This is a genomic window from Flavobacterium sp. GP15 (genome assembly GCF_014281985.1).
Taxonomy (GTDB): domain Bacteria; phylum Bacteroidota; class Bacteroidia; order Flavobacteriales; family Flavobacteriaceae; genus Flavobacterium; species Flavobacterium pygoscelis.
In genome coordinates this window covers 1-222957 of the sequence record NZ_JACFTC010000006.1, presented here as the reverse complement: position 1 = coordinate 222957, position 222957 = coordinate 1, and the positions used below count along the sequence as shown (strand labels likewise).

At 32.0% G+C, this 222957-nt stretch carries 209 protein-coding genes, 5 tRNA genes and 1 riboswitch; of the genes, 121 read left to right on the top strand and 93 right to left on the bottom strand.

Annotated features, from left to right (window positions below; translation table 11 throughout):
* Positions 1-428: 428 nt before the first annotated feature.
* Positions 429-785, bottom strand: a complete 357-nt coding sequence (locus H2650_RS13170) for a hypothetical protein (protein ID WP_188051271.1) — start codon at positions 783-785, stop codon at positions 429-431.
* Between the two features lie 154 nt (positions 786-939).
* Between H2650_RS13170 and H2650_RS13165 the strand changes: the two genes are divergently transcribed.
* The 6 genes from H2650_RS13165 (at position 940) to H2650_RS13140 (ending at position 8102) form a co-directional block, all read left to right on the top strand.
* A complete protein-coding gene (locus tag H2650_RS13165; protein WP_188051270.1) occupies positions 940-1200 on the top strand; it encodes a heavy-metal-associated domain-containing protein in 261 nt (86 codons plus the stop codon).
* 98 nt (positions 1201-1298) lie between these two features.
* Entirely contained in the window at positions 1299-1631 is a 333-nt protein-coding gene (locus H2650_RS13160; RefSeq protein WP_188051269.1) for a helix-turn-helix transcriptional regulator, read from the top strand.
* Positions 1632-1650: 19 nt separating this feature from the next.
* Positions 1651-2121, top strand: a complete 471-nt coding sequence (locus H2650_RS13155) for a DUF6428 family protein (protein WP_188051268.1) — start codon at positions 1651-1653, stop codon at positions 2119-2121.
* 167 nt (positions 2122-2288) lie between these two features.
* Positions 2289-3326 carry an ACR3 family arsenite efflux transporter gene (arsB, locus tag H2650_RS13150; RefSeq protein WP_188051267.1) on the top strand — a complete coding sequence of 346 codons (1038 nt, stop codon included), beginning with the start codon at positions 2289-2291 and terminating at the stop codon, positions 3324-3326.
* A 392-nt stretch (positions 3327-3718) separates the two neighbouring features.
* Positions 3719-6736, top strand: coding sequence for a TonB-dependent receptor (locus H2650_RS13145; protein ID WP_188051266.1), 3018 nt, complete (start codon positions 3719-3721; stop codon positions 6734-6736).
* Positions 6737-6746: 10 nt separating this feature from the next.
* Positions 6747-8102 (top strand): RagB/SusD family nutrient uptake outer membrane protein, encoded by a 1356-nt coding sequence (locus H2650_RS13140; RefSeq protein WP_188051265.1) that lies wholly within the window; start codon positions 6747-6749, stop codon positions 8100-8102.
* A gap of 113 nt (positions 8103-8215) precedes the next feature.
* Here the strand turns inward: H2650_RS13140 and rocF are convergent, their stop codons facing one another.
* Entirely contained in the window at positions 8216-9175 is a 960-nt protein-coding gene (gene rocF, locus H2650_RS13135; protein ID WP_188051264.1) for an arginase, read from the bottom strand.
* Between the two features lie 8 nt (positions 9176-9183).
* Positions 9184-10467 carry an ornithine--oxo-acid transaminase gene (gene rocD / locus H2650_RS13130; protein ID WP_188051263.1) on the bottom strand — a complete coding sequence of 428 codons (1284 nt, stop codon included), beginning with the start codon at positions 10465-10467 and terminating at the stop codon, positions 9184-9186.
* Positions 10468-10697: 230 nt separating this feature from the next.
* Here rocD and H2650_RS13125 point away from each other — a divergent pair, with 230 nt between their 5' ends.
* From H2650_RS13125 to H2650_RS13105, 5 genes are all read left to right on the top strand, one after another.
* On the top strand, positions 10698-11150 hold the full coding sequence (locus H2650_RS13125) for an Lrp/AsnC family transcriptional regulator (protein WP_188051262.1): 453 nt from the start codon (positions 10698-10700) through the stop codon (positions 11148-11150).
* A gap of 38 nt (positions 11151-11188) precedes the next feature.
* Positions 11189-12052: a cyanophycinase gene (locus H2650_RS13120; RefSeq protein WP_188051261.1), complete on the top strand. Its 864-nt coding sequence runs from the start codon at positions 11189-11191 to the stop codon at positions 12050-12052.
* A gap of 1 nt (position 12053) precedes the next feature.
* Positions 12054-14255 carry a penicillin acylase family protein gene (locus H2650_RS13115; protein WP_188051260.1) on the top strand — a complete coding sequence of 734 codons (2202 nt, stop codon included), beginning with the start codon at positions 12054-12056 and terminating at the stop codon, positions 14253-14255.
* 114 nt (positions 14256-14369) lie between these two features.
* Complete coding sequence (locus tag H2650_RS13110; protein WP_188051259.1) at positions 14370-15140, top strand: dienelactone hydrolase family protein; 771 nt, start codon at positions 14370-14372, stop codon at positions 15138-15140.
* A 269-nt stretch (positions 15141-15409) separates the two neighbouring features.
* Complete coding sequence (locus H2650_RS13105) at positions 15410-16423, top strand: M28 family peptidase (protein ID WP_188051258.1); 1014 nt, start codon at positions 15410-15412, stop codon at positions 16421-16423.
* 381 nt (positions 16424-16804) lie between these two features.
* On the opposite strand, the gene H2650_RS13100 is transcribed toward H2650_RS13105, so the two are convergent.
* Positions 16805-16880: transfer RNA gene (locus H2650_RS13100), tRNA-His, on the bottom strand.
* Positions 16881-17317: 437 nt separating this feature from the next.
* Between H2650_RS13100 and H2650_RS13095 the strand changes: the two genes are divergently transcribed.
* From H2650_RS13095 to H2650_RS13075, 5 genes are all read left to right on the top strand, one after another.
* On the top strand, positions 17318-18094 hold the full coding sequence (locus H2650_RS13095; protein ID WP_188051257.1) for a helix-turn-helix domain-containing protein: 777 nt from the start codon (positions 17318-17320) through the stop codon (positions 18092-18094).
* A gap of 65 nt (positions 18095-18159) precedes the next feature.
* On the top strand, positions 18160-19539 hold the full coding sequence (locus tag H2650_RS13090; protein ID WP_188051256.1) for an exonuclease domain-containing protein: 1380 nt from the start codon (positions 18160-18162) through the stop codon (positions 19537-19539).
* 478 nt (positions 19540-20017) lie between these two features.
* Positions 20018-21643, top strand: a complete 1626-nt coding sequence (locus H2650_RS13085; RefSeq protein ID WP_188051255.1) for a GMC oxidoreductase — start codon at positions 20018-20020, stop codon at positions 21641-21643.
* A 423-nt stretch (positions 21644-22066) separates the two neighbouring features.
* Positions 22067-22915: an AraC family transcriptional regulator gene (locus H2650_RS13080; RefSeq protein ID WP_188051254.1), complete on the top strand. Its 849-nt coding sequence runs from the start codon at positions 22067-22069 to the stop codon at positions 22913-22915.
* Between the two features lie 105 nt (positions 22916-23020).
* A complete protein-coding gene (locus H2650_RS13075; RefSeq protein ID WP_188051253.1) occupies positions 23021-23419 on the top strand; it encodes a heme-binding protein in 399 nt (132 codons plus the stop codon).
* Positions 23420-23618: 199 nt separating this feature from the next.
* On the opposite strand, the gene bshB1 is transcribed toward H2650_RS13075, so the two are convergent.
* From bshB1 to H2650_RS13060, 3 genes are all read right to left on the bottom strand, one after another.
* Positions 23619-24335 carry a bacillithiol biosynthesis deacetylase BshB1 gene (gene bshB1 / locus H2650_RS13070; RefSeq protein WP_188051252.1) on the bottom strand — a complete coding sequence of 239 codons (717 nt, stop codon included), beginning with the start codon at positions 24333-24335 and terminating at the stop codon, positions 23619-23621.
* A 171-nt stretch (positions 24336-24506) separates the two neighbouring features.
* The gene (locus H2650_RS13065; protein ID WP_188051251.1) at positions 24507-25565 is read right to left on the bottom strand and encodes a chorismate-binding protein; all 1059 of its coding nucleotides are present in this window, start codon (positions 25563-25565) and stop codon (positions 24507-24509) included.
* The gene (locus tag H2650_RS13060) at positions 25565-26002 is read right to left on the bottom strand and encodes a PaaI family thioesterase (RefSeq protein WP_188051250.1); all 438 of its coding nucleotides are present in this window, start codon (positions 26000-26002) and stop codon (positions 25565-25567) included. Before H2650_RS13060 ends, H2650_RS13065 begins: the two co-directional genes overlap by 1 nt.
* A gap of 117 nt (positions 26003-26119) precedes the next feature.
* Between H2650_RS13060 and H2650_RS13055 the strand changes: the two genes are divergently transcribed.
* The 5 genes from H2650_RS13055 to H2650_RS15945 all read left to right on the top strand — a co-directional run bounded on the left by H2650_RS13055 (position 26120) and on the right by H2650_RS15945 (position 34551).
* Positions 26120-27646, top strand: coding sequence for a hypothetical protein (locus H2650_RS13055; protein ID WP_188051249.1), 1527 nt, complete (start codon positions 26120-26122; stop codon positions 27644-27646).
* Between the two features lie 99 nt (positions 27647-27745).
* Positions 27746-28438 (top strand): hypothetical protein, encoded by a 693-nt coding sequence (locus H2650_RS13050; RefSeq protein WP_188051248.1) that lies wholly within the window; start codon positions 27746-27748, stop codon positions 28436-28438.
* A gap of 186 nt (positions 28439-28624) precedes the next feature.
* On the top strand, positions 28625-32359 hold the full coding sequence (gene purL / locus H2650_RS13045; protein ID WP_188051247.1) for a phosphoribosylformylglycinamidine synthase: 3735 nt from the start codon (positions 28625-28627) through the stop codon (positions 32357-32359).
* A 330-nt stretch (positions 32360-32689) separates the two neighbouring features.
* On the top strand, positions 32690-33343 hold the full coding sequence (locus H2650_RS13040) for a hypothetical protein (protein ID WP_188051246.1): 654 nt from the start codon (positions 32690-32692) through the stop codon (positions 33341-33343).
* 287 nt (positions 33344-33630) lie between these two features.
* Entirely contained in the window at positions 33631-34551 is a 921-nt protein-coding gene (locus tag H2650_RS15945; RefSeq protein WP_255462907.1) for a VOC family protein, read from the top strand.
* A 57-nt stretch (positions 34552-34608) separates the two neighbouring features.
* On the opposite strand, the gene H2650_RS13030 is transcribed toward H2650_RS15945, so the two are convergent.
* From H2650_RS13030 to H2650_RS13010, 5 genes are read right to left on the bottom strand one after another with little or no spacing between them, the layout of a single operon-like run.
* Positions 34609-35193, bottom strand: a complete 585-nt coding sequence (locus tag H2650_RS13030; RefSeq protein WP_188051245.1) for a chemotaxis protein CheB — start codon at positions 35191-35193, stop codon at positions 34609-34611.
* Positions 35175-35984, bottom strand: a complete 810-nt coding sequence (locus tag H2650_RS13025) for a protein-glutamate O-methyltransferase CheR (protein WP_188051244.1) — start codon at positions 35982-35984, stop codon at positions 35175-35177. Before H2650_RS13025 ends, H2650_RS13030 begins: the two co-directional genes overlap by 19 nt.
* A 7-nt stretch (positions 35985-35991) precedes the next feature.
* Entirely contained in the window at positions 35992-36357 is a 366-nt protein-coding gene (locus H2650_RS13020) for a response regulator (protein WP_188051243.1), read from the bottom strand.
* Between the two features lie 20 nt (positions 36358-36377).
* Positions 36378-39947, bottom strand: coding sequence for a response regulator (locus H2650_RS13015; protein ID WP_188051242.1), 3570 nt, complete (start codon positions 39945-39947; stop codon positions 36378-36380).
* Positions 39948-39957: 10 nt separating this feature from the next.
* Positions 39958-41184, bottom strand: a complete 1227-nt coding sequence (locus H2650_RS13010) for a response regulator (protein ID WP_188051241.1) — start codon at positions 41182-41184, stop codon at positions 39958-39960.
* Positions 41185-41664: 480 nt separating this feature from the next.
* Here H2650_RS13010 and H2650_RS13005 point away from each other — a divergent pair, with 480 nt between their 5' ends.
* The 4 genes from H2650_RS13005 to H2650_RS12990 all read left to right on the top strand — a co-directional run bounded on the left by H2650_RS13005 (position 41665) and on the right by H2650_RS12990 (position 46243).
* On the top strand, positions 41665-43527 hold the full coding sequence (locus H2650_RS13005; RefSeq protein WP_188051240.1) for an ABC-F family ATP-binding cassette domain-containing protein: 1863 nt from the start codon (positions 41665-41667) through the stop codon (positions 43525-43527).
* 272 nt (positions 43528-43799) lie between these two features.
* Positions 43800-45329, top strand: a complete 1530-nt coding sequence (locus tag H2650_RS13000; protein ID WP_188051239.1) for a carboxypeptidase-like regulatory domain-containing protein — start codon at positions 43800-43802, stop codon at positions 45327-45329.
* Positions 45330-45483: 154 nt separating this feature from the next.
* On the top strand, positions 45484-45924 hold the full coding sequence (locus tag H2650_RS12995) for a DinB family protein (protein ID WP_188051238.1): 441 nt from the start codon (positions 45484-45486) through the stop codon (positions 45922-45924).
* A gap of 160 nt (positions 45925-46084) precedes the next feature.
* Complete coding sequence (locus H2650_RS12990; RefSeq protein ID WP_188051237.1) at positions 46085-46243, top strand: hypothetical protein; 159 nt, start codon at positions 46085-46087, stop codon at positions 46241-46243.
* Between the two features lie 85 nt (positions 46244-46328).
* On the opposite strand, the gene H2650_RS12985 is transcribed toward H2650_RS12990, so the two are convergent.
* The gene (locus tag H2650_RS12985; protein WP_188051280.1) at positions 46329-47879 is read right to left on the bottom strand and encodes an SDR family NAD(P)-dependent oxidoreductase; all 1551 of its coding nucleotides are present in this window, start codon (positions 47877-47879) and stop codon (positions 46329-46331) included.
* 232 nt (positions 47880-48111) lie between these two features.
* On the opposite strand from H2650_RS12985, the gene H2650_RS12980 reads away from it, so the two are divergent.
* Together H2650_RS12980 and H2650_RS12975 are read left to right on the top strand one after the other, a co-directional pair.
* The gene (locus tag H2650_RS12980; protein ID WP_188051236.1) at positions 48112-48891 is read left to right on the top strand and encodes an O-methyltransferase; all 780 of its coding nucleotides are present in this window, start codon (positions 48112-48114) and stop codon (positions 48889-48891) included.
* 30 nt (positions 48892-48921) lie between these two features.
* Positions 48922-49551, top strand: a complete 630-nt coding sequence (locus tag H2650_RS12975) for a carbonic anhydrase (RefSeq protein ID WP_188051235.1) — start codon at positions 48922-48924, stop codon at positions 49549-49551.
* A gap of 164 nt (positions 49552-49715) precedes the next feature.
* Here the strand turns inward: H2650_RS12975 and H2650_RS12970 are convergent, their stop codons facing one another.
* Positions 49716-50381, bottom strand: a complete 666-nt coding sequence (locus H2650_RS12970) for a DUF6565 domain-containing protein (protein ID WP_188051234.1) — start codon at positions 50379-50381, stop codon at positions 49716-49718.
* 371 nt (positions 50382-50752) lie between these two features.
* Here H2650_RS12970 and H2650_RS12965 point away from each other — a divergent pair, with 371 nt between their 5' ends.
* The 6 genes from H2650_RS12965 (at position 50753) to H2650_RS12940 (ending at position 58229) form a co-directional block, all read left to right on the top strand.
* The gene (locus tag H2650_RS12965; protein WP_188051233.1) at positions 50753-51439 is read left to right on the top strand and encodes an ABC transporter ATP-binding protein; all 687 of its coding nucleotides are present in this window, start codon (positions 50753-50755) and stop codon (positions 51437-51439) included.
* Positions 51440-51701: 262 nt separating this feature from the next.
* Complete coding sequence (locus H2650_RS12960; protein WP_188051232.1) at positions 51702-52271, top strand: cob(I)yrinic acid a,c-diamide adenosyltransferase; 570 nt, start codon at positions 51702-51704, stop codon at positions 52269-52271.
* 197 nt (positions 52272-52468) lie between these two features.
* Positions 52469-52690 (top strand): DUF2795 domain-containing protein, encoded by a 222-nt coding sequence (locus H2650_RS12955; RefSeq protein ID WP_007138072.1) that lies wholly within the window; start codon positions 52469-52471, stop codon positions 52688-52690.
* A gap of 85 nt (positions 52691-52775) precedes the next feature.
* Entirely contained in the window at positions 52776-56117 is a 3342-nt protein-coding gene (gene secA / locus H2650_RS12950) for a preprotein translocase subunit SecA (protein WP_188051231.1), read from the top strand.
* A gap of 404 nt (positions 56118-56521) precedes the next feature.
* Entirely contained in the window at positions 56522-57178 is a 657-nt protein-coding gene (locus H2650_RS12945) for a hypothetical protein (RefSeq protein ID WP_188051230.1), read from the top strand.
* Complete coding sequence (locus tag H2650_RS12940; RefSeq protein WP_188051229.1) at positions 57162-58229, top strand: DUF262 domain-containing protein; 1068 nt, start codon at positions 57162-57164, stop codon at positions 58227-58229. The genes H2650_RS12945 and H2650_RS12940 overlap by 17 nt, the downstream gene beginning before the upstream one ends.
* Positions 58230-58528: 299 nt before the next feature.
* On the opposite strand, the gene H2650_RS12935 is transcribed toward H2650_RS12940, so the two are convergent.
* Positions 58529-58885 carry a type II toxin-antitoxin system HigA family antitoxin gene (locus H2650_RS12935; protein WP_188051228.1) on the bottom strand — a complete coding sequence of 119 codons (357 nt, stop codon included), beginning with the start codon at positions 58883-58885 and terminating at the stop codon, positions 58529-58531.
* A 2-nt stretch (positions 58886-58887) separates the two neighbouring features.
* On the bottom strand, positions 58888-59217 hold the full coding sequence (locus H2650_RS12930) for a type II toxin-antitoxin system HigB family toxin (protein ID WP_188051227.1): 330 nt from the start codon (positions 59215-59217) through the stop codon (positions 58888-58890).
* Positions 59218-59558: 341 nt separating this feature from the next.
* Between H2650_RS12930 and H2650_RS12925 the strand changes: the two genes are divergently transcribed.
* A complete protein-coding gene (locus tag H2650_RS12925; protein ID WP_188051226.1) occupies positions 59559-60086 on the top strand; it encodes a MepB family protein in 528 nt (175 codons plus the stop codon).
* Here H2650_RS12925 and H2650_RS12920 read toward each other — a convergent pair.
* Positions 60075-60746, bottom strand: coding sequence for an RNA methyltransferase (locus H2650_RS12920; protein WP_188051279.1), 672 nt, complete (start codon positions 60744-60746; stop codon positions 60075-60077). The genes H2650_RS12925 and H2650_RS12920 overlap by 12 nt on opposite strands.
* 222 nt (positions 60747-60968) lie before the next feature.
* Between H2650_RS12920 and H2650_RS12915 the strand changes: the two genes are divergently transcribed.
* The 5 genes from H2650_RS12915 to H2650_RS12895 all read left to right on the top strand — a co-directional run bounded on the left by H2650_RS12915 (position 60969) and on the right by H2650_RS12895 (position 68202).
* Positions 60969-61661 (top strand): NAD-dependent deacylase, encoded by a 693-nt coding sequence (locus H2650_RS12915; protein ID WP_188051225.1) that lies wholly within the window; start codon positions 60969-60971, stop codon positions 61659-61661.
* 110 nt (positions 61662-61771) lie between these two features.
* On the top strand, positions 61772-63118 hold the full coding sequence (purB, locus tag H2650_RS12910) for an adenylosuccinate lyase (RefSeq protein WP_188051224.1): 1347 nt from the start codon (positions 61772-61774) through the stop codon (positions 63116-63118).
* Between the two features lie 185 nt (positions 63119-63303).
* Positions 63304-65541, top strand: a complete 2238-nt coding sequence (locus H2650_RS12905; RefSeq protein ID WP_188051223.1) for a cation:proton antiporter — start codon at positions 63304-63306, stop codon at positions 65539-65541.
* A 164-nt stretch (positions 65542-65705) separates the two neighbouring features.
* The gene (locus H2650_RS12900; RefSeq protein WP_188051222.1) at positions 65706-66311 is read left to right on the top strand and encodes an NAD(P)H-dependent oxidoreductase; all 606 of its coding nucleotides are present in this window, start codon (positions 65706-65708) and stop codon (positions 66309-66311) included.
* Position 66312: 1 nt separating this feature from the next.
* Positions 66313-68202 carry a monovalent cation:proton antiporter-2 (CPA2) family protein gene (locus H2650_RS12895; protein ID WP_188051221.1) on the top strand — a complete coding sequence of 630 codons (1890 nt, stop codon included), beginning with the start codon at positions 66313-66315 and terminating at the stop codon, positions 68200-68202.
* A 110-nt stretch (positions 68203-68312) separates the two neighbouring features.
* On the opposite strand, the gene H2650_RS12890 is transcribed toward H2650_RS12895, so the two are convergent.
* Entirely contained in the window at positions 68313-69776 is a 1464-nt protein-coding gene (locus H2650_RS12890) for an aminoacyl-histidine dipeptidase (protein WP_188051220.1), read from the bottom strand.
* Between the two features lie 110 nt (positions 69777-69886).
* On the opposite strand from H2650_RS12890, the gene H2650_RS12885 reads away from it, so the two are divergent.
* The gene (locus tag H2650_RS12885; protein WP_188051219.1) at positions 69887-70948 is read left to right on the top strand and encodes a DUF3810 domain-containing protein; all 1062 of its coding nucleotides are present in this window, start codon (positions 69887-69889) and stop codon (positions 70946-70948) included.
* A gap of 272 nt (positions 70949-71220) precedes the next feature.
* Here H2650_RS12885 and H2650_RS12880 read toward each other — a convergent pair whose 3' ends face one another.
* On the bottom strand, positions 71221-72525 hold the full coding sequence (locus H2650_RS12880) for an NAD(P)/FAD-dependent oxidoreductase (protein ID WP_188051218.1): 1305 nt from the start codon (positions 72523-72525) through the stop codon (positions 71221-71223).
* Between the two features lie 385 nt (positions 72526-72910).
* Between H2650_RS12880 and H2650_RS12875 the strand changes: the two genes are divergently transcribed.
* The 9 genes from H2650_RS12875 to H2650_RS12835 all read left to right on the top strand — a co-directional run bounded on the left by H2650_RS12875 (position 72911) and on the right by H2650_RS12835 (position 79987).
* Positions 72911-73414 carry an RNA polymerase sigma factor gene (locus H2650_RS12875; RefSeq protein ID WP_188051217.1) on the top strand — a complete coding sequence of 168 codons (504 nt, stop codon included), beginning with the start codon at positions 72911-72913 and terminating at the stop codon, positions 73412-73414.
* The gene (locus H2650_RS12870) at positions 73411-74010 is read left to right on the top strand and encodes a hypothetical protein (protein ID WP_188051216.1); all 600 of its coding nucleotides are present in this window, start codon (positions 73411-73413) and stop codon (positions 74008-74010) included. Before H2650_RS12875 ends, H2650_RS12870 begins: the two co-directional genes overlap by 4 nt.
* A 202-nt stretch (positions 74011-74212) precedes the next feature.
* The gene (gene thrS, locus H2650_RS12865) at positions 74213-76159 is read left to right on the top strand and encodes a threonine--tRNA ligase (RefSeq protein WP_188051215.1); all 1947 of its coding nucleotides are present in this window, start codon (positions 74213-74215) and stop codon (positions 76157-76159) included.
* Positions 76160-76175: 16 nt separating this feature from the next.
* Positions 76176-76733, top strand: coding sequence for a translation initiation factor IF-3 (gene infC / locus H2650_RS12860; RefSeq protein WP_370566874.1), 558 nt, complete (start codon positions 76176-76178; stop codon positions 76731-76733).
* 136 nt (positions 76734-76869) lie between these two features.
* Positions 76870-77067, top strand: a complete 198-nt coding sequence (gene rpmI, locus H2650_RS12855) for a 50S ribosomal protein L35 (RefSeq protein WP_022827375.1) — start codon at positions 76870-76872, stop codon at positions 77065-77067.
* Between the two features lie 174 nt (positions 77068-77241).
* Positions 77242-77586, top strand: a complete 345-nt coding sequence (gene rplT, locus H2650_RS12850; protein ID WP_121365987.1) for a 50S ribosomal protein L20 — start codon at positions 77242-77244, stop codon at positions 77584-77586.
* 99 nt (positions 77587-77685) lie between these two features.
* Entirely contained in the window at positions 77686-78255 is a 570-nt protein-coding gene (locus H2650_RS12845; protein WP_188051214.1) for a Crp/Fnr family transcriptional regulator, read from the top strand.
* A 79-nt stretch (positions 78256-78334) separates the two neighbouring features.
* Positions 78335-78769, top strand: coding sequence for a carboxymuconolactone decarboxylase family protein (locus H2650_RS12840; RefSeq protein WP_188051278.1), 435 nt, complete (start codon positions 78335-78337; stop codon positions 78767-78769).
* Positions 78770-79183: 414 nt separating this feature from the next.
* A complete protein-coding gene (locus H2650_RS12835) occupies positions 79184-79987 on the top strand; it encodes an endonuclease/exonuclease/phosphatase family protein (RefSeq protein WP_188051213.1) in 804 nt (267 codons plus the stop codon).
* Positions 79988-80079: 92 nt separating this feature from the next.
* Here the strand turns inward: H2650_RS12835 and H2650_RS12830 are convergent, their stop codons facing one another.
* The 6 genes from H2650_RS12830 to tgt form a co-directional block, all read right to left on the bottom strand.
* Positions 80080-81342 (bottom strand): asparagine synthetase B, encoded by a 1263-nt coding sequence (locus tag H2650_RS12830; protein ID WP_188051212.1) that lies wholly within the window; start codon positions 81340-81342, stop codon positions 80080-80082.
* A gap of 101 nt (positions 81343-81443) precedes the next feature.
* Positions 81444-82988, bottom strand: a complete 1545-nt coding sequence (gene dnaB, locus H2650_RS12825; protein ID WP_188051211.1) for a replicative DNA helicase — start codon at positions 82986-82988, stop codon at positions 81444-81446.
* Between the two features lie 144 nt (positions 82989-83132).
* Positions 83133-84086, bottom strand: a complete 954-nt coding sequence (locus H2650_RS12820; RefSeq protein WP_188051277.1) for an acetyl-CoA carboxylase carboxyltransferase subunit alpha — start codon at positions 84084-84086, stop codon at positions 83133-83135.
* Positions 84087-84200: 114 nt separating this feature from the next.
* Entirely contained in the window at positions 84201-85088 is an 888-nt protein-coding gene (locus H2650_RS12815; RefSeq protein WP_188051210.1) for a DMT family transporter, read from the bottom strand.
* Positions 85075-86163 carry an LptF/LptG family permease gene (locus tag H2650_RS12810; protein WP_188051209.1) on the bottom strand — a complete coding sequence of 363 codons (1089 nt, stop codon included), beginning with the start codon at positions 86161-86163 and terminating at the stop codon, positions 85075-85077. Before H2650_RS12810 ends, H2650_RS12815 begins: the two co-directional genes overlap by 14 nt.
* Positions 86164-86219: 56 nt before the next feature.
* Positions 86220-87350: a tRNA guanosine(34) transglycosylase Tgt gene (gene tgt, locus H2650_RS12805; protein WP_188051208.1), complete on the bottom strand. Its 1131-nt coding sequence runs from the start codon at positions 87348-87350 to the stop codon at positions 86220-86222.
* 334 nt (positions 87351-87684) lie between these two features.
* On the opposite strand from tgt, the gene H2650_RS12800 reads away from it, so the two are divergent.
* The gene (locus H2650_RS12800; RefSeq protein ID WP_370566873.1) at positions 87685-88113 is read left to right on the top strand and encodes a DoxX family protein; all 429 of its coding nucleotides are present in this window, start codon (positions 87685-87687) and stop codon (positions 88111-88113) included.
* 77 nt (positions 88114-88190) lie between these two features.
* On the opposite strand, the gene H2650_RS12795 is transcribed toward H2650_RS12800, so the two are convergent.
* Positions 88191-89024 (bottom strand): alpha/beta hydrolase, encoded by an 834-nt coding sequence (locus tag H2650_RS12795; protein ID WP_188051207.1) that lies wholly within the window; start codon positions 89022-89024, stop codon positions 88191-88193.
* A 240-nt stretch (positions 89025-89264) separates the two neighbouring features.
* Here H2650_RS12795 and H2650_RS12790 point away from each other — a divergent pair, with 240 nt between their 5' ends.
* The gene (locus H2650_RS12790) at positions 89265-89549 is read left to right on the top strand and encodes a rhodanese-like domain-containing protein (RefSeq protein ID WP_188051206.1); all 285 of its coding nucleotides are present in this window, start codon (positions 89265-89267) and stop codon (positions 89547-89549) included.
* Between the two features lie 6 nt (positions 89550-89555).
* Positions 89556-89876 carry a rhodanese-like domain-containing protein gene (locus H2650_RS12785; protein ID WP_188051205.1) on the top strand — a complete coding sequence of 107 codons (321 nt, stop codon included), beginning with the start codon at positions 89556-89558 and terminating at the stop codon, positions 89874-89876.
* Positions 89877-89995: 119 nt separating this feature from the next.
* Here H2650_RS12785 and H2650_RS12780 read toward each other — a convergent pair whose 3' ends face one another.
* The 3 genes from H2650_RS12780 to H2650_RS12770 all read right to left on the bottom strand — a co-directional run bounded on the left by H2650_RS12780 (position 89996) and on the right by H2650_RS12770 (position 92281).
* Positions 89996-91087: an alkene reductase gene (locus H2650_RS12780; RefSeq protein WP_188051204.1), complete on the bottom strand. Its 1092-nt coding sequence runs from the start codon at positions 91085-91087 to the stop codon at positions 89996-89998.
* Between the two features lie 41 nt (positions 91088-91128).
* Complete coding sequence (locus tag H2650_RS12775; protein WP_188051203.1) at positions 91129-91608, bottom strand: hypothetical protein; 480 nt, start codon at positions 91606-91608, stop codon at positions 91129-91131.
* A 91-nt stretch (positions 91609-91699) separates the two neighbouring features.
* Positions 91700-92281, bottom strand: a complete 582-nt coding sequence (locus tag H2650_RS12770; RefSeq protein WP_188051202.1) for a Crp/Fnr family transcriptional regulator — start codon at positions 92279-92281, stop codon at positions 91700-91702.
* A gap of 152 nt (positions 92282-92433) precedes the next feature.
* Here H2650_RS12770 and H2650_RS12765 point away from each other — a divergent pair, with 152 nt between their 5' ends.
* Positions 92434-93288, top strand: coding sequence for a transketolase (locus tag H2650_RS12765; protein WP_188051201.1), 855 nt, complete (start codon positions 92434-92436; stop codon positions 93286-93288).
* A 118-nt stretch (positions 93289-93406) separates the two neighbouring features.
* Positions 93407-94360 carry a transketolase family protein gene (locus H2650_RS12760; RefSeq protein WP_188051200.1) on the top strand — a complete coding sequence of 318 codons (954 nt, stop codon included), beginning with the start codon at positions 93407-93409 and terminating at the stop codon, positions 94358-94360.
* A gap of 71 nt (positions 94361-94431) precedes the next feature.
* Here H2650_RS12760 and H2650_RS12755 read toward each other — a convergent pair whose 3' ends face one another.
* Positions 94432-95442: an FKBP-type peptidyl-prolyl cis-trans isomerase gene (locus tag H2650_RS12755; protein ID WP_188051199.1), complete on the bottom strand. Its 1011-nt coding sequence runs from the start codon at positions 95440-95442 to the stop codon at positions 94432-94434.
* Between the two features lie 80 nt (positions 95443-95522).
* Here H2650_RS12755 and H2650_RS12750 point away from each other — a divergent pair, with 80 nt between their 5' ends.
* On the top strand, positions 95523-95909 hold the full coding sequence (locus H2650_RS12750) for an RNA-binding S4 domain-containing protein (RefSeq protein WP_188051198.1): 387 nt from the start codon (positions 95523-95525) through the stop codon (positions 95907-95909).
* A gap of 43 nt (positions 95910-95952) precedes the next feature.
* A complete protein-coding gene (locus tag H2650_RS12745; protein ID WP_188051197.1) occupies positions 95953-96453 on the top strand; it encodes a phosphoribosyltransferase family protein in 501 nt (166 codons plus the stop codon).
* Here H2650_RS12745 and H2650_RS12740 read toward each other — a convergent pair.
* On the bottom strand, positions 96445-96963 hold the full coding sequence (locus H2650_RS12740; protein WP_188051196.1) for a shikimate kinase: 519 nt from the start codon (positions 96961-96963) through the stop codon (positions 96445-96447). The two genes, H2650_RS12745 and H2650_RS12740, sit on opposite strands and share 9 nt — an antisense overlap.
* A 128-nt stretch (positions 96964-97091) precedes the next feature.
* Between H2650_RS12740 and H2650_RS12735 the strand changes: the two genes are divergently transcribed.
* The 4 genes from H2650_RS12735 (at position 97092) to H2650_RS12720 (ending at position 98930) form a co-directional block, all read left to right on the top strand.
* Positions 97092-97164, top strand: a tRNA-Lys gene (locus H2650_RS12735).
* Positions 97165-97201: 37 nt separating this feature from the next.
* A tRNA-Lys gene (locus tag H2650_RS12730) sits at positions 97202-97274 on the top strand.
* 41 nt (positions 97275-97315) lie between these two features.
* A tRNA-Leu gene (locus H2650_RS12725) sits at positions 97316-97398 on the top strand.
* A gap of 191 nt (positions 97399-97589) precedes the next feature.
* A complete protein-coding gene (locus H2650_RS12720) occupies positions 97590-98930 on the top strand; it encodes a carboxypeptidase-like regulatory domain-containing protein (RefSeq protein WP_188051195.1) in 1341 nt (446 codons plus the stop codon).
* Between the two features lie 109 nt (positions 98931-99039).
* Here H2650_RS12720 and H2650_RS12715 read toward each other — a convergent pair whose 3' ends face one another.
* The 4 genes from H2650_RS12715 to H2650_RS12700 all read right to left on the bottom strand — a co-directional run bounded on the left by H2650_RS12715 (position 99040) and on the right by H2650_RS12700 (position 101907).
* Complete coding sequence (locus H2650_RS12715; RefSeq protein WP_188051194.1) at positions 99040-99999, bottom strand: MBL fold metallo-hydrolase; 960 nt, start codon at positions 99997-99999, stop codon at positions 99040-99042.
* A 269-nt stretch (positions 100000-100268) separates the two neighbouring features.
* Positions 100269-100871: a DUF4252 domain-containing protein gene (locus H2650_RS12710; protein WP_188051193.1), complete on the bottom strand. Its 603-nt coding sequence runs from the start codon at positions 100869-100871 to the stop codon at positions 100269-100271.
* 42 nt (positions 100872-100913) lie between these two features.
* The gene (locus H2650_RS12705) at positions 100914-101411 is read right to left on the bottom strand and encodes a hypothetical protein (RefSeq protein WP_188051192.1); all 498 of its coding nucleotides are present in this window, start codon (positions 101409-101411) and stop codon (positions 100914-100916) included.
* On the bottom strand, positions 101398-101907 hold the full coding sequence (locus H2650_RS12700) for an RNA polymerase sigma factor (protein ID WP_188051191.1): 510 nt from the start codon (positions 101905-101907) through the stop codon (positions 101398-101400). The genes H2650_RS12705 and H2650_RS12700 overlap by 14 nt, the downstream gene beginning before the upstream one ends.
* A gap of 123 nt (positions 101908-102030) precedes the next feature.
* Here H2650_RS12700 and H2650_RS12695 point away from each other — a divergent pair, with 123 nt between their 5' ends.
* Positions 102031-103491: a S41 family peptidase gene (locus tag H2650_RS12695; protein ID WP_188051190.1), complete on the top strand. Its 1461-nt coding sequence runs from the start codon at positions 102031-102033 to the stop codon at positions 103489-103491.
* Between the two features lie 130 nt (positions 103492-103621).
* Here the strand turns inward: H2650_RS12695 and H2650_RS12690 are convergent, their stop codons facing one another.
* The 9 genes from H2650_RS12690 to H2650_RS12655 all read right to left on the bottom strand — a co-directional run bounded on the left by H2650_RS12690 (position 103622) and on the right by H2650_RS12655 (position 111673).
* Positions 103622-104650: a YncE family protein gene (locus tag H2650_RS12690; RefSeq protein ID WP_188051189.1), complete on the bottom strand. Its 1029-nt coding sequence runs from the start codon at positions 104648-104650 to the stop codon at positions 103622-103624.
* A gap of 3 nt (positions 104651-104653) precedes the next feature.
* Positions 104654-106489: a TonB-dependent siderophore receptor gene (locus H2650_RS12685; protein WP_188051188.1), complete on the bottom strand. Its 1836-nt coding sequence runs from the start codon at positions 106487-106489 to the stop codon at positions 104654-104656.
* Between the two features lie 29 nt (positions 106490-106518).
* A riboswitch (cobalamin riboswitch) is annotated at positions 106519-106782 on the bottom strand.
* A gap of 99 nt (positions 106783-106881) precedes the next feature.
* A complete protein-coding gene (cobC, locus tag H2650_RS12680; protein WP_188051187.1) occupies positions 106882-107403 on the bottom strand; it encodes an alpha-ribazole phosphatase in 522 nt (173 codons plus the stop codon).
* Positions 107388-108185 carry an adenosylcobinamide-GDP ribazoletransferase gene (locus tag H2650_RS12675; RefSeq protein ID WP_188051186.1) on the bottom strand — a complete coding sequence of 266 codons (798 nt, stop codon included), beginning with the start codon at positions 108183-108185 and terminating at the stop codon, positions 107388-107390. Before H2650_RS12675 ends, cobC begins: the two co-directional genes overlap by 16 nt.
* A 174-nt stretch (positions 108186-108359) precedes the next feature.
* On the bottom strand, positions 108360-110033 hold the full coding sequence (cobT, locus tag H2650_RS12670) for a nicotinate-nucleotide--dimethylbenzimidazole phosphoribosyltransferase (protein ID WP_188051185.1): 1674 nt from the start codon (positions 110031-110033) through the stop codon (positions 108360-108362).
* Positions 110034-110068: 35 nt separating this feature from the next.
* Positions 110069-110569 (bottom strand): adenosine nucleotide hydrolase, encoded by a 501-nt coding sequence (locus H2650_RS12665; RefSeq protein ID WP_255462903.1) that lies wholly within the window; start codon positions 110567-110569, stop codon positions 110069-110071.
* Positions 110570-110584: 15 nt separating this feature from the next.
* Complete coding sequence (locus tag H2650_RS15940; protein WP_255462902.1) at positions 110585-110719, bottom strand: hypothetical protein; 135 nt, start codon at positions 110717-110719, stop codon at positions 110585-110587.
* A 2-nt stretch (positions 110720-110721) separates the two neighbouring features.
* Positions 110722-111231, bottom strand: a complete 510-nt coding sequence (gene cobU / locus H2650_RS12660; protein WP_188051183.1) for a bifunctional adenosylcobinamide kinase/adenosylcobinamide-phosphate guanylyltransferase — start codon at positions 111229-111231, stop codon at positions 110722-110724.
* Between the two features lie 34 nt (positions 111232-111265).
* Positions 111266-111673: a DUF5522 domain-containing protein gene (locus H2650_RS12655; RefSeq protein ID WP_188051182.1), complete on the bottom strand. Its 408-nt coding sequence runs from the start codon at positions 111671-111673 to the stop codon at positions 111266-111268.
* A gap of 97 nt (positions 111674-111770) precedes the next feature.
* Here H2650_RS12655 and H2650_RS12650 point away from each other — a divergent pair, with 97 nt between their 5' ends.
* The 3 genes from H2650_RS12650 to H2650_RS12640 are packed head-to-tail and all read left to right on the top strand — an operon-like array spanning position 111771 to position 114728.
* Complete coding sequence (locus H2650_RS12650) at positions 111771-112913, top strand: ABC transporter substrate-binding protein (RefSeq protein ID WP_188051181.1); 1143 nt, start codon at positions 111771-111773, stop codon at positions 112911-112913.
* A gap of 1 nt (position 112914) precedes the next feature.
* Positions 112915-113946, top strand: coding sequence for an iron ABC transporter permease (locus H2650_RS12645; RefSeq protein ID WP_188051180.1), 1032 nt, complete (start codon positions 112915-112917; stop codon positions 113944-113946).
* Entirely contained in the window at positions 113946-114728 is a 783-nt protein-coding gene (locus H2650_RS12640; protein WP_188051179.1) for an ABC transporter ATP-binding protein, read from the top strand. The genes H2650_RS12645 and H2650_RS12640 overlap by 1 nt, the downstream gene beginning before the upstream one ends.
* Positions 114729-114731: 3 nt before the next feature.
* Here the strand turns inward: H2650_RS12640 and H2650_RS12635 are convergent, their stop codons facing one another.
* Complete coding sequence (locus H2650_RS12635) at positions 114732-115187, bottom strand: tRNA (cytidine(34)-2'-O)-methyltransferase (protein WP_188051178.1); 456 nt, start codon at positions 115185-115187, stop codon at positions 114732-114734.
* Positions 115181-115816 (bottom strand): pseudouridine synthase, encoded by a 636-nt coding sequence (locus tag H2650_RS12630; protein ID WP_188051177.1) that lies wholly within the window; start codon positions 115814-115816, stop codon positions 115181-115183. Before H2650_RS12630 ends, H2650_RS12635 begins: the two co-directional genes overlap by 7 nt.
* 171 nt (positions 115817-115987) lie before the next feature.
* Here H2650_RS12630 and H2650_RS12625 point away from each other — a divergent pair, with 171 nt between their 5' ends.
* The 5 genes from H2650_RS12625 (at position 115988) to H2650_RS12605 (ending at position 119512) form a co-directional block, all read left to right on the top strand.
* The gene (locus tag H2650_RS12625) at positions 115988-116365 is read left to right on the top strand and encodes a hypothetical protein (RefSeq protein ID WP_188051176.1); all 378 of its coding nucleotides are present in this window, start codon (positions 115988-115990) and stop codon (positions 116363-116365) included.
* Positions 116366-116595: 230 nt separating this feature from the next.
* A complete protein-coding gene (gene rmuC, locus H2650_RS12620; protein ID WP_188051175.1) occupies positions 116596-117966 on the top strand; it encodes a DNA recombination protein RmuC in 1371 nt (456 codons plus the stop codon).
* Positions 117967-117973: 7 nt separating this feature from the next.
* A complete protein-coding gene (locus tag H2650_RS12615; protein WP_188051174.1) occupies positions 117974-118339 on the top strand; it encodes a 6-phosphogluconate dehydrogenase in 366 nt (121 codons plus the stop codon).
* On the top strand, positions 118340-118894 hold the full coding sequence (locus tag H2650_RS12610; protein ID WP_188051173.1) for an acyl-CoA thioesterase: 555 nt from the start codon (positions 118340-118342) through the stop codon (positions 118892-118894).
* 78 nt (positions 118895-118972) lie between these two features.
* Positions 118973-119512 carry a YceI family protein gene (locus H2650_RS12605; protein ID WP_188051172.1) on the top strand — a complete coding sequence of 180 codons (540 nt, stop codon included), beginning with the start codon at positions 118973-118975 and terminating at the stop codon, positions 119510-119512.
* Positions 119513-119520: 8 nt separating this feature from the next.
* On the opposite strand, the gene H2650_RS12600 is transcribed toward H2650_RS12605, so the two are convergent.
* Positions 119521-120429, bottom strand: a complete 909-nt coding sequence (locus H2650_RS12600; RefSeq protein ID WP_188051171.1) for a TIGR01777 family oxidoreductase — start codon at positions 120427-120429, stop codon at positions 119521-119523.
* 207 nt (positions 120430-120636) lie between these two features.
* On the opposite strand from H2650_RS12600, the gene H2650_RS12595 reads away from it, so the two are divergent.
* From H2650_RS12595 to H2650_RS12555, 9 genes are all read left to right on the top strand, one after another.
* Positions 120637-121296: a TetR family transcriptional regulator C-terminal domain-containing protein gene (locus H2650_RS12595; protein WP_188051170.1), complete on the top strand. Its 660-nt coding sequence runs from the start codon at positions 120637-120639 to the stop codon at positions 121294-121296.
* Entirely contained in the window at positions 121296-122603 is a 1308-nt protein-coding gene (locus H2650_RS12590) for an AarF/ABC1/UbiB kinase family protein (RefSeq protein WP_188051169.1), read from the top strand. Before H2650_RS12595 ends, H2650_RS12590 begins: the two co-directional genes overlap by 1 nt.
* Complete coding sequence (locus H2650_RS12585; protein WP_188051168.1) at positions 122603-122737, top strand: DUF2256 domain-containing protein; 135 nt, start codon at positions 122603-122605, stop codon at positions 122735-122737. Before H2650_RS12590 ends, H2650_RS12585 begins: the two co-directional genes overlap by 1 nt.
* The gene (locus H2650_RS12580; RefSeq protein WP_188051167.1) at positions 122713-124017 is read left to right on the top strand and encodes a DASH family cryptochrome; all 1305 of its coding nucleotides are present in this window, start codon (positions 122713-122715) and stop codon (positions 124015-124017) included. Before H2650_RS12585 ends, H2650_RS12580 begins: the two co-directional genes overlap by 25 nt.
* A 6-nt stretch (positions 124018-124023) precedes the next feature.
* Positions 124024-125508 (top strand): cryptochrome/deoxyribodipyrimidine photo-lyase family protein, encoded by a 1485-nt coding sequence (locus H2650_RS12575; RefSeq protein WP_188051166.1) that lies wholly within the window; start codon positions 124024-124026, stop codon positions 125506-125508.
* A gap of 46 nt (positions 125509-125554) precedes the next feature.
* On the top strand, positions 125555-125839 hold the full coding sequence (locus tag H2650_RS12570) for a TIGR03643 family protein (protein ID WP_188051165.1): 285 nt from the start codon (positions 125555-125557) through the stop codon (positions 125837-125839).
* Between the two features lie 57 nt (positions 125840-125896).
* Positions 125897-126580: an SDR family NAD(P)-dependent oxidoreductase gene (locus H2650_RS12565; RefSeq protein WP_188051164.1), complete on the top strand. Its 684-nt coding sequence runs from the start codon at positions 125897-125899 to the stop codon at positions 126578-126580.
* Between the two features lie 31 nt (positions 126581-126611).
* The gene (gene folE / locus H2650_RS12560; protein WP_236023911.1) at positions 126612-127223 is read left to right on the top strand and encodes a GTP cyclohydrolase I FolE; all 612 of its coding nucleotides are present in this window, start codon (positions 126612-126614) and stop codon (positions 127221-127223) included.
* A 119-nt stretch (positions 127224-127342) separates the two neighbouring features.
* Positions 127343-128761 carry an SDR family oxidoreductase gene (locus H2650_RS12555; RefSeq protein WP_188051163.1) on the top strand — a complete coding sequence of 473 codons (1419 nt, stop codon included), beginning with the start codon at positions 127343-127345 and terminating at the stop codon, positions 128759-128761.
* 445 nt (positions 128762-129206) lie between these two features.
* Here the strand turns inward: H2650_RS12555 and H2650_RS12550 are convergent, their stop codons facing one another.
* The 6 genes from H2650_RS12550 to H2650_RS12525 form a co-directional block, all read right to left on the bottom strand.
* On the bottom strand, positions 129207-130502 hold the full coding sequence (locus tag H2650_RS12550; RefSeq protein ID WP_188051162.1) for a deoxyribodipyrimidine photo-lyase: 1296 nt from the start codon (positions 130500-130502) through the stop codon (positions 129207-129209).
* Positions 130502-130963: an SRPBCC family protein gene (locus H2650_RS12545; RefSeq protein ID WP_188051161.1), complete on the bottom strand. Its 462-nt coding sequence runs from the start codon at positions 130961-130963 to the stop codon at positions 130502-130504. The genes H2650_RS12550 and H2650_RS12545 overlap by 1 nt, the downstream gene beginning before the upstream one ends.
* Positions 130964-131242: 279 nt before the next feature.
* Positions 131243-131683 (bottom strand): sterol desaturase family protein, encoded by a 441-nt coding sequence (locus tag H2650_RS12540; RefSeq protein ID WP_188051160.1) that lies wholly within the window; start codon positions 131681-131683, stop codon positions 131243-131245.
* 45 nt (positions 131684-131728) lie between these two features.
* The gene (locus H2650_RS12535) at positions 131729-132571 is read right to left on the bottom strand and encodes a phytoene/squalene synthase family protein (RefSeq protein ID WP_188051159.1); all 843 of its coding nucleotides are present in this window, start codon (positions 132569-132571) and stop codon (positions 131729-131731) included.
* A gap of 1 nt (position 132572) precedes the next feature.
* Positions 132573-134042, bottom strand: a complete 1470-nt coding sequence (locus H2650_RS12530; protein ID WP_188051158.1) for an NAD(P)/FAD-dependent oxidoreductase — start codon at positions 134040-134042, stop codon at positions 132573-132575.
* A 40-nt stretch (positions 134043-134082) separates the two neighbouring features.
* A complete protein-coding gene (locus H2650_RS12525; RefSeq protein ID WP_188051157.1) occupies positions 134083-134985 on the bottom strand; it encodes a MerR family transcriptional regulator in 903 nt (300 codons plus the stop codon).
* 302 nt (positions 134986-135287) lie between these two features.
* Between H2650_RS12525 and H2650_RS12520 the strand changes: the two genes are divergently transcribed.
* From H2650_RS12520 to yiaA, 7 genes are all read left to right on the top strand, one after another.
* Positions 135288-136181 carry a dienelactone hydrolase family protein gene (locus tag H2650_RS12520; protein WP_188051156.1) on the top strand — a complete coding sequence of 298 codons (894 nt, stop codon included), beginning with the start codon at positions 135288-135290 and terminating at the stop codon, positions 136179-136181.
* 3 nt (positions 136182-136184) lie between these two features.
* The gene (locus tag H2650_RS12515) at positions 136185-137054 is read left to right on the top strand and encodes a DUF808 domain-containing protein (protein ID WP_188051155.1); all 870 of its coding nucleotides are present in this window, start codon (positions 136185-136187) and stop codon (positions 137052-137054) included.
* A gap of 129 nt (positions 137055-137183) precedes the next feature.
* Positions 137184-137306: a hypothetical protein gene (locus H2650_RS15935; RefSeq protein ID WP_255462901.1), complete on the top strand. Its 123-nt coding sequence runs from the start codon at positions 137184-137186 to the stop codon at positions 137304-137306.
* 90 nt (positions 137307-137396) lie between these two features.
* Entirely contained in the window at positions 137397-137798 is a 402-nt protein-coding gene (locus H2650_RS12510; protein WP_188051154.1) for a (deoxy)nucleoside triphosphate pyrophosphohydrolase, read from the top strand.
* The gene (locus H2650_RS12505) at positions 137795-140935 is read left to right on the top strand and encodes a DEAD/DEAH box helicase (protein WP_188051153.1); all 3141 of its coding nucleotides are present in this window, start codon (positions 137795-137797) and stop codon (positions 140933-140935) included. The genes H2650_RS12510 and H2650_RS12505 overlap by 4 nt, the downstream gene beginning before the upstream one ends.
* Before the next feature lie 97 nt (positions 140936-141032).
* The gene (locus tag H2650_RS12500) at positions 141033-141641 is read left to right on the top strand and encodes a YkgJ family cysteine cluster protein (RefSeq protein ID WP_188051152.1); all 609 of its coding nucleotides are present in this window, start codon (positions 141033-141035) and stop codon (positions 141639-141641) included.
* An 874-nt stretch (positions 141642-142515) separates the two neighbouring features.
* Positions 142516-142911, top strand: coding sequence for an inner membrane protein YiaA (gene yiaA, locus H2650_RS12495; protein WP_188051151.1), 396 nt, complete (start codon positions 142516-142518; stop codon positions 142909-142911).
* Between the two features lie 102 nt (positions 142912-143013).
* Here yiaA and carB read toward each other — a convergent pair whose 3' ends face one another.
* Positions 143014-145866, bottom strand: a complete 2853-nt coding sequence (gene carB, locus H2650_RS12490; RefSeq protein ID WP_188051150.1) for a carbamoyl-phosphate synthase large subunit — start codon at positions 145864-145866, stop codon at positions 143014-143016.
* A gap of 157 nt (positions 145867-146023) precedes the next feature.
* The gene (rpmH, locus tag H2650_RS12485) at positions 146024-146185 is read right to left on the bottom strand and encodes a 50S ribosomal protein L34 (protein WP_007136275.1); all 162 of its coding nucleotides are present in this window, start codon (positions 146183-146185) and stop codon (positions 146024-146026) included.
* Positions 146186-146347: 162 nt separating this feature from the next.
* On the opposite strand from rpmH, the gene H2650_RS12480 reads away from it, so the two are divergent.
* Entirely contained in the window at positions 146348-146863 is a 516-nt protein-coding gene (locus tag H2650_RS12480) for a DUF2892 domain-containing protein (RefSeq protein ID WP_188051149.1), read from the top strand.
* Between the two features lie 144 nt (positions 146864-147007).
* On the top strand, positions 147008-147853 hold the full coding sequence (locus H2650_RS12475; protein ID WP_188051148.1) for a hypothetical protein: 846 nt from the start codon (positions 147008-147010) through the stop codon (positions 147851-147853).
* A 164-nt stretch (positions 147854-148017) separates the two neighbouring features.
* On the opposite strand, the gene H2650_RS12470 is transcribed toward H2650_RS12475, so the two are convergent.
* Genes H2650_RS12470 through H2650_RS12460 form a run of 3 tightly spaced genes read right to left on the bottom strand, consistent with a single transcriptional unit; the run spans position 148018 to position 149994 of the window.
* Positions 148018-148386 carry a sulfite exporter TauE/SafE family protein gene (locus H2650_RS12470; RefSeq protein ID WP_188051147.1) on the bottom strand — a complete coding sequence of 123 codons (369 nt, stop codon included), beginning with the start codon at positions 148384-148386 and terminating at the stop codon, positions 148018-148020.
* A gap of 17 nt (positions 148387-148403) precedes the next feature.
* On the bottom strand, positions 148404-149294 hold the full coding sequence (locus H2650_RS12465) for a lytic transglycosylase domain-containing protein (RefSeq protein WP_188051146.1): 891 nt from the start codon (positions 149292-149294) through the stop codon (positions 148404-148406).
* Between the two features lie 37 nt (positions 149295-149331).
* On the bottom strand, positions 149332-149994 hold the full coding sequence (locus H2650_RS12460) for an alpha/beta hydrolase (RefSeq protein ID WP_188051145.1): 663 nt from the start codon (positions 149992-149994) through the stop codon (positions 149332-149334).
* A 113-nt stretch (positions 149995-150107) separates the two neighbouring features.
* Between H2650_RS12460 and H2650_RS12455 the strand changes: the two genes are divergently transcribed.
* The 6 genes from H2650_RS12455 to H2650_RS12430 all read left to right on the top strand — a co-directional run bounded on the left by H2650_RS12455 (position 150108) and on the right by H2650_RS12430 (position 155367).
* A complete protein-coding gene (locus H2650_RS12455) occupies positions 150108-150824 on the top strand; it encodes a pirin family protein (RefSeq protein WP_188051144.1) in 717 nt (238 codons plus the stop codon).
* 11 nt (positions 150825-150835) lie between these two features.
* Positions 150836-151138 carry a GNAT family N-acetyltransferase gene (locus H2650_RS12450; protein WP_223151108.1) on the top strand — a complete coding sequence of 101 codons (303 nt, stop codon included), beginning with the start codon at positions 150836-150838 and terminating at the stop codon, positions 151136-151138.
* A gap of 268 nt (positions 151139-151406) precedes the next feature.
* On the top strand, positions 151407-151853 hold the full coding sequence (locus tag H2650_RS12445) for a MarR family winged helix-turn-helix transcriptional regulator (protein ID WP_188051143.1): 447 nt from the start codon (positions 151407-151409) through the stop codon (positions 151851-151853).
* Position 151854: 1 nt separating this feature from the next.
* Positions 151855-153240, top strand: coding sequence for a TolC family protein (locus H2650_RS12440; protein WP_188051142.1), 1386 nt, complete (start codon positions 151855-151857; stop codon positions 153238-153240).
* A 12-nt stretch (positions 153241-153252) separates the two neighbouring features.
* Positions 153253-154206 (top strand): HlyD family secretion protein, encoded by a 954-nt coding sequence (locus tag H2650_RS12435; protein WP_188051141.1) that lies wholly within the window; start codon positions 153253-153255, stop codon positions 154204-154206.
* A gap of 3 nt (positions 154207-154209) precedes the next feature.
* Entirely contained in the window at positions 154210-155367 is a 1158-nt protein-coding gene (locus H2650_RS12430; protein ID WP_188051140.1) for an ABC transporter permease, read from the top strand.
* An 83-nt stretch (positions 155368-155450) separates the two neighbouring features.
* On the opposite strand, the gene H2650_RS12425 is transcribed toward H2650_RS12430, so the two are convergent.
* The 4 genes from H2650_RS12425 to H2650_RS12410 all read right to left on the bottom strand — a co-directional run bounded on the left by H2650_RS12425 (position 155451) and on the right by H2650_RS12410 (position 160614).
* Positions 155451-157085 (bottom strand): ABC-F family ATP-binding cassette domain-containing protein, encoded by a 1635-nt coding sequence (locus H2650_RS12425; protein ID WP_188051139.1) that lies wholly within the window; start codon positions 157083-157085, stop codon positions 155451-155453.
* Between the two features lie 165 nt (positions 157086-157250).
* A complete protein-coding gene (locus H2650_RS12420) occupies positions 157251-158714 on the bottom strand; it encodes a sodium:alanine symporter family protein (protein ID WP_188051138.1) in 1464 nt (487 codons plus the stop codon).
* A gap of 298 nt (positions 158715-159012) precedes the next feature.
* Positions 159013-160188, bottom strand: coding sequence for a GlmU family protein (locus H2650_RS12415; RefSeq protein ID WP_188051137.1), 1176 nt, complete (start codon positions 160186-160188; stop codon positions 159013-159015).
* A gap of 174 nt (positions 160189-160362) precedes the next feature.
* Positions 160363-160614, bottom strand: a complete 252-nt coding sequence (locus tag H2650_RS12410; RefSeq protein ID WP_188051136.1) for a type B 50S ribosomal protein L31 — start codon at positions 160612-160614, stop codon at positions 160363-160365.
* Between the two features lie 241 nt (positions 160615-160855).
* Here H2650_RS12410 and H2650_RS12405 point away from each other — a divergent pair, with 241 nt between their 5' ends.
* The 5 genes from H2650_RS12405 to H2650_RS12385 all read left to right on the top strand — a co-directional run bounded on the left by H2650_RS12405 (position 160856) and on the right by H2650_RS12385 (position 167266).
* Positions 160856-161389 carry a DUF4199 domain-containing protein gene (locus tag H2650_RS12405; protein ID WP_188051135.1) on the top strand — a complete coding sequence of 178 codons (534 nt, stop codon included), beginning with the start codon at positions 160856-160858 and terminating at the stop codon, positions 161387-161389.
* A 2-nt stretch (positions 161390-161391) separates the two neighbouring features.
* Positions 161392-162348 carry a glycosyltransferase family 2 protein gene (locus tag H2650_RS12400; RefSeq protein WP_188051134.1) on the top strand — a complete coding sequence of 319 codons (957 nt, stop codon included), beginning with the start codon at positions 161392-161394 and terminating at the stop codon, positions 162346-162348.
* A gap of 498 nt (positions 162349-162846) precedes the next feature.
* Positions 162847-164574, top strand: a complete 1728-nt coding sequence (locus H2650_RS12395; RefSeq protein WP_188051133.1) for a phospho-sugar mutase — start codon at positions 162847-162849, stop codon at positions 164572-164574.
* 75 nt (positions 164575-164649) lie between these two features.
* Positions 164650-166518, top strand: coding sequence for an ABC transporter ATP-binding protein (locus H2650_RS12390; RefSeq protein WP_188051132.1), 1869 nt, complete (start codon positions 164650-164652; stop codon positions 166516-166518).
* Positions 166519-166564: 46 nt separating this feature from the next.
* Positions 166565-167266: a hypothetical protein gene (locus H2650_RS12385; protein WP_188051131.1), complete on the top strand. Its 702-nt coding sequence runs from the start codon at positions 166565-166567 to the stop codon at positions 167264-167266.
* An 8-nt stretch (positions 167267-167274) separates the two neighbouring features.
* Here H2650_RS12385 and H2650_RS12380 read toward each other — a convergent pair whose 3' ends face one another.
* The 3 genes from H2650_RS12380 to H2650_RS12370 form a co-directional block, all read right to left on the bottom strand.
* A complete protein-coding gene (locus tag H2650_RS12380) occupies positions 167275-167997 on the bottom strand; it encodes a hypothetical protein (protein WP_188051130.1) in 723 nt (240 codons plus the stop codon).
* A 119-nt stretch (positions 167998-168116) separates the two neighbouring features.
* Positions 168117-170534 carry a carboxypeptidase-like regulatory domain-containing protein gene (locus H2650_RS12375; protein WP_188051273.1) on the bottom strand — a complete coding sequence of 806 codons (2418 nt, stop codon included), beginning with the start codon at positions 170532-170534 and terminating at the stop codon, positions 168117-168119.
* 54 nt (positions 170535-170588) lie between these two features.
* On the bottom strand, positions 170589-172286 hold the full coding sequence (locus H2650_RS12370) for a M23 family metallopeptidase (protein ID WP_188051129.1): 1698 nt from the start codon (positions 172284-172286) through the stop codon (positions 170589-170591).
* Positions 172287-172462: 176 nt separating this feature from the next.
* Between H2650_RS12370 and H2650_RS12365 the strand changes: the two genes are divergently transcribed.
* From H2650_RS12365 to rny, 3 genes are all read left to right on the top strand, one after another.
* Entirely contained in the window at positions 172463-172753 is a 291-nt protein-coding gene (locus tag H2650_RS12365; protein WP_188051128.1) for a hypothetical protein, read from the top strand.
* 8 nt (positions 172754-172761) lie between these two features.
* Positions 172762-173055, top strand: a complete 294-nt coding sequence (locus H2650_RS12360) for a cell division protein ZapA (protein WP_121926008.1) — start codon at positions 172762-172764, stop codon at positions 173053-173055.
* A 208-nt stretch (positions 173056-173263) separates the two neighbouring features.
* Positions 173264-174829: a ribonuclease Y gene (gene rny / locus H2650_RS12355; protein ID WP_188051127.1), complete on the top strand. Its 1566-nt coding sequence runs from the start codon at positions 173264-173266 to the stop codon at positions 174827-174829.
* Positions 174830-174892: 63 nt separating this feature from the next.
* On the opposite strand, the gene xerD is transcribed toward rny, so the two are convergent.
* Together xerD and H2650_RS12345 are read right to left on the bottom strand one after the other, a co-directional pair.
* Positions 174893-175789 (bottom strand): site-specific tyrosine recombinase XerD, encoded by an 897-nt coding sequence (xerD, locus tag H2650_RS12350; RefSeq protein ID WP_188051126.1) that lies wholly within the window; start codon positions 175787-175789, stop codon positions 174893-174895.
* Positions 175790-175866: 77 nt separating this feature from the next.
* Entirely contained in the window at positions 175867-176379 is a 513-nt protein-coding gene (locus H2650_RS12345; protein ID WP_188051125.1) for a hypothetical protein, read from the bottom strand.
* 260 nt (positions 176380-176639) lie between these two features.
* Between H2650_RS12345 and H2650_RS12340 the strand changes: the two genes are divergently transcribed.
* The 3 genes from H2650_RS12340 to aroQ all read left to right on the top strand — a co-directional run bounded on the left by H2650_RS12340 (position 176640) and on the right by aroQ (position 179076).
* A complete protein-coding gene (locus H2650_RS12340; protein WP_188051124.1) occupies positions 176640-177203 on the top strand; it encodes a porin family protein in 564 nt (187 codons plus the stop codon).
* A 544-nt stretch (positions 177204-177747) separates the two neighbouring features.
* Positions 177748-178398, top strand: a complete 651-nt coding sequence (locus tag H2650_RS12335) for a hypothetical protein (RefSeq protein WP_188051123.1) — start codon at positions 177748-177750, stop codon at positions 178396-178398.
* 264 nt (positions 178399-178662) lie between these two features.
* The gene (aroQ, locus tag H2650_RS12330) at positions 178663-179076 is read left to right on the top strand and encodes a type II 3-dehydroquinate dehydratase (protein ID WP_188051122.1); all 414 of its coding nucleotides are present in this window, start codon (positions 178663-178665) and stop codon (positions 179074-179076) included.
* A gap of 75 nt (positions 179077-179151) precedes the next feature.
* Here aroQ and H2650_RS12325 read toward each other — a convergent pair whose 3' ends face one another.
* From H2650_RS12325 to H2650_RS12310, 4 genes are all read right to left on the bottom strand, one after another.
* On the bottom strand, positions 179152-180021 hold the full coding sequence (locus tag H2650_RS12325; protein WP_188051121.1) for a cation diffusion facilitator family transporter: 870 nt from the start codon (positions 180019-180021) through the stop codon (positions 179152-179154).
* Positions 180022-180132: 111 nt separating this feature from the next.
* Positions 180133-181443: a UDP-N-acetylglucosamine 1-carboxyvinyltransferase gene (gene murA / locus H2650_RS12320; protein ID WP_188051120.1), complete on the bottom strand. Its 1311-nt coding sequence runs from the start codon at positions 181441-181443 to the stop codon at positions 180133-180135.
* A 78-nt stretch (positions 181444-181521) separates the two neighbouring features.
* Positions 181522-182247 (bottom strand): DUF4290 domain-containing protein, encoded by a 726-nt coding sequence (locus H2650_RS12315; RefSeq protein ID WP_188051119.1) that lies wholly within the window; start codon positions 182245-182247, stop codon positions 181522-181524.
* Positions 182248-182333: 86 nt separating this feature from the next.
* On the bottom strand, positions 182334-182618 hold the full coding sequence (locus tag H2650_RS12310; protein WP_188051118.1) for a DUF493 family protein: 285 nt from the start codon (positions 182616-182618) through the stop codon (positions 182334-182336).
* A gap of 145 nt (positions 182619-182763) precedes the next feature.
* Here H2650_RS12310 and H2650_RS12305 point away from each other — a divergent pair, with 145 nt between their 5' ends.
* The 5 genes from H2650_RS12305 (at position 182764) to H2650_RS12285 (ending at position 187338) form a co-directional block, all read left to right on the top strand.
* On the top strand, positions 182764-183303 hold the full coding sequence (locus H2650_RS12305) for an ATP-binding protein (protein ID WP_188051117.1): 540 nt from the start codon (positions 182764-182766) through the stop codon (positions 183301-183303).
* Between the two features lie 61 nt (positions 183304-183364).
* The gene (locus H2650_RS12300; protein ID WP_188051116.1) at positions 183365-185260 is read left to right on the top strand and encodes an ATP-dependent DNA helicase RecQ; all 1896 of its coding nucleotides are present in this window, start codon (positions 183365-183367) and stop codon (positions 185258-185260) included.
* Positions 185260-186207 (top strand): methionyl-tRNA formyltransferase, encoded by a 948-nt coding sequence (fmt, locus tag H2650_RS12295; RefSeq protein ID WP_188051115.1) that lies wholly within the window; start codon positions 185260-185262, stop codon positions 186205-186207. Before H2650_RS12300 ends, fmt begins: the two co-directional genes overlap by 1 nt.
* A gap of 179 nt (positions 186208-186386) precedes the next feature.
* Entirely contained in the window at positions 186387-186659 is a 273-nt protein-coding gene (locus H2650_RS12290; RefSeq protein ID WP_026706853.1) for an HU family DNA-binding protein, read from the top strand.
* A 118-nt stretch (positions 186660-186777) separates the two neighbouring features.
* Positions 186778-187338, top strand: a complete 561-nt coding sequence (locus H2650_RS12285; protein WP_188051114.1) for a YqgE/AlgH family protein — start codon at positions 186778-186780, stop codon at positions 187336-187338.
* Here H2650_RS12285 and H2650_RS12280 read toward each other — a convergent pair.
* Positions 187335-188174 carry an aminotransferase class IV gene (locus tag H2650_RS12280; protein WP_188051113.1) on the bottom strand — a complete coding sequence of 280 codons (840 nt, stop codon included), beginning with the start codon at positions 188172-188174 and terminating at the stop codon, positions 187335-187337. The genes H2650_RS12285 and H2650_RS12280 overlap by 4 nt on opposite strands.
* A gap of 55 nt (positions 188175-188229) precedes the next feature.
* Complete coding sequence (locus H2650_RS12275; protein WP_188051112.1) at positions 188230-188622, bottom strand: START-like domain-containing protein; 393 nt, start codon at positions 188620-188622, stop codon at positions 188230-188232.
* Positions 188623-188775: 153 nt separating this feature from the next.
* Here H2650_RS12275 and H2650_RS12270 point away from each other — a divergent pair.
* Positions 188776-188849 (top strand) — tRNA-Met (locus H2650_RS12270).
* Positions 188850-189828: 979 nt separating this feature from the next.
* On the opposite strand, the gene H2650_RS12265 is transcribed toward H2650_RS12270, so the two are convergent.
* From H2650_RS12265 to H2650_RS12195, 15 genes are all read right to left on the bottom strand, one after another.
* Positions 189829-191490: an ATP-binding protein gene (locus tag H2650_RS12265; protein ID WP_188051111.1), complete on the bottom strand. Its 1662-nt coding sequence runs from the start codon at positions 191488-191490 to the stop codon at positions 189829-189831.
* Positions 191491-191619: 129 nt separating this feature from the next.
* Complete coding sequence (locus H2650_RS12260) at positions 191620-192315, bottom strand: M48 family metallopeptidase (RefSeq protein WP_188051110.1); 696 nt, start codon at positions 192313-192315, stop codon at positions 191620-191622.
* On the bottom strand, positions 192315-195365 hold the full coding sequence (locus H2650_RS12255; RefSeq protein ID WP_188051109.1) for a type I restriction endonuclease subunit R: 3051 nt from the start codon (positions 195363-195365) through the stop codon (positions 192315-192317). The genes H2650_RS12260 and H2650_RS12255 overlap by 1 nt, the downstream gene beginning before the upstream one ends.
* 3 nt (positions 195366-195368) lie before the next feature.
* Complete coding sequence (locus H2650_RS12250; protein WP_188051108.1) at positions 195369-197801, bottom strand: DUF262 domain-containing protein; 2433 nt, start codon at positions 197799-197801, stop codon at positions 195369-195371.
* Positions 197802-197807: 6 nt separating this feature from the next.
* The gene (locus tag H2650_RS12245) at positions 197808-199604 is read right to left on the bottom strand and encodes a DUF262 domain-containing protein (RefSeq protein ID WP_188051107.1); all 1797 of its coding nucleotides are present in this window, start codon (positions 199602-199604) and stop codon (positions 197808-197810) included.
* Between the two features lie 60 nt (positions 199605-199664).
* Entirely contained in the window at positions 199665-200246 is a 582-nt protein-coding gene (locus H2650_RS12240) for a hypothetical protein (protein WP_188051106.1), read from the bottom strand.
* A complete protein-coding gene (locus tag H2650_RS12235; protein ID WP_188051105.1) occupies positions 200243-200854 on the bottom strand; it encodes a hypothetical protein in 612 nt (203 codons plus the stop codon). Before H2650_RS12235 ends, H2650_RS12240 begins: the two co-directional genes overlap by 4 nt.
* 47 nt (positions 200855-200901) lie before the next feature.
* Positions 200902-201105, bottom strand: a complete 204-nt coding sequence (locus H2650_RS12230; RefSeq protein WP_188051104.1) for a hypothetical protein — start codon at positions 201103-201105, stop codon at positions 200902-200904.
* A 54-nt stretch (positions 201106-201159) separates the two neighbouring features.
* Positions 201160-201915 (bottom strand): hypothetical protein, encoded by a 756-nt coding sequence (locus tag H2650_RS15805; protein WP_223151107.1) that lies wholly within the window; start codon positions 201913-201915, stop codon positions 201160-201162.
* Positions 201916-202034: 119 nt separating this feature from the next.
* Positions 202035-202727: a hypothetical protein gene (locus H2650_RS12220; protein WP_188051103.1), complete on the bottom strand. Its 693-nt coding sequence runs from the start codon at positions 202725-202727 to the stop codon at positions 202035-202037.
* Positions 202728-202732: 5 nt separating this feature from the next.
* A complete protein-coding gene (locus tag H2650_RS12215) occupies positions 202733-203134 on the bottom strand; it encodes a hypothetical protein (protein ID WP_188051102.1) in 402 nt (133 codons plus the stop codon).
* 36 nt (positions 203135-203170) lie between these two features.
* Complete coding sequence (locus tag H2650_RS12210) at positions 203171-203884, bottom strand: hypothetical protein (protein WP_188051101.1); 714 nt, start codon at positions 203882-203884, stop codon at positions 203171-203173.
* A 41-nt stretch (positions 203885-203925) separates the two neighbouring features.
* On the bottom strand, positions 203926-204393 hold the full coding sequence (locus H2650_RS12205; RefSeq protein ID WP_188051100.1) for a hypothetical protein: 468 nt from the start codon (positions 204391-204393) through the stop codon (positions 203926-203928).
* A gap of 10 nt (positions 204394-204403) precedes the next feature.
* Positions 204404-205573, bottom strand: a complete 1170-nt coding sequence (locus H2650_RS12200; RefSeq protein ID WP_188051099.1) for a restriction endonuclease subunit S — start codon at positions 205571-205573, stop codon at positions 204404-204406.
* On the bottom strand, positions 205567-208098 hold the full coding sequence (locus H2650_RS12195) for a type I restriction-modification system subunit M (protein ID WP_188051098.1): 2532 nt from the start codon (positions 208096-208098) through the stop codon (positions 205567-205569). The genes H2650_RS12200 and H2650_RS12195 overlap by 7 nt, the downstream gene beginning before the upstream one ends.
* A gap of 259 nt (positions 208099-208357) precedes the next feature.
* Here H2650_RS12195 and H2650_RS12190 point away from each other — a divergent pair, with 259 nt between their 5' ends.
* From H2650_RS12190 to H2650_RS12165, 6 genes are all read left to right on the top strand, one after another.
* Positions 208358-209086 (top strand): hypothetical protein, encoded by a 729-nt coding sequence (locus tag H2650_RS12190; protein ID WP_188051097.1) that lies wholly within the window; start codon positions 208358-208360, stop codon positions 209084-209086.
* A gap of 74 nt (positions 209087-209160) precedes the next feature.
* The gene (locus H2650_RS12185) at positions 209161-209730 is read left to right on the top strand and encodes a hypothetical protein (protein ID WP_188051096.1); all 570 of its coding nucleotides are present in this window, start codon (positions 209161-209163) and stop codon (positions 209728-209730) included.
* A 2-nt stretch (positions 209731-209732) separates the two neighbouring features.
* On the top strand, positions 209733-209939 hold the full coding sequence (locus tag H2650_RS12180; protein ID WP_188051095.1) for a hypothetical protein: 207 nt from the start codon (positions 209733-209735) through the stop codon (positions 209937-209939).
* Between the two features lie 48 nt (positions 209940-209987).
* A complete protein-coding gene (locus H2650_RS12175; protein ID WP_188051094.1) occupies positions 209988-210563 on the top strand; it encodes a hypothetical protein in 576 nt (191 codons plus the stop codon).
* A 78-nt stretch (positions 210564-210641) separates the two neighbouring features.
* Positions 210642-211538 carry a YafY family protein gene (locus tag H2650_RS12170; protein ID WP_188051093.1) on the top strand — a complete coding sequence of 299 codons (897 nt, stop codon included), beginning with the start codon at positions 210642-210644 and terminating at the stop codon, positions 211536-211538.
* A 57-nt stretch (positions 211539-211595) separates the two neighbouring features.
* Positions 211596-212906 carry a PD-(D/E)XK nuclease family protein gene (locus H2650_RS12165; RefSeq protein WP_188051092.1) on the top strand — a complete coding sequence of 437 codons (1311 nt, stop codon included), beginning with the start codon at positions 211596-211598 and terminating at the stop codon, positions 212904-212906.
* Positions 212907-213112: 206 nt separating this feature from the next.
* Here H2650_RS12165 and H2650_RS12160 read toward each other — a convergent pair whose 3' ends face one another.
* Positions 213113-214090 carry a hypothetical protein gene (locus H2650_RS12160; RefSeq protein WP_188051091.1) on the bottom strand — a complete coding sequence of 326 codons (978 nt, stop codon included), beginning with the start codon at positions 214088-214090 and terminating at the stop codon, positions 213113-213115.
* Positions 214091-215538: 1448 nt separating this feature from the next.
* Here H2650_RS12160 and H2650_RS12155 point away from each other — a divergent pair.
* On the top strand, positions 215539-216825 hold the full coding sequence (locus H2650_RS12155; protein WP_188051090.1) for a hypothetical protein: 1287 nt from the start codon (positions 215539-215541) through the stop codon (positions 216823-216825).
* Positions 216826-217345: 520 nt separating this feature from the next.
* Here the strand turns inward: H2650_RS12155 and H2650_RS12150 are convergent.
* The 4 genes from H2650_RS12150 to H2650_RS12135 all read right to left on the bottom strand — a co-directional run bounded on the left by H2650_RS12150 (position 217346) and on the right by H2650_RS12135 (position 220237).
* Positions 217346-217669 carry a hypothetical protein gene (locus H2650_RS12150; RefSeq protein ID WP_188051089.1) on the bottom strand — a complete coding sequence of 108 codons (324 nt, stop codon included), beginning with the start codon at positions 217667-217669 and terminating at the stop codon, positions 217346-217348.
* A gap of 78 nt (positions 217670-217747) precedes the next feature.
* Positions 217748-218680 (bottom strand): DUF6576 domain-containing protein, encoded by a 933-nt coding sequence (locus H2650_RS12145; protein WP_188051088.1) that lies wholly within the window; start codon positions 218678-218680, stop codon positions 217748-217750.
* 113 nt (positions 218681-218793) lie between these two features.
* Complete coding sequence (locus H2650_RS12140) at positions 218794-219585, bottom strand: hypothetical protein (protein ID WP_188051087.1); 792 nt, start codon at positions 219583-219585, stop codon at positions 218794-218796.
* Between the two features lie 100 nt (positions 219586-219685).
* Positions 219686-220237, bottom strand: coding sequence for a hypothetical protein (locus H2650_RS12135; protein WP_188051086.1), 552 nt, complete (start codon positions 220235-220237; stop codon positions 219686-219688).
* Positions 220238-220734: 497 nt separating this feature from the next.
* Here H2650_RS12135 and H2650_RS12130 point away from each other — a divergent pair, with 497 nt between their 5' ends.
* The 4 genes from H2650_RS12130 to H2650_RS12115 are packed head-to-tail and all read left to right on the top strand — an operon-like array spanning position 220735 to position 222403.
* The gene (locus H2650_RS12130; RefSeq protein ID WP_188051085.1) at positions 220735-220980 is read left to right on the top strand and encodes a helix-turn-helix transcriptional regulator; all 246 of its coding nucleotides are present in this window, start codon (positions 220735-220737) and stop codon (positions 220978-220980) included.
* A gap of 55 nt (positions 220981-221035) precedes the next feature.
* Complete coding sequence (locus H2650_RS12125) at positions 221036-221356, top strand: hypothetical protein (protein WP_188051084.1); 321 nt, start codon at positions 221036-221038, stop codon at positions 221354-221356.
* A gap of 19 nt (positions 221357-221375) precedes the next feature.
* The gene (locus H2650_RS12120; RefSeq protein WP_188051083.1) at positions 221376-221945 is read left to right on the top strand and encodes a hypothetical protein; all 570 of its coding nucleotides are present in this window, start codon (positions 221376-221378) and stop codon (positions 221943-221945) included.
* Positions 221946-221956: 11 nt separating this feature from the next.
* On the top strand, positions 221957-222403 hold the full coding sequence (locus H2650_RS12115; protein ID WP_188051082.1) for a hypothetical protein: 447 nt from the start codon (positions 221957-221959) through the stop codon (positions 222401-222403).
* Positions 222404-222957: the final 554 nt, after the last annotated feature.

Sequence of the window (222957 nt, the reverse complement as noted above, 5' to 3'; positions counted from 1 at the left end):
AATCGCGCTATGATTGCTATTGTTATATTATATATAGGTAAAGCAATACTACCATTTATAAAACCGCTGTTTTTTACACCTATATATAAGTAGGTGTTTTTTTTCTTACCTATATATAGGTGTATTAATCCTATTGAGCAGACTGTGATCTAGAATAGTAAATTTGGTTATTAAGTCTTGTCTCTTCTAAACGTCTGAGAAAAACAAAACCGCGTTAGGGATAGCAGCGGAAAGCCCACAGTCAAGTGAAGTATAACGGAACTTGACGAGGACTTGAAGCGAATAGCCCGGCCCATTCTAAAAAAGAGGCTATAACCGAACTCGGATATAGCCTCTTTTTTAGAATGGGAAACGCCAAAAGGAAATCAATAGAAACGAACGGCTTTTGTAAACACTATTTGATAATTAATTAGATTTAAAAAAATGTATTAAATAGTATCAGGTGTATTTTCATCTAAATCATTGTGATCATCTCCTCCTAAACTGTAATAATTATTTTCTTCGTCTTCACTACCGATTTGTTCGGCTTGGTCATCCAACTCAGCGCCTGGAACATCTAAATCTGCTCCAGAATTATCCTGATTAAAATCCTTTTCGTTAAAATCACCAGTATTACCTATTTCTACAGGTACTTTGTTTTTAGATATGTTTTCTGGATCTATGTCCGATTCTTTTTTTAATTGGTTGTAAATATCTTCACTTGGTGGGTACAAAAGAGAATCTGGAACTTTATTATCTCTATTTTTTTGCTTATCTAAATTCAATTTATTTTCTCTATCATTCATCTTTCTATTGGTTATATTGATTTATAATACACTAAGTTAGGTCTTTTTTTCAAATTAAAAAGTAAAAAAAATAACATTTTAAAGATTTAAATAAGTAATTTTAAATATCTATTGAAGATGCATTAAACTTCTCAACTATTTAAAACAATAAAAAATGAGCATAATAACAGACAACGTAATTCCAGGAAATGATGGTAAAAAATTCGGAACAAACGCCATGGAAGATAAAGATTTACTGCAAATCAAGACGATCCTATTGGAACTTGAAGGAATCAAGGAAGTGGTATTGAACATGGAAATTTTTCCAAGAGAATTTACCGTTTTTACTACTAAGATGATTCCTATTACAGAAATCGAGAATAAAGTTCGCGAAGTTGGATTTCACGCTATTCCAAAGGATTTATTTGAACTTTAAATTAATTAAATAATCCATATGACAAAAATAATTAATACAATTATTATTTGTCCTTTTTATTTGAACATCGTAATATTGCAATATTAATATATACAAACTTGGGAACAACTAAATCAGAATGTTTTACTGAAGAACAAAATCAAATTGCTACATTGACTAAAGCAATAGGACACCCTGCGAGAATTGCAATTATACAACATCTTATAAAAGTAGACAGTTGTATTTGCGGAGACATTGTAAATCAACTGCCTTTGTCACAAACTACCGTTTCTCAGCATCTAAAAGAGTTAAAAAATGCAGGGCTTATAAAAGGTACTGTTGAAGGAAATACAATATGTTACTGCTTAAACGAGGAAGGTTTTAGTAAATTAAAAATTTTCTTTGACCATATAAATACCTATTTAGAAAAAAACAAAAATCAGTGTTGTTGATTTATAAAGTAATAAAAAAATGAAATTATCAGAAATTAAAACTGCGTTAAGTACATTAGAAAATGTTGCTTTTTTATTACCAAACGGTAACTTTGTTCCGGAACATTTTCACGTGACCGAAGTTGGGCTAATAACGAAACACTTTATTGATTGTGGAGGTAAAGTTAGAAAAGAAACTGTTGCGAATTTCCAATTATGGGATGCAAATGACGTTGATCATCGTTTGAAACCAAAGAAATTACTATCGATTATTGCACTTTCAGAAAAGATTTTAGGGATAGAAGACTACGAAATTGAAGTAGAATACCAAGCAGAAACTATTGGAAAATATGATTTGGGTTTTAATGGACAAGCTTTTGTTTTAATTAACAAACAAACTGCTTGTTTAGCCGAAGATCAATGCGGTATTCCTACATCTAAACCAAAAGTAAAATTATCTGAAATCACAAGTCAACCTAATGGTTGTACTCCCGGAGGAAGTTGTTGCTGATTTTTTAAATTAAAAAATGTAGGCGAATTCAATAACCTAATGCAACAAATCATAAATTTTAGATTTGTTGAATTATTAAAAAAATAGAAGCGAATTAACCTAAAAGAGCGAATAATTACAAACTAACACTGAAATATTCTTTATATTATTCCAAATAAAATAACAAAATGAAATCATCTAATAAAAGGATAAAATTTCTCGACAAATACCTAACTGTTTGGATATTTATCGCGATGATAATTGGTATTTCAATTGGTTATTTTATACCATCGAGTAGCACTTTCATTAATTCTTTTTCTAGCGGTACGACAAATATCCCTTTAGCAATTGGGTTAATTTTGATGATGTATCCTCCATTAACTAAAATCGATTTTTCGAAAATTACATTAATCTTTGAAAAACCAAAATTATTAGCCTCTTCATTTCTAATTACATGGATAATTGGTCCATTTTTAATGTTTTTATTAGCTACTTTCTTCTTAAGAGATTATCCAGAATACATGACTGGCTTAATAATTATTGGAATTGCCCCTTGCATCGCAATGGTTATTGTATGGAATGAATTAGCAGAGGGAAATAGAGAACTAACTGCCGGCCTAATTGGTATAAATAGTTTAATTCAAGTTTTCTTTTTTAGTTTATACGCCTATTTCTATCTAGAAGTTATGTTACCTTTATTTGACGTAAAAGGTTTAGCGCTGAACATAACAATTGCGCAAATTGCTACCACAGTAGGTATTTATCTAGGATTACCATTTGCATTCGCTGTATTAAGTCGCTATTGCATTCAGAGGTTTATGGGCAAAAAGTGGTTTGATCAAAAATTTGTTCCATTCGTATCACCTATTACTTTATTAGCCTTACTTTTTACAATTGTAATTATGTTTAGTTTAAAAGGAGAGATGATTGTTGACTTACCAATGGATGTTGTACGAGTTGCAATACCATTAATAATTTTCTTTACAATAATGTTTTTGTTGATGTTTCTAGTTTCAAAAAAGATTGGAGCTGACTACAGAGACAGTGTTGCACTTTCATTTACTGCTGCTGGAAATAATTTTGAACTTGCCATTGCTGTTTCAATTGGAGTTTTTGGAATCAACAGTGGGCAAGCATTTGCAGGAGTTATAGGGCCATTAGTAGAAGTTCCAGCTCTAATCCTTTTGGTAAATGTTGCTTTTTGGTTAAAGAGAAAATTGTATTAAATTTTCATTTACATCATATAAAATTTTACCAGTTTTTTTATACTAACTAAATAAAAAGGAGACTAAAATTATAGTTGTAATTCCGAATTTTAATGAGTTCCATACTAATCATTATTTTAAAGTTATCTTAATATAATAATTCATTTCCACCTTTAAAGTCTGATTATAAGCAAATACAATATTGTTTATTATCAGACTTTCTCAATTTAAGCCTAATCTTAGGTTACAAAATCCGCTACAACATATAACTAATATCATTTTTAACCAAAAAAACTAATTATAAAATAAAAAAAAGACTTAAAACATATTTATTTAACAATTTTTACAAAAAACTATTTTTATTTAACATTTTATTTAGATATTTGATACAACTAATCTTAAATAAACCAAAAATGAGAATTAAATTCAAATATTTTTTGAGTATTGTAATTGTATTTATTATGCAATTAACATTTGCTCAAGAAAGTAGGTTTTCAGGCAAAGTCACAGACAGGAGTGGACTCCCTATTCCGGGTGCCAATATTATAGTAAAAGGATCGAACATAACAACTCAAACTGATCTTGATGGTAATTTTACTGTAAACACTAAAAAAGGTCAAATCTTAATTGTTAGTTTCGTTGGTATGAAAACACTCGAAATTGCAGCATCTGCAGGAATGAGTGTAAAACTAGAAGATAATTCAAACCAATTGGATACCGTTTTTGTCGTTGGCTACGGAACACAAAGCAAGAAAAAATTAACAGATAACATTGCGCGTGTCACTGCAAAGGACATGGAAAACGTTCCAGTTGCCAATTTTCAGAATGCAATGGTCGGGAAATTAGCTGGTGTTCAAATCACACAGATTAATGGTAAAGTAGAAGGTGGTGTTAAAATGAGAGTAAGAGGTGTGTCTAGTATTTCTTCGTCTCAAGAACCTTTGTACGTAATTGATGGAATGCCCCTCATAAACGATAATGAGAGCGGATCATCTGCACCTATCAACCCATTAATTTCTTTGAATCCGAATGATATTGAATCTGTTGAGATTTTAAAAGATGCCTCTTCAGCAGCTATATACGGAGCAAGAGGAACAAATGGAGTGGTTTTAATTACAACTAAACAAGGTAAATCAGGCAATACAAAAATAGCTATAAATACCTCAGCAGGTTGGAGCGAAGCAACTCATAAAATGAAATGGCTTAATGCCGCACAATATATAGAACTCTACACAGAAGCATCTGCTAATAGATATGGAGCAAATGATTTGTGGTTGACGGAGCCAGGTGGAGTGTTTGATGGATACTCTAACGGGAAAGATTGGAGAACTGGTCAGGTTGATACTGATTGGCAAGACTTAGCATTAGTAAAAGGATCTGTTCAGGATCATACTTTCTCTATTTCGGGTGGAGATAGTAAAACTGTATTTTTTCTCTCTGGGGCTTATAATAAAACAGAGGGAATTGTTCGAGGAAATAGTATGGACCGCTATTCTTATAGAGGAAATTTAGACCATAAAGTCTCTGAAAAATTAAGAGTTGGTCTAAATACGAGTTTGAGTAAAACAAAAATTATCAGAATAGGATCTGATAATTCCTTTACTACTCCATTACAAGCAGTTGCGCAAACTCCATTAGCGCCTGCATATCTTGATGATGGTGTTACTCCCAATAATCAAACTACTTTGTATTATAACTTTTTGATGCAACAATACAACGGAAGTTGGGATGCTAATATTTTTAGAACATTAATGAATTCCTATGCAGAGTATAAAATAATTCCAGAATTAAGTTTTAGAACTGAATTAGGATACGACAACAACAATCAAACCGAAGAATATTTCGCAGGAAGTTTAACCGAATCTGCTTCAACAAATGGTTATGCTGATGCCAATGCTATTCAATCGGATAAGTATAGTATTAATAATTATTTTAATTACAATAAAACTTTTAAAGAAGACTACAAACTAGATTTAGTTGTGGGAATGAGTTTTGAAGAAAGCAGTCGAAAAAGACAATATGTTGCTGGAACTGGTTTTGCCTCAGATGATCTTCAAACTGTAGAAAGTGCTGCAGAAATTACAGCAGGTTCATCTAGTAGAACTAAGTACAACTTTCTTTCTTATTTCGGAAGAGCAACCTTTTCTATTTTAGATAAATATCTAATAAAAGGAAGTTTACGTTATGATGGATCTTCTCGTTTTGGAGCAGCAAATCGCTACGGCGTATTTCCAGCGGCTTCTGTTGGTTGGATTATGTCTCAAGAAGATTTTTTAAAAGACAGTAATTTTATTAATTTATTAAAATTAAGAGGAAGTTTTGGAGTTACTGGAAATGCAGGTATAGGAAATTTTGCCAGTTTAGGTCTTTTTAACGGATCTTCTTATAATAAACAGTCTGCAATAAATCCATATCAATTGGTAAATCAAGATTTAAAGTGGGAAAAAACCAACCAAGTAGATGCTGGACTTGATTTTGCTTTTTTGAATAATAGAATTTCAGGTGAAATTGACTATTACGTAAAAAAAACAAATGATCTGTTGTTAAACGAGCCTTTGCCAGGTACCTCTGGATGGAGTTCTCTAACACGTAACGTGGGATCTTTAACTAATAAGGGTTTTGAATTTGTGTTAAATACGACCAACATCAAAACCGATAAATTAACCTGGAAATCCTCTTTGAATCTAGCAACATTAGATAATAAAGTAACTAATTTACCTGGTGGCGATATCGTTTCTGGTCAAAACATCGTAAGAGTTGGAGAAACTATTTCCTCTTTTTATTTAGTAGAATATGCTGGTGTAGATCCTGCAAATGGAGATGCATTATTTTATAAAAATAGTTTAAATAATGATGGCTCATTAGACAAATCCACTACAAAAAATTATAGTGATGCTCAAAGGGTAATTTCAGGAAATCCCTACCCGACATTAATGACCGGATTAACAAATACTGTGTTATTTAATAATTTTGACTTTTCATTTACTTTTCAGGGAGAATGGGGTGCCTCTATGTATAACGAAGCTGGGAAATTTCAATCTAGTAATGCTAGATACAAAGACAATCAAACCACAGATCAAATGAACAGATGGCAAAAACCTGGTGATATTACTAATGTACCCCAAGCAAGATGGGGCCGTAGTAATGGAGATCAAGCCTCTACTCGTTATTTAGAAAAAACTGATTTTGTGCGTTTAAGAAACCTATCCTTTGGATACACCTTACCTAAAACAATGATTCAAAAATTAGGTATAGATAGAATTCGTTTGTACATGACGGGAGTTAATCTTTTAACTTTTACCAATTATAAAGGATACGATCCTGAATCATCTTATGATAATAATGGAGATTCAAACATTCAAAAAGGGATTGCATTTTATTCAGCACCTTCGGCAAAAACGATAATTATTGGATTAAATATTGACCTTTAATAAATTAGACATGAAAAAAGATAACTATAAAATAATTTTAGTAGCCTTTCTAGTACTCACTTTTGTAGCATGTGATGACAATCTTACTATCAGTCCTGAACAAGCGATAACAACTGATATGGCTATTAAAACTCCGTCGAATATTCAGAAAATTTTGAATAATGCTTACGGAGATGCTAGATCAAGTGCCTTATATGGAGGCGGAATTGCATTGGCATCAGAATTATTAGCTAATGATGGTGACCTTTATTGGGACGGTACTTATGTACAACCTTCTCAATATGATGAAAAAGCCATATTAACAGATAATAGTTTTGTAGAAAGTATGTGGTTAAGAGCATACAAAATAAGCAATCAGACTAATGTAGTACTGGATAATTTAGCAGTTTTCACCAATGCAGCTGATAAGGACGTAGCAAAAGGGGAAGCAAAATTTCTTAGAGGTTTGGTTTATTTCGATTTAGTCCGTTTGTTTGGCAAGCCCTACGTAGCGGGTACAGCAAACAATCAACTTGGTGTTCCTATTATATTAGAGCCTATTTTAGATCCCGCTAAAATCACTTATCCTTCTAGAAACACTGTAGATGAAGTCTATAAACAAGTACTTGCTGATTTAAAAGATGCTTACACCTTATTACCGGCAACCAATGGTGTATATGCAACAAAATATAGCGTAGCGGCACTTTTGGCACGTGTATATTTGCAACAAGGAGATTATGTAAATGCTCGCAATATGGCTAATATAGTAATTATCGATAGTGGTTCGGTTTTGGCTAATTCGTATTCAAAAGTATTTAATAATTCCGAAAATTCAACCGAGGATTTATTTGCTTGGCAAGTAAGCAGTCAAGATGCAAGCTCGAATGATTATAATGTATTTTGGGCTGGTTCAGATTTTGGGGGGCGCTCTGGAAATCCAGACATTAGTATTGAAAACCAACATTGGGATATTTATGATGACTCTAATGATCAACGTTCTAAATTCTTCTACGAAGCAGATAACTGGTGTACCACAAAATGGAAAAACCAGTACGGTAATATTCCTTTTCTAAGGTTAGCCGAAATGCATTTAATTCGTGCTGAATCCAATTTTAGAGAGGGTACTTCAATAGGTCTTTCTCCTGTAGACGATATTAACCTATTAAGGGAACGCGCTACTGCCAGTTTGTTTAATTCGGTTGACTTAGCCACTATTCTAATGGAAAGAAAAAGAGAACTTTCCTTTGAAGGATTTGCTTTGTTTGACGCAAAAAGATTAAAACAAAACATAGGCTCTCTTGCTTATAATGCAAACAACCTTGTTTTACCAATCCCTTTAAGAGAAAGAGATGTAAATAAAAATTTAGTTCAAAATGATGGGTATTAAAAAATATCATTTAAAATAAAAATGAATTCTACGACGGGAACCATTTAAAATAAAAACCCCTTAAAGCAATTGTTTAAGGGGTTTTTATTTATCTAAAAAATCCGTTTAATATTTTAATTCAATTTAATGGTCTCCGTGATGCCTTCTAAAACTTCGAAAGCAATTTCAGCCATTTTATTCCCTTTTGTATCTAGTAAAGGATTCACTTCAACAAATTCGACACAAACCACTTTTTTTGTTTCTATAATTTGATTAATAATAGCAATAATTTCAAGGTGATCAAATCCTTTAGGCACAGGAGTTCCTGTTCCATAAGAAATCATATCACAATCCATCGAATCCACATCAAATGAAATATAAAAAACGTCACATTTTTCTAATTTTGCTAATGCTTCTGCTACACAATTTTGTAAACCTCTATAACGTACTTCCTCTACTTTATAGTTTTTGATTTGTAATTTTTCTATTTGCTTATCCTCTTCTTCTTCTGTGTCGCGAACACCAAAATAAATCAAATTTTCTGCAGTTATTTTAGGTCCTTTACAACCTATATTTTTCATGTTTTCCCAATGCTGTTGCGTTTCAGGAGCCACATTATTTGTATTTGCCGAAGTTAAATTATCCTCAGAAAGTGCTGCTGACAATGGCATACCGTGAATATTTCCAGATGGAGAAGTATATGGTGAATGCAAGTCTGCGTGAGCATCAATCCAAAAAACACCTATAGTTTTTTCGGGATATGCAGCCTTTATACCGCTTATAGTACCCAAAGCCGACGAATGATCACCTGATAAAACAATTGGAAAATTATTTTCTTCCAAATTTTCTTTTACCGCATTGCTAACTCTCGTACACTGTTCTACTACGTGCTCAATTCTTTTTGCAAAAGAACTTTTGTTTTTATCATAGATAGATTGATTATGGGTCTTTACATCATCAAATTTATATTGATTAAAATAATTACTATTTTTATTAATAGCTGCTATTTCAATTGCATCAATACCCAAATCAGATCCCCGAGTTCCAGCACCAATATCCGATCTGTTTTTTATTAACTTTATAACTTTGTCCATCAGCACAATTATTTAAAATCATTTAATGCTCTTTCAATAATACCTAAACATTCGTGAATCTGAGATTCAGTAATAACTAATGGCGGTGCAAATCTAATTTTATTACCGTGTGTTGGTTTAGCTAATAATCCGTATTCGCTAAACTTCATACAAATATCCCATGCTAAATCAGACTCCTCATCGCAGTTTACAACTATCGCATTTAGCAATCCTTTTCCTCTAACCAATGTGATTAATGGATTTCTAGAAGCAATTTCATTAAGCCCTTTTCTTAAAACTTCCCCTAAATATTGTGCATTTTTTGCCAAATTTTCTTCTTTCACTACTTCTAGTGCTGCAATGGCTACTGCTGCTGCAATAGGATTTCCTCCAAAAGTAGATCCGTGTTGTCCTGGTTTAATAACATTCATAATAGCATCATTCGCTAAGACTGCAGAAACGGGATAAACACCGCCAGAAATTGCTTTTCCTAAAATAAGAATATCGGGTTTTACCTCAGGTTTATTTTCACAACCATTCTGGCAATCACAATTTCCACAAGTTGCCAATAATCTTCCCGTACGTGCAATTCCAGTTTGCACTTCATCGGCAATAAATAAAACGTTATGTTCCTCGCACAGTGCTTTTGCTTTTGCTAAGTAACCTTCTGTTGGAACATAAACACCTGCTTCTCCTTGAATTGGTTCTACTAAAAAACCAGCGATATTTTTTGTTGATTTTAATACCTGCTCTAAAGCCTCTGCATCATCGTAAGGTATCTTAATAAATCCCGCTGTGAATGGTCCAAAGTTTTTTCGGGCACTTTCATCATTAGAAAACGAAATAATGGTAGTGGTTCTTCCGTGAAAATTATTTTCACAAACAATAATTTGTGCTTCATTTTCAGGAATTCCTTTTACCTCATAAGCCCATTTTCTACATAATTTCAGTGCAGTTTCAACCGCTTCGGCACCGGTATTCATGGGTAATACCTTATCAAAATTAAAGTAATTAGTCACATACTCTTCATAAGGTCCTAACTGATCATTATGAAAAGCACGAGAAGTCAATGCCAAAGTTTGTGCTTGCTTCATCATTGCACCAACAATTTTTGGATGACAATGACCTTGATTTACAGCAGAATAAGCGGATAAAAAATCATAATATTTCTTTCCATCTACATCCCAAACATATACACCTTCTCCTCTTTCTAAAACTACTGGTAAAGGGTGGTAATTGTGAGCTCCATATTGGTTCTCTTTTGCTATCAATGCTTCAGATTTCGAAGAAAGATTTTGTTCTATGTGTGTCATGATATTTGGATTTTTATATAATAAAACACAAAAATAGTACTATTTTTCAATATGCCAATCATTATATTAATTTTGACTTTTTAAAATAAAAAAAACATTACTATTTATTTTAAATATATAAAAATTTAGTCATTTTAAATATAGTAAATCCACTTCAACATATCTTTAAAAAACAAATATAATCTGTACATTTATAGCTACATAAATACTTAAATTTAGAGTTATAAAACATGGATATATTAGACGAATTTGATATTAACATTATTAAAGAATTAGAAAAAGATGGAAGAATGGCCTACTCAGCAATTGCTTCTAATTTAAAGATTTCTAATACAATGGTTCACCATCGTATTAATAGACTTACTGAACAGGGGATTCTAACGGGTATTAAACCCGTAATTAACGAAAAAAAAGTGGGTTATGACTGGGGTTCCTTCACCGGTATTACCTTGAATAAAGACCAAGATTCTAATAGAATTATAGAAGAATTAAAAAAAGTCCCTGAAATTACCGAGTGTTATTATATTACTGGATCTTTTACTTTATACATAAAAATAATTGCCAAAGATCATGAGCACATGCGCAAAATTCTCTATGAAAAAATAGATAATATTCCTGGTATTGCCAAAACAGATTCAATTATTGAATTAGGATGTGCCTTTAAAAGGAATGTATCGCTCTAAAATACTATTTTACTTTACAACCAACCAAAAAACCACCAATGAAAAAACTATTACATTCCAATTATTTTATAAAATTTTGTATGGCTCTACTTGTGTTTTTATCTTACAACACCGTGTCTGCACAAAATTCAAAAGGTAAATTATTCATTATTGGTGGCGGTAATCGATCTGACGCTTTGATGACACAATTAATCAAAATTACAGATTTAAAGAAAAAAGATTATGTAGTAGTATTGCCCATGTCTAGTGAAGAACCTGATAGCGCTTATATTTATTTTAAAGACCAGTTCCAAAAACTGGTTTCCAATCCTATTATTATGCTGAATTTTGATAAAAACACCGTAAATAATAAAGCGCTGAATGATTCCTTACAGCATGCAAAATTAATATTTATAAGTGGTGGAGATCAAACTCGTTTTATGAATGTAGTCAAAAATACTCCTGTTTACGATGCCATTCACAAAGCTTATCAAAACGGAAGCACAATTGCTGGCACTAGTGCAGGAGCTGCGGTAATGTGCGAACACATGATTACAGGAAATCAAAAATTAGAATTAAAATACACTGAAACTTTTAACAACATTCGGTATGATAATCTAGAAACCACTGTAGGCTTAGGTTTAGTAAAAAATGTAATTATCGATCAACATTTTCTAAAGAGAAGTCGCTACAATAGATTGTTATCTGCATTGGTTGAATTTCCAGATCACATCGGAATTGGTATCGATGAAAGTACCGCCTTAATTGTACGCAACAAAGAAATTGAAATTGCTGGAGAAAGTGAAGTCATAGTGGTAAAAAATCCTGTGGGAATAAGCAAATCCAAAAAAGAAAATTTAGTGAGTATCAAAAGTTTAGAAATGGGTGTCTATACGGAAGGTCAAAAATTTAAAATCAAATAAAATGAAGTTTTTAAAAGAACATTTACCGTTATTAGTTTTAGTTTTTTCTTTTAGTGTCGCTACTTTTTCACAAAAGTCAAATAGTAAAGAAATTAAAAGATTAGAAAAAATCGCTCAACAAGTCAGCATAATTAGAGACAATTGGGGAATTGCTCATGTTTACGGAAAAACAGATGCCGATGCAGTATTTGGAATGTTATATGCGCAATGCGAAGATGATTTCAAAAGGGTAGAAATGAATTATATCGAAAAACTAGGACGCCTTTCTGAGCTCAAAGGACAATCTGTTTTGTATAATGATTTAGAAATAAAACTTTTAATTGACACAGAAGAAGCCAAAGCAGATTATAAAAGAGCGGCACCTTGGTTAAAAAAATTATTAAATAGTTACGCAGACGCAATAAACTTTTATTTACACAAACATCCAGAGGTAAAACCTGCTTTACTTACCCATTTTGAGCCATGGTTTCCTTTGCTTTGGACAGATGGTAGCATTGGTGCTATTAGTACCGCTGATCTTACTACTGGAGAATTGAAAAGTTTTTATTCTGGAAATACAGACAAAGTTGCTTACGTCGAAAGAGAAAAAAACGTACAAACCGGTTCCAACGGATTTGCAATTGCCCCTTCAAAAACAGCATCTGGTAATGCTATTTTATATATAAATCCACACACTACTTTTTATTTTAGACCAGAAATACAAATGAGTAGCGAAGAAGGATTGAATGCTTATGGCGCTGTAACTTGGGGACAATTTTTTATTTACCAAGGATTCAACGAAAGTTGTGGCTGGATGCATACCTCATCAAATGTAGATGTAGCCGATATGTATGCAGAGAACATAGTTACCAAAAACAATAAATTATTTTACGAATACGATAACAAGTTACTGCCCGTAATCGAAAAAATGATTATTATAAAATACTTAGAAAACGGACAATTAATTCCTAAAACTTTTAAAACCTATTATACCAATCACGGTCCAATAATGGCCAAAAGAGATGGGAAATGGATCAGTTTAAAATCGAATAACCGCTCGATGAAAAGTCTGGAACAAAGTTGGGTACGCACCAAAGCAAAGGGATTTGAGGAGTATAAAAAAGCTATGGATCTTAAAGCAAATACATCTAATAATACAGTTTATGCAGACAAAGAAGGAAATATTGCTTATTGGCATGGTAATTTTATTCCCATACGGGATAAAAAACTAAATTGGTCAAAAGTCATGGACGGGACTACCCCAGCAACGCAATGGAAAGGATTACATAATGTTTCTGAAACGGTACATTCCTATAATCCTACTAATGGTTGGTTACAAAATTGCAACTCCACACCTTATTCTGTAGCTGGAGAAAATAGTCCAAAAAAAGAAAACTACTTGCCGTACATGGCTCCTGATGGAGAAAGCTTTAGAGGTTTAAATGCAGTTCGTCTACTGAGTAAGGGTAAAGATTATACTTTAGACAAAATAATTGCTGACGGTTATGACACAAAGCTAACCGCTTTCGAAGTTTTAATTCCAGCATTACTTTCTGCTTTTGAAAAAAACATCAAAAGTAACGATCCTCTTTATTCCGAATTAATTGAACCTATAAATCTATTAAAAAAATGGGATTATTACACCCACGAAAACTCTATCGCAAGTACATTAGCAATAGAATGGGCTTATAAATTAGATCCGATTATTCAAAAAGTATATGTCGATGAAGGTCAAATGGATCAAGTAGAAAACACACATAATTTTGCAAAAAATGCAGTTCCAGAACAACTCATTCCACAGCTACAGCTGGTTATAAAAGAGCTGACAATTAAGTTTGGAACATGGCAAATTCCTTGGGGAGAAATGAATCGTTTTCAAAGAAATTCAGGAGATATTGAACTCGTTTATAATGATAGCATTCCTAGTTTACCTATTGGATATGGTCCAGCAATATGGGGTAGTTTGCCTGCTTTCAAAAGTGCTTTTCAAAAGGACACTAAAAAACGATATGGAACCAACGGAAACAGTTTTGTGTGTGCGGTAGAATTTGGACCAAAAATAAAAGCAAAATCATTGTTAGCCGGAGGTAATAGTAGTGATCCTAAATCAAAACATTTTTACGATCAAGCAGAAAGCTATCGAGAAGGAAAATTCAAAGAGGTTTTATTCTACAAGGAAGATGTGCAAAAAAATGCAGAGCGAACATATCATCCAGGACAATAATATTTATTTACTATAAGTTTTAAAAATACTTATATAAATTAAAAAAATAAAAGTGTGAATTACAACAGCAATTAAATGTAGAATTTAGTAGTAATAAAAAAACTCAAAAAAAATATGAAAAAATCACTATTTGCCTTATTAGGTTTGTTTTTAATTTCTAACTTATCCTTCGCACAATTGAAGACAGTAAAATACAATGATGGAAATCAAAAATTAGATGGATTTTCAATTGCTCCCGTAAAAGGAAGTAAAACTAAGCCTGGAATTTTAATTTTACCGGCCTGGAAAGGGATTGATGCACACTCGAAAAGATCAGCAGAAAAACTTTCAAAATTAGGTTATTATGCCTTTATCGCAGACATTTACGGTGAAGGAAACTACCCAACAAATACACAAGAAGCCGGAAAACAAGCTGGTTTTTACAAAGCTAATGTGACTGATTACCAAAGACGCATTCAATTAGCTTTAGACCAATTAGTAAAATCAGGGGCCAATGCTGATAATATTGTAGTAATAGGTTATTGTTTTGGAGGAACAGGAGCGCTCGAAGTAGCGAGAGCAGGAATAAAAGCACAAGGAGTAGTTTCTTTTCACGGAGGTTTAGGACGTGATGCTTCTCGCGTCAACAATCCAATAACGACTAGAGTTTTAGTATTACATGGTGCTGATGATCCTTACGAGCCCGTTGCAGAAATCACAGCTTTTCAACAAGAAATGAGAGATACTAAGGCAGATTGGGAAATGATTTATTATGCCGATGCAGTACACGCTTTTACAGAGCCAGAAGCAGGAAACGATAAATCTTCAGGAGCAGCTTACAATGAAAAAGCAGCTACAAGATCTTGGGAACGTATGAAATCGTTTCTAAAAGATGTTTTGAAATAGTAGTTAAAACTCTTTTTTTAAGGCAGTAAAAATTGTTTTTTTTAGTTAGTTAAAGAAATTTAAATAGCAAAATCAAACAATTTGTACTGCTTTTTTTTATATCTAAAAGCAAACCTAACAAAGAAGGATTTCTTGTTACCAAATTTATAAATTAGCCTATTATGTTACTAAACCACCTATAAAAAAAAACTACCAGAAGGAGTTTTAAATATATTTATTCCTATTTTTACCTTTTGCCGTTTACATATTTATCAATTTATAAAAAAGAAATGAAAAAAATCCCATTATTAAGTCTGTTTGCTATTTTAAGTTTAAGCTGTACCTCTCAAAAAAATAGCGTAGCTCATACTGATCCTACCAAGTATATGAATACAATTACCGCTGACGAACTAAAAACACATTTATATATCGTAGCTTCAGATGAAATGGAAGGTCGCGAAACAGGTTCAGCAGGTCAGAAAAAAGCAGGTATTTATCTTATTGATCAATACAAAAAAGATGGAATCTCATACCCTGCAAAGGCTTCTGATTTTTATCAAAAAATACCAGCTGCTTTCCTAAATGCCAAACGAAACGAGAACCTTCCCGATTCTGAAAATATTTGGGCCTACATAGAAGGATCAGAAAAGCCAGACGAAGTTTTAGTTATTTCTGCGCATTACGATCACGTAGGTGTAAAAAACGGCAAAGTTTATAACGGTGCAGATGATGATGGCTCAGGAACAGTAGCTTTACTAGAAATAGCGCAAGCCTTTCAATTAGCAAAAAAAGAAGGTCATGGTCCAAAACGTTCTATACTTTTTCTTCACGTAACTGGCGAGGAACACGGCTTGCACGGTTCAAGATATTACTCTGAAAACCCCTTGTTCCCATTACCAAATACAATAGCCGATATTAATATCGATATGATTGGTCGCCGTGATGATGCCCATCCCGATACCAATAATTACGTATATGTAATCGGTGCCGATCGCTTATCTACTGATTTAGATAAAATTTGTGCTGAAGCAAACGCAAAATACACAAAGCTAAATTTAGATTATAAATATAATGATCCAAAAGATCCAAACCATTTTTACGAAAGATCAGATCACTATAATTTTGCCAAATTCGGAATTCCTTCTGTTTTTCTTTTCAACGGAGTGCATGCAGATTACCATAAACACACCGATACTCCAGATAAAATTGAATATGATGCCTTAGCCAAAAGAGCACAATTTGCTTTCGTAACCGCATGGGAATTGGCTAATAGAGAAAATAGACCCGTTGTAGATAAAAAGTAATATTTGGGCACCTCCTTATAACCACTTCCCGAACGATCGGCAAGTGGTTATAAGGTCGGGCTTTTCGCTACAATCTTTTTATGCTCCTTTCCTCCGCATAAAAAGGATTTTCACTACAATCCCTTGTGCAAAAAAAAAGTAGAAAAAAGTCTGTTTATAAATTCTTAGATTTTAACTTAACAAATAAGTTTTTCTGTTTGTCAGTAGTACTATTTCAAAAACAAAAAAATTTAATAGCTATCATTCAGATTTATGATTTTCTAAAAACTAAAAAAGCTTACATTCAAAATAATCAAAGCCTTGAAGCAATTCAAGGCTTTTTTAATACGAAACTTTATGGCACAAAAAAAGCCTCTCATTTCTGAGAGGCTTTTACTTTCTGGGTGGGAGACGGGGCTCGAACCCGCGACCCTCGGTACCACAAACCGATGCTCTAACCAACTGAGCTACAACCACCATAATGCTTAGCGGTGGCAAAGATACAACATAAGTTCACTTCTGCAAATAATTTTTTCAAAAATTTCAATCTATTTTTTACTAAATATGCTAAGGCATTGACTACCAAATATTTTTAGATATATTTTTTTTTTTCGAATTATTGAAAGTACATCACGATGCTTAAATTTTGATTTAAGAATTAATAATAATGACTCCAAATACAATTCGTTCTACTACTATATTTTACAACACATAAACACAAACACTTCAAAAATACTTTCATTATCCTCCTACCAATAATGAATAGGATAATATACAGTAAATCAATTTTCAATAATGTTAAGCATTGAAAATCTTATGTTAAGAAAATTAAATATCATTTTTTAACAATTAAATTTAGTACAAATAATAACATTTATAACTACATTTGTTGTTACAAATTATAACAAATTCGTTATGTCATTATTTTCTGATAATATTAGAGCATTAAGAGTGAAATATAAAATTTCACAAGACAAAGTAGCTGAGAGCCTTATGATTACTCGTGGCCGCTATGTAAAGTATGAAGATGGAACCTCTGAGCCTCGTTATGAAATTCTGAAAAAAATTGCTCATTATTATCATATTAGTATTGACTTATTACTATCCGTTGATGTGCGTGAAATTGATGTAAATGATTTATTAAAATTAGAAAATAACCGACTGATTCTACCAATTCAAGTAGATCAAATGGGCGAAAACTGCATCGAAGTCGTAACCCAAAAAGTAAAAGCAGGATACTTAAATGGATACGCAGATCCAGAATACATCGAACAATTACAGCAAATATCTTTACCGTTTTTAGGTGTTGGTAAATACAGAGGTTTTCCTGTAGAAGGAGATTCAATGCCACCGCTTCAAGATGGTGATATTATTGTAGGACGCTACTTAGAGCAATTAGGAGAAGTTTTAGGTGGCAAAACATATATCATTATCACACGATCGGAAGGAATGGTCTATAAAAGGCTAAATAAAAACAGGAATGACACCTTGGTAGTTGCTTCCGACAATTTTTTTTATCCGCCCTACGAAGTCAAAGCTTCAGACATATTAGAAATCTGGGAATACCAATGCAGCATCGCTAGATCTGACAAAAGAAATGAAGCTTTAGAAAGTGATTCTATAAAAAATATGTTTGTAGAAATTAAAAATGAGATCACTGATCTAAAGAAGAATATGGTTCTAAAAAATTAATTAACAAAGTTAAGGCTAAGAGTTTTACTCCGTGTAAACAAGAGAGCAATTCCCCTATTATAAAAATGAAAAAGCAAGAATACGCAATAGTAGATATTGAAACCACAGGTGGAAATGCAAGTCATAGCAGAATCACCGAAATAGCAATTCTTATTCATGATGGCGAAAAAGTAATTGAACGATGGGAAACACTTATAAATCCAGAGAAAGAGATTCCGCCAGCTATTTTTGCACTCACAGGAATTACTAATGAAATGGTTAGTGATGCACCCATTTTTGAAATGATTTCGGATACCGTTTTTGAAATGCTATCCAATCGTATTTTTGTAGCACATAATGTCAATTTTGATTATTCTTTTATCCGACACGAATTAGAAAAATCGGGTATTAAGTGGACCGCTAAAAAACTCTGTACTGTAAGAGCTGCACGTAAGATCAAACCCGGATTGCCTTCATACAGTTTAGGAAGGCTTTGTAAATCTTTAGAAATAGATTTAGAAAACCGACATCGTGCTGGGGGCGATGCAGACGCTACGGCTATTTTATTTTCTAATTTATTAGCATGGGATTCGGAACATGAAATAGATAAAATGATTCAGAAGACCTCACAGGATCAAAGGTTACCTCCTAATTTACCAAGAGAAGACTTTGATCAATTACCAGAAAAAATTGGTATTTACTATTTTTATAACGAGCAAAAAAAGGTAGTATATGTTGGAAAAGCAATCAATTTAAAAAAAAGAGTTTCCTCCCATTTTAGTGGTCATAAAATCACTCCTCAAAGACAGAATTTCTTGCGTGACATTTACGCAATTACTTTTGAAGTTTGCGGTACCGAACTGATAGCACTCATCCTTGAATGTACAGAAATTAAAGATTTATGGCCTATTCATAATAAAGCATTAAAACGTTTTGAACCTAAATATGGACTTTTAGAATACGAAGCTAGAAATGGATACCGTTATTTAGCCATAAGTAAGTTGGCTAAAAACCAAAACTGTATAGAAACGTTTGACGCGATTTATCCCGGAATTAATTTACTTCGTGAATTAGCCGAAAAGTTTGAAATAGATCAACGATTTTGTAAATACGGAAGTATGTCAGATGGTGTTTTTTCATTGCAAAATGATACTGCTATTTGGCCTGAAATTGAATCTCACAATGAACAGATTCAAATAGCACTAGACTCTTATTTAAACAGTAGACCTAGTTTTGCTATTATTGACAAAGGTCGAAACAAAGAGGAATTAAGTTGTATTTGGATAGAAAAAGGACATTTTTATGGCATGGGCTATTTGCCTTCTGACAATCCCATTTCAGATCTGTCTTACGTTAAAGATCATATTACACGATACCCTTCTAATCAATACATAATGCAAATTATAAATGCATTCGCTTTAAAATATCCCAGTAAAATTCTTTTTTTTCAAGCTGATTCAGAATGAAAGGAATATTAAAATATTTTTTTTCATACATAAATACAAATTCAAAATAGTGCTTAACCTTTTGAATGTTCTAAAACCTATTAAAGCAAACAAAATCTCTTTTTAATAGAAAACGATTTAAAATACACTTTGATTATCAAAAAAAAAATCCAATTCCTTTCATAAAAAGTAAAAAAACAAAGTGATCTTAAGAATTATTACTTATTTTAATACATATAATAATTACATTTAATTACTTTAGACTAATTAAATTATAGGATATAAAAATATTTAATGATTTTAAAATTTATCAACTATTCCAGAACATATTTGTGATTTAAGACTAAAAGAGCTGGAAGAACTATAGAGAAAGTTCATTATTCATTCTTTTACAAAAATACGTAAGGTTTTAAGATACTTAGAGTGGAATAGTTTTTGTTTTACAAGAACAGATTTAAAAATAAATAGCTACTTTAAAGTAGCGTTAAAAAGCAACATTTTGAAAAGAAGAACATTTATAAAAATAACCTCAGCAACTGGTGCAGGGATTATTGCCTCTAATACTTTTGGAATAAATTTAAAGATGAAAAATACTGAAGAAAATGTAGAGAACTTAGTAATTGGCTCTGGTTACGGCGGAGCAGTTGCGGCTTTACGACTTACTCAAGCAGGCAAAAAAGTAGTAATGCTAGAAATGGGATTAGATTGGGAAAAAGATGGTGGTAAATACAAACCTTTTTCTAATTTGATTACTCCTAAAAATAATTCTACTTGGCTAAAAAAATCCACACAAGCGCCAATGATGAATATCGCTCACTTTAATAAAAAATTTACAGGAGTTCTCGACCGAATGGATTATGAGAATATAAAAGTATATGCAGGACGCGGAGTTGGTGGTGGTTCTTTAGTAAATGGTGGAATGGCGGTGCAACCTAAAAAATCATACTTTAAAGAAATATTTCCTAATTTGAATGTCGATGAATTCTGGGATAATTATTTCCCATTAGCAAAAAAAGAACTTCAAGTTAATGAAATTCCTGAAGATTATTATGCACAGACTCCTTATTATAAGTTTGCTCGAGTTGGAGAAAGTGAAGCTCATAAAGCAGGTTTTGATACGGTTAGAGTTCCCAATGTATATTCTTTTGATTATATGAAAAAAGAGGAAGCGGATGAAGTACCAAAATCTGCTTTGGCAAAAGAAGTAATTTATGGTAACAATCATGGAAAACAAAGTCTTGAAAAAACATATTTAAAAAAAGCAATTCAGACGGGATTATTGCATATTAATGACCTTCATCGTGTTGACTATTTTCAGGAAACAGAAAATGGATATTCAGTTTTTGTTGACGTAATTGATACGGAAGGATTAGTAGTAGCCAAGAAAACCATCAATTGTAAAAATCTTTTTTTGAATGCAGGAAGCATTGGTACTACTAAATTATTATTGACTTCTAGGTATAAAGGAAAAATGACCAATTTTGATGCTAGCTTGGGTAGCGATTGGGGAAATAATGGCAACATTATGACGGGTAGAAACATGGTAAATACGCTTTTTAATCGCGTAGAAAATGAAGCTACAAACACAAATCACACTACGGGTACAGGCTCTAAACAATCTACAATTCCTGTTTCAGGTATTGATAATTGGGAGGATAAAGAACATTCTTTCTTTGCAGAAATATCTCCTTTGCCAATGGGCGTCGAAGTTTATACCGCATTATATTTAGTAATTAATAAAGTGCCTACTCCAGGAACTATTTCTTATGATCCAACTGTTAATGACATTCAAATTAATTGGGAAAAGAAGAACTATAAACATACCGTTGAAAATGCCAAATATTTTATAAAAAAAATGAATAAAGCAAATGGCGGAACTCCAGCTGGATTACTCTGGAAAGGAGCCTACGGACCGGATATTTGTTATCATCCTTTAGGAGGAGCAGTTCTTGGTAAAACAACCGATTTGTATGGAAGAGTAAAAGGTTACAAGAATTTATACATAACCGATGGCGCATTAGTACCCGCTAGTATTGGAGTGAATCCTTTTCTTACTATCACTGCTATTGCAGAATATTGCATGAAAGAAATCATTAAAAATGATTATTCTGTTAGCACTAAATGATACAATTTAAAATAATGATTATCTGAATTAAATTTCAAGTTAACAATATTTTAAATCAACTATTTATAAATAGATAGTTGAGCTTATAAAATTTAATCAAATACTTTGAAACCCTAATTATAAAAAATAGTTAGGGTTTGTTTTGATATAAAGTCCATGATAAAAACTTAAATTATTAGCTAACTAAATCCAAGTTTATTTACTTTTAATAATAAAACTAATCTCATGTTAAGAATTGCTGAAGCCTATCTTGACATCGTTTAGAATTTCCTCCTCTAATTAATGATTTGAAAAAAAGTAATAATAGCAATTGATCGTACTAGCTATAAATGTTTCTTATTGGGATTTAAAGTTTTTGAAATCAAAAAAAACTATTTTTGAAAAAACATAATCAAGATTAAATAAACTCTAAAAAAAATCTGGATGTCTATAGAAAACATACCTGAAATTTATCTTAAAAACAAAAAAGGAACTCCTGACCTATTTGTTTACGATTTCAAAATGACAAGCGAAATCGTTAAAATCAAAGTCAATTTAGGTATGAATATGTTTAGTTTTTTACAAGTAGGAAAAAAGCAAGTTCACTTTGCAGGAATATCAGTCGGTGTAAATAAAGAGCAATCATTGTTATTAAAAAAAGGGAATTGGCTTTGGACAGAATTACTAGATAATGAAGCTATTTATAACTGCAAACTTCTCTTTTTTTCTGAAAAAAAACTTCAAGAATTCTTAGAAAACCACACTTTAAATCAGGGAATTAGAAATGATGAAAAACCATTTTTTATTATTAAGAATGATGATTATATACTTTCATATCTCAATTCTTTATCAACCATTAGTCAAGCACCTACAATTTTCATGGAAAACTTACTTTCTATAAAATTTGAAGAATTAATGCTTTACCTATTACAAAAATATGGAAAACCATTTGAATCCTATCTCTACTCTCTGATCGTTGGGGAGACCTCAACATTTAAAAAAATTGTTGAAAGTAAAGTACATTCAAATTTAAAATTAGAAGAAATTGCATTTTTATGCAACATAAGCTTATCTACTTTCAAACGTCGTTTTAGTAGTGAATACAATATGGCACCTGGAAAATGGCTATTGGAAAAAAGACTACAAAAAGCAAAAGAAATTTTAGAGCAAGGAGAATTAAAACCATCAGATATTTATTTAGATTTTGGTTACAATAATCTGTCCAACTTTAGCATAGCTTTCAAAAATAAATTTGGATATAACCCAAGTCAACTTTCTCGTAAAGCTTTTTAAAAATTTGACCTTATATCATAAGTTATTGAACTAAAACAGTAAGCGATTTTAGATGCTTTAAACTTAAATTTGTGTTATTAAACTAACATTTAAAACACATATAATATGAACATTACATTAGCACAAGCTGAAAAAGCAATTGTAGCAGCCCAACAAAAATCTAAAGCAATTGATACAAAAATGAACATTGCAATAGTAGATTCTGGAGCAAATTTAGTAGCATTTGCAAGAATGGACGGCGCTTGGTTAGGATCTCTTGATATTTCTATAAAAAAAGCAAAAACAGCTCGTTTTTTTGATATGAATACTGGGATTATAGGAGAATTATCTCAACCTGGAGGTTCCCTATTTAATATCGAACATTCAAACAACGGATTAATTACATTTCCAGGTGGAATTCCAATAAAAAATGCACATGGAGAAATTATTGGAGCAATTGGAGTGAGCGGAAGTTCTGTTGAAAATGATCATGCAGTGGCCGAAGCTGGCGCATTAGCAATCTAAATAAAAAAAGGAGTATAATTAAATTTAATTATACTCCTTTTTTTTAATTCTCTCTATAAAGAAGAAATGAAGCTTTTATAAAATATTCATTAGTATCATTTTCTATAATGTTTCTAAAAATATACTATCTAATGAATATTAAATACTTTTTTAAGCTCAGAAACAGTTCACAATCGTAAGCTACAAATCAAAATAAACTTTACTTTAAGTCGGATAAGCTATTTACCGCTACATATCTTTCAACTGTAAAACCTTCGGCATGCTCTACTCCAGAAAGTCTTCCTAAATCTCTTGAACGATAATTTAAACTTTCTAAAAAGTTTTTACTCGTAATTGGCGATTCAGCTTCTTTTGAATTAGGGTCGTAAAATTGAGAGCTGTAGGCCAAAATTGCTTCAATCTTTTTATCTGTAAAACCAGTTATATCTACGACAAAATCGGGTTCAATATTTTTCCATTGAATATAATGATATACAATTTTTGGTCGCCATGCTTTTTGCTGTTCTCCATCTAATTCAGTTTCTATTTTCATCAAACCAGATAAAAAACAAGCGTTAGAAACTAACTTACTTCCTTTGCCGTGATCAATATGTCGGTCATCGATAGCATTACACAATACAATTTCAGGTTGGTATTTTCGAATCATTTTGATAATTTCCAATTGATGCTTTTCATCATTCACAAAAAAACCATCTCGCATTTCTAAATTTTCTCGCGCTACCACTCCCAGAATTTTTGCAGCAGCATTTGCCTCTTGATCCCGAATAGCAGCAGAACCACGTGTTCCTAATTCACCGCGTGTCAAATCAACGATTCCAACTTTTTTTCCTAAGGAAATTTCTTTTAAAATAGTTCCGGCGCAACCTAATTCTACATCATCGGGATGTGCTCCAAAAGCTAATATATCTAATTTCATAATTTAATTTTTAATATATAATTTTCTATTCAAGAATTATTTTTCAGCAATTAATCAAACCAATTTTCAAGGAATAATAGTAGTTAATTATTAGAATCTCTATCTGAAATATTTCAAAATTCGTTGCAAATCAGTATCATTTAGATCCATAAAAAAAGAGAATCCAATAAATTACAACACCTTTTTCATTGTCATAGATTTATTAACACTTTCCTCCCACTCTTTTTCAGGATTACTATCTTTTGTAATGCCACAGCCTATATATAAATGAGCTTGTGAATCCTTTATTTGCATACAACGTAAATTTACAAACAAATCAGAACTTATAGTTCCTTTTGCAAAACTACAATTTAATTCACCCAAAAATCCAGTGTAAAAACTCCTATCGTAAGGTTCATTTTTTAAAATAAATTCTTTCGCAACTTCTTTTGGCAAACCACAAACTGCTGGTGTTGGATGCAATAATTTTATGACTTTTTCTAAACTTGAATCTGAATTCAGCACTCCTGATACATCCGTTTTAATATGCCATATTGTCCCTGCTTTGATGCTATAAGGTTTGGTAAATTGTACAGCCGAAGCTACATTTTTAAGCCTTTCAACCAGATAATCAGTCACAAACTGCTGCTCTTCTTTTTCTTTTTCTCCCCAAATAATTTCATACGAACCAGTATCTTTTTGCGTACCGGCTAATGAAATAGTTCCCAATTTATTTTCACTTACTTTTAATAATTGTTCAGGAGTAGCACCAATCCAATTTCCAATTTTTGGATGATAAAAACAATACACAAAAGCAGTAGGATAAAGATTTACTAATTTTTTAAAAGTTTCGAACATATCAAAATTAGTAACTTCGACTTGCTCCGTTCGAGATAAAACAACTTTTTTGAAATGCTCTTCTTTTATAGCTTGAACCCCTTTTGCTACTAAGATTTCAAAATCTTTTTTTGCAACAGCATTTAGTAGAGTATCTTTTTTGGGAGAAAACTGAATTTCTTTTTTATCCAAAACAAAATGTGCTATTTCGGATTCATTTTCAGGAATTAAATAAGTTTTTGATCCATCAAAGCTAGCCAAAACAAACCCTTTTTCTCCAAAATCATTGATTTCAAAAACAGAATCGTTATGTTGTAAAAAAACGGCTACTTCTTGTGAATTGGGTTTAGAATACAAAACGAAAGGAAGATTTTTCTCCAGTTGATTCTGAATTTTGCTTTCAATTGTTTCCATTATTTATCTTCACTTTTTCTTTTTGGTAAAATCATATTGGTTAATTTACATAGTGAAATTAGATTATTGCTTTCGTCAGTAATTCTTATTTCCCATAAGTGAATGCTACGTCCTTTATGAACAATTTTGGCAGTTGCAGTAACAATTCCGTTGCGTTTTGCTTTTAAATGATTCGCTGATATTTCTATTCCGCGCACTTCACTCACTTCTGGATTTACAAACAGCATCGAAGCAGCGCTTCCAACACTTTCCGCCAATGCTACTGAGGCACCACCGTGTAATAATCCAACTGGTTGATGTACCGCTGGTGTTACGGGCATTGTAGCTACTAAAAAATCTTCTCCTGCGTCAGTGTAAGTAATATTGAGCGTTCTCATTAATGTATTTTCAGAAATAAGATTACAATAATTAAGTATTTTTTCTTTGTCAAAAGTCATGTTACAGTATTTTAATTGGTAAAATTAATTAAAAGATATGGTTGAAGACTCCAATTATATTTGTTATTCTAATTTCAATATAGATTTTACCTATTTTTACAAAAAAAACAAACTCAAATGCGTCCACAGATAGTATTATTTTTTATTGGAATGGTATTTTCTATTTGTTCTTGTCGCTCTGATTTTGAAACGGTAGCTAGTAACGGAAAGTTAGAGTTTTCTAGAGATACTATATATCTAGATACTATATTTACAAATATTGGTTCTAGTACCTACCGACTAAAAGTTTATAATAGAAGCAAAAATGATATTACAATTCCAAGTATACGATTAGGAAAAGGGCTGAATTCTAAATACCGATTATCCGTTGATGGAATGCAAGGAAACAATGGAAAAATCTTTAATAATGTTGATATACTTGCCAGAGACAGTTTGTATATTTTTATAGAAACCAACGCAAATAGTGCAGACGCAAACCCAAATGATTTTTTATACACGGATCAAATTCAGTTTGATAGTGGGAAAAATCTTCAAAATGTAGAATTGGTAACCCTTATTCAAGATGCCGTTTTCCTATATCCTAAACGTTATGCCGATGGAACGACTGAAACACTTCCTATTGGAGATGAAAAAATTGAAGGTTTTTATTTGGATGAAAATGATCCCATTAATGGAAACGAATTACAGTTTACCAAAAATAAACCTTATGTGATTTATGGTTATGCAGCCGTACCATCCAATAAAATAGCCACTTTTGAAGCCGGAACTAAAGTTTATTTTCATTCAAATTCCGGACTTATTGTTTCTAATAAAGGTTCGATACAAGTGAATGGAAACGTTTCTACAACAGAAAAAATGGAAAACGAAGTGATTTTTGAAGGCGATCGGTTAGAAACTGATTTTACAAATATTCCAGGACAATGGGGAACAATTTGGCTTACTGCTGGCAGCACTAACAATTCTTTCAATCATTTAACCATTAAAAATGCTTCCATTGGATTATTAATTCAAAACAATGATGGCTCAACAGTTTTAATCAAAAACACTCAAATTTACAACTCAACAAACTACGGAATTTTGGCGCAGACCGCAAAAATTGATGCGCAAAATGTAGTGATTAATAATTCCGGTCAAGCTAATTTAGCGTGTACTTATGGAGGTGATTACACTTTTACACATTCTACTTTTAACAATAATTGGAACAGTTCCCAGCAAGTTTCAGTTTATATAAGCAACTACATTACGGGTGCAATTCCCGAGGTTAAAGATTTGACTGCAGCCACTTTTAACAACTGTATTATTTACGGATCTTATTCGAACGAAATGAGTTTGAATAAAAAAACAGGCGCTACATTTGAATATAAATTCAATAACTGCTTGCTAAAATTTGACAATACAAATCCAAAATTCGCCACCAATCCAGATTATCAATTCTTTGCAGATCCCTTGCATTATAACGGTATAATTTTAAACAAAGATCCCAAATTTTTTAAAATTTCAAAAAGTAAATTAAATATTGACCCAAGTTCTTCGGCTTTCGCAAAAGGGAATTCGGCCTATTTAATTCCGCTAGACGTTTTAGGAAAAACCAGAACTTTGCCTCCTGATTTGGGTGCGTATCAAAGTATGGAATTTCCCAAGTAATTTAAGCTCAAAGTTTACAATATTCTATTATAAAACAGGAAAATTTATTAAAAACCATCAGCTATAAAACAACAAAAAAATATGCTCCAAATTGACGAAATGAAAATTACAAAAATTGCAGATTATACCAAAAACAATATTGATATTGGAAACTATAAACTTGATCCAGAATTCTATTATCAAAGTTTACCATTTTGTGTAATTGACTCTATATATTCAATTGGAGTACGATATGAAACAGTCAAGAAAACAGTCAATAACTTTTGTGAATATAATAATTTGAAAGTTTTCAGAGAAGATATCGCTTCTATACCTGAAAAGAACTCTCAATACAGTGTAAGTGATTTTATCAATATTTTTGGAAAAACAGATTTTGATGAATTAGCTACTTCAGTGTTTAAAAACAAACAACGAACATCATCCGTAAGTGGAATTTTAAAAGCAGAGGCAGTTATGCATTTTCTAAGGGAATTGTCGAATGAAGGAATTAATTATTTTCAGGATTTAGAAAACATTTCACCGAATTTTGAATCAAAAATTAAAGAAATCAAAGGGCAAAAATCTGGAATTTCATTACAATATTTTTATATGTTAGCGGGAAATGATAAATTAATAAAGCCTGACAGAATGGTAATCAGATATATTGAAAGCATATTAGAACAACCAATTTCTCAAAAAGATTGCCAAATTATTCTTGAAAAAATCAGCTTAAAATTAGAAGTTTCAGGGATTAATATAAGTCCAAGAGCACTAGATAATGCAATATGGAATTACCAGAGAAACATCAAATAGTGGATATTACTAAATCTTAAAACTACAAAACAAAGTAAAAAGAATTTTAGTATTGCAAAAACAATTTCTAACTTTAATTACAAAGATATTACTTGTATTTTCGAATTGAAAAATTGAAATTTTAATCCTTGCTCGTACTATTTTTTTAAACTAAATTTGCACCTAAATACAACAAACTACACAACAATGATCCATTTCTTTGAAAACCAAAGCAAAACTGTTTTTGCAGTACAAACGCAAAACGAAATTTCGGCTCAAGACATTTCAAAATTAAACTGGCTTTTTGCCGACTCAAATAAAATAGAAAAATCCGTACTCACGGATTTTTTTGTTGGACCACGTGCCACTATGGTGACACCTTGGAGTACTAATGCCGTTGAAATTACTCAAAATATGGGGATTTCAGGGATCATTCGAATTGAGGAATTTCATAAAGTAACTGCCGATTTCACTGATTTCGACCCAATGCTTTCACAAAAATATACGGAATTAAATCAAGATATTTTTACGATAAATGTGCAACCAGAACCTATTTTAGACATTGATGATATCGATGCGTACAATAAAAAGGAAGGTTTGGCTTTAAGCATGGAAGAAGTAGAATATTTGGATAATTTAGCAACCAAATTAGGTAGAAAACTAACCGATTCAGAGATTTTTGCTTTCTCACAAGCGAATTCAGAGCATTGTCGTCATAAAATTTTCAACGGAACATTTGTAATCGATGGCGAAGAAAAAGAAACGTCTCTTTTTAAATTAATCAAAAAAACATCTCAAGAAAACCCGAACGATATAGTTTCTGCATATAAAGATAATGTGGCTTTTGTAAAAGGGCCAAGAGTGCAACAATTTGCACCAAAAACGGCTGACAAAGCTGATTTTTACGAAATCAAAGAATTTGATTCGGTTATTTCACTAAAAGCAGAAACACACAATTTCCCAACAACCGTAGAGCCTTTCAACGGAGCTGCAACAGGCTCAGGAGGAGAAATTCGCGACCGTTTGGCTGGTGGACAAGGTTCTTTGCCATTAGCAGGAACAGCAGTTTATATGACTTCTTATTCTCGATTAGAAGAAAATCGTCCGTGGGAAGATACCGTTCCAGAAAGACCTTGGTTGTACCAGACTCCAATGGATATTTTAATCAAAGCTTCTAACGGAGCTTCTGATTTTGGAAATAAATTTGGACAACCGCTAATTACAGGTTCGGTTTTAACTTTCGAACACCAAGAAAACAATCGCAAAATTGGTTACGATAAAGTAATCATGCAAGCAGGTGGAATTGGATATGGAAAATTAAACCAAGCGCTTAAGAAAAAACCACAAGAAGGCGACAAAATTGTTATTCTAGGTGGAGAAAATTATAGAATCGGAATGGGTGGTGCTGCAGTTTCCTCTGCAGACACAGGTGCTTTTGGTTCCGGAATTGAGTTGAATGCCATACAGCGTTCTAACCCAGAAATGCAAAAACGTGCGGCAAATGCCATTCGTGCCTTTGTAGAAAGTGACAACAATCCAATTGTTTCTATTCACGATCACGGTGCTGGCGGACACTTAAACTGTCTTTCAGAATTAGTGGAAGAAACGGGTGGATTAATCGATCTAGATAAATTACCTGTTGGCGATCCTACCCTTTCGGCAAAAGAAATAATCGGTAACGAATCTCAAGAAAGAATGGGATTGGTAATTGGTCAAAAAGACATTGATTTATTACAAAGAGTGGCCGATAGAGAACGTTCTCCAATGTACCAAGTGGGTGATGTAACGGGCGATCACCGTTTTACTTTTGAAACCCGCAACGAAAAATTCTTTTCCGAAAGAGATAAAAAGCGGGTTCTTGACTTCCAAAATTCAAATAATATGGAGGAAAAATCAAAATCGACTGGTGCTAAACCAATGGATTATGCTTTAGAAGACTTCTTCGGGAGTTCTCCAAAAACCGTAATGAACGATAAAACAATTGCTTACAACTATGGTCCATTAGAGTATTCTGTAAGAAACATTTCGACTTACTTAGAACAAGTATTGCAATTAGAAGCAGTGGCTTGTAAAGACTGGTTGACCAATAAAGTAGACCGTTGCGTAGGTGGTAAAGTTGCCAAACAACAAACTGCTGGACCGTTGCAATTGCCATTGAATAATGTTGGTGTAATGGCTTTAGATTACCAAGGAATAGAAGGTGTTGCTACGTCAATCGGGCACTCTCCTATTGCCTCTTTAATTGATCCGGTTGCTGGTACACGAACTGCCATTGCAGAATCGTTATCAAACATTGTTTGGGCTCCTATTAAAGATGGAATGAAAGGGATTTCATTATCTGCCAACTGGATGTGGGCTTGTAAAAATGAAGGAGAAGACGCTCGTTTATATGCAGCGGTAGAAGCTTGTTCGGAATTTGCAATTGAATTGGGAATCAATATTCCAACAGGAAAAGATTCGCTTTCTATGAAACAAAAATATCCAAATGACGAAGTAATCGCACCAGGAACGGTAATTATTTCGGCAGGTGGTAACTGTATCGATATCAAAAAAGTAGTAGAACCTGTCCTTCAAAAAGACGGTGGCGCTATTTATTATATCAATTTATCGCAAGACGATTTTAAATTAGGTGGTTCGTCATTCGCACAAACATTAAATGCCATAGGAAACGAAGCACCAACTATTAAAAGTGCTGCTTTCTTCAAAAAAGCGTTTAATACCATTCAAGAATTAATTTTAGACGATCAAATTCTTGCAGGACACGATATCGGAAGTGGTGGTTTAATCACTACTTTATTAGAAATGTGTTTTGCTGATGTGAATTTAGGAGCTAAAATAGATTTCTCTGTTTTTGAAGAAAAAGACATCATCAAGTATTTATTTGCGGAGAATATCGGAATCGTCTTCCAAGCGAAAGACAATGCGACGATTGAAGCTAAATTAAACGCTAAAGGAGTTGCTTTCTACAAATTAGGAAACGCTACTACCGATGCTACTTTAGACTTCGGTCCTTGTAAATTAGATATTGCAAAATACAGAGACATTTGGTTTAAAACTTCGTTTTTATTAGACCAAAAACAATCAAAAAACGGAACGGCACAAGAGCGTTTCAATAATTATAAAAACCAACCGTTACAGTATACGTTCCCTAAACACTTTACAGGTAAATTACCTGTCACTTCGAGCGCAGTCGAGAAGCCAAAGGCAGCTATTATTCGTGAAAAAGGAAGTAATTCCGAGCGTGAAATGGCAAATGCAATGTATTTAGCTGGTTTTGATGTCAAAGACATTCACATGACCGATTTAATATCAGGACGTGAAAATTTAGAAGACATTCAATTCATCGGAGCGGTTGGAGGTTTCTCTAACTCAGATGTTTTAGGTTCTGCCAAAGGTTGGGCGGGAGCCTTTTTATACAACGAAAAAGCAAAAACGGCTTTAGATAATTTCTTCAAACGCGAAGACACTTTATCAGTAGGAATTTGCAACGGTTGTCAGTTGTTCGTCGAATTAGAATTAATCCATTCAGAGCACGAACAAATGCCAAAAATGTTGTACAACGACAGTAACAAACACGAAAGTATTTTTACATCAGTAACCGTACAAGAAAACAAATCGGTGATGTTGTCTAGTTTGGCTGGAGCTACATTAGGAGTTTGGGTTTCGCATGGAGAAGGAAAATTCGAATTGCCATTAGGCGAAGAGCGTTACAACATTGTTGGGAAATATGCTTACGAAGGTTATCCTGCTAATCCAAACGGTTCTCATTATGATGTGGCCATGCTTTGTGATGTTACAGGACGCCATTTGGTGACCATGCCGCACATCGAGCGTTCTACCTACCAATGGAACTGGGCACATTATCCAAAAGACAGAAACGACGAAGTTTCTCCTTGGCACGAAGCGTTTGTCAATGCTAGAAAATGGATTGAAAAACAGTAAAATTTAATTAATTATATTTGGAAAGCGTTCTCGAGAGAGAGCGCTTTTTTTGTAATGTTTGTTTTCAAAATTGTTGTGGCATTACGCCTAGGCAAAATAGGCAATTCGTTAAAATCTTTCTCATTCAAAAAAAAATACGATTTATCTCATTGAAACCTATTCTAATTGGTATTTGATGCTTTTCAATTTCATTACTATTTTTCACGCAAACTAGCAGAAATCAATCTGTTAATTTAAAAAATACAATTTGTAATATTATTTTTATAAATTAGCTAAACTAATAATGTACGATGACTGTCACATTAACACCTACAACTAAGCGAAAATTATATGAGAAACTTACTTTCAACATTGACATTAGGTTTATTTATTTGCTTTCAAACAATAATTGCTCAATCAAAACCTGAAAAGTATTATGGTATAAATTTTGAAGAAATCAGCAAACAAGAATTTGAAAAATCTGTAAAAAAAGAGAAAGTTTTTAATTATAACCAATATAATATTGAAGATCATATTACTAAAATACTATATAAACGTAAAACGTCAGGAAAACTAAATAATGAAGAATTATCATTGTTAAAAAAGGAACTTAGTAAAATTGGACCTTTAGAAAATGAAATTACTATATTAATTTTCTACCCAGGAAAAGATGAATGTAATAATAGATCGAATAGTTTAAGTATAGATTTTTTTAGAAAAGAATACAAAAATAAACTTGATAGAATAACAAAATACAATCACTTTTGGATTTATAAAACTGATGAAGATTTAAAATATTATCATCCAGAAAAAATAAATTGGGAAAAGGATAACGATCGAGTAATTGAAAAGTTATTTTTCAAAATGCATTATCCATGTTTTAGTTCCGCAGTAGTAGATAGGTATGGTAATTATCGTTTGAACTTGGCTGAATTCTCAACTGACCAAATTGTAGAAGATGTAAAAATAATCAAAAAAAATATCGCTAAAAAATCCCTTCAATAATTTTATAAATTGAATGAAAATTCTTTCTTTGAAGTAAAACATTAAAAGTTAAATCTTTAATTGATTTTTATCCAAATCATTATGATACAATATAGATATCAATAGATAAAAGCATTAAATTTTAAGAGAAGAGTTTATTTGTTTTGACTTTATTCAAATTTTAATGATTTGAAAACAAGACACTTTAGAAAGATACTCTCCCTACTTTAAACATAAAATTTCATAAGTATTAAATGATTTGATACCATAAATAAATTTTAGATTAAATTATAATGTAAATAATAAAAATGATATCTAGATACGCAAGACATACTGATGATTTAGAGAAAATTGAAAAATTTTATTTAGAAGTCGTAGGACTAGAAAAAATTGGATCTTTTGAAAAACATAATAATTATAATGGAATTTTCTTAGGTCCTAAAAATGCTAATTGGCATTTAGAATTTACCACTTCAAGTGACCTACCAAAACGTAAGTTTGATCAAGATGATATACTTGTTTTTTATTTGAACTCTGAAATTGAATTAAATAAGATTAGGGAAACGATAAGAAAAAAGAATATAAAAACTGAAGTCTCTAAAAATCCATATTGGTTAAAAAATGGATTAATGATTTCAGATCCAGACGGATTTAATGTTATATTTTCGATCAAAGAACTTTACTTTAATTCCAATGATTATTTGACTAATTTAATAATTGAAAAAGGGATTAAACACTGGAGTGACTTAATTGATTTTACGCGAAAACTGGAATATGGAAGAAATTTAAACCGAGAAGATTTCTCACTAGTTCTTAAAGAAAAAAAGGGTACTTGTAGCTCTAAACATTCCTTTTTAAAAAAAGTTGCTGACCTAAATAATTTTCAAAACGTAAAACTCATCTTAGGTATATATAAAATGAACCATTTAAATACTCCAAAGATTGGAAACATACTATTAGATAATAGATTAGAATATATTCCAGAGGCACATTGTTACTTAAAATTAAATAATCTACGAATAGACATAACTAATAATAATTCTGATATTGAAAAGTTGCTACCTGATATTGTCGAAGAAATTGAAATTGAACCTGAACAAGTCAATGTTTTTAAAGTAAATTATCATAAAAATTACATAGAGATTTGGATAAAAGAAAACTTATTAAATAGGGACTTGGATAGCATTTGGCAAATTAGAGAACAATGCATAAAGAAACTGGAAGAATAGGATGCTAAAATTTATTGATCATAAAATTATCATTACGATTGATTTAATTTGAATTCATCACCCATTTATCAAAAGAATAAATTTCAATATTTCCTCTGTTGTCAAAATATAATCTGGTGTCATATTTTGAATGGCATTATTCGGCATAAAAGGCATATCAGCTGATGTTGGATTCTGAACCACGACAGTCCCTCCTGATTTCTGAATGGCTTGTAATCCCGCAGTGCCATCGGCATTGGAGCCTGAAAGTAAAATTCCTATTACATTACTGCTGTAAATTTCTGCAGCAGCTTCAAAAGAAACGTCAATACTAGGTCTGCTGTAATTTACTTTTTCAGAACTATCTAAAGCCAGAGTACCATTTTTTTCAAATAGCAAGTGGTAATTAGAAGGAACTACATATAAAAAGCCAGGCTCAAAAGGCATTTTGTCCTCAATAAATTTTAATGGAGTTTTTGATTTTATCTTTAATAATTCTTCTAAAGTTACATCATCAGAATGTTTTCTATGAAGGACAATTACCAATGCAAAGGACCGTATTGCTGGCAAATTAGGCAATATATCCATAAGTGCATGCAAGCTGCCCGCAGAGCCGCCAATAATGAGAACTTTACAGTATGCTGCTACTTTATTTTTCTCCATAATTTTTCTTTCTGCACTTGTTTGTATTTTCCTTGACCAATGGAGTATTTTATAGTTTCTTTGGTTCCTAATGCTAAGAAACCAAGTATAGAAAGACTTTGGTCAAATAAATTAATGGCTCTGCTTTGCAAATCGTTGTCAAAATAGATTAAAACATTGCGACAAAAAATCATATCAAATTCATTGAATGAGGTATCTGAAACGAGATTGTGTTGTGAAAAAACCATTTTCTTAATTAAATCTTCACTAAATTTTACATTGCCATAATTGGCAATATAATAATTAGAAAAATCTTCTTGTCCTCCAGAATCTCTATAGTTTTCAGAATAGTCTTTCATCATTCGCAACGGAAAAATTCCTTTTTTTGCCGTTTCTAAAACCTTCGAATTGATATCCGTTGCATACAATATTGATTTATGTAGCAAGCCAGCCTCTTTTAATAAAATAGCCATAGAATAAACCTCCTCCCCGCTAGAACAACCGGCATGCCAAATCCTTATAAAAGGTTTTGTCGCTAAAACAGGTAAAATTTCATTCCGCAAGACTTTATAAAAAGAAGGATCTCTGAACATTTCGGTTACATTCACTGTAATTTCATCAACAACTCTTTTGTAATAATCGGCTTCGTATTTCACTTTTGACAAAAAATCATAAAAACTGGAAAAACCATCTAACTGCATGATTCTATTAACACGTCTTTTTAAGGAAGCCCTAGAGTAATTTCCAAAATCAAAACCATAATATTCATAAACATCGTTAATAAAAGTATCTAATTCTATGTCCTCTATCATAATAAACTTAAATTTTAGATAAGGCTACAAGTAGTTTATCTACATCAACAGGTTTTGAGATATAATCATCCGCACCTGCTTCAAAGCATTTTTCTTTATCACCAGTCATCGCCTGAGCCGTTACTGCAATAATTGTTGTTGACTTGCGAGAAGGAATTTTTTTAATCAATGGAATAGCATCATAACCATCCATATCTGGCATCATCATATCTATTAAAACAGCATCGAAAATTTGATCTGTTTCTAAAAGTACTAACGCTTCTTCGGCACTCAAGCAAGAAAGACATTCATAAGATCTTGCACGTAACGTATTTACCAATGCAAAAATATTCCTTGGATCATCGTCAATAATTAAGAGTTTCTTCTTATTCATAAATTTAAATCAATTTTTAATTAAACTTTATCATACAACCACACTCTTAATAACGAAAGTAATTGGTCTATATCTACTGGTTTTGTAATATAATCTGAAGCGCCTGCTTTAATGCATTTTTCTCTATCGCCTGTCATAGCCTTGGCGGTAACTGCAATCAAAGGTAATGCTATCATTTTAGGATTGTTTCTAATTTTTTCGGCCGTTTCATAACCATCCATATTAGGCATCATCATATCTAGTAAAACAATATCAGTATCGGTATGTTCGGCTAACATTTTGATAGCTTCATTACCATCAAAAGCTGTTATCACATTCATCTTAAAAGCTTCTAAAGCTTTGGTGAGTGAATAGATATTTCGAACATCATCATCGACAATTAGAACTTTTTTATTATGTAAAATATTGTTGAGTTGATTTAACTTTTTAAAATTTTCTTTTTTATCATCGGTTCCTTTGTTCTCTTCCACCAAATGTAGAAAAAGAGAAACCTCATCTAACATTCTCTGATACGAATGAGCCGTTTTTACAATAATAGAATCGGCATATTTTTTAATTTTAACCTCCTCTTTTAGTGACAAACTTTTCCCTGTAAAAACAATTACAGGAAGATTTTCTAATCCAGGACTTTTCTTAACTCCTTCTAAAATCTCGTATGCTTGTTTATCGGGAATTCCCATATCAAGGATTACACAATCGATATCTTTTTTATTTAGCGCGTCTAAACCTTCAGAAACTTCACTTTTTATCTCCGAATTGATATTGTGATTTTCTAAAAAGAAAGCCAATGCTTTGGCATGTTTGGGATTGTCTTCTATAATTAAAACTTTTTGTGATTCCTTACTAATGATATGTTCTATTCGAGTAAAAACCTCTGGAATTCGATCAAAAGCAACCGGTTTATGAAGAAAGTCAACTGCACCTTGTAGCAAACTTTCCTGTTTTAATTTATGTGAGGACATAATATGAACTGGAATGTGCTTAGTTTGTGTGTGATTTTTTATTTCCTCTAATACTTCCCATCCACTTTTTATAGGCAACTCAATATCCAAGAGTATTCCAACTGGTTTGTATAAAATAGCAAACTTTAAGGCATAATCTCCTCGAACAGCCACAACTGTTTTATAGCCGTTTTGCCTGCTAAATGCTAAAAGTGATTTAGCAAAATTCATATCATCTTCGACAATCAAAATAACTTTATCACCAGATAAAATAGAATCTCTATCGTCTTCTATCTCCTCTGGAATTACTTCAGATATGTATTTCTTCTTAGTTTCTTTCTCTACAATAGTATTGTTTTCAGGAATACTTAGTAACGGTCTTTTATCAATTACTACTTTACTACTTTGAGATACAAATCGTGGCAAACATAAAGTAAAAGTACTTCCTTCACCTTCTACACTATTTAATAATATTTCGCCACTAAGTAATTTTGCCAATTCGCGACTGATCGATAAACCCAAACCTGTTCCGCCATATTTTCTTTTGGTTGAACCGTCTGCTTGCTGAAAAGCTTCAAAAACGAGTGGTTGCATGTCTAACGGAATTCCAATTCCAGTATCTTTTACAATGAAACAGATTATTTTGTCATCATCAGTATTTATTTTAATCTCTAGTGTTACAGAACCGCGATTGGTAAATTTTAATGCATTAGAAATTAAGTTTTTTAAAATCTGTTCTAAACGCATTTTATCTGTTTTAAGAATAATAGGAGCTTCATTGGCAATAATTTCAAATCCTATATTTTTTTCTTTGGCAACTTGCGTAAACAAACTAGATAAACCATCTGTTATTTCTTTCGTGGTAACATCTATAAACTCAAGCTCCATTTTTCCAGCTTCAATTTTAGATAAATCTAAAATTTCATCAATCAGTCCTAACAAGCTATTTCCTGAACTTTGAATTACTTGTGCAAATTCAATTTCCTCACTGTTCATACTCTGATTATTATTCTCTGATAATAACCTACTTAAAAGCAATATAGAGTTTAATGGAGTACGCAATTCATGTGACATATTAGCTAAAAACTCCGATTTGTAACGGGTTGACAACTCTAAAGCTTCTGATTTTTTTAAAATTTCAGTATTTTTTTCTTCTAATAAAATACTGCGTTCCGAGAGCTCTTCATTGGTTTGTTCCAATTCTTCTTGTTGTACTCTTAATTCTTCTTCAGAGGCTTGTAGTTTTTCTGTTTGTGTTTCTAACTCTGCGTTCATTGACTCTAACTCACTATGCTGAATGCGTAATTCTTCAGATTGTGCCTCAGTTTCTTCTAGTAATTCGAGTACCCTTTTTCTATTCTGAGTAGATTTTAAAGCAATTCCAATATTATTACTAATAATTTTTAAAAACTCTAAATGCAAGCTAGTAAAACCAGTGATACTGACTAATTCTAGCGCTCCTTCTACTTTATTATCTATTAATGGTAAAGCAACAATATGAGTAGGTTTTATTTCACCTAAGGCATAACTAATTTGAATATCTTCAGATGGAACTCCTTTGATCTCTAGCAGTTTTCCTGAAACAATCGTTTGTCCAAGTAAACCTTCTCCTTTTTTAATTTGTGTTCTATTTTTGTTAGGAACGTAACTATATCCTGCTTTTGCAAAAAGTGTTTCTCCTTCTAAAACATAAAATGCACCCGCACTACTATTGGTGTAAACACACAAAAACTCGATAATATCGTTTGATAATTCCTCAAGATTTTTATCTCCTAACATGACACTATTAAGATTAGCAATACCAGCTTGTAACCACTCTTTATCAGATAATAAAGTGAACGATTTTTTTAAAGAATTACTCATATTATTTAGTGAATCACCAACACTTCCTAATGCGTCTGCTTTACTATCATCTACTTTGATATCATAATTGCCTTTAGCTATATTTACTGCAATAGTGCTAATGGCTTCAATCCTTTGAGCTGTTTCTTTATCTTTTTGCAACAATTCTTCTTGCAATTTAGCACGTTCTGTAAAATCTCTTAAAATACGAATTAAGAATATTACTGAGATAAAAAAGGCTATGATAAATGCTACAATAATTAGAATTAAACTATAACTACCATAATCTTGTGAACTCTGATTACGATTTTTTAATTGCGTTTGCTCATTTTTTTCTACTTGTTTAAAATTCTCTCTTAATTCGTCCATCAACATTTTCCCTTCATTAAGATCAAATGTTGCTGTCAATTTTCCAAGGCGTTTTTTGTCAATTTGCTTATTGAGATATTGAAAATAATTGGCTCGGAGAACCTTTAATTCTTTTAGTGATTTTTGCTGTAAAGAATTGTTTTTTGTCAGATCATCGAGTTTGTTAAAATAGATATTTGATTCCAATTCGGCCTTTTTATACATATCAACAAACTGCTCGTTTCCTGTAATTAAAAAACCGCGCATGCTAGTTTGACCGTCCGTTAATACGGCTTGACCCTGATTCAAATTATAAATAATCTCTTGAGTATGATTGACCCAATAAACACTTTCTAATAATTTTTTGATACTAATATAAGAGGCTGTAGAACTTACTACTAATACCAGCAATGAAATCGTAGAACTTATTAATAAATTTCTTTTAAAATTACTTCTCATAAATTTTAATCTAATTGTTTTGAATATCATGTTGTAATGGCAAAACCAGGATAAAACTAGCCCCTTTGCCTAATTGACTTTTTGCAGTAATCAGTCCGTTGTGTTTTTCCATTATTTTTTTAGAAATGGCAAGTCCTATTCCGGTTCCTTCGTAAATAGAGCGATCATTCAAGCTTTGAAAAATAACAAAAATTCGGTCCAAATAAATTTCATCAAAACCAATTCCATTATCAGAAATAGTAATTCGGCAAAATTTACCTTCTGGTGAAGCTTGGCCTTCAAAATCCTTGGTTAAGATTAATTCTGAACTAATTTCAATGGTAGGAATAGCAACATTCCCTGAAAATTTGAGCGCATTTCCTATCAAGTTCTGAAACACTTGTCTTAACTGACTCGGAATACTATCAATTACGGGTAAATCACATATTTTTACCACGGCATTCTTATTTTCTATTTGATAATCAAAATCAGAAAGCACTTCTTGTAAAACTATATTTAAGTCTGTTTTTTCTAAAACCACTTTTGAGGACAATCTCGAATAAGCTAGCAAATCACTAATTAAAGTTTGCATTCGCTCGGCCGATTTCATTGTCCGATTTACATAATCTATTGCTTTTGGATTGTCCTTTAAATATAAGTCTTTCAGAATTCCGATAAAGATTTGAATTTTTCGGATTGGTTCATTCAAATCATGTGAAACTACCCAAGAAAACTGCTGTAATTCATGATTTTTAAATTCTAATTCTTCATTTTTTAAAACTAATTCTTTAGTTCTCTCAATAATTTTCATTTCTAAATTATCTTGAGCTTCGGTTCGAATAGCAATTTCTTTTGAAAGTAAATCCTTCATCACTTTCAATTCGTTCTGCTGATCGTAGATTTTTATAAATGTTTTTACTTTTAGAATTAACAAATCTGAATCTACGGGTTTTGTTATATAATCTACAGCGCCAGTTTCGTAACCTTTAAAAATATATTTCTTTTCTATGTTAATTGCCGACAAAAAAATAACCGGTATGTCTTTTGTTTTTTTGTTGCCCGATAAAATCTTTACCACTTCAAAGCCATCGAGTCCAGGCATCTGAACATCCATTATAATCAGGCTATAATTAATTTTTAAAATTTTCTTAAGCGCTTCCTCACCAGATTCTGCAGTATCAACATCGATATTGTGCAATTCTAATGTTTTTTTTAAGGCAATTATATTTGCTACAATGTCATCTACAATTAATATCATTTAATATGGGAGGTAAATCGTATGGTTTAATTAAATTAAAACCTTTCCGAAAATTGTTATCAAGTTTGAAAATAAATGAATTGAAAAAATTCATAAATCGTCCAAATTTATAAAAAAAATACAAAATATTCTTTCAAAACAGAGTAAGATAATTACATAATTCCCATCTTTAAAAGTCAAAGTTTACCTTAAATCTTATACTATTATTTTTAATTATTGAAACATTAAATAGATTCATTTACCCATTTAAATTTTATTAATCTAAGATCTTATATATTAAAAACAAAAGATTTTTTTTTTAAAAAAATCAACATACGCCTTTATTCTAATAGAGATTATAAGAGTAAAACGAAACCGTATTAATAAATCAATGCGTATTTTTTCAAAATATGCCAACACTTTAGAGACAAAAAGTCATATTAAAATAAACAATTCGCAATTAGTCATTTAATAGCTTACTTTTGCAAAAAAATTAGCATTGTGAATTACTTATCAGTTGAAAATATTTCCAAGTCTTTTGGAGAAAGAACACTTTTTGAAAACATTTCTTTTGGGATTAACAAAGACCAAAAAATTGCCTTTATAGCCAAAAACGGCTCTGGAAAAACTACAATTATGAGTATCATTAATGGTTTGGAAGAATCAGATACAGGTCAAGTAGTTTTGAGAAAAGGAATTAGAATGGCATTCTTGTCGCAAAACAATAATCTGCAAGAGGAATTAACTATTGAAGAAAGCATTTTTGCGTCGGATAATGAGATTTTGAAGGTGATTGAAGCCTACGAAAAAGCATTAGAAAATCCTGAAGATGAAGAAGCTTACCAAAAAGCTTTTGACGGAATGGACCAGCATAACGCCTGGGATTTTGAAACGCAATACAAACAAATTTTGTTCAAGTTGAAATTAGAAGATTTCAAACTGAAAGTAAAAAACCTTTCTGGTGGACAGAAAAAACGGTTGTCATTAGCTATTATATTGATCAATCGTCCTGATTTATTAATCTTGGATGAACCTACGAATCACTTAGATTTAGAGATGATCGAATGGTTAGAAAGTTATTTTGCCAAAGAAAACATTACCTTATTTATGGTAACGCACGACCGTTTCTTCTTAGAACGTGTTTGTAATGAAATCATCGAACTTGATAATGGAAAATTATACAACTACAAAGGGAATTACTCGTATTATTTAGAGAAAAAAGAGGAACGCATTGCATCTGAAAATGCGAGTGTGGATAAAGCACAAAACCTATTCGTAAAAGAATTAGAATGGATGCGCCGTCAACCAAAAGCGAGAACAACTAAATCTAAATCGCGTCAAGATGATTTTTACGATATTAAGGAGAAAGCACAAAGCCGTCGCCGAGAAAATAAAGTAGAGCTTGAAATAAATATGGAGCGTATGGGAAGCAAGATTATTGAGCTTCACAAAATCTCTAAAAAATTCAAGGATCATGTAATCATGGATAATTTTAGTTTTGATTTTCAACCCGGAGAACGTATCGGAATCATTGGTAAAAACGGAACGGGTAAATCGACTTTCCTAAATTTATTGACTGGTACTTTACCGCTTGATGGTGGAAAAGTAGTGATTGGAGAAACTATAAAATTAGGTTATTATACGCAAAGCGGTATTAACCCAAAACCAGGACAACGTGTCATTGATGTGATCAAGGAATACGGAGAATTTATTCCGTTGATGAAAGGGAAGTTGATTTCGGCTTCACAATTACTAGAGCGTTTTCTTTTTGACGCCAAAAAACAATACGATTTCGTAGATCGATTGAGCGGTGGCGAATTAAAACGACTGTATTTGTGTACGGTTTTGATTCAGAATCCAAACTTTTTGATTCTGGATGAGCCAACAAATGATTTGGATATTGTGACGTTAAACGTGCTAGAAAGCTTCCTTTTAGACTATCCTGGATGTCTTTTAGTAGTATCGCATGACCGTTATTTTATGGATAAAATTGTAGATCACTTGTTCATCTTTAGAGGTCAAGGAGTGGTAGAAAATTTCCCAGGTAACTATTCTGATTTTAGAGCCTATGAAGACAGTACTGATGTGGCTCAAAAAGAGGAAAATAAAGCCGAGAAGAAAGATTGGAAACAAAATAATCCTACTGGAAACTTAACTTTCAACGAGCAAAAAGAATATCAGAAAACAGAAAAAGAAATTAAGGACTTAGAAGCTCAAAAAATTTCGATTGAACAGCTTTTTGCAGAAGGAAAAGTAGCTGATGATAGTATCGAAAAAAAGGCAAATGAATTACAAAACATCATAAACAAAATAGAAGCAAAAGAAGAACGTTGGTTTGAATTGAGTGCTAAGATGGAAGGATAAAACTTCTTATATCTCAAGACAAATAGTATTTCTATTTAGTATTAAAAAACCCAAATAATTTTAGTCAAAACTAAAGTTATTTGGGTTTCTTTTTTATAAAAAAAAGTTTTACTCGTAAGAAAAATGTTAATAAACTGTTACACTAATAATTAGTATGCTGTAATATCTTCTATATTTGGAACGCTAAAAAGAACGATAGTATCTTATAATCAATTCAATAAAGCGCTAAATTAGAAAACATCATTAATCATCAAATCAATTTTTCAAAAAAAATGCAAAAAATCATCATCCAATCGTTTCTACTTCTATTGCTTCATCAAATAGGAGTTGCACAGAACATTAAAGGTAAAATAATAGATGCCACTACTCAAGAAAGTATTCCCTATGCGAATATCAGAGTAAACGATTCTGAAAATTTAGTTTCTAATGCCGAAGGTTTTTTTACACTTTCAGAAAGTAATAGCTCAGAGCAAACAAAACTTAGCATTTCCTATTTAGGATATGCCAATCAGCAAATTAATGTTGCTGATTTGAAAAAATCAAATTTTATTATTCAACTTGTTCCCGCTGTTTATGAATTGAATGATGTTACTATATCCAATGTAAAACCAAATCCTGATCAGATTATGGCGAATGTCAAAGCCAACTTGAAAAGCAATTATGTAAGTGATGGTACACCATCAAAAGATATGGTGTTTTACAGACGATCGGACTATTTTAAACCTAAGACAATTGATGTGGAAATAGAAAAATCAACAGGATTTACCAAACAAACCCTTCAAAAAGCAAATGCTGATATCAAAAATTTTTCTAATAATCTAATTACTCACCCGCCTAAAGAATTTACGGATATTCTTGGTAATTATTACACCACCAATGTAAAAAAAGAAAGCAAAACTTCATTCGTTTCAAAATTAGAAGTTTTAAAAGCAACCAAGTTAAAAAATGAAGGTAGCGCTACTTCCTCTGAGGATTTAGAAAAAAAAGCGATGAATATGATGTTGCAACACCTTGATTCTACTAAATATTATCGAGTAAAAAGTGGGCTTTTTGGCTCTCGTGATTCCATCTCTTTGCGAAAAGATTTTAATAGCAGAAAAAATAAAAAAATAGGTATTGAAGCAAACAATCAGTTGACTAGCGCTAAAAGGAATATTACATCATTTTTGTCACAAAATAACTTTGCTCAGACCAAGAAATTTAATTTTATAACAGACCCAGATCTTTATAATTATACCTACGAAGGAACGACCTATTTTGCTGATAATGAATTTGCCTATGTAATAACCTTTAAACCTAGAAGAAGTAAAGCAAAGTTTTCAGGAAAATTATATGTTTCAGAAAACGACTATGCTGTATTAAGAGTAGACTATACCTTAGATGAAGGCGAGAAACTAGAGGGTTTTAACATGAAATTGCTATTAGGCATCAAAGTGTCTCAGAATGTGAGCAAGGGAACAATTATTTTTCAAAAAAAATCAGAAGGAAACGGCTATTATTTGCAATATGCAACAATAGATTCAGGAATGTATTTTTATGTGAATCGCCCATTAAAATTTATTGAGTTAGCCAAAGGAGAGAAAGATGTACTTTCACTTGACATGAAAATAGAGGGAAACGCAAACTCTACTACTGAATTCCTAAACATATCAAGATCAAAAATAGCTACTGAAACAATTGAAAAAATAAAAGAAGTTGACTTTAAATTTCTAAATGTAAAATCCTACGATGCTAGTATTTGGAAACAATATAATGCTATAGAACCACAAGAAGAAATGAAGCGTTTTAAAGCTATAAATTAACTATTTAAAACATACTGATTCTGGATCATTAGTGTTTTATATAGTTTTCTAAAAAAATATTGGTTATTAATTGTAAAATATTAATACAGCAATTTTGCTGTTTTTACAAAAATGAGAAAATTTGAAAATGTTAGAAATTTGATAAAATAAAAAGATGCTTCAACAATCAATTAGTCGACTTGAATATGTAACTGAAACAATTCCTGAAATTCTTAGTAAAATTGAAGATGAAATTTTTTCTAAAAAACACTCTGCAAATAAGTGGAGTATAAAACAAATTATTGGACATTTAATTGATAGCGCTACAAATAATCATCAAAGATTTATACGTGGACAATTTGAAGAAAATCCAGAAATAAAGTATGATCAAAATAAATGGAATGAATATAATTTCTATCAAGAAATTGAAAAAGAACAAATAATTTCCTTTTGGAAAGTTTACAATAAACAACTCATTGAAATCATCAAAAGAATACCAAAAGAAAATTTAATACGAGAAATAAAAATTAACGATAAAAATTTGACTTTGGAATTTTTAATAATTGATTATGTTGTTCATTTAGAATATCATTTAAAGCAAATATTGAAAGAATAAAAAAGAAACGTAAAACAACCTTTTTCAGTAAGTAAGGCTTTAATGGGATTACAGTTTTTATTTATATCGTTACTTAGCATAAACACTCTACTTCTAAATTTTCCAACCATGGCAAACGAAGAGACAACAAGAAGTTTAAAATCAATAAATAAAACAAATTATGAAAAAATACAATTCTAAATCTTTTCTAAATAAAGAAATTAAGTTAATACCAACTATTATTCTGGCAGGTATTGTATTTTTTTTCATATTTAAATTAGGAAAAGATTGCGCCAATTATGATAAAAGACATACTGAAATTACAAATGAATTCAAGTAATTATTTACAGTATTTTGATAATTTATAATAAAAAACCACAACAGAATTAGATCAAGTTGTGGTTTTTTTATTGAAGTTATTTTTTTTACCAAGGAATCGGATTGTAGTCTTTTAAGAATTTACCGGACCAATGTTTTCCTGTATTAATTCCGTCAAAAAGCGGATCCATTACTCGGGCTGCACCATCAACAATATCTAATGGTGGCTGAAAATCTTCCTCTTCTTGTTTCTTTTTGGCTAACTCAGCCGGATCTTCGTCAGTTACCCAACCGGTATCAACGGCGTTCATAAAAATTCCAACTTTAGCTAATTCTCCTGCTGCCGTGTGGGTAAGCATATTTAGCGCCGCTTTCGCCATGTTCGTGTGTGGATGACGCGCTTCTTTAAAAAAGCGATGAAACTTCCCTTCCATGGCAGAAACGTTTATAATGTGTTTTTTTCCTGTATTTTCTTTTTTCATCACTTCCGAAAGGCGGTTGCATAATACAAAAGGCGCTACCGAATTAACGAGTTGTACTTCGATCATTTCAGTAGTTTCTATTTGACCTAATTTCAATCGCCAACTATTTGTTTTCCTTAAATCGACTTGCTGCAAGTCGGCATCAAGTTCTCCTTCTGGAAAAACTTCATTTGCCACTATGGCATTATCAAATGAATACGGAATTTGAGATAATTTAGCCGAAGCTCGCAAACCAATTCCAGGTTCTGGTCCGTGCCAAGTTACTGGCATATTTTGATTGGAAGAGGCGCCAGAAGTCAATATCTTCAATTCATCCAAACAATTGGTGTGATCTAATAATAATTCTTGTGCTTGTTTGGGCAAATCAGAAAGTAAGCGTTCTTCATTCTGCATCAAATGGGTGTAAAACCCTGCAGGACGTCGTACCGTTTGTGCCGCATTATTAATTAGAATATCCAATCGCTCGTATTTCTGTTCTATAAAATTGCAGAATATTTCGACACTTGGAATATGTCTTAAATCCAATCCATGTATTTTTAAGCGATGTCCCCAATCTATAAAATCGGGTTCTTTAGAAAAACGCAAAGCCGAATCTACCGGAAAACGAGTTGTTGCAATCACCGTTGCTCCACCGCGCAAAAGCATTAGTGTAATGTGGTATCCAATTTTAAGTCGAGATCCCGTAATTACTGCTACTTGTCCTTTTACATCGGCAGTTTGAAAACGTTTGACATAATTAAAATCACCACAATCGGTACACATCGTATCATAAAAGTGATGCATCTTTGTAAATGGTGTTTTACATACATAACAATTTCTAGGGGTTTCTAATTCTAATTGCTCTTTGCTATTAAGCTCATTAAAAGCCAATAATTTTGGAGCTACAAACACACTAGCTTCACGAGCATAACGAATTCCGGTTTCTTTACGTGCCGTTTTATCTTGCTTTTCTTTCTTGCGTTTTGCCACTAATCTTCCATCCTTTTTTCTGCGAGAAAGCTCATCACGATCTGGTCTCGAAAACTGTCCCGCTGCTTTTATCAAAGCTGTTCTTTGCTCTTTTTCGATATCAAATATTTGATCAGTATCAGCGTTTAACTGTGACAAAATGGCGATACATCTGTCAATTTCATTTGAGGTTATAGCAATCGTAGGCGCTATTTCATCTTTCGTCATCATAAAAAACGGGAATTATTCTTAGTGTAAATTTCAAGTCGGCAAATATAGTTTTTTAAAAGTTTACGAGATCAGTTTAACTCATTTTCGAAAAGAATCACGCCATAACAAAAAATACTTTTTACCCATACTCTTGAAACAATCTGTCGTAATTAGTAAAATTTGTGTTTAATGTAAAGAATTCTCTGAGTATCTTCGCTTTTTTTTGTGCAACTCTGTGTAATAAACCTTTATGTTATTTCAAGTAAAATCATATCTAAAATTTCTTTGGCAGTCCAAAAACGAGCATGCAGTTCATTCTCCATTTGTCTTTAATTTATTGACAAAATGCTTTTATGATCGTAAAACAATACCAGAATATGAGGTTTTAAAAAAGTTTAGGAAATCACTTTTAGAAAACAAAAACACTATTGAAGTCACTGATTTTGGTGCGGGTTCTAAAGTTTTTAAATCTAATAAAAGAGAAATTTCAAAGATTGCTACAACTGCGGGAATTTCAACAAGAAGAGCCCAATTATTATACCGTATTGTAAATTATTTTCAACCTTCTTCCATTTTAGAAATAGGAACTTCAGTAGGATTAGCAACTGCTGCACTTTCTCTGGGAAATAAAAAGGCACAAATCACAACTTTAGAAGGCTGCAAAAACACCTTATCTGTTGCGCAAAATCAGTTGCAAAAATTCAAATGCATGAATATTGAATTTTTAAATTCAGAATTTAGTCATTATTTAAAAAACAGCGATTTAAAATTTAAACCATTTGATCTTATTTATTTTGACGGAAACCACCAAAAACAAGCTACTTTAGATTATTTTGAAGCATTACTTCCTACAGTTACCAACGAAACGGTATGGATTTTTGATGATATTCATTGGTCAAAAGATATGGAAGAGGCCTGGAAAATAATACAAAAACATAATAAAGTTAGCGTAACGATAGACACGTTTCAATGGGGATTTGTATTTTTTAGAAGAGAACAACCAAAAGAACATTTCATCATTCGCGTATAGATTATTATATTTGCAATCTAAATATACTACATGGACATCAAACAGATCTTCGAGAATAACCGCAATTGGATTGCAAAAAAGCTTCAAAGCGACGAAAAATATTTTGACAAATTAGGCGACGGACAAACTCCTGAATTCCTTTATATAGGTTGTTCTGATAGCCGCGTTTCTGCCGAAGATCTAATGGGATTAGAACCTGGACAAGTTTTTGTACACAGAAATATTGCTAATATGGTTCCCAATACAGACCTTAATTCGATGTCTGTTATTAATTATGCCGTAACGAGTTTAAAAGTAAATCACATTGTAGTTTGTGGCCATTATGGTTGTGGCGGTGTACTTGCTGCCATGCAACAAGCCGATTTAGGAATTTTAAATCCATGGTTAAGAAACATACGTGATGTATACCGTCTTCACAGACAAGAGCTTGATGCAATAGAAGAGGAAGGTCAAAAATACAAAAGATTAGTAGAGTTGAATGTTCAAGAACAATGCATCAACGTGATTAAAACCGCTGAAGTTCAGAGAGCCAATAGACAACGCAATCTAAAAGTGTACGGATGGGTTTTTGATATTCACAACGGAGAATTAATAGATTTAAATATCGATGTTGATGCTATCTTTAAAGAAATTACATCCATTTATAAAATAGCGGATTAATAAAATAATCCTATTCATTTAAAATTTACAATAAAGGCTGTTTCAAAATTATTGAAACAGCCTTTTATACATTTATTCGTTATCGTAAAAAGGTAACCAAAAAAAATGACAGCCATTACTGACTGTCATCTCCCTATTGAATTAACTATTCCTTATTCTTTAGCTTATTGTTTAGCTTTTTTCATTTCTTCTGATTTAGCTCCCATTCTATTTAGAGTGTACATCGGTGCAAATTTAATTTTTAAACCAGCAATTTTTCTATTGTCTTCAGAAGAAAGACCTTCTTTTTCTACTGTATTTTTTCTGCTATCCAAGGCTTCATACATTGCTTTTACTTCATCCCAATCTTCACGAGAATATTTGTCTTTGTTGTTTTCTACAGTATGAACAAATTGTTGGTAAACACTATGAATATTAGCGGCATTTACCCAACCAAAATTCATATCATCACCTATTTTTCCTTCACCAAACAAAGCATTTCTCATTTGTTGTTTTGGATTTGCAGCAGCAGCGGCAGCCATTTTTTGAGCTTCAACTTTAACTTTTAAAGCTTCATATTTTGCTTTACTAGCATCAATTCTTGCTTGAGATTCAGCATTATCTTTCATATCAGCTATAGCAACTTCAGCTTCTCCTACTCTAGTTTGGTATGAAGATTCAATACCTTCCCAATTTTGAGCTGCTTCAGCTTCAGCTACGTTTCCAAGAGAATCTACGTAAGTTACGTACGAATCAACTTTTTTCTTTGCTTGTTCTGCTTTTTCATCTTTACATGATGTAAATCCTATAGCCATTACTGCTAATCCTAATACTAGTTTTTGAGTTTTCATAATTTTTGATTTAATTAATTATTATGAAACAAATGTATATCAGATTGTTAATTATTCAATAATAAACCAATAATTATACAACTAATCTTAAAAATTGTGAAATAACACAAAAACTTAGTTGAATTATAAAAATATTAACTAAAATAATATAAAAGTTTATAACTTGTTTTAGCTTATAAACCACTAGAAAAATCATCTAAATCGCACTATTAAACTAAACTTAATAATGTAGAAATTAAAATTCATTATTCTAAACAGTGTAACAAATTAAAAAAAAGACTACTTATTAATAGTTCAAAAGTTTTTGTACTTTTAAAATCTAAATTAATAGTAGCCTGAGCAAAGTCTAAGGTTAAAAATCATACATTCTAATGGCAAACCCGCTAATAAAAATAACGAATATCAAAAGAGATTTTGTACTTGGAAATGAAATCGTTTATGTTCTAAAAGGCATTGATTTAGAAATAAATAAAGGCGAATATGTAGCTTTAATGGGTCCTTCGGGATCTGGAAAATCTACCTTAATGAACTTATTAGGATGCTTAGACACCCCTACTTCTGGGAATTACATTTTGAACGGAAAAGATGTAAGCAAAATGAAAGATGATGAGTTAGCCGAAATAAGAAACAAAGAAATAGGTTTTGTTTTTCAAACCTTCAACCTTTTACCTAGAACAACTGCCCTAGATAATGTGGCATTACCCATGATATATGCAGGTTTTTCTAAATCAGAACGCAACAAACGAGCTACCGAAGTTCTAGAACAAGTAAATCTTGCCGATAGAATGGATCACCAACCCAACCAACTTTCTGGAGGACAACGTCAGCGTGTAGCAATCGCTAGAGCTTTAGTCAACAAACCATCTATCATTCTGGCCGATGAACCTACCGGAAATCTAGACAGCAAAACCTCATTAGAAATCATGAAACTATTTGGTGACATCCACTCCAACGGGAATACCGTTATTCTAGTAACTCACGAGGAAGAAATTGCCGCTTATGCAAATAGAATCATTCGTTTGCGCGATGGATTAATAGAAAGTGATACCACAAAATAATTTTTTTTCAAGGAGCTAATCCGGCTATCCGCTACAATCTTTATTGCTCTTTCACGCCTCTAAAAAGGCTAAAATAGCAATAAAGGATTTTCACTACTATCCGGGCTAGGAACGAGTTGTAAAAAGAACTTCTATAATAGTAAAAAAGAGTTTTAAACTTTTACAGAAGGCTTAGTTTTAGTAATAAATCCATTTGAAGTTTCTTCTATTTCAAGAATCAAATTAATAGCCTAAATTTGATCCACAACACTAATTCAAAAAAATGAAAGTATATACAAAAACGGGAGACAAAGGAACGACAGCTCTTTTTGGAGGAACTCGAGTACCTAAAGACCACGCCCGAATAGAAAGTTACGGAACCGTAGATGAGTTAAACTCCTATATCGGATTAATTCGTGACCAAGAAATGAATATCCATTACAAAGAAATTTTAATCGAAATTCAAGATCGCTTATTTACAGTGGGAGCCATTCTTGCTACTCCACCAGAAAAAGAGGTCATGAAAAACGGAGAATTACGATTAAAAAAACTAGGAATAATTGAATCTGATATCGAATTATTAGAAAATGAAATTGACGCTATGGAAGAAGCCTTGCCGCCAATGACACATTTTGTACTTCCTGGAGGACACACTACTGTGTCATATTGTCATATTGCACGCTGTGTTTGCCGTCGAGCAGAACGTCTAGCCGTTCATTTAAGTCATAATGAACCCGTTGCCGAGATTGCAATTAAGTACTTAAACCGACTTTCTGACTATCTTTTTGTGTTGGCACGAAAGTTGTCTCATGACTTGAATGCTAACGAAGTGCAATGGATACCGAGGAAGTAAGTTTTCAGTCCTGAAGCTTTAAGAAAAGAGTAATGGTTTTTTAATTTTAGAGGTATTCAAAATGAAAAAATTGTTAATTTAAAGTCAAAAATCTGAAATCAATTTAAACGTTCTTAACTTTAACTAAAAATAAATCATTTTTTACTTGTCTCTTTCAGTAAAAATTTTATTTTTGCACAAAACTAAATCGACAACAAATGTATTGGACATTAGAATTAGCATCCTATCTTAGTGATGCCCCGTGGCCTGCTAACAAAGACGAACTTATTGACTACGCTATTAGAGCAGGAGCTCCATTAGAAGTAGTAGAAAACCTTCAATCTATAGAAGATGAAGGCGAGATATATGAATCAATGGAAGAAATATGGCCAGATTATCCTACTGACGAAGATTATCTTTGGAATGAGGATGAATATTAAAAGGTAACCCAATTAAAAAGTCTCTAAAGAGGCTTTTTTTGGTTTAAAGTCTCAAAATTAAAAAAAATAGAAATAAAAACATATCATGAGTTTCATAAATAGCCTTATTAAAGTCTTTGTTGGCGATAAGTCACAAAAAGATGTAAAAGCATTACAACCTTATCTTAACAAAATTAAAACGTTCGAAACTCCTTTAATGTCATTAACCAATGATGAACTTAGAGGACGCACCCTATTTTTTAAAGAAAAAATAAAACAAGATCGTTCCGAAAAAGATGCCAAAATTGCCTCTCTTAAAAAGGAAGTAGAAAGTATCACGGATATTGATAAAAGAGAAGACATTTACATCGCTATTGATGCTCTTGAAAAAGAAGCTTACGATATTTCGGAAAAAACATTAATGGAAATTCTTCCAGAAGCTTTTGCTGTAGTAAAAGAAACAGCAAGACGTTTCAAAGACAATTCTCAAATTGTAGTTACAGCAACTCCAAAAGACAGAGAATTATCTGCCACAAAAAGCTACATTACTTTAGACGGAGACAACTCAGTTTGGAGTAACACATGGAGTGCTGCAGGAAAAGAAATTACCTGGGATATGATTCACTATGACGTACAATTAATTGGCGGAATGGTGTTGCACGAAGGAAAAGTGGCAGAAATGCAAACTGGTGAAGGAAAAACATTAGTGGCAACTTTACCATTGTACTTAAATGCATTAACAGGAAACGGTGTGCATTTAGTAACTGTCAATGATTATTTGGCAAAAAGAGATAGTACCTGGAAAGCGCCTTTATTCGAATTTCATGGTATGACTGTAGAATGTATTGACAACTACCAGCCCAATTCTGATGACAGAAGAAAAGCGTATGATGCAGATATAACTTACGGAACTAATAATGAATTTGGTTTTGATTACTTAAGAGACAACATGGCACATTCGCCAAATGATCTGGTACAACGCAAACATAATTATGCTATTGTCGATGAGGTCGATTCAGTATTAATTGATGATGCAAGAACACCATTAATTATCTCTGGACCAGTCCCTCAAGGAGACCGTCATGAGTTCATGGAAATGAAACCAAAAATCGAAAACCTAGTGGGGCTTCAACGTCAATTAGCAAACGGTTTTTTATCAGAAGCTAAAAAATTAATAAAAGAGGGAAATACTAAAGAAGGTGGATTCCAATTATTAAGAGCTTACCGAGCATTACCAAAAAACAAAGCATTAATTAAGTTTTTAAGTGAAGAAGGAATTAGACAATTGCTTCAAAAAACAGAAAACCATTACATGCAAGATAACAATAGAGAAATGCACAAGATCGATGAGGCATTGTACTTTGTTATTGAAGAAAAAAACAATCAAGTAGAATTATCGGACAACGGAATAAAATATCTTTCTGGAGATACTGATGCTGACTTTTTTGTACTTCCAGATATTGGAACAGAAATAGCTGCTATCGAAAAGAAAAAATTAGACAAAGACGTTGAAGCAGAAGAAAAAGAAAAATTATTTCAAGATTTTGGTGTAAAAAGTGAGCGTATTCACACTTTAACACAACTTCTAAAAGCCTACACTTTATTTGAAAAAGACACAGAATATGTGATCATGGATAATAAAATCATGATTGTAGATGAGCAAACGGGTCGTATAATGGATGGTCGTCGTTACTCTGACGGATTACACCAAGCGATTGAAGCTAAAGAAAATGTAAAAATTGAAGCAGCAACACAAACCTTTGCAACAGTAACTTTGCAAAACTACTTTAGAATGTACAACAAACTGGGTGGTATGACAGGAACTGCTGTTACTGAAGCTGGTGAGTTATGGCAGATATATAAATTAGACGTTGTAGAAATTCCTACGAACAGAGGAATGGCACGATTGGATAAAGAGGATTTTATTTATAAAACGACTCGTGAAAAATTCAACGCTGTTATTGAAGACGTAACAGAATTATCAAAAGCAGGAAGACCAGTACTTATTGGTACTACTTCAGTAGAGATTTCTGAATTATTGAGCCGAATGTTAAAAATGAGAGGGGTTACACATAATGTGTTGAATGCCAAAATGCACAAACAAGAAGCTCAAATTGTTGAAGAAGCAGGAAAACCAGGAGTAGTTACTATTGCAACAAACATGGCTGGTCGTGGTACGGATATTAAATTATCTGCCGAAGTAAAAGCAGCTGGTGGATTAGCAATTGTAGGTACAGAGCGTCATGACTCTCGTCGTGTAGACCGTCAGTTACGTGGTCGTGCAGGTCGTCAAGGAGATCCAGGAAGTTCACAGTTTTATGTTTCTCTTGAAGATAATTTAATGCGTTTATTTGGCTCTGAAAGAGTAGCCAAAGTAATGGACAGAATGGGATTGCAAGAAGGAGAAGTGATTCAACATTCGATGATGACAAAATCTATCGAGCGTGCTCAGAAAAAAGTAGAGGAAAATAACTTTGGTGTTCGTAAGCGTTTGTTAGAATATGATGACGTTATGAATGCACAACGTGAAGTAGTTTACAAACGTCGTCGTCATGCGTTGTTTGGAGAGCGTTTGAAATTAGATATTGCTAATATGCTTTATGATACCTGCGAATTAATTGTAGATCAAAATAAAGGAAGTAATAATTTCAAAAACTTCGAATTTGAATTGTTTCGTTATTTCTCTATTACTTCACCAGTTACCGAAAGTGAGTTCAATAAATTGAGCGAAATGGAGCTAACAGGAAAAGTATATAAAGCGACATTAGAATATTATACTGAGAAAACAGCAAGAAGCGCAAGAGAAGCCTTCCCTATTATAAAAAGTGTTTACGAAGATAAAAACAACCAATTTGAGCGTATCGTAGTTCCTTTTACAGATGGAATTAAATCGTTGAATGTCGTAACTGACTTGAAAATGGCTTATGATTCTCAAGGAACGCAACTAGTGGCTGATTTTGAGAAAAACATTACATTAGCAATTGTTGATGAAGCGTGGAAAAAACACTTGCGTAAAATGGACGAATTGAAACAATCGGTTCAATTAGCAGTTCACGAACAAAAAGATCCTTTACTAATTTACAAATTAGAAGCTTTTAATTTGTTTAGAGCAATGATTGACAACGTAAACAAAGAAGTAATTTCTTTCTTATTCAAAGGGGATTTACCAGCTCAAGAAAATCAAAAAATTCAAGAGGCAATAGATGTTGCTCCAAGAGAAGATTACGAGTTGAGTAAAGATGAGATTCCTAATAGTGAAGCTGCAAATCGTGAAGCGGGAGAAACCCAACCACGTCAAGTTACCGAAACTATTACGAGAGATATGCCAAAAATAAATCGTAATGATAACGTTACGGTTCAAAACGTGGCTAACGGACAAATACAAGAAATGAAATACAAAAAAGCCGAAAGCTTAATCGCTTCAGGACAATGGGTATTGGTGAACTAAAAGCCCTTTTATTTCTAAACAATAAAAACTCCACTGCGCAAGTAGTGGAGTTTTTTTATGCTTTTTTTTAGGAGCTAATCCTGCTGTGCGCTGTATCTTTTATTTTAGGATGCCACTATCGCTTCCTCCTAAAATAAAAGGATGCCGCTTCCATCAGGGCTAGGTGATCTAGATAAATTGAGAGTTTTTACGGTTTTCCGTAAGTATATTCTGTTGAGAGGAATTACTTTTGAAAACTAATTTTATATCAGCAATTTCGGAATAAAATTATATATTTGAAGAACGAGTAAAAAACAGAGTGAACTTTCGCCTATACATTTAGAAATGGGTGTATTGGTGCGACTTTGAAGCGCATATATACAAGTTAGCGGTAAGACGCCCTCGAAATTAAAACAGAACCAACTGTGATATTACAATTAAAGAAGGATTTATTAGAAAAAAACTCAAAAGATATTTACAGAAAATATCTTTTGGGTCAGAAAGTATGGTATTTTTCAAATTATTTTGGAGATGAAAATCATTCCATTAAATACGATGAACTAAAGTATTTTATTTCAGAAAAGCTTGATGTACATTTTAACAACGTAGCAATAGTCGGAAGTGCAAAAACTGGAATAAGTTTTAACCCAGGAAAGAAATATAAACTTTTCGATGAAAGTTCAGATTTTGATATAATTATTGTTTCTCCAAAACATTTTAATAAATTATGGACAGCATATGTTGAAATGTTTTATCGAGGCGTCCCGATGGCCGAATATGGTGAAGTATCTAAATTTATATTTAAAAAATTTATATCTCTAAAAAATCCAACGCTGAAACATCCTGAAATAATTAGTTGGCTAAAAACTGTAGAGCCTCTTGTCAAAGATTTGCAATTGTTTTTCGGTGTGGAACAACAAGTTAATTATAGAATATACGATTCATGGGAATCTGTAGAAAATTATCACTATTTTGGCATAGGACTTTTGAAGAATAAAGTTTTAAAAAATCATAAACGCGAACAAAAAATAACTCAAATACTTTTATCAATAATAAATTATAAAAATGGCAACAATAAATGATCAAATAAATATAGAACCTCAAAAAGTAAAATGGGTTATTGATTTAATGAATGCAAGTTTATTAACTGTTGATAATAGTTTCCAAAGAAATTATGTATGGTTAGAAAAACATCAAATTAAATTAATAGAAACCATACTTCTTGGATTTCCTATACCGGAAATTTATTTATGGCAGAAAGACACTGATTCAAAATCAGGAAATATGAAATTTAGTATAATTGATGGACAACAACGATTAGGTGCAATATTGAATTTTATAAATGATGAATTTTCTCTACAAGCAATAGCGATAGATGAAAAAAATTTAAAAATGAATTTTGTAGGTAAAAAATTTAGTGAACTTTCCGATGATGAAAGAAGCGCTATTTGGAAATTTAAACTTTCATTAAGAATAGTTGGAGAAGAAGTAGAAAGAAATGATGTGGTAAATATGTTTTTAAGGTTAAACAGTACTAATATGTCACTAAATCCTCAAGAACTTAGAAATGCTGAATTTGAGGGATTATTTATAAAAGCAGCAGCAGAAATTGCGGAAAATCAATTTTGGAAAAAACATACTATTTTTTCTATACAAGATTTACGTAGAATGAATGATATACAGCTAATTAGCAGTATTCTTTTGTTTTTTAGAATGGGTATTGGAGAAGATACAACTCAAGCGAACTTTAATAAAGTATATGACTTATATAACGAAGAATATTCTGAAAAAGAAGAGGATCAAAAACTATTTTATTCGATAATTTCAGAAATTGAGAAAATTATTAACAATGAAAAAGATGTAGAAAGATTTATACGAAAAAAGACGCATCTATATACTTTATTTTTATTAGTGTATTATTTTATAAGAAAACAAGGAGGAATTAAAGATAAACAAATTTCTTCTTTCAAAAATTTTGTACTTGCATATAATGATGCTAATTATGCGCAACAAGTTTTCGATAAAAATACTCAAGAAGATATCCAAGAATATAAAAAACTTAGTTCAACAGGAACTCAAGGCAAGACTAACCGAATTCGTAGAAATGATATTCTTAAAAAAATATTAGAATAAAGTCCAGCTGCTAACAGCTAAGACTTTGTTGGGCTTGAAAACCCGATAGGCGGATTTGTAATCCGTGCCAATTCCAACAACCCGAATAGTCGGGATCAAGAGGCTAAAATGCCTCTTTTTTTTTGCAGTAAAAGGAGAGTGATTTTTCTCGTGTTTTCGTTAACTTTTTAGTCACCGTTAAAACAATTATTTTTAATAGATAATTAGTTCGTTTTGAAGATATTAGAGGTTTATAAAAGGTTTGACTTCAGTAGCAGTGTAGAAAAAATTGCGAGAATTAAAAATCCATCCTTCTCGATTTAAACACTATGGAGAAAAACTTCAGCTGGAATACTGAAATAATTTTTTAATTTTTGAGCCATTTTTAATGTTATTTCACGCTTTCCAGTAAGTATTGCCGAAACGTGTCCTTTACTTCCTATAATTGATTCAAGGTCTTTTGCTTTTAAACCCATTTCTTCCATTTTGTATTTTATTACTTCTAAAGCGTCAAGTTGTGGTAAATGGTAATTTTTATCATCAAAATCTTTCACTAAAACTAAAAGCAAGTCTAGTTCATCGCTTTCTAAAGTGTTGGGTTTTGCGTGAAATAGCTCCATTAATCTGATTGATGCTTTATTATAATCTTCTTCCGTTTTTAATACTTTCCAGTTCATAGTTATTGCTTTTTATAGTTTAAAATCGCTATATCAAAAACAACGGTTTCAACATTAATTTTATCATAATCTTTATGAGTCCCAAACCAAATTACATAACAAGCTGTTTGCAAAAAATTTATTGAAACAACTAAACGAAAATCATTTCCTTTTATATTGAAAACAACTCTATCATTATTTACAATACTTGCATTTCCATAAACACTCTTAAGTTCATTGAAATTTTTAAAATTTAGTTTTGTAAATTCGTTATACCAAATTAACAATTGCGTTTTTGCAATTGGATATTTTTCGATATAAAATAAAATTGTTTTCTTTACAAGAATTTTCATTTGACAAATATACTTTTAAGTTTTCAATTTGCAAACTTTTTATTCTTGATTTGAATTATGATGAGTAACAATAATTAGTCATCTACACTTTAAATAAGTACTAAACATTGTATAATGTCGTATTTTTAAATCAGACAAAATAAAATAATCAATTGATTTTGAATCATTATCAATACTATTGATTCTTTTGACTTTACGACTTTTAAACTTTCGACTTAATTAAATGGATAAAATTTGTTTAATTGATATTTTTCTACATAATGAAATTTTATTTATAATCCACAATTACGACAGTAATTATCGGCTTTCTATATATTTGAAATCCTATTAAAAACAAAAAAATGTCCTGGAAAAGCGATCTTACAATTCACACCGATTTACTTCTTACTAAAGAAAAACTTTATGACACCTATAATTTTGAATGTTCGTTTCCTGAAAAGGAAAAAGAAAGCGCTGAATACGGAGCGTATTCATTCCTACTAAATAATAAATCAATTGTATTTCGTGTTGCAAAAATTACTCCAACCAAAATCGGGCAATTTGTAACTTTATGGAAGAGAATCGATAAAGGACCAATTCAACCATTTGATTGCACTGATGGAATTGATTTAATCGTGATTAGTGTACGAAAAGAAAATCGTGTTGGACAATTTGTATTCCCAAAATCAGTACTTTGTGAAAAAGGAATTATTTCGACAACTACTAAAGAAGGCAAAAGAGCGATTCGCGTTTATCCGCCTTGGGATGAAGCTATAAATAAACAAGCTCAAAAAACGCAACAATGGCAACTGGATTATTTTTTAGAAATTCCAAGCGATGAAACAGTTAACATTGAAGATGCGAAAAGGCTTTACGATTTATACAACTGATTTTGGATTATCAATAAAATAACGCTCTTCAATTCTTTTGATATCTTTTATAGAATTTTTAGCCCAAGCCAAACGTTTTTCTAAGATTTCTTGTTCGGATAGATGCCAATTAATGTTCGTTTTGCGTAATCGACTCGTTAAGTTTTGAATTATTATTGCGGCAGAAACTGAAATATTCAAGCTCTCTGTAAAACCTACCATCGGGATTTTAAGAAAACCATCGGCACGTTCCAAAATTTCTTGTGATAAACCGTCTCTTTCTGTTCCAAAAAACAAGGCACTCGGTTTTGATATATCAAAATCATCCATCAAGCAATCTCCTTCGTGAGGAGTTGTTGCGATAATTTGGTAACCTTTGTTTTTTAAAGTATCTACGCAATTCGTAATACTATCGAATGTATTTATATCCACCCACTTTTGAGCACCCATTGCAATTTCCTTATCGATACTTTTTCCGTAACGCTGTTCGATTACATTTAATTCTTGTATTCCAAAAATCTCACAGCTGCGCATAACCGCACTAGTGTTGTGCATTTGGAAAATATCTTCTACCGCGATTGTAAAATGTTTCGTCCTATTTTCCAAAACTTTCAGGAATTTCTCTTTACGGTTGTCAGTCAGAATATTTTCAAGAAAATTAAGGTAATCGATATCAATCATTAGAATAAGTTTTTTGGCAAAAATAGTAAAAAAGAGTAGCTTTATCACTTTAGAATTGGCTTGTTCAATCTTCAATTTTTATTTGTGAATAGAAATTGATTTATGAATTTTTGCAGAATTTGCGTGAGGGATAGAGGCGATATCCTTTTCTGGACTTTTTAGGCCAGCAAAGATAAAGCCGAAAGCCCGGTCGCTTTTGCGAACACGCCCAAATAAAAAAATATGAAAAAGAAATTAGTAGTCTTAACGGGAGCGGGAATTAGTGCAGAAAGCGGAATTAAAACTTTTCGAGATAGTGACGGACTTTGGGAAGGTCACAACGTAATGGATGTTGCAACGCCGGAAGGTTGGCGTAAAAATCCAGCTTTAGTATTAGATTTTTATAATCAAAGACGCAAACAGCTCAAAGAAGTTGAACCCAATCTAGGACATCAAATTTTAGCGGAACTGGAAAAGGAATTTGAGGTGTATATAATTACTCAAAATGTAGATGATTTGCATGAGCGTGCTGGAAGTACAAATGTTTTACATCTTCATGGCGAATTATTAAAAGTGAGAAGTGAAACAAACCTAAATTATATTTTGGATTGGTATGAGGATTTAAATTTTGGCGATATGGATGACGAGAAAAATCAATTGAGACCGCATATTGTTTGGTTTGGAGAGGACGTTCCTGCGCTTGATCGAGCTTTGGAAATTACACAAAGTGCCGATTTTTTTGCTGTAATTGGAACTTCTTTACAGGTTTATCCTGCTGCTGGATTAATCGATTTTACAGCTCGTGAAATACCTATTTTTTATATTGATCCTAAGCCAATAAAAATCCCTAATCTTAGAAATCCATTGCAAGTAATTCCAGAAGTAGCCTCAAAAGGTGTTGAAATTATGAGAAATAAGTTGCGTTCTTTTATTTAAAAAACAAAAAACAGAGAAAGTAGGGCTTTATCTAATTCAAATGTTATAAATCATACGGCTATTTTCTAATATCTGCTTATATTTGCGACTTTCGAACAAACAACTAAACAATGACTACTTTAAACGAATTGAATGCTATATCACCAATTGACGGTAGATATAGAAACAAGACTATTTCACTGGCTCCATTTTTCTCTGAAGAAGCTTTAATCAAATACCGCGTATTGGTTGAAATTGAATATTTCATTGCTTTGTGCGAAACGCCTTTACCTCAACTTGCAAACGTAAACCCAGATTTATTTGAGAGTTTACGTGCTATTTACAAAAATTTCTCTACTGAAGATGCACTTTGGATTAAAGAAACGGAGAAAGTCACGAATCATGATGTAAAAGCAGTTGAATATTTCATTAAAGATGCTTTTGAAAAACTAGGTTTATCAGAATATAAGGAGTTTATCCACTTTGGATTGACTTCTCAAGATATTAATAATACGGCTATTCCGCTTTCGACAAAAGAAGCTTTTGAGAAAGTATATATGCCATCGTTGATCACTTTGACTTCAAAACTGAAGGATTTAAGCATCGAATGGGCGGCTATTCCAATGCTAGCACGCACGCATGGACAACCGGCTTCTCCTACTCGTTTGGGTAAAGAAATTGGCGTTTTTGTAGAACGTCTAGAAGAGCAAATGCGTTTGTTGTTTAATATTCCTTTTGCAGCTAAATTTGGTGGAGCAACAGGAAACTACAATGCACATCATGTAGCGTATCCGCAAATTGACTGGAGAAAGTTTGGTGGAAAATTTGTGGAAGAAAATTTAGGTTTGCACCACTCCTTCCCTACTACACAAATTGAACATTACGATCACTTTGCAGCATTTTTTGATGCGTTAAAAAGAATTAACACTATCATTATAGATTTAGACAGAGATATTTGGACGTATGTTTCAATGGAATATTTTAAACAAAAAATAAAAGCAGGAGAAATAGGATCTTCAGCAATGCCGCATAAAGTTAACCCAATTGATTTTGAAAATTCAGAAGGAAATTTAGGAATTGCTAATGCTATTTTTGAACACTTATCTGCAAAATTACCATTGTCAAGATTACAACGCGATTTGACAGACAGTACGGTTTTAAGAAACATAGGAGTTCCGATGGGACATACTTTGATAGCATTTGAAGCAACATTAAAAGGTTTAAATAAATTATTATTAAACGAACCTAAATTTCACGAAGATTTAGAGAAAAACTGGGCCGTTGTTGCCGAAGCTATTCAAACCATATTGCGTAGAGAAGCGTATCCAAATCCTTATGAAGCTCTGAAAGGATTAACTAGAACCAATGAGGCGATTGACAAGAAAGCCATTCATGGTTTTATAGCAACACTTGACGTATCGGCAGAAATTAAAGCAGAATTAATGCAAATTACTCCTAGTAATTTCTTGGGAATATAAATACTACATTTTCTAATTAAAATAATCAATTCCCATTAAAAAGAACAAAACACTTCTTTTTAATGGGAATTTTTCATTTAAATCGTACTATAAACGCTCGTTTTAACAAAACATACTGTTATAAAAAAAATATTTTATATATCTTACCAAAATACAGAAAACCATAAAAAAACGAATAAACGCCTATGAGTACCGCAGAAACAGTAGCAAATGTATCACTCCATTTAGAACCCTTAATTAGTGATTTAGGATTAATATTAATGACAGCTGCTGTTGCAGTTTTATTATTTAAAAAAATAAAACAACCGCTGGTTTTAGGTTATTTGATTGCTGGATTTTTAGCGGGAAATCATTTTGATTTTTTCCCTTCTGTAAAAGATTTAAAAAGTGTAGAAGTTTGGGCTGAAATTGGAGTAATCTTTTTACTGTTTAGCTTAGGGCTTGAATTTAGTTTTAAAAAACTAATGAAGGTGGGCGGATCAGCATCAATTACCGCGGTCACACAAATAATTGCGATGATTGCAATAGGATATATGGTAGGACAATGGATCGGCTGGAAACCCATGGACAGTGTATTTCTAGGAGTTATTCTTTCTGTTTCATCCACGACAATTATTCTCAAAACCTTTGAAGAACTAGGTGTAAAAACACAAAAATTTGCTGGAATAGTTATAGGTTCTTTAATTGTACAAGATATTGTTGCTATTTTAATGATGGTATTACTCTCAACTATAGCTGTAAGCCAACAATTTTCAGGAACGGAATTATTACTATCGGTATTAAAATTGATTTTCTTTTTAACTATTTGGTTTGTAGGAGGGATTTTTTTCATTCCCACTTTACTAAAAAAAGCAAAGAACATATTAACCGACGAAATGCTGTTAATAGTCTCTCTTGCTTTATGTTTAATGATGGTTATTCTAGCCGCTAATGTTGGTTTTTCTCCTGCTTTGGGTGCTTTTATAATGGGATCTATTATTGCCGAAACGACACAAGCAGAACATATTGAACATTTGGTAAAACCGGTAAAAGATCTTTTTGGAGCGGTATTTTTTGTTTCTGTAGGAATGTTAATTAATCCAGATACTTTATATGAATATGCTTTTCCAGTAGCGATATTAACAGTTGTAGTTATCATAGGACAATCGATTAGCTCAACAGCAGGCGCTTTACTTTCGGGTTTACCTCTAAAACAATCAGTCCAAACAGGAATGAGTTTATCTCAAATTGGGGAATTCTCTTTTATCATAGCCACACTAGGAATGTCGCTAAAAGTAACCAGTGATTTCCTATATCCTATTGTTGTGGCAGTATCTGCAGTAACGACTTTTACGACGCCTTTTATGATTAAATTTTCCACTCCATTTTCTGAATATTTAGAAAAGAAATTACCCCGAAGATGGATTAAACGAATTGAAAGATATAGTGCCAATGCACAGTCAATCAAATTAGTGACCAATTGGCAAATAGTGGTTCGCGCTTTTTTAACCCAAGTAATTATACACTCGGTAATTATCGTAGCAATGATACTGCTTTCTTCTAAATATATTTTACCATTGGTAGAAGTCACTCAATACGGAAATATCTTTGGCGCCTTAATTACTTTAGTAATAATATCTCCTTTTTTATGGGCATTATCCTTACGACGAGTAGCAGTAAAAGAGGTGGCAATTTTAAGAGAAGAACGCAAATACCGTGCTCCGATTTTGATGATGATCTTATTGAGAATGGTTTTAGCGCTTTTTTATATTGGTTTGTTACTTAATATCTTTTTTTCTCCTATAATTGCTTTCGTAGCCTTGATAGTAGTGGTATTTGGTTACTTTATTTTCCCTAAAAAACTAAATGCACATTACCATAAAATTGAAGATCATTTTCTAAGAAATCTAAATGCTAGAGAAATCAAAAAAGCAGTTAGAAGCCGAAGTGATTTAACACCTTGGGATGGACATATGTCTACTTTTGAAATTGCTCCAACTTCAAATGTAGTGGGAAAGACATTGGAAGAGTTGCGAATTAGAGAGCAATTAGGTATTAATATCGCCTTTATCAAACGAGGTGAATTCACGATAAATATTCCCAATAAAAATGAGCGTCTTTTTCCAGGCGACGAAATTTGTATCATTGGAACCGATAATCAAGTTAAAGATTTTAAAGTGTATTTGCATCAAAATGAAATTGAACTTCCTGAAATTATTGAAACTGATATTATCCTAAAGCAACTAGAAATTAAAGAAGAAGAATTTATAGGCGCTACAATTAGGGAATCACAGCTTCGTGAAAAAACAAATGCTCTGATTGTAGGAATTGAAAGAAGCGGAAAAAGAATTCTTAATCCCGAATCAAACATGATTTTAGAAAAAAATGATATTCTTTGGGTGGTAGGGAGTAAAAAATTATTAAATATATTTTTCAAAAATTAATAGTTTTATCTCCTTTTAATGAATCCTGTCACCCTATCTTTTTGTCTGACAGGATTTACTTTTCAATAAAGATTAGAATTAATCAATATTTTATATCTTTCCATCTCATAAAACAAACAAAACGACTATAAATCAACTAAATAGACTTAATCCTAAAGGACTTTATGCCAAAAAATAAAATATTAATCTTGTTTTCCCATCCCTTATTCGAAAAATCTCATGCGAATAAAGCGTTGGTAGAAAATATTCCCAATTCAGAAAACATCACTTTTCATGATTTATATGAGGAATATCCCGATTTTGATATTGATGTAAAACGCGAACAAGCATTTTTAAGTGAGCATGACATCATTATATGGCATCATCCCATGTATTGGTACAGTTGCCCGCCACTAATGAAGCAGTGGATTGACATGGTTTTAGAATACAATTGGGCTTATGGAAAAAAAGGGAAAGCCTTGCAGGATAAAATTATTTTTCAAGTCATTACTACTGGCGGAGATAAAGAAAATTATTGCGAAACAGGAAGTCATCGTTATAGTATTTTGGAACTATTAGAACCATTTAATCAAACGGCAAAAGTGTGTAACATGCTATATTTACCTCCTTTTGTCGTACATGGAACTCACAATATGACACAAGAGGATTATTCTAAAAACGGCATAATTTATGGCTATTTTTTAGATTATCTAGAAAACAATATTATAGATTCTGAGGGAATTTTGCAATACCATTATTTAAACGAGTGGTTCGCAACAATACAAGTTTAATATGGAAACTGATTTTTTATTACAAGCAATCATCTATTTAGCAGCAGCCGTAATTTGTGTACCTATTGCAAAAAAATTGGGCTTAAGTTCTATTTTAGGATATTTATTAGCGGGAATAGTAATTGGTCCTTACGTACTTGGATTTATTGGTCAAGAAGGTCAAGATATTATGCACTTTGCTGAATTTGGGGTGGTAATGATGTTGTTTTTGATTGGTTTAGAACTAGAACCTCGGAAGTTTTGGAAAATGCGAAAATTCATTCTCGGTATAGGTTCTGCACAATTAGCAGGTACAACACTAATTTTGTTCTTGGGATTCCTCTTTTTTATGGATTGGAATTGGAAAACAGGATTGGCTATTTCACTGGCATTAACACTATCCTCGACTGCAATTGTACTGCAAACCTTAAAAGAAAAGGGATTATTAAACACCTCATTAGGAAGATCCTCATTTGCAGTTTTACTATTTCAAGATATTGCCGTAATCCCTATCCTAGCTTTTTTACCGCTTTTATCAACAGTTAATATTGATGTAACCAATGACGGACCCCAATCATTGATTGCAGGTTTTCCTAGTTGGTTACAAACGGTAATTGTATTGGGAATCATATCTACTATTTATTTTGCTGGCCGTTATGTTCTTGTTCCTATATTACACATTATTGCAAAAACGAGATTACAGGAATTGTTTACTGCCTCTGCTTTATTATTGGTAGTTGGTGTTTCGTATTCCATGCAATTAGTAGGCCTAAGTCCTGCACTTGGTGCTTTTATGGCAGGAGTCGTATTGGCAAACTCAGAATTTAGACATGAATTAGAAGGTGATATTGCTCCTTTTAAAGGATTACTTTTGGGACTTTTCTTCTTGGGAGTTGGCGCTTCCATAAACTTTCAATTAATTCTCAACGATCCTATTTTTATTTTTGTTTTTGGAGCCATTTTAACATTGGTGAAATTTACTGTTTTATTCTTTATTAGTAGATTTAATAAAAAAAAGACCGATCAAAATTTCCTCTTTGCTTTTGGATTAAGTCAAGCGGGAGAATTTGGTTTTGTGATCATGAGCTTCTGTATGCAATTGAATATCATTCCAACTATTCTAGCCAATCAAGTAATGGCTGTCATTGCCATGAGCATGGTAGCGACTCCTTTTTTGTTGTTAATAAATGAAAAACTCATTTATCCATTTACCAGAAATAGAGAAAGAGCTACTGGACCAAAAAAAGAAAATGATTATATAGATGAACCTACTCCCGTTATCATTGCAGGTTTTGGTCATTTTGGAAGTACTGTCGGACGTTTATTAAAAGCCAATAAGGTAAAACTAACCATTCTAGATTACGATTCGGAGCGTATTGATTTATTAAGAAAAATGGGGTTTAAAGTCTATTATGGTGATGCTACACGATTAGAATTATTAAAAGCAGCGGGTTGTGAAAATGCAAAACTTTTTATAGCTGCAATTGATAATCCAACGGTCAATTTGCAAGTGATTGAAACCTTAAAAAAGCATTTTCCAAATTTAAAAATCCTAACACGTGCTCGAAACCGAAATGATGCCTATGAACTCATTGATCATCAAGTTAAACATATTTATAGAGAAACGTTATACAGTGCGGTAAATATGGGTGTTGATGCGTTAGTTGCATTAGGACATCGCAAATATTCAGCCACAAGACAAGGACAACAATTTATAAAATACGACGAAATTACAACTAAAAAATTAGCTGAAAAAAGGCACGATAAAATGGCCTATATGATTACAATGAAAGAGGAAGTAGATTTACAAGAACAACTTCTTAAGACTGATATTTATTCGCAAGTTGCCGCAACAAACCACAGTTGGGATAGCGAGCATCTAAAAAATAACTTAGCCGACAATAACGAATAACATGTAAGTTTCGCTTAATTTTTTAAAAGTTTAAAATGAAATTAAATAACAAAGCATAATTAAAATCCTAAAGGGAAATTAATTATGCTTTGTTTTTATACTTAAAAAAATTATTTTACTGGAATATTAGCTAAAATTTCTAAAACAAATTTCCAGAATTTCTGAGAAGAGGTAATACTTGCTCTTTCATCTGGTGAATGCGCACCGTGAATAGTTGGACCAAAAGAAATCATATCCATTTCTGGATAATTAGTTCCAAGGATTCCGCATTCTAAACCGGCGTGACAAGCTACCACCTGAGGTTTTTCGTTATTTTGTTTTTCATAGATTCCAACCAAAACATCTAATATTTCTGATTCTGAATTAGGAGTCCATCCAGGATATGATCCTGAAAACTCTACTTCGCAACCCATCAATTCAAATGCAGAACGCAAAGCGTTAGCCAAATCGAATTTAGAGGTTTCAACAGAAGAACGTGTTAGACATTGTACAGAAAGTTGTCCATCGCCTAAAACTACTTTTGCTATATTGTTTGATGTTTCTACCAGATTATCAAAATCGGCACTCATTCTGTAAACGCCATTATGAGCGGTATACATCGATCTTACAAAATAAAACTGTGCAATAGACGGCATTACTTTAGCAGGTGCAACATCCATTTTTTCAAAAACAACTTCTAAATCAGGTTCTGTAGTTTTAAATTCTGTTTTTATTTCGTTTACAATTTGTTGCATATCAAAAACAAATGCTTCATCATAAACTCCCGCAATACTAACTTTAGCAGTACTTTCACGAGGAATTGCATTACGCAAACTACCTCCAATTATCTCCGAAATTTGCAATCCAAAATTATCAAAACCATCAAATAATAAACGGTTCATAATTTTGTTAGCATTCCCCAAACCTTTGTGGATATCCATTCCTGAATGTCCACCTTTCAAACCTTTAACCGTAATGGTATAGCCTACTGAACCTTCAGGAGTTTCCTCTTCATCATATTCTGCAGTAGCAGTTACATCAATTCCTCCAGCACAACCAATATCAATTTCATCATCTTCTTCAGTATCCATGTTCAACAAAATCTGACCTTGTAAAACACCTCCTTTAAGATTTAGAGCTCCAGTCATTCCTGTTTCTTCATCAATGGTAAACAAGGCTTCGATATCAGGATGCGGAATATCAGTACTTTCTAAAATTGCCATGATAGCCGCAACTCCAAGACCATTATCAGCACCAAGAGTAGTTCCTCTTGCACGAACCCAATCCCCATCAACATACATATCGATTCCTTGCGTGTCAAAATCAAAAACGGTATCGTTATTTTTTTGATGCACCATGTCTAAATGTCCTTGAAGCACAATTGCTTTGCGGTTTTCCATTCCTGCCGTAGCTGGTTTACGAATAATTACGTTACGGATTTCATCTTCAAAAGTTTCCAATCCAAGGCTTTCGCCGAATTTCTTCATGAATTCAATTACGCGATCTTCTTTTTTAGAAGGGCGAGGAACAGCATTCAAATCAGCAAATTTATTCCAAAGTGCTTTTGGCTCTAGATTTCTTATTTCTTGACTCATTTATTTTAGTTTCAGGTTTTACAATTTAAGATTCCAAAGTTACAAAGTTTAAATTCTTTTTCAGTACTAATTGATATTGTAATTATATTTACATTTAGAAAAAACATACTGTGAAACGCAAATACATTCTTCCCTTCTTTTTATTGTTGCAAATAGTACTCTTGAAAATCATTCCCTATTTTCCTGAAGTTGTAGAACATTATTATAGTAACGGAATCTACCCTATTATTTCTAAAATTGAACGAATTATTTTAGGAATCATTCCATTTTCTATTGGTGATATCCTTTATTTTGTACTTATTATTCTAGGAATCAAATGGCTATTTGCAAAAAGAAAAACTTGGAAATTAGATTGGAAAAATAATATTTTGGCAGTTTTAAGTTTTCTGTCTATTTTTTATTTTTGCTTTCATCTGCTTTGGGGTTTTAATTACTACCGCCAACCTCTCTTTGAAAAAATGTCAATTGAGCGTGATTATTCTGATGCCGATCTTTTGGCTTTCACCAAAAAAATTATTGCTAAAACAAATGCTGTCCATAATCTGATTACTAAAAATGATGGTTTGAAAGTCATAGTTCCTTATTCTCAAGAACAGGTTTTTAAAATGAGTTTGAATGGATATAAAATGCTTTCTAATCAATATGCATTCTTTGACTATAAAAATCCAAGCATCAAAAAATCATTATTCAGTTTACCTCTTACTTATATGGGTTTTGGTGGATATTTGAATCCGTTTACCAATGAGGCACAAGTAAATTATCTTGGTCCTATGTATAGTTTTCCGATGACGACTAATCATGAAATGGCGCACCAAATGGGTTTTGCCAGCGAAAGCGAATGTAACTTTATCGGTTTTCTTGCTTGTGTAAATAATGAAGATTATTATATTCAGTATTCTGGCTATAGTAATGCTTTGCGCTATTGTTTGGGGAATTGGTACGCAAGAGATGAAAAAGTTTATGATGAATTATTAAAAACAGTTCACCCCGGAATTTTGAAAAATTATAAAGAAAGTGAACTTTTCTGGAAACAGTATGACACCATTATTGATAAAGGTTTTCATGCTTTTTATGATCAATTTCTAAAAGCGAATCAGCAACAAGACGGTTTAGAGAGTTATAGCAAATTCGTGAATTTGATGGTCAATTATTATAAGGAAAGAGAGTTTTGAAATCCTCTCCCCCAACCCCTCTCCAAAGGAGAGAGGAGCCGAAACTGGAATATATTTATTGTATAATTCTAACTTAGAAAAAGAAAAAACAATTTATGATACCATCATGTAATCAGCATCGCTGAGATACTTTCTTCGTCAGTGTGACAAAATAAGGCAGTAGACTATTTTAAATGATAAGTGAAATTTAATTTTGAACTTGATTTTTGCTACTGATATTGACTTTTGAAATTGTTATCGACTTTTGAAATTGATTTTTGAAATTAAACCCTTTATATCTCATCACTTATAAAAGTCGTAAAACTTTTCTTTTTATAAGGTCTAATGATGAGTCGGCCTTCACGATCAAAACGAATGTAATTGTAAACCCAATTTAGGAAAACAACGGCTTTATTTTTGAATCCGATTAGTGAAAATAAGTGCACAAACATCCAAACAAACCAAGCAAATACACCACTAAAATGATAATGAGGCAAATCGACCACGGCTTTATTTCTACCAATTGTTGCCATGGAGCCTTTGTCATTATACTCGAAAGCTTTCATAGGTTTGTTTTGAATTAATTTAAGCAAGTTTTCCCCCAATAATCTTCCTTGTTGCAAAGCAGGTTGTGCCATCATAGGATGCCCTTGCGGATAAGCTTCTGACTCCATAGAAGCAATATCGCCCAAAGCAAAAATATCGCTGTAACCCACCACTTGATTGAATTCGTTTACTCGAATGCGTTCTACTTTTTCTACCAATGAATTGCTGTCTAATCCCGCAACGATTGCTCCTTGCACTCCTGCGGTCCATATTACGGTAGCGGTATCAAAAATCAAATCAGAATTAGTGGTTATTGTACGACCGTCGTAATTAGTAACACGAACATTTTTCCAAATTTTGACACCAAGATTCGTTAAAAACTTTTCTGCGGCAGCTGAGGATTTCTCACTCATGATGTTTAGGATTCGGTCTCCGCTCTGAATCAAATTGATTTGCATTTTAGCAATATCAAGATCGGGATAATCTTTTTGTAGAATCGCTTTTTTCATTTCGGCAAGAGCTCCAGAAAGTTCTACTCCTGTTGGTCCACCACCAACAAGAACAAAATTAATAAGGCTGTTTTGCTCTGCTACATCTTTAGTTAGAACTGCTTGTTCGAAATTCTCTAAAATCAGACTTCTAATATTAAGCGATTGCGGTATGGTTTTCATCGCCATACTATTGCGTTCCATTTCTTTATTTCCAAAATAATTGGTTTTAGAACCCGTTGCTATTACCAGATAATCATAACTTAATTCTCCAATTTCAGCGATTACTTTTTTGTTTTTGGTATCAATTTCTTCTACATTAGTGAGTCTAAAATAAAAATCATCATATTCCTGAATTACTTTCCTAATTGGATAGGCAATAGAACCTGCTTCGAGTCCGCCAGTTGCGACTTGATACATCAAAGGTTGAAAATTATGATAGTTGTGTTTGTCTAACAGCACAACCTGTACTTTTTTATTTTTGAGTTTTTTGGCTAATGCAATTCCGGCGAAACCGCCACCTATAATTACTATTCTTGGTAAAGTTGAATTTGGGATATTCATATATATTGAGATGCTGAAATTAAGAGTGGCTAATATACGAAGTAATATCCTCTTTTTTAATTTATCTCCTAAGGTGAGGCGAGTCTAGCCTTGATAAAAAATAGATTTATGATTGTAAATCAACGATTTTTGCTTGATGGTTTAAACTAATTATTAGGAACTTTTTTAAATAAATTGATTTTCTTAAAAACGTGTAATGAAAATTAAATGATGTAATTAGTCCCGATTGTAGCGGCATCCCTTGCTGATGTTGTGCGGAGCAACAGCAACAGCGAGGATATAGCGTAAAGCGGGATGACTAGTTGTTAAGCATTAAAAAATTGGTGCTCCTAAAAAAAAGACTGTCCTTTGTAACAAAACCGATCATTGGATTACTAACGTATGTATGAGTGATAATCTAGAACATTCTTTTGTAAAGCAGTTGCGCGAAAATCAGAATATAATCCACAAAATATGTAGGTTATATACTAACGACGACGACGCTCACAAGGATTTGTTTCAAGAAATTACGATTCAGTTGTGGAAGGCGTTTCCGAAGTTTAGAGGAGACAGTAAGTTTTCTACTTGGGCGTACCGAGTCGCTCTGAATACGGCAATTACTTTGTATAGAAAAACCAAACGTTCTATAAACACTGTAGAATTTGAAGGGCGTCAACATTTTTTGAATGATGTAGAATACGATTATGAGGAGGAAGAACAATTAAAACTAATGTACCAAGCGGTTTACCAACTCAATGACATTGAGAAAGCGTTGATATTTATGTATCTTGAAGACAAGGATTATCATGAAATATCAGAAACATTAGGGATAAGCGAAGTAAATGCTCGCGTAAAAATGAATAGGATAAAAGGGAAATTAAAAAAAATATTAAATCCATTAGGAATATGAAAGAGCTGGATTTACTAAAAAAAGATTGGCAAAAGATTGATAATTCTTTTGTACAAGTATCGGAAACTGAGATTTACAAAATGATTCATAAAAAATCATCTTCCATTGTGAAGTGGATTTTTATAATTAGTATTTTAGAATTTATAGTTTTGAATTCGCTGAGCTATTTAATGCCGAATGAAAAAATAAGCGATTCTACAATTGTGGAGCTAGTAATTAGTCTTTTAGATTATTTAAACTACGGAGTGGCACTATTTTTTATGTATTTATTTTATAGAAATTACCGTTCTATATCCGTTACTTCGAATACAAAAAAATTAATGGAATGCATTTTAAACACCCGAAAAACAGTGCGCTATTACATTATTTTCAATCTAGTGCTTGTATTTTTAATGTCAGTAGTGATGTTTTTTAATGAGTTTATTATTGAATACACCAATGACAATGGGGCAAAAATGATTATTACATGCCTCTTAATGGTGTTTTTTACAGCGTTTATGATTGGTGTTGTATGGCTTTTTTATCAATTAATTTACGGAATCTTATTAAAGAAGTTGAATAGAAATTATGTAGAATTAAAGAAAATTGATCTGTAAATCATTTCCTTGAATTACAAATTAAAATCTGCATTTCTGTATTTCAGAAGCTTATTTATATAAAAGAATGCTAGTTTTCATGCTTAATCATACTATTTTTACAATACTTTTATATTTTGTAAAGTTTAGACTAACAAACCTTGGCTATTTATTGGTTGTCTTTTTCTAATCATCTATCTTTGCATTCATAAAATTTTAAAAAATGATTAAGATTACTTTACCCGATGGGTCAATTAGAGAGTATGCTTCTGATGTAACTCCTATGGATGTTGCGAAAAGCATAAGTGAAGGATTTGCTAGAAACGTGATTTCGGCTTCTTTTAATGGTACAACTATTGAGACCACTACTCCATTGACGACGGACGGAAATCTTACATTATATACTTGGAATGATGAGAATGGTAAGAAAGCTTTTTGGCATTCTACTTCTCACGTAATGGCTCAAGTTTTAGAAGAAATGTATCCTGGAATTAAATTAACGCTAGGACCTGCAATTGCAAATGGATTTTATTATGACGTAGATTTTGAAGATCATAAAATTACAGATGCTGATTTCAAAAAAATTGAAGACCGCGTTCTAGAAATTTCAAGAGGAAAACACGAATTCAAATTACGTCCGGTTTCTAAAGCAGCAGCTTTAGAATTGTACAAAGACAATGTTTATAAAACAGAATTAATCACTAATCTTGAGGACGGAACAATTACATTCTGCGATCATGATACGTTTACTGATTTATGTCGCGGTGGTCATATTCCAAATACTGGAATTATCAAAGCGATGAAAATTATGAGTGTTGCTGGTGCTTACTGGCGTGGTGATGAGAAAAACAAGCAATTGACACGCGTTTACGGAACATCATTCCCTAAACAAAAAGACCTTACTGAATACCTAGCCTTATTGGAAGAAGCGAAACGCAGAGATCATAGAAAATTAGGAAAAGAGCTTGAGTTGTTTGCTTTCTCAGCAAAAGTAGGTCAAGGTTTACCATTATGGTTACCAAAAGGAGCTGCTTTAAGAGATCGTTTAGAGCAATTTTTGAAAAAAGCACAGAAAAAAGGGGGTTACGAACAAGTAGTAACACCGCATATTGGTCAGAAAGAATTGTATGTGACTTCTGGTCACTATGCAAAATATGGTGCAGATAGCTTTCAACCGATAAGTACACCGCATGAAGGTGAAGAGTTTTTGTTAAAACCAATGAACTGTCCGCATCACTGTGAAATTTATAATGTAAGACCATGGTCTTACAAAGATTTACCAAAACGTTACGCTGAGTTTGGAACTGTTTACAGATACGAACAAAGTGGTGAATTACATGGTTTAACTCGTGTACGTGGGTTTACTCAGGATGATGCGCATATTTTTTGTACTCCAGATCAACTAGATGAGGAATTCAAGAAAGTAATTGACCTTGTACTTTATGTATTTGGTTCTTTAGGATTCGAGAATTTTACTGCTCAGATTTCATTAAGAGACAAAGAAAACAGAGAAAAATATATTGGTACCGATGAAAATTGGGAAAAAGCAGAGAATGCAATTATAAGCGCTGCAGCCGATAAAGGATTGAATACGGTTATTGAATATGGTGAAGCCGCTTTTTATGGTCCGAAATTAGATTTCATGGTCAAAGATGCTTTAGGAAGACAATGGCAATTAGGAACAATTCAGGTAGATTACAACCTACCAGAACGTTTTGATTTGACATACAAAGGTTCTGACAACGAATTACATAGACCTGTGATGATTCACAGAGCGCCATTTGGCTCAATGGAACGCTTTATCGCAATTTTATTAGAGCATACTGCAGGAAATTTCCCATTGTGGTTAATGCCAGAACAGGCTATAATATTGTCTTTGAGCGAGAAATATGAAATATATGCGAAAAAAGTTTTAGATTTGCTAGAAAATCACGAAATTCGCGCCCTCATAGATAACAGAAACGAAACTATTGGTAAGAAAATCAGGGATGCCGAAATGCAAAAAATCCCATTTATGCTGATCGTTGGTGAAGAAGAAGAGAAAAATGGAACAGTTTCTATCCGCCGTCATGGTCAGGAAGGAAAAGGAAATATTACAATTACAATCGATGAATTTGCTGCAATTGTAAATGATGAAATCAGCAAAACATTAAAAGTATTTACAGTTTAACTTAAATTATAAAGTCATAGCAATAAGAAGCAACAGAGGTTACCAACCTCGCGTAGAAAAAAAAGATGCCCATAGAATAAACGGCCTTATTCGTGGTATACAAGAAGTACGACTTGTAGGTGAAAACATAGAGCCTGGAGTTTTTAAACTTACAGAAGCTTTGCGTTTAGCAGATCAATTTGAACTGGATTTAGTTGAAATCTCACCTAATGCAGAGCCGCCAGTTTGTAAAATCATGGATTACAAGAAATTTGTTTACGAGCAAAAGAAACGTGATAAAGTCCTAAAAGCAAAGTCTACTCAGGTAACTGTGAAGGAAATTCGTTTTGGACCTCAAACCGATGAGCATGATTACGAATTCAAGAGAAAGAACGCTGAAAAATTCTTAAAAGAGGGCGCAAAATTAAAAGCATTTGTTTTCTTTAAAGGACGTTCTATTATCTATAAAGATCAAGGTCAAATCTTATTATTAAGATTAGCAACGGATCTAGAAGAATTTGGTAAAGTTGAAGCGATGCCAGTTCTAGAAGGAAAGAGAATGATTATGTTCATTGCTCCTAAGAAGAAGAAATAGTCCTCCCCCAACCCCTCCGAAGGAGGCGAGAAAGGATAGGGAGTAAATAATAACACTTCTCGGCTCCCTCTCCTTCGGGGAGGGCTGGGGAGGGGAAAGATAAGTAAGTAAGAATAAATTAAAACACTAGGAAAAAATGCCTAAAATGAAAACCAAATCTAGCGCCAAGAAACGTTTTAAAGTTACTGGTTCTGGAAAGATTAAAAGAAAGCATGCTTTTAAAAGTCACATCTTGACTAAAAAATCTAAAAAACGTAAATTAGCATTGACTCACTCTGCGCTAGTTCACAAAACAGATATGAAAAGTATTAAACAACAATTAAGAATTATCTAATAAGTCTAAAGTTAGAAAGTCTTAAAGTCCAAAGTTAATTACTTTCGACATTTGACTTTTGACATTTGACTAAAGATTTCTTTAGGTTAAAACAATTTAAAATAACCTTGGAGTATGGCCATTAAGTGCTTTTGATTAAATTCAGGCCGCCTGCTACAAAAAAACAATAAAATTATGCCAAGATCGGTAAATTCAGTTGCTAAAAGAGCAAGAAGAAAAAAAATAATGAAGCAAGCCAAAGGTTTCTTTGGTAGACGTAAAAACGTTTGGACAGTTGCTAAGAACGCGGTAGAGAAAGCAATGTGCTACGCTTACCGTGACAGAAAAGTGAATAAAAGAAATTTCCGTGCTTTATGGATTCAACGTATCAACGCTGGAGCTAGATTGGAAGGAATGTCTTATTCTCAATTCATGGGTAAAGTGAAAAAGCATAACATCGAATTGAACCGTAAAGTTCTTGCAGATTTAGCTATGAATCACCCAGAAGCTTTCAAAGCAATACTTAATAAAGTAAAATAAACGTTTTATCAACATAATTTAGATTACTTACTTATATAAAAACTCATTCGTTACGGCGAATGAGTTTTTTTTTGCTTTACAAAGATTATATTTGTTTTCATGAATAGTTTAATTTCCCACATCCAAAAGTTTATTCCTTTAAATAATGAAGAGGCCGAAATTGTGTTGTCTTATTTTAAAATCGAAAAATTTAAAAAGAAACAACTCTTATTACAAGAAAATCAAATCTGTAATAAACAATATTTCATTGTAAATGGGTGTGTTCGCTTTTACATTAATACTACAAAAGGAACTGAACAAACTACTCAATTTGGAATTGAAAATTGGTGGATAACAGACTATTTAAGTTTTCAATACCTAACGCCTTCCTCTTTTAACATTCAAGCCATTGAGAACATAGAAATACTTTCTATAGAGAGAAATTCATTTGAAGCTTTATTAGAACGATTGCCTAAATTAGAAAAATACTTTAGATTAGTACTTCAAAAATCTTTTGGTGCAGCACAAGTTCGTATTAAATATCTTTTTACGATGTCAGCCGAAGAGCGATTTCATCACATGAATGACTATTTTCCTGAATTTATTCAACGGGTTCCTCAATATATGATCGCTTCCTATTTGGATTTTTCTGCAGAATTTATGAGCAAAATTCGCTCCGGAAAAGTTTGATTTACTTTTCTTGAAGTACTTCAAGTTTTTCGAAAACATATTACCGCAACTTTGTAATGAATTTAAAAACACATTCATGATGCAAACAAGAGTAAACATTTTACAAACGCAACCAGAAGCTTATAAAGCAATGATGGGATTAGAAAAATATATTACTTCTACGTCCTTAAGTTCTACTCATAAAGAACTCATTAAAATCAGAGCTTCTCAAATTAACGGCTGTGCTTATTGTATTAATATGCATACTAAAGAGGCTAGAAAAAAAGGAGAAACTGAACAAAGAATTTATCTATTGAACGCTTGGAGGGAGACTGATCTATATACAACTGAAGAACAAGCAATTCTTGCAATGACTGAAGAGGTGACTTTGATTCAAAATAAGCTATCTAAAGCAACTTATGAACAAGAAAAATCACTTTTTGATGAAAGATACATTGCAGAAATAATCATGATGATTACAACAATTAATGCTTGGAATAGTATAGCAATTGCAACAACAATGCCTCTTGATTAATTTTTTCTAAAATCCCAATCGAAAAGGTTGGGATTTAGTTTAAAAACATTTATTTATTGTCCTAAATACATAGATTTTTAATTAACCTTGTATTACAATTCAAAACTGAATTTATTTGAAAAATTTTTATTTTATAATAATAATAATAATAATAATAACCACAAGCAATCACAATCCTTATTTCAAAGCAATTGATAATGTAAGGTTACAATACGGTATGTGAATTAAAATAAATTCAAAATCTATAAAACTTATCAAGAAAGCACTCTTATAAAAAAGATAATAAAATAAGGCATTTTCATTTCAAAATACACTTTTTCTTTATTAATATTTCATACTAAAACTTAATAAAATATTTTTTATATATGAAATAATAAACGTTATTTGGTTGCTATTAAAATCCCAACAAAGGATATGAAATTACTCTTTTCAATACTTTTTTTCTTTATTTTCTCCTTTGTTTTCCCCCAAGTCAAACTTCTTTCTTGGAACATTGAAAACCTTGGCAAATCTAAATCAGATTCTACGATAACATTCATTGCTAAAACAATCAAGAACTACGATATCATAGCCATTCAAGAAGTAGTCGCTGGAGTTGGCGGCGCACAAGCTGTTGCAAAACTAGTAGAAAGAATGAATGGAACAGGAGTAAAATGGGATTATACTATTAGTGATCCAACTAGTAGTAGCGCTTATAAAACAGAACGATATGCTTTTATATGGAAAACAAATACTGTAAAGAAAATAGGAAAAGCATGGCTGGAACAAAAATACCATTTAGAGATTGATCGCGAACCTTACTACTGCACATTTCAATATCAAAATAAACAATTTACAGTAGTTAACTTTCATGCCATTACAAAAAACAGACAACCAGAAACCGAAATTAAATATTTTAAGTTTCTACCTAATGAATATCCTGACTTGAACTTAATTTTTGTGGGTGATTTTAATTGTCCTCAATCCCATACTGTTTTTAATCCTTTGAAAAAAATGGGATACAAATCTATTTTAGTAGGCCAAAAAACTTCGTTGAAAAAAGAATGTAAAAGTGATATTTGTTTGGCTTCTGAATTTGATAATATGTATTTTAATGTTGCCCAAATTAAGCACCTTAATTCTGGAGTAATTCATTTTTACAAAAACTTCAACTCGCTTAATGAATCCCGAAAAATATCGGATCATATTCCTATTTGGTTTGAATTTTTATTAAATTAAATCTCTATTTAAAAATAGAATTGAGAATCTTAAAAAGTCAGTATAAATTATTTTACTAAAAAGGAATCATATAATCCAATGAATAATAAAAACTAAGTTTTCATTTTTTTCTTTCTTGCTGCTGGAAACAATACATTATTAAGAATCAAGCGGTAACCAGGTGAATTAGCATGTAAATCAAGTACAGTAGGCGGATCACCCACTTGATGTTGAAAATCTTCGGGATCATGTCCGCCGTAAAAAGTAAACATTCCTTTCCCTTTTTGACCGTGAATGTAGCGAGCTTCACCATTTAATTCACAACTTCCCATCACCAAGACATTTGATTTTATAAGTTCCGAATCAAAAGCAGTTGTTTGTCCCATAAAACCTTTAACAAGTTGTGTATGATTCTGACAAAGCATACTAGGAATAGGATCCCATTTTGCAGAAAATTCCATGAGTGTAAAATAATCTTTCTCCATCGGAATTTTTCTTTTTGTAGTCATATCTATATCTGAAAATTCATATATTTCAGGTCTTCTTTCTAAAGTAAAATCTTTGAAAGCGAAAGAATTATTATAATTTATCTTCGATTGATAATTGCCTTCGCTTGCATCACCATCAAACATAGCCTCACAAATATCAAGACCATCTGCTGCCAAGGCGATATCAAAACTATCTGTTGCGGAGCACATGGCAAACATGAATCCGCCACCAATGACAAAATCCCTAATTTTTTTGGCAACAGCTCCTTTTTCTTGCGACACTTTGGGATAGCCTAATTTAATAGCAAGTGCTTCTGACTCTTTCTTTTGATCAATATACCAAGGTACATTTTTGTAAGCCCCATAAAACTTCCCGTACTGTCCTGTAAAATCTTCATGATGCAGATGCAACCAATCGTAAAGTAAAAGTTGATCACTTAAAACTTCTTCATCATATATAGCTGTAAAAGGAATTTCGGCATAAGTTAATACAAGAGTAACGGCATCATCCCAAGGTTTCTTTCCCTTAGGTGTATAAACAGCAATCTTAGGTGCTTTTTCTAAAAGAACAGATTCCATATTTTGAGAAGGACTCGCTATTTGGTTTAAAATACTTACTTGTTCTGCATCAGAAATAATTTCAAAACTTACTCCTCTAATTTGGCATTCTTTTCGAATTTCTGGCGCATCCGGTAGTAAGAAAGAACCGCCTCTATAATTGAGTAACCAACTCGCTTTGTAGTTCTTGTCGAGACACCAAAATGTAATTCCATACGCTTTTAAATGATTTTGTTGCGTAGTGTCATCCATTGGTACCAGAATAAAGGAACCTCTAACCGAAAAGGAAAGAAAAAGTATAAAAACCCATAGTGACTTTGTGAAAGACATTGCTATTTTTTTATTTCAAAGATAAACGAATTTACGGGACTACATAAATAAAAAAACCGCCCCTTAAATCTAAGAGGCGGTTTTTTTAATAGGTTTAGCAATTAAAACGGAACGTCACTGTCGTCATCCAAATCATTAAAATTACTACCAAATGCCTCATTAGCTGACGGTAAATTTTTTGTAATAAAAGGATTGTCATCTTGGTTCATACTCGAAGGCAAATCATCATAACCACCGCTATGATCTTCTAAATTGTCAAATTTACCAAGATGTCCAATAAACTTTAATCGAACATTTTCTATACTACCATTACGGTGTTTTGCTATCATTATTTCGGCTTGTCCAGCAGTAGGTGATGCTTCATCATCATCCCATTCGTCAATTTTATAATATTCTGGACGGTATAAAAACGATACAATATCAGCATCTTGCTCAATCGCTCCAGATTCACGTAAATCAGACAGCAAAGGTCTTTTACTTGATCCACGGGTTTCTACAGCACGAGACAATTGCGAAAGTGCAATTACAGGAACATTTAACTCCTTTGCTAATGCTTTTAAGTTTCTGGAAATGGTAGAAATCTCTTGCTCTCTATTTCCTCCACCTTTTCCGTTTCCTCCAGCAGTCATCAATTGCAAATAATCAACAATAATAATACGGATTCCATGTTGCGAAACTAAACGTCTGGCTTTTGCTCTTAAATCGAAAATCGAAAGCGACGGTGTATCATCAATAAAAAGAGGTGCTTTTTCTAAATTCTTTACTTTAGTACTTAATTGTTCCCATTCATGTTTCTCTAATTTTCCTGTACGCAATTTCTCGGATGACAAACCTGTTTCGGATGAAATTAAACGAGTAATCAATTGTACTGAAGCCATCTCTAAAGAGAATAAGGCAACAGGCATTCCGAAATCTATAGCCATATTTCTAGCCATAGATAATACAAAAGCTGTTTTTCCCATTGCAGGTCTCGCTGCAATAATAATTAAATCACTTGGTTGCCAACCCGAAGTAATCTTGTCTAATTTATCAAAACCAGTAGCTACACCACTTAATCCTTCTTGGCCAGCAATTTCTTCAATACGTTTTTTGGCTTGTAAAACTAAACTCTGAGCAGTCTCAGAACTTCTTTTTATATTTCCTTGAGTAACTTCATATAATTTTGATTCTGCACGGTCTAATAAATCAAAAACATCGGTTGTTTCGTCATAAGAATCTTCGATAATTTCAGTTGAAATTCGAATCAAACTTCGTTGAATGAATTTTTGAAGTATAATTCTAGAGTGAAATTCGATATGAGCCGATGAAGATATTTTTTGAGTTAACTGAATTAGATAAAAATCGCCTCCTGCTAATTCTAATTTAGCATTTTTTTTAAGTTGTGCAGAAACGGTTAATAAGTCAATAGGCTGTGTTTCTGTAAAGAGCTGAACAATAGCCTCAAAAATATGCTTGTGCGCTTCCTTGTAAAAAGCATCAGGTTGCAAAATGTCTATTACATCATCAACCCCTTTTTTATCAATCATCATCGCACCCAACACAGCTTCTTCTAAATCAAGAACTTGCGGCTGTAACTTGCCTTTTTCAAGACTAATTATAGTAGTTTTATCAACCTTGACAGGACTAATATTTCTAAAGTTTTCCATAAAGCGAAAGTAACAAAAATTAAAAAAAGATAACGTTTGAGTTGTTACAAATACATGTTCATAACTAACTATTTTTTGTTTATAACCCAAAAAAAATCCGCCTCATTAGTAAACGAGACGGATTATATATGCTACTAAATTATTTTACTCCCTGTAAACACCCATTTCGCAGTATTTTTCCATTCGCTTCTCAATCAGTTTCTCTGTTGATAAGTCTTTCAATTCATTATATCCTTTCATGATATATTGCTCTACCGTTTTAAAAGCAGTCTCTCTATCGTAATGAGCACCACCTAATGGCTCAGGAATAATATCATCTACTAATTTTTGTCTTTTCATATCAGCAGAAGTTAATTTCAAAGCTTCCGCAGCTTGTTCTTTATATTCCCAACTTTTCCATAGAATAGAAGAACATGATTCTGGAGAAATAACAGAATACCAAGTGTTTTCCATCATGTAAACCTTATCTCCTACACCGATCCCTAAAGCTCCACCAGAAGCTCCTTCACCCACTATAACAGTGATAATAGGCACTTTTAAGCGAACCATTTCGAAAATATTTCTAGCAATAGCTTCCCCTTGTCCTCTTTCTTCCGCTTCTAATCCTGGATACGCACCTGGAGTATCTATCAAAGTTAGGACAGGAATTCCAAATTTTTCCGCCATTTTCATCAATCGCAATGCTTTTCTATATCCTTCTGGATTTGCCATCCCAAAGTTACGAAACTGACGCGTTTTAGTATTGAATCCTTTTTGTTGTCCAACAATCATAAATGATTGTCCATCAATTTTTCCTAAACCACCAATCATGGCTTTATCATCCTTAAAACCTCTGTCTCCAAAAAGTTCTAAAAAAGTATCGCCACATAAAGCGCGTACATGATCCATTGTGTAAGGACGACTAGGATGCCTTGAAAGTTGAACACGTTGCCAAGCAGTCAAGTTTTTATATATACTTCTTTTAGTCTCTTCTAGTTTTTTGTTGATTTGTTTGCAAGTATTCGTTACATCAACATCTGATTCTTGTCCAATAATTAGACATTTATCTAACTGCTCTTCTAATTCTTTTATAGGAAGCTCAAAATCTAAATATTCCATAGGATTTTTGCGTTTTTGTTTTATTTGGATTGGCAAATATAAAATTTTAAATCGTTCAAAATGGCTATTTGTCTATTTATGTGTAAAAAATCAATAGTTTAAAGTTGTGATATCTTACTTTAATTTTTTCTTTTGATACTGTTTAATCACCCCGTTTAATATTACAGTTAGTACAATTATTAAGGCACCGATGTAAAACTCAAAACTCATTTTTTCTTTTCCGCCAAGAATAAAATAAGCTAAAATGATTCCGTAAACCGGCTCTAAATTAGTTGTTAGCATAACGGTGTACGGCGTTAATTTTTGCATTACTTTGACAGATGCAGTAAAAGCATAGGCTGTACAAATGGAGGCTAAAATCAAAATTAAAATCCAGTTATTTGTGGTCAGAATAAAGAAATCTAAACTGAATTTTTGTTGGAACAAAAAGTAAATAGAGATAAAAAAAGCACCTGCCAAAAATTCATAAAAAGAAATTACCGAGGGTTCGTGATCTGCTATTAATTTTCCGTTCATCAAAGTGAATAAAACTCCTAATATTATTGCAGCCAATGCATATAACATACCTGCTAAATAATTTATTTCTACTTTCATAATTAATGCCAAACCAGCAATAATTATCAATCCAAAGAAAACTTCATACCACAACACTTTTCTTCCATAAAAAAGAGGTTCTAATATGGATGCAAAAAAAGCACCTAATGAAAAAACAGAAAGTGTTATAGAAACATTAGATACATGAATAGCTTTGAAAAAAAAGATCCAATGCAGTGCAATTAGCAAGCCTACAAAAATTAATTTAAGGAATGATTTTAGTGGAATTTTAAATGATTTTTTTTTATAAACAAGAAAAAATCCTAGAAATACAGCTGCAAAAATCATACGATACCATACTAAAGCATCTGCTGTAATGGTGATTAATGCACCTAATATTGCGGTAAAACCCCAAATAAAAACAATTAGATGGAGATTTAAATAACTTTTTAAATTATCGTTTTGCATTTCGTAATAAATAAAGGGCTAATATTCCAAAGGCAATATTGGGTAACCAAACTGCTAAAAGTGGCGGAATACTAGACTTTTCAGCCAGTACTCCAAAAATCTTATCAAAGAAAACAAAGGCAAAAGCTAAAGCTATTCCTATTGCTAAATTGGTTCCCATACCTCCTCTTCTTTTCATTGAGGATACTGCAACTGCTATAATCGTAAGGATAAATGCAGATACTGGAACACTGTATTTTTTATACAAAACAACTAAATAGACGTTAATATTTGAAGAACCTCGTTCTCGTTCTTTCTTGATAAAAGCATTCAATTTGCTTAAACTTAAAGTCTCTGCTATATAAACTACTGGTGTTAAATCTTCTAAATCAAAACTGAAATTAGCTTTTTTCTCCGGTAATTTTTCAATTACGTCATTCAATTCTCCAACGGTCCTTTTTGAATAATCATACATCGTGTAATTTTTCTCTTTAGGATTCCATTGTATTCTACTTGCAGTTATTTTATGAACTAATTTTTCATTTTTAAATTTTTCTAATGAGAAGTTAAAAGCTGTTTTAGAATCTGTATTAAAACTATTCACATAGATAAATTCGTCGTTGCTTATTTGTCGGTATATGTCGGTATTATCTCCCCGCATGGATTCCTTTCCACCACCTCTTAAATAGGTATATCTAAAATTATTAAATCCCTCACTAGCGGCAGGAACGACAAAAAATCCCATCATTAAAACAAAAACAGAAACTATCGAAGCCCCCATTATATAAGGTCTCAAAAATCGGGTAAAAGAAATCCCAGAACTTAAGATGGCTATAATTTCTGTGTCATTTGCTAATTTTGAAGTAAACCAAATAACCGATAAAAATAAAAATATTGGAAAAAGTGAACTAGCAAAATAAACTGTAAAATTGTAATAATATATTGCAATATCTAATATTGGAACTTTGTTCTCCAGTATTTTATTGATTTTCTCTGATACGTCAACAACAATTCCAATAGGGATAAACAACAATAACATCACTGTAAAAGTGGCTAAATATCTTTTTAAAATGTATTTATCTATTATTGTTAGCATATTTCTATTTGATAATTATTTCTTTTTCGTTAATCCTAAATCATTAGGTTAAAGATTTACAACCTTTGACTCATGTTTTTAACCATCATTTCTTTCCAAGGTTTAAAATCACCTGCTAAGATATGTTTTCTCGCTTCGCGAACCAACCACATATAAAAGCCTAAATTGTGTATGGTAGCGATTTGTTTTCCTAAATATTCATTAGCAGCAAACAAGTGACGTAAATATGCTTTAGTATATTCGGTATCCACGAAAGTGATTCCCATTTCATCAACTGGAGAAAAATCTGCCTCCCATTTTTTGTTTTTAATGTTGATCGTTCCGTTTGCCGTAAAAAGCATTCCGTTTCTAGCGTTACGAGTAGGCATCACACAGTCAAACATGTCGACACCCAATGCAATATTTTCAAGAATATTAATTGGAGTTCCTACACCCATTAAATAACGAGGTTTGTCTTCTGGCAAAATTTCACAAACGACTTCGGTCATTGCATACATTTCCTCTGCTGGCTCTCCAACTGAAAGTCCACCAATAGCGTTTCCTACTTGATTGCTATTAGCTATATATTCTGCTGATTGACGACGCAAATCTTTGTAAGTGCTTCCTTGAACAATAGGAAAAAAAGCTTGATCGTAGCCGTATTTCACAGGAACTTTATCCAAGTGATTGATACAACGGTCCAACCAACGGTGTGTCATGTGCATAGAACGTTGCGCATAACGATAATCACAAGGGTAAGGCGTGCATTCATCAAAAGCCATGATAATATCTGCTCCTATAGTACGTTGAATTTCCATAACATTCTCCGGAGTAAAAAAGTGATAGGAACCGTCAATATGCGATTTAAACTTCACTCCTTCTTCCTTAATTTTTCGGTTGGCCGATAGAGAATATACTTGGTAACCACCAGAATCGGTCAAAATATTGCGATCCCAGTTCATGAATTTATGCAATCCTCCGGCTTTTTCTAAAATTTCAGTTTTAGGACGTAAATACAAGTGGTATGTATTTCCTAAAATTATATCTGGATTTATATCTTCTTTTAATTCTCTTTGATGCACTCCTTTAACAGAAGCAACAGTACCAACTGGCATAAAAATTGGCGTTTCAATAACCCCGTGATCAGTAGTAATAGTTCCCGCTCTAGCTTTCGATAATGGGTCTTTTTTTAATAAATCAAAATTCATCTATCTCTCTTATTATTTCTTATGTTTAGATTGAAATAGTTAATAATACCCTATTTTCATTAGGTATATTCTCTACTCTTATCCTAAATTCTTTTTTTCCCGACCTTTCGGGAGCGCAAAGATAGGTTAATTAGACAATTGGGAAATTAGATAACAGAAAATTTAATCAAGAATTGGGATTTACTTTTAAAATAAGATTCTGAACTACCATTTTACGCTTATTTTAAGTGCTTTTGATAATCTTCTTTTCTTTTGAATAAAACAGTCGAAAAGGAATTTTCAAAAAAATAATCAATGTAAAAATAACTTATGTTTGCGTATCTATTAACCTAAAATTCATGTCACGATAAAAAAACTGCTCTCACCAAATGTTTGGTCTACAAATGCAACCGACTTTGCTTCCCTCCTTCTGAGAATTTTTTTAGGTTTATTAATGTTAAGTCACGGCATTCCTAAATTGATGAATTTAATGAATGGAGATATGCAATTTGGCGATCCAATAGGAATAGGAATTCCTGCATCATTGACTTTGACTGTTTTTGCAGAAGTTTTTTGCTCTTTACTACTCCTTTTTGGATTATGGACAAGGTTAGCATTAATTCCCTTAATTTTCACCATGATCGTAGCGTTATTTATTGTTCACATCAATGATGATTTAGGAACAAAAGAACCAGCATTTATGTACTTATTTGGTTACTGCGCACTATTTTTGTTAGGAAGTGGCAAATATGCAATTGATAGTCTCTTGAACAGAAAAAGATAATTTAAGCTATTAAAAATATAAAATTCTAGTTTATAAAACCTTAAAAGAATTGGTTAACAAGTGTTTTTAAGGTTTTATTAATTGTGCTGTTTTATAAACGAAATAATTTCATCAAAGCGATCAGAATAAGGGTTAAAATATTGTAAAACCATTGGTACATGTTTCTTATTCAGATGTATTGGTGAAACATCCGGCTGAAAAAGTGTTAAAGCTTTTACAAAACGACTATTAGCAATTTTAATAGAATTGTACGTTTTATCTCCCACGTAAATTAAAAATGGTGGGAAATTTTTGTCTAGAAAATAAATAGGAGAAGCATCTTTCCATTTTATAGGATCGGAGGTCCAAGTAGCGATATAATCATCTTTTGTAGTTGGAGGATTTCCTTCTAAATAGTTTTTCATATCTAATCCTGCTGCATCGTTAAGGATAATTCCGGAAATACTTTTAGAATCTATTCCATATTTTGGATTCATAACAGCCAAAGCACCTAGATGACCGCCGGCAGAATGCCCAGTAATATAGAGTTGGTTTGGGTTTCCATTGTATTCTGAAATATTCTTTTGAACCCATTTTATAACCTCCGCTATTTGAGTTGTCATACCATCATAACTAGCTGCTGGACTTAAGGTATAATCTGGAATTACTGTAATTATGTCTTTACTAGCAAAGTTTCTACCTAGCAAATCATATGTTCCTTTCCTGCCGCTATTCCAATTTCCGCCATGTATGAAAATTAAAACAGGAAGTGGCTTTGCGTTCGCCTTTCGAGGAACAAAAATATTCATTTTTGGTATTGCATTGTTTTCGTCTGAAGATTGCAAATAGGAAATATTTGCATTTTTTTTCGAACTACAATTAACCAAAAGAAAAGCACTAAATAAAATGATGATAGCTATAGAAAAACGCATATATTTTTTTTTACGAATATACCATTAAAAAATAGTCTATTAAAATTCTCCTCTTATAAGCTTTGAAAAATAAATGAATAAAACATTCTTTTTAATGCGATATAAGTCAGCTAAAACAAACTGAAATATAATTTTTGTTATGTAACAAAAGTTACTCAACATCACTCTATCATGTATTACTTTTGTAGTATTAAAATAGAATGGCTGGATTTTATAAAATAACTTACAAAAGAAAAAATAATGACAATCGAAAATTTAATTAAAGAAAAAGCAGGCACTATTGTGGATGTGCGCACGCATGAAGAATTTATGGGTGGTCATGTAGTAGATTCCATCAATATACCCTTAGGAGAAATTCAAGAAAGAATGGAAGAATTAGAAAATCTTAAAGCACCATTAATCCTTTGCTGTGCTTCAGGAAATAGAAGCGGACAAGCACAACACTTTCTTTCTCAAAAAGGAATTGATTGCTACAACGGTGGCTCTTGGTTAGATGTTAATTATTATCAATCACAAACAAGCTAAAATATCATGATTAATGTTATAAAAAAAATATTAGGATTTGGACCAAGTGTAAACTATGATGAATTAATAAAAGCTGGCGCTATTATTCTAGACGTTCGTAGCAAAGGGGAATATTCTGGAGGCCATATTAATGGATCAGTAAATATATCTGTAGATACTCTAAAGAATAATTTGGCAAAATTAAAAGATAAAAACCAAACTATTATTACGTGTTGTGCTTCAGGAATGCGAAGTGCCTCCGCAAAAAGTATCTTGAAATCAAATGGCTACACCTCTGTTTATAATGGTGGCGGATGGAGCAGTTTGAATAATAAAATTGGAAGATAAATAAATCACATTACCTTACTATATAATTAAATTACCTATTTGGTTTATAAATAAGCCCGCAAAATGCGGGCTTATTTATGAATTATAATTATCTCTAAAATAAATATTACTTTTATTAATTATTCCATAGTAGGATAATCTGTATATCCCTTTTCTGTCGGCGTATAAAAAGTATTTTGATCCGCTGTACTTAACGGAGCATCGTTTTCAAAACGAGCGACTAAGTCTGGATTAGCGATGAACGGAACTCCATAAGCAACAAGATCAGCATATCCTTCTTCAAGAACTTTACTACCTGTTTCTTTTGTAAAACCTTTATTAATAATTAAGGTCCCGTTATAAAAAGGTCTGAAATGTTTTGCGACTTCATTGACTGCATAAGGAACGTCTTCTACAGGTGTAAATGGTTCCGTCAAATGAACGTAAGCTAAGCCGTAATCGTTCAAGCGATTCACAATATATTCGTGTGTTGGAATAGTATCTTTATCCAACATCATTCCTTGCGCATTGTGTAAGCTAGGATTGAGTCGAACTCCAACTTTAGTATAGTCGATAACCCCTTTAAATGCATCTAAAATATCAAATAAAATTCGGGCTTTATTTTCCATCGAACCGCCATAATTATCTGTACGATGATTAGAATATCCGTTAAAAAACTGATGTAATAAATATCCGTTTGCAGCATGCAATTCTACACCATCAAAACCTGCACTCATAGCATTTTTTGCGCCATTTGCAAAATCTAAAACAGTTTGCTTAATATCTTCAATCGTCATTTCTTTTGGCACAACGGTATCTACAAAACCATCGTTTGTATATGCTTTTGCAAATGGATTAATAGCAGAAGGAGCATGTGGTAATTCGCCATCATGCAAATCTGGATGTGATAGCCTTCCGGTATGCCAAAGTTGAGCAAATATTTTTCCTCCTTTATCATGTACCGCTTTGGTAACTAATTTCCAGCCTTCAGTTTGTGCTTCGCTATAGATTCCAGGTACATTAATAAAGCCAACCGCTTTGGTGCTTACAAAAGTTCCTTCGGTTATAATTAATCCCGCTGTTGCTCTTTGTTCGTAATATTTTGCAGTAAGTGCGGTAGCAACGTTTCCTTCATTATTAGAACGACTTCGAGTCATTGGCGCCATTACTATTCGATTATTCAAAACGATATTCCCTAACGTGTAAGGTTGAAATAAAATTGATTTGCTCATGTTTTTTTTAATTAAAAATTAATGATTTATATGTTTTTTTTTTAGCAATTAGCGCTAAGAAAAGCCATAACAGACTGAATGTCTTCATTATCCTTATCTTTTAGAAAGAAATCGTCATAATTATCTGATTTTACCGCAATTGAGAACACTTTAGAGAAAGGAAACAAATTTCTTATCTTAGCTTGATCCATATCGACTGCTAAATCCATATTTTGAGACCATAAAATTAGTATGACTTTACCAGTTGTCACTTTCTTAATTTTTTGGATCAACTCCTCTTCATAAAAAAAAGAGTCCGAAAATAAAATAACATCTGCTTCCCAACTCGCATCGATAGGACAATTTACTATTTCTATAGTACTGTTAGGATTTTCTGAATGCATTTTTAAATAGACTTCATTTAACAAAATAGCATCAGTATCAAAAAGTAGTACGGTGTGATACTGCGCAATTTTTGTTGCTAATAAAATAATATTAGCTTTTGAAAGTCCTATTACTGCAACTGTTTTTCTTTGTGGCATCGGCTGCAATTTACAGTACAAATTTAGGACTGTTGCAGTATACTTTACGTTGATCTAACACAAGAAATTCTATTGATTTAAGTCAAGAAAATTACAATCGATTGCTAATTTGTTTTCTTACCCGACTCAATGTTTCTGGTTTTAACCCAAGATAAGAAGCAATCATGTGTTGCGGAACTCTTTTGATTATTCCAGGATAAGCGATTCCTAATTTAATGTATTTTTCTTCGGCAGTTTCAGTTAATGCCGAGTTTATTCTTGCTTGATTAGCGATATAGGCATTTTGCAACAACAAGCGTTGGTATCTTTCAAACATTGGGATTTTCTCCATTAACGCTTCTCTTGCTTCGGTAGTAAATAAAAGCAGTTCACAGTCCTCAAGCGCTTCGATAGTATAAATAGAATTCGTATTCGTCAAAAAACTAGATAAATCTGTAATCCACCAACCTTCAATAGCAAACTGAACAATATGTTCGTTTCCTTTTTCATCTATAAAAAAGGAGCGCATAATTCCTTTTTCTACAAACGCATTGTAAATACAGATATCACCTTCTTGCAATAAAGTTTGTTTTTTACGCAACTTCTTAGGGATGAAAAAAGTTTTACAAACCTCCATTTCGTCCTGCGTCAACGTAACTTTTTCCTGAATACTTTTGAATAATTGTTCAAACATAGCGGCAAGATAGTAAATACTCTAGAGCCTTATCAAAATATTAATATCAAAAAAAGTAAAACCTTTAATAACTATTCATAAATCTAAAAATGGAAATATCCATAAATCAAAATATCTGATTATCTTTGTCAAGTCTAATTTTTAACACACAAATGAAACCGAACACACAACAATTAAACGATTTAACTATCCAAGTACGAAGAGATATTCTTCGAATGGTACACGCAGTCAACTCAGGTCACCCAGGTGGTTCACTAGGCTGTACTGAATTTCTTGTAACCTTATATCAAAATATAATGGAGCGCAAGGAAGGTTTTGAAATGGATGGTATTGGAGAAGATCTTTTCTTTCTTTCAAACGGGCATATATCTCCTGTATTTTACAGTGTTTTAGCAAGAAGCGGATATTTTCCAGTTTCTGAATTAGCCACTTTTCGTTTGATCAATTCAAGATTACAAGGTCATCCAACTACTCATGACAGTTTACCAGGAATAAGAATGGCTTCTGGTTCTCTTGGACAAGGATTGTCAGTTTCTATTGGAGCTGCACAAGCTAAAAAACTAAATGGTGACAACCATATCATTTACACGCTACTTGGTGATGGTGAATTACAAGAAGGTCAAAACTGGGAAGCAATTATGTATGCTTCTGCAAAAAAAGTAGACAATCTAATCGCTACAATTGATTTAAACGGAAAACAAATTGACGGTCCTACTGACGAAGTTTTAGCCATGGGAAGTATCAGAGCTAAATTTGAAGCTTTTGACTGGGATGTTTTAGAAATTAAAAAAGGAAACGATATAGAGGCTATTATTGCTGGTTTGAACGATGCAAAATCAAGAACTGGAAAAGGAAAACCAGTTTGTATTTTATTGCATACTGAAATGGGTAATGGAGTAGATTTTATGATGAATACTCATGCTTGGCATGGTAAAGCACCCAATGATACACAACTAGAAATTGCTTTAGCTCAAAACTATAATGTTGGAGGCAATTCAGATTATTAGAATCCCCTTTTAGCCTTCCGCTACGGCGAGAGGAATAAAAAAAAATTACTTAAAAATATAAAACCCTATTTACCCTAAATAGGAATCCCCTGCCACGGCGGGGTTTAAGGGAGGAAAAATGAAAAAATATACAAATACAGGAAGTAAAGATACGCGTTCAGGTTTTGGCGCGGGAATGACAGAATTAGGTCAGAAAAACGAAAATGTGGTAGCACTTTGTGCCGATTTAATTGGATCATTAAAATTTGATGATTTCAAGAAAAATCATCCAGAGCGTTTTTTCCAAATTGGAATTGCAGAAGCAAATATGATTGGAATCGCAGCAGGATTAACCATTGGTGGTAAAATTCCATTTACTGGAACTTTCGCTAACTTTTCTACAGGAAGAGTCTATGACCAAATTCGTCAATCAATAGCCTATTCAGAAAAAAATGTGAAAATTTGTGCGTCACACGCAGGATTAACATTAGGAGAAGATGGTGCAACTCATCAAATTCTTGAAGATATCGGATTAATGAAAATGTTACCAGGAATGACTGTAATCAATACTTGCGATTACAATCAAACCAAAGCAGCAACGCTTGCACTTGCAGATCATCATGGTCCAGCCTACTTGCGTTTTGGACGTCCTGTAGTACCTAATTTCATGCCATCAGACGAACCTTTTGTAATTGGAAAAGCAATTGTTTTAACAGAAGGAACAGATGTAACTATTGTTGCAACAGGTCATTTAGTTTGGGAAGCATTAATTGCAGCTGAAGCATTAGAAGTACAAGGAATTTCTGCTGAAGTAATTAATATTCACACCATTAAACCACTTGATGAAGAAGCAATTCTAAAATCATTAGCTAAAACAAAATGTATTGTTACTGCTGAAGAGCACAACATTCTTGGTGGTCTTGGCGAAAGCATCTCTAGAGTATTAGCATTAAACGACCCAGCTCCACAAGAGTTTGTTGCTGTAAATGATAGTTTTGGAGAATCTGGAACACCAGAACAATTAATGGAAAAATACAAATTGAACAATCAAGCAATTGTTGAAGCTGTAGAAAAAGTAATGAAAAGAAAATAATTTTTTCATCTTAAAACAAAAAAAATCCAGTTCTTACGAACTGGATTTTTTGTTTACTATTACCTTATTAATTAATTACATTTTATCAAATGTCTTTTTATTCTTGCTGGATCAGTTGCCTTTCCATCACAACCAGGAATTAAATTAAAAGAATATAATTTACCAGAAGGATCTGTTATCTCTTTGCGAGTACTAATTCCGTCGCCATCATCATCGGTATCTAAAAAGTCAGGTATTCCATCTTTATCAGTATCATCAGGATTTATAGCACCATCAGGTAATTCTGCTTTAGTCCACATATAACCATCCCCATCTAAGTCTTCCTGAAAAGACATAATTCCGTCAGGTATAGGAACAGCAACTTGACCAATATTTTGATATTCATGATCCAAACGTTGCATTCCTAAAAGTTTAAAACTAAATACTAACGGAGAATAAGCTGGAATACTAGCATTTGCTGAATTATAATAAGCCAAACCAGAAGGTATAAACATTACCCCTGCACCAAAATCAGAATATGTGACAGTACCATCATCTTTAAGGGCACTATTACCTGTTTTAAATTGCGGAAAAACTTCTTTCCAACCTCTAATGTAACCAAATAAATTAGCTCGTTGCGGTTCGTATATAAATTCTTCAAATTTAGTTGACGTTTGATTTGTAACACCATTTACGACATCATTCCCTAAATATTCTCCTCTATAAGTGGTAAATACCTCATCCACATTTGTTGGAGATTCGCCAACACCCTCTCTTAAAACTAAGTAATACAGCTTATACACGATATTATGTAATTTCACTTCGCGATTAAGTAATTTAGGAAAAGAGGCATTATCTTTATACGACCATATAGAAGGTTGTGCAACTCCTGCTGGGATCTTTTTTATTGTTACGTCTTGATCTACTGTAACCTCTATATAATTCTCTTTTAAATATTTCTCAATATCATTTAGTTCAGTCGCATACTGCTTTGCATAATCTCGAGGAGGTATTATTTCAGGATTACTATTATTATCCTTAGAACATGAAAATAAAGACACGGTTGTAATTAATAAAATAAAATAATACTTAAATTTGTTCATTATAGCTAATTTTTTTAAGTGCGCAAGATACAATATTGATTGATTTTTGTAAACTATTTAACTCGGATTTTAGAAAATTTATGAGAATAGATAAATATTTATGGTGTGTTCGGTACTACAAGACCAGAAACATGGTAACTGAAGCTTGCAAAAAGAATCATGTAACCGTAAATGGACTCGTCGCCAAACCATCAAAAGAAGTGTTTCCTACGGACAAAATTACTTTTAGAAAGGATCAAATCACACAAATTATCACCGTATTGGATATTCCTGAAAATCGTCTAGGAGCAAAACTAGTAGATATGTATAGAAGAAATGATACACCTCCAGAAGTTTATCAGCATTTAGAGCTTCTTAAATTATCCAAAGAACATTATCGTAAAAATGGAACTGGTAGACCAACAAAAAAAGACCGAAGAGATATAGACGAATTTGGAAATGAAATTATTACCGAGGAAGAAGATTAAGTCTAAGTTCTAATTTTTAAAAAAACATCAAAGAAAAAATATAATGAGCAAAAATATTATTTTAACACACCAGGAAATAGAACATAAAATAAGAAGAATTGCCTACCAAATTTACGAAACCTTTGTAGATGAAGAAGAAATTGTTATTGCAGGAATTGCGAGTAACGGTTATATATTTGCAAAAAAGATAGCCACAGCTTTAGAAGCCATTTCTCCTATAAAAGTTTCAATATGCAAAGTGCAAATTAATAAGCAAAACCCACAATTGCCTATTGAAACCTCCTTAACACAACAAGAATATGCCAATAAAGGACTAATACTAGTTGATGATGTACTCAACTCAGGAACTACCTTAATATATGCAGTAAGACACTTTATAGACGTTCCTTTAAAGAAATTTAAAACTGCAGTTTTAGTAGATAGAAATCACAAAAAATATCCTGTAAAGGCAGATTTTAAAGGAATATCTTTATCAACTTCATTATTAGAACACGTACAAGTAGTATTTGACGAAGACGGTAGTAGTCACGCTTACTTAAGCTAACACACACATTACATCAAGCACAACCTGATCAATGGTTTTATTATCTACTACAACCTTATAATTTGCTTGATTGTAGTAAAAACTTCTTTCAAAGAGATGCATTGCAATAAACTCCTTCATTTCCACATCACTTTTGTTGGCGATAAGGGGTCTTTTGCTTTTATTAGAAGAAAGTCTATCATATAATGTATCGATTGAAGCCTTCAAATAAATAGAAACCACACCCTCTCCTATTAATAGTGTATGATTATTTGCATAACACGGCGTTCCTCCACCCAGACCTATTATAATTTCTTCGGGCGAATGCAATAACTCCACAAATAATTGATGTTCTAATTTTCTAAAATAAATTTCTCCGTGCTTCTCAAAGATTGTATTTATAGAAAGATTTGCTTTTTTCTCAATATATTCATCTAAATCAATAAATGCGATTCCGCTATCTTTAGACAATTTCTTGGCAATAGTCGACTTTCCGCAGCCCATATACCCTAATAATATAATTTTTCTCATGCAATAAAACCCTAAAAACTAAGACGTTAAAAATTAATGTAAAAAAAAGTCAAATTTATGATAAAAATCCTTGGAAAACTTCAAATAAAGTCCTTATATTTGCACCCGCATTCAAGCAAAGATTATATGACTCGATAGCTCAGTTGGTAGAGCACATCACTTTTAATGATGGGGTCCTGGGTTCGAGCCCCAGTCGGGTCACAATTAAGTGATCAAAACATATTTTCTTGAATGCATTGACTCGATAGCTCAGTTGGTAGAGCACATCACTTTTAATGATGGGGTCCTGGGTTCGAGCCCCAGTCGGGTCACAAAAGGTTGTTCGCTATGCGAATGACCTTTTTTATTTTTCGGCCACGTGGAGAAACGGTAGACTTGCCAGCTTGAGGGGCTGGTGCTCGCAAGGGCGTGTGGGTTCAAATCCCACCGTGGTCACGAATAATTTAAAATGCTCTTAAAAAATCAAGTTTACTTGAATTATTTTAAGAGCATTTCTTGTTTTAAAAAACACATTATTATGGAATATTTAGGGGATCATAAAGAAAACCTGTGGAGATCCCAAAATTAAAACTACATTAGACAAAGAAATAGAACTTTTCTCAAATGCAAAACTTAAAGCTTAACCATTGAAAAAATTACTTTTATTATTTATATTTTCAACTTTTTCTTTATTCGCACAACACAAAGGAATCATACTAGATCAAGAAAATAATTTACCTGTAGAAGGGGTTAGTGTTTACTTTAGTAAATCCTCTCCTCTAGAAATTAGTGATAAAAATGGAAATTATAATTTAATAACTCCTTCTGGTAATCACAAAAAAGACACCGTTTACTTTTCTCATATTGGATACAAAACCCAAGCAATCGTATTCAATAAATTAAAAGAAAACAATTTTACTCTTTTTCTAGCTACGGATGTGGAAAAAATGAATGAACTGATCGTTTATAGCCACAAGGTTTTACATCCACAAATTCATTTCACAAAATTAAAACCACTTAAGAATAAAATTAGTTCGTTTGGTTCTTTATTATTAAATGATAAAATTTATATAATTGGTGGTGACGGCTCCTTTCAAAAAGATGCCTGGAAAAAAGTAAAATCTGAAAAACCAGATTTTACAATAGATGATTATTTGAATGAGCTAAAGTATCAATTCTCTAATAATATATACAAAGATAATTTACTCATTTATGATATTAAAAGAGACAATTGGGAAATCCCTGATCTAAAATTTCACAAAAGATCGTATCATCATTTAAATTATTTTGACAATAAAATTTATGTTTTGGGAGGAAAAAGAGTCTCTACCAACGGTAAATTTGAATATTTAGAAAACACCATTGAAGTTTTTGACACCAGCAATAATACAATTACTCTCGACAAAGCCAATCCGCACCAAGCCGTTAATTTTGTTTCCTTTACCTATACCAATAATATTATTGTGATGGGAGGTTCTACAAAATCAAATGATCAGAAACAGAAAGTATATTCCAACAAAATACATTCTTACGACTTAAAAACAGGATATTGGTATGAGATTGGCACTATGCCAACAGCAAAAGAAACAACTGGAGTACTGATAGGAGACAAAATATATTTAGTAGGAGGTTATAAGAACAAACCTCTAACAGAAATTGAAACCTATGATTTGATTACCGGAAAATGGCAAAAAGAAGGCGATTTATTTTATGGAATTCAGAATCCAGCACTTACTTTTTATGAGGACACAATTTTCATCTACGAAAATGGTAAAATAAGTACTTACGATATCAAAACTAAGGTATTAAAAGAATTTTTAATTAACTTACCACTAAAAGGGTCTACTTTATATTATGCAGAGGACAATTTGTATTTATTAGGAGGATTTATAGAAAACGATTACTCGACATATCCTTCAGACGAATTTGTAAAAATTGCAATTAGTGAATTTGCAAACACTAAAGTGAATAGATCTAAAAGATTATAAATTCATTTTTCAAGAAAGACAATAACACAAAAGCAATAGAATAGAAGTCAATAAGTGAAGAAAATTATTTAAAATAATTCATTAGCACAAAAAATTACATCGAAATCTTTTACAATTTAAATTGTTTTCCTTGTTCTGGAAAAATGATCTTCAATCCTAAATCATTTTGTTTTTTGATTTGTTCTTTAATTTTTAAGATGTTTTTTGCTGGCGGTTTTAGGTGAGTAATAATGATTTTAAACCCTTTCAAACTATCTTTTCCAGACAATTCTTCCAGTTTATGCAATTCATTCATTAAATAATTAGGAGTCAAATGGCCGAATAAAAATTGATCTGGTTGTTCATTTGGGAAAGAAACTTCGATAAACATTCCTTTCAATTGTTTGCTCTTAACCAAAGGTGCAATTGCCAACCATAAATTACTCAGATTATCACTTTTTTCAATTACATCGGGTCCAGTATCTCCCAAATACAAAGCATAACTATCTGCATTTTTAATTAAAAAAGCAGTACTTTCAAAAGGATTAACGTGACTTAAAGGAAATGCTTTTACTGTCATACTAGTATTTGTTATTGGTATTTCTTTACCAATATCTAAAGTTTGAAAATGATACATTTTTAATGGTTTTCCTGGACCATCATCTCCAAAATTGATCCATGTTTCATCATTAAAATAATGATTTTGCATCATTTTCATGCACCTATTTGTAGCGTAAACTGTTTTTGAAGAGTCTGCAGCCGAATTAATAATCAAACCAGAAACATGATCTAAATGCGCATGAGAAATAAAGTATCCTTTTATATATTTCCTTAAAACTTGACTCGAGGAAACTTTAAAAACGTTATTTTTAATTGCTTTTTCGATTCCAGAGTGTAATGTTCCCGCATCCAGACTGATGTAATCGTTCGTGTTTTCTGGAGCAATTAAATAAGCCGATAAATTTTTCTCATCTATTCCTCCTTTAACTCCAAGAGGAACTACTTTGAAAGATGCATGCTGTGTTTTCTGAGAAAACCCATTTAAGGAAATTAATAATAAGCACAGCAAAAAACGTTTAAAAACAGTCATGTTTGTATCTTTATATTTTTACAAATTTCATCTATTACAACCAATAAACGGTATTATATCGTTCTAATTATTGCAATACAAGAATTGTTTATTTTAATATATAAATTCAAGTTTATCATTAAAAACTGTTTTTAAAAGAAACTACATCAAAAAAAAAGCGTTTTGAAATCAATCAAGACGCTTTTTTACAAAATTATTTTAAGGATGCAGCTCTTCCTTTTTAACATATTACAAGAGCAAAATTGTAAGCCAAAGTGTGTAATTTTTACTTATTTCTTTCCTTTAGTAGCTCTTTTCAAATCATCACCTCCTGGAATTCTCATTTTGTCTGTAAGAATAGAAATTTCGTTTAAATCAAAATTACCTGTCAACGACATCAAAACAGTATCAGCATTTTTAGCGCCTTCAATAAACATCAGCAATTCTCTTATTTGAGAATCTGTAGTGCTCGATTTTACTAAAATCTTAATATTCTTTCCATTTTCATTTACTCGCATCAATTCCTCTAAACCAGCTGTTTTAATATACTTTTCAGCGGTCAACCTCATATCTCCTTCTACTTTAGCGCTTTTTGTAGTAAAGACTTTAAGATTATCCAGTTTTTTAATCAAGTTTAAGTATTGTTGGGTTTCTTTATCAGAAGCATCCACTTTTACTTTACTCATTAAATCAAACATTTTTTTATTAACAATAATTGACGTTACATCTTCTTGACCGTCAAATTTATCAAAAGCGGCTTGCGAAAAAATCGAACTAGAAATAAAAACAAAAGCAATAGTAAGTAAACCGTTTTTTACTCTAGTTAAATGACGTTCTTTTTTGTTGTATTCTGCTGTTACAGAAAAGTTTGTAATTATATTATTTGATTTCATTATTTATTTTATTTAAAATTAATTGTAATGGTTTTCTAAAATTTAAAACTCAGAAGTAGGATTGGGAACCGTCCTAAATATTCTGTTTTTGGTTTTTTCATACTCGTCAATATACTGTACACTTTCTATGCCAACATTTACATTATTTGATAACAAATTCAAAGCATTCTGAGTCGCTTCAAAAGCTTGTTTAGGATCGTCATAAGTTCCCAATTCATTGTTTTTGATTGAGGATTCAGTTCCAAACATATAAAACAAACCAATTCCTAAAACAACTACTATTGAAGCCGCTATAGATACCCAATAAAAATTATTTTTACCAATTCTTTTTTGAGTTTTAGGATTTTTAAAGATAGGTGTTTCTAAATTAGAATGTTCCTTTCTTGCCGCTTCAAAATGTTTAAATATCGAAACATATTGCATTAAATGAGGAGCTACTTCGGTAGAAGAAAAATAATTTTGCAATTCTTTTTCTTCTTCAATAGTAGTTTCACCCTCAAAATATTTATCTACTATTCTTTCTATTCTACTTAATTCCATAATCATGTACATTTTTCATAAATTCTCTTATTGTTTTTCTAGCTCTAGAAAGTGTCACTCTAACTGTGTTTTCACTTACTGCTACAATTTTCGCTATTTCTTCATATTCGTATTGTTCAATATCGCGCAATTGAATAATTATTTGCTGCTGTTCTGGTAATTGAGCGATGCATTTCTCAACCCAATTTAAACTGTCTAAATCTTCAATATTCTTACCTAATTCCGAATCAAAATCCTTGTCATGATCAGAATTTAACGGAACATTAGTCGCTCTCTTAGATTTTAATTGATCCAAACAATAATTTTTTGTCAAAGTCATAGCAAATGCTTCTACATTTCTATAAGTCGATACACTTGAACTCTTGCTCCATAACTTAAATAAAACTTCCTGAGTTGCATCTTCTGCTTCTTCTGTGCTTACGAGTAATCGCTTTGCTAGTCGGAAGATTTTGTCTTTAAACGGTGTCGTTATCAGAACAAACTCGTTTTGATCCATAAAAGATAATTATTAGAGAGGTTTTACATTCAAGACGATTTGCACTTCTTTTTGTTACAAAGAAGAGAAAATAAAACTAAAGTTAGTATTTTTACGTTTATAATTGATATCGATATCCCCAATATGAAAAAAACAGTCCTACTTACACTCCTACTATTTATAGCCGTAATTAGTTTTAATAGTTGTCAAGACAATGACGATATTGCTCCGCCAGCGAGCTTAGAAATCCAAGATTTTATCTGGAAAGGACTTAATCAATATTATTTATGGCAAGAATATGTTCCTAATTTAAATGACAATCGTTTTGCTAACCAAAAGGAATTAAACAGTTTTCTAAGCAATTATCAAAACCCCGAAGACTTATTTAATGCGCTTCGTGTAGATAAAACGATCGATCGTTTTAGTTGGATTGTAGATGATTATTTAGAATTAGAAGGCCAACTGCAAGGAACCACAAAAAATAACGGACTAGAATTTGGGTTAAGTTACAAAGCAGGAAGCAGTACGGAAGTATTTGGATACGTTCGCTATGTAATAAATAATTCAGATGCATCGAATAAAGATATTAAACGAGGTGATATTTTCACTGCTGTGAATGGTACTCCGCTGAACAACAACAATTATTTATCCTTACTATACGGTTCTAATGAAACTTACGTTCTTAGCATGGCTACGTTGAATGGAAACACCATAATTCCCAACGGAAAATCAGTTTCTTTGACAAAAACGGTATTGTCTGAAAATCCAATTTTAGTTAATAAAGTGATTACTTCAGGAGCACATAAGATAGGTTATTTAATGTATAATGGTTTTTATGGCGATTATGACATCAAGTTAAATGAAGCTTTTGGTGAACTAAAAGCACAAGGAGTAACAGATTTAGTTCTTGACCTAAGATACAATAGAGGTGGATCTGTGCAAACAGCCACTCGATTAGCGAGTATGATTAAAAAGAAAACTAAAGAAAAAGAAGTATTTGCAAAACAACAATGGAATACAAAAATCAATTCTTATTTTGAAGCTGAAAATCCTGATGCCTTGTTTAATTATTTTACCGACAAAATAGAAGATACTCCTATTAATTGTCTAGATCTTAATAAAGTATATATTTTGACCTCTAATAATACGGCCTCTGCGAGTGAATTGGTCATAAATGGATTAAAACCTCATCTTACTGTTGTTCAAATTGGCGATATAACTGTTGGTAAAAATGTAGGTTCGGTAACTTTATATGATTCCCCTACTTTTACTGATAAAAACAGAAACCCAAAACACCGTTATGCTATGCAACCAATTGTGTTAAAAATCGTAAATTCTGAAGGGTTTGGAGATTACTTTACGGGCTTAGTACCTAATTTTAAAGTAATAGAAACAGTAAGTACTTTAGGAAGTTTGGGCGAAAGTACGGAACCTTTATTAAGTGTAGCTATAAATAAAATTACAGGAACAGGTAGAATGATCAATCAAAATAAAGTGGATCCATTTAAATATATCAATGATTCTAAATCATTAAATAGATTTCAAAACCAAATGTATATTGACAAAGCTCCAGAAGGACTTTTGAAAGCATTGGAACAAAATTAATAAGACAATAAAGAAAATAATTAACAGCTATTTATTATTTAAATTGTTTTAAAATTCAAACTAAAAACACCTCTTTTTCTACTGAAAAAGAGGTGTTTTTTTAGTTTGAATATTAGCTTAGATAATTGGATTAATTGTTTGAATAAAATCCATTAGGGCCCATACCAACAGTAACTGATTTTAATTCGGCACCTGTAGAAGAAAATATTTTTACTGTTCCTGCTGCTGTAAATCCGTTTACATTAGCAGAATAAATTTTACCATCAATAACATTAAAAGCATAAAAAGTAAAATAACCGCCATCAGGAATTGAAAATAACGGAGCTTCACTAAAACTTGTAGCATTCAAAGCCATTACATACGCATTATTACCTACAGTATAATATATTTTTTCTCCATCAATATCCATATTTTTTGCGTTTTTTAACACAGTAGATTCAATAGCAGTTGCTGTATCATTAGTAGTATTAATTTTATACAACTTACTTTTTTCAGCATTTCCAGATAAAACATATACAGATCCACTTTTTTCCTCAATAGCGTTTACTCCGTTTTCAACCGTAATAGTACTCATTGCATTATTAATTTGAGGATTAATAACTGTTACACTAGTACCACTTCCGTATGCACCATTAGTAATGTATAATTTACCATTTGCAGTAATTATTTTCTCTACCACTTTATTTACAGCAATAACTTCTAAAAAATTATATGTTTTAGCATCATAAACGTTTACTGACTTCGTTTTTGCATTCGTAACATATAATTTTCCGTTTAAAACAACACTATAACGAGGGTTTTTTATTTGGTCAGTTATAGTTGCAATGCTTTTAAAGGTATATCTATTGACTACTTCAACAGTATTTGAATTGTTTACAACAATAAATGCTTTATCCTCAGAAAAACTTAAGGATTGTACAACATCTCCTAAAGGTTTGTTGCTGTTTTCTATCCCAAAAATATTGTTTATAACAGCATATTCATTAGAGATAAAAGATACAGAACCATTTGGTGTACCAAAATTACCTTCATTTAATACAATAACACCTTTGTCATAAGCGCCTAAAGGCATTTTATTTTCAGTTGTGTCATCATTACTACAAGAAGCTAATAATAAAGCACTTGCGAAAATTCCAAGAAAAGCATTTTTAAAATTCATTTTTTAATAATTAAGGGTTAAATAAAGAGTTAAATTCCTTCCAGGCATCAATCGGCTTGGTAAAGATTCATATATTTCATTCCAAAGATTAGCCACTCTAAAGCCAATTTTAAAGACATTTTTTTTACTGAAATTATAATCCATTCCTAAATTAGAAATAGTATAATCGCTTAAAATATTTTTTGGATCATTATCAGAAGTAGTAAAAACAGCACCTACAAACATAAATTGATAATAGTAATTAAACCTCTTGTAGGAATATGAACCAGCAGCGGTAGCTTTATGATAGGGAACATAAAAAAGTTGATTGTTATTTTTATCATCTAACGAAACAGTGTAAGAATAAGTTGCGTTAATCCCAAAGTTGTGACTATTGAAGTTCTTTTTCCAGGATCCCAAAGTTTCAAATCCATAAATAGAAACATTATCGGTATTAAAAGGAGACCAGTTTCCGGTGTTAGTGGGCAACCAGCGAATCATGTCCGTAATTTTTGAAGCGTAAAAAGTAGCACTTACATTAAAATCTTTGTATCTAAAATTATTACCCAATTCTAACTGATAGGAATTCTCCGGCTTTAAATCAAGATTACCACCCGTTTCCCAATAAAAGTCATTAAAAGTAGGCACCCTAAAATTGCGAGAAATATTAAACTTAAACTGGTAAAGAGAAGAGAAATCGATAGTTGTACCCGCTGAAAAAAGCAAAGGACTTTTATAAACATCCGAAATCTCTTTTCGAGCACTCAATTCATAATTCCATTTCTCAGTAATGTATTGTTTAATTAAAACACTAATACCTCCTACTTGTCTACTATTATTACCGACTCCAGATCCAAATGCGTTACTTTTATTGTAATCGAGTAGCGTATTTAAATTTATTTTAGAAGAAAATACATATACAAAATCATATTTTGCAATAAAACTTTTTACTCCTCCGGAAGTAAAGTCTTCCTCTTCGATATCATCAAAATACTTATAATGCTCTGTAATGTAGGCGAGTTTCATATTAGAAACTGATTTGCCAAAAATACTAGTCCACGCCAATAAATTTCTGGTATTAAAATCTTGGTATTTTGTTTTAGTAGCATTTGGTGAGGTTATAGAAAAATGACGTTCCCCATCATAACTCTCACTGTACAATTTAATGGTATTTTTAGCATCCAACTTATAACCAATGGCAGTGCTAAAATTAGTATTATAGAACTCTCCGTTACTATTTTTACCTTGTTTTCCAATAAATTTATAATCATTATCAGAACTATTTCTGGTAAAACTAGCATTAGTACTCCATTGGTTTGTTGCTGCGGTAACCGCATAAATAGTGCTTAGTGTATTAAAATCACCATAATATACTTCTAAGTTATTTTTGAAAGTGTTTCTAAATTTCAAATCATTATTTAAGTGAATTGTGCCTCCTATTGCACCACTGCCATAAACAACACTACCTCCGCCCGCTTTTACATCAATTGAATTATAGCCTCTTGTAGACACAGTGTTAAAATCTGTTTGACCTAATAACTGAGAATTAATATTAATACCATTCCAGACCACGGCAGTTTGTTGCGCAGTTGTTCCTCGAAAAGATGGCGATGAAACCATTCCTAAACCATTTTCTTTGAAATAAATAACTGAATTATAATTTAAAAGAGAGGTTAATGAAGATTGATTTTTACTAATAATAGAATCGTTCAATTTTAAAACGGACTGGGAACTTGAAAAGTTTTTAAGTTGCGTATCAGAAACCACTACTTCGTTGAGAGGTATTGCCGTTTTATTTTGAGCCAAAAGGAATTGGCTCAACATTATAATAGAAAGTAAACGAAATTTTTTAGTTGCCATAATTCCTGAACCTTTTTCCCGAAAGTTCGATATTAGTTATGAAAAAAGGCAGGTCTCCTGGCTTGCGTCTTGTTGTTTACCTTCCCATTCGCACAAGCGAACAGTGGTTTGTAGATAACAACAAGCTTTATAGCTTACAGTTGCGGGAACAGCTCAAGATTTTTATTTTATGATTGCAATTTTTTGATTACAGAATAATTCTGAAATCTAAAATCGCTAATCTTCAATCACTTGATTCCCTTTTAATGTGTTTCACAAAAAGCAAATACACAACCTTAATACGGCAACAAAGGTAAAATTTAATTCAGTTTTAAAACAAATTTGTAGAAACTATTGACTGGTTATTTAAATGAAACTAAAGGTTATATTGTTAATTACTGATTTTCAGTAAATTACAATTCTATTTTTATCACATCACCAAAACTAACTTTGTTATTAAACGCCTCTTTTAGTGGTAAACTAGCTATTTTACAAAGAATACTTCTAATAACACCCGCATGGGTAACAATAACAACTGGTGCATTGTATTTTCTTTGAAGTTCTTTTTCTAAAAAATCATTAACCCGATTGTATAAATCCACAAAAGATTCTCCGTTTGGAACAGTTACATTGACAAAATCGTTCATCCAGGGTGCAAAATTATCTGGAGGAATAGCATCCCAATTTTTCATTTCCCAATCCCCAAAATTCATTTCCATCAATCGATCATCTGTAATTATAACATTCGAAAGGTATTTAGCCAATTCCGTACAACGAAACAGCGGACTAGAATAGACAACTGCACCGGCTGGAATTTGATTTTTTATTGATTCGAATAATTCTAAATACGGTTCTAAAATATGAACATCGGATTGCCCATAACAAATTCCTTTTTCACAAACCGTTTCGGTGTGGCGTACTAAATAAACTTCCATAAGACAATAATTGAAATATAAAATACTACTTCACAAACTTGTTGGGTGGCTCCAAGACAATCTCCTGTATAGCCATCAATCCATTTTTGAAAATAACGCGCCATGAAAAAACGAGTGATGAAAATAGGAACTAAAACCAATAAGAATTGCCATTGAAAATAAGCTAATAGAATAAGTGGTAATAAACCAAAAAAGAAAGCACCTACCACTTCACGCCAAGTATAATTTTGTGCTATAGGTTTGCTTTTACTTGTAGCATCCTCTCGCGAATATTCATGAGTAAAAACAATAGAAATTGCTGCTAATCTACTCAAAGAATGAGCCGAAACAAAAATCAACAGAATTAGGATTTGATATTTAGTGTTGATGATCTCTACAGAAGAAACTATATCAGACAAAGTTTTAAACTTGAGTAAAAACAATAAAACTACCCCAATCGCTCCATAAGCCCCAATGGCACTGTCTTTCATGATTAAGAGTATCTTTTCTTTAGTCCATCCGCCACCAAAACCATCACAAACATCAGCAAAACCGTCTTCATGAAAAGCACCTGTAACTAAAATAGAGGCAATCATAGAAAAAATCACCGCTATTTCTACAGTCATTAAATAATTAAACAAGCTAAAAACACCAAATGCCACAGCGCCAACAATCCATCCAATAATAGGAAAATAGCGAGAAGCTTTGTTTAAATAATCTGGATTATGATCTATTTTTTTGGGGCAAGGAATTCGGGTGTAAAACATCAATGCTGTAAAAAATATGTGTATCTCTTTTTTCATATTAGTATAAAAATCTCTTTGCTTTTTGGCTAAAGCCAATTAAATTTTCTATTTATAATGCAACATATAAAGATGTTAGCAGTTTTATTATTTTTAATTTACCTCCAGATTTATTGGGACGACTCTTAATTTATTTTTTAATATAGCTTTGAACAAATTTCATCTTATCCTAAATTATTTGTTATTCACTCCAGCAGTTTCAAAACTAGCCATTTCATTCAAAAAAGCGATCGCCGACTGGATAATTGGAAATGCAATAGCACAACCAGTGCCTTCACCTAAACGCAATCCCAATTGTAAAACGGGCTGAACTCCTAGATAATCCAGTAATTTAACATGGGCTTGTTCAGCAGAACAATGACAGAAAACAGCATTTTTGCTTATCTCTGGATTTTTTTGATGAGCAATTAAAAATGCTACACTGCAAATAAATCCATCCACTAGAATTAGCATATTATTTTCATGAGCCGCTAACATACCAGAAGCCATTTGTATAATTTCAAATCCCCCAAAATAAGCCAATTTTTCCTCTATTTCTTCGGGTCCTGAATAATTAGCTACCGCTGCTTGTAGTATTTTTTGTTTCTGAATTAGCTTCTCATCACTTACTCCTGTTCCTAATCCTACGCAATCTTGAAGTGGAATGTTTGTAATTATACTCATTAAAACCGAAGCTGTCGAGGTATTTCCAATACCCATTTCTCCAAAACCAATACAGTTACTACCTGTTTTTGCAATAGCATCCACTACCTCTGCTCCTTTAGAAAAACACAAACGCAATTCAGACGCACTCATTGCCGGTCCGTGTAAAAAGGACTGGGTTCCTTTAGCAATTTTAGTTGTTATCAGATCGGCATTCGGCGGAAAATCATAATTCACGCCAGCATCCACAATCGATAACTTGATATTATTTTGTTTGCAAAAAACATTTATTGCCGCTCCACCTTCAAGAAAATTAGTCACCATTTGACGCGTTACATCCTGTGGATACGCACTCACACCATGTACTGCGATTCCGTGATCAGCGGCAAAGACAACAATATTGGGTTGAATTATTTTTGGTTCCAGAGTTTGAAACAGCTCTCCTATTTGTTGGGCTAGTTTTTCAAGAATCCCTAATGAACCTAAAGGCTTGGTTTTATGGTCAATTTTATGTTGTAATGCATCCTTTATTGATCTAGACTCTTTGTGAGTTTGCTTAGTTACTCGCAATGACTCTGGATAGTTCACTGGAACTAAAATCTCTTCTACAAAAGGAGCTTTTGATTTTTGTTTCCAATTCAGTTGTTGTAACATCGGTTGATTATCATAATCTGTTGCAGGTTTGCCTACGCAAAAATATCCTAGCGGTTCTATATGTTCTGGCAATCCTAATAACTGCTTGAAATGATAGTAGTTTAAAATCGAAATCCATCCCATCGAATAACCTTGTTCTGTCAAAGACAACCATATATTTTGAGCAGCACAAACCGAACTAAATTTAATTGCTTCATTACTTCCTACGGTTCCAATGGTAAAATCATTCAAAACCGAACGATCGTAACAAATTACAAGTCCAAGCGGAGCTTCTTGAATTGCTTCTAATTTTAATGCCTTATAATCTTCCTTTTGTTGTGCGCTATCCGTTTGATTTGCTGCTTTAGTATCATAGTCCAAAAACAATTCTTTGACAGCTTTCTTAATTTCGTCCGACTTAATCAGATAATATTTAGTAGCATCTGTCAAACCCACAGAAGGTGCCAAATGTCCTGCATGAAGCGCTTTTTGGATAACGGCATCAGGAACTTTATCAGTAGTAAAATGTCGAGTGTCGCGACGGGATTTTAAAATTTCATCTAAATAGGTCATCGTAATTTTTTTATACTCAATTATTCATTAAATTTCTAAACGAAATCTTCCCAAACTACAAAACAGTAGTCGTTGTAAGTTTTAATCGAAAACTTCGGAAGGGTGATCCTTTCTGAAAAAAGAGAGCAATTGAGAACCAAAGTATGAAATTCTCCGTTCTCCCCACAAGGATCAATTCCTTTTTCTTTTAGTTCTAATGCCAATTCCTTGGTTAAGATTTTCCCCAAATAGCTTTCGCCCATTATTGTATTGCAAGAAACAATCATCGTTTCGATACCGTTTTCGATCATTTCGTTAACCAATTTAATCCGATCTTGCTGCCACAAAGGCAAAATTGCTTTTAGACAAGCTGCTTGACATACTTTATCTTCCCAATCCTTATGAGCTTGTAAATCGATATCGCCAAAAACAGCGGCATCCAAATCATATTTTATTTTATGCGTTTTTAAAGTACTGATAAACTTTGCTTCATAATCGCCCCAAGTTGTGGGAATGCCTTCCAGAGGCAATTGCATTTTTTGGGCTTGTTGATTCAAAATTGACAAAGGCAATCAATGAGAATGGGATATTTGACCATTTTCGTTCATCATATTCAGCAATACTTTAGGGACTAAGCCTGTATTAACTGCCTGTATCATGGCATAGCAACTGTCTTTTCCACCACTCCAAGAAGTCAAAAAATTCATTATTATCCTTTTATTGTTACAGGAATTCCTGAAACCATTAACACCACTTTCTCCGCTCTTTTAGCAATATACTGATTCATCCAACCTTGTAATTCGGTAAATTTTCGTCCAATGTGCGTTTCAGCATGAACACCCATTCCTATTTCATTGGTAACAATAATAATAGTAGCGTTTTCTTGATTTACGATTTGGTCAAATTCTGCTTTGGCTTGTTCTAAACACAAAGCAACATCATTTTTAGTATCTATAAAAAAGTTAGTCAACCAAAGCGTAACACAATCAACTATGGCAACATTTCCGGAGAAATCAATTTCACTCAGGTGCTTTTCTTTTTCAATGTTTATCCAGCGTTCGTCACGATCCTTTTGATGACGATCAATTCTTTTTTGAAAATCATCATCCCATTTTCTCGCTGTTGCTACATACATTGGCTTAGCCGATAATTCTTTTGCCAAATTCTCGGCATAACTGCTTTTTCCTGAGCGCTCTCCGCCGGTTATCAGATATATCATTATAGTTAATAATTATTAATTATTCAATAGATTTTTATCCCTGTGATAGGTTCTTATTCTGTGGTTTATCGTTTTTAAAATCATACGGACAATGTCTACAACCGTTACCACAGCAGTTTCCTCTTTTCAAATGAAAGAAAGCTTTAAAAACATAATTCCCTTTCTCTAAATAGTAATCAATTCCTTCAATCAAATTATTGGATTTAGGCAACAATGCCGCTTTATTATGGAAAACGGTCTCCGGATTCAATGTCGTTATATACTCATCAATTTTTTCTGAGCAGGATTGCTTGAAACAAATAGGACAAAGACAATCAATTGCAGTTGTAGGAACAAATAAAGGCGGAAAATCATTACACCAACAGCTACTCCCTTCAACTGTATCCCCACAACCAAAGTCGACGCCGCACCTTGAACACTGTTTTTCTTTACTACCATTCATGTTGTAAAGATAGTATTTGTTGATTTTTTTAGGCTAAAAAATAAACAAGATTTTTTTGTAATTTCTTTTACCTTTGTCTTAATCATAAAATGGCATCATGAAGCTTACTTCTTATAAAATTCTTTTACTACTTGTTCTTTCAACCTTTGTTAGTTGTAAAAAAACCGAAAAATCAGAAAGCAAATTATTTTCAAACGCAAAAAACGAAATAGAATACGCCAGTAACTTAGCTATATTCAAACAGGAAGGTTATTCGATAGTAAAGATAATCAACCCTTGGCCCAATGCTGATAAAGACTTTACTTACATCTTAAAAGAGAAGAACGTTGTAGTTCCTGATAGCTTACAAAAATACAATACAATTCAAGTTCCTTTACAATCCATAGTTGTTACCTCAACTACTATTATTCCTTATTTAGAAATGCTTGGAGTTGAAAATCATTTGGTTGGATTCCCACATACTGATTATATTTCTTCGTCAAAAACTCGAAAATTAATTGACAATGGGTCGGTCAAAAATGTAGGTCAAAACGAAAAATTAAACATGGAGCAATTGATCGAAATGAGTCCAGAACTTATTGTCACTTTTGGCATTGACAATAACAATCCAATGATCGACAATCTGCAGAAAAGTGGCTTAAAAGTATTGATTCAAGCTGACTGGATGGAACAATCACCGCTTGGAAAAGCAGAATGGATAAAATTGTACGGAGCTCTTTTCGGAAAAGAAAAAGAAGCCAAAACTCAATTTGACGATATTATAAAAAATTACAAAGAAGCTATGAATTTAGTTTCCACCAAAAAACCAACAGCAAACGTATTATATGGCTCGATGTACCAAGACCAATGGTATGTAGCTAAAGCCAACAGTTGGGTTGCACAATTTTTAAAAGATGCCAAGGCAAATTACCTTTGGGCAGATACCGAAGGAACAGGTAGCATTGGATTATCATTCGAAAAAGTATTAGAAAAAGCAAAAAACGCCAATTTTTGGATTGCTACAGGTCCTTTTAAAACAGTGGCTGAATTAGAAAATATCAATCCGCATTACAGTCAATTTGATGCTTTCAAAACCAAACAAGTGTATACTTTTGAGGGTAAAATAGGAGCAACAGGAGGAACAATTTATTATGAATCGGCACCTAGCCGACCTGATTTAGTACTAAAAGATTACATCAAAATCTTCCATCCTGAATTACTTCCCAATTATACTTTTACCTTTGCACAAAAACTGAACTAAATTGGCCAATAAACAACGTAATATTATTTTATTTTCCTTACTGGGTTTAGGATTCATCATTTTGTTTTTTATAAACATCAGTTTTGGATCAATAAACATTCCTTTGAAGGAAGTATATAAAAGCTTAACCGGTGGACAGGCAAGCAAATCCACTTGGGAATACATTATCATTAATTACCGAATGCCTAAAGCGATTACAGCGGTTTTAGTTGGAATGGGTTTGTCAATAAGTGGTTTATTAATGCAAACCCTATTTAGAAATCCGTTAGCGGGTCCTTATGTTTTAGGACTCAGTTCAGGTGCGAGTTTAGGAGTTGCAATAGTCATATTAGGCGCTGCACTAATGCCTCCATTTTTAGCAACCTTTTTAGTCTCCTCCTACGGAATTGTTTTAGCTTCTAGCTTAGGCAGTTTTGCTGTTTTATTAGCTGTTTTAACGGTTTCACATCGCTTGCGTGATACTATGGCGATCTTAATTGTTGGTCTTATGTTTGGTAGTCTCACCAGTGCAATCGTAGGAACACTGACTTATTTTAGTACTGCAGAGCAATTACAAAAATTTACTTTTTGGTCTTTAGGAAATCTCGGTAATTTATCTTGGACGGCTATCTCTATTTTATCCAGTTGCGTTTTGATAGGATTAGTACTCAGTCTTATTAGTGTGAAACCACTGAATTCGTTACTTCTTGGCGAAAATTACGCAAAAAGTTTAGGTATGAATTATAAAAAAGCGAGACTCATTATAATTTTCGCTACCAGTATATTGGCAGGAAGTATTACTGCTTTTGCCGGACCAGTCGCCTTTATTGGATTAGCGGTTCCTCATATTGCAAAATTAGTTTTTCAAACGAGCAATCACACTATTTTATTTTGGGGCACTATTCTTTTTGGAGCATTAATTATGTTAATTTGCGATAGTATTTCCCAACTTCCTGGAAGTGATATTACATTACCAATTAATGCGGTTACCTCTATCTTTGGTGCGCCTATCGTAATTTGGTTATTAATTAGAAAACGTAAAATGATGAACTAATGAAAAACGAAATCATCTTACAAGCTTCAAAAATTAGCATTGGATATTCTCATAAAAAAGAAAAAACAATTATTGCCTCGAACATTGATTTATCTTTGCGAAAAGGGAAATTAATCGCTTTAATTGGGGCTAACGGAATTGGAAAATCTACTTTGTTAAAAATAATAACGGGGATTCAAAAAACTATTACAGGAACTGTTTTATTAAATGGTACTAGTATTCACAATCTAGATTCTTTAATATTAGCCCAAAATCTCAGTGTCGTTCTTACAGAAAAATTACCACCAAGCAATCTTACTGTTTTTGAATTGGTTGCCTTGGGAAGACAACCTTACACCAATTGGATAGGAAAATTAACAGATCTTGATATAGCAAAAGTAGAGGAAGCGATGCAACTCACTCAAATTTGTCATTTAGCCACTAAAAAACATTTCGAAATCAGTGATGGTCAATTGCAAAAGGTTCTCATAGCAAGAGCTTTAGCACAAGACACGCCTTTAATCATACTGGACGAGCCCACCACGCATCTCGATTTATTACATAAAGTTTCTCTTTTTAAACTGCTAAAAAAACTAACACAAGAAACTGAGAAATGCATCCTTTTTTCTACTCACGATATTGATATGGCGATACAATTAAGTGACGAAATGATTATTATGACTCCTGAAACTGTGATTCAAGACGAACCTTGCAACTTTATTTCAAAAGGAAGTTTTAACAATTTATTCAATGATGAACATATTATTTTTGATCAAGAAAAAGGAAAATTTTTAATTGTTTAAAAATTAGTTTTTCAATGAAATTTGACGTTTTGCTTCGCCAATTACAAAAGCAACAGAATTAGCAATATTAAAACTTCTGATTAAATTTGACATTGGAATAGTAAGATGATGCTCAAATTGAGATAAAACTTCCTCACTTAAACCTTTGCTTTCTTTACCAAAAACCAACCAATCACCTTCTTGGAATTCCGTTTCTAAATACGATGTATTAGCATGAGAACTCATTAGGAAAACACGCGATAAATCTGGTATTTGTGCTTTCCATTCGGCTACATTTTGATATTCTGTTACGTCAAGATGTACCCAATAATCCAATCCGGAACGCTTTAAGTTTTTATCATTTATCACAAATCCAAAAGGATGAATTAAGTGCAAACGACTTCCGGTTCCCACGCACAAACGACCAATATTCCCAGTATTATTAGGGATTTCAGGTTCTACTAAAACGATATTTAACATTTATATTTTTGATTAACGCTTTCTGATTCTTGATAGAGTTGGTTCCCTTGATTTTTGATATTATCATTAAAATCCTCCAATTCTATCACTTCGCCAGCTTGTAAGTCATTAAGATGTACATTACCTATTCTCACACGAACTAAACGTAAGGTTGGAAATCCAACTGCAGCAGTCATTTTGCGTACTTGACGAAACTTTCCTTCATTCACAGTAATTGAAGCCCAAGAAGTTGGTCCGTGACGTTCGTCTCGTATTTTTTTTCCACGAGCACCAAAAGCAGGGATTTCAGTAATTAATCTCGCATCACAAGGTTTCGTAATATATTTAGTTCCATTAAAACCAATCTCTACTCCTATTTTCAGTTTTTCAATGGCTTCCTGATTGATGATTCCATCAACTTGCACATAATATTCTTTATCTACTTTTTTACTTCTAATGATTTCACTCATCATTCCATCAGTAGTTAATAACAAAAGTCCTTCTGAATCTTCATCCAATCTCCCAATTGCCATAGTACCTTTTGGAAAATCATACAATTCTCCTAACAGTTTTTTTTTGCGTTTTAATTCATAAATGAACTGACTTAAATAACCGTAGGGTTTGTGAATAATGAAATGAGAATGCGACATTGTATTGTTTTTGGAATGCCCACAAAGATAGTTTTGTTTTGACTGAATTTAAAGTTCTATGGCTATACATTTGATGATTTTACCACAAAAGGATGTTAAATAATGAACAAAAGCGAGCTAAAATTTGTAATATTATACTAATTAAAATGATATTCATTAAAATCAAATAGTATGGAAAATAACAATTTAGGATCTAAAAAGACCAATAATAAGCAAAATACAAATGAAGGATTTAGTGGGGAAAACCTGCCAGAAGATTATAATCCTGCTGCACCAATTCTTAAAGAAGAAGTAGAAATTGACGCAGATGGCAATCAAAAAATTGTTCAAAGAGCGCGCAATGTAGATGGTAGTATTGCGCCATTGCCAGACGAAGAAGAAAGAACTTGGAATGAAAATGAAAGTTTAAGCCGTGGTGTTTCTACTGAAGAGGAAGCCATGAAAACAGTAGAAAATAAAGATTTAAATTCGGACATTACTGCACATCGTTATCCCAATTCACATCCAGACAATCATGAAGATAGAGGAAATATAAAGTTAGACGAATAACTTTTGATATTTTGTATTACGAGCCAATAGAGATAAAAATTTTTATTGGCTTTTTTTTTTGATAATTACATAAAACAATATTAATTAGGTTTATGAAGTCAAATTTAAATGACTCTAAAACTAATGAAGTCCAAATTTGAACTTTATTTAAAGCGAAAGCTATTAATCTTATTTTATAGAAATCCTATAATTCATTTTATTCCTTACTTTTACTTTTCAAATTTATTTTCATGTCAACTCTAATCCCCTTTTTACTTCTTTTTATAATTGCACTTTTTTTAGGCATTTTCATTGGAAAATTGATATTTGCCGCTCGATTTCAATCTGAAAAAATCAGTTTGGAAGAAAAATTGATTGCTGCAAATTCACAAATCAATCAATTGAGAGAACAACTTACAAATGAAAAAATAGTATTTCAAAAACAGCTGGAAAACAGTATTCTAGAAAAAGAAACTATTAGAACTGAAAAAGACAGTTTAGCCATTCAGCTTTCTAAAAAAGAAGTTGATTTTGAGAATCTTTGGGAACGCAATAAAGAACAAAAAGAAGAAGTCGAAAAGCTACAGGAAAAATTCACAAAAGAATTCGAGAATTTAGCTAATAAAATACTAGAAGAAAAATCGAATAAATTTACGGAGCAGAATAAGGAAAATATGAAAAACATCTTGACTCCATTGCAAGATAAAATTCAGTTATTCGAGAAAAAAGTCGAGGATACACACAAAGAAAGTATAGATTATCATGCTGCTTTGCGCCAACAAATTCTTGGTTTACGCGAAATGAATATTCAAATGAGCAAAGAAACAATCAACTTAACCAAAGCGTTAAAAGGCGATAGTAAAATGCAAGGAAACTGGGGAGAATTAGTTTTAGAACGTGTTTTAGAAAAATCGGGATTAGAAAAAGGGCGTGAATACGAAGTGCAACAAGCTTTTACAACAGCAGATGGAAATCGTGTTTTCCCAGATGTGGTAATCAATTTGCCCGACGGTAAAAAAATGATTGTCGATTCTAAAGTTTCATTGACTGCTTATGAAAAATACATCAATGAAGAGGATGATAGTCTAAAAACAGGGTATTTAAAGGAACATGTTCTTTCTATAAAACGCCACGTAGAGCAATTAGGCAACAAAAATTACCACGATTTATACCAAATTGAAAGTCCAGATTTTGTACTTTTATTTATTCCTATTGAGCCCGCGTTTGCAATGGCGCTTAATGAAGACACTACTTTATACAATAAAGCCTTCGAAAAAAACATAGTCATTGTTACTCCAGCAACTTTGTTGGCTACTTTACGAACGATTGATAGTATGTGGACCAACCAAAAACAACAAGAAAACGCTTTGGAAATTGCAAGACAAGCGGGAGCTTTATACGACAAATTTGAAGGTTTTGTAAATGATTTGATTCGGATAGGAAAAAAAATTGATGAAACTAAAACAGAATATAGTGGCGCTATGAACAAATTAGTAGAAGGAAAAGGAAACCTAATTGTAAGTGTCGAAAAACTAAAAAAAATGGGGGCTAAAGCTAAAAAAGCACTTCCGGAAAGTATTATAAACAGAGCTGAAATAGATGAAAACCAACTTTTAAATTAAAGACGAAATGAAAAAATTTCTATTAATAGTAGTCGCAATAGCGGTTTTAATTACAGCATCCTATTTTGGATTTTTACACAATACTAATTATAGCGAAGGCGTTCGTTCTGGAGAATTAATTAGAGTAAGTCATAAAGGAATCCTCTTTAAAACATGGGAAGGCGAAATTAGTCAAGGTATTTCTGGGGCGCAAATTTTTTCGTTTTCTGTAATGGATAGCGAAAAACAAGTAATTGCCGATTTGAATCAAATGGAAGGTCAATATGTTCAGGTCAGCTATAAAGAACTCTACAAGACTTTTCCTTGGTGGGGAGATTCCAGGTTTTTTATCACCTCAGTTAAGAAAGTTAATTCTCCTTTTAAAATAAAATAAATGAATCCATTATTCAAAACAGTTGCCTCTTCGCATATTAGTATTTCGCAATTGATGTTACCAAGCCATTCTAACTTTAGTGGCAAAATTCACGGTGGCTATATTTTATCTTTATTGGATCAGATTGCCTTTGCTTGTGCGTCTAAATTTTCAGGTAATTATTGCGTTACGGCTTCAGTAGATACTGTTAACTTTTTAAAACCCATTGAAGTTGGCGAATTAGTAACCATGAGAGCGAGCGTAAATTATGTGGGCAAAAGTTCGATGATTATTGGCATTAGAGTCGAAGCAGAAAATATACAAACCGGAGCAATTAAACATTGTAATTCTTCCTATTTTACGATGGTTGCAAAAGATAAACAAGGCTTAAATATACCAGTTCCTGGTTTAATTTTATCTCACAAAAATGACATCAGACGATTTATCAATTGTATCAAACAAATTGGACTTAAAAAAGAACAAAATCTTCATGAGGAAGCATTTGATTACAACTCAAAAGAATCTATAGAAAGTTTAAAAAACTACAACGTTCAAATTGAATCATCAGTACAATAACGTGCTAGAAATCAAGTTGTAATTACATACTATTAGTTAATTTTTCGTAACTTTAATTAATCTAAATCATAGATTGTTATGAGAAAAATTACCATACTAGCATTATTACTCATTGCAACAGTAACATCAGGACAAGAAAAAATGTTTTCCTATGATGGAATCATAAATTTCGAAGCTTCAATACCTTTATTTGAAGAAGTTAAAGCAACCAATAATAAAACAACTTGTGTTTTAATTACTAAAACAGGAGAAATTATGTGTTTGGTTTCGATCAAAGATTTTAAATTTAAAAGAAATTTAATGGAAGAGCACTTCAATACTAATTATATTGAAAGTGATAGGTATCCAAGAGCAACATTCAAAGGTAAAATTGAAAAATTTGATTTAAAAAACGTAAACACCGATCGAACTACTTATCAAATAAATGGCAAAATAACTATACGTGGTTTGTCTAAAAAAATCCTAATCAAAGGCACATTAAAAAGAACCGAAAATGGTATCGAACTTATATCATCTTTTCCTCTAAACACCGATGATTTTAATATAGAAATTCCATTTGTCGTGCGTACAAAAATTTCAAAAACCGTAAATACGCAAATTGCTTGTGTTTTTAAATAAATTTTCATTTACAAACAATCTTTCAAGGCCTGCTCTAAATTTTTAAATTTGAAATTAAAACCCGTCTGAAGTATTTTTTCTGATGAAACTCTTCTACCTGTTAGTACAATTATTGACATTTCACCCAAAACCATTTTTAATACAATAGCTGGAACATTCGGCAACCAAATAGAATAACCAAAAATACGAGCCAAGGTTTTAGAAAAAATAGTATTATTTGTATTATCGGTAACTGCAGCATTGTAAGGACCAGACATTTCAGCATTCTGTATGGCTTGCAAATAAATAGTACACAAATCATCTACATGAATCCAAGGCATATATTGTTTTCCAGAACCTATTGCAGAACCCAATCTATATTTAAAAAGAGGAATCAGTTTTTGTAAGAAACCCTCATTTTTTCCCAACACTAATCCCGTTCTAATTTTTACAGTACGAATATTTAAATTCTCTATAAAATCGATAGAATCTTCCCATTTTTGGCAAACATATCCTAAAAAGTCATTAGCTGGCGCATCGTTTTCAGTACAAATTTCTTCTCCATTTACGGCTCCATATATTCCAACGGCAGAAGCAGAAATAAAAGCATCTAACTTTTTGTAGTGTTTTTTAAGAACCATATATAGGAGTTGAGATGATTTTTCTCTACTATCGATGATAGCAGCTTTTCGTTTCGCAGTCCATCTTTTCTCACCAATATTCTCTCCTGCTAAATGAATAATATAATCGGCTTTCAAAACGGCCTCTTCTTCAATAAACTGAGTTGCTACATCCCATTTATAATAAAACACATCTGTTTTGTTTTGCTTTTCACTTCGGCTCAATATCGAAACAGTATATCCTTTACTTAGTAATAATGCTGTCAAATGAGTTCCTATAAATCCTGAACCACCACTTATTAAAACGTTCTTTTTCATATTTAGCAATTTATTGCTTTTAATTGGCTTTTACTAATTCACAACACTTCATTTCTGAACAAAATAAATAGGATGTTATGCCCATTTTATACCAATATATAGCGTCTGATTTTTAATACTATAAAATTATATTAAATTTTGTTTAACTTTATTAAAATATAGTTAAACATTTATTACCTTTATACTTTAATTTGAAACACAAAAAATATGGCTACTAAAAAAACAATACTTACAAAAGACAAAATAGTTTCAATGTACATGGATTACGTATTGGAGCATAGCGAAAAACCAAAATCAGTTTATCATTTTACAAAAATGAATGATTTTACAGAAACAGAGTTTTACGCTTTTTTTGGTACAATAGAAAGTATCGAAAAAGAAATCTTCAAAATGTTTGTTGAAAAAACAGTGGAGTTACTTTCTAAAAATGCAGATTACGAAAACTATGATATGAAAAGCAAAATGCTAAGCTTTTACTTTACATTCTTCGAAATATTAACCGCTAACAGAAGTTATGTCGTTCTCGTTCTAAAAAATCAAGGCGATCAACTAAAAAAACTGATGCAGCTTTCTGGATTAAGAAATAGTTTTAAAAATTATTTAACAGAAATCATTACTGATGATTTTAGAACACAACAAGAAAAACTACAAAACTTTCAAGAGAAAGCATTTCAAGAAGCTTCCTGGATTCAGCTTTTATTAGCCCTAAAATTCTGGATAGAAGATGCTTCCCCTTCTTTTGAAAAAACAGACATCTATATTGAAAAATCAGTCAAAGCGACTTTTGAACTAATGAATATTACTCCTATAGATAGCTTAATCGACTTTGGAAAATTTATTTTCAAAGAAAAAATATACAACAAATAATGAAAACGATAGACTACATACCAACGTCAAAAATTGAAAGAGCTACAAAACTGGTGCAAACTGGTGCAAAAGTGGGCGTAAATTACTTGAAATATTACGGTGAGAAAATGGTCAATTCTGATTTGACTAGAGACAAACTCAACGAGGACAATGCTGAGGACATTTATGATGGTTTAAAAAGCCTGAAAGGAAGTGCGCTAAAAGTGGCACAGATGCTAAGTATGGACAAAAGTTTCTTGCCGCAAGCTTACGTAGAAAAATTTTCGCTTTCGCAATTTTCTGTACCACCACTTTCTGCTCCGCTCGTATTAAAAACCTTCAAAAATAATTTCGGAAAAACTCCTTACGAGATTTTTGATGAATTTAATGCCACATCGGTAAATGCGGCCAGTATTGGTCAAGTGCATGTAGCAACAAAAAATGGTAAAAAATTAGCGGTAAAAATTCAATATCCTGGCGTGGCTAATAGCATATCGTCTGATTTAGCGATGGTAAAACCTATCGCAATTAGAATGTTTAATTTGCAAGGAAAGGATTCTGATAAGTATTTCAAAGAAGTTGAGGATAAATTAATTGAAGAAACCAATTATTTACTGGAATTAGAGCAAAGTCAAGAGGTGGTTGCTGCTTGCAAAAAAATAAAAAACCTCGTTTTTCCAGAATACTATCCTGAATTTTCATCAGAGAAAATCATTACCATGGATTGGATGACAGGCCTTCACCTTTCTGAATTCACCAAGAAAAACACCAATCAAGAAGTGTCTGACAAATTGGGACAAGCCTTATGGGATTTTTATATGTACCAAATTCATATTTTGAAAAAAGTACATGCCGATCCGCATCCTGGAAATTTCTTAGTAAATGATAACAACGAATTAGTTGCATTGGATTTTGGTTGTATGAAAACAATTCCAACCGATTTTTACATTCCTTATTTTGAATTAATCGACAAAAAAGTAATCAATAATGCAGAATTATTCAATACAAAATTATTTGAATTGGAGATTTTGAGAACCGATGATTCTAAAGAAGAAATTGCTTATTTCACCGAAATGTTCTACGATTTATTGTCTTTGTTTACGAAGCCTTTTCAAGAAGAAAATTTTGATTTTTCAGACGAAAGTTTTTTTGAAAGTATTGCTCAATTAGGAGAACGTTTTTCTAAAGATACCAATTTGAGAAAAATGAATGGTAATAGAGGTTCGAAACATTTTATTTACATGAACCGAACTTTCTTTGGATTATACAATTTGCTTTTTGACTTGAAAGCCAAGATTGTGGTAAATGAGTTTGAAAAATACAGATAGTGAAAAAGGAAAATCTGCCCTCTAAAATGTGTTTGGTTTGCAACCGACCATTTACTTGGCGGAAAAAGTGGGAAAAAGTTTGGGACGAAGTCAAATATTGTAGTGAAAAATGCAAAAGAAACAAAAAGGGTTAGTTTGGTTTAGAAATGATTTGAGAGTCAATGATAATGAATCATTGACCAAGGCAATAGCGGAAAATGAAAATGTAATTGGTATCTATTATTTTGATCCTCGCCATTTTGAAACCACGAAATTCGGATTTAAAAAAACAGAAAAATACAGAGCTCAATTTTTAATTGAAACAGTAACCGAATTAAAACAAAATCTAGAAAAACTAAATATTCCACTTTTGGTTTATCATCAAATGCCGGAAGATTGTATTGCGAAAATAGTTATTGAAAATGAAATTCAAACTATTTATTTTCAACAAGAATGGACAACTGAAGAAACAGCAGTTTTGGAAAACTTAAAGTTAAAAGTTCCTATAACAATAGAATTTAAAGCAACTTTCAACCAGTTTTTATACCATCCAGAAGATGTTCCTTTTGAGATCGAGTTTATTCCAAACGTTTTTACACAATTCCGAACGAAGTGTGAAAAATACAGTAAGGTTAGAACAGAATTTGTAGTTCAAGCCATGCCAAAAGAAAATTTAGAAGAAAATAAAACTCAGATTCCGACTCTTAAAGATTTAGGATTTACTGTTTTTGATATTGATTCTAGAACGGCTTTCCCTTTTAAGGGTGGCGAAAATGAAGCCTTAAAAAGGATAGAACATTATTTTTGGGAAACGAATAAACTCGGCGTTTACAAATTGACTCGCAACGGATTAATAGGAACAGATTTTAGCTCTAAATTTTCACCTTGGTTAGCCAATGGTAGTATTTCGGCAAAAACGATTTATTGGGAAATTATTAATTATGAACAACAAGTCCAAAAAAATGATTCGACTTATTGGTTAGTTTTCGAATTGATTTGGAGGGATTATTTTAAATATATTTCGTTAAAAAATGGCAGTTCCATTTTTAAAATCGGAGGAATTTTAGACAAAGATTACGAATGGAAATCGAATCAAAATCAAATTAAAAGTTGGATAAACGGAACAACAGCAGAACCTTTTGTAAATGCCAATATGATCGAGCTGCAACAAACGGGATGGATGAGCAATAGAGGAAGGCAAAATGTAGGATCTTATTTTGCTAAGAATTTACATTTAGATTGGCGCATCGGAGCGGCTTATTTTGAATCGATGCTTATTGATTATGACGTACACAGCAATTATGGAAATTGGATGTATGTTGCTGGTGTGGGTAACGATCCTAGAGATCGAAAATTCAATATTGCTTTACAAGCTTCAAATTATGACGGAGAATCTAAGTTTAGGAAATTATGGTTGCAACAACAGTTATTTTAAAGAGATATGAACACGAATAAGAAAAGTATAAATGTAGTTTGGTTTAAGAGAGACCTTCGTTTACAAGACAACGAGGCGATCTACAATGCAACAAAATCAGCAACGCCTACTTTATTACTTTATGTATTCGAAAAGTCTTTAGAAAACGATGCACATTATAGTGAAAGACATTGGAATTTCATCAAGCAATCGTTAGTTGACATGAACAAACAATTGGAAAATTACAACACTAGAGTTTTGTGTGTTTCCTCAGAAGTTATTCAAGTATTTAATATTATTGAAGAAGTATATCGTATTGAAACTGTTTATTCGCATCAAGAAACAGGTTTAAAAATTACGTACGAAAGAGATAAAACCTTCAAAAGATTTTGCAAAAACAACCAAATTAGTTGGATAGAGAATATTAACAATGGCATTTTTAGAGCGTTAAAAAACAGAACTAATTGGGTAACGAGTTGGGAGAATTACATGAACGAACCGGTTTTTGTTTTTCATCCAAAAGAGGAACAATTTGTAAACAACAGTGAAATTTCTGAATTGGAAAAAATGTTAGATAAAAGTGATCTGGAAACGATTCCAGATACTATTTTTCAAAAAGGTGGTTCAACCATGGCTGGAAAATATTTAAAAACTTTTCTTGATGAACGCTATCATCAATATAGTTATCATATATCTAAACCTTTATTAGCCAGAAAAAGTTGTAGCAGATTGTCTCCTTATATTGCTTGGGGAAATGTATCTACTAGACAAGTTTTACAAAAAGCAGCTACTTTCCGATTGACTTGTAGTGATAAAAAACAGATCGATTCCTTTGTATCTAGATTGACTTGGCAAGCCCATTTCATTCAAAAATTTGAAATGGAAGAAATCATGGAATTTGAAAGTGTTAACAAAGGTTTTCATTCTCTAAAAAAGAAACCCAACGAAAATTACATTGAAGCTTGGCAAAAAGGGCAAACTGGATTTCCGTTGATCGATGCTTCGATGCGCTGTTTAAATGAAACGGGCTATTTGAACTTTAGAATGCGAGCGATGTTAGTGTCCTTTTTTACCCATAATTTATGGCAACCGTGGCAAGAAGCTACGTCGCATTTATCACAAATGTTTTTGGATTTTGAACCCGGAATTCATTTTCCGCAATTGCAAATGCAGGCAGGAGAAACCGGAATTAATATGTTACGTATATACAATCCAATAAAAAACAGTTACGAACACGATCCCGAAGGAGAATTTATAAAAAAATGGGTTCCTGAATTACAAAACTTGCCTAGAGCATTTGTACACGAACCCTATAAAATGACTTATTTAGATCAAAAATTTAATGATTTTGAAATAGGTATAAATTATCCAAAACCGATCGTAAATATGGAAAGAACTAGAAAATATGCAAGTGATTTTTTATGGAGTATGAAAAAAAATCCATTAGTAAAAGAAGAAGGTTTGCGCATATTAAAATTACATACCATGGCTGATATTGGAGATAGCGAATAGATTTTACAGAGATATAAAAATACATTTTAAATAAAAAAAGGAAATTGTGACAGAAAAGAAACAACTAACTGATTTAGAAAAAGACCGAGTTATAGAAATGGCTTGGGAAGACCGAACCACATTTGATGCTATTTTGCTACAATTTGGTTTAAAAGAGCAAGAAGTAATCGATTTGATGCGTACGGAAATGAAACCATCGAGTTTTAGAATGTGGCGCGAACGCGTTCAAGGACGTAAAACAAAACATGGAAAATTAAGAGATTTTAGAGAAGGACGTTTTAAGTGTAGTATGCAAAGACAAATTAATAACAATAAGATTGCTAAGCGCTAAACTTCTGGAAACTACTAATAAAACCAAATTATATTTATAATAACTATTTTAATAAAGATGAAAAACATAGTAATCATTGGCGGAAGCAAAGGAATTGGAAGTGCCATTTTGTTGCAACAATTAGAAAGCAATAAAGTGTTTAACATCAGTAGAAATGCGCCAGAAATAACACATCCTAATTTAAAACACTTCTCTTTAGATGTTTTGAAAGACACACTTCCGGAGATTGAAAACATAGACACTTTGATTTATTGTCCTGGTTCTATTAATTTAAAACCAATAGGAAGTCTAAGTATTGATGATTTTAGAACGGACTTTGAAATTAATGTCATTGGAGCGGTAAAGACGATTCAGAAATATTTACCTGTTTTAAAAAAAGGAAATAATCCGTCTATTGTTTTATTCAGCACCGTAGCGGCCAAATTAGGAATGCCTTTTCATGCCAGTATTGCTACTGCAAAAGCGGGTGTAGAAGGATTGGTAAAGTCATTAGGAGCAGAATTAGCTTCGGTGGTTCGTATCAATGCCATTGCACCAACAATCACAGAAACTTCTCTGGCTGCAGGAATTCTGAGAAACGATCGCATGAAAGAAAATATGGTAGAACGCCATCCGATGAAAGGGTATTTAAAACCCGAAGAAGTAGCTAATATGGCAAACTTTCTTATATCAGAAAATGCAAAATCAATTTCAGGACAAGTATTTGAAATGGATTACGGAATTGTAACCTTCAAAATCTAAATAAACCACATTAAAAATAAAAAATAAAACCATGATTAAAGAAATGAAAAGCTACGAAAAAATAGAGCAATACGATACTGAAGTAACAGAAGCATTGGCCAGCAATTATAAAACTGTAATTGGTACGCTTGGAGAAGATGTAAATAGAGAAGGTCTAGAAAAAACACCAGAAAGAGTCGCCAAAGCAATGCAATATCTTACACATGGTTATGGTTTAGATCCTTTAGAAATTTTAAAATCAGCGATGTTCACAGAAGATCACCGTCAAATGATTATCGTTAAAGATATTGAGGTATATTCGATGTGTGAACACCACATGTTACCCTTTTTTGGGAAAGCGCACGTTGCATACATCCCGAATGGTAAAATTGTTGGCTTGAGCAAAATACCAAGAGTAGTCGATGCGTTTGCAAGAAGAATGCAGGTACAAGAACGATTGACCGACCAGATTAAAAATTGTATTCAGGAAGCACTAGATCCTCTTGGAGTAGCTGTTGTCATTGAAGCACAACATATGTGTATGCAAATGCGTGGCATTCAGAAACAAAATTCGGTTACTACCACTTCTTCTTTTACAGGTGCGTTTGAAAAAAACAAAACGAGAAAAGAATTTATAAATTTGATTTCCAATAAATTAAGCTAATTTAGTAGCACAACATTACTCTTTTTTTGCTTGTTTAAAAGATTCAAAGCATCTCTCACTGATAATTTGTAATTTATAGAATCGAAAAATCGCTTTACAATATTGAAAATAAAATTACTATGAAAATTCTCTTAACAGGCGCAACAGGTTATATCGGAAAGCGACTTTTACCACTATTGGTAGCCCAAGGACACGATATAATCTGTTGTGTAAGAGATAAAAATAGATTTTATTTCCCTATTGAGTTTAAAGATAAAGTTAGTGTTGTCGAAGTCGATTTTTTAAATCATGAAACATTAACCAACATTCCAGATAGTATTGATGCAGCGTATTATTTGATTCATTCGATGTCTGGTTCTGCCTCTAATTTTGATGAGTTAGAGAGTCAATCTGCATTAAATTTTGTAAACCGACTGAATGAAACTAACGCCAAACAGGTTATTTACTTGAGTGGTATTGTGAATGATACCTCATTATCCAAACATTTATCTTCTAGAAAAAAAGTAGAGGAAATACTAAATTCAGGTGTATTTGACACCACTACATTGAGAGCGGGAATCATTGTTGGTTCAGGAAGTGCTTCGTTTGAAATCATTCGGGATTTAGTAAACAAATTGCCTGTCATGGTTACACCAAAATGGCTAAACACAAGATGCCAACCTATTGCAATTACAGATGTACTTCAGTTTTTATCTAAATCATTATTTAATCCAGCGACTTACAATCAAAGTTTTGATATTGGTGGTCCCGATATTTTGACTTATAAAGAAATGTTGCTTGGTTTTGCCGAAGCAAAAAACCTAAAACGTTGGATTGTTACCGTTCCGATAATGACACCCAAATTATCTTCCTATTGGCTGTATTTTGTGACCTCAACTTCCTATAGATTAGCTTCCGCATTAGTTAGCAGTATGAAAGTAGAAGTAGTTTGTAGCGATACCCGAATTAATGAATTACTGGAGGTGACTCCAATGTCATACAAACAAGCGCTATCTCGTGCTTTGATAAAAGTAGATGAAGATAAAGTAGCATCGAGTTGGAAAGATTCCTTAGTAAGCGGTCGTTTCACGAGTAATATGTCGGAATATTTAAAAGTTCCTAAAAAAGACTGTTTCATAGACCGTCGCAAAATGGAAATTATAGATCGCGATTTCACCATTAACCAAATTTGGTCTATTGGTGGAGATACGGGTTGGTATTATGGCGACTGGTTGTGGGATTTAAGAGGATTTATAGATAAATTATATGGTGGCGTTGGTTCAAGAAGAGGAAGAACAAACCGACACGATATTCATTCTGGTGATGCTTTAGATTTTTGGCGTGTGTTATATGCCAATAAAGAAGAAGGCAAATTAATTCTTTTTGCAGAAATGAAACTGCCAGGCGAAGCTTGGCTAGAATTTAAGATTATTCACAATACCTTATACCAAGCAGCGACTTTTAGACCTAGAGGTTTTTGGGGAAAAGTGTATTGGTATTCTGTGTTACCTTTCCATGGGTTTATTTTTAAGGGAATGCTAGAGAAGTTAATCAAGTAATTAATTCAATGAATAAGATTGGGTTTATTTGCGTGGTAAACTTAAACCTATTTAGTAATTATATTGAAAGGTAAATTATCTGCCAAAATTTATTAAACATATAAGACATATAAGCATAAGTGTCATTTTTTACCACCCAAAAAAGAAAGTTCAATTAAGTTTTTAAAAAAGTTTTGAGGCTCGGGCGTTAGAGATGATTTTAATTAACTCTAATTTGGAAAAAAATATAAATTGAAATTGAGAAGTAGTATATTCTTGAAATATCATTTCTTGAACTACGAATTATTTAATCCAAAGAATACATTAAAATCTGCGGTAATCTTTTAAATCCGTGTAATCCGTGTTTAAAAAAACTTATATTTCTTAAATCCTGCTTCACAAACTTACTCATTATGTAAAAAAACTTAAATGACTTATATGATAAAAATAATTGAAGTAAAAAATACTACTTTACAATTCCAGCCTTATAAGTGGCAATCGCACGATCTCTCGCCATAGCGTGCTCTACCATTGGTTTTCCGTATCCTAATTGGAATTCTTTGATCCATTTACGAACATACATTCCTTTTTCGTCAAATTTCTTTTGTTGAATTTCAGGATTAAAAACACGAAAGTAAGGAGCCGCATCGCAACCTGTTCCCGCCGCCCATTGCCAATTTCCTACGTTAGCAGACATTTCGTAATCTAATAGTTTTTCAGCAAAATACGCTTCGCCCCATTGCCACTGAATCAATAAATGCTTGCATAAAAAGCTAGCCACCACCATACGCACTCTGTTGTGCATATAGCCTGTTTCATTAAGTTGACGCATTCCTGCATCGACCATAGGATATCCAGTAGTTCCGTTGCACCAACGTTTGAAATCTTCCTCATTGTTGCGCCACTGAATTCCGTCATAAGCCGCTTTAAAGTTTTGAGTCACAACTTTTGGAAAACTAAAAAGAATTTGCATAAAAAACTCTCTCCAGATTAATTCACTCAAAAAAACATCGTTTTTATGAAAAGCCCAGTTCACTAATTTTCGGATGCTTACGGTTCCAAAACGCAAATGTGGAGATAAATAAGAGGTTTGATCTAAAGCGGGATAGTCTCTTATATCTTGGTAATTGGTAATAAATTTGAGATTATGATCCTTTACTTTTATCGTACTCTCTTGAAAACCTATTTGTTCTAAAGTGGGGAAAATAAAAATACTTTTATAAAAATTAAAAAACGAAGCAGCACAGTCGTATTCAGGAACAGGAGCTAAAGTTTTGTATTTTTCTAACCATTTATTTTTAAAAGGAGTATAAACGGTATAAGGCAATCCATCTGCTTTTGTGATTTCTTTTTCTTCAAAAATTACTTGGTCTTTAAAGGAATAAGCAATAGTATTGTTTTTTTCTAAAAGTTCGTAAATAGCAGTATCTCTTTGAATGGCATACGGTTCATAATCTTTATTAAAGAAAACTTCTTTGCCATCAAATTCTTTTAAAAGAGCTTCCCAAATTTCAAAAGTCTTTCCTTTTTTTATTAAAATGGAACTTCCTTGTTCTAGTAATTGCGCATTAATTTTAGAAAGATTTTCGTGTATAAATCCAACTCTTGGATCATTATTTGGCAGACTATCCAGAATAGCATCATCAAAAATAAAGAGCGGAATTACCGGATATTTAGACTGTAAGGCGTGAAATAATCCTACATTATCTTCCAATCGCAAATCACGTCGGAACCAAAAAAAAGAAACTGGTTGCTTGCTCATTATTTCGAATTAAACATTTTGTCAATGACTACACGACGGTGCTCAAATATAGATTTCAACTTGTTTTGTACTACTAAAGTATTCATGATTCTACCCAAAAAACCCAATGGCAATCCGTAATGTACCACATCAGTCATTTTAGTTCCTGTTGGTGTAGCTTCAAAAAAATGTTTGTGGTGCCAAAAACTATACGGACCAAAACGCTGTTCATCGATAAAGTAACTATGGTCTTTGACTTGCGTAATTTCAGTCATCCAAGATAAAGAAATCCCTAAAAGTGGCGTTACTTTATACTGTATTATTTGACCTGGATACATGTTTTTATCATCAAAATCGGTGATTTGAAAACCCATTTCTTTTGGTGTTATTTTTTGAAGATTTTTAGGGCTTGAAAAAAAAGACCAACATTCTTCAAGACTTGCATTTACATGCTGAACGGTTTCTTGTTTGTATATTTTCATGATTGATTTTTAAGAAAAATATTGATGAAATACGCGATTTGCGTGAGGGATAGTAATGGAGCTCTTTTTATAACTGGCTTTTTGCCAGGTATAAAAAAGCGGGAACGGATAGCCTGACCCCGCTTTAACTCCCGATTTTTCGAGGAGTTAAAGCGGGGTCACGCCCTGATAAAACTTTATAGTATTGCAAATCGAAACTCGCTATATAATTTAACCACAAATTGCGCAAATTAAGTCACAAACTGTAATTTATACTAAAATGACTAGCTCAAAAACCGTTTAGATTTTATAGTACTTGAAAGGAACGAAAAGCATTCCGAAACATTCTCCGTGCTCTTTGCCAAGGTGTTTGTGGTGTACTTTATGGGCTTTTCTAAGTCCAATTAAATATTTATTATTGGTGTGCTTGAACCATTTAAAACGTTGGTGAATCAATACATCATGGATCATGAAATAGCACATTCCATAAAACATGATTCCCAAGCCTATGAAAAATAAGTAGTTTAAGCCACCTTCTAACCCGTAATAAAAAAGTACGATGCTAGGAATGGCAAATATGACAAAGAAAATATCATTACGTTCGAAAACATTTGCGTATTTAGGTTGGTGGTGATCGGCGTGGAAATACCACATAGACCCGTGCATTACGTATTTATGGGTAAGCCAAGTAACACATTCCATTAGTAGAAAAGTACCGAAAAATATCAAAAAAAATATCATTTTTATGCGCTGTTTAATTTAAAAATTCCTTTAATAACAAGTCTTTTATTGAACTAAATTTAATTTATAAGACACGAATGACTTGGCTAATAATCCTGCTTTTGTATAATTTGAAACCCGAATTCTTGCATTTCCTATCTCTTGATAGGGCGTATTTTCTAGCTTTTTTAGCAATTTTTTGTAGTAAACAAAAGCAGTATAAACACCAAACTTAGCTTCTAGCGGAAGTTTGATAATACCTTCATAAGCGACTCTAAAATCCTCATTTATTTCGTTGATGATAGCCGTTTTAGCATTCTCATCAAATGAATTTAAATCTACGCCAGGAAAATAATTTCGGTTTAAAACCAAATTATCATCCTTTAAGTCACGTAGGAAATTCACTTTTTGGAAAGCAGAACCGAGTCTCATGGCTTCGTCTTTTAACTGATTGTAACGCTCGTTATCTCCAGAAACAAAAACCTTTAGACACATTAGACCCACTACATCTGCTGATCCATAAATGTAGGCATCGTATTCTTCTTTACTATGATAATCCGATTTTATCAAATCTAATTTCATGCTGCGTAAAAACGCTTGTATCAAATCATCAGTGATATTATATTCTTTGACCGTTTGCTGAAAAGAATTTAATATGGGATTTAAACTGATTCCTCTATCAAAAGCTTTGTAGTAGTCCTCTTCAAATTCAGTAATAAGATCTTCCTTATCAAAACCATGAAAACTATCTACGATTTCATCCGCAAAACGAACAAATCCATAGATGCTATAGATGGCGTCTCTAATGCTTGGCGATAACATATAAACCGCCAAAGAAAAAGAAGTGCTATAGTTTTTAGTAACTAGCTTACTACACTTAAAAGATACATCATCAAATAATTGCTTCATATTATTGCTCTGAAAATTGTTTATTAATTAATTCCGACACTAATTTTCCAGAAATTAATGCAGGTGGAACTCCTGGTCCTGGAACTGTTAATTGTCCAGTGAAATATAAGTTTTTTACTTTTTTACTCTTCAGTTTAGGCCTTAAAAATGCAGTTTGTAATAGCGTATTTGCCATGCCATAAGCATTTCCCTTATAAGAATTGTATTCAGATACAAAATCATTTTTGCAAAACGACTCCTTAAATATAATACTATTTTTTACACTTTGCTTGGTTAAAGTCTCAAAACGATCTATTATTTTATCAAAATATTCTTCTCTAAGTGCTTCTGTATCATTAATTCCGGGTGCTAATGGCACTAGAAAAAAACCTGATTCCATTCCTTCAGGAGCAGCTGTTTTATCCGTAACAGATGGAAAATTAGCATAAAACAAGGGCTCCGCAGGCCATTGTGGCTCATCATAAATATCCTTTGCATGTTGGTAAAAATCAACATCAAAAAACAAAGCATGATGCGAAATATTTTCTATTTTTTTGTTGAATCCTACGTAAAATAATAAGGACGAAGGTGCAAAAACGCGACTGTCCCAATATTTTTCTGAATAAGCACGGTGTTCTTGATCCAAAAGCGTTTCGGTATGATGGTAATCGGCACCACTCAAAATTAAATCAGAATAAATAGTTTCACCATTTACTACGATTGCTTTGGCAATTTTATCCGCTACAATAATCTTTTCTATATTGGCATTGGTAACAAACTGAACGCCCAATTCTGTAGCTAAACTTTCCATAGCGCGAACTACATCAAACATTCCTGTTTTTGGGTGCCAAGTTCCTAAACCAAAATCGGCATAGTTCATAAAACTATAAAAAGAAGGCGTGTCTGATGGCTTTGCTCCAAGAAATAAAACAGGAAATTCTAGAATTTGAATCAGTCTTTTATTTTTGAATTTCTTGCGAACATCTTTACTAATGTTACTAAAAAACTGTCCTACTTTCATAGCCGTTTCTGGCGTGATCAGTTCTAATGGAGAAACACCTGGACGATACACCAATTCTTTAATAGCAATATCATAATTACTTTTGGCCTCAGCCATAAATTTTTTCAATTGCGTACCGCTTCCCTTTTCAATCGCTTCAAAAGAGGCAACAATTTCTTCTAAATTATCGGCAATAGTAATAAAATCGTCTATACCGTAATACACGCGGTAGGCTGGTGATAATTTTATTAACTCATAGTAATCGCTTGTTTTTTTTCCAAAATCAGCAAAAAAACGATCGAATACATCCGGCATCCAGTACCAACTTGGCCCCATGTCAAATGTAAATCCTTCTCTTTTTAACTGTCTGGCTCTACCGCCAATACTACTGTTTTTTTCGTAAACGGTAACTTGATGTCCGCTTTTAGCCAAATAGCAAGATGCTGCCATAGCTGAAAATCCCGAACCTATAATAGAAATTGTTTGTTTCATTTGTTTAGCAAATATACAAAAAGATTAGACAAAAAAAAAGTTAAAGTTGTTCTACTAAATCACCGATTGAATTAAAAATAGAAATAGTATCCGAAAGTCCCTCTCGATTTATAAACTCTACCATTCTCCCAATGTACCACAATTCTGTAGTATCATCCACTAATTCTTCTGACATTTTTTGAACATAGGAATCTAAAATATCTCTTTCTGGCTGTACTGTCAGATAAGACACATAAACGATAGAATCAAAATGCTTTTTCATGTCTTTTAAATTGTCTATTGGCATACTTTCTCCTAAGAAAATACTTTTATACCCGTGCAATAAAATTTCATAATTCAGATACATCAAACCCAACTCATGTATCTCATTCATTGGAAGTGATAAAACAAACACTTTATTTAATTTGGTCGGTTTTAAAACCTGTAGTTTTTCTGTATTTATCAGTAATTTTTGTTTAATCAAATAACTTATAAAATGTTCGTGAGCAGGAGTAATCGTATCTGATTGCCATAATAATCCCAACTCATTCATCAGCGGAATGAAAACTTGATGAAAAATTTCTTTGAATGACTTTTCAGCAATCAGCCAATTATAAGTATTAAAAAAAAGCTCTTGATCAAAATTCATCATTGCCATTTTCAGCTCACTAATAGCATGGCTTTTGGCAGTTTTGTTAGAAATTATTTCTCGCACCAAAGAAGGAATTTTATCTTGTGGATACGTAGCTATTTTTGAAATTTTATAACCATAATCATGCAATAAGGTAATGTTTAGCAGTTTTTGTAAACTCGCCAAATCATATAATCGAATGTTAGTATCAGTACGCATGGGTTGCAAAATATCATATCTTTTCTCCCAAATACGTATGGTATGGGCTTTGATACCAGAAAGATTCTCTAGATCTTTAATACTGAACACGTTTTTTATATTATTGTTTATCATTACTTCATATTTATTAAACAAATGTAAAATAATTTTTATTTATAAACGACACATTCCACCTCAAACTTTATAAAAATGTGTTATTTTTTTGAAAAAGGTTAAACAAAACCAAATAAAAAATACAAATTACTCATTTCTAATTAGTTGCAATTTGTAGTTTTAATTTCAACTAAAAACAATATCCAAAACCAAATTGCTATTAACTATTTCAAATTAAGTCATGAAATTTAATTGCAACATTAAAAGAGAGATTGCTTCAAAAAAAACTTTTTTTCTTACATTAGGTGTCTCAAAAATACCGCATGAAAAAGCTCACTAAAGAAGAGATCAGTCAGGAAATATTCGATTTATACGATGATTACGCGCACAATAAAATTGGAAGAAGACAGTTTGTCGAAAAACTATCACTATTTGCTGTAGGAACGCTTACACTTCCTTCGTTACTCAGTTTTATGACGCCTAATTACTTGGATTCTATTTTGATAAAACCCGAAGATCCTCGATTGAAATCAGCTTTCATAACTTATGATTCTCCACAAGGCGGTGGTTCAATCAAAGGGCTTTTATCACAATCATCAAAAACAAAAAATAAATTACCAGGAATTATAGTCGTGCATGAAAACCGTGGACTTAATCCATATATTGAAGATGTAGGTCGTAGAGCAGCTCTTGAAGGATTCATCACTCTCGCACCTGATGCACTATCGCCTTTGGGTGGTTATCCCGGAAATGATGATGACGGAAGGGAATTACAAAAAAAACGTACTCGTGAGGAAATGCTCGAAGATTTTATTGCGGCCTATCACTATTTAAAATCCCATAAAAACTGCAACGGACAAGTTGGCGTTGTTGGATTTTGTTTTGGTGGTTGGGTAGCGAATATGATGGCAGTCAAAATCCCAGAATTAGGGGCTGCTGTTCCGTATTATGGAGGACAACCCACTGCAGAAGAAGCCGAAAATATCAAAACACCTCTCCTACTACACTACGCCGGTTTAGACACTCGCGTAAATGAAGGTTTGCCCGCTTTTCAAGCCATTCTCAATAAAAACCAAGTCGAAAACACAGCCTATATTTATCCCGAAGTCAATCACGGTTTTCACAATAACACCACACCTCGATATGATGAAGCAGCCGCAACACTCTCTTGGACAAGAACATTACAATTTTTTAACGAAAAACTAAATAAGAAATAAATTATGGCTACAGGATTTTTTGCATTACTAGACGATATCGGAGCAATTATGGATGATGTTGCAATGATGAGTAAAATAGCCACCAAAAAAACGGCAGGAATATTAGGCGATGATTTAGCCGTAAATGCCGAAAAAGCATCTGGTTTTGTTTCCTCCCGAGAAATTCCCGTTTTATGGGCCATCACCAAAGGCTCACTTTTAAACAAATTAATTATACTGCCACTCGCTTTTTTACTAAGCTATTTTGTACCTTGGTTAATTACGGTAGTTCTTATATTAGGTGCTGTCTATTTAGCTTACGAAGGTGCCGAAAAAATATACGAATACATTGTACCTCATCCAAAAGAAGAAACTACAACTGAAGATTTTGATCTCACGCCAGAAGAACTCTTAGTATTAGAAAAACAAAAAGTAAAAGCCGCCATAGTAACCGACTTTATACTCTCTATAGAAATTGTAATCATTGCTTTAGGCAGCGTGGTCGGAAAACCAATCACTACCCAAATTATTGTAGTTTCATTTGTTGCATTAGTAGCCACGATTGGCGTTTACGGAATTGTTGCAGCCATTGTCCGCATGGACGATTTCGGAATGCTACTCCTTACTAAAAAATCTAAAATCGGAAAAAAAATCGGGAAAATGTTAATTGGCTTACTCCCTATGGTTATCAAAGGATTGGCATTTATAGGAACCATCGCGCTGATTCTAGTAGCCGGAGGAATATTCATGCACAAGATAGAACCACTACATCATTTACTACAAAACTTACCTTCGATAATTGGTGAATTTCTAGCCGGATTAATCGGCGGAATACTCGCTTTTATAGTCGTAAAAGGATTTACAATGATTTGGAGGAAGATTAAAAAGAAGTAATCGTTAGACCTCAGAACATTGCGATTAAATTCTTTTGGCGTTCCCTAAAGGTCGGGCTTTCCGCTACAATCTTTTGTTTTTTCTCAAAAACAAAAGGATTTTCACTTTAATCCCTAACGCAAAATTGTGGTGAAAAAGATTATTCAGCATAATGTTGATGCACCAAAAAAAGGAATTAAGATGGAATTTGTTGCAAATGCAATCTATAACATTCAAGGAATTATTTTGCATGTAATTCTTTTATTGATTTAAGTATTTTCTTTCAAAAGGATTCTGTAGTATTGTAATAAAAACACGAAACAATTCAAGATATTCATTTATTGGACAAAAAAACAGTTAATTATGCCTCAAAAAAAATGTATAGATGTAGCTTGTGCAATAATTTATTTTAAAGATAAAATCCTAGTAACTCAAAGAAGTGAAACAATGAATCTTCCTTTAAAATGGGAATTTCCAGGTGGTAAATTAGAACCAAATGAAAGTGAAATCAATTGTATAAAAAGAGAAATTTTAGAAGAAATCAATATTAAAATTGACGTAGTTAAGAAACTTTCCGATAGTATTTTTGATTATGGTACAATCCAAATTAAATTGATTCCATTTATAGCAAATTTTATTTCAGGCGATATTATATTGGCAGAACACAAAGAATATAGACTATTAGATATATCTGAATTAAGTAATTTAGATTGGGCGGAAGCAGACAAACCAATTGTTGAAGAATTATTAAAAATAGTGTTATGAATCAAGGATTATACGAAGAGTTAGTAACTAAACTGATAACGTTTAAGTTAAATGAGTTAGACCAAGAAACTTTTCAATTCAAAACCACTGCAATTGATAAATCTGAAGCAGCTCATTTATTATCTGATCACATTGGAAAAACGATTAATCATGCGTTTACTTTGATAAAAGGAGATAATATATTAGAACATCAAATTGAAATTGCCAATAAAATAATTTTATTTTTAAAGGATGAATTAAAAAAAGAAGAATTCAAAGACGATTTAATTGAAACTGAAGGTAAAATACTAAAAGCAGTTTTTACAAAAGTTGACGCTCATTTTACTGATTTAGATTTACATCTAAAAGAAATAACACCTTACACAAGATTAATTCACAGTGAACTTTTTACGGGTGGAAATTCTGGAACAACCCTTGAAAGTGAATTAAGAAAAGAAATTCTTTCTTCGGATAGAGTTGATCTATTAGTTTCATTTATCAAGTGGCAAGGAATTCGAATTTTAGAAAAAGAATTAAGAGAATTTACAAATCGAGGTGGAAAATTAAGAGTAATTACGACGACCTACGTTGGAGCAACAGATTCGAAAGCAGTAGAGTTCCTTGCATCTCTGGAGAACACAGAAGTGAAAGTGTCCTACAATACAAAAAATGAAAGATTACATGCCAAAGCCTATTTATTTGAACGGAACACAGGTTTTCATACTGGGTACATTGGTTCTTCTAATTTCTCACGTTCTGCCTTAACAGATGGTTTGGAATGGAATTTAAAAATCACAACCAAGGAAGTAGCACATATCATCGATAAATTTCGCAAAACCTTTGAAGCTTATTGGCAAGATTCAGATTTTGAATTATTTAATACTGAGAATCATTCTCAAAAATTAGTAGTCGCTCTAAAAGAAGGGAGGTTCTCGAAAGAATATGCTGCACCAATAACATTCTTTGATATAAAACCATATCCTTATCAAAAAGAAATTTTAGAAAAATTAGAAGTTGAACGAACAATTCATAATCGATACAGAAATTTATTAGTGGCCGCAACTGGTACTGGTAAGACTGTTATTTCAGCGTTTGATTATAAGAATTTCAGAGATAAGAATAAGTCATCTAAAATTCTTTTTGTAGCACATCGAAAAGAAATATTACAACAAGCGAAAGCTACTTTTCAAGGTGTTTTAAAAGATAACAACTTCGGAGAATTAATGGTTGACGGTTTAGTACCGACAAATAATGAATATGTTTTTGCTTCGGTTCAAAGTTTAAACAATCGATTAAAGGAATCAAATTTATCTCCTGAATATTATGATTTTATAATCATTGATGAAGTTCACCACATATCAGCTTCATCATACAGACCAATTCTGAATTATTTTAAACCGAAGGTTTTATTAGGATTAACTGCAACTCCGGAGAGAATGGATGATGAAAACATTCTTGAAGATTTTTGTAATAGAATTGCTGCAGAAATAAGACTTCCAGAGGCCTTAAATAAAAAATTACTTTCTCCTTTTCAATATTTTGGAATAACAGATAGTATCGATTTAAGCAATGTAAAATGGGAAAAAGGAAGATATGTTGCGAGTGAGTTGACAAGTATTTATACCAAGAACGATGTTCGTGTAGGCGAAATAATTAATCAGCTTCAAAAATACACCAATGACATACATGATGTTAGAGCAATCGGTTTTTGTGTCACTATTGAGCATGCTACCTTCATGGCGGAAAAGTTTAATCTTGCTGGAATTAAAGCTGCTTTTCTAACAAGTAAAAACTCAAGTGAACGAGAGTTGATTCGAAATCAATTTAAGAACAAAGAATTTAATTACTTGTTCGTTGTAGATATTTTTAATGAAGGTGTCGATATTCCTGAAATTGATACCGTTTTATTTCTTCGTCCTACAGAAAGTTTAACGGTTTTTCTTCAGCAATTGGGACGTGGTTTAAGATTGTCTGAAGGAAAAGATTGTTTGACAGTTCTAGATTTTGTTGGAAACTCAAGACCTGAATATGATTTTGAAAGTAAGTTTAGAGCTTTAATTGGAAAAACAACCACTTCAGTTCAAAAAGAGATTGAAGCTGACTTTCCTCATTTACCTTTAGGATGTTCTATTGTTTTGGAGAAAAGAACAAAAGAGACAATTTTAGAGAATATCAGAAAAGCTACTTCCTTCAATGTTAATCAGCTGATTACAAAAATTAGAAATTTTCAGTTTCAAACAACGTTACCATTGACGCTTCAAAACTTCATAGATTTAAACCATATTCCATTAGAAGCAATTTATAAAAAAGATAATTGGTCAAGACTTTGCCAAAAAGCGGGAATTATTGAAGATTTTGATAATCTTAATGAAAAACAAATTTATTCTGCTATCAATAAAAAATGGCTTTCGACGAACTCAACAAGCTATTTCAATTTCATTCTAAAGATAGCAAAGAAAGATTTTAAAATCGAACTAAAGAATTATTCCGAAAACGAATTGAAAATGTTGCTAATGCTTCATTATGACGTTTGGCAAAGTGCTGCTGGCTTTAAATCTTTGGAAGAAAGTATCAATCAAATAGGTAAAAATAAAGTTTTAGTTAAAGAATTAATTGAAGTTTTAGAGATTTTGACAGATAAAGTTAATTTTAAAGAAATTGACATCGTACTTCCTTATCAACAACCATTAAAAGTACATGCTCGATATACCAGAGATCAAATTTTAGCCGCATTTGGAGATAGTAGTTTCGAAAAAAAATCATCTAATAGAGAAGGTGTTGCTTTCATTGAAAACATTAATTCAGAATTACTTTTCGTTGATTTATTAAAATCCGAAGAAGATTACTCTCCAACAACGATGTATGATTACTATGCCATTAGTGAAATTTTATTTCATTGGCAATCACAAAATCAAACGAGAGATGATTTAGGTAAAGGATTAACTTACATCAATCATCAAAAACTTGGAAAAATAATTTTATTATTCATTAGGGAACAGTCGAAAAATCAATTTAACAATACAATGGGTTACGTTTTTATCGGCGAAGCAAAATTTATAGAATCAGAAGGTTCAAAACCAATGAACATAAAATGGGAATTAAATGAACCCATTCCAAATTATCTATGGAAGGAATCTGCTAAAATGTCTGTAGGATAATTTTAAAATCCAATCTTCTCCACAAAAAATAAAATTATCACAAAAAAACTCATTTTCTCTGTAAGGAATTAGAATAAACTACCTTTCAAAAAAAATAATGGCTATAGAGCACAAGGTTCGATTGGTTGAAGAGTTGTTCGACCGTCTTGAAAAAGAAATTGCTGTATTCCAGTCAGAAACGCATTTGCATTGTATTGCTGGATGCGGTAAGTGTTGTTCTACTCCAGAAATAGATGCCTCGCCATTAGAGTTTTTGCCTTGGGCATTTCATTTATTTTTAAATGGAGAAGCCGAAGATATGTTGCTCCAACTCCAACAAAAATCAGACTCCAACTGTCATTTATATCGTCCGCATTCTTTTATTGATAGAAGTATGGGAAGTTGTAGCGACTATCGTTATCGGGGATTAATTTGTAGACTTTTTGGATATGCAGCCAGTAGAGATAAATATGGACAGCTCCGTTTAGCCACTTGTAAGATAATTAAAGAAGGCCAACAAGAAAACTACAACACCGCCGAAGTAGCGATCAGCAAAGGACTTTACGTTCCTGTTTTTACCGATTATTATATGCAACTGTCACAAATAGACAATAGACTCGCTACTACACTACTTCCTATAAACCAAGCTTTGGCAACAGCCATAGAAGAAGTCTTGCATTATTACGCTTACAGACCATTACCGAACGGTCTAGGAAATAGTGCTTAAAAGCAATAACAAAGTTAAGTTTGTTTAAGTCTTAATTTTACTTAAATCACTTAATGGTTAAAAATGTAAAAGAGTATTGCAATTAGACGTAAAAAACCATAATGCAAAAACTCTAACTAACAATTCATTGTACAATTTTCTTCGCTAGAGCTTTAGCGGCAAAGTTGCTCATGTTTGTTGAGACGCTTCCAGCGTGACAAACTAAGGGTAATGTTTACCTATAAATTGAATTCTATTATTTGGCTGAAATAACTGAAAAACTGCTATTAGTTCTAAATAATTATTTCATTAAAAACTACTGTTGAATACGCCATAAAACAAAATCATATAGTTTCAACCAACAAAAGAAGCCCCAAACGGGGCTTTTTCGATATATATAATTCAAGTATTATTTACTCAAATACATTTTTCTTCTAGAGTATAATTCGTAGAATTGATCGTCTTTTAAGTCATCAATAAAAAAGATGCTTTCTCCTGTTGATTTCATTTCTGGTCCTAGTACTTTGTTAACATTTTAAAACATGCGTAAATAGGATGATATAACTCATGAAATTTCTGAATTAAAAGTAAGTTAGGCCTATAACTTTTTGGATAAATAAATTCAAATCAATGAGTTTTAAGAAATTATTTAAAAATTTATTTTTGTACGATAAATCGACTATATTTAACCAAAAAATAAGCCTTAGAAAAATTTTAAGTGGTTTTACTTTTTTGCTTTTATAAGTTCAAAGTAATCTTTTTGCATTCAATTATGTAATGCAGCAGGTAACAAAAGATTTAAAAGAAACAGATAAAAAACCTCATTTACTAAAAACTAAGCGTTGCAATAATTGTAGCAACAGATAATAATTCACATATTAAATAAATAAAAACAATGCAAAAAACTTCAAATGCTTTCGTAGCAGCTTCTTGGGTGGCCTTAGGGGCGGGAATGATCGGTTACTTAGTTGGACTATGGCGTTCAGAAATGTTACTAAATGAAATAGGCTACTATTTTACAGTTCTAATGTTTGGTCTTTTTTCAGTAATATCACTTCAAAAAAGTGTTAGAGATAGAATTGAAGGCTTTCCTGTAACCGATATTTATTATGGTATTTGTTGGTTTGGAACAATTTTATCTATCGTGTTATTAATCGTTGGACTTTGGAACGCAACTTTATTACCAAGTGAAAAAGGATTTTATGGTTTTGCATTTTTATTGGCGATTTTTGGAGCGATTGCAGTTCAAAAAAACACAAGAGATAATATGACAATTACAGAACATAAATAATAAATAGCTTCTTCCTAATAAGAATACCAGCGCAGATAAAACTGATTTAGAAAAACGAAAAGCCCCAATAAAGGGGCTTTTTCAATATATACAATTCAAATATTACTTACTCAAATACATTTTTCTTCTAGAGTACAATTCGTAAAATTGATCGTCTTTTAAGTCGTCAATAAACAAGATGCTTTCTCCGGTTGATTTCATTTCTGGTCCTAATGCTTTGTTTACATTTTGGAATTTACTAAAAGAGAAAACTGGTTGTTTGATCGCAAATCCTTTCAATTGTGGATTAAAAGTGAAATCAGTTACTTTATTGTGACCTAACATTACTTTAGTTGCATAATTCACATAAGGCTCACCGTATGCTTTTGCGATAAAAGGAACCGTACGAGACGCTCTAGGATTCGCTTCGATGATGTAAACTGTATCATCTTTAATGGCAAACTGAATGTTGATTAAACCAACTGTTTTTAGCGCTAAAGCAATTCTTTTAGTATGGTCTTTTATTTGTTGCATTACAAATTCCCCCAAGTTGAAAGGTGGTAAAGTCGCATTACTATCTCCAGAGTGCACTCCGCAAGGTTCGATATGCTCCATAATTCCTATGATATACACATTTTCACCATCACAAATTGCATCCGCTTCTGCTTCAATTGCACCATCTAAATAATGGTCTAAAAGCAATTTGTTCCCTGGAATAGTTTTCAATAAATTGATTACGTGCTCTTCCAGTTCTTGTTTGTTGATTACAATTTTCATTCCTTGACCACCCAACACATAAGAAGGACGAATCAATAATGGAAAATCTAAAACATCCGCTAAAGCAGAAGCTTCGTCAGCCGTTTCAGCAATTCCAAATTGTGGGAAAGGAATGTTTAATTCGGTTAATAATTCAGAGAAACGTCCTCTATCTTCGGCTAAATCCAAAGCATCAAAGCTAGTTCCAATAATTTTTATTCCGTATTTAGATAGTTTCTCCGCTAATTTCAAAGCCGTTTGACCACCTAATTGCACGATAACCCCTTCTGGTTTCTCATGCTGGATAATATCGTAAATATGCTCCCAGAAAACTGGCTCGAAGTATAATTTATCTGCTGTATCAAAATCAGTAGAAACTGTTTCTGGATTACAGTTGATCATAATTGTTTCGTAACCACATTCTTTCGCAGCCAAAACGCCGTGTACACAAGAATAATCAAACTCGATTCCTTGACCAATTCTATTTGGACCTGATCCAAGAACGATAATTTTCTTTTTATCTGTAACTACACTTTCGTTATCTACGTAGCGTGTTCCGTCTGCTTTTTCTATTTCCGCTTCAAAAGTAGAATAGTAATATGGTGTTTTTGCTTTAAATTCTGCCGCACAAGTATCTACTAATTTAAACACACGGTTAATGTTCATCACGTCACGCAAACTGTGTACTTGACTTTCTAAACAACCCATCATGTGCGCAATTTGTCTGTCAGCAAACCCTTTTTGTTTGGCTTCTAACAACAATTCTCTTGGCAACGTTTCTACTTTATAATTAGAAATTTCTTTTTCTAAAGTATAAAGTTCTTCATATTGTTTCAAGAACCACATATCTATTTTAGTGATTTCATGAATACGACTCAAAGGAATTCCCATTGCAATTGCGTCATAAATCACAAAAACACGATCCCAACTTGCATAAGTCAGTTTCTCGATAATTTGTTCGTAGTTCGTGTATCCTTTTCCGTCAGCACCTAAACCATTTCTTTTGATTTCTAATGATTGCGTCGCTTTGTGTAACGCTTCTTGGAACGAACGTCCAATTCCCATTACTTCACCAACGGATTTCATTTGAAGTCCTAAAGTTCTGTCAGCACCTTCAAATTTATCAAAGTTCCAACGTGGAATTTTCACAATCACATAATCCAAAGTCGGCTCGAATAAAGCAGAAGTCGATTTGGTAATTTGATTTTGCAATTCATCTAAATTGTATCCTAAAGCTAGTTTAGAAGCAATTTTTGCAATTGGGTAACCCGTCGCTTTTGATGCTAAAGCAGAAGAACGAGATACACGAGGATTGATTTCAATCGCTACAATATCTTCTTTATCATCTGGCGAAACAGCAAACTGCACATTACAACCTCCAGCAAAGTTTCCGATGCTACGCATCATCAAAATCGCATAGTCACGCATTTTTTGGAAAGTCGTGTCAGATAAAGTCATCGCTGGCGCAACAGTAATCGAATCTCCAGTATGAATTCCCATTGGATCCATGTTTTCGATAGAACAGATAATTACCACATTATCATTTTTATCTCTCAACAATTCCAACTCATATTCTTTCCAACCCATCAAAGCTTTGTCAATCAAAACCTCATGAATAGGTGACATTTCTAAACCGTAGGTTAGTTTTTCGTCAAATTCTTCTTTTTTATAAACAATTGCAGCTCCAGTTCCTCCAAGGGTAAATGAAGGACGAATTACTAAAGGGAAACCAAATTCTTGTGCGATTTCTTTTCCTCTTAAATATGATGTACAAATTTCTGCAGGTGCAGAAGGTACATTTATCTTTTTAAGCAATTGTTTGAACTGCTCTCTGTCTTCGGTAATATTGATGGCATTTACATCAACCCCAATCATTTTTACACCAAAATCCTTCCAAATTCCTTTTTCATCCGCCTCTAAACACAAGTTTAAAGCAGTTTGTCCACCCATTGTAGGTAAAACAGAATCGATTTGAGGATGTTCTTTTAGTATTTCAATAATAGACTTAGTCGTTAATGGCTTCAAGTAAACATGATCGGCCATAGTTGGATCGGTCATGATGGTTGCAGGATTAGAATTGATTAGAATAACTTCAATTCCTTCTTCACGAATAGAACGAGCAGATTGTGATCCTGCATAATCAAATTCGCACGCTTGACCAATTACAATAGGACCTGAACCTATTATTAAGACGGATTTTATCGATGTATCTTTTGGCATTTTGTAGTAATTATTGTGTTGTGTAGTTATTTTTTAAGGGTTTAAAGTACTTAAATTATACGACTTTAAACGCTGCTCTTTAGGCTTTATTTACCGATTAGGTATAAAAAAAGGCGATACTAAAGAAAGTAACGCCTTATTTATGTTTATACAAACATTATTTTTTGTGTCTTGGTTCGCAAGAAACAGTCAATTTATGTCTTCCTTTAGCTCTTCTACGCGCAAGAACTTTTCTTCCATTAGCAGAAGCCATTCTGTCCATAAATCCGTGCTTATTTCTTCTTTTTCTTTTCGATGGTTGAAACGTTCTTTTGCTCATTGCTTTGTATCTTTAAAAACTTATTTATATCTTTCTTAATTCGGATACCTGTTACCCGAAATCCGAGTGCAAATATACAAAGACTTTTTTTCCTCGCAAGTAGTTTTGTAAAAATATTTTCAATTCATTTTACTATATTTGTGATCTTAAAATAATCACACTATGTTTCACAGAAATATTAAACTTATTATCGCCGGACTTATCATTGCTACTGGCTTTTGGCAATTTACAGAAAGTAATATTGGTAACGGAATTTTCCTTATACTATTAAGTGCAATTCCTATTTTTCTTTACTTCAAAAATGAATTCATCTTATTAGCCTTCTTAAAACTAAGAAAACAAGATTTTGAAGGAGCTAAAAAATGGCTAGCATACATTAAAAATCCAGATACGGCTTTGGTAAGAAAACAACAAGGATACTTTAATTATTTACAGGGTATCATGTTGTCACAAACAAATATCAATCAAGCGGAGAAATATTTTAAAAAAGCAATCGAACTGGGATTGTCTATGGATATGGATTTAGCTGTTGCTAAATTAAACCTTGCCGGAGTAGCCATGTCAAGAAGAAGAAAGCTAGAAGCAACCACCTTATTGAATGAAGCTAAAAAGCTAGACAAACAAAATATGTTAAAAGAACAGATCACGATGATGAAAGATCAGATGAAAAAGATCTAAATAACAAAAAGGGCCAAATGCATTTCATTGGTCCTTTTTTGTTTTAATTCACATAAAGAATATCGCATCCTTTTCTGTTTTTACTTTTAGCATATTTTTTCCTGAAAATAGTAATTCACCACAATACTTTTAAACACGTTGAACATGGATCATTTTAAGACCGAAGAGGCCATTAACAAATACAATAATTCTCCACAAGAAAAATTATCTGGACTTTCTCCTTCTCAAACTCATGAATTAATTCACAATCCATTAGGCGAAAATTCTTGTATTAAATTTAGTTCACACATCACTAATGAAATTCTAGACCAAATTCCTTTTTTTAGAACTGCAGAAGAACTTTTAAAGATTATTAAACGTGATGGATTCCTAAAAGTTACTCCACTTGGCGCACTTCCTAAAAAAATTCTCGTAGAATTATACGATTTCAATTTTATCACTGACGAACACATAGCCTCTGGTATAAACAAGCTTTATAGAGAGGACGAATGCATCTCCTTGAAAACAGCTCGAATAGTTTGCGAATCTACCAATCTTGTTAAAAAAAGTAAAGGAAAATTACTCTTGACAAAAAATGGAGAAAGATGTTTGAAAGCTGAAAATCGCGTTGAATTATTTAAAGTAATTTATTTAATTTTTACCGAAAAATTTAATTGGGCTTACATTGATGGTTATACGAAAGAACCTGTTGGTCAATATGGCTGTTTATTTTCGATCTACTTATTGAAGATATTTGGAGATAAAGAAAATGCAACAAGCTTTTATGCTTCAAAATATTTACAAGTTTTTGAAAAATTCTTAACTCTATTCAACGACGATTACGTTTCCCCTGAAAAACAATTTAATAGTTGTTATACTGTGAGAACGTTTGAAAGATTTACAGAATGGTTTGGTTTTACTACGATAAATGGAATGAAAAATTTTTATGATCAAGAAAATGCAAAAATTGTAAAAACAGAATTACTTGATAAAATATTTGTCTTTGAATAAAATTAGTATGTCCGAAATGGTTTTAAAATATAGAACTTAACAACATTCTACTTTTCTACTTCCCTCTTCTACAGCAGATAATTTGTTATAAAACCTTCTTTTCTAGGAATAAAAAAAAACAAAAAATAAAACTTAGATTGGTTAGATTGGCAAAATAATCTAATTCAGCTCTTATCAAAAAGAAGAAATCCTCCTATAAATAACAAAGTAACCGCAAAAACTTTCTTTAATATTTTTTGGTCAATGTTAATCGCTAATTTACTTCCAAAATAACCACCTACTACAAATACTATCGAAATAATTATTGCAAATCGCCAATCAATATATCCAGCCTTATGATAATTAATCACTGCAAGCATGGTTACTGGAGGCAATAAAGCCGCTAAACTCGTTCCTTGTGCTTGTTGTTGTGTAAATCCCATCAGTAATAAAAGAGGAACCATAATTATGCCTCCACCAATTCCAATTAATCCGCTGAGAATACCAGCAGCTAAACCTATACACATCAATAAAACTATAGTTTGCATTGTCATTTTCATGTCATTTAAGATTAATAACCACTAAGTGGAATTTCTATTTGATATTTTTTGCCCTCCGCATTAATCAATTTTGCTTCTCTCAACCAAGGATTATGAATTTTCAAAATTTTATAATTGATACCTTGTCCTTTTGCAAAATCAGCTAAGTCTGTAATTGCACTATCAATTTCAATTTTTCTAGTAGGCAACACCGTATATAATTCCTCAGAAGCGATGTTGTATCCATATTTTGAGGGGTTATTCATAATTTCTTTTAAAGCTAAGATCCTAAAAACATATCTAGAAGTTTCTTCAGTAAGTAACAAGTCATAATAATTCGATATTTTCTGAATTGCAATTTGCTTATTAACACCTGCCATTCCACCATTATAGGAAGCAGCAGCCAAAGTCCAAGTACCTAATTTACCTTTGGCACTCAAAAAATAACTACAAGCAGCTTGTGTAGATTTGGCCAGATCATAACGTTCATCCACATTCTCATTCACTTCCATACCGCGTTCTTTGCCTGTTTCTGGCATAAACTGCCAAATTCCTCTCGCTCCAGCTGGCGAAACCACATTTACTAAACCACTTTCAATGACAGCTAAATATTTAAAATCATCAGGAATACCGTTTCTTTTCAAAATAGGTTCAATAATTTTAAAAGCACGATTGGCTCTTTTTATTGCTAAAATTGTAGAAGCATGTAAGTTTACATTGACCAATAATTCTCGATCAAATCGCTCTTTAACATCTGCAATATGCAATGGAGTGGGCTCGCCAGCAAAGTCTAATTTACTTGGAAAAGCAGACGTGTCAATGCTGTCAACTGTAGAATTTGTTTTTTTAGTTGTTGCAAAAACAAACAAGCCACTCAAAAAAATTACTGCAACAATTATTATGGTTTTGTGTATTCCTTTCATATTTTCTATGTTTTATCATTACTGATTAACGGCTACCCTATTTTGTTCTCAATATTATTTCAGGTAAATTTTCATTGAGCCATTTGTATTTATTTAAAATCATAATATGCGTTCCTCCTTTGACCACGATACAATCCTTGATATATTTTATAGGAAAAACATCATCTGCATCGCCATGAATGTGAATCACATTTTTATCAACCACGGTTCTATCCCAAAGAATTACTTGCTCTACCGACCACTGTAAATATCGAATATCTCTAACGGAAAGAAATTTTTCATACAATTCTAAACGCTTATTTATAGTTTCACCAAAGGAAAACTTAGCTAAATTCTCTAGATTCATTAGTAAACTCATTGGAATTAACTTGTAAGCTTTAGTCGTTTTGGCTAACTTAAATCTACGAGGAAACTCTAAATTACTTTTGACACTCGATATAATAATAACTTTTTTGGCCTGTATAAAACGAGCCATTTCTTGCACTAAAATTCCACCAAATGAAACACCAATAAGAACGGGATCAGGATGCTTTATCTTAGCTGCTATTCGTTTAGCATAATCCAACAAAGTTTCATTATCTAATGGGATTTCCCATTCTAATAAGTAAATTTCAAAATCAGCTTCTGGAAGCTTAATTCGCTCGAAAATTGAAGTACTTGCAGCCAATCCTGGCATTAGATAAACAGGTATTTTACTCATAATTGTTTTAACGATTTTATAACAACATTCTGATTTTTTATCTCGATTTTTGTATAAAATTAATTTTTTTATTTAAATTCATCCCACTTCACACCTTATATTACCAATAATTTATGAATACACAACTTTTTAAATCAGACACAAGAGGTACTGCTAATTTTGGTTGGCTAAAGGCAAATTTCTCTTTTTCTTTTGGCAATTATTTCAATGCCGATCGCGTACAATTTGGAATGTTACGCGTATTAAATGACGATACTATTGACGGAGGAACTGGCTTTGGCACACACAGTCACGCTAACATGGAAATAATAACTATTCCTTTAGAAGGCGGTCTAGAACATCGAGATAGCATGGGAAATGAAGGAGTCATTCGCTTTGGAGAAGTTCAGGTTATGAGCGCTGGATCTGGCGTAGAACATTCTGAAATGAACGCAAGCAAATTAGAAGAAGCAAAAACATTACAATTATGGGTATTTCCTGATCGAGAAAATGTAGCTCCAAGATACGACCAGAAATCATTTGATATTGAAAATCAAATCAATACCTTTGTAAATATTGTTTCGCCAAACGATCAAAATGATGGCAATGCACTTTGGGTTTACCAGAAAACCTTTTTCCATTTAGGAATTTTTGACAGTAACACTACAACCAATTATTCGGTTAGGATTACTAAAAATGGTGTTTATTTATTTTTAATTGAAGGCGAAATACTAATTAATAACCAAGTTTTGAAGGCAAGAGATGCCATGGGAATAACGGATTTTGATTCCGTTGAAATTCAGATTATTTCCAAATCAAAAATACTTTTGGTAGAAGTACCAATGAATTAGCGTTAATTATCATGGATGGATTAATCACTATTGACATTAAAGACAACACATTTGCACGACAATTTGAAACTACAGTAGAGGAAGGATTAGTTACTGTTGAATATTCTTTTCAAGAGAAGAAGATATTTCTAACGAAAATTAATACTCCAGAATCGTATGAAAATGAAGAGTTTATCACTAATTTTCTAAAAAATATAATGGAAATTGCGATAGAGCGAAAGTTCAAAGTAGTTCCAATTCTTCCAAAAATAGTGGTTTTCTTCAAGAAAAACCCAGTATATAAAGAATTACTTCCACCGGGAATTAGACTTTAGTAAAAAGGTGCCGTTCGAATGAGCTGCACCTTTTTTTTATAAATTGTTTAAAACAAAATCAATATCCTTTTTTACTAATCAGTTCCAGTTATCGCACCATTTAGTTCGTTCATTCTGTATGCTGCTGAAAAATCATTGTAGCTGTTATTTATTTGATAAAATCAACATCTAAAATCGTTAATAAGACACTCTTTTACAATAAAAAATAATACTTGTAATTTACAAGTAAATTTTAAATACCTTTGTAGTTGTTTAAACAACTATATTTATGGGAACAATTTTTTCAACAGAAAATTTATATACTATTTTGTCTGGAAGGACGCACTCCGCTTTTAACAGAGCGTTGTTGACTAATTTTAGAAAAAACAATATTTCGCTAACAAAAGAGCAATGGACTATTTTAGGTGTTTTGTGGAAAAATGAAGGTTGTACACAACAAACCTTAGCAGATCAAACTTCGACTGACAAACCCGGAATAACGCGTTTAATTGATCATTTGGAAAAAGAAAATTTAGTAGAACGGCATCCTGACGCAAATGACAAACGATTAAAATTAATTTTTTTGACTCCCAAAGGGAAATCAATTGAAAAGGAAGTAATGATTGTTGTCAATGAAACTCTTAAAAATGCGATAAGAGACATTGAACCAGAAAGGCTCGAAATCGTAAAGGAGACTTTTCTTCAAATTTATAATAATTTAGAAACAAAAAAATAAGATGAAAAAATATCTACTACTTTCCCTTTTTTCGCTTTTTACATTTGCTACTGGTTATGCGCAAATAGAAATTTCAACTTCTTTACAAGAGGCGATTCATAAAGCTATTGAAAAAAACAGTTCGATAAAAAATAAAGAACTCGAAATTGAAAAACTGCAACTTCAGGAAAAAAGCGTTTGGAATAAATATATCCCAACGGTAGAAGCTAGTGCCATTTACTCCTATTTTGACAATAAATTGACAGTTGATCTTCCTGCCACAACCCTACCTATAATTAACATTCCGGTGTTTGGTGGAAAATCGACTTTTGATAATTACGGAAATATTTTTAATGGAAGTATAATGGCAAAAACGGTTTTATTTAGCGGTATGCAAATTCCTAATGGTGCTAAGGCATTGAAGCAAAAAGCAATCGGAACAGAATACCTAAAAGAATCTGAGAAGGACATTATTATAAAAGACGTAATTAACACCTTTGACCAAATCACTTTATTAAATGAAGTTGAAAAACTTTTGAATGACAGTGAAAAGAGATTGCAAACAGAAACCAAAAGAATTTCTAAAGCAATCGAAGAAGGTCTTGCTATTCCTTATGATCGAGATAAAATAAAATTGGCCTCATTAGAATTGAAATCTAAAAGAATTGAACTAGAGGGAAAACGAAAATTAGTATATAGAAAAATACGCTATTTAACCGGCTATTCCGATTCAGAAATAAATAATGTTCAATACAATTTAGTTCCTTATTTAATTTTGGAAGAGAATTTAAGCACCGAAAACAAAAAAGAAATCAAAGCCTTAGAATCATTTAAAGTAGCCTATGAATATTTGCTAAAAAAAGAAAAAGGAACTTTTCTTCCTACTTTAGGTGCTTTTGGGGGCGTAACCCACAGCAGTGTATTTGATGCAAACTCAACAACTCCTGTAATTCCAGGCCTAAATACGCCTCTTCATTTACAGTTAAATGAGATCACGATAAGTCCAAATTGGATGATTGGTGCAGGAATAAAATGGGAAGTTTTTGCCGGTTTTGAAAGAAATCATAAAGTTCATGAAGCCAAAATAAATATTGAACAAGTACAAAACCAAATTGATGACACTAAAGAAAAATTACAATTGCTATTGGAAAACAATTATGTTAATTATTCGGTTTTGAATCAAAAAATAGAAATAGCATCACAACAAGAGAAAGTAGCCCATAACAATTTGAATTTAGCCATTAAACAATATAAAGAAGGTTTGATAAACATATCTGAACGTCTAGAAGCCGAAAACGATTCTTATAAAGCATCTTTAAATAAAATAAATATCCTAATAGAACAGCGTCTATCAGCTATTGAAACCATTATAGCTACGGGCGAATTAACAAAATATATAACAAATTAAAAGCCAGAATCCATGAAAAAAATAATCACTTTAGTGGCAATCGTAGTTTTGCTAATTGGCTGTGGAAAATCAAAAAAAGAAGCTCAAATTCAAGGGAAAGTAGAAAAAGAACAAATTTCGATAGTTAGTAAGGTTCCTGGAAAAATCGTCCAACTATTTGTAAAAGAAGGCGATTTGGTAAAAAAAGGAGATACACTTGCTATTCTAGATATTCCAGAAGTTGACGCCAAAAAACAGCAGGCTGAAGGCGCGGTTACTTCGGCAAAAGCACAGTACAATATGGCTGTGAAAGGGGCTACTGAAAACCAAATTAAACAACTTGAAGCAAAAAAACAAGGCCTGAAAGAACAGTATGAATTTGCTCAAAAATCCATCAAAAGATTGAGTAATATGCTCAAAGATTCCTTAGTTTCACAGCAAACCTATGATGAAACATTTGCTAAATATCAAGGAGCACAAGCACAATACAATGCTGTTCAGGCAGAATTGAACGAAGCAAAGAAAGGTGGCCGAATCGAGCAACAAACGATGGCTCTTGGTCAACAAGACAGAGCTGTTGGCGCATTGCAAGAAGTACAAACCGCAGACAAAGAGCGTTACATTATTGCCCCTCAAGACATGAGCATCGAAACCATAACCCTAAACTTAGGCGAACTTGCATTGCCTGGATATACCTTGTTTAATGGCTATATTGCCGATAGTGTTTATTTTCGTTTTACGGTTGCAGAAAACCAATTAGGCAAAATAAAAAAAGGGCAGGAAATACTAGTTCATATCCCCTATACTAAAAAAGACATAAAAGGAATTGTTACTACCGTAAAACAATTGGGCGCCTATGGAAACATTGCAACTGCCTATCCCGATTATGAAATGCAGGAAAGCTTGTTTGAAATAAAAATAACGCCTTCGAATAGTAAGGAAGCAAAAGACCTGATTACAAAAACCACCGTAACTTTATCCCTATAAATTATGCAAAATTTCTGGTCACTTCTTAAAAGAGAATTCAAACTCTTTTGGCAAAATAAAGTACTCCGATTGCTTTTTATTGGAGCACCGTTACTTTATGGTATTTTGTTAGGCTACGTTTATGGAAAAGGAAAAGTTACCGACTTACCGATCGTTGTAGTGGATGAAGACCGTAGCGAAATGAGCGCAAAAGCATTGCAGATGTTTGATGATAATGAAGTGCTTAATATCACCTCATTATTATACGACCAAAATAATCTTTCCCAAATTGCCATAGAAAAAGAAGCAGCATGCGTTGTAATTATTCCAAAGGGTTTTGAGAAAATGGTGTTGACCAAAAAATATCCAGAAATTGTAACTATCGTAAACACCTCAAATGTTTTAACGGCTAATTACGCTTCTGGTGCTTTGCAACTTTGTCTTGGAACATTAAAAGCAGGGGTTCAAATGGAAACATTACGCAAACAAGGAATACCTGAAAAATTACTAGCGACACAATATGAACCGTTTAAAACAACCTTTATAAAAAAGAACAACCGCAGCACTAACTATATGTATTTCCTTTGGCCAGGAGTATTAGCAGCCGTTTTACAACAAGTTCTTTTGCTGGGTTTAGCGTTGTCTTTTGCGTCAGAATACGAGAACGGCACATTCAAAAAATTAGTAAAAAAAAGCCCTTCTTTACTAAAATTGATGAGTGTTAAAATTATTCCCTATTTAATGATGAGTTTCGGACTTTGGCTATTGTTTTGGTTATTTGCCTTTTGGTTCCGAATTCCCTTCTATGACAACCTGCTTCCGCTTACGTTTGTGGCAGGAATATTTGTACTTTCTGTGTGCTTCATCGGAATTTTAGTCAGTATTATGATTCCAAACCAGTTAAAAGCAACCGAGATTTTAATGGTAATTGCTACGCCAAGCTTTATTTTGAGTGGATTTACCTGGCCTTTAAGTCAAATGCCAGTCTGGGTTCAAGGCATTGCTAATTGTATCCCGCTAACTCATTTCCTAAAAGCATTTCGCATTTTAATTATTGAAGACGGAACGCTATCCCAAAGTACTAGTTCCATTTGGAATATGGTTATCATTGGAACAATTTGCAGCATTCTATCCTATATTGCTTTGTATTTAAAAAGAAAAAGTGTTTTAAAAGAAATTTAATATCCTGATATATAAAAAGCAAAAGGCATAAGAATTTAACTTATGCCTTTTACTTTTGTACTTTGCCTGTTAGAGCTAAAGGATTATTTCTCTATTTCATTCATACTATCCATTTTCTTGTGCGCTAAGAAACCTGTGATATCTTCAAAATGCTCCACTACTCTTTTGTTTCCAAATTCGAAAACCTTAGTTGCTAAACCATCAAGAAAATCTCTATCGTGAGAAACTAATATTAAAGTTCCATCAAAATCGCGCAACGCATCTTTGATAATATCTTTAGTTTTCATATCCAAGTGATTGGAAGGCTCATCCAGAATTAACAAGTTTACGGGCTCTAACAATAATTTTATCATCGCCAAACGTGTTTTTTCTCCACCAGAAAGTACTTTCACTTTCTTGGTCACATCATCGCCATGAAACATAAACGCACCCAAAATGTCTTTGATTTTTGTTCGAACATCACCCACAGCAATGTCATCTATGGTTTCAAATATCGTAGCATTTTCGTTTAATAATGACGCTTGATTTTGAGCAAAATAGCCAATTTGAGCATTATGACCAATCTCTAGACTTCCGCCATCGATTTCGATTTGCTTCATTATTGCTTTTATCATTGTCGATTTTCCTTCTCCATTTTTTCCAACAAATGCTACTTTCTCGCCTCTTTCGATAACAATATTAGCATCTTTGAAAACCACGTGATCGCCATACGATTTAGATAAATCTTTTACAATTACAGGATATTGACCCGAACGAACTGCTGGTGGAAATTTTAATTTCAACGCTGAAGTATCAACCTCGTCTACTTGAACAATAACCAACTTTTCTAACATTTTTACACGTGATTGAACGGCATCTGTTTTAGAAAAAGTTCCTTTGAAACGATCAATAAAAGTTCTGTTATCCGCAATCATACGTTGTTGTTCATCGTATGCTTTTTGTTGGTGCATGCGACGGTCTTTTCTTAGTTCTAAATAATGAGAATACTTCGCTTTATAATCATAAATACGTCCCATTGTCACTTCAATAGTACGATTGGTTATATTATCTACAAAAGCTCTATCGTGCGAGATTACTACAACCGCTTTGGCTGAATTAATCAAGAAATCCTCTAACCACTGAATACTTTCGATATCCATGTGATTGGTAGGCTCATCTAACAAAATTAAGTCTGGTTTTTGCAACAAGATTTTAGCTAATTCTATTCGCATTCTCCAACCACCTGAAAACTCAGAAGTTTGACGACTAAAATCTTCTCTAACAAATCCTAAACCAATTAATATTTTCTCAACCTCAGCTTCGTAATTTACCTCTTCGATAGCATAGAATTTCTCACTTAGATCAGAAACTCTTTCAATTAATTTCATGTAAGCATCACTTTCGTAATCCGTACGAATCGTTAATTGTTCATTGATTTCATCTATTTCTGACTTCATAGAAAAAATTTCTCCAAATGCTTTTGAAGTTTCTTCCATAACATTTGCGCCATCTGTAGTTAATAAATGCTGTGGCAAATAAGCGATAACCGCCTCTTTTGGTGCCGAAATATTTCCAGTTGATGGTTTGCTTTGACCTGCAATTATTTTAAGCAGCGTCGATTTTCCCGCTCCATTTTTACCCATTAGGGCAATCTTATCATTTTCATTTATAGCAAAAGAAACATCACTAAAAAGTGTTGTGCCTCCAAATTGCACAGAAATATCGTTAACTGTAATCATTTTTATAAGTTAGAGATTAGAAATCAAAAAATAGAATCAAAATAGTGCCTAAAATTTGAAGGTGCAAATATAGAGTAAATAAGTAATTAGTTTTTATAAAATAAAAGCTTCTAAGAACAGTAATAAATTACTATTTTTAGAAGCTTTTGCAAATAAAAAAAAGGTTTAGACTTGCTCGTTTTTTTGAATAGTGTTCCAAATATGCGCATTAGTGACTCCAATATCTTCCGGGTTAAAAACTGGATCTAAACCTTGCTTTTTCTGTTTTTCATAGTCTTTTAGCGCTGCTAATGCTGGTTTTTGAAGTAAAATGATTGCAATAATATTAAACCATGCCATCAATCCAACCCCAATATCTCCAATATCCCATGCTAGTTTAGCTTGATTTATAGAACCATACATGATCACTAACATCATAATTATTTTAAGAACATAATTAAAAAAAGGAGATTCAAATTTTCTTGTTAGGTAAGAAATATTTGTTTCTGCAATATAATAATAAGCCAAAATAGTAGTAAACGCGAAGAAAAACAATGCAATAGCTACAAAATAAGAACCAAAACCTGGAAAAACGCTATCCATAGCACTCTGCGTGTATCCTGGACCTACTGCAATATTTTGAGCACCAGAATATAAGAATTCAGAGGCACCTGCGATTCCAAAATCTGGATTATGCACATTGTACTTACCGGTCATTAATAACATAAATCCTGTTGCAGAACACACTAATAAAGTATCAATATAAACAGAGAAGGACTGAACTAAACCTTGTTTCGCGGGATGAGAAACATTGGCAGCCGCTGCAATATGTGGAGCTGTTCCTTGCCCAGCTTCATTAGAATAAATTCCTCTTTTTACTCCCCACTGAACTGCTAAACCAAAAACAGCTCCAAAACCAGCTTCCATATTAAAGGCACTTTTAAAAACTAAGGCAATTACATCAGGAAGGTTCTTGAAATCAACTACTATAATTATCACCGCAATTAACATATACCCAATAGCCATGAAAGGAACAATATATTCAGTGAATTTTGCGATCCTTTTTACACCTCCAAAAACAATTGCAGCAAATATCAAAACAAGACCAACACCAGTAACCCATGTTTCTAAGTTAAAGGCATTTTTGATTCCGTCTGCAACAGAATTTGCCTGAACACCTGGCAAAAGAACTCCAGCAGAAATTACAGAAACAATAGCAAATAAAACTCCAAACCATTTAATTCCTAATCCGCGCTCGATATAAAATGCAGGACCACCTCGCAATTCACCTAAATGTTTTTCTTTATAAATTTGAGCTAAAGTAGCTTCAATAAACGCTGTACTCGCTCCTAAAAAAGCCACTAACCACATCCAAAACATGGCTCCTGGACCTCCAAAAGCAATTGCTGTTGCTACTCCTGCAATATTTCCCGTACCTACTCTACCCGCCAAAGACATTGATAAAGCTTGAAAAGAGGAAACACCCGAATCAGTGCTCTTACCATCAAATAACAAACGAAACATTTCTTTGAAATGACGTACTTGTAAAAAACGCGTTCTTACAGAAAAATAAAGTCCTGTTCCAAGACACAAAGCGATTAATGCATTACTCCAAACAAGTCCATTGATGACACTTACAAAATTCTCCATATAATTAATTCATTTATAATTATCATAAAACCAATAAAGGTTTGATTTTATTATTAATTTTCGATAAAACTATAACATACAGACAATAAAAACTAACTATGTGCAGTAATAAAACTAAAAAAATAATTAATTCTCTATAAATCAACATCTAATAGATCACCTTTATTTTAGTTTAAAGTTGTTTTTTTAACATATAAAACTCATTATGTAAAATTAAATCGGCAAAAATGAACTAAAAAAAAACTGCCCCTTTTACAAAAATAAGGCAGTTCTAGATCGATGAGTTTTCTAAATTAAATTAGTCTTTCCTCCATTTTTTACTTTCTTCAAAAACATGCTCTAAAATAGCAGCTTCTCTTTCGTCGAATTCAACACCTCTACGAATCATTACTAATTTAGCAGTTTCAAATGCTTTTTTAGTAAGATAGGTTGTAAATCCAGAAGCACCTCCCCAAGAAAAACTCGGTATAAAATTACGCGGAAAACCAGTACCAAAAATATTAGCACTTACACCCACAACAGTTCCAGTGTTAAACATAGTATTGATACCACATTTACTATGATCACCCATCATTAATCCACAAAATTGAAGACCCGTTTTAGCAAATCCTTCTGTTTCATAACTCCATAATTTTACTTCTTCGTAATTATTTTTTAGGTTTGAATTGTTAGTATCTGCACCCAAATTACACCATTCTCCCACAACAGAATCCCCTAAATATCCTTCATGTCCTTTATTAGAATGTGCAAAAAGAACGGTATTTTTTACTTCACCACCTATTCTTGAATGCGGTCCTACTGTTGTGGCACCATAAACTTTAGATCCCATTTTAACAGAGGCATTGTCACAAAGCGCAAAAGGACCACGAACCATAGATCCTTCCATAATTTCAGCGTCTTTACCTATATAGATAGGTCCCGCAGAGGCATTTAGAGTAACAAATTCTAATTTCGCACCTTCTTCAATAAATATATTTTCAGGAGCAATCACATTTACACTTCTAGGAATAGGTTGTGATTTTCTATCTTCTGTTAAATATTTAAAATCCTCCTGAATTGCCAAATCATTTTTAGAAAAAATCTCCCAAGTATTTTTAATCGTAATACACTCGTCGTGATACTCTATAATTTCGTAAGTATCAAAATCTACTTCTTCCTGCTCTTCGCTGGTATAAAAAGCAATGACTTCATCTCCTTTAAAAATAGCTTGATTCACCTCTAAATTACTAACCATTTCAGCCAAAACATCATTAGGAAGAAAAGAGGCGTTTATCATAACATTTTCTTCTAACTCTACCATAGGATATTTTTCAGACAAGTATTCTTCGGTTAATGTCGTTGTAGTAGAACCCAAACGCATTTCCCATTTTTGACGTATGGTCACGATTCCGATAAGAATATCAGCAACAGGTCTTGTAAAAGTAAAAGGCAATAAGGCATTTCGTGCAGGTCCGTCAAAAAGGATATAATTCATAAAACGAATTTATTTATAGATTTCTTAGTTTTAAACTTTTTAAATGCAAAAATAATTATAAAAATGCTTAATTTTAATACAATTAGTACTAAAATTCACTTCACATTACTTATTATTAATAAAAAAAGCCACGCTTCCCAGCATGGCTTAATTATATAGATAAACAAATTAAAATTATTTAACGTGCTTAGCGTATTTAGTTTTAAATTTATCAATACGTCCTGCAGTATCGATAAGTTTAGATTTACCTGTGTAAAAAGGGTGAGAAGTTCTAGAGATCTCCATTTTCACTACTGGGTATTCAACACCATCGTGAGTAATTGTTTCTTTAGTATCTGCAGTAGATTTAGTGATAAAAACTTCGTCATTCGACATGTCTTTAAATGCAACTAATCTGTAATTTTCTGGGTGCGTTCCTTTTTTCATCGTGTTAATCTTTTTTTATTTGTTGGCTACAACTTGTTTTGAAGCTTTTCCTCTAACAGAAAAGGTATAAACTCATTATAACTTTTTGTTTTACAATATTATTTTGAGTTTGCAAATTTACAATTTATTTCCAATAACCAACTATATGCATGACTTTTTTTATATAATTGTAAAAAGAGATTTTTACACCGCCATATATTGGGAATTGTTATATTTGTGGTCTAATCTAAAAACCTTCATAATGATAAATGAAATCATAAAAAGAAACGGAATTACTTTTGGAGTATTAATCGGAATAGTTTCTGCATTAATTACAGCAACGATATACGCTATTGATTTAAATCTTTTTGCATCTTGGTGGATTGGTATGTCAAGTATTCTTATCTATTTAATATTAGGAATTATTTTACTCTCTAAAACAAAAAAAGAAATTAAAACTATTTTTACATTTAAAGATGCATTTACTACCTATTTTATTGCTGCTGTAGTTGGTATTTTAATTTCTGTACTTTTTAATGTTCTTTTATTCAATGTTATCGATCCATCAGCTAAAGAAACCTTGCATGAAATAACTATGAAAATCACTTCTAATATGATGCAAAAGTTTGGCGCACCTGCTTCTGCAATTAATGAAGCACTTGCAAAAATGAGAGAAACTAATCCATACTCAACTATAGAATTGCTTAAAGGTTCTGTTTTCAGTATAATTTTCAGTTCTATTTTCGGATTAATTTTGGCTGCATTTTTCAAAACTAGATCTTCACAGAATAATTAAAAATGAATTTATCCATACTTATACCGCTTCTTAACGAAGAGGAATCGCTACAAGAATTATACACTTGGATCATCAAAGTGATGCAAGAAAACAACTACACCTATGAAATTATTTTCTTAGACGATGGTAGTACGGATAATTCTTGGGCAATTATTGAAGGTTTTGCACAAGAAAACAACTTTGTAAAAGGTGTTCGTTTCATGAAAAACTTTGGCAAGTCGCAAGCACTACATGCTGGTTTTGCAAAAGCTAAAGGCGATGTAATTATTACCATGGATGCCGATTTACAAGATAGTCCAGAAGAGATTCCGGGATTATATGAAATGATCGTAAACGGTAAGTATGATTTGGTTTCTGGCTGGAAAAAGAAACGCTACGACTCCGTTGTTGCCAAAAACTTACCCTCAAAATTATTCAATTGGGCTGCAAGAAAAACGTCGGGAGTAGAACTCAATGATTTCAATTGTGGGCTAAAAGCTTATAAAAATGTTGTTGTAAAAAACATCGAAGTTTCTGGTGAAATGCACCGTTATATTCCTGTTTTAGCTAAAAATGCCGGATTTGGAAAAATTGGTGAAAAAGTAGTGCAACATCAAGCCAGAAAATATGGTGAAACTAAATTTGGCATGGAACGTTTTATCAATGGTTTCCTGGATTTAATTACGATTTGGTTTCTTTCTCGGTTTGGAAAACGTCCCATGCATTTATTTGGTGCTATAGGTTCTTTGATGTTCATAATTGGATTTATGTTAGCAGGATTTATTGGTATCTCTAAATTATACCATATGTACAATGACATGAAATACAGCCTTGTAACAAGTAATCCTTGGTTTTATATTGCATTAACATCAATGGTTTTAGGAACTCAATTATTCCTAGCTGGTTTCCTTGGAGAAATAATATTACGAACCAAAAATAACGAAGAGCGCTACAAAGTATCTAGAGAAGTGAATTTTTAGTTAATTTCATACAACTGAAACTTAGAAACAAATGTTTTTTGCATATTTAGCACTAAATTATCGTTTTTTTTTAAAATACAGAATTTCGTTTATTAATGATCGAAAATAGGATTGCATGTAATATATTTTCTAAAGAGATGATTGTTTCCTATTACATAAAAAGCTAAAATTTTGTTCTAATATCTTTCCTCAGGTGTAAAATAGAGGTTTAGATTACTATTCTAGCTTTGCTAGTATTGAATCTAAGTTTGAATACTATTTGTCTTGTATTATATTCAAATAATTAAAAATCAGTATCTAATTATCAACAAACATTTTGCTGACAACACAGACAATACCAACAAAATAAAGAGAGAAAAAAAGTTATACAAAAAGTTCATAAATGCCTAGCAAGTCTTGATTGGTTTGAACAAACTATTTACTGTTTTTCAACCAAAGATTGAAAAATCTAAAAACCTTGGGAATCACAAATAGTTCTTGAACTAAAAATTATTAAAAATGGAGATTAAACAAAATATATTAGACGCAGTAAATGAATGGCTTACACCAACATTTGATAATGAAACTCACATTGCTATTAAAGAGTTAATGACGACATCACCTGCGGAATTAGAAGAGAGTTTCTATAAAAATTTAGAATTTGGAACAGGCGGAATGCGTGGTGTAATGGGAGTTGGAAACAATCGTATCAATAAATATACGCTTGGAAAAAGCACACAAGGCCTTTGCAATTACATGCATGAAGTATTTCCTAACAAAAAATTAAAAGTTGCTATTGCTTATGACTGTCGCCACAACAGTAAATCTTTAGCAAAACTTGTAGCAGATGTATTTACTGCTAATGGAATTTCAGTGTATTTATTTTCAGATTTACGACCTACGCCAGAATTATCTTTTGCCGTAAAATATTTAGGTTGCCAAGCAGGAATCGTTTTAACAGCTTCACACAATCCGCCTGAATACAATGGTTACAAAGTATATTGGGAAGATGGGGGCCAAATTGTACCTCCAGAAGACAAAGGTATTATTACGAGTATTGAAAATTTAAATTACAATGAAATCAACTTTACAGCTAACGAAGATTTGATTCATTATATAGACACAGAAGTCGATAAAGCTTTTATAAAATCATCTATTCAAAATGCGAGCTTTAACACGGATGCTGCAGCCAAAGAAAATTTAAAAATCGTTTTTACCTCCTTACACGGAACCTCTATCACTTTGGTTCCTGATACTTTAGCGCAAGCTGGATACACTAATGTGCATATCGTACCTGAACAAGCGGTTCCTAATGGCGATTTCCCTACCGTAAAATCTCCAAATCCAGAAGAGCCAGAAGCATTGGCTATGGCGATTGCATTGGCAGAAAAAACCAATTCGGATATTGTTATAGGAACAGATCCAGATTGTGATCGTTTGGGCGTCGCCGTTCGAAACAATGAGGGTCAAATGATTTTGTTAAACGGGAATCAAACTATGATCTTGATGACTGCTTTTTTATTAGAACAATGGAAAAAAGCGGGAAAAATTAACGGAAAACAATTTGTAGGTTCTACAATCGTTTCTACTCCTATGATGATGGAGTTAGCAACTAATTATGAAGTAGAATGTAAAATAGGATTGACTGGCTTTAAATGGATAGCCAAAATGATAAAAGATTTTCCAGAACTAGAATTCATAGGTGGCGGTGAAGAAAGTTTTGGTTTTATGGTAGGTGATGCTGTTCGTGATAAAGATGCTGTTGCCGCTACTTTATTAATTTGCGAAATGGCAGCTCAAGCAAAAGCAAAAGGAAGTACCATTTACAAAGAGTTAGTCAAATTATACGTAGATAATGGATGCTACAAAGAGCATTTAGTTTCGTTGACCAAAAAAGGAATGCATGGCTTAGAAGAAATCAATCAGATGATGATTGATATGAGAGAGAATCCAATAAAAGAGATCAACGGACAACGCGTTATAATGGTAGAGGATTATCTGTCATCAACTGCTAAAAACTTACTAGACGACGAGATCACTACATTACAAATTCCAAAATCAAATGTTTTAATCTATTATATCGAAGACGGTTCTAAAATTTGTGCCCGTCCTAGCGGAACAGAACCAAAAATAAAGTTTTACATTAGTGTAAACACGGAATTACATGCGGTAGAAGATTTCAAGGAAGTAGAAGAAATCTTAGACAATAAAATAAAAGACATTATTGCAGCAATGCAACTGAATTAATTATAAAATATTAATTTTTCTGACAGACCCGACCCATTCTATAAAAGGTCGGGTCTTGATGGTAAAAAACAAACAATGAGCAATTTCAAAAAGATATTTCCTTTTATAATTCCCTATAAAAAATACGCTTACTTAAATATATTTTTTAATGTTTTGTATGCGCTTTTTAGCACACTTTCCTTCATGGCATTGATACCCATGATGCAGGTTTTATTTGACCAAACAAAAAAAAATACTATCGCTCCTATTTATAACGGTTTTATAAATACCAATCATTTTTTTGAGGATATAAAACTCTATTTTGAAAGTACAAAACTCTTTTTAGAAAACTATCTAAGTTACTTTATTACCACAACAACAGCAACACAAGGCGTAGGTTATACATTGTCTATAATGGTTGCGGTTATTATTTCGATTTTTTTATTGAAAAATCTTTTTGATTATCTGGCTATGTTTTTTATTACCTTTTTACGAAATGGTATTCTAAAAGACATGCGAAATGCTATGTATAAAAAAACCATCAATTTACCCTTATCCTTTTTTTCTGAAAAGAGAAAAGGTGATGTTATCTCTAGAATTTCTGCTGATGTAAACGAAGTGCAAACTTCCTTTTTGTCTATACTAGAACTTGTTGTAAAAGAACCTCTGACCATTGTTTTTACCATAATTGCTATGCTTTCAATAAGTGTAAAATTAACCTTATTTGTATTTATTTTCATTCCAGTTTCGGGTTATATCATATCATTAATAGGAAAGCAATTAAAAAAACAATCAACAAAAGCACAACAAGAGCAAGGCATTTTCCTATCTACAATTGAAGAAACCTTAGGAGGATTAAAAGTCGTAAAAGGATACAACTCAGAGAATCATTTTTATAAAGTTTTTCAAGAATCTACCCAACGTTTTTTTAATTTATCAAACAGCATTGGAAACCGTCAGAATCTAGCTTCACCTGCGAGTGAATTTATGGGAATTATGGTTATTGCGATCTTATTATGGTATGGCGGACAAATGGTTTTGATAGAAAAAACTTTAAATGGAGCTTCCTTTATTGCTTACATGGGACTTGCTTATAACATTCTTACACCAGCAAAATCAATATCTAAGGCTTCATATTCTGTAAAAAGAGGAAACGCAGCTGCAGAGCGAGTTTTAGAAATTTTAGAACAAGAAAACACCATTACTAGTAAAGTTAATGCGATTAAGAAAGATTCTTTTGACACAAATATTGTCATCAAAGACATCAACTTTAAATACGAAAATGAGAATGTTTTGAAACATTTTTCACTAGAAGTAAAAAAAGGACAAACCATTGCACTTGTAGGTCAATCGGGTAGCGGAAAAAGTACTATTGCTAATTTACTAACCCGCTTTTACGATGTAAATGAAGGGACTATCTGTATTGATGGAGTTGATATTAAAGACATGAATTTACATTCTCTTCGTGATTTAATGGGACTGGTTACACAAGATAGCATTTTGTTTAATGACACTATTAAAGCCAATATTGCTTTAGGAAAGCACGATGCCACAGATTATGAAATTATGGAAGCGCTAAAAATTGCTAATGCTTACGAATTTGTAAAAGACCTACCTCTTGGAATTCATACCAATATTGGTGATAGCGGAAACAAACTTTCGGGTGGACAAAAACAACGTTTATCTATCGCTCGTGCCGTTTTGAAAAATCCTCCTATTATGATTTTAGATGAAGCTACATCAGCCTTGGATACGGAAAGCGAAAAATTTGTTCAAATTGCGTTAGAGAATATGATGCAAAACAGAACATCTATTGTAATTGCGCACCGACTTTCGACCATTCAAAAAGCCGATTTGATTGTGGTAATGAAAAAAGGAAAAATTGTTGAGCAAGGCAAACATGACGAACTTATGGCAATGAATGGTAATTATAACAAGTTAGTCTCTATGCAATCCTTTGAATAACTTATTTTTAAGAAGTATTTTTTTTATTTAATTAAAATCTAATACCATGTACATCCATAATCCAAACATAAAACTACCTGAGGATCCAAATACTATTATTTGGAAGTATCTCGATTTGTCAAAGTTTCTGGATTTACTGATGTCTCAAAAATTATTCATGTCTCGATCTGATAAATTTGAAGATCAGTACGAAGGTACTTTCAGCGAGCCTACGTTTGAAGAAATAAAGAAGCTTTCTATTGACAATCCTTCTTTTTTAGATTTTTATAAAAGTCATAGAGAAAAAGTAGCCATAAGCAGTTGGCATATTAATGAGTATGAATCGTTTGCTATGTGGCAAATTTTCACTCAAAACAGTGAAGGTTTAGCCATACAATCTACTATAGGAAGGCTACAAAAATCGCTTATTCCCGAAACAAATTTCAACCAATACATTGGGGAAGTAAACTATATTGATTACAAGAAAGAACATATTCCTTTTGACGATATGTTCTTTCCTTTTTTATTCAAACGTAAAAGCTTTCAATATGAAGGTGAAGTACGCGTTATTACTGATATTGGCGACAATCAATTAAGGATAAATGAAGGATTGAAAATCAATGTTAATATTAACGAGCTCATTGAAAAAATATACATTCATCCTAAATCTGAAAACTGGTATAAAAACCTAGTTATACAATTAGTAAAAAAGCTAAATTTCGATTTTACAATAGAAAAATCAGATTTAGAAAGTGATATTTTAATTTAGAATTAATTCTAAACCGGTTCGTAGCTTACTATCTTCCATTCTTTATTGGATAGATCAATGTAGTAGTAATTTACCGCATCATTTTTATCAAATTCACCATTTTTATTAGTGTCTTCAACTGTTCTATAATACAATCGATTTTTAGAAGTTATTAATTTCCAATCGATTAATTCCTGAAAATCAGTAGATATTTTAGTAAATCGTTCTCCGCTAATATCACTCAAATACAATGCTTTTATATCACTGGTATCTAATTTGCCATCTTTGTTAGTATCCATATCTACCATAGTATATACCATGACATGATTGTTAGTTTTATCAGCTACAGACTTTAAATAAGTTGCAGTTTGTATTAAAACTGGTTTGTCAGTTAACTTCCTAATAGAATCAGAATCAATTTTTTGGAATTTAATGTTTTGTAAATAACCCGTAATTTCAAATTCTCCATAATTAGAAATCGTAAAACTCAAGTCATTTACATTTGACGAACCATAGCGTGCTTTAATTCCTTTTTCACGAATGCTTAAATCAGCAACTGGATGCAATAAGTAATCTGTTCCATCCATTTGTATTGGCAAATCAGCAATTTGAATTTGAGATGAATCTGTTCGAACTGGATCTTTTGCTTTAGCGGTTTGATCGTAAGTTACTTTAGGCTTTTCTACCTCTTCCTTACAACTTGCTAAAAGTAAAACTGCTATTCCTATAAATGTAAATTGTATTTTTTTCATATTGTAATACTATTAATATTCAAATGTAATCATTTTTAAAAAATGGTACGTGCATTAAAACTTGATTTAACTTAATAAATAGCTGTACGGCTTGCTAACTTACGTTCTTTTTCTTTTTATTATAACTTTGCAGTCAATTTTAAATTAAAGACACGGGTAGTCATATAATTTGGAATGGCATATTGATTTTTAGAATACACATCCCTTACCCAAGTATTTGTAATCGCATTTTGATTGTTAAAAAGATTAAAAATCTCTAAACCTAAAGTCAATTCTTTAAAATTATTCAGCCAAAGTGTTTTTCTTTTTTCAGTGTTAGAATCAATCAAAACTTTAGAAAAACCTACATCTACTCTACGATAGTCATTCAATCTATTTTGGTATAAATAAGGATCCGTGTATGAAGGTGATCCTCCTGGTAATCCTGTATTATAAACTAAATTTAAGTATAATTTTAAACTTGGAATTGTTGGCATATAATCTTGAAATAACAATCCAAATTTTAATCTTTGATCCGTAGGTCTGGCAATATATCCTTTTTCTTGACTATTTTCCTGGGTTTTTAAATAACCAAAACTAATCCAAGATTCCGTACCTGGGACAAACTCGCCATTTAACCTTAAATCTAATCCCTGTACATAAGCTGTAGCATCATTATTAGCGGCATATCGAATTCGAACATTGTCTATTGTGTAGGTATTCACATTGGTTAATGATTTATAATACAACTCGGAAACTAGTTTAAAAGGACGGCTCCACATCTTGAAACTGTAGTCATTCGCTAACACAATATGTACGGATTGTTGTGCTTTTGTATTGGTTTGAACTACGGCTTGGGCATTTCTTAATTCTCTGTAAAACGGAGGTTGGTGATACAATCCTCCAGATAATCTAAATACCATATCTTTTTGCCAATTCGGTTTTATAGCAATTTGTGCCCTTGGACTAAAAGTAGTTTGAAATTTCCCTATTTCGTTATCTCCTAAAACATTCCAACTCTGCGCCCGAACGCCAGCATTATAAAAAACTTCATTCGAACCAATCAATCCTTTTAAACTCCATTGAAAATAACCAGAAAATCTATTAATAGAGTTAAAATTAGTAGCTCTTACATTTTGATACGGAATAAGTGGTCCGGTGTAGGAAGAATAAGGTTGATCATTTTTAGGCAAATTAATCATAGGAGGATTTATAGAAAAACCTGCTGAATCGATTACCTCCCACTCAATGATACGATCTCTTATGGACTCTCTAGTATATTTAATTCCCCATTCTAATTGACTATTTTTCCAATCCTGAAAACCCTTAATTTCTGTATTTACAATTAATGCATCCAGATCATTTCTGGCATGATTGAGCTGCGAACCAATTCCTCTTGTATAACCCACTTTCCCAAAACTTTCCGAACCCAAACTCGAATCAACTTCACCAAGTTTGTATTGTGCCAAAACATCAAAATATTCCTGTTCAATTGTATGAAATATAGAACCTATAAATTTCAAAGTAAAGTGATCATTGGCGTTGTATGTGGTCTTAAAAGCTCCAAAATAAGTATCGTACTTGTCCTTTTCTTGACCATCATAAAATACAGTCAAAACCATTGGTTTATCAATTGTTCCAAAATTAGTTTGTCGCGTCAAGGGTTGATATTGATACTTATTTTGAGAAATGTTTCCTAAAAAACTAAATTGCCATTTTGCAGATGCCAAATAATTAATATTTGTTTGAAGATCCGCAAAAGAGGGTTTAAAATTGGTTTGTGTTTCTTGACTTTTGACTAATAGACTATTATTGCGATACCTAACCCCCGTAATAACAGACCATTTTTTATTTTGAGAAACACCATCTACAAATACGCTTCCGCCAAGGAAACTCGCTTCAATACCAGAGCTGAATTTTATAGGTTTTCTATAAGTAATATCTAAAACTGAGGATAATTTATCTCCAAATTTAGCTTGAAAACCACCCGCAGAAAAATCTACATTTTGTACTAAATCAGAATTGGTAAAACTAAGACCTTCTTGTTGACCAGATCGAATAAGAAAAGGGCGATAGACTTCAATTTCATTTACATAAACTAAATTTTCATCATAGTTTCCTCCACGAACTGCATATTGAGTACTTAATTCATTATTGGAATTGACACCTGGTAAAGTTTTCAAAATATTTTCGACTCCTGGGTTAGCTCCTGGAATTCTTTTAAGCATTTCTGGCTCAATATCAATCCCATTTTGAAATAACTTTTTAGAACTACCGTCAACCAAAACTTCACTCATTTGTTCCTCTTGATCACTCATTACAGGATTAAACTCTTTAGTTTCGTTAGTAGCTAAAGTAAGATAAACTGTAACTTTTTTTAAAGACACATGAGAAAAAACAACTGTTACTTTTTGATTGGCAGGAACTTTTAGCTCATATAATCCATCATAATTCGATTTTGTAGTTATTGAAAGACAAGAAATATTAACATTCTCTACTGGATGATTATTTTTATCTAAAACAATCCCTTTAATCCTAGCTGTCTGACCAAAAATCATCAGACTTAGTGAGAATAAAAAAATAGTAAAGAATTGTTTTGTACTCAAAAGTGATTATTTTTTTTGATTTCTAAAAAAATGCGTTTCAAAGGTAGTCGAATTTCCTACATTATCTATTACAACAACTTTTAAATCATTTGCACCTTCGGCAACGATTCCATCAGCAAAAAAGTGAGTTAATTTTCTGGTTTTATTGTCATATTCCATCAAAATCCACTTTCCGTTCAAATAACCGTTATAGGATTTTATACCAGACAATTCATCATATATAGATAACTGCAGTGTTTTTTGAGCACTTATCCATTTCCCTTCAATTGGAGTTGCTATACTAATTTTTGGCGCAATAGTATCAATTGCCAATTTATATTTACCTAATGTTTTAACTTTTGCACTAAAAACATTGTCTTTTTTATAAGTCGAATTATAACTGATTTTATTACCATCTATTCTACCAATAAACATTTTTTCTTTTTGAAGTGCTGTAGATTTAGTGTCTTCAATACTAACCGTAAAATTAGTATGAGCGGGAACAGTATCGTCGTGTAAAATTAAAGTGTCATTTTTTACCCCAAAATTAAATTCAAAATCATCATAAAAAGTTCCAGCAGGAAAAAACACGGACATCCCACCTAGAGCAAAATTCATATCTTTATTCGCCTTTATGTAATAATTAGATTGTGACGGTTCTGCGTCTATAATAGTCGATAATAAATCATATTGTACCGGAATAGTAACACTTCTTTTATTACCGTAAAAATCGGATACTTCTATACGATACGAGGAGTTTAAATTTGGAGAAACTTGTAAAATTCCTTTATTCTCATCCGTTTTGATAATACTTAAATTATAGGGGTTTTTCATAAAAAGTTTCTGAACCCTTTGTTGCATTTTCTTATATCTTGGATAATCAATCAATGCGTTAATATATCGCATTTCATCAAATGAATAGGTGTTAAATTCATATCCAAAATTAGGTTTTCCATTATAAAAAGATTGCACCTTATAAACACCGTTATTGTTGAACGAAACGTCATCGGTATCATAAGTAGTAATTCCAAAACCTATCGCGCCATTGGATACCACTTTCTCAGATAAATAAGTGCCATCATTTTGAAGAGTCAAGTTTAGCAATAAAGGCCTTTTAGCCCGATTCACCGCTGTTTTAGAATCTAAAGGATACACATAAACACTAGAAATTATTGGTTTTTTAGTATCCTTAGTCAATTGATCAAAACCAAAAAACATTGGGTTAATAACAAATTCGGTTTTTGTATCTCGAAATTCAAAATGCAAATGAGGTCCTTCTGAAGATCCAGTATTACCCGAGAAAGCAATGATTTGGCCTTTTTTAACGGGCAGTTCACCAGGCTTTAAAAACATTTCAATTTCAAAATTTTCTTCTTTGTAATGTGTAGCCTTAATGAATTTTTCTATTTCATCATTCGCTAATTTTAAATGACCATAAACAGAGGTATAGCCGTTGGGATGATTAATATAAATTGCTTTTCCGTTTCCAAAAGTAGATATCTTAATTCTAGAAATATAACCATCAGCCACTGCATATACATTTAAACCTTCCTTTTGCTGTGTTTTTAAATCAAAACCAGCATGAAAATGATTGGGACGTAATTCACCGAAGTTTCCTGACAATTGCATCGGAATATCTAAAGGCGCTCTAAAATAGTCTTTAGGATACTCTACTTGTGCAAAAACAGAGACACCAAAAAATAAAATTAATACAGAAAATTTCATTGTTTTACATTTTTGCTAAGATAAAAAAAGTATTCAAAACCCCACTAAAAAAAAAAGAATACAACTATTTGTAATACTGATGTTTAACTAATTTTATGCAAAAAAAATAATAAAATATTGTAAATTTAAAAAGGAATACTAACTTTGTATGATTATGTAATGAATTAAGATATATAATGAGTGTAATTGCAGAAATTATTGATACTCTTGAAAATAAAGTCGAAAAACTTTTCATTAAAATGAAAAATTTGGAACAAAACAATCAAGAATTAGAAAAGGAATTAATAAAAAATGCATCCCAAATACAAATTCAATTAGAAGAGATTGAAGCCTTGAAAAAGCAGTATGAAACACTTAAGATAGCCAATTCATTATTAGGCAGTGACGATAATAAAAGAGATACAAAGCTTAAAATAAATTCATTAATTCGCGAAATTGATTACTGTATAGCACAGCTATCAGATTAATAAAAGATATGGACGAAAAGCTTAAAATTAAAATATCAATAGCCGACAGGGTTTATCCGTTAACGGTAGATCCCTCTCAAGAAGAAGGACTTCGAAGTGCTTCTAAAAAAATTGATAAGATGATAAAGCAATTTGAAGAAAATTACGCTGTTCGTGATAAACAAGATGTTTTGGCAATGTGTGCCCTACAATTTGCTTCACAAACAGAACAAAAACAAATTGATAACGCCATTGATGGAGAAGCAACCATTGAAAGAATTAAAAAAATCAATGCTGTTTTAGATCAATATCTCGACAAATAAACGTTCTTTACAAAAACTAAGATACTGCCTACATTAGTTCACATTTGGTAAACTCAACACTAACAATTTAGAATGAGCAAATCATCACTACTAAAGCATGCCACGCTTCGGCGAGGAAACTTGAACAGTGAGTTAGCTCAAAACTTGTCTTTTCGAGTTTATTCAAGCAATTAATGTAGGCTTTTTTTATATATAAATTTTAACAAACATGGACAACATATTAACGATTATTATTGCAGGAATTATAGGTATTGTAGCGGGTTTTGCAATCGCCAAATTAATAGAAAAAAGCAATATCTCTAACTTAATTAAAAATTCTAAAAAAGAAGCAGCATCTATCCTAAGAGACGCAAACCTTGAAGCAGAAAACATAAAGAAAGATAAAATACTTCAAGCCAAAGAAAAATTTATCGAGTTAAAGTCTGAACACGAACAAGTAATTTTATCCCGCGATAAAAAAGTAGCTGAAATAGAAAAAAGAGTACGTGATAAGGAATCCCAAATTTCTAATGAATTATCAAAAGCAAAGAAAGTAAATGACGATTTTGAATCTAAAACTGCTGAGTTTACTGCAAAAATTGAAAATTTAGATAAAAAACAAGCTGAAGTAGATCGTTTACATAAAAGCCAATTGCAACAACTAGAAGTAATTTCTGGTTTGTCTGCAGAAGAAGCCAAAAATCAATTAGTAGATGGTTTGAAAGCTGAAGCTAAAAGCTCTGCAATGTCTCATATTCAGGACACTATTGAAGAGGCTAAACTTACAGCACAACAAGAGGCTAAAAAAATCATTATTAATACCATACAACGCGTTGGTACAGAAGAAGCGGTAGAAAATTGCGTTTCTGTATTTAACATAGAATCTGATGATGTTAAAGGACGAATTATTGGCCGTGAAGGTAGAAACATTCGTGCATTAGAAGCCGCAACTGGAGTAGAAATTATTGTTGATGACACGCCAGAAGCCATTATCCTTTCTTGTTTTGACCCTGTACGTAGAGAAATTGCCCGTTTAGCATTACACAAATTAGTAACAGATGGTCGTATTCACCCAGCGCGAATTGAAGAAGTAGTTGCTAAAACGGCTAAACAAATTGACGATGAAATTATTGAAGTAGGAAAACGTACTGTGATCGATTTAGGAATTCACGGATTACATCCCGAATTAATAAAAGTAGTGGGCCGTATGAAATATCGTTCATCTTACGGACAAAATTTATTACAACACTCTCGCGAAGTATCTAAACTTTGTGGAATTATGGCAGCCGAACTTGGTTTAAACGTTAAACTGGCTAAAAGAGCTGGTTTATTGCACGATATAGGTAAAGTGCCGGATGCAGAAAGTGATTTACCTCACGCTTTATTAGGAATGCAATGGGCTGAGAAATATGGTGAAAAAGAAGAAGTTTGCAACGCTATTGGAGCGCATCACGATGAAATCGAAATGAAATCTTTACTATCACCAATAGTACAAGTTTGTGATGCGATTTCTGGAGCAAGACCAGGCGCAAGAAGACAAGTCTTAGACTCTTATATTCAACGTTTAAAAGACTTAGAAGAAGTTGCTTACGGTTTTAGCGGCGTTAAAAATGCTTATGCAATTCAAGCTGGTAGAGAACTACGTGTTATTGTAGAAAGCGAAAAAGTTTCAGATGATAATGCGGCTACCTTATCTTTTGATATATCACAAAAAATACAAACAGAAATGACGTATCCAGGGCAGGTTAAAGTAACAGTAATTCGTGAAACAAGAGCTGTGAATATTGCTAAATAAATTATAATTTCATTTATTGAAACTTAAAAATTCCAAATCCCAGTCAAATGGTTTTTGGAATTTTTATTTTCTAGGATGATAGGTATTCATCACTTCTTTTAAAAACCTACGATCCAGATGCACATAAATCTCTGTAGTTGTAATAGACTCATGCCCTAACATCAATTGAATAGACCGCAAGTCGGCACCATTTTCTAAAAGATGTGTAGCAAAAGAATGACGGAATGTATGAGGACTGATTGTTTTATTTAAATTCACTACTACAGCTAAGTTTTTAATAATAGTAAATATCATAGCACGCGTTAACTGTCTTCCTCTGCGATTTAAAAATAAAGTATCCTCAAATCCTTTTTGTATAGTAACATGATTTCTACTCGTTTCTCTATACATCTGAATGTAATTTTGTGTAATTTCACTTATTGGAACGAACCTTTGTTTATTTCCTTTACCCGTTATTTTGATAAAACCTTCTTCAAAAAATAAATCTGAATTTTTTAATGTTATAAGTTCAGAAACACGAAGTCCACAACCATAAAGAGTTTCTAGCATAGCACGGTTGCGCTCTCCTTCATTAGAATTCAGATTAATAGCCTCAATAAGCGTATCTATTTCCTCTACGGTTAATGTATCTGGAAGTTTACGACCCGTTTTAGGAGAATCTATAAGCTCTAAAGGGTTATCAACTCGCAAATCTTCAAATATTAAGTAATCAAAAAAACTCTTAAGACCTGAAATTATTCTGGCTTGAGAACGTGGATTAACTTCTTTTGAAACACTATAAATAAATTGTTGCAAGGTTTCTTCCTTAATTGCAATTGGTGAAATTTCGATTTCGTTCTGATTTAGAAAAAGACAAAGTCGCTCTATATCATAGGAATAATTTTCAAGTGTATTTTTAGACAAACCTCTTTCGATTCTTAAATACGACTGATATTTCTTTATGTACTTTTTCCAATCCATAAATACAAAGAAACACTTTTTTTAAGGCATAAAAAAACCTCTCAGTTGAGAGGTTTTTAAAATAATTTCTAGGAAAATTAGAATTTAAAATTCATTCCTACATTAAGTGAAGAAAATGATCCACCATCAACAGAAATTCCTTTATATCCTAAATAAACTTCTACTTTTTCAGTTTGGAAACCAAATTTTGGTTGGTAGTATACACCACCATTACCATCACCTTTACCAACATTAACAGCATACCCTAAATCTGCACCTAAAAATAGGTTGTCAGCTACAGAAAATTGAGCTGTTGCTGCTACAGGTACAAAACTAGCAGTTGGTGTTTTTGTTTCTATTGAACCAAATGGGCCCAAATCAACTGTTGTTGTTTTACCCAAATAAGCACTATAACCAGTAGTAGCTCCAACTTTAAAACCATCTGCTACATTCCATAAATAAGCAACATCTGCACCTACGTTTAAAGAATACGCATCTTTGATATCCCCCATTGGCAAACCAACATGAGCACCAATCTTAAACTGACCTTCTTGTGCATTTGCAAAACCAAATGCCATAACTGCTACAGCAGCTAAAATAATTTTTTTCATTTTATTTTTTTTAAATTTAATAGGCCAAATATATAATTAATCTTGTTAATTTTTCAATTAACTCTGTTAAAAAATAATTATATTTTATCGTTATTAAACCTAGAAAGAAAAAACTAATTCTTTCTATTGAAACAAATTATGATAAAAAAGAGATAAAACAACATTAAAATAGTGATTTTAGAAATAGAAAAAACACAATAATTTTAAGTTTATAGAGTTTTAATCTCGAATCGAAATTTTAATAAATAAAAAAACAAATTATGAAAAAAATAATCATCTTAGCAGCTGTATTAACATTCAGTTTTACAGCTTTACATGCACAAGCTGTCAAATTTGGATTTAAAGCAGGGTTGAATTACGCCAATCAAACCGGAAGTGATATTACAGTAAATAGCAAAAATTACAAAACAGACGCTATAACTACTTATCATGTAGGTTTGCTAGTAGAATTAAAACTAACAGATGGTTTTGCAATACAGCCAGAATTATTATATTCCACTGAAGGCGCTACCTACAAAAATGCCATTGAAGATTTTAAAAATGAATTAGGTTATTTGTCTATACCAGTAATGGCTAAAATAAGCTTAAATAAAGCCATTAGTTTAGATCTTGGTCCACAAGCTTCATTTTTAGTAAGTGAAAAAAATAAATTTGATGCAAAAAATGCAGAAACTTTTGACTTTGGCTTAGCTGGTGGATTAAGTTTAAACATTACTGAAAACTTTTTTCTGCAAGGACGTTATGTATTAGGACTTACAGATGCTTCGAAAGAGGCTCAAGTTAAGAACTCAGTACTTCAAGTTTCAGCAGGTTTTAAATTCTAATAAAAAATATTTAAATATAGATAAAACCGTTACATAATTTGTAACGGCTTTTTTTTATCGATAACAGTAATAATCCTCTAATTTTATTAATAATGCTCTTTATTAAAGAGTAATTTTTTAATGAAATAAATTTGATAAAAATTAAGGAATAACTTTTAGAAAATAGTTTCAAGCAAGTTTTTAGTATGTTTCAGAATACAACTAATTCTTTAATACTGATGATTAAATGGAATTTCAGATATAAAAAAAATGATTCAAATTACATTATAGGATGCAACTATTTATGAATTTAAAAATTATTTGAATTACTTTTTGAAAGATTAATCGTGTAAATAAAAAAAAACATGAAATTAGATTAAAAAAGAAATCAATACCAGTAACCTTATGTGTTATAAATCAATGATTTAAAAATAATATAGTATTTTACTTTCAAAAAATTGAAGATTTAACATTAAAAAGTAATAAAAATAAGATCTTTATATCTACCTTTGCAAAAATTTTGCACAGAGCAAAAGTTATCAAATAACAAAAATTAATAATTAAGATGAAAAAGATTTTTTTAATCGCAGTAGGATTTTTCGCTTTTCAAGCAGCTAACGCACAAGAAGATGCTTCTTACAAACCAACAACTGGTACACTTACAACTGAAGTACTTTTAACTGGTGGATTAAACGCAGCTAATTTTGATTTAAATGGTGGTGGTGTGAAATTCAGATATTTCTTAAAAGATGATTTAGCTTTTAGAGTTGGTTTAGGTTTGGATAATGAAAAAACTGAAGCTATTGCTGGTACACTTACAACTACTAAAAAAACAGCAGCAAACACAGTAAAATTAGGTGTTGAAAAGCATTTTGCTGGAACAAACAGATTGTCTACTTATGGTGGAGCTGATTTAATGTTAGGTTTTGGAAAAAACACTACAGATGCTATTTTTGACAATGGGAACTACAATAAATCTGAACAAAAAAGTTCAGGATTTGGAGTTGCAGTTTTTACTGGTGCAGATTACTACATCGTTAAAAAAGTATACTTAGGAGTTGAAGCTGGATTAAGCTTTATGACTGAAAATTTAAAAGATGCTAAAAATTCAACAAAAGTTGGTAACGTTACAAACACTACAACTACTCCAGGTAGTAAAGGGAACACGTTAGCTACTGATGTTTTTGGTGGAGTTAGACTTGGATACCAATTCTAGTCCTAACAATCATTATATTAAATCCCGTTCTGAAAATTCAGAACGGGATTTTTTTTATATAAACAATTAATATCCTCCTAAGAAAAAAAGATTAGACATTATTCATAATTAAAGCAGGAACAATTAATAGAGATTACAATTTAGATCTTAACTTTATTTAACATTCTAAAAATGCTACTTAATTCATTAAGGAATCAATGTTTCAAAAAATATTTTTTTTAGTAATGAAGATATTTTTTTTTACTTTTACAAGAAACACTTTCTATGAAAATATGCATTATCAACGGACCCAATTTAAACTTGTTAGGAAAACGCGAGCCAGCCGTTTACGGAAACCAAACTTTTGAAGAATATTTTACAATGCTTCAAATACAATTTCCAACTATTGACTTCTCTTATTTTCAGAGTAATATTGAGGGCGAATTGATCGATAAAATTCAAGAGTACGGATTTTCATTTGATGGTATTATACTGAATGCTGGAGCCTATACCCATACTTCTATTGGAATAGGTGACGCTGTAAAATCAATTACAACTCCAGTTATAGAAGTCCACATTTCTAATACTTTTTCTCGCGAAAGCTTCAGACATCAATCTTACATTTCTGGAAATGCCAAAGGTGTTATTCTAGGCTTTGGTTTAAAAAGTTACCAATTAGCAATTCAATCTTTTTTATAAATTATTACTTATAAAATACAATAAATTATTAAAATAAAATTAGATCTTTTTTCAAAATTAAGGTAGAATTTTGCTTTAATCATTAGGTTCTACATGAATTAGCACATGGCATAATTCTGGTATTCTTTCTCGTAATGTGTCTTTTAATTTATGAGCAAGGAAATGCCCTTCTTTAACCGTAATTGTAGAATCTACAGTTGCATGCAAATCAACATGATATTGCATTCCGGCTTTTCTAATAAAACACTTTTCAGTATCAATAATTCCTTCAACTTCTAAGGAGACAGCTCTAATTTGAATAATTAGATCATCATATAAATGCTCATCCATTATTTCGCCTAATGCAGGTCTAAATATCTGATAACTATTATACAAAATAAAACCAGATGCAAATAGTGCTGCCCAATCATCAGCAGCTTCATATCCTTTACCTAAAAATAAAGCAATTGAAATTCCTAGAAAAGCTGCCACAGAAGTTATGGCATCACTACGATGATGCCAAGCGTCAGCTCTAAGAGACGAACTATTGGTTTGCACGCTTCTTTTCATGACTACTCTAAAAGAATATTCTTTCCAAATAATAATGCCTCCAAGAACGATTAACGTCCAAGGTTTCGGCAACTCATGTGGCGTCTGAATGTTTATAATGCTTTCGTAAGCAATAATTGTAGCCGAAGTGATTAAAAAACCGACTACCAAAAAAGTTATTAGTGGCTCTGCCCTTCCGTGTCCATACGGATGATTTTTATCTGCTGGTCTACTAGAATATTTAATTCCAAACAATACTAAGAAAGAAGCAAAAATATCAGTAGTTGATTCAATTGCATCTGCAATCAAAGCATAAGAATTTCCAAAAAAACCAGCCAAACCTTTAATAATGGCCATACAAGTGTTCCCAATGATACTAAAATAGGTAGCCTTTATTGCAGTTTGTTCGCTTGACATGCTTTTATTATGTGAGGTATTAAAACTAAAATCGTTTAAGTAAACCGAATTCGATTTTAAATTCAAATTCTATAGGTTTACTTAAACGAAATTTTATATAATTAATGTTATTTAGGCACGAATAATCTGTGCTCCAATAGCTCTCAATCGTTCATCTATTAGTTCATATCCTCTATCGATTTGTTCAATATTTTGAATAGTACTCGTTCCTTTTGCCGAAAGCGCCGCTATTAATAATGAAATCCCAGCGCGAATATCCGGAGATGACATTGTAGTTGCTTTTAATTGTGATTTAAAATCATGGCCCATAACTACAGCACGATGCGGATCGCACAACATAATTTTAGCTCCCATATCAATTAATTTATCAACGAAAAACAATCTGCTTTCAAACATTTTTTGATGAATTAAAACATCTCCTTTTGCCTGAGTTGCTACTACAAGAACTATGCTCAATAAGTCTGGCGTAAATCCAGGCCAAGGTGCATCTGAAATAGTTAATATAGAACCATCAATATCCGTTTTTACTTCATACCCATTTACGTGAGCAGGAATGTAAATATCATCTCCTCTGCGTTCTAATGTAATCCCTAATTTTCTAAATGTATTCGGAATTAATCCTAGATTATCCCAGCTTACATTTTTGATAGTGATTTCTGATTTTGTCATAGCTGCTAGACCAATCCAACTTCCTATTTCAATCATATCAGGAAGAATTCGGTGTTCACAACCTCCCAAACGCTCTACTCCTTCAATTGTCAACAAGTTAGATCCTACGCCAGTAATTTTAGCACCCATAGAATTTAACATTTTGCACAACTGTTGTAAATAAGGCTCACAAGCAGCGTTATATACTGTAGTCATTCCTTTTGCCAGAACAGCTGCCATAACAATATTAGCAGTTCCAGTTACCGATGCTTCATCGAGTAACATACTCGCACCTGTTAATCCTTCTGGAGCTTCTACACCATAAAAATGATCTTCTCTGTTGTATCTAAATTTAGCACCAAGATTAATAAATCCTTCAAAATGGGTGTCCAATCTTCTGCGACCAATTTTATCTCCTCCAGGTTTTGGAATATATCCTTTACCGAAACGTGCTAAAAGTGGCCCAACAATCATAATTGAACCTCTCAACGAGCCGCCTTCTTTCTTAAATGCTTCTGTTTCTAGGTAACTCATATTCACTTCATCTGCTTGAAAAATATAAGAACCTGAACCATTTTTTTGGGTTTTAACGCCCAAATTACCCAAAAGAGTGATTAGTTTATTAATATCGATAATATCAGGAATATTATTAATAATTACTTTCTCAGGTGTCAAAAGAACAGCACACAATATTTGCAAAGCTTCATTTTTTGCTCCTTGTGGTGTAATTTCACCTTTTAGACTAATACCGCCTTCTATTTTAAAAATTCCCATTTTTTTTAAGGTTATGAGTTTATTGTTTAAGGCATTATATTACTACTTAAATTAAGAGTGATTTTTGCCTAAACTGTGTTACAAAGGTTTTCTATTTTGATTTTTATGCGTTGGATTAGGTTTACCCGTTTTTGAATTCTTATTACTTAGAATTTTAGGCTGACCTACCGGTAAAATTTTATTAGAAACTCGTTTATTAGTTCTCAATAAATCTGTGGTATTCAATAACTCCTCACTACTTTGAAGCAAATTCAATTTCCCATCAGAGAGCTCGTATAAATGTTCAAAAATCACATCGTCTTTAACAGTGTCTTTGTTCCAACTTAAATAAGATTTCTTCATGTGATTGGCAATCACTTTGACCAAAGCACTTTTCATATCTCCATCTTCCCATTTATTTGCCACATCAATCATGTATTTTATGTTATTACCATAATACCTGTATTTTGGGAAATTTTGTGGGTAATTTAAAACATCTGGTTTGAGTTGTAAAACTTCACGAGATGGAATTGGATAAGGAGAATCTGCCACTAATTTAAAATCAGACATTATAAAAAGCTGATCCCATAATTTATGCTGAAAATCAAGAACATCACGCAAATGAGGATTCAAACTTCCCATAACTTGTATAATGTATTTGGCCGCTTTGTTGCGCTCTACATCATCTTTTATTTGAGTTGCTTGATCAATCAATTTTTGCAAATGTCTACCGTATTCTGGAATAATTAAATGCGATCGCTCTGCATTGTATTCCAAATGATGAACAATATCATTTGCATTTTCTTTAATGTACTTTGAATTCATATTGGAATTTATGTTTTTTATTCAACTGACTTTTGAAACGATTTATGAATTAAAATCGGTTATGCCAATTAAATCATCTTAATTATTTAAAGGGAAATGATACCTTCAATAGTTGAAACTTCTAGATATTTATCTACTATCTCTTGAGAATCTTTCATAGTAACATCAACAGAAATACTAGTGAATTTTCCAGTTTTAGATTTTTTGGTATTGATAACTGCGCCCATGCAATCAAAAGCAGCTTCTACACGCGCTATATTATCATTTTCTGTAGGTACAATAAATTTGAATAAATAGATTGCTGGCCAAGTATTACTCAAATCCAACTCTACTTTTAACCTATCATAGAACTCTTTAGTCTTGTTATCCATAGTGTTTTTAAAATATTAGCAAAGATACTGTTTCAAACCTATATTATGAATTTTGAAATATAATTTTTTAACTAATCCCATTTAAAACAAATGATTTTTTCAAATTCCAATTAGTTTAAGTAAATTTGCGCCTTATTTTTTAAAAGTGCAAACAAAAATCATAGTTATTATTGGCGGTCCTGGAACAGGTAAATCTACTATTATCGACGGATTAGTCGCGAAAGGATATTGTTGCTATCCCGAAATTTCTCGGGAAGTTACTTTGGAAGCAAAAAAACAAGGAATTGAACAGTTGTTTTTAGAAAAACCTTTATTATTCAGCGAATTATTGCTGGAGGGTAGAAAAAAACAATTCGTAAATGCCTACAATGAATCGCATGATGTGGTATTTATAGACAGAGGAATTCCTGATGTGCTGGCCTACATGCACTATATCGGTGATAGTTATCCGGCTAGCTTTGATACTGCGTGCCGAGAACATACTTACTCTAAAATTTTTATTCTTCCACCATGGGAAGAAATTTACATCAGTGACGAAGCGCGTTATGAAAACTTTGAACAGGCAAAATTGATCAATACCCATCTTATAGAAACCTATAAAAATTACGGTTATGAATTAATAGAAGTTCCAAAAGACACCATGGATAACAGAATTATTTTTATATTAGATGAAATTTCTAAATAATCTAACTTTCTTAGTTATTTATGTTTTAAGGTTTTTTTAAAGGAACTGAAATCTGTACTATATGCCCGAAGCACTAGCCTTACTCCAAAAGTATTGGAAACACGACAAATTTAGATCGCTTCAAAAAGAAATTATCACAGCTGTTTTAGACGGTAATGATACTTTTGCTTTAATGCCAACTGGAGGCGGAAAATCTATTTGTTTTCAGATTCCGGCTTTAATGAATGATGGAATATGCTTAGTCATTTCGCCATTAGTTGCGCTGATGAAAGATCAGGTTGCAAATTTGCAAAAGCGCAATATAAAAGCAATTGCATTAACTGGCGCCATACGTTCCGAAGAATTAATCGATTTACTAGACAATTGCCAGTTTGGTAATTATAAATTCTTGTATTTATCTCCAGAAAGATTACAATCAGATTGGATTTTAGAACGTATAAAATCTTTACCTATAAATCTAATTACTATTGATGAAGCGCATTGCGTTTCACAATGGGGTCATGATTTTCGCCCCGCTTACTTAAAAATTTCAGCACTAAAAAAACATTTTCCAAAAACACCTTTTTTAGCCCTTACAGCAACCGCAACTCCAAGAGTTAAAAAAGACATTATCAGTGCGTTAGGATTACACGAGCCAAAACTATTTGAAAAATCATTTGCAAGAGAGAATATCGCCTACATGGTTTTTGAAGTGGAAGATAAACTTTTTAGGATAGAACAAATTCTTAAAAAAAACCCACAACCTTCTATAATTTATGTTCGAAACAGAAAATCATGTTTAGACATCTCCTCACAATTGCAATCTTTAGGATTTAAAGCTACCTATTATCACGGTGGACTTTCGTCTAAAGAAAAAGACAAGAACATGCAATTATGGATGAATGAAGAAGTTCAGGTTATTGTAGCAACAAACGCCTTTGGAATGGGGATTGACAAAGCCAATGTAAAAGCAGTTATCCATATTCAATTACCCGAAAATATGGAGAATTATTACCAAGAAGCAGGACGTGCAGGCCGAAATGGAGAAAGAGCTTTTGCAGTATTGCTAACTAGTTCCTCGGATATTATCCAAGCTGAAAGTCAATTTATAAATGTACTTCCAGATAAAAAATTTTTAAATTCAGTTTACATCAAGCTTAACAATTATTTTCAAATTGCTTATGGAGAAGGAATCAATGAGCAGTTTACTTTTAATTTGCATCACTTTTGTTTAAAATATGAATTTCCTACCCTAAAAACCTATAACGCATTGCAATTTCTTGACCGTCAAGGAATCATCACTTTATCACAGGAATTTTCAGAAAAAATAACTTTACAGTTCCTTATTCCGTCCAAAGAAGTAATTCGATACATGAGTTTAAATCAAAATGATGAAGAAATTATTTTGGCTATTCTACGAACCTATCCTGGAATTTACGAAATGCAAACGGCTTTTAACTTACAATTAATTGCAAAAAAATCGAATCATAAAGAATCTCAAGTATTAGCTGTTTTACATAAATTGAAAGAAAAAGATATCATAGCATTTCATTCTAAAAATAATGATGCTACTATAGTGTTTAATGAAGTTCGAGAAGATGAGAGAACTATCAGTAGGGTTTCTAAACACTTAGAAAACCAAAATCAGTTAAAAAAAGAGCAACTTCAAGCGGTAGTTCATTATATTAACGAGAAATCAGTTTGTAAAAACAAATTGATTTTAGATTATTTTGGAGAAAAAACAATGGTGAATTGTGGTATTTGCTCGTATTGCATCACTAAGAAAATTCAGAAAAAAGATTTTACATCTCTTGGTAAAGAAATAATTCAATTATTACAATCGGAAGATTTAAATTCAAGAGAAATTCAAAATAAGACTAAAAATAGTCCAGAGGAAGTTATATTTGTACTTCAAGATCTATTAGAAAATAACACAATTTTGGTAAAGCCAAATAACAAATACACATTAAAATCATAATGGAAAAATTACGAATTGTATTTATGGGTACTCCAGAATTTGCAGTAGGAATTCTAGATACTATACTTAAAAACAACTATGAAGTTGTAGGGGTTATTACCGCGGCAGACAAACCTGCTGGCCGTGGACAAAAAATAAAATATTCAGCAGTAAAAGATTACGCCTTAGCCAATAACCTCCCTTTATTACAACCTACAAACTTAAAAGACGAGGGTTTTTTATCCGAATTAAAAGCGCTACAAGCCAATTTACAAATTGTAGTCGCCTTTAGAATGTTACCAAAGGTAGTTTGGGAAATGCCTTCACTAGGAACATTTAACCTTCACGCCTCACTACTTCCTAATTATCGCGGTGCAGCACCCATAAATTGGTCAATTATAAATGGTGAAACAAAAACTGGAGTAACTACTTTTTTTATAGATGATAAAATTGATACTGGCGCAATGATTTTGAGTTCCGAATTAGCGATTCAGGAATCAGAAAGTGCAGGTAATTTGCATGATAGACTTATGGAACTAGGAAGTCATACGGTTATTGACACTTTAAAATTAATTGAAAAAGGAAATGTAGCAACTATCATTCAGAAAGAAGACTCGGATATTAAAACAGCCTACAAACTCAATAAGGAAAACTGCAAAATTGATTGGACAAAATCTGCATTAGAAATTAATAATCTAATTAGAGGTTTAAGTCCATATCCTAGTTCTTGGTGCTTTTTTGCAGATAAAAACGAAGAGTGGAACGTAAAAATATACGAAGCTAATCTTATTAACGAGGAACACCAGTACGCTATCGGAAGCATAATTTGCACTAAAAAAGAAATGAAAATTGCAGTTAAAGATGGATTTATTCAAATTTTACAATTACAATTTCCAGGAAAGAAGAAAATGAGCACTTCAGAATTACTGAATGGAATATCATTTTCTGAAGAGGCAAAAGTGCACTAAAGTCAATAAAAATGGGATTTTTTTAACTTTATTAAGAAAAAAAGCATTCATTTATCAACAAAAAAAATAAGTTATCAACAAAATAAATTAAATTAACACAAAACGCTTGCAAGGAACGTATTTCCTACTAAATTTGTGTATTAACAATTTGTATAACCAACAATTAATAACTATTTATTATGAACAAATCAGAATTAATCGATGCTATCGCTGCTGATGCAGGAATTACAAAAGCTGCAGCAAAATTAGCTTTAGAATCATTTTTAGGAAATGTAGGAGAGACTTTGAAAAAAGGTGGAAGAGTATCTTTAGTAGGTTTCGGATCATGGTCTGTTTCTGCTAGAGCTGCTAGAGATGGTAGAAATCCTCAAACAGGAAAAACTATTCAAATTGCTGCTAAAAATGTAGTTAAATTTAAAGCAGGAGCTGAATTAGAAGGTGCAGTAAACTAATTCTATTCGCTTCTATATAATCTAAACCTTCCATATGGAAGGTTTTTTTATACTTTTTAACGATTTTATTTGGCAGTATTATAATAAAAAACTTAAATTTATTAAAAAATAAAATCCTATGATTACAGATAAATTAAAAAAAGGCCACTTACTTATTGCAGAACCAACAATAATAGGTGATTTATCATTCAATAGATCAGTGATTTTATTAGCTGACTATAATGAAGAAGGATCTGTTGGTTTTATAATCAACAAGCCCTTAAAATATACCATTCATGATTTAATTCCAGAGATTGATGCGCGTTTTAAAATTTATAATGGCGGCCCAGTAGAACAAGACAACCTTTATTTTATACATAACATTCCAGATTTAATTCCGAACAGTATTGAAATTTCTAATGGTATTTATTGGGGAGGTGATTTCGAATCTACCAAAGAACTTATCAATAGAGGAGAAATCAGTAATGACAATATTCGTTTCTTTTTAGGCTATACAGGATGGCATGAAAAACAATTAGAAAGCGAAATGGAAAGTCACTCATGGATCATCAACTCCAATAGATATGAAAATAAAATAATAGGCAAATCTGCGACTCATTTTTGGAAAGAACAAATCAAAGAATTGGGTGGAGAATATCTTATATGGCTAAATGCGCCTGAAAATCCTTATTTAAATTAACTAGCGCTTATCATTTCATTAAGTTTCCCTAATAACTGCGTTGCTCTATTGATTACAAAACTCTTCTTACGATATTTAGTTATCGGTTGAATTCCTTTTATAACATTAGTCACAAATAATTCATCTGCTTTTTGTAGATCAAATGGAGAAATAATCTCTTCTAAAACCTCTAACCCTTCTATTTTTTTTGCTAAGACAAGTATTTGTTTTCTCATAATTCCGTTCAAACAACCCTCAGAAATTGGCGGTGTAATCAACTTATTACCCAATACCATAAATACATTTCCTTGTAGTGCCTCAACAACATTTTTACTATCATTTAATAACAAACAGTTATCTAAACTATTTTCATCAGCAAATATGCTTCCTGTAATATTAATGATTTTATTAGTTGTTTTAATTGACGAAAGTAGCTGTTTTGTAATATAAAAATCTTTGTACAAATCTACTTCATAATGCTCTTTTTCGATAAAATATAACCTATTCTCTAGTACTGACGTATGAATTATAAAGGATACTGTATTATTTTGTGGCAAATAATATCCGCCGTCATTTCTATAAACAGTAATTCTGGCTCGAGAAGAATTACCAAAATTATTTTCGCTTGAAGTTAAAAGAATTTGTTGTTCAAAATATTCCATTGTAAAATTCATAGGAATCTCCATTCTAACAACTCGCATCGAAGCCATTAATCTAAAATAATGATCTTCAAGAAAAAGAATTTTATTGTTTACAATTTTAACTGTTTCGAACACACCGTCACCATATAAAAAAGCACGGTTATGAGTTAGTACATTGGTATCCTGTGATACAATAGATCCATTAAAATTAATCATAAAAAAAGCCCTAAATAATATTCAGGGCAAATATAAGTCATAAAATATGATTTTACTATACAGAACCAATTAGATGTTTTAAATCTGAAATTTGATTTTCCCAAAGTAAAGTAGCTTCTTCGAGTTCGTCTTTTTCTGCAAAATCGACTACCATTAAAGAAACGTCTTTTGTAAGCTCATCTACTAAGATGTGCAATTCAAAAAAGTACTCTGTATCTTTTCCTTTATCATCTACCCACTTAAATTTTACTTTTTCACCTGTTTTCTTAGAAGCTAATCTAGCCTTTTCCTCAGAATCATTCCAAATAAAAGTAAAAAATTCACCACGAGAATTAACATTGTCGGCAAACCATTCCGACAAACCTGAAGGAGTGGATATATATTGATACAATAATTGAGGCGAAGAATTTATAGGAAACTCGATTTCGTAACGTACTTTCTGATCCATGAGATGCTTTTAATTTTTCCGAAATATATAGAATATAACTACAAAAAAAAAACATTTACAAAAATATTTTTTTTTCTTCAAAATATGTTTGCACGCTCTAATATAATTTATATATTTGCACCCGCATTCAAGGACAACAAAACTTGAATATTTGGCGAGGTAGCTCAGTCGGTTAGAGCGCAGGATTCATAACCCTGAGGTCACGGGTTCAACTCCCGTCTTCGCTACGAAAACAAACCCTTAAACAACAACTGTTTAAGGGTTTTTTATTTTAGAAAATTCCCTTAAAAACTAGACCTCATCTAAGAGGAGTGACGTGGGGGAGTGACGTTTTTCGTTTTAAAGACTTGTTTTTTTTTAGTAATATTAATTCAATTAAAGACAGATTTTTTGTAGCTAACCAAAACTTTTTCAGGATTTTTTTGATTGAATACACACAGACAATTCCTATCTGGATTATAATAAAACATCGAATTACTCAATATTCTGTACTCACATTTATTTCAAGCAATACTTTTATACACCATGTATATGCAAAAGAATGCAATTTCTTTTCAAATAAATTATTTCAGAAGCTAAAAAAGAACAAAATCTAAATATTATAGAACACCTTAAGATTTCCCTAAGGTTAAGAGGTATAAAAAAATTACTTGATTCATATAAAAGTATACATAAAAGGCTAATATCCAAATCATTTTTGTATATTATTGTACATTAATTCTTTGTTAAAGAAAAGTAATCTGCGCTGATCTACTCTATTAAAATCCTAATTATATATCAAGTTTTGTAAACAAAATTCAGTTTTCCATATCAGTAAAAGTTCTTATGATAGCGATTGTCAGTTCCTTAAAATTAATAATCATACCCAAGAAACTCTAAAAGAAAGAGAGGTTCAAAAACCTACTAATCAATTATCGTCTTTTGTGGCAGCTTCTGCCATTAGTAGTTGAGAAATAAAGCCCTTTGGAGGTATTTGCCAACAGCTATTTTCCCACATCGGTTAAATCATTGAATTGATCATATGAAGATCCAAAATAACGGGTGTGCCATGAACTTCCCTAAGTGGTTGAGTATTCAATTTTATTACTTTGTTTAGGGCAAATTCTAATTAATTCACCGTCTTTGCTAATCATTTGTGACATAGTAGTTGTTTTTTTTAAAGGTTAAAATTCAAATATATTGCTAGGCTATACCAAAAGGCGACAGTTAAAATCCAATTTTAGTAGTAACACTACTTTTCTCCCATTTCTCGGAATCGCAAAAAGAGATAATTTTTTCGAAAGTTAATTTGTTACCCAAGACCACTTCTTCCATGATACATTTACGGGCAATGTTTCCCATTTCACCACCTGAGAAATTATAACTATTAGCCAAATGAATTGCTTCTTTAGAAGTTATTGTCGGTAATTTATTTTTCCAAATTTTAACAGCGTTTTCTAAAGATGGTGAATCGAATTTTATCTTGAAAAGAAATCTTCTCTCAAAAGCAGGATCCAAATTAGCAACCAAATTTGACGTGGCAAACAGAATTCCATCAAAATTCTCCAGTTCCTCTAAGAGAATGTTCTGAATGGCATTTTCGGTATCGGAAACACTGGAAGAACCAGCACTTTTTCGTTTTCCTATTACGGCATCGGCTTCATTAAATAGAAGTATCGGACATACTTTTTCTTGTTTCTTGAAATCATAATAATCCGTAAATATCTTTTTAACTAGTTTTTGGCTTTCGCCAAACCACATCGATTTGGTTTCCGAGATTTCTACTTTAAATATTGGTCTTTTGTATTTCTTGGCAATTTGATATACCGTTTCTGTTTTGCCTGTTCCTGGCGCACCATAAAAAAGTACAGGCACTCCTACTGGAAGATGATTGTCTTTTAATCGTTTTTGTAAATTTGAAAATGACGAATGCGACATACTATTTACAATAGGCTCTAGCAACTGTTTTTCTAAAGGATTGTAAAACAAATTTGTTTTTTGAATTATATCTGGATAAATAAGCTTGTCACTGTTACTGTTTTTTTGAAGAAAAACAATACCTTCTAAATCGTGAAGCATTTTTATTGTCTTTACTGATAACTTTAGGTGGTGCCTGTTGGCAAATTCGTTTTTGTCTTTTTCTACCAAATTCAATTTGTTCAACTTGGTTTTTCCCAAAATAAAATTAGAAACATATTTAAATGTATCACTCTTACTATTGGTAAAATCATCCACCGTTTTTTGAAAAGCAGTATTAAAATTATTATCACCTATTGAAATGGCATCAATTATGGTATCAAAAAAAACAAAAGAATCGATAGCTTCTAAATTCTCAAACGCATAATTAACTAATGGAAATTTACGATTATCCTCCAATAATTTTTGGAATCTATATACAAAACTAGTGTAGCGAATTTCTTTTTCGTCTTTAGCATCACTTAAGATATCTAAATCTTTCAAAAAGGTATAAAAAGTATTTTCTTTAGGTTGCATTGAAATCAATTCTGTAGGGATTTTTTTATTAGAAACCAGAAATTCTAACAAATCTTTCCTTATACAATAGTCACCACGAAGCATATTTCTATGCTTCTCCTTAACTAATATATTTTTGTCAACTAAGAATTCAATATCACTCAAATGAGTTAGTAAACCAATTTTTTCTACACCTAAATAAGAAATCAATTCGTTCAACTCAATTTCGTCAAAACAGGACAAACTAATAAAACTAGAAACAAGGATACTTTGAATATCGCTAATTTGAAAATAAGCTGAAATATGACGTATTTCGGGTAGCACATCAATATATCTATCAAAATCTAACTTACCATGTTTTGAAACTTGATGAACTTTTTCTACGGCTTTTAAAATAGTAATTTCTTTGACTTTCATAATTTTGCGTTTTAGTATACTGCAAAACTAAAACGACACACTGCCAGAGTGTGTCGTAGTGAAAACATAGTCTATTATAATTTTGAAATTTAAAAATGCAAAAACTTCTACTTCTTAGAAGTAATAATTCTAAATTGGCAACTCATTCAAAATTTTCTTCTGCACTCTCCAGTCAGGCATAAATCGATTCATCAATAGAATAAAGTTTTTATTGTGCTTTCTTTCCAGTAAATGAACTAATTCGTGAATTACTATATACTCGACACATTCCAAAGGCTTTTTAGCCAATTCAATATTAAACAGCAATCGGTTGGATGCAGCAGCGCAACTACCCCATTTAGTTTTCATTTTTTGTATTTTAAAAGTCGGGCAAGTAACTTCCATTTTAGTTGCGTGAAGATCTATTAGGGTTTCTATTTTCAAACGCAACTCTTTACGATAGAAATTGTAGAGTGTTTTTTGTTTCTGCGCTACTGTAGCGTCTTTTAATGCGTGTAAAATAATTTTGGTGTGCTGTAATACTATTTTAGATCTTTTTGCTTCTACGACTTCCAATAGGTATCTCTTTCCAAAAAGCTGATGGCTTTCTTTAGTAAGATATAACTTCTCTGTTTCGCGATCTTGACTGGCAATTTTCCTTTGCTCTCTTTTTATCCAACCCAATTTAGTAGCCAAGTAAATTTTAATTTTCTCTAAATCATAAAAATCAGGAGACGACACCGTCACTTTTCCAAAAGGTGGATGCACGCTCAAGTGTAAATTTTTAATGGGTTTAAACTGAACCTCAACGGCAACTGATCCAATAATTACTTTAGTACTACTCATTAATACTCGTCTTTGTGAATTTCAATAATTTGGTAGACTTTACTAGCTAATTCATCGTCTGCAACGATATCACTGATTGCTTTCTTCACTTTACGCTGCTTCATCATATTTTCTCTAAAGCCATCTTGTTTGGCATAGTGAACCGCTTCATTACATACCATAGCCAGTTGCTCATCTTCTAACAAATGATACAACGCAACTTTTGCTTTTGAATTCAATGCTTTGGGAATATCTTCTTGCTGTCCCTTATTAACCATTTTAGTTAGTTCAGCCATTCGGATAAGATATTCTTGATAGTCTATCATTTCTCTTTTTCGAGCTTCGATTAATTCTTGTAGCAAAAGTGACATTTTATCAAAATACTTAGGATCTAGTAAATGGTCTTCCACGATTTTACTTCGCACATTATTTTCCATGATTTCAGAAACAGCTTCCTTGTTTCCTCTCACTGAAGCAGGCATAGAAGCAATTGCATCAGTCATACTCGTTTCCATCAATTCTAACAAGGAAATGTCATCAAAAGGCGTGATTTTCTCTGATTCTTCGGCTCTAATGTAAGTGTCAATTAAAAAACGCATATCGGCTTCAAACGATTTCAAATCAATTGTTTCACCACTGGCTTTTCTAATCAACTCTCTGACACTTAAATAATCTTCTAATTTGGTTTTAAATCTCAGAATACTTTTAGCATCATAGCCTGCATTTTCAAAATCAGCAGCCATGTTTGTGTAGGCTCTAATATATTCTACGATGGCTTTATATAGCGCCATACGCTTGTATTCATTGCCTTTTAATTCTTCGGCGATTTCTGTATTACCACAGAAAAAACGAATATAATTCAAATCATTTTTTGGACTATCTACATTTTCGCAAATAGCTTCCACCGTTTCCATCGCTACTTCCAATCGATCTGCTGCCGCTTTAATTCGATCTTTTAACTGAATATTTACTTCTTCATTGGTAAAGCCTTCACTATCTAATTCGGAAGTATAAACATCAATGGCATCAGTTACTTTGCCAAACAGTTCCATATAATCGACGATATAACCATAATCTTTATCATCGGTATCCAATCGGTTTACGCGACAAATAGCTTGGAATAAGGTATGATCTTGCATTTTTTTATCAATGTAAATATAAGAACAAGGCGGTGCGTCAAAACCAGTTAGTAATTTTGAAACTACAATTAGCAACTTCATCCGTGCTGGTTCTTTTCTAAACTGTTCCTTAACGTTTGATTCGTAGGTTTCTGTTTTCGATTTATTACCCTTTGGACTGACGTCTTTCAGTAAATCGGTATAAATTTTATAAATAAACTCTTTATCGGTATCGGTATCTGCTCCAGTGTCTTCAATGCTAACATCTCGCGCCATTGGATTATACGAAGTAACGACTGCACATTTATTTTTAAATTCTGTGTTCAGAAACAACGCATAATACTTAGCCGCTTCGTAAATACTAGAAGCAACTAAAATGGCATTACCCGTTTCGTGTTTTAAACGTGATTTGGTGCTGAAATCCATTAGAATGTCGGCAACAATTTTCTCCATTCTACTTTTAGAACTCAAAACATTTTGCATCGTTCCCCATTTCTTTTTGATTTCGTTTTTCTGGAAATCGTTTAAAGCAGCAGTTTTGGCTTCAAACCACTGGTCCACTTTTGCTTGAGAAGTCAAATTCTGTTCAATCGAACGTCCTTCGTACATTAAATCTTTTACTACGCCATCGACAACAGCTTCGTTGAATTTATAGGTATGAATGTAGCGACCGAAAACCTGTTGTGAAGTCTTAGCATCTTGTTTTAATAAAGGAGTTCCCGTAAAGCCAATAAAAACCGCATTGTGTAATGCCGCTTTCATGATTTCATTCAATTTTCCGCCTTGCGAACGGTGGCATTCATCTACAAATACAAAAATATCGCCTTGCGTTTGAATGGGATTGTCTTTTAATTCTTTAATAAAGGTGTCGTAATCGGTTTCGCCTTTCGATCCAAATTTATGAATCAACGAACAAATTAATCTTGGTCGCGACGATTGCAAATACATCATCAGTTCCTTCCCCGATTTGGCTTTTGCAATATCGGTTTCACCAACATCATTGAAAACTCGTTCTATTTGGTCGTCAAGTTCCGTTCTGTCGGTCATAATTGCAATGCGGGAATTTGGGATGTTTTCCAAAATCCATTTGCCCAGCATTACCATCATCAATGATTTTCCTGAACCTTGTGTATGCCAAATAATACCGCCTTCTCTGCGTTTTACAAAATCTTGCGCTTCTTTTAAACAAAAATATTGATGCGGACGAGGTAGTTTTTTAACTCCTGCATCGAAAATAACTCCATTATAAATCAAATCCAACAAACGCTCTTTGCTACAGAGTTTTTGGAGGTATTTGTCCAGTTTGTAGTCGGTATTTTCTTGTTCGTCTTCTTTCCACGACAAATAATACTTCTCTGGTGTTTCAATGGTTCCGTAGCGTAATCCTTGCGTATTGTTTCCTGCCAAAACAACTTGCGTAGTAGTAAAAAACCATTCGGAAAACTTTCCTTGTTGGTTAGAAATATTCTGTCTGATACTCTCGGCAATATCAACGGTTCCTCGTTTTAATTCTAAAATTCCAATGGCAATTCCGTTGATGTACAATACAATATCAGGTCTGCGGCTGTGTTCGGTATTATTTAAAGTAACTTCTTCTGCAATGGCAAAATCATTCTTTTCCCAATTTTGCCAGTCAATAGGGAAAACGGTATCAAACTGTTCTCCTAATTCTGGACGCGCTTTTACACCATACCGCAACAAGTTGTACATTTTTTTATTGCGTTCATACAAATTACCGCTGCTAGAATTAGCTAATTGAGCCACTTCAGCAATGGCTTTATTGACCAATGCTTCGGCATAACCTTGCTTATGCAGGAATACCTTTAAATACGTTTGCTCTACATTGCTGTTGTTGGGACGTTCTTCCCAATTGCCATAATACGTGTAGCCCAATTGCTTTGTAAACAATTGGATGATGCGGTTTTGGGTAATACGTTCTATTGGGTTGATCATGGTTTAATTAAAACTTGTTAAAATTTGTAAATACTTTAAAGTTACATTTTTATAATTTGAAGAATTAAATGAGAAACCTTTATTGTATTCACTATCGTTCCATAATAATCCTAAATCAATTAACAGACCTTTCAACTCATCATCATAATCTTCTATTCTGTTATAGCCCTTAAACTTATAGAGTCTAACATAGAAATCATTATCTTCCATATTGTAAAATTGCACAGCATAATTCTTCTTTTTCAACATTATACCATTTGTCGAGACGCATGGAATCTCGTAATTACCTTTTACATATTGTAGACAATGGCTAAACTTTTCAAAATTTCCTAAATCCGTTTCATTCCAAAACTTAAAAACATGATAATCAACTCTCAAGTGATTCATTTGAGAAGCATTTAATAATTGAATATCTTTAAATTTATTTTTAGTATAGATAAAACCTTGTCTGCATGCTTCTATGTAACGTGAATCTTTGATAAAATCATATTTCCAATTATCTACTTGGTTATAATTGTGAATTCTATTTTTCAAAGATTTCTTTACATTAGAGAAATCAAATTCTGAGTCATCAAATAATTGGTAAAATAATTTCCTTTTTTTCGACCAACTACTACCTGCTAGGTTTTTAAAGTCTAAACTTAGAATTCGTTTCCAACTATAATCCCTTTCATAATTTGCTGCTTTTTTACTAGAACTAAAATTATATTGGTTATCGCCTTTTTTAATTAAATAGTTCCCATAGGTTAGCATTCCTCTTTCAAATAGGAAATCTTCATTAATGTCTAGAAAATTAAATAAAGCAATAGCTTTTTGACTGTATAACTTTAGATCTTGGAAAATATTTTCTAAAATACTAGGGTCTACAAGAGAATTCGTTAAGAAGTCACAATTATCTAATACACCAGAAACCTCCAATAAATAACCTATTTGACCAGCATGGAATGTACTTTGTTCGATCCTGTATAAATCGTGAAAGTAATCTGGATTTTCTTTCAATATTTGAGCTTTAATCTTTTCTTCTGTGACCTGATTTGCTTCAAAAAAAGAAATACTTGGATTTTTGATTAAGTACTCTATTATAACATCGGCATGTAAAACCAAATTATCAATACTCTTAAAAGCGGCTACAATCATATCTTGCGAATTAATTATTTTATTTTCAACAAGATTCACAACTATCCTCATCCAATCTTGTAAACCACTTTTTTCAAAATCTTTGTTCAATAAATATTGTAGATAAGCATAGAATTTAACTCTATCAGGATTTTGAATTTTACGCTCGAGAATTAATTTAAATAATTTTTCTTCATCAAAGTATCTATTTGAACAAAACGTCTTGATTCCATTATTGTCATATTGTAAAGCATCTAGAACTTCAATCAGATAATTTATACTTCTTTTGTTAATTAACTCAAAATCATTAAGCTGATTAAAAGTTTCTAATTTAGATTTAAAAACTTCATCTAAAATTACAGAATCTGAATTGTTTTTAAAAAAATGGTATAGTAATATTTCTTTGATGAAATTAAAAATTTCATCGTCATAATTATTGGGGTCACCAACCAAGTGTCTATAATTCCAAAAAAGGTTACTCCATACTGAATCAATTTTAAATGAAAAGTACTCTTTTGTGTTTAATTCCAATACAACATCATCATAACTTAGAGTTCTACTTTCATCCTTATCTTTAAATATAAGTCCGATCTTTTCTTCGAATCTTGCTTTAAAATTTTCAAATGAAGTCAACATTTTACCTCTAGCATTCATTTTTATGTATAACTCATCGCCTTGCTTTAAATTTTCTAGATCTAAAAATTGAAATGTTAAAACTGGATTCTCATCTGAAAACAATAACTCATAGAAATGCTGCTTGTCTTTGAACATTATATGAATTTCAAATAACATATTAATCATAGAGCAAACTGTAGGGTCTAAATTCCATGAAAGTTTATACCAATGAAGGTTTTGAACATATTTCTCAAAACCTATATCTTTATCTTCACGCTCTTCAAATTCAACAAAATTAATGCCTTGATTCACCAATCCTTTACAAAATTCAGTCGAGCTTCTTCTGACCTCATACCTGAATTTAAATTGATTATCTCTGTTAACTAATTCAACCCACTCACTCTTACTTTCATTACCATTTATCCCTGCTAAATATGTGTGAAGTAAAAACAAAGTTGTTAACCTTTGCTGACCATCAAGCGGTATATATTCATTATCCTTACTATAACCATAAACAAAATCCAAATCTTGATTTTGTCCTTTCTCGAAATAATCGAACAATGTCTTTAAAAAGTCCTGACGAACTTCCTTCTTATTCTTTTTCCCTTGAACGTAATCGCGTTGGATCAAAGGTATCACTATAGCGCTGTCACTATTCTTAAGAAGTTGACAAAACGAATATTTTTTTCCTAAATTTTCTGACATCATATATTATTTTGTTAAGTAGTAGGATAAAATTAATTTAATATTTTCGAAGTAAGCATTCGCATCAGATTCTTTCCAATACATTACATCTGAAAGTTTTTTACTGTAATATTTTAAAAACACATTTTTTGTACAGATTGGTGTAAAGATTCCCGCACTATCATTCCTTATAATTGTATTTCTTTTAATTGGAAATAAGCTATTACCATATGATCTATTTGTAACGGCATCAAGCAAGGTTAAATTAGAAATGTGATTGTTGCCATCGGATTCATTCCCTTTATATTTTTTAAATAATGTAAATGATAATTCTTCTATTTTTGCTTTATAATCAATTTCGTCATTTAGTATATCAATAGTACTATCAAGAATTTGAACCTCTTCATGATCTAATTGATGTGTTAAATCCTCATAAAAATCTGTAAATTCCTCCTTGCTACTATCTAAATCTTCAATCTTTAATTTGTTACCGGTAACGTATTCTAGTAAATCAATACACCAATCTTTATAAAACTCAATTTTGTCAAATGGGTTCTGTGGGTTAATATGTTCTATATCCCAATTTTCTGTTTTATATTTATCAAACGGAAATCTAACATGAGATTTATTTGATTGAAGAATCGTCTCAATATTATGAAGCAAAAGCACCTTCTTAATAACCCTTTTATCTTTAGATTTATCAAAAGTCAATTGATCAATTTCTACATTTTTAAATTGAGATTTAATTTTAATCTTAATTTCATCTATAAACACATCTTTATTCTTGTTTTTAGCAATAATCAGAACATCTGTTATTGTAGATCCTGTCGACAACAGATAACCGATATAATGGTAATGCTGATGATTATTGTACCACTCCTCAAGAATTTGAAACATATCTTTTATAATAGCCCAAACATTATCAATATCAAAATGCTGTCCTTCTAGAGAAGTCCTCTTATAGCTTTCAATTAAGTTGTTAAAATAGAAGAAGGTGTGCAACTTTTCGCTATCACTTTTCTTCTCTGAGATTATATTTAAAATATATTCTATTTTATTATCAAACTTTTTAGAGTTGTAAGAATCTGACAGGAAATACCAAAAAGATGAATCTGATAATTTTTTTTCAATTTCATCCCATTCACTTGCTATAGCGATTTTTTTAGCCACCGAATTTTTTGTGAAATTTTTCTCTTTGACTAATAAAGCTTTTATTAGTTCAGCATTGGTCAATGGTATTTTCCCAATATTTATCCTGGTAAATACATCAACTGCTTGATGGGGCTCAATAACATACCAAATAAATTTAACATTTTTTCCTACATCATTTGAAGATGTTAATGTCGTTAGTATCTTTGCCTTAATTAGCCCATCCCTTCTCGTAAACCATTCTTCAACAGCTTTATAAGCAGTATAGATATGATAATAATCTACATTCTTATCTGACTTTTCCTCATCTATATTGTTGAGATATTCCTCACTATCAGGTCTTGTTTCATAACTTAATTCAAATTTACCTTTCCCAAAAATGGCAGCTACATCTTTTAAGTATGTCAAGATTATATAAATTGTTGTTAGCCTTTGTTGTCCATCAATTACATGATACTTTTCATCCTTTTGATAAACGATAAGAGGTTGCAAGCAATAAAAAGCACTCTTGTCTAAATTTTCATTCTCATTTATAAATTCCAATAGATCATCTAATAAGGCGGTAACTTCTACAGCAGTCCATCTGTATCCTCTTTGATAAGATGGTACGTAGAATTTATAATCCAAGATATCGCTTATCGGTCGAAGCAATATTTGTTGGCTTTCGTGACTCATATTTTTATACTTTTAATAATTATTGTTTTTTATAACTGTACTTTCCAAAAATTTACCAACCTATACCACTCCACCAAAAAGCAGCGGAGTCCTCAATATCATTTCATTCTCAATTCCCGAAACTTGAATTGCATAATCCTTGCAGTCATATTCATACTTTTTATACATCTCAAATTCCTTTATTAAAGACTTTTTTATATGATCTCGAATTCCTGTCAACTCACTATTCAAATCGTGAATCAAGATTTTATCCTCATAAATTAGTTCCCCTTCGAGAGTAATGAAAGTCTTGGAATCGGACATAACCATATAAAGACTTATTCCTTTATCGAAATCATTTTCAATTTTGAACAGCGCTTCCTCTTCTTCTCCAACATTGTTCATCAACGCTGTCAACTTTGATGGTTTTTCTTTTTCTTCTAAAAACTTCTTTAAAGCAACTCTAGCCTTTTCGTGACTTTCGTATTCTTCGCCGATGCTTTGCAATAATACATCTATATAATTCTGACAAACTGTAAAAGCACGTTCTCTAGCCTCAATAGGATTATCATCCTGGAAAATTTCGTTTATTTCAATAAAATCGTGTGGGTTTTCGGAAGAACGGTATAGCATTCCTTTCAACAAGTAAAAAAATTTTTTCATAAATTTTTCAACATTCCATATCTTAAAGGCACCTCTCTTTCCTGTGGCTTATACGCCGGATCATAGTCAGCTTCCGTTGCTTTTGCAAAAAAATCATATCGAACCTCTTCACTAAAAAACTGCTCATCAAAACTCCAGCGTTTAAAGCTAAATTGTCCATCGTAAACAATTAAATTGTTATTCAATTCTGGCAACTTACATTCCTCCAAATTTCCGAACAAGTTTAAGAATTCGCTTTGGTCATAATAATCATCATTATAAGAAACTATTGTAGCATTTATATTTTGCTTTTGTTCATCTGATAAAACGTAATCATCATCCTCCTTGTCAAGCAATAAATACTCAATTCCAGCTTTAGGAAATTCAATTTTTCCCTTTTCACATTTCTTTAAAAAATGACTTTTTAATTTGTAAGCTGTGATTGTAGAAATGCTGTCTAAACCAATTGAAAGATGAACACTATTAGTACCATATTTAGGACCATACTCTGACATTGCCTCGATTCCCAGTTTTAAATGATATATTAAAGCGTCATTAATTTCAACGGTAAGCAAAATATTTTCTGTCATTCCTCTAACAACTAATAATTTTATAGGTGTAATTTTCATGTTTTTAAATTTTTAATTATTTAAACTAAATATGTTTATTATCAAAATCACTCCCCTAAAGAAGCAACTGCATTTCTAGGCAACTCAAAAAACGGAGTAACATCAAATTCCTCAGAAAATGGAAGACCTCTCGTAGTAATGCAATTATAAGTTGCGCCTTCATACAGGTACAATACTTCTCCTTTTAGATAATCACGTTTAAGCCATTTGCATTCCGACTGTGGCACATCTCTAATCAAAATAAATTTCATTTGTTCTAAGTATTAATTATTTAATACGCAAAACTAATTCTCCACACCGCCAAACTACGTCGTTAACTCCAACAATTTCGCTACAATCACCAAGTCTCTTTCATATTCCCTAACAATTTTATCTTTACTATCAAACTGGAAATCCGAATACTCGATTTCAATTAATTTTATACCGTTTAGTGGCAAAACCTCTCTTCTTCTCTGATCGTAGATCCTTCTTTGTTCGCCACGATGAACTCCGCTTACGGTAAATAAATCGGGTTTGTCAAAATGTTTGTTCGCTTTGCTGTGTTGCTGCTCTTTGTATTCGATAACCAAATTCAATTCGGGATAATAAATATCTACTGGTAATTTGGCTTTACGACCTTGCGCATTGGCATCACCTAACAAAAAATCAAAGCGATGTTGCCGTAATCCTTTTAGTTGCAATACTTGATCGCACAAATCCAAAATATAATGTTCGTCGCTATCTTTTCTGGAACTCGTTTTTGGTTCTTTAATTTTTATATAGTTAAGCTTTATCTCTGGTGGTTTAGATTTGTCTGTCGCTTGACCATTACTTCGTTGAAAAAACCAATTCGTATTTACATTTTTTCGTTCCGCATATACATAAGGAATCAAATACAATTGGTTGTTTTTATCCAATCGTCGTAAAACATTTCTAATCGGCAAACCGTTTTTTTCATCTTTTATAAAAACACCTGCCAAAATAAAATAAGGCATCATATCCTTTGCAGGAATAATTTTGACGCTTTTATTCTCTTCAAAATAAGACTGAAGCACTTGGTTTATTTGAACCGTTTTCGACATAACATTAGTATTATAATTACTTTTATAAATTCGTCACAAACTTAAAATCATAGCCCGACAACCTATGTCACAATGCTATTAATTGTCAACAAAGACAATATTCGTTTTAAATTCTTATACTAATCCGACAGCACCCAAATCCATCCTTCTTTTTCATTGATTTCCTTTAGAGGTAGATGAAACAAATTCCTATCATTACCAAATCTTTTAGCTATTGCTGCGCAAATAAAAGCATCTTGAATATCTTGATGTACTGTTTGCAATGAAGCAGGTATTTCAATTCGTTTGTTAGCACTTGGATAGGTTTCTATTACCGTCAACTTTTCATCTTCACTGTTCCATACTCCTAGACTTTCATTATTTGGAGCAAACTTGGAAATGAAATGAATCCCCTTTGTGGCTTGCGCTCCAATCATGTGGTTCACTGCCGAAAGCGGTTGAAATCCCTTTGTATATAGAAATTGCTCTGTTTTTCTAAACAAATACGGATTTGATGAAAAATCAGAGATAGGTTCTGAAATAATATTATTGTTTACCAAGTTAACAAAGGCTTCAGAAAATCCTAAAGGAGTATCAATAGCGATAATAACTTCTTCATTATTGTATTCCAAATCACAATGATAGAAAAACATAATTACTATTTCTTTAGTAGTTTTGGCAGTATTCAACCACTCTCTAACATTATTTCGTTTACCATAAACAAATGTACCATCGGGTTTTATAATCACGATGGCATCTCTACTGGATCTATTTTTATCGCAATTCCAAGCGCCTACATCCCAACCTATATAATATTTCGCTATTTTAGTCATGTATTTTATAAAATCACTGGAAAAAGAGCCATTGAAATAGATCCAACTACCGTCAATACGATATTACTAGTATTGGTAGAGTTACCTTTAAAGAAATGTTTGCCGTCAAATGTGTATAAGATATTGCTGCTGTTGGTTGAGTTCCCTCTATAAATGTGCTTGCCGTCAAAAGTGTAGAGAATATTGCTACTATTAGTGGAGTTACCTTTAAAGATATGTTTGCCATCAAACGTGTATAGGATATTACTACTATTAGTAGAGTTCTCTTTTAACAGATGCTTACCATCAAATGTGTATAGGATATTACTACTATTTGTTGAATCTCCTTTCAAAAGATGTTTTCCATCGAAAGTAAATAAGACGGTGCTGCTATTACTTGAATTACCTTTGTGTATTGTTGATGCCATTAATATAAATTTTACAATTATTGATGTTTTTTAAACCTATACTGACTTGCAAATCATTGTAAATGTACTTTTACCACACTCTATTGTTTTATTAACCAAAGCATCAGAGCCAACTATCTTTGTATGCTCCGTAAAACAATCTTTCCAATCTTTGTCAGTTTTAAAAATCTTGTAGTTATCACTCATGTCCTCAACATTCAAAAAACCTAAATACATCAGTACAACTGGTATTCCTTGATTAGATAACCACCAAGCATGAGCCACTCGATTGGAAAACTGATAACATGCGTCTCTTGACAAAGTAATGTCTTCAATTTCATTTTTGATGTTTGTATTTGCTTCTGTAATAGCTAAAGCAATTTGTTCATGATTTTTTTTAGAGTTATCTGATGCATCAAGTTTAAGTGTTTTACCTTTAGATTCTTGTTCTAATTCAGCATAATGTGCCTTGCCTTCAACCAAAAGGATGCCTCTCTTGCCATTAATGGTACAAGTAGAAATTAAATCCCAATTAGGTGTTGTTGCATCTTTATAGAGCCACCAATTTGTTATATCCTTAGGTAATTGATGATCAAAATTATAATGTAGGAAATCATTTAATTCAGCTTCTTTATCATACTTAATACTTTTAGGTATCCAGTTATCATAGTTGTTGATTTCAGCATTACTCTCTTTGAGTAGTTTATTGATGACTTCAAGAAAATTACTTGATTCTACAAGTTTTACCATTGCGCATTTACTTCCTTTCATACTAATCTGCTTTTATTGTCTATAAATTCAACTTTTACGATTTAACACTCAAAAAAACTTTCATCCTCTTTTAAATAATAGGATTTATGACCATTATCTTTAATTTCTTCCTTCCATAATATTTTTAGTACTGCATGGTTGTTATAATAAATCTTCATCCCTGCATTCCACGAAGCCCAAATCTCAGGTGAAATTCGTTTTTTTTCATGCCAATAATATTGCTCTGAACATAAATTAAAATAGTCAATCACCACATTGTACATTGATTTCTGGTCAATAAGTGATTTTGTATTTTTTAGGTCATCAATTGTGTTTAATCCAGATAATTTGCTTAAACTGTCGTTGAGTAAATCATACCGTCGATTAAATTCACTAAATAGTTCTTTCTCCATTTTCTGATGATTAATCTTTAGATTACTTCTATTGAACCACCAGCTAATGATTAAAGTAAAACTACCAAGTAAAACTGTAACTATAACCTGAGGATTAGCTAATAAGTACTTTATCATAATTTATCTTTTAAACCAACCTAATTCTACCCGTCAACAATTCCTGCATCATTCCTTGCTTAATTTGCTTTGCTTTTTCTAATTGCTTCTCCAATGCTGCTAACTCCAAATCCATATCCGATAAAATCGTCGCAATGCGGGTTTGTTCGGAAAGGGATTTTGGAAATGAAATTTGAAAATCTTGTAAAGTAGGAAGTCTAATTGAATCTACAGTTGCTTTAACTGTATTTTGCATTGCATGTTGTCCGAAATACATTCTAAAATACCAATAGGTATATTTTCCGTTAATAGATTTAAAATCACTTACTTTATAAACACGTTGATGAAAATCAAATTTCCCATTTATGTAATGAAAAATACTTCCCAAATTACCTTCACCAGGAACTAATATTGCCTCTCCATCAAATGAATAAGAATTTATCTTTTCTACTTTTTGGGAACGAACAAAAAAAGGAAATGCCCCATTTTCAATTTTATCTTGGTTATTTTTTTTACCTGTATAAATATTAGTCATTTGACCCAACTTCGTAACTTCCCAATCTTCCTTTGGTGTCAACAAATCCTGCATGGTACCTTGTTTGAGCAGGCGTTTTTTGGCAATGAGTTGTTCCAGACTTTCTATCCACGCATCGGCATCGCTTAAAGCTTCGGCTATGGCTTGTTGTTCTGGAAGTGGTGGAAGGATAAAGTTAAAATCTCTAATTTTTGCCATTGACAAGCTTGGTTGTGCACCAACACTAATCCTATCGTCAATCTCTTTTTTAATTAATTCGCTTAAAAAATAGTTGTTGATATAACTCGAATCGACATTTTGATCTTCAATTCTAATTTTTGCAGTATTTGGACCTAAGTGAAATCTATCATTTTCATCAACTTTATAAATCGGTCCAATAGTTCCTACATAAGCAAAAACTAAATCCTCCTTAAATAATTTACTTCTTACTAAAAAATTAGAAATGTTTACAGGAATATATTTAACATCACTTAAATTGAGTTTGTTATCTGTGATATTAGTTCCCCTAATAACAACTATATTCCCTCCATCTTTATAACTATTAAAATATTTTGAATATTCATAACCTGCCAACTTGGTTATGTACGCAAGTTCACCTAATTTTCTTACCTGCCAATCCTCAGGAATCACACCAATTTCCGTTTGTTTATATCCGCTTTTTACCATGACCATCCCATTTTTTGCAAGTGTGCTTTTACTTTGGTTGCTGCTTCATTGGCTTGTGTATCTAAACTTACTAAAGTAGTGGCGTAACGTTCTGCCAACAGTTTAATGCGTTGGGTTAAGTTTTGGCTAATGCGTTCTTGTTCTTGTTGCAAGCAGTTTTGCAAATGCGCTTTCCATTTGTGGTTTAAAACCAAGTCTTTACTTTCAGCTTCGGTTAAAGTTGGGTATTTGGCAACGACTGCTTTTTCTAAAGTTTCGTTTAATTTTTTAATTTCGGCATTGGCTTTTTTGATAACATCTACGTTTTCTAGATAGTCTTCTAACACTTCGACTTCGATCAGCGTGACATTCACTTCACCGTAAGAAGATTCAGGTTCGGCAGCAAGGTCTATCGACTGTTGGGTTCTCGACTGCGCTCGAACTGACAACGACTGCGCTCGAACTGACAATGATTTCTTTTCTTTCAGCAATTTGGCTACTTCGGTAGCATTTACTTTTTCTAAATCGGCAAACAAACCTTCTTCGCCAGTGTGTTCTTCTTCTAATTCAGTCAATCGAGCTTGTGCGTTTTCTACCGCTTGTTCTTGTGTAGCAATGGCGTTTTTTTCTTTTGAGAAATAAATATCAATTAATAATTGTGGTGCAATCATTCTGCCTTCCACACCTGCTAATCCGCCAATTTCTTTATCTTTGGCAACTTTGCCGTCTTTTCCTTTTTTGCCTTTTACTACCAAACGTTGGTATTCATTGGCAGCTTTCCAACCGTCTAAAGCAATCGAATAAACATCGTCTTGCATAGTTTCGTTCCAGTATTGCATCAAATGTTGGTACATATCATAGCCATTCACCAACACATTGCTTTCAAAAGCAGCCAAAAGGGTTTCGCCTGCTTGCGCAATAATTTCTTTAGGATGTACGCCAACGCTCAGGTTTTCCCAAAGTTGTTGCTGTTGTTGCATCCATTGGTCAAAAGTATTCTGCAAATTAGTATTGAAAGCCACAAACTCGCTGTGGTCAAAAATGGCAGTTTTTAATTCGCTTGTAGGAACGCCCACTTGTACAAATCCTTCACGAAGATTTTCGAATAAGGTTTTACGCAACGTAGGGAATACATTCCAATAGTTTTGTAACGCATCTACATCTACCAGCGGAATTCCACCTTGTAAGTGCGCTTCAATATTTTGTAAATCTTCAGCTTCTTGGGTATCAATATAGCGTGGAATATTCAGGTTGTAATCGTTCTTGGCATCGGCAATTTCACTAATCGGAACCATGCGGCTGAATTTTGAAACTTCAGCTTGTTCGGTAAAAACATCGGTAATTTTACGAATATCTTGTTCGCGCAAGCGGTTTTTGTTGCCATCTTTGGTAAAACCTTTGCTGGCATCCATCATAAAAATCCCTTTGCGGTGTTCGGCATTTTCACGGTCTAAAATAATAATACAAGCGGGAATTCCTGTTCCGTAAAACAAGTTGGCAGGCAAACCAATAATTCCTTTGATATAGCCTTTTTTGAGAATATTTTTTCTGATTTCGCCTTCAGCATTTCCTCTAAACAAAACACCGTGTGGCAACACTACCGCTGCTTTTCCAGTCGATTTCAACGATTGAAGAATGTGCAATAAAAAGGCATAATCACCATTTTTCTCAGGTGGCACACCCAATTCAAAACGACCGTATTCGTCACTTTCTACATTAACGCCATTACTCCAACTTTTTAACGAAAATGGTGGATTGGCAACTACATAATCAAAACGCTTCAACTTTCCATCTTCAGTAAAAGCAGGTCTTGTTAAAGTATTATCAGCTACAATACTTGCTGTTTCGGCACCATGCAGAATCATATTCATGTGCGCCAAGTTAGCTGTCGCAGTTTCTTTTTCTTGTCCGTACAAATCGATGCCTTTACCCGCTTCGTTCATCACTTTCAACAGTAAACTTCCACTCCCCGCTGTCGGATCATATGCCGTAGTTTGCGTCGTGGCATTGCTTGGAGAAATCCCAATTACCTTTGCCAAAATACGAGAAACTTCGGCAGGTGTATAAAATTGACCTTTTGATTTTCCTGATTCGGTAGCAAAATGACGCATCAAATATTCATAAGCATCACCAAGAATATCATCGCCTTCGGCAGAATTTTTAGAAAAATCTAAAGAATTGTCATTGAATATTCGAACCAAATTAGAAACCGTATCGACTAAATCTTTTCCTTTCCCGAGTTTGTTTTCATCGTTAAAATCAGGGAAATCGTTTAAGCCATTTTCTTCTTTGATGCGGTTCAAAATCTTTTTATTGATGTCGTCACCAATGTTAGGCGTTCCAATCAATTGCACCATATCATCAAAAGAAGCTCCTGCTGGAACTTCAATGGCAAAATGGTCGTCTTTTTTGGCTTTGTCTGAAATGTACTTGACAAATAACATCGTTAGTACGTAATCTTTATATTGTGAAGCGTCCATTCCGCCTCTTAATTCATCGCAACTTGCCCATAATGAGCTGTATAATTCTGATTTTTTGATTGCCATTAAACGTGTATAATTTAATTTATAAGCTAGTTACACAACTAACTTTTAGAATGTATATTTAAATTGAATTTTGGTAGCTAATCTAGAGCATTTAACTGAATTGCGCTACACAATAACTCAAAAAAAACAGGGTAAATTCTCTTTATTTAATAAAAATGAAGTTCTTCGGACCCAAAAAAATAAAACTTTGATTTTTTGTTTGACTACGCCACATTTTGGCTGAACTACATTCTATTTTCGCTTCATAAATCGATTTATTATGATCAATAAAATAGAAGAATTAGCATTTGTAGTTCATGATTTGGAACGTAAAATAGAATACTTACAACATCAGTTGAGTCAGGCTCACTTTAGGAAAAACACATTTGAAAGAAAAGAGTTGAAAGAAAAAGAAAGAATTGCCAAAAGACAAATTCAAGAGCATATTAAACTCTTTCGGAATACGATAAGTGACAATAATATTGCACTAAAATTATTCTCTAGTAAACTGGATATTTTAGAAAAAAAATACCATTTACAACCCCAAATAAATAATGCAGCAATCTATTGTTTAAATATTTTAAAAGACAAACATGCTACACTCCATGAAGATCAAGTTTACTTTATGAAATTAGAACAAGATCAAGAAGTAGATTTGTGCAATAGAGAGATGGAACTAATTGAAATACAATCAAAATTGATATTGAAAGAATTTCATGCCAACATACAGCAAAACCCAAATGAACTGCTTACAGAGGAATCAGAAGACCAACTGAAGTCTATTTTACATTATTATCGTTGGGATTTTGAAACCGTTAAAGCAACTTTGGAAAAAAGAAAATCTGAATTAGAAGTGCAATTGGAAGAACTTTCGGAAAATTTAAAATCGATAATTGTTTGTTTTAACTATCAAAAAGCGGATAAAATTATAGAAAAAATAAAAATTTTAGAACAGGAATTATACGACATCAAAGTAAAAATTAATGGTACAATTGATTATATTTTATGAAGATTGAATAAGCTTAAGAAAAACAAAAGAGGTATCAATTTGAATTATGCCACTTAACCAATTTGTATTAAAAGATGAAAAGAACCACAAAAACTATAATAATATGCCATTCAGGGGGTGCAATTGGTGCAGACACCGTTTTTGAAACTATTGGCGAATCTTACGGTATTATCACATTGGCTTATTCATATAAAACACTTGAACATCAAAGTAAAAATAAAATTGAAATTAATGAGGAATCTTTCCTTGTAGGTGTTGCAAAAGTGCATTTAGCTAATAAAACGCTACAGAGAAAAATCAATTACATATATATCAATTTACTAGCTCGTAATTGGCAACAAATTAAAAATTCCGACCAAGTTTTTGCCGTTAGTAAAATCATTTTCAAAAATATAGAATGTGTTTCGGGCGGAACGGGTTGGGCAATTCAAATGGCAATTGATCACCAAAAAGAGATTTTTGTGTTTGACCAAATTCAAGACGCCTGGTTTGAATGGTCTTATTCGGACTCTAAATTCTGTATCTTAGAATCATGTCCTAAAATTACGAGTTTGAATTTCGCAGGTATAGGAATTCGGAAAATTACTATAAACGGCATTAATGCCATTGAAGATTTATATATAAATTCATTTAATAAAGTATAATTATGAAACAACTACTAATCAACTTAACCGACGAACAACACGAGATGTTCACACAAAAAATACAAAGCGAAGCCAGTAAAAATATGGAGCACAGCACACTTTCTGGATTTTCGATTACTTTAAAAGAAGCTTTTCCAGGAATGTCTTGGCTAACGGTTGACATGAATGGTGAATTGGATTTGGGTGATGTCGATTGGAAAATAATTTAATTCGTATCTATTAGGAAAAGTGATTAACTCATCTAATACATCTAGCCTGTGCCACAAATTATAATCAACATTTTTGGAGAAGGAATCGAAATCAGGCATCTCCTACTCGACCCTGAAATTTTGGAACAATGGAATGAGATCGCCTGTCGAAAAAACAAAGTTATTACGGACTTAATCACTGATCCCTTTTTCTATCATGCATTACGAAATTCAAATATAAAATCTCTGGAAAATATCAATGCTAACTTGGTCAAAGCGATGTTAGACACAACTATGAGCCAAATAGAAATTTGGTTTAAGCGCCATAAAGTGATCAAATTCAAATCCTATGAATTATTCAATGAAATGGTTTTATTCCCTTTGTTTCAAACCAAAGAAAATCTTGTATTTGGTACAAATGATCTTCAATCTGGTTTGTATTCCGTCAAAAAGGAAAAAGGTTTGTTGCGTTCGATTGCAATAGAGATTTCAGATGAACAACTAAATCTAGATGATTTTATCTTCGAAGTTTCCTCGTTTCAAAACAATCGTATTTTAACTAATATAACTTATAAGAACAAACAGTTACGATTTATCAAAAGTGATACTTTAATTACACATCAAAGTGCTTTTGAAATAATATAAATTTCATCAAACTAGTATATTCTGCCGCATTTTGTCGCTATTAAATAGTATTTTAGCAGGATTAAAATTACAATAACCATGGCAAAAGTAGGTTTTTACAAAAGGTATTTATACATCATTGAGCGACTTCATACGGTTCCCACGAACTTTAAAGATTTACATCAGCATGTATTGAAAAAATTAGAAAATGATGATTTAGGATCTAATTTTGAATATTCAGCGCGCACATTTGACAGGGATAAAAAAGACATTGCAGATTTGTTTGGCATTTATATCAAATTCAACCGGAAAGACAAGGTTTATCACATTGATGAAGAAACAGAAGATCCGTCAGTTTCCAGAATGATAGAGGCTTTTTCAATCCATCAAGCAATGAAAGAAAGCACCAAAATTACGCCCAGCATCTATTTAGAAAAAAGAAAATCGTCAGGAACTCATCTGATGAACGGCATTCTATATGCAATTCAAAACCATTTTCAACTGAGTTTTACACATACTAAGTTTTGGGACATGGAAATAACGGAGCGCACGGTAAAACCACTGGCGATCAAAGAATCGCAACACCGCTGGTATTTAATCGCGTGGGATAATAATACTGAAATGATTAAAAATTTTGGCTTTGACCGTATTACCAACCTACGCTTTTTAGATACGAAGTTCAAACCAATGACTGTCAATATTGAAGAAAAGTACCAGCATGCTTTTGGTGTCGAAACCTATTCAGAACCACAGAAAATAATCTTAGAATTTAGTTGGCAACAAGGAAACTACATCAAATCATTTCCGTTGCATTCTTCACAAAAAATAATGAGCGATAGTGATGATAAATTAGTGATTGAATTGTTCTTGCATCCTACTAATGATATCGCCATGGAATTATTGAAATATGGTGCAGAAGTGAAAATTATCGAACCCAAATCGTTGCGAAATGATATTAAAAGTCGTGCGGTAGAGATGATTAAGTTGTATGAGTAAGAAATTAGTCGTCAAATCAATTTCACTAAAAAAATAAAGAAACCTAAATAACTAACTATGGATAATAAAATAATTTTACTAAAACACGTTTCATTCATTCAAGACAAACATGATGAATTTGCTAGAATTACAGGGGAAAAATTTAATATTTTCTCTATAATGAATATGGAAACAGATGAAGTAAAAACGCACTCCGCTATAATTGCCGAATTACTGAATCCTGCTGGATCACACGGGCAAGGAAGTGTGTTTTTAGATTTGTTTATAGAACATTTAAAAAATAAATTCAACACACCTTCTAATCAACATATTAAATTAGATAGTTTCGGGAAATTAGTAAATGAGAGAATTTGCGAAAGAACTATTAGTCTCAACAATAATTGGGCAGATGTAACAGGTGGAAGAATTGATATTATACTTGAAGATGAAAAGCAAATTTGCATTATTGAAACAAAAATAAATGCAGAAGATCAAGATTATCAATTAATTAGATATCATAACTATGCCAAAAACAGGGGTAAAAGATTTTATATTTTTTATTTAACAAAAGAGGGTAAACTCTTAAGTAACGAAACTGAATATCCACACAATGATTATTTAGAAGATAAATCTTTAGCGGCTGTAAATGTAGAAGGTTATAATTTTCATTATGAAAATAAGCAAGATTATAAATCACATTTAGAATCAAATAGATCTAAAGCACATATACACCAATGCTTGTATTATCCTATCTCGTTTGAAAAAGATATAAAACAATGGCTAGAGAAATGTCTTGAGAAAACGGTTTCACTGCCAATTATAAGGGAAACTCTTTTACAATATTTAAATTTAATTAATAAAATAACTAACCAATCAACCAATAATAAAATGAGTAAGGAAATAGTAGAATCAATGAAAACCAATATTATCAGCAGTTTTGAAATATCAAGAAATATTGAAGCCTTAAAAAGTGAATTGTATAATGAGTTTATCGAGCATTTAAAAGCTTACGCAACTAAAAATGAAATGACCTACAATGAAAATTGGAAAAATAAAAGTTCTGAATTTGGACTATTTTTTAAGCCCAAATCTTGGGAGGATAATCATTTGCAAATTTGTGTAATATTTGATAGTAAAAACTATATGGGATTGTATGTAGGGATCTCCTATCTACCTGCATTAAATACTACTGATAAAATTAAAGTTCGTACAAAATTTAAAGAAAATGGGTTTAAAGAAAACGATTGGTGGATTTGGAAATATACTGAAAATAAAGATTGGGCAGATAATGCAGAAACTTGGAAAAGCGTAGCTACTGGACAAGAAAGCAAAGAATATCTAGAAGTTATAAATATAATCAACGAAATATTGAGAGTTCAGTCTTTTTAAATTTATTTATTGCAGCATTTAACAGCGACACTTTCTGGAATGTATCGCTGTTATTTAAAGTTTAATTTACTGTTTTCCTGCAAGTTTTTGAAGACCTTGCAGGTATTATCATAAAAAAGACTTTAAAGTAAACAGGTAAGAAGTGAATCAAAATAGTGTTCCTATTTTACAATTGTTTTGAATTTTATTCTATAAAAATTTAGATATCAAAATCCTGTCGCAAGAATATTAACTGCAATAGCATCTTCTAGCGTTAGATCCTCAGAAACTCCCATAACAATGTTACTACAATGACCAGTTTCATTTTGGACATAATCATTTATTTCACCTATTTCATCAATTGTAATTTCCACTTTTCCAGAACTAATTGCCAATAGAATATTTTGTGCCCCTTCTATTTTACTTTTTAATAATAGCGAACCTTTTAATGCTGAAATAACAGCCGCTTCTGCTCTATTTGGTCCTGTGGCTTTTGCAGATCCTACGAAGACGTTAGCACTATTACATAATACTGCTCTTATATCATCAAAATCAGGTTCCTTATCATCATCGATATTTACCCTACTAAAAACAATCACATTTTCAATTATATTTTTAATTGCTTCTTTAATAGTTTCATTAATTTTTAATGATTGCTCCTCCAAACTTAGATTTCCATATACTTTTTTCAATGTAGCAGTATTAATAACTAACAAAGAATCTAGCGGATTAGGCAGTAGACTATTTTGACATAAAACCAGCTTTGACGTTTTTACACCTCCTTGCTCTGCAGCTGCAATTACAATCGCTAAACTAATAACCTCTTTATTTTTAGCAAATTCAGCTATTATATCTATAGCTTTAGCATCTGTATGTTCGGCTATAATAAAGATTATCTTAGTTTTTTCATCAACTATTTCATGAAGATTATCCCCTACATAATACTTTTTACCATTTAAATCGCAGTTCTCTAATACAGAGCTATTCACACCGCTATTAAGCTGTGTTTTGTTTGATTTAAGACCACTATTCGAAGAGCCTGCACTTGCGTCAAACACCGCTATACCAAGTCCTATACAGCTCGTTTTGCGTAAGTAATTGATCGTGTAAACCCCTCTATCACCAACTCCTACTACCTTTATCATTCCTGTTAGAATTTCGGGTATTTCAATTCCATTCTTTAAATTTTCTAAGTTATTATCCATAATATTTCTTTAAATTTTTCCAAAACTACAAGAGATATCTGCCAAGAGATGACGTTTCAAAATATATTTATAAATGAATCATTATTGAACATAATTAAAACCACTAATATTTTTTTTGCCTGTCTTGGGGTCGGCAAAAAAGTTTAACATCTTTTATTATCATTAGAATATTAATGAGGTTGACTTTGAAAAAAAACAAAATAACTAATTCAATAGCTTTAATAGTCACTAATAATCATTCAAGCCCTATAAAATCTATTCTTTTAATTGTAAATCACCTTTAAAATATACATTTTGTTAAAATCCTGTTCGACTTAACTATCTTTTCTTTACCTCTCAACATTTAATATCTTTTACCTATCACCTATAATAAATAAATCTATTAATTTAATAAGTGAAAGATTTAAGCAAGTATATTACATGTTGTCCTATTGTATACACAACACTTATTATCGGTGACTTTAATACCATATTAAATTGAAATAAATTATTAAATTAGATATTCAACTCAACATAATATACCTTTATTCTTTCACACTCAATCTTTTCAATCATTGACTTAACTAGTCTGATATATCTATATAAATTTGTTAATTAGACATATAGAAGTATATATTATATGTTCTCTCTTTTTACGCTCAATACTTATTATCAATGACTTAACTACTACATTAAATTAAATATTCAACTCTATAGTATATACATTCTTTTCTTTAAAACTCAACTCTTGTCATCATTGACTTAAATAGTCTAATATATCTATATAAATTTGTTAATTAGACATATAGAAGTATATATTATATGTTCTCTCTTTTTACGCTCAACACTTATTATCAATGGCTTAACTACTACATTAAATTAAATATTCAACTCTATAGTATATACCTATATTCTTTCACACTCAATCTTTTCAATCATTGACTTAACTAGTGTGATATATCTATATAAATTATTTAATTAGACATATAAATCTATATATTATATGTTCTCTCTTTTTACGCTCAGCACTTATTATCACTGACTTAACTACTACATTAAATTAAATATTCAACTCTACAGAATATACCTTTCTTCTTTCACACTCAATCTTTTCAATCATTGACTTAACTAGTCTGATATATCTATATAAATTATTTAATTAGACATATAAATCTATATATTATATGTTCTCTCTTTTTACGCGCAACACTTATTATCACTGACTTAACAACAATTGAAAATAGTAGTTACCGCAGCCAAAGCGGGAACGACTCCTGCCACTTCGTATAAACAATCCACCCCTCTAAAACTCGCATTTAAAAAACAATATATAGTATAAGAAATTACACTTTGACTAAACAAATATGTTTTTTAAGAGTATAATAACTAGAGGTTTCCTGAGCAGTAATTAACTCAGGTTGCTTGACCTCTTTAAAAATACAAGTAAAAAAAAAATTACTAAACAAGCAATGAACAAGCAATTAATATTAACCAGTCTTATTGACGCAGTCGATAAAATAGTTTTTCATGTAAAAACCTACAGAGCAAAAGCAAGAAACTTAACCCAAATCATTTTTAGACTTTTTTTAAATGATGATACTTGTCTAGATTTCTCAAAACCTAAGCAAATACCCAATGCTTACTTTAAAAAAATTATAAAAGGTGCTGGTGCATTATCTACAGTTTTAAGAGAGCTAAAAAATGCTGAAATACTATTAACTGATGGCAAATACTCAACTGGCAAGGGAAAAGGAAAAGCATTCTGTAAGTCATATATACTTAATCCCACATTAATATATCATGCAGACAGAACTTTTACTCAATTTGAAAACATCAATAAGATTAATGACAGAGTAAAGTTTAAAAAGATCAAAAAAACACTTGAATCAATAGAAATTGACAGTGCTGTATATGATTTCATTCCTAAATTAATTGAATCTGAATTAAGTGAAATTTTAATTGGAGATAAGATAGATGATGTGATGATAACCTTTAAAATAAAGGGTGAGCAAATACGTAACCACATTAATTATTGGTTAGCAAATGCTACAAGAAACAATATAGCATTGATTAAGTTCAAAGGAAAATTCTATCTTGAAAGCGCCAGTACTTTTAGAGAAAGAAAACGAGTTGAATTGGAAATATCATACACCTACTCGATTGAAAACATTAAAAATGGTCACTTTTATGCTAATAGAAACAATACTAATAATCGGCTCGACCATAATTTAACTGCTTTAAAAAGAGAACTATTCCAATTCATCATTTTAGATGGTGAAAAAACAGTAGAAGTAGACATTGCTAATGCCCAATTTGCACTTTTATCGAATATCTCCTCATTAAACTTAGATTCTAATTTCATTGATTATGCTCAAAATGGAAAACTATACGAATCTATTGGTAGAGAAATAGGCAAATCCAAAAAAGAAGTAAAAGCCTTCACCATGGTTGCACTATTTGGCAAGACTAGAAATCATCCAAAGCAGTTAAGAAAACTTTTTCCTAAAACAATGAAATCAATAGCTGAATATAAAAATAAAAACGGATATAAAAGCTTCTCGGTTATGCTTCAGCAAGCAGAAAGCAACTTAATGATAGACGGTGTTTACAACTTATTAACTAAAAATAATATACCTACCATACCCGTACACGACAGCATGAGGGTAAAAGAAAGTGATTACATTAGAACAAATCGAATGATGGTTGATTTTTTTAATGAAAAGAATTTCAAATGTGAATTGAAACCTAAAGAGTAGAATAACATATCAAAAACGAATACTTCATTAATAAAAGCAACTATGTGACAAGGATATTTTAATTGATATTCCTGTTCTAGTGATAATAGATAAAAAATTGAGAAATAAAAATTTATTTTTATAGTTACCAATTATTAAAAACAATTCAACAGCCAATAACAAACGATAAAGTTTATTTCTTAATGCTTTTTAATGACTTCCTGACAATGTAATTAGAAGAGTTCTACAATTAAAAAAATAATTTTAAAAATGTTGTTTGAATTTTTATGCGAGGTTTGTTTCCACATCCATTATTTATATTATTTAACAAACTTTTTTTTCTCATTTTCTCAACCAAAAACAACCTTTACCAAAAATGATAAAGGTTTTAATTCTATACCATTTGAAATTAAATTTACAAATCTGTTTAAAAGTGAATTTATCTTTCTTATCAATACTCAACACAACCAATATATTTAATATCAGTGTTTTAATTAATAAAAAAGTGTAATATTGACATTGAAATAAGTCGATACGGGGATTACCCTAACTTCATTATTCTTTCAATCTCCTTTTCCCATTCCTCTTTTTTACGATAATTGTTAGTATAAACTCTGCAACTTCCAAACTTTATTTTAATTTGAAAGTATTTAAAATTCGGGTTCTCTATTTTTTCTTTTTCAAATTCATGATTTAAATATTCACTCACTTCCCTATTTGCAATATCTAACCCATAACCACCATCAATTAAGTTATTTTTCCATTTTTCATTAAAGCTATTTGCATTTATAATTGAAAAATATAGTTTAAGTAGTAGCAATAGTAAAGAAGAACCGCAGGAGTCAACAACAGTTAATTTATACACAATTAATAAAGCAATTCTGTTACTCTAGTCTAAAGGCATCGCCAAATATTTCCAATTTGAAATTACAAATCACAAATATTATAAGCTATTCAAAAATAATTTTTCTTTTTCTGTTAGTGAATTAGTTCCAGCTCTACCTATTTTATCTAAAATTCTATTAAGAATGGTTTCCTGACTAAGATTTGCTAAATTTCTGTTCTTCCCTTCTACCTTTTTCTCTTCTGTATTATTGCTTAAATTGACTGATAATTTATTATTAGAAACATCGTCAACCATATCTTCAAAATTGAAATCTTCTAAAGACGTAATGTACTTAACAAATCCATTATTATAATTGAAAATACGCTTTCTTTCCTTAGCTTTTTTCGAGTAACCCACCAATAAAAAATAGCCGTTAATTTTATAAAAAGTAACTCTATCTACATATTCTTTACGCAAATCATTCAGATCAATAGTATTGACATTATCAGTTCCTTGTTTGTGGTATGTTTTAATTAAGTTGCTAGGATTAATTTTGTTACTTTTCAAAACTCCACTTAAATTTGGTTTACTTATATCAATAGTAATTAATGATGTTCCTGCCAAAACTGTATCCAATGTAACTAAAACAGGTTCAGCATTAGTATCAATTACGAACTCATAATTTTCAATATTACCATTATCGATTTCTATACACTCATTCAATTGTACTTCCAGAGGCTTATTATATGTTAATATTTTACTGAATTCCGGGTTAAATTCGAATTTAGTTTTTTTTTCATTTGCAGGCTGCTTAAACTTCAAACCAATCAAAAAAGGATTAATTAAACAAGGTATTTTTAGCAACCACACTTTGTCGAGTGAATTATAAACTAATGGATTTAATTCTTTCAATAAAATAGATTTAATCAAAATTGAAGCATTGATCTCACTAAAGATTCCCTCATATTTCAATAAAGATAGAGTGTCTTCAATTACTGGTGATTCCTCAATATTTCTAATAGCAAGTAGATCTATTTTTAGCTTTTTCATGTAAAAAATTTTAGTGGAAATTCTTTAATAATAAAACTTATAATGACTTCAAGATTTTACAAAATCTTGAAGTCATTTGATTTATCTTTGATTAATAAATCTCAATAATATCATTATAAACTCCGGATTATATCAAGATTTGCAGTGAATTTTTCATCACAATGCTCATCGTCTAAAATTTCCACCCCCATCACTGTAACATTAAGACCACTCCAATCTGCAATATTCCTTCTTTGCGCTACATTAATTAACTTGAAATTTTTCAAATTTGGCTGATGCTTTTCTCTTATACTATTTAGTACTTCAAAATCAACATCTACTCGATTGTCAATTAACAAATAACGTGTCTTTAATCTTGATAAGAAAGCATAACCTATTGAAATACTCTTTCTATTTCCGCCCCAAGCCATTCCTTCACGAACTTTAACTAAATGACTAACAGGAATATCAAATTTCAGTAAAACTTCATCAAGAAAATTCACATTTTCAAAATACCAATATAGAACTGGCTTTCTAATTTGTCCGCCACTGTATGTTACCAATACATCTAATAATAGAATTGATGGTTTAGAATTTACGTTTTCTGGCAAATCAATAAAATCGGGATTGATATAATAGTTAATCTCATCAGTAGATGTTAAAAAACTAATATCCATAATTTCAACTTGTGTTGCTCCATCATTGAATATTGTACCAGAAATTATAGCAACATTTTTCGAATAATCTGTATGAAAGTAAAGATCTGGTGATATTTCTGTCCTGGTTTCAGCCTCAATAATATCTCTAAAATCATCTCCTGCGCTCGGATACCATAATATATTGGGATTTTCACCGATGTTAAAAATTAGTTCGTCTAGTTTAGTTTGTGACCTCCTGTCTTTTCCTTTTAGAATCCTATTTAGCATATGAATTATTTTGAATTTGTTTAAATTGCATTTTTGCTGAAAAGATATCAGCATAAAATCTTTTTATTTTTTTTATCGAAAAATTGATTAATAAGTAGAGTTAAAGTAAACCTTCTTTGATACCGTCCTTTCCATGAATAAAGTCCTCGCAGTTTTCTATACTAAAACCATCAGTCCATATATCTTCATAATCTTGGTACCTTAAAAACACTCGTTTTTCCTCATCATTTAATAGACTAAACGATTCAACAAATGTTTTTGGCAATTCATTTCCAGTAAAAAAAAGTGAACCGCCCACATCAGTAGTACAATATTTCAAAGAAGAGATCTGATTATCATTACAATTAAAATTACCTTCTACATTTTCAGGACTATGTTCCAATGTTATTAATAGATTTTTCTGGCAATCAAAATTACCTCCAACATGTTTTGGGCTGCCTTCAAGGGTAGTTAATTTATTTGAGCTACAATCAAAATCTCCGCTTACATTACTAAACTTCAAGGGTAATTGTTTTAATTCTTGCGCAAAGAAACTAACATTACCATCCACATTAATAGATCCATCTACATTTAATGTATAGTGCTTTATATCGTACATTTCGCATACACTATCGATGCTTCTAATTTCACTTTCAGTTGAAAAATTTTCCATATTTTATTTTTATAAGATTGCATTTTAATACTAGTTCATCGTTATGCCTTTTAATGTAATTTCCACTTGTGTTTTTTTTTATATGCGATGCACCACTTTTTTCCGAAAAAAACATATCATAAACAAAAAAAATAGTCCTACCAACAAAAACTAATACAGTTTAAAATCACATAATTCTTAGCTTGTATTAGCTTAAATCACAAACTAAATGATTATAAAATCTACTAGATTATAGAGCCTTAATAATTACTTAAAAGAAAACACCTTTTATATATCATCGTAAATAAAAACTTAGTATTTCTAATTTTCTTACACTACCACATTACGAGCTACACTCAGCCTTTCCAGCATGACTATCATGCACAAAATGCAATACTCTTCTTTTAAATTTTAAGAAAATTCTTTTAAAAAATCCAATTATTCAAAGATAGGAAAATTCGACTTATAAGTCGACATCGATTTGAATATTAATGACTGCTGTTCTTTTTCTTTGAAAAATGCAAAAGGATATTGAAAATATTGAAGCGGAACTAATTGATCGGATTTATAAAATCTTTATTACAAAATATGATCACAACAAGTCTTCTTTTGCAAAAGCTTCCGGTTGCACGGAAACAACAATAAGACGAGTGCTAAGAAAGGAACAAGGTATTACAATCAATTTACTAGTAAGGATAGCTTATGCTCTAAACACAACAGTAAGCGACTTAATGCAAGGATTACAAATAAAAAAAGATGAGTAAAAGTGTTTGTTTAATAAATTTATCCGCAACCGAAGAGGATTAGCACAAAAAAAACATGACTGAATTTTACATAAAACACAAGGTAGCAAAGACTTTACTAAAGTACAATATCAAGTTCGAACAATACGAGGATCGTTTCGAAATCGAAAGTCAAGACTTAACTATTATTCCTTCAAAAAAAATTGTCAAGATGCTTGGTCTAAAAAACAACAAAGGTAATGAGACTTTAATTGATAGTTTGAACAAAATTAGACCAGAATGGCTTTTAACTTTCTATTCATATCAGTATCACTATTTTGTGTATAATGAAGAGGGAAATGTGAACATAACTAATCTACATGAGTTCCTATTGGAAATTATAGAAAACATGGTATAATAATTTAACAAAAGAAAATATGGATGAAGATTTACAAGTAATAGAAAATATCAGAAGAAATGAACTATATTTAGGAGTAGTTTTTGAAAAGAATAAAGATAAATGTATAAATTTTCTAAGAAAAAAGGACACAGAAAATAAGCTTAATGAAGATGACCTACTTAACATCTTTTCAGAAAGCGTTTATTTATTCTATAAAAAAATTGCTATTGAAAATTTTGTACTGTCGTCAAGCATATCAACATTTGTTACAGCTATTTGCAAAATGAGTTTAATAAACGCACTAAGAAATAAAGAAAGAAAAACAAAAAAGAAAATTAAAATAAAAGAAGTTGTTAATTTAGAAAATTTAAGCATACGAGCAGAAGACGAAATTAATGATGAACCATACAACAGAATTAGTCGCGCTTTAGAACTTATGAGAAATGCAAACGGCATTTGTTACGAATTACTTACTAAAGCTATTTACGAATTTTACTCTAATGAAGATCTTAAAAATCACTTTGAATTTCCCAATATGGGAGTTGTTACAACAAGAAAAAATAGATGTAAAAATAAATTACGAACTATAGCTTTACAGCTTATTTAAGTGAAAAAAAAATGAAAAAAGCAAAAGACATAATTAAGTCCTATCTCGTGCCAAAACTGCAAAAGCTAAAGGAATTCGAAACTGAATCATTAAATGAATCTTTTTGGTTTGAATTCACTGTGGCACTTCTAAATTTTGAATCTGACCCTAAATCACTATATGTTCTTGTATTAAATTTACATTTAAATTCCGACATTAAAGACAAAATAATCTCGAAAATCCCAAAAACGTATTCATTATTAATTTCAGAATTAGCAGAAGAAAAACTCAAAGGAAATAAATCAGAAGCCCTATCAATATTAATAACAAATAAATCTAAAGCATTCGAAGATGAGTTTGCTTTTATTACTAGTGTGCGAGAATCTTTCGAGTTATTACAAAACAAAAAAAGAATTATAGAAGAACTACCTTTTATGTACGAAAAGCTGCAAAAGGACATTTCAAATAATGATAAATAAATGCATGTAGCAAATTAATTATCAAAATAATTATTCCACTTTATTATTAAGAGGGTATAGCAAAATAAATATGCTATACCCTCTTTTTTTTTTAATTAAATCTAAAACTCAATTCTGGATTAATTAAAACTACATGGAATATTCAAAAAAGAATAATTACTTCCTTTTCGAATTTTCAGCTTTAGTTTCCAAATAACAGTAACGTTTCAATTACAGATCTCAAAAAAATTGTAATCACTTTTTACTTTTTCACACTCTTAACTAGTAAGTCAGTACGATAAAGGACCATTTATAAAATCTTATTTACCAGTTACTTTTTCAAACTTTTAGGTATTAAATAAGAAAGAAACAAGAGCAAATTAATATTTACAAAAAATTTGATTACCTATTACTTATTTAAACTTTTAGGTATTAAATAAGTTAGAGACAAGAGCAAAGTAATATTTATAAAAAAATTTGATTACCTGTTACTTTTTCAAACTTTTAGGTATTAAATAAGTTAGAGACAAGAGCGTAATAATATTTATAAAAATATTTGATTACCTGTTACTTTT

Bases quoted from the DNA above. Each gene is read 5' to 3' on its own strand.
- H2650_RS12465 (WP_188051146.1), bottom strand. From the start codon at position 149,294: ATGAAAGGAATACACAAAACCATAATAATTGTTGCAGTAATTTTTTTG.
- H2650_RS12260 (WP_188051110.1), bottom strand. From the start codon at position 192,315: ATGAGTAGTACTAAAGTAATTATTGGATCAGTTGCCGTTGAGGTTCAG.
- H2650_RS12625 (WP_188051176.1), top strand. From the start codon at position 115,988: ATGGAAAATAACAATTTAGGATCTAAAAAGACCAATAATAAGCAAAAT.
- H2650_RS13020 (WP_188051243.1), bottom strand. From the start codon at position 36,357: ATGAATAAGAAGAAACTCTTAATTATTGACGATGATCCAAGGAATATT.
- H2650_RS12875 (WP_188051217.1), top strand. From the start codon at position 72,911: ATGAGTGATAATCTAGAACATTCTTTTGTAAAGCAGTTGCGCGAAAAT.
- H2650_RS13095 (WP_188051257.1), top strand. From the start codon at position 17,318: ATGTCATTATTTTCTGATAATATTAGAGCATTAAGAGTGAAATATAAA.
- H2650_RS12215 (WP_188051102.1), bottom strand. From the start codon at position 203,134: ATGGCATCAACAATACACAAAGGTAATTCAAGTAATAGCAGCACCGTC.
- H2650_RS12475 (WP_188051148.1), top strand. From the start codon at position 147,008: ATGGATCATTTTAAGACCGAAGAGGCCATTAACAAATACAATAATTCT.
- H2650_RS12970 (WP_188051234.1), bottom strand. From the start codon at position 50,381: ATGAAAACTCAAAAACTAGTATTAGGATTAGCAGTAATGGCTATAGGA.
- H2650_RS12580 (WP_188051167.1), top strand. From the start codon at position 122,713: ATGCAAAAGAAACAAAAAGGGTTAGTTTGGTTTAGAAATGATTTGAGA.
- H2650_RS12655 (WP_188051182.1), bottom strand. From the start codon at position 111,673: ATGAATGGTAGTAAAGAAAAACAGTGTTCAAGGTGCGGCGTCGACTTT.
- dnaB (WP_188051211.1), bottom strand. From the start codon at position 82,988: ATGGAAAACTTTAGAAATATTAGTCCTGTCAAGGTTGATAAAACTACT.
- H2650_RS13170 (WP_188051271.1), bottom strand. From the start codon at position 785: ATGAATGATAGAGAAAATAAATTGAATTTAGATAAGCAAAAAAATAGA.
- H2650_RS12845 (WP_188051214.1), top strand. From the start codon at position 77,686: ATGAATAGTTTAATTTCCCACATCCAAAAGTTTATTCCTTTAAATAAT.
- H2650_RS12920 (WP_188051279.1), bottom strand. From the start codon at position 60,746: ATGATTGATATCGATTACCTTAATTTTCTTGAAAATATTCTGACTGAC.
- H2650_RS12155 (WP_188051090.1), top strand. From the start codon at position 215,539: ATGAACAAGCAATTAATATTAACCAGTCTTATTGACGCAGTCGATAAA.
- H2650_RS12120 (WP_188051083.1), top strand. From the start codon at position 221,376: ATGGATGAAGATTTACAAGTAATAGAAAATATCAGAAGAAATGAACTA.
- H2650_RS12185 (WP_188051096.1), top strand. From the start codon at position 209,161: ATGAAAAGAACCACAAAAACTATAATAATATGCCATTCAGGGGGTGCA.
- H2650_RS12520 (WP_188051156.1), top strand. From the start codon at position 135,288: ATGAAAAAGCTCACTAAAGAAGAGATCAGTCAGGAAATATTCGATTTA.
- H2650_RS13080 (WP_188051254.1), top strand. From the start codon at position 22,067: ATGTCTATAGAAAACATACCTGAAATTTATCTTAAAAACAAAAAAGGA.
- H2650_RS12460 (WP_188051145.1), bottom strand. From the start codon at position 149,994: ATGAGTAAAATACCTGTTTATCTAATGCCAGGATTGGCTGCAAGTACT.
- H2650_RS12300 (WP_188051116.1), top strand. From the start codon at position 183,365: ATGCCCGAAGCACTAGCCTTACTCCAAAAGTATTGGAAACACGACAAA.
- H2650_RS12980 (WP_188051236.1), top strand. From the start codon at position 48,112: ATGTTATTTCAAGTAAAATCATATCTAAAATTTCTTTGGCAGTCCAAA.
- aroQ (WP_188051122.1), top strand. From the start codon at position 178,663: ATGAAAATATGCATTATCAACGGACCCAATTTAAACTTGTTAGGAAAA.
- H2650_RS13140 (WP_188051265.1), top strand. From the start codon at position 6,747: ATGAAAAAAGATAACTATAAAATAATTTTAGTAGCCTTTCTAGTACTC.
- H2650_RS13165 (WP_188051270.1), top strand. From the start codon at position 940: ATGAGCATAATAACAGACAACGTAATTCCAGGAAATGATGGTAAAAAA.
- H2650_RS12815 (WP_188051210.1), bottom strand. From the start codon at position 85,088: ATGCAAAACGATAATTTAAAAAGTTATTTAAATCTCCATCTAATTGTT.
- bshB1 (WP_188051252.1), bottom strand. From the start codon at position 24,335: ATGAAATTAGATATATTAGCTTTTGGAGCACATCCCGATGATGTAGAA.
- H2650_RS12450 (WP_223151108.1), top strand. From the start codon at position 150,836: ATGGATGGATTAATCACTATTGACATTAAAGACAACACATTTGCACGA.
- H2650_RS12435 (WP_188051141.1), top strand. From the start codon at position 153,253: ATGAAAAAAATAATCACTTTAGTGGCAATCGTAGTTTTGCTAATTGGC.
- H2650_RS12315 (WP_188051119.1), bottom strand. From the start codon at position 182,247: ATGAATTCAAAGTACATTAAAGAAAATGCAAATGATATTGTTCATCAT.
- H2650_RS12745 (WP_188051197.1), top strand. From the start codon at position 95,953: ATGAGCAAAAATATTATTTTAACACACCAGGAAATAGAACATAAAATA.
- H2650_RS12895 (WP_188051221.1), top strand. From the start codon at position 66,313: ATGGAAACTGATTTTTTATTACAAGCAATCATCTATTTAGCAGCAGCC.
- H2650_RS12340 (WP_188051124.1), top strand. From the start codon at position 176,640: ATGAAAAAAATAATCATCTTAGCAGCTGTATTAACATTCAGTTTTACA.
- H2650_RS13010 (WP_188051241.1), bottom strand. From the start codon at position 41,184: ATGATATTAATTGTAGATGACATTGTAGCAAATATAATTGCCTTAAAA.
- H2650_RS12870 (WP_188051216.1), top strand. From the start codon at position 73,411: ATGAAAGAGCTGGATTTACTAAAAAAAGATTGGCAAAAGATTGATAAT.
- purB (WP_188051224.1), top strand. From the start codon at position 61,772: ATGACTACTTTAAACGAATTGAATGCTATATCACCAATTGACGGTAGA.
- H2650_RS13050 (WP_188051248.1), top strand. From the start codon at position 27,746: ATGAAAATTACAAAAATTGCAGATTATACCAAAAACAATATTGATATT.
- H2650_RS15940 (WP_255462902.1), bottom strand. From the start codon at position 110,719: ATGAATTTTTTGACTTCTTGGAGTGGTGGAAAAGACAGTTGCTATGCC.
- H2650_RS12240 (WP_188051106.1), bottom strand. From the start codon at position 200,246: ATGAAAAAATTTTTTTACTTGTTGAAAGGAATGCTATACCGTTCTTCC.
- H2650_RS12700 (WP_188051191.1), bottom strand. From the start codon at position 101,907: ATGGATCAAAACGAGTTTGTTCTGATAACGACACCGTTTAAAGACAAA.
- H2650_RS12615 (WP_188051174.1), top strand. From the start codon at position 117,974: ATGAAAAAATTTCTATTAATAGTAGTCGCAATAGCGGTTTTAATTACA.
- H2650_RS12565 (WP_188051164.1), top strand. From the start codon at position 125,897: ATGAAAAACATAGTAATCATTGGCGGAAGCAAAGGAATTGGAAGTGCC.
- H2650_RS12925 (WP_188051226.1), top strand. From the start codon at position 59,559: ATGTCCTGGAAAAGCGATCTTACAATTCACACCGATTTACTTCTTACT.
- H2650_RS12685 (WP_188051188.1), bottom strand. From the start codon at position 106,489: ATGGCAACTAAAAAATTTCGTTTACTTTCTATTATAATGTTGAGCCAA.
- rpmI (WP_022827375.1), top strand. From the start codon at position 76,870: ATGCCTAAAATGAAAACCAAATCTAGCGCCAAGAAACGTTTTAAAGTT.
- H2650_RS12755 (WP_188051199.1), bottom strand. From the start codon at position 95,442: ATGAACAAATTTAAGTATTATTTTATTTTATTAATTACAACCGTGTCT.
- H2650_RS12990 (WP_188051237.1), top strand. From the start codon at position 46,085: ATGAAAAAATACAATTCTAAATCTTTTCTAAATAAAGAAATTAAGTTA.
- H2650_RS12285 (WP_188051114.1), top strand. From the start codon at position 186,778: ATGATTACAGATAAATTAAAAAAAGGCCACTTACTTATTGCAGAACCA.
- H2650_RS12440 (WP_188051142.1), top strand. From the start codon at position 151,855: ATGAAAAAATATCTACTACTTTCCCTTTTTTCGCTTTTTACATTTGCT.
- H2650_RS12480 (WP_188051149.1), top strand. From the start codon at position 146,348: ATGTTTCACAGAAATATTAAACTTATTATCGCCGGACTTATCATTGCT.
- carB (WP_188051150.1), bottom strand. From the start codon at position 145,866: ATGCCAAAAGATACATCGATAAAATCCGTCTTAATAATAGGTTCAGGT.
- H2650_RS12575 (WP_188051166.1), top strand. From the start codon at position 124,024: ATGAACACGAATAAGAAAAGTATAAATGTAGTTTGGTTTAAGAGAGAC.
- H2650_RS12395 (WP_188051133.1), top strand. From the start codon at position 162,847: ATGGAGATTAAACAAAATATATTAGACGCAGTAAATGAATGGCTTACA.
- H2650_RS12765 (WP_188051201.1), top strand. From the start codon at position 92,434: ATGAAACCGAACACACAACAATTAAACGATTTAACTATCCAAGTACGA.
- H2650_RS12290 (WP_026706853.1), top strand. From the start codon at position 186,387: ATGAACAAATCAGAATTAATCGATGCTATCGCTGCTGATGCAGGAATT.
- H2650_RS13040 (WP_188051246.1), top strand. From the start codon at position 32,690: ATGAGAAACTTACTTTCAACATTGACATTAGGTTTATTTATTTGCTTT.
- H2650_RS12500 (WP_188051152.1), top strand. From the start codon at position 141,033: ATGGCTATAGAGCACAAGGTTCGATTGGTTGAAGAGTTGTTCGACCGT.
- H2650_RS12965 (WP_188051233.1), top strand. From the start codon at position 50,753: ATGGCAAACCCGCTAATAAAAATAACGAATATCAAAAGAGATTTTGTA.
- H2650_RS12180 (WP_188051095.1), top strand. From the start codon at position 209,733: ATGAAACAACTACTAATCAACTTAACCGACGAACAACACGAGATGTTC.
- H2650_RS12445 (WP_188051143.1), top strand. From the start codon at position 151,407: ATGGGAACAATTTTTTCAACAGAAAATTTATATACTATTTTGTCTGGA.
- H2650_RS12255 (WP_188051109.1), bottom strand. From the start codon at position 195,365: ATGATCAACCCAATAGAACGTATTACCCAAAACCGCATCATCCAATTG.
- rocD (WP_188051263.1), bottom strand. From the start codon at position 10,467: ATGACACACATAGAACAAAATCTTTCTTCGAAATCTGAAGCATTGATA.
- H2650_RS12130 (WP_188051085.1), top strand. From the start codon at position 220,735: ATGCAAAAGGATATTGAAAATATTGAAGCGGAACTAATTGATCGGATT.
- H2650_RS12200 (WP_188051099.1), bottom strand. From the start codon at position 205,573: ATGGTAAAAAGCGGATATAAACAAACGGAAATTGGTGTGATTCCTGAG.
- H2650_RS12415 (WP_188051137.1), bottom strand. From the start codon at position 160,188: ATGAATTATATCCTTTTTGACGGACCTGCACGAAATGCCTTATTGCCT.
- H2650_RS12610 (WP_188051173.1), top strand. From the start codon at position 118,340: ATGAATCCATTATTCAAAACAGTTGCCTCTTCGCATATTAGTATTTCG.
- H2650_RS12640 (WP_188051179.1), top strand. From the start codon at position 113,946: ATGAAAAACGAAATCATCTTACAAGCTTCAAAAATTAGCATTGGATAT.
- H2650_RS12275 (WP_188051112.1), bottom strand. From the start codon at position 188,622: ATGGATCAGAAAGTACGTTACGAAATCGAGTTTCCTATAAATTCTTCG.
- H2650_RS12690 (WP_188051189.1), bottom strand. From the start codon at position 104,650: ATGAATTTTAAAAATGCTTTTCTTGGAATTTTCGCAAGTGCTTTATTA.
- H2650_RS12190 (WP_188051097.1), top strand. From the start codon at position 208,358: ATGATCAATAAAATAGAAGAATTAGCATTTGTAGTTCATGATTTGGAA.
- H2650_RS12515 (WP_188051155.1), top strand. From the start codon at position 136,185: ATGGCTACAGGATTTTTTGCATTACTAGACGATATCGGAGCAATTATG.
- yiaA (WP_188051151.1), top strand. From the start codon at position 142,516: ATGCAAAAAACTTCAAATGCTTTCGTAGCAGCTTCTTGGGTGGCCTTA.
- thrS (WP_188051215.1), top strand. From the start codon at position 74,213: ATGATTAAGATTACTTTACCCGATGGGTCAATTAGAGAGTATGCTTCT.
- H2650_RS13025 (WP_188051244.1), bottom strand. From the start codon at position 35,984: ATGATAGAGGACATAGAATTAGATACTTTTATTAACGATGTTTATGAA.
- H2650_RS12370 (WP_188051129.1), bottom strand. From the start codon at position 172,286: ATGAAATTTTCTGTATTAATTTTATTTTTTGGTGTCTCTGTTTTTGCA.
- secA (WP_188051231.1), top strand. From the start codon at position 52,776: ATGAGTTTCATAAATAGCCTTATTAAAGTCTTTGTTGGCGATAAGTCA.
- H2650_RS13105 (WP_188051258.1), top strand. From the start codon at position 15,410: ATGAAAAAAATCCCATTATTAAGTCTGTTTGCTATTTTAAGTTTAAGC.
- H2650_RS12235 (WP_188051105.1), bottom strand. From the start codon at position 200,854: ATGAAAATTACACCTATAAAATTATTAGTTGTTAGAGGAATGACAGAA.
- H2650_RS12425 (WP_188051139.1), bottom strand. From the start codon at position 157,085: ATGATTACAGTTAACGATATTTCTGTGCAATTTGGAGGCACAACACTT.
- H2650_RS12915 (WP_188051225.1), top strand. From the start codon at position 60,969: ATGAAAAAGAAATTAGTAGTCTTAACGGGAGCGGGAATTAGTGCAGAA.
- H2650_RS12780 (WP_188051204.1), bottom strand. From the start codon at position 91,087: ATGAGCAAATCAATTTTATTTCAACCTTACACGTTAGGGAATATCGTT.
- H2650_RS12695 (WP_188051190.1), top strand. From the start codon at position 102,031: ATGAAAAAAACAGTCCTACTTACACTCCTACTATTTATAGCCGTAATT.
- xerD (WP_188051126.1), bottom strand. From the start codon at position 175,789: ATGGATTGGAAAAAGTACATAAAGAAATATCAGTCGTATTTAAGAATC.
- H2650_RS13115 (WP_188051260.1), top strand. From the start codon at position 12,054: ATGAAGTTTTTAAAAGAACATTTACCGTTATTAGTTTTAGTTTTTTCT.
- H2650_RS12510 (WP_188051154.1), top strand. From the start codon at position 137,397: ATGCCTCAAAAAAAATGTATAGATGTAGCTTGTGCAATAATTTATTTT.
- H2650_RS12530 (WP_188051158.1), bottom strand. From the start codon at position 134,042: ATGAAACAAACAATTTCTATTATAGGTTCGGGATTTTCAGCTATGGCA.
- cobT (WP_188051185.1), bottom strand. From the start codon at position 110,033: ATGACCTATTTAGATGAAATTTTAAAATCCCGTCGCGACACTCGACAT.
- H2650_RS12635 (WP_188051178.1), bottom strand. From the start codon at position 115,187: ATGTTAAATATCGTTTTAGTAGAACCTGAAATCCCTAATAATACTGGG.
- rny (WP_188051127.1), top strand. From the start codon at position 173,264: ATGGACAACATATTAACGATTATTATTGCAGGAATTATAGGTATTGTA.
- H2650_RS12335 (WP_188051123.1), top strand. From the start codon at position 177,748: ATGAAAAAGATTTTTTTAATCGCAGTAGGATTTTTCGCTTTTCAAGCA.
- H2650_RS13015 (WP_188051242.1), bottom strand. From the start codon at position 39,947: ATGAGAAGTAATTTTAAAAGAAATTTATTAATAAGTTCTACGATTTCA.
- H2650_RS12170 (WP_188051093.1), top strand. From the start codon at position 210,642: ATGGCAAAAGTAGGTTTTTACAAAAGGTATTTATACATCATTGAGCGA.
- H2650_RS12540 (WP_188051160.1), bottom strand. From the start codon at position 131,683: ATGATATTTTTTTTGATATTTTTCGGTACTTTTCTACTAATGGAATGT.
- H2650_RS12205 (WP_188051100.1), bottom strand. From the start codon at position 204,393: ATGATAAAGTACTTATTAGCTAATCCTCAGGTTATAGTTACAGTTTTA.
- H2650_RS12125 (WP_188051084.1), top strand. From the start codon at position 221,036: ATGACTGAATTTTACATAAAACACAAGGTAGCAAAGACTTTACTAAAG.
- H2650_RS12325 (WP_188051121.1), bottom strand. From the start codon at position 180,021: ATGTCAAGCGAACAAACTGCAATAAAGGCTACCTATTTTAGTATCATT.
- H2650_RS12535 (WP_188051159.1), bottom strand. From the start codon at position 132,571: ATGAAGCAATTATTTGATGATGTATCTTTTAAGTGTAGTAAGCTAGTT.
- H2650_RS13090 (WP_188051256.1), top strand. From the start codon at position 18,160: ATGAAAAAGCAAGAATACGCAATAGTAGATATTGAAACCACAGGTGGA.
- H2650_RS12940 (WP_188051229.1), top strand. From the start codon at position 57,162: ATGGCAACAATAAATGATCAAATAAATATAGAACCTCAAAAAGTAAAA.
- H2650_RS12740 (WP_188051196.1), bottom strand. From the start codon at position 96,963: ATGAGAAAAATTATATTATTAGGGTATATGGGCTGCGGAAAGTCGACT.
- H2650_RS12650 (WP_188051181.1), top strand. From the start codon at position 111,771: ATGAAGCTTACTTCTTATAAAATTCTTTTACTACTTGTTCTTTCAACC.
- H2650_RS13030 (WP_188051245.1), bottom strand. From the start codon at position 35,193: ATGGAGAAAAATAAAGTAGCAGCATACTGTAAAGTTCTCATTATTGGC.
- H2650_RS12160 (WP_188051091.1), bottom strand. From the start codon at position 214,090: ATGGATAATAACTTAGAAAATTTAAAGAATGGAATTGAAATACCCGAA.
- H2650_RS12140 (WP_188051087.1), bottom strand. From the start codon at position 219,585: ATGCTAAATAGGATTCTAAAAGGAAAAGACAGGAGGTCACAAACTAAA.
- H2650_RS12455 (WP_188051144.1), top strand. From the start codon at position 150,108: ATGAATACACAACTTTTTAAATCAGACACAAGAGGTACTGCTAATTTT.
- H2650_RS12795 (WP_188051207.1), bottom strand. From the start codon at position 89,024: ATGCGTTTTTCTATAGCTATCATCATTTTATTTAGTGCTTTTCTTTTG.
- H2650_RS13055 (WP_188051249.1), top strand. From the start codon at position 26,120: ATGCGTCCACAGATAGTATTATTTTTTATTGGAATGGTATTTTCTATT.
- H2650_RS12430 (WP_188051140.1), top strand. From the start codon at position 154,210: ATGCAAAATTTCTGGTCACTTCTTAAAAGAGAATTCAAACTCTTTTGG.
- H2650_RS12210 (WP_188051101.1), bottom strand. From the start codon at position 203,884: ATGAAAGGAAGTAAATGCGCAATGGTAAAACTTGTAGAATCAAGTAAT.
- H2650_RS13075 (WP_188051253.1), top strand. From the start codon at position 23,021: ATGAACATTACATTAGCACAAGCTGAAAAAGCAATTGTAGCAGCCCAA.
- H2650_RS12600 (WP_188051171.1), bottom strand. From the start codon at position 120,429: ATGAAAAAGAACGTTTTAATAAGTGGTGGTTCAGGATTTATAGGAACT.
- H2650_RS12405 (WP_188051135.1), top strand. From the start codon at position 160,856: ATGATAAATGAAATCATAAAAAGAAACGGAATTACTTTTGGAGTATTA.
- H2650_RS13110 (WP_188051259.1), top strand. From the start codon at position 14,370: ATGAAAAAATCACTATTTGCCTTATTAGGTTTGTTTTTAATTTCTAAC.
- H2650_RS15805 (WP_223151107.1), bottom strand. From the start codon at position 201,915: ATGTCGAAAACGGTTCAAATAAACCAAGTGCTTCAGTCTTATTTTGAA.
- H2650_RS13155 (WP_188051268.1), top strand. From the start codon at position 1,651: ATGAAATTATCAGAAATTAAAACTGCGTTAAGTACATTAGAAAATGTT.
- H2650_RS13000 (WP_188051239.1), top strand. From the start codon at position 43,800: ATGCAAAAAATCATCATCCAATCGTTTCTACTTCTATTGCTTCATCAA.
- tgt (WP_188051208.1), bottom strand. From the start codon at position 87,350: ATGAATTTTGATTTATTAAAAAAAGACCCATTATCGAAAGCTAGAGCG.
- H2650_RS12715 (WP_188051194.1), bottom strand. From the start codon at position 99,999: ATGACTGTTTTTAAACGTTTTTTGCTGTGCTTATTATTAATTTCCTTA.
- H2650_RS12525 (WP_188051157.1), bottom strand. From the start codon at position 134,985: ATGATAAACAATAATATAAAAAACGTGTTCAGTATTAAAGATCTAGAG.
- H2650_RS13125 (WP_188051262.1), top strand. From the start codon at position 10,698: ATGGATATATTAGACGAATTTGATATTAACATTATTAAAGAATTAGAA.
- H2650_RS12785 (WP_188051205.1), top strand. From the start codon at position 89,556: ATGATTAATGTTATAAAAAAAATATTAGGATTTGGACCAAGTGTAAAC.
- H2650_RS12135 (WP_188051086.1), bottom strand. From the start codon at position 220,237: ATGGAAAATTTTTCAACTGAAAGTGAAATTAGAAGCATCGATAGTGTA.
- H2650_RS13060 (WP_188051250.1), bottom strand. From the start codon at position 26,002: ATGACTTTTGACAAAGAAAAAATACTTAATTATTGTAATCTTATTTCT.
- H2650_RS12710 (WP_188051193.1), bottom strand. From the start codon at position 100,871: ATGAAATCAAATAATATAATTACAAACTTTTCTGTAACAGCAGAATAC.
- H2650_RS12360 (WP_121926008.1), top strand. From the start codon at position 172,762: ATGGACGAAAAGCTTAAAATTAAAATATCAATAGCCGACAGGGTTTAT.
- H2650_RS12630 (WP_188051177.1), bottom strand. From the start codon at position 115,816: ATGTCGCATTCTCATTTCATTATTCACAAACCCTACGGTTATTTAAGT.
- murA (WP_188051120.1), bottom strand. From the start codon at position 181,443: ATGGGAATTTTTAAAATAGAAGGCGGTATTAGTCTAAAAGGTGAAATT.
- H2650_RS12145 (WP_188051088.1), bottom strand. From the start codon at position 218,680: ATGAAAAAGCTAAAAATAGATCTACTTGCTATTAGAAATATTGAGGAA.
- H2650_RS15945 (WP_255462907.1), top strand. From the start codon at position 33,631: ATGATATCTAGATACGCAAGACATACTGATGATTTAGAGAAAATTGAA.
- H2650_RS12245 (WP_188051107.1), bottom strand. From the start codon at position 199,604: ATGAGTCACGAAAGCCAACAAATATTGCTTCGACCGATAAGCGATATC.
- H2650_RS12960 (WP_188051232.1), top strand. From the start codon at position 51,702: ATGAAAGTATATACAAAAACGGGAGACAAAGGAACGACAGCTCTTTTT.
- H2650_RS13145 (WP_188051266.1), top strand. From the start codon at position 3,719: ATGAGAATTAAATTCAAATATTTTTTGAGTATTGTAATTGTATTTATT.
- rplT (WP_121365987.1), top strand. From the start codon at position 77,242: ATGCCAAGATCGGTAAATTCAGTTGCTAAAAGAGCAAGAAGAAAAAAA.
- H2650_RS12880 (WP_188051218.1), bottom strand. From the start codon at position 72,525: ATGAATATCCCAAATTCAACTTTACCAAGAATAGTAATTATAGGTGGC.
- H2650_RS12955 (WP_007138072.1), top strand. From the start codon at position 52,469: ATGTATTGGACATTAGAATTAGCATCCTATCTTAGTGATGCCCCGTGG.
- arsB (WP_188051267.1), top strand. From the start codon at position 2,289: ATGAAATCATCTAATAAAAGGATAAAATTTCTCGACAAATACCTAACT.
- H2650_RS12810 (WP_188051209.1), bottom strand. From the start codon at position 86,163: ATGCTAACAATAATAGATAAATACATTTTAAAAAGATATTTAGCCACT.
- H2650_RS12410 (WP_188051136.1), bottom strand. From the start codon at position 160,614: ATGAAAAAAGGAACGCACCCAGAAAATTACAGATTAGTTGCATTTAAA.
- H2650_RS12995 (WP_188051238.1), top strand. From the start codon at position 45,484: ATGCTTCAACAATCAATTAGTCGACTTGAATATGTAACTGAAACAATT.
- H2650_RS13120 (WP_188051261.1), top strand. From the start codon at position 11,189: ATGAAAAAACTATTACATTCCAATTATTTTATAAAATTTTGTATGGCT.
- H2650_RS12830 (WP_188051212.1), bottom strand. From the start codon at position 81,342: ATGTCTTTCACAAAGTCACTATGGGTTTTTATACTTTTTCTTTCCTTT.
- H2650_RS12545 (WP_188051161.1), bottom strand. From the start codon at position 130,963: ATGAAAATATACAAACAAGAAACCGTTCAGCATGTAAATGCAAGTCTT.
- H2650_RS12420 (WP_188051138.1), bottom strand. From the start codon at position 158,714: ATGGAGAATTTTGTAAGTGTCATCAATGGACTTGTTTGGAGTAATGCA.
- H2650_RS12550 (WP_188051162.1), bottom strand. From the start codon at position 130,502: ATGAGCAAGCAACCAGTTTCTTTTTTTTGGTTCCGACGTGATTTGCGA.
- H2650_RS12820 (WP_188051277.1), bottom strand. From the start codon at position 84,086: ATGGAATATTTAGATTTTGAGCTTCCTATAAAAGAATTAGAAGAGCAG.
- H2650_RS12280 (WP_188051113.1), bottom strand. From the start codon at position 188,174: ATGATTAATTTTAATGGATCTATTGTATCACAGGATACCAATGTACTA.
- H2650_RS12265 (WP_188051111.1), bottom strand. From the start codon at position 191,490: ATGAAAGTCAAAGAAATTACTATTTTAAAAGCCGTAGAAAAAGTTCAT.
- rpmH (WP_007136275.1), bottom strand. From the start codon at position 146,185: ATGAGCAAAAGAACGTTTCAACCATCGAAAAGAAAAAGAAGAAATAAG.
- H2650_RS12835 (WP_188051213.1), top strand. From the start codon at position 79,184: ATGAAATTACTCTTTTCAATACTTTTTTTCTTTATTTTCTCCTTTGTT.
- H2650_RS13065 (WP_188051251.1), bottom strand. From the start codon at position 25,565: ATGGAAACAATTGAAAGCAAAATTCAGAATCAACTGGAGAAAAATCTT.
- H2650_RS12385 (WP_188051131.1), top strand. From the start codon at position 166,565: ATGTACATCCATAATCCAAACATAAAACTACCTGAGGATCCAAATACT.
- H2650_RS12555 (WP_188051163.1), top strand. From the start codon at position 127,343: ATGAAAATTCTCTTAACAGGCGCAACAGGTTATATCGGAAAGCGACTT.
- purL (WP_188051247.1), top strand. From the start codon at position 28,625: ATGATCCATTTCTTTGAAAACCAAAGCAAAACTGTTTTTGCAGTACAA.
- H2650_RS12390 (WP_188051132.1), top strand. From the start codon at position 164,650: ATGAGCAATTTCAAAAAGATATTTCCTTTTATAATTCCCTATAAAAAA.
- H2650_RS12975 (WP_188051235.1), top strand. From the start codon at position 48,922: ATGGACATCAAACAGATCTTCGAGAATAACCGCAATTGGATTGCAAAA.
- H2650_RS12605 (WP_188051172.1), top strand. From the start codon at position 118,973: ATGAGAAAAATTACCATACTAGCATTATTACTCATTGCAACAGTAACA.
- H2650_RS12365 (WP_188051128.1), top strand. From the start codon at position 172,463: ATGAGTGTAATTGCAGAAATTATTGATACTCTTGAAAATAAAGTCGAA.
- fmt (WP_188051115.1), top strand. From the start codon at position 185,260: ATGGAAAAATTACGAATTGTATTTATGGGTACTCCAGAATTTGCAGTA.
- H2650_RS12230 (WP_188051104.1), bottom strand. From the start codon at position 201,105: ATGAAATTTATTTTGATTAGAGATGTGCCACAGTCGGAATGCAAATGG.
- H2650_RS12250 (WP_188051108.1), bottom strand. From the start codon at position 197,801: ATGTCAGAAAATTTAGGAAAAAAATATTCGTTTTGTCAACTTCTTAAG.
- H2650_RS12375 (WP_188051273.1), bottom strand. From the start codon at position 170,534: ATGATTTTTGGTCAGACAGCTAGGATTAAAGGGATTGTTTTAGATAAA.
- H2650_RS12900 (WP_188051222.1), top strand. From the start codon at position 65,706: ATGCCAAAAAATAAAATATTAATCTTGTTTTCCCATCCCTTATTCGAA.
- H2650_RS12840 (WP_188051278.1), top strand. From the start codon at position 78,335: ATGCAAACAAGAGTAAACATTTTACAAACGCAACCAGAAGCTTATAAA.
- H2650_RS12470 (WP_188051147.1), bottom strand. From the start codon at position 148,386: ATGACAATGCAAACTATAGTTTTATTGATGTGTATAGGTTTAGCTGCT.
- H2650_RS12380 (WP_188051130.1), bottom strand. From the start codon at position 167,997: ATGAAAAAAATACAATTTACATTTATAGGAATAGCAGTTTTACTTTTA.
- H2650_RS12705 (WP_188051192.1), bottom strand. From the start codon at position 101,411: ATGGAATTAAGTAGAATAGAAAGAATAGTAGATAAATATTTTGAGGGT.
- H2650_RS12790 (WP_188051206.1), top strand. From the start codon at position 89,265: ATGACAATCGAAAATTTAATTAAAGAAAAAGCAGGCACTATTGTGGAT.
- H2650_RS12775 (WP_188051203.1), bottom strand. From the start codon at position 91,608: ATGCCACAAAGAAAAACAGTTGCAGTAATAGGACTTTCAAAAGCTAAT.
- H2650_RS12400 (WP_188051134.1), top strand. From the start codon at position 161,392: ATGAATTTATCCATACTTATACCGCTTCTTAACGAAGAGGAATCGCTA.
- H2650_RS12890 (WP_188051220.1), bottom strand. From the start codon at position 69,776: ATGAGTCAAGAAATAAGAAATCTAGAGCCAAAAGCACTTTGGAATAAA.
- H2650_RS12750 (WP_188051198.1), top strand. From the start codon at position 95,523: ATGAGAATAGATAAATATTTATGGTGTGTTCGGTACTACAAGACCAGA.
- H2650_RS12115 (WP_188051082.1), top strand. From the start codon at position 221,957: ATGAAAAAAGCAAAAGACATAATTAAGTCCTATCTCGTGCCAAAACTG.
- H2650_RS12505 (WP_188051153.1), top strand. From the start codon at position 137,795: ATGAATCAAGGATTATACGAAGAGTTAGTAACTAAACTGATAACGTTT.
- H2650_RS12770 (WP_188051202.1), bottom strand. From the start codon at position 92,281: ATGTTTGAACAATTATTCAAAAGTATTCAGGAAAAAGTTACGTTGACG.
- H2650_RS12905 (WP_188051223.1), top strand. From the start codon at position 63,304: ATGAGTACCGCAGAAACAGTAGCAAATGTATCACTCCATTTAGAACCC.
- cobC (WP_188051187.1), bottom strand. From the start codon at position 107,403: ATGGAAGTTTATTTAGTACGCCACACCGAAACGGTTTGTGAAAAAGGA.
- H2650_RS12590 (WP_188051169.1), top strand. From the start codon at position 121,296: ATGAAAACGATAGACTACATACCAACGTCAAAAATTGAAAGAGCTACA.
- H2650_RS12760 (WP_188051200.1), top strand. From the start codon at position 93,407: ATGAAAAAATATACAAATACAGGAAGTAAAGATACGCGTTCAGGTTTT.
- rocF (WP_188051264.1), bottom strand. From the start codon at position 9,175: ATGGACAAAGTTATAAAGTTAATAAAAAACAGATCGGATATTGGTGCT.
- H2650_RS12165 (WP_188051092.1), top strand. From the start codon at position 211,596: ATGGATAATAAAATAATTTTACTAAAACACGTTTCATTCATTCAAGAC.
- H2650_RS12220 (WP_188051103.1), bottom strand. From the start codon at position 202,727: ATGACTAAAATAGCGAAATATTATATAGGTTGGGATGTAGGCGCTTGG.
- rmuC (WP_188051175.1), top strand. From the start codon at position 116,596: ATGTCAACTCTAATCCCCTTTTTACTTCTTTTTATAATTGCACTTTTT.
- H2650_RS12595 (WP_188051170.1), top strand. From the start codon at position 120,637: ATGGCTACTAAAAAAACAATACTTACAAAAGACAAAATAGTTTCAATG.
- folE (WP_236023911.1), top strand. From the start codon at position 126,612: ATGATTAAAGAAATGAAAAGCTACGAAAAAATAGAGCAATACGATACT.
- H2650_RS12195 (WP_188051098.1), bottom strand. From the start codon at position 208,098: ATGGCAATCAAAAAATCAGAATTATACAGCTCATTATGGGCAAGTTGC.
- H2650_RS12930 (WP_188051227.1), bottom strand. From the start codon at position 59,217: ATGAAAATTCTTGTAAAGAAAACAATTTTATTTTATATCGAAAAATAT.
- cobU (WP_188051183.1), bottom strand. From the start codon at position 111,231: ATGATATATCTGATAACCGGCGGAGAGCGCTCAGGAAAAAGCAGTTAT.
- H2650_RS12310 (WP_188051118.1), bottom strand. From the start codon at position 182,618: ATGGATAACAAGACTAAAGAGTTCTATGATAGGTTAAAAGTAGAGTTG.
- H2650_RS12935 (WP_188051228.1), bottom strand. From the start codon at position 58,885: ATGAACTGGAAAGTATTAAAAACGGAAGAAGATTATAATAAAGCATCA.
- H2650_RS12345 (WP_188051125.1), bottom strand. From the start codon at position 176,379: ATGAAAAAAATTATTTTAGCTGCTGTAGCAGTTATGGCATTTGGTTTT.
- H2650_RS12985 (WP_188051280.1), bottom strand. From the start codon at position 47,879: ATGACGAAAGATGAAATAGCGCCTACGATTGCTATAACCTCAAATGAA.
- H2650_RS12675 (WP_188051186.1), bottom strand. From the start codon at position 108,185: ATGAAAAAAGAGATACACATATTTTTTACAGCATTGATGTTTTACACC.